Source organism: Mesobacillus sp. QJM3NY_10 (assembly GCF_056173465.1).
The window spans coordinates 1,423,357-1,654,042 of the sequence record NZ_CM149675.1; the positions used below are offsets into that span (position 1 = coordinate 1,423,357).

224 protein-coding genes, 1 tRNA gene and 1 riboswitch (1 of these 226 cut by a window edge) are annotated in these 230,686 nt (G+C 41.4%); of the genes, 158 read left to right on the forward strand and 67 right to left on the reverse strand.

The window, feature by feature from the left end; genetic code table 11:
• The first annotated feature begins 173 nt into the window (after window positions 1–173).
• Window positions 174–1,373: a putative glycoside hydrolase gene (locus tag AC0VX7_RS07080; RefSeq protein WP_475427254.1), complete on the forward strand. Its 1,200-nt coding sequence runs from the start codon at window positions 174–176 to the stop codon at window positions 1,371–1,373.
• 196 nt (window positions 1,374–1,569) lie between these two features.
• Here the strand turns inward: AC0VX7_RS07080 and AC0VX7_RS07085 are convergent, their stop codons facing one another.
• On the reverse strand, window positions 1,570–1,755 hold the full coding sequence (locus AC0VX7_RS07085) for a hypothetical protein (RefSeq protein WP_475427255.1): 186 nt from the start codon (window positions 1,753–1,755) through the stop codon (window positions 1,570–1,572).
• Between the two features lie 210 nt (window positions 1,756–1,965).
• On the opposite strand from AC0VX7_RS07085, the gene AC0VX7_RS07090 reads away from it, so the two are divergent.
• The 6 genes from AC0VX7_RS07090 to pepF all read left to right on the forward strand — a co-directional run bounded on the left by AC0VX7_RS07090 (window position 1,966) and on the right by pepF (window position 9,842).
• Window positions 1,966–2,535 (forward strand): GNAT family N-acetyltransferase, encoded by a 570-nt coding sequence (locus AC0VX7_RS07090; RefSeq protein WP_041968166.1) that lies wholly within the window; start codon window positions 1,966–1,968, stop codon window positions 2,533–2,535.
• A 435-nt stretch (window positions 2,536–2,970) separates the two neighbouring features.
• Entirely contained in the window at window positions 2,971–3,366 is a 396-nt protein-coding gene (spxA, locus tag AC0VX7_RS07095) for a transcriptional regulator SpxA (RefSeq protein WP_041968167.1), read from the forward strand.
• Window positions 3,367–4,050: 684 nt separating this feature from the next.
• Window positions 4,051–4,722: an adaptor protein MecA gene (gene mecA, locus AC0VX7_RS07100; RefSeq protein ID WP_475427256.1), complete on the forward strand. Its 672-nt coding sequence runs from the start codon at window positions 4,051–4,053 to the stop codon at window positions 4,720–4,722.
• Window positions 4,723–4,863: 141 nt separating this feature from the next.
• On the forward strand, window positions 4,864–6,375 hold the full coding sequence (gene cls / locus AC0VX7_RS07105; RefSeq protein ID WP_475427257.1) for a cardiolipin synthase: 1,512 nt from the start codon (window positions 4,864–4,866) through the stop codon (window positions 6,373–6,375).
• Between the two features lie 278 nt (window positions 6,376–6,653).
• A complete protein-coding gene (locus AC0VX7_RS07110) occupies window positions 6,654–7,862 on the forward strand; it encodes a competence protein CoiA (protein WP_475427258.1) in 1,209 nt (402 codons plus the stop codon).
• Window positions 7,863–8,024: 162 nt separating this feature from the next.
• Window positions 8,025–9,842, forward strand: coding sequence for an oligoendopeptidase F (gene pepF, locus AC0VX7_RS07115; protein ID WP_475427259.1), 1,818 nt, complete (start codon window positions 8,025–8,027; stop codon window positions 9,840–9,842).
• A 778-nt stretch (window positions 9,843–10,620) separates the two neighbouring features.
• Here pepF and AC0VX7_RS07120 read toward each other — a convergent pair.
• From AC0VX7_RS07120 to AC0VX7_RS07135, 4 genes are all read right to left on the reverse strand, one after another.
• Window positions 10,621–11,502: a ClpXP adapter SpxH family protein gene (locus tag AC0VX7_RS07120; RefSeq protein WP_475427260.1), complete on the reverse strand. Its 882-nt coding sequence runs from the start codon at window positions 11,500–11,502 to the stop codon at window positions 10,621–10,623.
• Window positions 11,499–11,900: a globin domain-containing protein gene (locus AC0VX7_RS07125; RefSeq protein ID WP_475427261.1), complete on the reverse strand. Its 402-nt coding sequence runs from the start codon at window positions 11,898–11,900 to the stop codon at window positions 11,499–11,501. Before AC0VX7_RS07125 ends, AC0VX7_RS07120 begins: the two co-directional genes overlap by 4 nt.
• A gap of 222 nt (window positions 11,901–12,122) precedes the next feature.
• Entirely contained in the window at window positions 12,123–12,770 is a 648-nt protein-coding gene (locus AC0VX7_RS07130; protein ID WP_475428100.1) for a lytic transglycosylase domain-containing protein, read from the reverse strand.
• Between the two features lie 19 nt (window positions 12,771–12,789).
• Entirely contained in the window at window positions 12,790–13,377 is a 588-nt protein-coding gene (locus tag AC0VX7_RS07135) for a CYTH domain-containing protein (protein WP_475427262.1), read from the reverse strand.
• 118 nt (window positions 13,378–13,495) lie between these two features.
• Between AC0VX7_RS07135 and AC0VX7_RS07140 the strand changes: the two genes are divergently transcribed.
• The 5 genes from AC0VX7_RS07140 to AC0VX7_RS07160 all read left to right on the forward strand — a co-directional run bounded on the left by AC0VX7_RS07140 (window position 13,496) and on the right by AC0VX7_RS07160 (window position 18,281).
• Window positions 13,496–13,876 (forward strand): UPF0738 family protein, encoded by a 381-nt coding sequence (locus AC0VX7_RS07140; RefSeq protein WP_475427263.1) that lies wholly within the window; start codon window positions 13,496–13,498, stop codon window positions 13,874–13,876.
• 34 nt (window positions 13,877–13,910) lie between these two features.
• Window positions 13,911–14,549, forward strand: coding sequence for a GTP diphosphokinase (gene yjbM, locus AC0VX7_RS07145; protein WP_215035081.1), 639 nt, complete (start codon window positions 13,911–13,913; stop codon window positions 14,547–14,549).
• A 32-nt stretch (window positions 14,550–14,581) separates the two neighbouring features.
• Window positions 14,582–15,382 carry an NAD kinase gene (locus AC0VX7_RS07150; RefSeq protein WP_041968178.1) on the forward strand — a complete coding sequence of 267 codons (801 nt, stop codon included), beginning with the start codon at window positions 14,582–14,584 and terminating at the stop codon, window positions 15,380–15,382.
• Between the two features lie 511 nt (window positions 15,383–15,893).
• On the forward strand, window positions 15,894–16,790 hold the full coding sequence (locus AC0VX7_RS07155) for an RluA family pseudouridine synthase (RefSeq protein ID WP_475428101.1): 897 nt from the start codon (window positions 15,894–15,896) through the stop codon (window positions 16,788–16,790).
• 336 nt (window positions 16,791–17,126) lie between these two features.
• Window positions 17,127–18,281, forward strand: a complete 1,155-nt coding sequence (locus AC0VX7_RS07160; protein WP_475427264.1) for a CAP domain-containing protein — start codon at window positions 17,127–17,129, stop codon at window positions 18,279–18,281.
• Window positions 18,282–18,334: 53 nt separating this feature from the next.
• Here AC0VX7_RS07160 and prpE read toward each other — a convergent pair whose 3' ends face one another.
• On the reverse strand, window positions 18,335–19,075 hold the full coding sequence (gene prpE / locus AC0VX7_RS07165) for a bis(5'-nucleosyl)-tetraphosphatase PrpE (protein ID WP_475427265.1): 741 nt from the start codon (window positions 19,073–19,075) through the stop codon (window positions 18,335–18,337).
• A 278-nt stretch (window positions 19,076–19,353) separates the two neighbouring features.
• On the opposite strand from prpE, the gene mgtE reads away from it, so the two are divergent.
• The 4 genes from mgtE to AC0VX7_RS07185 all read left to right on the forward strand — a co-directional run bounded on the left by mgtE (window position 19,354) and on the right by AC0VX7_RS07185 (window position 24,099).
• Window positions 19,354–20,679 carry a magnesium transporter gene (mgtE, locus tag AC0VX7_RS07170; protein WP_475428102.1) on the forward strand — a complete coding sequence of 442 codons (1,326 nt, stop codon included), beginning with the start codon at window positions 19,354–19,356 and terminating at the stop codon, window positions 20,677–20,679.
• A gap of 13 nt (window positions 20,680–20,692) precedes the next feature.
• Window positions 20,693–22,546: a monovalent cation:proton antiporter family protein gene (locus tag AC0VX7_RS07175; protein ID WP_475427266.1), complete on the forward strand. Its 1,854-nt coding sequence runs from the start codon at window positions 20,693–20,695 to the stop codon at window positions 22,544–22,546.
• Between the two features lie 203 nt (window positions 22,547–22,749).
• Window positions 22,750–23,517 carry an enoyl-ACP reductase FabI gene (gene fabI / locus AC0VX7_RS07180; RefSeq protein ID WP_475427267.1) on the forward strand — a complete coding sequence of 256 codons (768 nt, stop codon included), beginning with the start codon at window positions 22,750–22,752 and terminating at the stop codon, window positions 23,515–23,517.
• A 123-nt stretch (window positions 23,518–23,640) separates the two neighbouring features.
• Window positions 23,641–24,099, forward strand: coding sequence for a hypothetical protein (locus AC0VX7_RS07185; RefSeq protein ID WP_475427268.1), 459 nt, complete (start codon window positions 23,641–23,643; stop codon window positions 24,097–24,099).
• A gap of 49 nt (window positions 24,100–24,148) precedes the next feature.
• Here AC0VX7_RS07185 and AC0VX7_RS07190 read toward each other — a convergent pair whose 3' ends face one another.
• Entirely contained in the window at window positions 24,149–24,667 is a 519-nt protein-coding gene (locus AC0VX7_RS07190) for a CotY/CotZ family spore coat protein (protein WP_475427269.1), read from the reverse strand.
• Between the two features lie 204 nt (window positions 24,668–24,871).
• Here AC0VX7_RS07190 and AC0VX7_RS07195 point away from each other — a divergent pair, with 204 nt between their 5' ends.
• The 9 genes from AC0VX7_RS07195 to spoVIF all read left to right on the forward strand — a co-directional run bounded on the left by AC0VX7_RS07195 (window position 24,872) and on the right by spoVIF (window position 29,422).
• The gene (locus tag AC0VX7_RS07195) at window positions 24,872–25,216 is read left to right on the forward strand and encodes a DUF1360 domain-containing protein (RefSeq protein WP_041968186.1); all 345 of its coding nucleotides are present in this window, start codon (window positions 24,872–24,874) and stop codon (window positions 25,214–25,216) included.
• A 98-nt stretch (window positions 25,217–25,314) separates the two neighbouring features.
• Window positions 25,315–25,437 (forward strand): hypothetical protein, encoded by a 123-nt coding sequence (locus tag AC0VX7_RS07200; RefSeq protein WP_269745800.1) that lies wholly within the window; start codon window positions 25,315–25,317, stop codon window positions 25,435–25,437.
• Window positions 25,438–25,700: 263 nt separating this feature from the next.
• A complete protein-coding gene (locus tag AC0VX7_RS07205; RefSeq protein ID WP_475427270.1) occupies window positions 25,701–26,192 on the forward strand; it encodes a YhcN/YlaJ family sporulation lipoprotein in 492 nt (163 codons plus the stop codon).
• A gap of 15 nt (window positions 26,193–26,207) precedes the next feature.
• Window positions 26,208–26,687, forward strand: coding sequence for a stage V sporulation protein AC (spoVAC, locus tag AC0VX7_RS07210; RefSeq protein ID WP_475427271.1), 480 nt, complete (start codon window positions 26,208–26,210; stop codon window positions 26,685–26,687).
• On the forward strand, window positions 26,688–27,701 hold the full coding sequence (gene spoVAD, locus AC0VX7_RS07215) for a stage V sporulation protein AD (protein ID WP_475427272.1): 1,014 nt from the start codon (window positions 26,688–26,690) through the stop codon (window positions 27,699–27,701).
• A gap of 14 nt (window positions 27,702–27,715) precedes the next feature.
• Window positions 27,716–28,072 (forward strand): stage V sporulation protein AE, encoded by a 357-nt coding sequence (gene spoVAE, locus AC0VX7_RS07220; protein WP_214911541.1) that lies wholly within the window; start codon window positions 27,716–27,718, stop codon window positions 28,070–28,072.
• A 24-nt stretch (window positions 28,073–28,096) separates the two neighbouring features.
• On the forward strand, window positions 28,097–28,813 hold the full coding sequence (locus AC0VX7_RS07225; protein ID WP_475427273.1) for a DUF421 domain-containing protein: 717 nt from the start codon (window positions 28,097–28,099) through the stop codon (window positions 28,811–28,813).
• Between the two features lie 94 nt (window positions 28,814–28,907).
• Window positions 28,908–29,033, forward strand: a complete 126-nt coding sequence (locus AC0VX7_RS07230; protein ID WP_214911537.1) for a YjcZ family sporulation protein — start codon at window positions 28,908–28,910, stop codon at window positions 29,031–29,033.
• A 134-nt stretch (window positions 29,034–29,167) separates the two neighbouring features.
• Window positions 29,168–29,422 (forward strand): sporulation-specific transcription regulator SpoVIF, encoded by a 255-nt coding sequence (gene spoVIF, locus AC0VX7_RS07235; protein WP_475427274.1) that lies wholly within the window; start codon window positions 29,168–29,170, stop codon window positions 29,420–29,422.
• 28 nt (window positions 29,423–29,450) lie between these two features.
• On the opposite strand, the gene AC0VX7_RS07240 is transcribed toward spoVIF, so the two are convergent.
• The gene (locus AC0VX7_RS07240; RefSeq protein WP_475427275.1) at window positions 29,451–31,769 is read right to left on the reverse strand and encodes a UvrD-helicase domain-containing protein; all 2,319 of its coding nucleotides are present in this window, start codon (window positions 31,767–31,769) and stop codon (window positions 29,451–29,453) included.
• Window positions 31,770–31,990: 221 nt separating this feature from the next.
• Between AC0VX7_RS07240 and AC0VX7_RS07245 the strand changes: the two genes are divergently transcribed.
• Window positions 31,991–32,317 carry a hypothetical protein gene (locus AC0VX7_RS07245; protein WP_475427276.1) on the forward strand — a complete coding sequence of 109 codons (327 nt, stop codon included), beginning with the start codon at window positions 31,991–31,993 and terminating at the stop codon, window positions 32,315–32,317.
• Between the two features lie 175 nt (window positions 32,318–32,492).
• Here AC0VX7_RS07245 and AC0VX7_RS07250 read toward each other — a convergent pair whose 3' ends face one another.
• The 3 genes from AC0VX7_RS07250 to AC0VX7_RS07260 all read right to left on the reverse strand — a co-directional run bounded on the left by AC0VX7_RS07250 (window position 32,493) and on the right by AC0VX7_RS07260 (window position 34,275).
• A complete protein-coding gene (locus AC0VX7_RS07250; protein WP_475427277.1) occupies window positions 32,493–32,918 on the reverse strand; it encodes a GNAT family N-acetyltransferase in 426 nt (141 codons plus the stop codon).
• 6 nt (window positions 32,919–32,924) lie between these two features.
• The gene (locus AC0VX7_RS07255; RefSeq protein WP_475427278.1) at window positions 32,925–33,434 is read right to left on the reverse strand and encodes a YjcG family protein; all 510 of its coding nucleotides are present in this window, start codon (window positions 33,432–33,434) and stop codon (window positions 32,925–32,927) included.
• Between the two features lie 115 nt (window positions 33,435–33,549).
• Window positions 33,550–34,275, reverse strand: a complete 726-nt coding sequence (locus tag AC0VX7_RS07260) for an alpha/beta hydrolase (RefSeq protein ID WP_475427279.1) — start codon at window positions 34,273–34,275, stop codon at window positions 33,550–33,552.
• 194 nt (window positions 34,276–34,469) lie between these two features.
• Between AC0VX7_RS07260 and AC0VX7_RS07265 the strand changes: the two genes are divergently transcribed.
• The 3 genes from AC0VX7_RS07265 (at window position 34,470) to AC0VX7_RS07275 (ending at window position 38,138) form a co-directional block, all read left to right on the forward strand.
• Window positions 34,470–35,468 carry a TAXI family TRAP transporter solute-binding subunit gene (locus AC0VX7_RS07265; RefSeq protein ID WP_475427280.1) on the forward strand — a complete coding sequence of 333 codons (999 nt, stop codon included), beginning with the start codon at window positions 34,470–34,472 and terminating at the stop codon, window positions 35,466–35,468.
• Between the two features lie 191 nt (window positions 35,469–35,659).
• The gene (locus tag AC0VX7_RS07270; protein ID WP_475427281.1) at window positions 35,660–36,193 is read left to right on the forward strand and encodes a DUF1850 domain-containing protein; all 534 of its coding nucleotides are present in this window, start codon (window positions 35,660–35,662) and stop codon (window positions 36,191–36,193) included.
• 4 nt (window positions 36,194–36,197) lie between these two features.
• Window positions 36,198–38,138, forward strand: coding sequence for a TRAP transporter permease (locus AC0VX7_RS07275; RefSeq protein ID WP_475428103.1), 1,941 nt, complete (start codon window positions 36,198–36,200; stop codon window positions 38,136–38,138).
• Window positions 38,139–38,176: 38 nt separating this feature from the next.
• On the opposite strand, the gene AC0VX7_RS07280 is transcribed toward AC0VX7_RS07275, so the two are convergent.
• Window positions 38,177–38,398 carry a hypothetical protein gene (locus tag AC0VX7_RS07280; RefSeq protein WP_475427282.1) on the reverse strand — a complete coding sequence of 74 codons (222 nt, stop codon included), beginning with the start codon at window positions 38,396–38,398 and terminating at the stop codon, window positions 38,177–38,179.
• A gap of 128 nt (window positions 38,399–38,526) precedes the next feature.
• On the opposite strand from AC0VX7_RS07280, the gene AC0VX7_RS07285 reads away from it, so the two are divergent.
• Together AC0VX7_RS07285 and AC0VX7_RS07290 are read left to right on the forward strand one after the other, a co-directional pair.
• Window positions 38,527–39,144, forward strand: a complete 618-nt coding sequence (locus tag AC0VX7_RS07285) for an NUDIX hydrolase (protein ID WP_475427283.1) — start codon at window positions 38,527–38,529, stop codon at window positions 39,142–39,144.
• Window positions 39,145–39,237: 93 nt separating this feature from the next.
• Window positions 39,238–39,310 (forward strand) — tRNA-Val (locus AC0VX7_RS07290).
• A 69-nt stretch (window positions 39,311–39,379) separates the two neighbouring features.
• On the opposite strand, the gene AC0VX7_RS07295 is transcribed toward AC0VX7_RS07290, so the two are convergent.
• Window positions 39,380–40,234 (reverse strand): manganese catalase, encoded by an 855-nt coding sequence (locus AC0VX7_RS07295; protein WP_475427284.1) that lies wholly within the window; start codon window positions 40,232–40,234, stop codon window positions 39,380–39,382.
• A gap of 313 nt (window positions 40,235–40,547) precedes the next feature.
• On the opposite strand from AC0VX7_RS07295, the gene AC0VX7_RS07300 reads away from it, so the two are divergent.
• On the forward strand, window positions 40,548–41,600 hold the full coding sequence (locus AC0VX7_RS07300; RefSeq protein WP_475427285.1) for a DUF2515 domain-containing protein: 1,053 nt from the start codon (window positions 40,548–40,550) through the stop codon (window positions 41,598–41,600).
• Between the two features lie 731 nt (window positions 41,601–42,331).
• Here the strand turns inward: AC0VX7_RS07300 and AC0VX7_RS07305 are convergent.
• Window positions 42,332–42,904, reverse strand: a complete 573-nt coding sequence (locus tag AC0VX7_RS07305) for a hypothetical protein (protein WP_475427286.1) — start codon at window positions 42,902–42,904, stop codon at window positions 42,332–42,334.
• A 174-nt stretch (window positions 42,905–43,078) separates the two neighbouring features.
• Here AC0VX7_RS07305 and AC0VX7_RS07310 point away from each other — a divergent pair, with 174 nt between their 5' ends.
• Entirely contained in the window at window positions 43,079–43,231 is a 153-nt protein-coding gene (locus AC0VX7_RS07310; RefSeq protein ID WP_475427287.1) for a YfhE family protein, read from the forward strand.
• Window positions 43,232–43,481: 250 nt separating this feature from the next.
• Entirely contained in the window at window positions 43,482–44,024 is a 543-nt protein-coding gene (locus AC0VX7_RS07315) for a general stress protein (protein WP_475427288.1), read from the forward strand.
• 116 nt (window positions 44,025–44,140) lie between these two features.
• On the opposite strand, the gene AC0VX7_RS07320 is transcribed toward AC0VX7_RS07315, so the two are convergent.
• Window positions 44,141–44,620, reverse strand: coding sequence for a hypothetical protein (locus tag AC0VX7_RS07320; protein ID WP_475427289.1), 480 nt, complete (start codon window positions 44,618–44,620; stop codon window positions 44,141–44,143).
• 278 nt (window positions 44,621–44,898) lie between these two features.
• Here AC0VX7_RS07320 and AC0VX7_RS07325 point away from each other — a divergent pair, with 278 nt between their 5' ends.
• Window positions 44,899–45,138: a hypothetical protein gene (locus AC0VX7_RS07325; protein ID WP_475427290.1), complete on the forward strand. Its 240-nt coding sequence runs from the start codon at window positions 44,899–44,901 to the stop codon at window positions 45,136–45,138.
• Between the two features lie 117 nt (window positions 45,139–45,255).
• Here AC0VX7_RS07325 and AC0VX7_RS07330 read toward each other — a convergent pair whose 3' ends face one another.
• From AC0VX7_RS07330 to AC0VX7_RS07340, 3 genes are all read right to left on the reverse strand, one after another.
• Window positions 45,256–47,616: an FdhF/YdeP family oxidoreductase gene (locus tag AC0VX7_RS07330; RefSeq protein WP_475427291.1), complete on the reverse strand. Its 2,361-nt coding sequence runs from the start codon at window positions 47,614–47,616 to the stop codon at window positions 45,256–45,258.
• A 116-nt stretch (window positions 47,617–47,732) separates the two neighbouring features.
• Window positions 47,733–48,095 (reverse strand): Na-translocating system protein MpsC family protein, encoded by a 363-nt coding sequence (locus AC0VX7_RS07335; protein WP_215035142.1) that lies wholly within the window; start codon window positions 48,093–48,095, stop codon window positions 47,733–47,735.
• Window positions 48,096–48,168: 73 nt separating this feature from the next.
• Window positions 48,169–49,431 (reverse strand): L-lactate MFS transporter, encoded by a 1,263-nt coding sequence (locus tag AC0VX7_RS07340; RefSeq protein WP_475427292.1) that lies wholly within the window; start codon window positions 49,429–49,431, stop codon window positions 48,169–48,171.
• Window positions 49,432–49,915: 484 nt separating this feature from the next.
• Between AC0VX7_RS07340 and fdhD the strand changes: the two genes are divergently transcribed.
• The 11 genes from fdhD (at window position 49,916) to AC0VX7_RS07395 (ending at window position 62,708) form a co-directional block, all read left to right on the forward strand.
• The gene (gene fdhD / locus AC0VX7_RS07345; RefSeq protein WP_475427293.1) at window positions 49,916–50,704 is read left to right on the forward strand and encodes a formate dehydrogenase accessory sulfurtransferase FdhD; all 789 of its coding nucleotides are present in this window, start codon (window positions 49,916–49,918) and stop codon (window positions 50,702–50,704) included.
• Between the two features lie 544 nt (window positions 50,705–51,248).
• Complete coding sequence (locus tag AC0VX7_RS07350; RefSeq protein WP_475428104.1) at window positions 51,249–52,010, forward strand: transporter substrate-binding domain-containing protein; 762 nt, start codon at window positions 51,249–51,251, stop codon at window positions 52,008–52,010.
• A gap of 104 nt (window positions 52,011–52,114) precedes the next feature.
• Window positions 52,115–52,774 (forward strand): amino acid ABC transporter permease, encoded by a 660-nt coding sequence (locus tag AC0VX7_RS07355; RefSeq protein ID WP_475427294.1) that lies wholly within the window; start codon window positions 52,115–52,117, stop codon window positions 52,772–52,774.
• 28 nt (window positions 52,775–52,802) lie between these two features.
• Window positions 52,803–53,525: an amino acid ABC transporter ATP-binding protein gene (locus tag AC0VX7_RS07360; RefSeq protein WP_475428105.1), complete on the forward strand. Its 723-nt coding sequence runs from the start codon at window positions 52,803–52,805 to the stop codon at window positions 53,523–53,525.
• A gap of 407 nt (window positions 53,526–53,932) precedes the next feature.
• Window positions 53,933–55,489, forward strand: a complete 1,557-nt coding sequence (locus AC0VX7_RS07365; RefSeq protein WP_475427295.1) for a BCCT family transporter — start codon at window positions 53,933–53,935, stop codon at window positions 55,487–55,489.
• Between the two features lie 207 nt (window positions 55,490–55,696).
• Complete coding sequence (locus AC0VX7_RS07370) at window positions 55,697–57,745, forward strand: bifunctional diguanylate cyclase/phosphodiesterase (RefSeq protein WP_475427296.1); 2,049 nt, start codon at window positions 55,697–55,699, stop codon at window positions 57,743–57,745.
• Between the two features lie 78 nt (window positions 57,746–57,823).
• A complete protein-coding gene (locus AC0VX7_RS07375) occupies window positions 57,824–58,513 on the forward strand; it encodes a DUF975 family protein (protein ID WP_475427297.1) in 690 nt (229 codons plus the stop codon).
• A 197-nt stretch (window positions 58,514–58,710) separates the two neighbouring features.
• Entirely contained in the window at window positions 58,711–59,262 is a 552-nt protein-coding gene (locus tag AC0VX7_RS07380) for a DinB family protein (RefSeq protein ID WP_475427298.1), read from the forward strand.
• A 179-nt stretch (window positions 59,263–59,441) separates the two neighbouring features.
• Window positions 59,442–59,972, forward strand: coding sequence for an NfeD family membrane protein (locus tag AC0VX7_RS07385; RefSeq protein ID WP_475427299.1), 531 nt, complete (start codon window positions 59,442–59,444; stop codon window positions 59,970–59,972).
• Between the two features lie 11 nt (window positions 59,973–59,983).
• Entirely contained in the window at window positions 59,984–61,531 is a 1,548-nt protein-coding gene (locus AC0VX7_RS07390) for a flotillin family protein (RefSeq protein WP_475427300.1), read from the forward strand.
• A 268-nt stretch (window positions 61,532–61,799) separates the two neighbouring features.
• A complete protein-coding gene (locus AC0VX7_RS07395) occupies window positions 61,800–62,708 on the forward strand; it encodes a nuclease-related domain-containing protein (RefSeq protein WP_475427301.1) in 909 nt (302 codons plus the stop codon).
• A 1,667-nt stretch (window positions 62,709–64,375) separates the two neighbouring features.
• On the opposite strand, the gene AC0VX7_RS07400 is transcribed toward AC0VX7_RS07395, so the two are convergent.
• Together AC0VX7_RS07400 and AC0VX7_RS07405 are read right to left on the reverse strand one after the other, a co-directional pair.
• A complete protein-coding gene (locus AC0VX7_RS07400; RefSeq protein ID WP_475427302.1) occupies window positions 64,376–67,222 on the reverse strand; it encodes an ABC transporter permease subunit in 2,847 nt (948 codons plus the stop codon).
• Window positions 67,219–68,106 carry an ABC transporter permease subunit gene (locus tag AC0VX7_RS07405; RefSeq protein WP_475427303.1) on the reverse strand — a complete coding sequence of 296 codons (888 nt, stop codon included), beginning with the start codon at window positions 68,104–68,106 and terminating at the stop codon, window positions 67,219–67,221. Before AC0VX7_RS07405 ends, AC0VX7_RS07400 begins: the two co-directional genes overlap by 4 nt.
• A gap of 258 nt (window positions 68,107–68,364) precedes the next feature.
• Here AC0VX7_RS07405 and AC0VX7_RS07410 point away from each other — a divergent pair, with 258 nt between their 5' ends.
• Genes AC0VX7_RS07410 through AC0VX7_RS07420 form a run of 3 tightly spaced genes read left to right on the forward strand, consistent with a single transcriptional unit; the run spans window position 68,365 to window position 70,540 of the window.
• Entirely contained in the window at window positions 68,365–69,711 is a 1,347-nt protein-coding gene (locus AC0VX7_RS07410) for a carboxypeptidase M32 (protein ID WP_475427304.1), read from the forward strand.
• Window positions 69,599–69,898, forward strand: a complete 300-nt coding sequence (locus AC0VX7_RS07415) for a hypothetical protein (RefSeq protein ID WP_475427305.1) — start codon at window positions 69,599–69,601, stop codon at window positions 69,896–69,898. The genes AC0VX7_RS07410 and AC0VX7_RS07415 overlap by 113 nt, the downstream gene beginning before the upstream one ends.
• A 27-nt stretch (window positions 69,899–69,925) precedes the next feature.
• Window positions 69,926–70,540: a TetR/AcrR family transcriptional regulator gene (locus AC0VX7_RS07420; protein ID WP_475427306.1), complete on the forward strand. Its 615-nt coding sequence runs from the start codon at window positions 69,926–69,928 to the stop codon at window positions 70,538–70,540.
• A gap of 93 nt (window positions 70,541–70,633) precedes the next feature.
• On the opposite strand, the gene AC0VX7_RS07425 is transcribed toward AC0VX7_RS07420, so the two are convergent.
• Together AC0VX7_RS07425 and AC0VX7_RS07430 are read right to left on the reverse strand one after the other, a co-directional pair.
• Window positions 70,634–72,136, reverse strand: coding sequence for a potassium/proton antiporter (locus AC0VX7_RS07425; protein ID WP_475427307.1), 1,503 nt, complete (start codon window positions 72,134–72,136; stop codon window positions 70,634–70,636).
• Between the two features lie 13 nt (window positions 72,137–72,149).
• Window positions 72,150–72,704 carry a tyrosine-type recombinase/integrase gene (locus tag AC0VX7_RS07430; RefSeq protein ID WP_475427308.1) on the reverse strand — a complete coding sequence of 185 codons (555 nt, stop codon included), beginning with the start codon at window positions 72,702–72,704 and terminating at the stop codon, window positions 72,150–72,152.
• 145 nt (window positions 72,705–72,849) lie between these two features.
• On the opposite strand from AC0VX7_RS07430, the gene AC0VX7_RS07435 reads away from it, so the two are divergent.
• Window positions 72,850–73,320, forward strand: coding sequence for a hypothetical protein (locus AC0VX7_RS07435; protein WP_475427309.1), 471 nt, complete (start codon window positions 72,850–72,852; stop codon window positions 73,318–73,320).
• Window positions 73,321–73,380: 60 nt separating this feature from the next.
• Here AC0VX7_RS07435 and AC0VX7_RS07440 read toward each other — a convergent pair whose 3' ends face one another.
• Window positions 73,381–75,174, reverse strand: a complete 1,794-nt coding sequence (locus tag AC0VX7_RS07440; protein ID WP_475427310.1) for a methyl-accepting chemotaxis protein — start codon at window positions 75,172–75,174, stop codon at window positions 73,381–73,383.
• A gap of 534 nt (window positions 75,175–75,708) precedes the next feature.
• Between AC0VX7_RS07440 and AC0VX7_RS07445 the strand changes: the two genes are divergently transcribed.
• The 4 genes from AC0VX7_RS07445 to AC0VX7_RS07460 all read left to right on the forward strand — a co-directional run bounded on the left by AC0VX7_RS07445 (window position 75,709) and on the right by AC0VX7_RS07460 (window position 80,038).
• Window positions 75,709–77,025, forward strand: a complete 1,317-nt coding sequence (locus AC0VX7_RS07445; RefSeq protein WP_475427311.1) for a hemolysin family protein — start codon at window positions 75,709–75,711, stop codon at window positions 77,023–77,025.
• A 312-nt stretch (window positions 77,026–77,337) separates the two neighbouring features.
• Window positions 77,338–78,354 carry a YsnF/AvaK domain-containing protein gene (locus AC0VX7_RS07450; protein ID WP_475427312.1) on the forward strand — a complete coding sequence of 339 codons (1,017 nt, stop codon included), beginning with the start codon at window positions 77,338–77,340 and terminating at the stop codon, window positions 78,352–78,354.
• Between the two features lie 250 nt (window positions 78,355–78,604).
• Window positions 78,605–79,315 (forward strand): GDSL-type esterase/lipase family protein, encoded by a 711-nt coding sequence (locus AC0VX7_RS07455; RefSeq protein WP_475427313.1) that lies wholly within the window; start codon window positions 78,605–78,607, stop codon window positions 79,313–79,315.
• Between the two features lie 156 nt (window positions 79,316–79,471).
• Window positions 79,472–80,038 (forward strand): M15 family metallopeptidase, encoded by a 567-nt coding sequence (locus AC0VX7_RS07460; protein ID WP_475427314.1) that lies wholly within the window; start codon window positions 79,472–79,474, stop codon window positions 80,036–80,038.
• A gap of 70 nt (window positions 80,039–80,108) precedes the next feature.
• Here AC0VX7_RS07460 and AC0VX7_RS07465 read toward each other — a convergent pair whose 3' ends face one another.
• From AC0VX7_RS07465 to AC0VX7_RS07480, 4 genes are all read right to left on the reverse strand, one after another.
• A complete protein-coding gene (locus AC0VX7_RS07465; RefSeq protein WP_475427315.1) occupies window positions 80,109–81,338 on the reverse strand; it encodes an NAD(P)/FAD-dependent oxidoreductase in 1,230 nt (409 codons plus the stop codon).
• Window positions 81,339–81,764: 426 nt separating this feature from the next.
• The gene (locus AC0VX7_RS07470; RefSeq protein ID WP_475427316.1) at window positions 81,765–82,184 is read right to left on the reverse strand and encodes a pyridoxamine 5'-phosphate oxidase family protein; all 420 of its coding nucleotides are present in this window, start codon (window positions 82,182–82,184) and stop codon (window positions 81,765–81,767) included.
• Between the two features lie 90 nt (window positions 82,185–82,274).
• The gene (locus tag AC0VX7_RS07475) at window positions 82,275–82,466 is read right to left on the reverse strand and encodes a hypothetical protein (RefSeq protein ID WP_041965005.1); all 192 of its coding nucleotides are present in this window, start codon (window positions 82,464–82,466) and stop codon (window positions 82,275–82,277) included.
• Between the two features lie 111 nt (window positions 82,467–82,577).
• Window positions 82,578–82,706, reverse strand: a complete 129-nt coding sequence (locus tag AC0VX7_RS07480; protein WP_215033294.1) for a 3-methyladenine DNA glycosylase — start codon at window positions 82,704–82,706, stop codon at window positions 82,578–82,580.
• A 244-nt stretch (window positions 82,707–82,950) separates the two neighbouring features.
• On the opposite strand from AC0VX7_RS07480, the gene AC0VX7_RS07485 reads away from it, so the two are divergent.
• From AC0VX7_RS07485 to AC0VX7_RS07535, 11 genes are all read left to right on the forward strand, one after another.
• Entirely contained in the window at window positions 82,951–83,679 is a 729-nt protein-coding gene (locus AC0VX7_RS07485) for a protein-glutamine gamma-glutamyltransferase (protein ID WP_475427317.1), read from the forward strand.
• A gap of 201 nt (window positions 83,680–83,880) precedes the next feature.
• Window positions 83,881–85,353, forward strand: a complete 1,473-nt coding sequence (locus tag AC0VX7_RS07490) for a UDP-N-acetylmuramoyl-L-alanyl-D-glutamate--2,6-diaminopimelate ligase (protein ID WP_475427318.1) — start codon at window positions 83,881–83,883, stop codon at window positions 85,351–85,353.
• Window positions 85,354–85,552: 199 nt separating this feature from the next.
• Window positions 85,553–85,852, forward strand: coding sequence for a metal-sulfur cluster assembly factor (locus AC0VX7_RS07495; protein ID WP_475427319.1), 300 nt, complete (start codon window positions 85,553–85,555; stop codon window positions 85,850–85,852).
• 1,196 nt (window positions 85,853–87,048) lie between these two features.
• Window positions 87,049–87,411: a hypothetical protein gene (locus tag AC0VX7_RS07500; RefSeq protein ID WP_475427320.1), complete on the forward strand. Its 363-nt coding sequence runs from the start codon at window positions 87,049–87,051 to the stop codon at window positions 87,409–87,411.
• 728 nt (window positions 87,412–88,139) lie between these two features.
• Window positions 88,140–88,238 carry a YjcZ family sporulation protein gene (locus AC0VX7_RS07505; protein ID WP_023615168.1) on the forward strand — a complete coding sequence of 33 codons (99 nt, stop codon included), beginning with the start codon at window positions 88,140–88,142 and terminating at the stop codon, window positions 88,236–88,238.
• A 36-nt stretch (window positions 88,239–88,274) separates the two neighbouring features.
• Window positions 88,275–88,406: a YjcZ family sporulation protein gene (locus AC0VX7_RS07510; RefSeq protein ID WP_215033279.1), complete on the forward strand. Its 132-nt coding sequence runs from the start codon at window positions 88,275–88,277 to the stop codon at window positions 88,404–88,406.
• 254 nt (window positions 88,407–88,660) lie between these two features.
• The gene (locus tag AC0VX7_RS07515) at window positions 88,661–89,188 is read left to right on the forward strand and encodes an RNA polymerase sigma factor (protein WP_475427321.1); all 528 of its coding nucleotides are present in this window, start codon (window positions 88,661–88,663) and stop codon (window positions 89,186–89,188) included.
• Entirely contained in the window at window positions 89,172–89,789 is a 618-nt protein-coding gene (locus tag AC0VX7_RS07520) for a hypothetical protein (RefSeq protein WP_475427322.1), read from the forward strand. Before AC0VX7_RS07515 ends, AC0VX7_RS07520 begins: the two co-directional genes overlap by 17 nt.
• Window positions 89,790–89,920: 131 nt before the next feature.
• On the forward strand, window positions 89,921–91,216 hold the full coding sequence (locus AC0VX7_RS07525; RefSeq protein ID WP_475427323.1) for an ABC transporter substrate-binding protein: 1,296 nt from the start codon (window positions 89,921–89,923) through the stop codon (window positions 91,214–91,216).
• A gap of 331 nt (window positions 91,217–91,547) precedes the next feature.
• Window positions 91,548–92,492: a carbohydrate ABC transporter permease gene (locus tag AC0VX7_RS07530; RefSeq protein ID WP_475428106.1), complete on the forward strand. Its 945-nt coding sequence runs from the start codon at window positions 91,548–91,550 to the stop codon at window positions 92,490–92,492.
• Window positions 92,489–93,358 carry a carbohydrate ABC transporter permease gene (locus tag AC0VX7_RS07535; RefSeq protein ID WP_475427324.1) on the forward strand — a complete coding sequence of 290 codons (870 nt, stop codon included), beginning with the start codon at window positions 92,489–92,491 and terminating at the stop codon, window positions 93,356–93,358. The genes AC0VX7_RS07530 and AC0VX7_RS07535 overlap by 4 nt, the downstream gene beginning before the upstream one ends.
• A 43-nt stretch (window positions 93,359–93,401) precedes the next feature.
• Here the strand turns inward: AC0VX7_RS07535 and AC0VX7_RS07540 are convergent, their stop codons facing one another.
• Together AC0VX7_RS07540 and AC0VX7_RS07545 are read right to left on the reverse strand one after the other, a co-directional pair.
• The gene (locus AC0VX7_RS07540; RefSeq protein ID WP_475427325.1) at window positions 93,402–93,638 is read right to left on the reverse strand and encodes a hypothetical protein; all 237 of its coding nucleotides are present in this window, start codon (window positions 93,636–93,638) and stop codon (window positions 93,402–93,404) included.
• A 187-nt stretch (window positions 93,639–93,825) separates the two neighbouring features.
• Window positions 93,826–94,278: a YkvA family protein gene (locus AC0VX7_RS07545; protein WP_475427326.1), complete on the reverse strand. Its 453-nt coding sequence runs from the start codon at window positions 94,276–94,278 to the stop codon at window positions 93,826–93,828.
• A gap of 291 nt (window positions 94,279–94,569) precedes the next feature.
• Between AC0VX7_RS07545 and treP the strand changes: the two genes are divergently transcribed.
• The 5 genes from treP to AC0VX7_RS07570 all read left to right on the forward strand — a co-directional run bounded on the left by treP (window position 94,570) and on the right by AC0VX7_RS07570 (window position 100,161).
• A complete protein-coding gene (gene treP, locus AC0VX7_RS07550) occupies window positions 94,570–95,976 on the forward strand; it encodes a PTS system trehalose-specific EIIBC component (RefSeq protein ID WP_475427327.1) in 1,407 nt (468 codons plus the stop codon).
• Between the two features lie 43 nt (window positions 95,977–96,019).
• Complete coding sequence (treC, locus tag AC0VX7_RS07555; protein ID WP_475427328.1) at window positions 96,020–97,705, forward strand: alpha,alpha-phosphotrehalase; 1,686 nt, start codon at window positions 96,020–96,022, stop codon at window positions 97,703–97,705.
• A gap of 275 nt (window positions 97,706–97,980) precedes the next feature.
• Window positions 97,981–98,391, forward strand: a complete 411-nt coding sequence (locus tag AC0VX7_RS07560) for a YugN family protein (protein WP_475427329.1) — start codon at window positions 97,981–97,983, stop codon at window positions 98,389–98,391.
• A gap of 140 nt (window positions 98,392–98,531) precedes the next feature.
• Entirely contained in the window at window positions 98,532–99,713 is a 1,182-nt protein-coding gene (locus AC0VX7_RS07565; protein WP_475427330.1) for an alanyl-tRNA editing protein, read from the forward strand.
• Window positions 99,714–99,948: 235 nt separating this feature from the next.
• Complete coding sequence (locus AC0VX7_RS07570) at window positions 99,949–100,161, forward strand: hypothetical protein (RefSeq protein WP_475427331.1); 213 nt, start codon at window positions 99,949–99,951, stop codon at window positions 100,159–100,161.
• A 119-nt stretch (window positions 100,162–100,280) separates the two neighbouring features.
• Here AC0VX7_RS07570 and AC0VX7_RS07575 read toward each other — a convergent pair whose 3' ends face one another.
• Entirely contained in the window at window positions 100,281–101,150 is an 870-nt protein-coding gene (locus tag AC0VX7_RS07575) for a metal-dependent hydrolase (protein WP_475427332.1), read from the reverse strand.
• 148 nt (window positions 101,151–101,298) lie between these two features.
• Between AC0VX7_RS07575 and AC0VX7_RS07580 the strand changes: the two genes are divergently transcribed.
• The 9 genes from AC0VX7_RS07580 (at window position 101,299) to AC0VX7_RS07620 (ending at window position 115,235) form a co-directional block, all read left to right on the forward strand.
• Window positions 101,299–102,873 (forward strand): peptide chain release factor 3, encoded by a 1,575-nt coding sequence (locus AC0VX7_RS07580; protein WP_475427333.1) that lies wholly within the window; start codon window positions 101,299–101,301, stop codon window positions 102,871–102,873.
• A gap of 408 nt (window positions 102,874–103,281) precedes the next feature.
• On the forward strand, window positions 103,282–104,679 hold the full coding sequence (locus AC0VX7_RS07585; protein ID WP_475427334.1) for a Na+/H+ antiporter NhaC family protein: 1,398 nt from the start codon (window positions 103,282–103,284) through the stop codon (window positions 104,677–104,679).
• A gap of 236 nt (window positions 104,680–104,915) precedes the next feature.
• Window positions 104,916–108,185 carry an efflux RND transporter permease subunit gene (locus AC0VX7_RS07590; RefSeq protein ID WP_475427335.1) on the forward strand — a complete coding sequence of 1,090 codons (3,270 nt, stop codon included), beginning with the start codon at window positions 104,916–104,918 and terminating at the stop codon, window positions 108,183–108,185.
• A gap of 192 nt (window positions 108,186–108,377) precedes the next feature.
• Window positions 108,378–109,475 (forward strand): SDR family oxidoreductase, encoded by a 1,098-nt coding sequence (locus AC0VX7_RS07595; protein ID WP_475427336.1) that lies wholly within the window; start codon window positions 108,378–108,380, stop codon window positions 109,473–109,475.
• Between the two features lie 29 nt (window positions 109,476–109,504).
• Window positions 109,505–111,052 carry an aldehyde dehydrogenase family protein gene (locus AC0VX7_RS07600; protein ID WP_475427337.1) on the forward strand — a complete coding sequence of 516 codons (1,548 nt, stop codon included), beginning with the start codon at window positions 109,505–109,507 and terminating at the stop codon, window positions 111,050–111,052.
• Between the two features lie 308 nt (window positions 111,053–111,360).
• A complete protein-coding gene (locus AC0VX7_RS07605) occupies window positions 111,361–111,795 on the forward strand; it encodes a hypothetical protein (RefSeq protein ID WP_286180917.1) in 435 nt (144 codons plus the stop codon).
• Between the two features lie 332 nt (window positions 111,796–112,127).
• Window positions 112,128–113,297 (forward strand): DUF5667 domain-containing protein, encoded by a 1,170-nt coding sequence (locus AC0VX7_RS07610; protein WP_475427338.1) that lies wholly within the window; start codon window positions 112,128–112,130, stop codon window positions 113,295–113,297.
• A gap of 118 nt (window positions 113,298–113,415) precedes the next feature.
• A complete protein-coding gene (gene sigI / locus AC0VX7_RS07615; protein WP_475427339.1) occupies window positions 113,416–114,162 on the forward strand; it encodes an RNA polymerase sigma factor SigI in 747 nt (248 codons plus the stop codon).
• Complete coding sequence (locus tag AC0VX7_RS07620; protein ID WP_475427340.1) at window positions 114,159–115,235, forward strand: anti-sigma factor domain-containing protein; 1,077 nt, start codon at window positions 114,159–114,161, stop codon at window positions 115,233–115,235. Before sigI ends, AC0VX7_RS07620 begins: the two co-directional genes overlap by 4 nt.
• A 103-nt stretch (window positions 115,236–115,338) precedes the next feature.
• On the opposite strand, the gene AC0VX7_RS07625 is transcribed toward AC0VX7_RS07620, so the two are convergent.
• Window positions 115,339–115,539 carry an alpha/beta-type small acid-soluble spore protein gene (locus tag AC0VX7_RS07625; protein ID WP_041964830.1) on the reverse strand — a complete coding sequence of 67 codons (201 nt, stop codon included), beginning with the start codon at window positions 115,537–115,539 and terminating at the stop codon, window positions 115,339–115,341.
• 273 nt (window positions 115,540–115,812) lie between these two features.
• Here AC0VX7_RS07625 and AC0VX7_RS07630 point away from each other — a divergent pair, with 273 nt between their 5' ends.
• Window positions 115,813–117,168 carry a TrkH family potassium uptake protein gene (locus tag AC0VX7_RS07630; RefSeq protein WP_475427341.1) on the forward strand — a complete coding sequence of 452 codons (1,356 nt, stop codon included), beginning with the start codon at window positions 115,813–115,815 and terminating at the stop codon, window positions 117,166–117,168.
• A gap of 100 nt (window positions 117,169–117,268) precedes the next feature.
• Here AC0VX7_RS07630 and AC0VX7_RS07635 read toward each other — a convergent pair whose 3' ends face one another.
• On the reverse strand, window positions 117,269–117,616 hold the full coding sequence (locus AC0VX7_RS07635) for a DUF3905 domain-containing protein (protein WP_475427342.1): 348 nt from the start codon (window positions 117,614–117,616) through the stop codon (window positions 117,269–117,271).
• Window positions 117,617–117,753: 137 nt separating this feature from the next.
• Between AC0VX7_RS07635 and AC0VX7_RS07640 the strand changes: the two genes are divergently transcribed.
• Window positions 117,754–117,915, forward strand: coding sequence for a hypothetical protein (locus AC0VX7_RS07640; protein WP_023615140.1), 162 nt, complete (start codon window positions 117,754–117,756; stop codon window positions 117,913–117,915).
• Window positions 117,915–118,058, forward strand: a complete 144-nt coding sequence (locus AC0VX7_RS07645; protein WP_475427343.1) for a hypothetical protein — start codon at window positions 117,915–117,917, stop codon at window positions 118,056–118,058. Before AC0VX7_RS07640 ends, AC0VX7_RS07645 begins: the two co-directional genes overlap by 1 nt.
• Before the next feature lie 405 nt (window positions 118,059–118,463).
• Here AC0VX7_RS07645 and AC0VX7_RS07650 read toward each other — a convergent pair whose 3' ends face one another.
• Both AC0VX7_RS07650 and AC0VX7_RS07655 read right to left on the reverse strand, forming a co-directional pair.
• The gene (locus AC0VX7_RS07650; RefSeq protein WP_475427344.1) at window positions 118,464–120,224 is read right to left on the reverse strand and encodes a B12-binding domain-containing radical SAM protein; all 1,761 of its coding nucleotides are present in this window, start codon (window positions 120,222–120,224) and stop codon (window positions 118,464–118,466) included.
• Window positions 120,225–120,377: 153 nt separating this feature from the next.
• A complete protein-coding gene (locus AC0VX7_RS07655) occupies window positions 120,378–121,421 on the reverse strand; it encodes an acyltransferase family protein (protein ID WP_475427345.1) in 1,044 nt (347 codons plus the stop codon).
• Window positions 121,422–121,748: 327 nt separating this feature from the next.
• On the opposite strand from AC0VX7_RS07655, the gene AC0VX7_RS07660 reads away from it, so the two are divergent.
• The 4 genes from AC0VX7_RS07660 (at window position 121,749) to AC0VX7_RS07675 (ending at window position 127,924) form a co-directional block, all read left to right on the forward strand.
• On the forward strand, window positions 121,749–122,762 hold the full coding sequence (locus AC0VX7_RS07660; RefSeq protein WP_475427346.1) for a 2-oxoacid:acceptor oxidoreductase family protein: 1,014 nt from the start codon (window positions 121,749–121,751) through the stop codon (window positions 122,760–122,762).
• Window positions 122,762–125,056, forward strand: coding sequence for a thiamine pyrophosphate-dependent enzyme (locus AC0VX7_RS07665; protein WP_475427347.1), 2,295 nt, complete (start codon window positions 122,762–122,764; stop codon window positions 125,054–125,056). Before AC0VX7_RS07660 ends, AC0VX7_RS07665 begins: the two co-directional genes overlap by 1 nt.
• 539 nt (window positions 125,057–125,595) lie before the next feature.
• Entirely contained in the window at window positions 125,596–127,179 is a 1,584-nt protein-coding gene (locus tag AC0VX7_RS07670) for a PAS domain-containing sensor histidine kinase (protein ID WP_475427348.1), read from the forward strand.
• A gap of 160 nt (window positions 127,180–127,339) precedes the next feature.
• Window positions 127,340–127,924 carry a DUF2087 domain-containing protein gene (locus tag AC0VX7_RS07675; protein ID WP_475427349.1) on the forward strand — a complete coding sequence of 195 codons (585 nt, stop codon included), beginning with the start codon at window positions 127,340–127,342 and terminating at the stop codon, window positions 127,922–127,924.
• 56 nt (window positions 127,925–127,980) lie between these two features.
• Here the strand turns inward: AC0VX7_RS07675 and AC0VX7_RS07680 are convergent, their stop codons facing one another.
• Window positions 127,981–128,763, reverse strand: a complete 783-nt coding sequence (locus tag AC0VX7_RS07680; protein ID WP_475427350.1) for a carbon-nitrogen family hydrolase — start codon at window positions 128,761–128,763, stop codon at window positions 127,981–127,983.
• Window positions 128,764–128,890: 127 nt separating this feature from the next.
• On the opposite strand from AC0VX7_RS07680, the gene AC0VX7_RS07685 reads away from it, so the two are divergent.
• From AC0VX7_RS07685 to AC0VX7_RS07730, 10 genes are all read left to right on the forward strand, one after another.
• Window positions 128,891–130,066 carry an aminotransferase class I/II-fold pyridoxal phosphate-dependent enzyme gene (locus AC0VX7_RS07685; protein ID WP_475427351.1) on the forward strand — a complete coding sequence of 392 codons (1,176 nt, stop codon included), beginning with the start codon at window positions 128,891–128,893 and terminating at the stop codon, window positions 130,064–130,066.
• A 79-nt stretch (window positions 130,067–130,145) separates the two neighbouring features.
• A riboswitch (SAM riboswitch) is annotated at window positions 130,146–130,255 on the forward strand.
• An 87-nt stretch (window positions 130,256–130,342) separates the two neighbouring features.
• Window positions 130,343–131,566, forward strand: coding sequence for a 2,3-diketo-5-methylthiopentyl-1-phosphate enolase (gene mtnW, locus AC0VX7_RS07690; protein ID WP_475427352.1), 1,224 nt, complete (start codon window positions 130,343–130,345; stop codon window positions 131,564–131,566).
• Window positions 131,563–132,225: a 2-hydroxy-3-keto-5-methylthiopentenyl-1-phosphate phosphatase gene (locus AC0VX7_RS07695; protein WP_475427353.1), complete on the forward strand. Its 663-nt coding sequence runs from the start codon at window positions 131,563–131,565 to the stop codon at window positions 132,223–132,225. The genes mtnW and AC0VX7_RS07695 overlap by 4 nt, the downstream gene beginning before the upstream one ends.
• Window positions 132,222–132,857 carry a methylthioribulose 1-phosphate dehydratase gene (locus tag AC0VX7_RS07700; RefSeq protein ID WP_475427354.1) on the forward strand — a complete coding sequence of 212 codons (636 nt, stop codon included), beginning with the start codon at window positions 132,222–132,224 and terminating at the stop codon, window positions 132,855–132,857. The genes AC0VX7_RS07695 and AC0VX7_RS07700 overlap by 4 nt, the downstream gene beginning before the upstream one ends.
• 61 nt (window positions 132,858–132,918) lie before the next feature.
• Window positions 132,919–133,452 (forward strand): 1,2-dihydroxy-3-keto-5-methylthiopentene dioxygenase, encoded by a 534-nt coding sequence (locus tag AC0VX7_RS07705; protein ID WP_475427355.1) that lies wholly within the window; start codon window positions 132,919–132,921, stop codon window positions 133,450–133,452.
• Between the two features lie 156 nt (window positions 133,453–133,608).
• Window positions 133,609–133,854, forward strand: coding sequence for a Spo0E family sporulation regulatory protein-aspartic acid phosphatase (locus AC0VX7_RS07710; RefSeq protein WP_475427356.1), 246 nt, complete (start codon window positions 133,609–133,611; stop codon window positions 133,852–133,854).
• Between the two features lie 475 nt (window positions 133,855–134,329).
• Entirely contained in the window at window positions 134,330–135,157 is an 828-nt protein-coding gene (locus AC0VX7_RS07715) for an electron transfer flavoprotein subunit beta/FixA family protein (RefSeq protein ID WP_475427357.1), read from the forward strand.
• A gap of 27 nt (window positions 135,158–135,184) precedes the next feature.
• Window positions 135,185–136,210, forward strand: coding sequence for an electron transfer flavoprotein subunit alpha/FixB family protein (locus AC0VX7_RS07720; RefSeq protein WP_475427358.1), 1,026 nt, complete (start codon window positions 135,185–135,187; stop codon window positions 136,208–136,210).
• Window positions 136,203–137,498, forward strand: a complete 1,296-nt coding sequence (locus tag AC0VX7_RS07725) for an FAD-dependent oxidoreductase (RefSeq protein ID WP_475427359.1) — start codon at window positions 136,203–136,205, stop codon at window positions 137,496–137,498. The genes AC0VX7_RS07720 and AC0VX7_RS07725 overlap by 8 nt, the downstream gene beginning before the upstream one ends.
• Window positions 137,498–137,782, forward strand: coding sequence for a ferredoxin family protein (locus AC0VX7_RS07730; RefSeq protein ID WP_023615122.1), 285 nt, complete (start codon window positions 137,498–137,500; stop codon window positions 137,780–137,782). Before AC0VX7_RS07725 ends, AC0VX7_RS07730 begins: the two co-directional genes overlap by 1 nt.
• Before the next feature lie 439 nt (window positions 137,783–138,221).
• Here the strand turns inward: AC0VX7_RS07730 and AC0VX7_RS07735 are convergent, their stop codons facing one another.
• A complete protein-coding gene (locus tag AC0VX7_RS07735; protein WP_475427360.1) occupies window positions 138,222–138,557 on the reverse strand; it encodes a hypothetical protein in 336 nt (111 codons plus the stop codon).
• Between the two features lie 216 nt (window positions 138,558–138,773).
• On the opposite strand from AC0VX7_RS07735, the gene AC0VX7_RS07740 reads away from it, so the two are divergent.
• Window positions 138,774–139,301: a hemerythrin domain-containing protein gene (locus AC0VX7_RS07740; RefSeq protein ID WP_475427361.1), complete on the forward strand. Its 528-nt coding sequence runs from the start codon at window positions 138,774–138,776 to the stop codon at window positions 139,299–139,301.
• 52 nt (window positions 139,302–139,353) lie between these two features.
• Here the strand turns inward: AC0VX7_RS07740 and AC0VX7_RS07745 are convergent, their stop codons facing one another.
• Entirely contained in the window at window positions 139,354–139,548 is a 195-nt protein-coding gene (locus tag AC0VX7_RS07745; RefSeq protein ID WP_475427362.1) for a hypothetical protein, read from the reverse strand.
• 103 nt (window positions 139,549–139,651) lie between these two features.
• Window positions 139,652–140,884, reverse strand: a complete 1,233-nt coding sequence (locus AC0VX7_RS07750; RefSeq protein WP_475427363.1) for an MFS transporter — start codon at window positions 140,882–140,884, stop codon at window positions 139,652–139,654.
• A 142-nt stretch (window positions 140,885–141,026) separates the two neighbouring features.
• On the opposite strand from AC0VX7_RS07750, the gene AC0VX7_RS07755 reads away from it, so the two are divergent.
• Entirely contained in the window at window positions 141,027–142,022 is a 996-nt protein-coding gene (locus AC0VX7_RS07755) for a phosphotransferase enzyme family protein (RefSeq protein WP_475427364.1), read from the forward strand.
• Window positions 142,023–142,245: 223 nt separating this feature from the next.
• Here AC0VX7_RS07755 and AC0VX7_RS07760 read toward each other — a convergent pair whose 3' ends face one another.
• A complete protein-coding gene (locus AC0VX7_RS07760; protein ID WP_475427365.1) occupies window positions 142,246–142,983 on the reverse strand; it encodes a TPM domain-containing protein in 738 nt (245 codons plus the stop codon).
• Window positions 142,983–143,552, reverse strand: coding sequence for a LemA family protein (locus tag AC0VX7_RS07765; RefSeq protein WP_475427366.1), 570 nt, complete (start codon window positions 143,550–143,552; stop codon window positions 142,983–142,985). Before AC0VX7_RS07765 ends, AC0VX7_RS07760 begins: the two co-directional genes overlap by 1 nt.
• Window positions 143,553–144,006: 454 nt before the next feature.
• Here AC0VX7_RS07765 and AC0VX7_RS07770 point away from each other — a divergent pair, with 454 nt between their 5' ends.
• On the forward strand, window positions 144,007–144,444 hold the full coding sequence (locus AC0VX7_RS07770; protein WP_475427367.1) for a MarR family winged helix-turn-helix transcriptional regulator: 438 nt from the start codon (window positions 144,007–144,009) through the stop codon (window positions 144,442–144,444).
• Between the two features lie 150 nt (window positions 144,445–144,594).
• Window positions 144,595–146,289, forward strand: coding sequence for a M3 family oligoendopeptidase (locus AC0VX7_RS07775; protein ID WP_475427368.1), 1,695 nt, complete (start codon window positions 144,595–144,597; stop codon window positions 146,287–146,289).
• 801 nt (window positions 146,290–147,090) lie between these two features.
• Here the strand turns inward: AC0VX7_RS07775 and AC0VX7_RS07780 are convergent.
• A complete protein-coding gene (locus AC0VX7_RS07780) occupies window positions 147,091–150,117 on the reverse strand; it encodes an efflux RND transporter permease subunit (RefSeq protein WP_475427369.1) in 3,027 nt (1,008 codons plus the stop codon).
• Between the two features lie 230 nt (window positions 150,118–150,347).
• The gene (locus AC0VX7_RS07785) at window positions 150,348–152,510 is read right to left on the reverse strand and encodes an ATP-dependent Clp protease ATP-binding subunit (protein WP_475427370.1); all 2,163 of its coding nucleotides are present in this window, start codon (window positions 152,508–152,510) and stop codon (window positions 150,348–150,350) included.
• Between the two features lie 232 nt (window positions 152,511–152,742).
• On the opposite strand from AC0VX7_RS07785, the gene AC0VX7_RS07790 reads away from it, so the two are divergent.
• Window positions 152,743–153,786 (forward strand): YkvI family membrane protein, encoded by a 1,044-nt coding sequence (locus tag AC0VX7_RS07790; protein WP_475427371.1) that lies wholly within the window; start codon window positions 152,743–152,745, stop codon window positions 153,784–153,786.
• A gap of 24 nt (window positions 153,787–153,810) precedes the next feature.
• On the opposite strand, the gene AC0VX7_RS07795 is transcribed toward AC0VX7_RS07790, so the two are convergent.
• Window positions 153,811–154,467, reverse strand: coding sequence for a hypothetical protein (locus AC0VX7_RS07795; protein WP_475427372.1), 657 nt, complete (start codon window positions 154,465–154,467; stop codon window positions 153,811–153,813).
• 181 nt (window positions 154,468–154,648) lie between these two features.
• Window positions 154,649–155,260: a lysostaphin resistance A-like protein gene (locus AC0VX7_RS07800; protein ID WP_475427373.1), complete on the reverse strand. Its 612-nt coding sequence runs from the start codon at window positions 155,258–155,260 to the stop codon at window positions 154,649–154,651.
• Window positions 155,261–155,387: 127 nt separating this feature from the next.
• Between AC0VX7_RS07800 and AC0VX7_RS07805 the strand changes: the two genes are divergently transcribed.
• Window positions 155,388–155,504, forward strand: a complete 117-nt coding sequence (locus tag AC0VX7_RS07805) for a DUF6254 family protein (RefSeq protein ID WP_225650320.1) — start codon at window positions 155,388–155,390, stop codon at window positions 155,502–155,504.
• 193 nt (window positions 155,505–155,697) lie between these two features.
• On the opposite strand, the gene AC0VX7_RS07810 is transcribed toward AC0VX7_RS07805, so the two are convergent.
• Entirely contained in the window at window positions 155,698–155,886 is a 189-nt protein-coding gene (locus tag AC0VX7_RS07810; protein WP_102262010.1) for a YkvS family protein, read from the reverse strand.
• 294 nt (window positions 155,887–156,180) lie between these two features.
• Here AC0VX7_RS07810 and AC0VX7_RS07815 point away from each other — a divergent pair, with 294 nt between their 5' ends.
• From AC0VX7_RS07815 to ptsP, 7 genes are all read left to right on the forward strand, one after another.
• Window positions 156,181–156,375, forward strand: coding sequence for a hypothetical protein (locus AC0VX7_RS07815; protein ID WP_475427374.1), 195 nt, complete (start codon window positions 156,181–156,183; stop codon window positions 156,373–156,375).
• Window positions 156,376–156,469: 94 nt separating this feature from the next.
• On the forward strand, window positions 156,470–156,643 hold the full coding sequence (locus tag AC0VX7_RS07820) for a Spo0E family sporulation regulatory protein-aspartic acid phosphatase (RefSeq protein ID WP_475427375.1): 174 nt from the start codon (window positions 156,470–156,472) through the stop codon (window positions 156,641–156,643).
• A gap of 144 nt (window positions 156,644–156,787) precedes the next feature.
• Window positions 156,788–157,732: an AAA family ATPase gene (locus AC0VX7_RS07825; protein WP_475427376.1), complete on the forward strand. Its 945-nt coding sequence runs from the start codon at window positions 156,788–156,790 to the stop codon at window positions 157,730–157,732.
• A 4-nt stretch (window positions 157,733–157,736) separates the two neighbouring features.
• Window positions 157,737–158,933, forward strand: coding sequence for a DUF58 domain-containing protein (locus AC0VX7_RS07830; RefSeq protein WP_475427377.1), 1,197 nt, complete (start codon window positions 157,737–157,739; stop codon window positions 158,931–158,933).
• Entirely contained in the window at window positions 158,930–160,186 is a 1,257-nt protein-coding gene (locus AC0VX7_RS07835) for a hypothetical protein (protein ID WP_475427378.1), read from the forward strand. Before AC0VX7_RS07830 ends, AC0VX7_RS07835 begins: the two co-directional genes overlap by 4 nt.
• A 314-nt stretch (window positions 160,187–160,500) precedes the next feature.
• On the forward strand, window positions 160,501–160,767 hold the full coding sequence (locus AC0VX7_RS07840; RefSeq protein ID WP_041965588.1) for a phosphocarrier protein HPr: 267 nt from the start codon (window positions 160,501–160,503) through the stop codon (window positions 160,765–160,767).
• Complete coding sequence (gene ptsP, locus AC0VX7_RS07845) at window positions 160,767–162,482, forward strand: phosphoenolpyruvate--protein phosphotransferase (RefSeq protein WP_475427379.1); 1,716 nt, start codon at window positions 160,767–160,769, stop codon at window positions 162,480–162,482. The genes AC0VX7_RS07840 and ptsP overlap by 1 nt, the downstream gene beginning before the upstream one ends.
• A gap of 520 nt (window positions 162,483–163,002) precedes the next feature.
• Here the strand turns inward: ptsP and AC0VX7_RS07850 are convergent.
• Window positions 163,003–163,668, reverse strand: a complete 666-nt coding sequence (locus tag AC0VX7_RS07850) for a GNAT family N-acetyltransferase (protein WP_475427380.1) — start codon at window positions 163,666–163,668, stop codon at window positions 163,003–163,005.
• A 277-nt stretch (window positions 163,669–163,945) separates the two neighbouring features.
• Between AC0VX7_RS07850 and AC0VX7_RS07855 the strand changes: the two genes are divergently transcribed.
• Both AC0VX7_RS07855 and AC0VX7_RS07860 read left to right on the forward strand, forming a co-directional pair.
• On the forward strand, window positions 163,946–164,827 hold the full coding sequence (locus AC0VX7_RS07855; protein WP_475427381.1) for an NAD(P)-dependent oxidoreductase: 882 nt from the start codon (window positions 163,946–163,948) through the stop codon (window positions 164,825–164,827).
• A gap of 62 nt (window positions 164,828–164,889) precedes the next feature.
• Window positions 164,890–165,066: a hypothetical protein gene (locus AC0VX7_RS07860; RefSeq protein ID WP_192473589.1), complete on the forward strand. Its 177-nt coding sequence runs from the start codon at window positions 164,890–164,892 to the stop codon at window positions 165,064–165,066.
• 39 nt (window positions 165,067–165,105) lie between these two features.
• Here the strand turns inward: AC0VX7_RS07860 and AC0VX7_RS07865 are convergent, their stop codons facing one another.
• Window positions 165,106–166,251, reverse strand: coding sequence for an aminotransferase A (locus tag AC0VX7_RS07865; RefSeq protein WP_475427382.1), 1,146 nt, complete (start codon window positions 166,249–166,251; stop codon window positions 165,106–165,108).
• Window positions 166,252–166,391: 140 nt separating this feature from the next.
• Here AC0VX7_RS07865 and AC0VX7_RS07870 point away from each other — a divergent pair, with 140 nt between their 5' ends.
• The gene (locus AC0VX7_RS07870; RefSeq protein ID WP_475427383.1) at window positions 166,392–166,862 is read left to right on the forward strand and encodes a DinB family protein; all 471 of its coding nucleotides are present in this window, start codon (window positions 166,392–166,394) and stop codon (window positions 166,860–166,862) included.
• A 210-nt stretch (window positions 166,863–167,072) separates the two neighbouring features.
• The gene (locus tag AC0VX7_RS07875) at window positions 167,073–167,975 is read left to right on the forward strand and encodes a chemotaxis protein (protein WP_475427384.1); all 903 of its coding nucleotides are present in this window, start codon (window positions 167,073–167,075) and stop codon (window positions 167,973–167,975) included.
• A gap of 224 nt (window positions 167,976–168,199) precedes the next feature.
• Here the strand turns inward: AC0VX7_RS07875 and AC0VX7_RS07880 are convergent, their stop codons facing one another.
• Window positions 168,200–168,670: a YkyB family protein gene (locus AC0VX7_RS07880; protein WP_475427385.1), complete on the reverse strand. Its 471-nt coding sequence runs from the start codon at window positions 168,668–168,670 to the stop codon at window positions 168,200–168,202.
• A gap of 103 nt (window positions 168,671–168,773) precedes the next feature.
• Window positions 168,774–169,271, reverse strand: coding sequence for a L,D-transpeptidase family protein (locus AC0VX7_RS07885; protein WP_475427386.1), 498 nt, complete (start codon window positions 169,269–169,271; stop codon window positions 168,774–168,776).
• Window positions 169,272–169,474: 203 nt separating this feature from the next.
• On the opposite strand from AC0VX7_RS07885, the gene AC0VX7_RS07890 reads away from it, so the two are divergent.
• On the forward strand, window positions 169,475–171,592 hold the full coding sequence (locus AC0VX7_RS07890; protein WP_475427387.1) for a sensor domain-containing protein: 2,118 nt from the start codon (window positions 169,475–169,477) through the stop codon (window positions 171,590–171,592).
• Here AC0VX7_RS07890 and AC0VX7_RS07895 read toward each other — a convergent pair whose 3' ends face one another.
• Window positions 171,593–172,474, reverse strand: a complete 882-nt coding sequence (locus AC0VX7_RS07895; protein ID WP_475427388.1) for a metallophosphoesterase — start codon at window positions 172,472–172,474, stop codon at window positions 171,593–171,595.
• Between the two features lie 176 nt (window positions 172,475–172,650).
• Between AC0VX7_RS07895 and AC0VX7_RS07900 the strand changes: the two genes are divergently transcribed.
• Entirely contained in the window at window positions 172,651–172,875 is a 225-nt protein-coding gene (locus AC0VX7_RS07900; protein ID WP_475427389.1) for a hypothetical protein, read from the forward strand.
• Between the two features lie 135 nt (window positions 172,876–173,010).
• Here AC0VX7_RS07900 and AC0VX7_RS07905 read toward each other — a convergent pair whose 3' ends face one another.
• On the reverse strand, window positions 173,011–173,802 hold the full coding sequence (locus AC0VX7_RS07905) for a C39 family peptidase (protein ID WP_475427390.1): 792 nt from the start codon (window positions 173,800–173,802) through the stop codon (window positions 173,011–173,013).
• Between the two features lie 138 nt (window positions 173,803–173,940).
• On the opposite strand from AC0VX7_RS07905, the gene AC0VX7_RS07910 reads away from it, so the two are divergent.
• From AC0VX7_RS07910 to AC0VX7_RS07920, 3 genes are all read left to right on the forward strand, one after another.
• The gene (locus AC0VX7_RS07910) at window positions 173,941–175,206 is read left to right on the forward strand and encodes an EAL domain-containing protein (protein ID WP_475427391.1); all 1,266 of its coding nucleotides are present in this window, start codon (window positions 173,941–173,943) and stop codon (window positions 175,204–175,206) included.
• Window positions 175,207–175,279: 73 nt separating this feature from the next.
• On the forward strand, window positions 175,280–175,525 hold the full coding sequence (locus AC0VX7_RS07915) for a hypothetical protein (protein WP_102262027.1): 246 nt from the start codon (window positions 175,280–175,282) through the stop codon (window positions 175,523–175,525).
• Between the two features lie 417 nt (window positions 175,526–175,942).
• A complete protein-coding gene (locus tag AC0VX7_RS07920) occupies window positions 175,943–176,614 on the forward strand; it encodes a DUF3993 domain-containing protein (protein WP_475427392.1) in 672 nt (223 codons plus the stop codon).
• 57 nt (window positions 176,615–176,671) lie between these two features.
• Here the strand turns inward: AC0VX7_RS07920 and AC0VX7_RS07925 are convergent, their stop codons facing one another.
• Entirely contained in the window at window positions 176,672–176,911 is a 240-nt protein-coding gene (locus AC0VX7_RS07925) for a glutaredoxin family protein (RefSeq protein WP_215033057.1), read from the reverse strand.
• Window position 176,912: 1 nt separating this feature from the next.
• Complete coding sequence (locus AC0VX7_RS07930; RefSeq protein WP_475427393.1) at window positions 176,913–177,875, reverse strand: MBL fold metallo-hydrolase; 963 nt, start codon at window positions 177,873–177,875, stop codon at window positions 176,913–176,915.
• 183 nt (window positions 177,876–178,058) lie between these two features.
• Between AC0VX7_RS07930 and AC0VX7_RS07935 the strand changes: the two genes are divergently transcribed.
• The 10 genes from AC0VX7_RS07935 to AC0VX7_RS07980 all read left to right on the forward strand — a co-directional run bounded on the left by AC0VX7_RS07935 (window position 178,059) and on the right by AC0VX7_RS07980 (window position 189,615).
• Window positions 178,059–178,295: a YkuJ family protein gene (locus tag AC0VX7_RS07935; RefSeq protein ID WP_041965604.1), complete on the forward strand. Its 237-nt coding sequence runs from the start codon at window positions 178,059–178,061 to the stop codon at window positions 178,293–178,295.
• Between the two features lie 154 nt (window positions 178,296–178,449).
• Window positions 178,450–178,896, forward strand: coding sequence for a cyclic-di-AMP-binding protein CbpB (cbpB, locus tag AC0VX7_RS07940; protein WP_214911122.1), 447 nt, complete (start codon window positions 178,450–178,452; stop codon window positions 178,894–178,896).
• Between the two features lie 79 nt (window positions 178,897–178,975).
• Entirely contained in the window at window positions 178,976–180,460 is a 1,485-nt protein-coding gene (locus AC0VX7_RS07945) for an MDR family MFS transporter (protein ID WP_475427394.1), read from the forward strand.
• Window positions 180,461–180,707: 247 nt separating this feature from the next.
• Window positions 180,708–181,601: a LysR family transcriptional regulator gene (locus AC0VX7_RS07950; RefSeq protein WP_215033048.1), complete on the forward strand. Its 894-nt coding sequence runs from the start codon at window positions 180,708–180,710 to the stop codon at window positions 181,599–181,601.
• Window positions 181,602–181,749: 148 nt separating this feature from the next.
• A complete protein-coding gene (gene dapD, locus AC0VX7_RS07955; RefSeq protein ID WP_475427395.1) occupies window positions 181,750–182,460 on the forward strand; it encodes a 2,3,4,5-tetrahydropyridine-2,6-dicarboxylate N-acetyltransferase in 711 nt (236 codons plus the stop codon).
• 61 nt (window positions 182,461–182,521) lie between these two features.
• Window positions 182,522–183,646 carry an N-acetyldiaminopimelate deacetylase gene (locus AC0VX7_RS07960; protein ID WP_475427396.1) on the forward strand — a complete coding sequence of 375 codons (1,125 nt, stop codon included), beginning with the start codon at window positions 182,522–182,524 and terminating at the stop codon, window positions 183,644–183,646.
• Window positions 183,647–183,717: 71 nt separating this feature from the next.
• Window positions 183,718–184,173 carry a TlpA family protein disulfide reductase gene (locus AC0VX7_RS07965; RefSeq protein ID WP_475427397.1) on the forward strand — a complete coding sequence of 152 codons (456 nt, stop codon included), beginning with the start codon at window positions 183,718–183,720 and terminating at the stop codon, window positions 184,171–184,173.
• Window positions 184,174–184,743: 570 nt separating this feature from the next.
• Complete coding sequence (locus tag AC0VX7_RS07970) at window positions 184,744–186,492, forward strand: ABC transporter ATP-binding protein (RefSeq protein ID WP_475427398.1); 1,749 nt, start codon at window positions 184,744–184,746, stop codon at window positions 186,490–186,492.
• Between the two features lie 78 nt (window positions 186,493–186,570).
• A complete protein-coding gene (locus AC0VX7_RS07975; RefSeq protein WP_475427399.1) occupies window positions 186,571–188,388 on the forward strand; it encodes an ABC transporter ATP-binding protein in 1,818 nt (605 codons plus the stop codon).
• 285 nt (window positions 188,389–188,673) lie between these two features.
• Window positions 188,674–189,615: a DUF4349 domain-containing protein gene (locus AC0VX7_RS07980; RefSeq protein ID WP_475427400.1), complete on the forward strand. Its 942-nt coding sequence runs from the start codon at window positions 188,674–188,676 to the stop codon at window positions 189,613–189,615.
• A gap of 119 nt (window positions 189,616–189,734) precedes the next feature.
• On the opposite strand, the gene rnjA is transcribed toward AC0VX7_RS07980, so the two are convergent.
• Window positions 189,735–191,402, reverse strand: coding sequence for a ribonuclease J1 (gene rnjA / locus AC0VX7_RS07985; protein ID WP_102262040.1), 1,668 nt, complete (start codon window positions 191,400–191,402; stop codon window positions 189,735–189,737).
• Between the two features lie 3 nt (window positions 191,403–191,405).
• Window positions 191,406–191,618 carry a DNA-dependent RNA polymerase subunit epsilon gene (locus tag AC0VX7_RS07990; protein ID WP_475427401.1) on the reverse strand — a complete coding sequence of 71 codons (213 nt, stop codon included), beginning with the start codon at window positions 191,616–191,618 and terminating at the stop codon, window positions 191,406–191,408.
• Between the two features lie 686 nt (window positions 191,619–192,304).
• On the opposite strand from AC0VX7_RS07990, the gene AC0VX7_RS07995 reads away from it, so the two are divergent.
• Window positions 192,305–193,075: a Cof-type HAD-IIB family hydrolase gene (locus AC0VX7_RS07995; RefSeq protein ID WP_475427402.1), complete on the forward strand. Its 771-nt coding sequence runs from the start codon at window positions 192,305–192,307 to the stop codon at window positions 193,073–193,075.
• 461 nt (window positions 193,076–193,536) lie between these two features.
• Here the strand turns inward: AC0VX7_RS07995 and def are convergent, their stop codons facing one another.
• Both def and AC0VX7_RS08005 read right to left on the reverse strand, forming a co-directional pair.
• Complete coding sequence (gene def / locus AC0VX7_RS08000) at window positions 193,537–194,091, reverse strand: peptide deformylase (RefSeq protein WP_475427403.1); 555 nt, start codon at window positions 194,089–194,091, stop codon at window positions 193,537–193,539.
• Between the two features lie 331 nt (window positions 194,092–194,422).
• Window positions 194,423–194,548: a YjcZ family sporulation protein gene (locus AC0VX7_RS08005; protein WP_084135439.1), complete on the reverse strand. Its 126-nt coding sequence runs from the start codon at window positions 194,546–194,548 to the stop codon at window positions 194,423–194,425.
• 246 nt (window positions 194,549–194,794) lie between these two features.
• On the opposite strand from AC0VX7_RS08005, the gene AC0VX7_RS08010 reads away from it, so the two are divergent.
• From AC0VX7_RS08010 to lpdA, 5 genes are all read left to right on the forward strand, one after another.
• Window positions 194,795–195,469 carry a YkyA family protein gene (locus AC0VX7_RS08010; RefSeq protein WP_475427404.1) on the forward strand — a complete coding sequence of 225 codons (675 nt, stop codon included), beginning with the start codon at window positions 194,795–194,797 and terminating at the stop codon, window positions 195,467–195,469.
• 599 nt (window positions 195,470–196,068) lie between these two features.
• Window positions 196,069–197,184 (forward strand): pyruvate dehydrogenase (acetyl-transferring) E1 component subunit alpha, encoded by a 1,116-nt coding sequence (gene pdhA / locus AC0VX7_RS08015; protein ID WP_475427405.1) that lies wholly within the window; start codon window positions 196,069–196,071, stop codon window positions 197,182–197,184.
• 3 nt (window positions 197,185–197,187) lie between these two features.
• Window positions 197,188–198,165, forward strand: coding sequence for an alpha-ketoacid dehydrogenase subunit beta (locus AC0VX7_RS08020; protein WP_102262045.1), 978 nt, complete (start codon window positions 197,188–197,190; stop codon window positions 198,163–198,165).
• A gap of 52 nt (window positions 198,166–198,217) precedes the next feature.
• Entirely contained in the window at window positions 198,218–199,588 is a 1,371-nt protein-coding gene (locus AC0VX7_RS08025) for a dihydrolipoamide acetyltransferase family protein (protein WP_475427406.1), read from the forward strand.
• A 3-nt stretch (window positions 199,589–199,591) separates the two neighbouring features.
• Window positions 199,592–201,001 carry a dihydrolipoyl dehydrogenase gene (gene lpdA / locus AC0VX7_RS08030; protein ID WP_215033015.1) on the forward strand — a complete coding sequence of 470 codons (1,410 nt, stop codon included), beginning with the start codon at window positions 199,592–199,594 and terminating at the stop codon, window positions 200,999–201,001.
• 145 nt (window positions 201,002–201,146) lie between these two features.
• On the opposite strand, the gene AC0VX7_RS08035 is transcribed toward lpdA, so the two are convergent.
• Window positions 201,147–201,524 (reverse strand): hypothetical protein, encoded by a 378-nt coding sequence (locus AC0VX7_RS08035; protein WP_084135468.1) that lies wholly within the window; start codon window positions 201,522–201,524, stop codon window positions 201,147–201,149.
• 542 nt (window positions 201,525–202,066) lie between these two features.
• Between AC0VX7_RS08035 and AC0VX7_RS08040 the strand changes: the two genes are divergently transcribed.
• A complete protein-coding gene (locus AC0VX7_RS08040; RefSeq protein WP_475427407.1) occupies window positions 202,067–202,939 on the forward strand; it encodes a polysaccharide deacetylase family protein in 873 nt (290 codons plus the stop codon).
• 79 nt (window positions 202,940–203,018) lie between these two features.
• Here the strand turns inward: AC0VX7_RS08040 and AC0VX7_RS08045 are convergent, their stop codons facing one another.
• Window positions 203,019–203,453 carry a DUF1885 family protein gene (locus AC0VX7_RS08045; RefSeq protein WP_475427408.1) on the reverse strand — a complete coding sequence of 145 codons (435 nt, stop codon included), beginning with the start codon at window positions 203,451–203,453 and terminating at the stop codon, window positions 203,019–203,021.
• 159 nt (window positions 203,454–203,612) lie between these two features.
• On the opposite strand from AC0VX7_RS08045, the gene AC0VX7_RS08050 reads away from it, so the two are divergent.
• Both AC0VX7_RS08050 and AC0VX7_RS08055 read left to right on the forward strand, forming a co-directional pair.
• Complete coding sequence (locus AC0VX7_RS08050) at window positions 203,613–203,912, forward strand: DUF3055 domain-containing protein (RefSeq protein WP_215033006.1); 300 nt, start codon at window positions 203,613–203,615, stop codon at window positions 203,910–203,912.
• A gap of 265 nt (window positions 203,913–204,177) precedes the next feature.
• Complete coding sequence (locus tag AC0VX7_RS08055; RefSeq protein ID WP_023615067.1) at window positions 204,178–204,300, forward strand: GapA-binding peptide SR1P; 123 nt, start codon at window positions 204,178–204,180, stop codon at window positions 204,298–204,300.
• 198 nt (window positions 204,301–204,498) lie between these two features.
• On the opposite strand, the gene AC0VX7_RS08060 is transcribed toward AC0VX7_RS08055, so the two are convergent.
• Window positions 204,499–205,968, reverse strand: a complete 1,470-nt coding sequence (locus AC0VX7_RS08060; RefSeq protein WP_475427409.1) for an aminotransferase class I/II-fold pyridoxal phosphate-dependent enzyme — start codon at window positions 205,966–205,968, stop codon at window positions 204,499–204,501.
• A 223-nt stretch (window positions 205,969–206,191) separates the two neighbouring features.
• Between AC0VX7_RS08060 and AC0VX7_RS08065 the strand changes: the two genes are divergently transcribed.
• Both AC0VX7_RS08065 and AC0VX7_RS08070 read left to right on the forward strand, forming a co-directional pair.
• Window positions 206,192–207,151 (forward strand): NAD(P)H-dependent flavin oxidoreductase, encoded by a 960-nt coding sequence (locus AC0VX7_RS08065; RefSeq protein WP_475427410.1) that lies wholly within the window; start codon window positions 206,192–206,194, stop codon window positions 207,149–207,151.
• Between the two features lie 109 nt (window positions 207,152–207,260).
• On the forward strand, window positions 207,261–207,548 hold the full coding sequence (locus AC0VX7_RS08070; protein ID WP_475427411.1) for a UPF0223 family protein: 288 nt from the start codon (window positions 207,261–207,263) through the stop codon (window positions 207,546–207,548).
• 155 nt (window positions 207,549–207,703) lie between these two features.
• Here the strand turns inward: AC0VX7_RS08070 and AC0VX7_RS08075 are convergent, their stop codons facing one another.
• The gene (locus tag AC0VX7_RS08075; RefSeq protein ID WP_475427412.1) at window positions 207,704–208,324 is read right to left on the reverse strand and encodes a YktB family protein; all 621 of its coding nucleotides are present in this window, start codon (window positions 208,322–208,324) and stop codon (window positions 207,704–207,706) included.
• A gap of 165 nt (window positions 208,325–208,489) precedes the next feature.
• Here AC0VX7_RS08075 and AC0VX7_RS08080 point away from each other — a divergent pair, with 165 nt between their 5' ends.
• The 3 genes from AC0VX7_RS08080 to AC0VX7_RS08090 all read left to right on the forward strand — a co-directional run bounded on the left by AC0VX7_RS08080 (window position 208,490) and on the right by AC0VX7_RS08090 (window position 210,241).
• Window positions 208,490–208,684 (forward strand): hypothetical protein, encoded by a 195-nt coding sequence (locus AC0VX7_RS08080; RefSeq protein WP_475427413.1) that lies wholly within the window; start codon window positions 208,490–208,492, stop codon window positions 208,682–208,684.
• Between the two features lie 298 nt (window positions 208,685–208,982).
• Window positions 208,983–209,786 (forward strand): inositol monophosphatase family protein, encoded by an 804-nt coding sequence (locus AC0VX7_RS08085; protein ID WP_475427414.1) that lies wholly within the window; start codon window positions 208,983–208,985, stop codon window positions 209,784–209,786.
• Window positions 209,780–210,241 (forward strand): GNAT family N-acetyltransferase, encoded by a 462-nt coding sequence (locus AC0VX7_RS08090; RefSeq protein ID WP_475427415.1) that lies wholly within the window; start codon window positions 209,780–209,782, stop codon window positions 210,239–210,241. The genes AC0VX7_RS08085 and AC0VX7_RS08090 overlap by 7 nt, the downstream gene beginning before the upstream one ends.
• 84 nt (window positions 210,242–210,325) lie before the next feature.
• Here AC0VX7_RS08090 and AC0VX7_RS08095 read toward each other — a convergent pair whose 3' ends face one another.
• Window positions 210,326–210,511 (reverse strand): YlaF family protein, encoded by a 186-nt coding sequence (locus AC0VX7_RS08095; protein WP_475427416.1) that lies wholly within the window; start codon window positions 210,509–210,511, stop codon window positions 210,326–210,328.
• 152 nt (window positions 210,512–210,663) lie between these two features.
• Between AC0VX7_RS08095 and typA the strand changes: the two genes are divergently transcribed.
• The 3 genes from typA to AC0VX7_RS08110 are packed head-to-tail and all read left to right on the forward strand — an operon-like array spanning window position 210,664 to window position 213,138.
• Window positions 210,664–212,499 carry a translational GTPase TypA gene (typA, locus tag AC0VX7_RS08100; protein ID WP_475427417.1) on the forward strand — a complete coding sequence of 612 codons (1,836 nt, stop codon included), beginning with the start codon at window positions 210,664–210,666 and terminating at the stop codon, window positions 212,497–212,499.
• A 19-nt stretch (window positions 212,500–212,518) separates the two neighbouring features.
• Window positions 212,519–212,833, forward strand: a complete 315-nt coding sequence (locus tag AC0VX7_RS08105; protein ID WP_041966352.1) for a YlaH-like family protein — start codon at window positions 212,519–212,521, stop codon at window positions 212,831–212,833.
• Between the two features lie 11 nt (window positions 212,834–212,844).
• The gene (locus AC0VX7_RS08110) at window positions 212,845–213,138 is read left to right on the forward strand and encodes a hypothetical protein (protein WP_215032980.1); all 294 of its coding nucleotides are present in this window, start codon (window positions 212,845–212,847) and stop codon (window positions 213,136–213,138) included.
• 601 nt (window positions 213,139–213,739) lie between these two features.
• On the opposite strand, the gene AC0VX7_RS08115 is transcribed toward AC0VX7_RS08110, so the two are convergent.
• A complete protein-coding gene (locus AC0VX7_RS08115; protein ID WP_102262061.1) occupies window positions 213,740–213,940 on the reverse strand; it encodes a YlaI family protein in 201 nt (66 codons plus the stop codon).
• A gap of 156 nt (window positions 213,941–214,096) precedes the next feature.
• On the opposite strand from AC0VX7_RS08115, the gene AC0VX7_RS08120 reads away from it, so the two are divergent.
• Window positions 214,097–214,552 carry a pyridoxamine 5'-phosphate oxidase family protein gene (locus tag AC0VX7_RS08120; RefSeq protein ID WP_475427418.1) on the forward strand — a complete coding sequence of 152 codons (456 nt, stop codon included), beginning with the start codon at window positions 214,097–214,099 and terminating at the stop codon, window positions 214,550–214,552.
• A gap of 28 nt (window positions 214,553–214,580) precedes the next feature.
• Here the strand turns inward: AC0VX7_RS08120 and AC0VX7_RS08125 are convergent, their stop codons facing one another.
• On the reverse strand, window positions 214,581–215,165 hold the full coding sequence (locus AC0VX7_RS08125; RefSeq protein WP_475428107.1) for a YhcN/YlaJ family sporulation lipoprotein: 585 nt from the start codon (window positions 215,163–215,165) through the stop codon (window positions 214,581–214,583).
• 195 nt (window positions 215,166–215,360) lie between these two features.
• On the opposite strand from AC0VX7_RS08125, the gene AC0VX7_RS08130 reads away from it, so the two are divergent.
• Window positions 215,361–216,701, forward strand: a complete 1,341-nt coding sequence (locus tag AC0VX7_RS08130) for a PhoH family protein (protein ID WP_215037036.1) — start codon at window positions 215,361–215,363, stop codon at window positions 216,699–216,701.
• A gap of 111 nt (window positions 216,702–216,812) precedes the next feature.
• On the opposite strand, the gene AC0VX7_RS08135 is transcribed toward AC0VX7_RS08130, so the two are convergent.
• Entirely contained in the window at window positions 216,813–217,313 is a 501-nt protein-coding gene (locus AC0VX7_RS08135) for a peptidyl-prolyl cis-trans isomerase (protein WP_475427419.1), read from the reverse strand.
• A gap of 187 nt (window positions 217,314–217,500) precedes the next feature.
• On the opposite strand from AC0VX7_RS08135, the gene AC0VX7_RS08140 reads away from it, so the two are divergent.
• Both AC0VX7_RS08140 and AC0VX7_RS08145 read left to right on the forward strand, forming a co-directional pair.
• A complete protein-coding gene (locus tag AC0VX7_RS08140) occupies window positions 217,501–217,782 on the forward strand; it encodes an Fpa/YlaN family protein (RefSeq protein ID WP_041965554.1) in 282 nt (93 codons plus the stop codon).
• Window positions 217,783–218,020: 238 nt separating this feature from the next.
• Window positions 218,021–219,220 carry an FtsW/RodA/SpoVE family cell cycle protein gene (locus AC0VX7_RS08145; RefSeq protein WP_475427420.1) on the forward strand — a complete coding sequence of 400 codons (1,200 nt, stop codon included), beginning with the start codon at window positions 218,021–218,023 and terminating at the stop codon, window positions 219,218–219,220.
• A 40-nt stretch (window positions 219,221–219,260) separates the two neighbouring features.
• Here AC0VX7_RS08145 and AC0VX7_RS08150 read toward each other — a convergent pair whose 3' ends face one another.
• Complete coding sequence (locus AC0VX7_RS08150; RefSeq protein WP_215037033.1) at window positions 219,261–220,217, reverse strand: COX15/CtaA family protein; 957 nt, start codon at window positions 220,215–220,217, stop codon at window positions 219,261–219,263.
• A gap of 616 nt (window positions 220,218–220,833) precedes the next feature.
• Here AC0VX7_RS08150 and cyoE point away from each other — a divergent pair.
• The 8 genes from cyoE (at window position 220,834) to AC0VX7_RS08190 (ending at window position 228,971) form a co-directional block, all read left to right on the forward strand.
• Window positions 220,834–221,760: a heme o synthase gene (gene cyoE, locus AC0VX7_RS08155; RefSeq protein ID WP_215037032.1), complete on the forward strand. Its 927-nt coding sequence runs from the start codon at window positions 220,834–220,836 to the stop codon at window positions 221,758–221,760.
• 102 nt (window positions 221,761–221,862) lie between these two features.
• Complete coding sequence (coxB, locus tag AC0VX7_RS08160; RefSeq protein WP_475427421.1) at window positions 221,863–222,936, forward strand: cytochrome c oxidase subunit II; 1,074 nt, start codon at window positions 221,863–221,865, stop codon at window positions 222,934–222,936.
• Window positions 222,937–222,967: 31 nt separating this feature from the next.
• A complete protein-coding gene (ctaD, locus tag AC0VX7_RS08165; RefSeq protein WP_475427422.1) occupies window positions 222,968–224,839 on the forward strand; it encodes a cytochrome c oxidase subunit I in 1,872 nt (623 codons plus the stop codon).
• Window positions 224,839–225,468, forward strand: coding sequence for a cytochrome (ubi)quinol oxidase subunit III (locus tag AC0VX7_RS08170; protein WP_214735877.1), 630 nt, complete (start codon window positions 224,839–224,841; stop codon window positions 225,466–225,468). The genes ctaD and AC0VX7_RS08170 overlap by 1 nt, the downstream gene beginning before the upstream one ends.
• Window positions 225,469–225,472: 4 nt before the next feature.
• Window positions 225,473–225,808, forward strand: coding sequence for a cytochrome c oxidase subunit IVB (gene ctaF / locus AC0VX7_RS08175; protein WP_215037029.1), 336 nt, complete (start codon window positions 225,473–225,475; stop codon window positions 225,806–225,808).
• Window positions 225,809–225,956: 148 nt separating this feature from the next.
• Window positions 225,957–226,868 (forward strand): cytochrome c oxidase assembly factor CtaG, encoded by a 912-nt coding sequence (gene ctaG, locus AC0VX7_RS08180; RefSeq protein WP_475427423.1) that lies wholly within the window; start codon window positions 225,957–225,959, stop codon window positions 226,866–226,868.
• Between the two features lie 167 nt (window positions 226,869–227,035).
• A complete protein-coding gene (locus AC0VX7_RS08185) occupies window positions 227,036–227,500 on the forward strand; it encodes a DUF420 domain-containing protein (protein ID WP_475427424.1) in 465 nt (154 codons plus the stop codon).
• 292 nt (window positions 227,501–227,792) lie between these two features.
• Complete coding sequence (locus AC0VX7_RS08190; protein WP_475427425.1) at window positions 227,793–228,971, forward strand: GNAT family N-acetyltransferase; 1,179 nt, start codon at window positions 227,793–227,795, stop codon at window positions 228,969–228,971.
• A gap of 332 nt (window positions 228,972–229,303) precedes the next feature.
• Here the strand turns inward: AC0VX7_RS08190 and ytvI are convergent, their stop codons facing one another.
• On the reverse strand, window positions 229,304–230,362 hold the full coding sequence (gene ytvI, locus AC0VX7_RS08195) for a sporulation integral membrane protein YtvI (protein WP_475427426.1): 1,059 nt from the start codon (window positions 230,360–230,362) through the stop codon (window positions 229,304–229,306).
• 283 nt (window positions 230,363–230,645) lie between these two features.
• On the opposite strand from ytvI, the gene AC0VX7_RS08200 reads away from it, so the two are divergent.
• Window positions 230,646–230,686, forward strand: partial view of a hypothetical protein gene (locus AC0VX7_RS08200; protein WP_475427427.1) — the beginning only. 316 nt of this gene lie beyond the right edge of the window; the window shows 41 of its 357 coding nt (coding positions 1–41); it begins with the start codon at window positions 230,646–230,648; its stop codon lies off the right edge, out of view.

The following is a 230,686-nucleotide window of genomic DNA, read 5'->3' on the forward strand; positions in this document are numbered from 1 at the left end:
TGAGATCGTTTTTTTTCTTTTGATTGTTTTAGAGGCAGGGAATAAATTCCATGTGAAAAATTTAATCTATAATATCTAAATCTGTCGAAAGTGGGTAAAATAGAAATATAGATTCATAATATATAAAAAGATACTTTTTAGAATGGGAATACGTTTTGAAAGGAGAGGTGTTTGTGCAGTTTAAAAAAATCGCAGCAGCAGCATTATTGGCTGCCTCTTTTTCACAAGCAGGAGGTACAGTGTTTGCAGAATCGAAAACACATGAAACAGAAAAGCTTCCGGTCAGGGAACATCAGTCATTGGTTAGGGAAATACCAAAGCAGATGCCAAGGTTCAAATTCGATTCAGGTTACACATTTGAATACCCTGATGCTATAAGGGGGATCTATGTAACTGGGAACTCAGCTGGAGGAGAGAGGTTTAATAGTCTTACAAAACTTATTGATGACACCGATTTAAATGCAATGGTTATCGATATAAAAGAGGATCACGGATACCTTACATACAAACCCGATGAAGATTCTCCTTTTAAAGATATCGGAAAGCCTTATATTAAAGATCCGAAAAAACTATTGAAAACTTTGGAAGAAAAACAGATTTATCCTATCGCTAGGGTAGTTGTTTTCAAAGATACCGCCCTGGCAAATAATAAACCGGAGTGGTCATTTAAAGATGGAAATCAGGTTTGGAAAAATGGCAGAGGAGAATCGTTCGTAAATCCATTCGTGAAAGAAGTGTGGGATTACAACGTTCAAATTGCAATCGAAGCAGCTAAACTGGGTTTTCAGGAAATCCAGTTTGATTATGTTCGTTTCCCTGAGGGATTTGAAAAGAGGGATGCTACGCTCCAATATTCAATGGGTGACTATAAGAATGTAGAAATGGATAATGTCCAAAAGAGGGTTAAAGCGGTGACTGATTTCGTGGCATACGCTCGAAAAGAGCTAAAGCCATATGATGTAAAAGTTTCTGTTGATATCTTTGGCTATACGGCAACACTTCCTGAAGCACCAGGAATCGGACAGAACTTCTCAAAAATTTCTGAGAATGTTGACGTCATTTCTTCAATGATTTATCCAAGCCATTGGACTTCTTATTTTGGAATTGCCAAGCCTGACACAGAGCCATACCGTCTCGTTCAGGAATATGCAAAATTGGAGAAGAAGAAGCTTGATGAATTAAAGACCCCGCCTGTTTCACGTCCATGGCTGCAGGATTTCACAGCCTCATGGTTAGGCAGTGGAAATTACCTAGTCTACGGAAAAAAAGAAGTCGAAGACCAAATCAGGGCCTTGAAGGATCAGGGCATCAATGAATATTTATTATGGAACGCAAGCAACAGATACTCACCAAATGTTGATTACACACCATAACCTGGAAGTGAGAAAAGCGCAAGCACCTTGGTCAGCCAGCCCCGACAAGCGCTGGAGCTGTACAATTCTCGAGGTGAAAAATTTATACTTTCTGATACTATATAAAAAGCCTGGAATGATTAAGAAACGTTCCAGGCTTTTCATATCATTAGATTATCGATATCAAAATAAGTTATAATTACAGTTGGGATGTGGATTACTTCTTGCTGCCGCCGACATTTTTCCAACCAGTTTGCAAACTAGTTGATTGATCTACGAATTCATTTCTTTTATTTCCACTAAAGAATCTGATTCCTATTCCATTGGTAATCACACCAATTGTCGCGGTAATGCCCACAATCAGTAAAGCAACGATAGTCAAATCCATTATGTAACCGCCCATGATAAACCTCCACCTTTTTTTTCACTAAGTCTTAATAGTGATTTTGTGATAAATATAATTCATGATCCCCGTACATCTTTATTTTAAAAGAATTGCCGGTGTATTAAAAGAACTTTATAAAGAAAAAATAATACAAGTATTATGATCATGATTATATAAGAAAAGCTGGGTGCTTATCAGGAAGGAATAAAAATAAAAAGGAGATAAGCAATGCATTGGTATGAGAAATTAAATCAGTATTTCCCGATTGAGGAAATGAAGTCAAAGGAACATATGGAAACACTTTTAAAGGAAAGACCAGAGATTTACCATAAGGATGAAGGTCCCGGACATGTCCTCATGTACGTTGAAACAGATGATTTTGTTTTCATCGATTACCTTTTCGTCTCTAAGACGACACGAGGTCAGGGACTAGGCCATAAGCTGATTGAGAAGCTGAAGGAAAAGGGCAAACCGATTATCCTTGAAGTTGAACCAGTTAACTATGAGGACACAGATACGGAGAAACGTCTTCGTTTTTACAAACGGGAAGGCTTCGAGCATGCAAGGACGATTGGTTACAGACGTCGGTCGCTAGCGACGAAGGAAATCAATGAGATGGAAATCCTTTACTGGTCTCCAGATGAGGCTTCAGAGGATTTAGTTTATGAGTCGATGAAGAAGACCTACAATATGATTCATACTTATAAAGACAAAAAGTTTTACGGAGAATCCTACCAGCCAGTTGAGGAAGTCTTAACTGTGGAAGATAAACGTGAGGATTTGCTACAGGATATCTAAGTCAAGAGCGCAACCAGTGTTTTTAACATGGTTGCGTTTTCATTTTTGCTCAATTAAATGAGAATATAACTTTTTTTAGATAAAAAGGTTTAAGTCTTTTACAAGCGGGTAAATATAATTAAATTATGAAAATGAAAGTATAACGGACACAAACAAGTAGAATTGTACGAATATTTATATAGATTTAGATCAGAGGGTGATGAAAAATATAAATTATATTGAAACTTTTTTCTATTTCGTTCGTTATATATAGAGAAGGGCAAAAATATCCTTACATAAATACCCGGAATAAATTATGAAAAGGGATACCTTTTATTAAATCCATAGTGTATAATAAACAATATGAATTATAAAATAAAACTTATTATTATTTAAGAAATGAAAGCTCATTTAAAGCAAATAATATAAGTAAATCTAAGGGAGTGTGAATTACCAATGGTCACTTTATACACTTCACCAAGTTGTACCTCTTGCAGAAAGGCAAAATCATGGCTTGAAGAACATGAGATTCCATATACTGAAAGAAACATATTCTCAGAGCCATTATCTATTGATGAAATAAAGGAAATTCTTCGAATGACCGAAGATGGAACGGATGAAATTATTTCTACCCGCTCGAAGACTTTCCAAAAGCTTGATGTGAATTTGGAAACCATGCCTCTACAGGAACTGTTCGAGGTTATCAAAGAAAACCCTGGCTTGCTTCGCCGTCCGATCATCATTGATGAAAAGCGCCTGCAGGTTGGATACAATGAAGACGAAATCAGACGATTCCTGCCGCGCAGAGTGCGTACATTCCAGTTGCGTGAGGCTCAGCGTTTAGTCAATTAAACATACCAAACAAGCTCCCTTTTGGGGGCTTTTTATTTTCTATGAAAGAACATATCCTATAGCCGCATGGCAGTGCAGACAAATTGAAATATAGGTGCAGTTCTGCTAAAATATAAAGAATACTTTAAAATTTATAGTATGTTAAAAACCAATAAGTTTTGGGGTAACTTGGCTGATGGTAGCTGAAGGGGAGAGAATCCTGCGAAAAAGGCAGCGCATTCGCGCCTTTACAGCAGCCTAATCAACAGTAAGTCGATCCAGACAAAATCATACATTAACCTTTTAAAAAGGCCCTTTTCTCAAACTTTGTTGCTAATGAATACAAAAACTGGATTGAATTATCTATATTCCTTCATAAAGTTGACACTTCTTTTAAGAGAAAAGCGCCTGCAAACTTAATTCCGACCTGTAAAATAGGTATTTGTTACGTTAAAATCGGCTTTAGGATTTTAACAACAATCTTTACGAAAACAGCCTTAATAAAAAATGGGTGTATATTTTGTTTCCAAAATGGCTTAATATAACATAAAATAAAAGTACAAGATCGTTTATTTCTATTTACACAGTCCCTTTGTAAATCAAGGTGATTTAGGCTTATTTATTAAGGGTAAACGATAAAGACCAACTGCTTTTTTGGGGGTATTTAGTCCCTTCAAATCTTTGCCTGGAAGGGAGAGAAAGCGAATGGAAATCGAGCGTATTAATGAAAATACGGTTAAGTTCTATATTTCATATATGGACATAGAAGAGCGCGGGTTTGACCGGGAGGAAATCTGGTATAACCGTGATCGCAGTGAAGAACTTTTCTGGGAAATGATGGATGAAGTGCATGCCGAGGAAGAGTTTGCCGTTGAAGGTCCTTTATGGATACAGGTTCAGGCCCTGGAAAAAGGTCTGGAGGTTTTAGTTACAAAGGCTCAGCTATCGAAGGACGGTCCTAAGTTCGAACTGCCGCTTCCAAACGATAAACTGAAGGATCTGCCAGTCGATGAACGAATCGAAGAGCTGCTTGACCACCAATTCAATCCAAAAGGAATTGAAGATGCTGATCCAGCCTTCGAGGATGATTTAGAATTCCTGCTGTATTTCAAGGATTTCGAAGATGTCATCTCACTCTCGAAACGCCCGGGAGTAGACAAAGTCAAAACAAGCTTGTACAGCTATGATGACAAGTATTATTTATACATTGAGTTTCCTGAGCAAGATTTTGAGGATGAAGAAGAAATTGACAATATACTAAGCGTTCTTCTAGAGTATGGGCAGGAGTCGACAGTAACGATTCACCGACTTGATGAATACGGTAATAAGATTATCGAAGAAGACGTGTTTAGTGTCATAAGAAAGCATTTTTCATGATTGCAGGCCGATTTCAGAGATGAAATCGGCTTTTTTGATATAATTTGTATGAATCTCTTCACTTAATAGAAACGTATATATATCTAAAGTTCCTATTTCTGGTTGCAGGAATAATTCAGAGAGAGAAAACAGGTGGTAACAATGAAAAACACAGTGCGCATCTTAACTTTTTTATTAATTCTTGCCGGCATTTATTATTTGTTTTATGAAAAACTTGATGCAGTTTATCTTGGGTATATCAGTATATTTATGTCTCTTACTGTCATCTTCATCAGCTTTGTGATATTCCTTGAGAATCGTCATCCAGCCCAGACATTAACCTGGATTGTCGTGCTTGGCGGCTTTCCGGTTGTTGGTTTTATTTTTTATCTTTTATTCGGCAGGAATAAACGCAAGGAAAAGATGTTCCGGCGCAAATACTTCCTCGATAAAAAAGCTTTTTCAAAAATCGAAGGGGACTCTGAAAGGGTCAACAAGGCGAGGATGCTCGATATGGAAGAGGACCATCGCCGCTTATTTACCCTTGCCCAGAAGCTCGGGAACAGTCCTATCTCCTTTGCTACCTCCACAAAGGTGCTGACAAATGGTGATGAGACATTTAGCCATATTCTTGAAGAGCTAAAAAAAGCTACCCACCATATTCATATGGAATATTACATTGTCCGACATGATAAAATTGGTGAAGAAATTAAGGAAGTTTTGATCAGCAAAGCAAGAAAAGGTGTAAAGGTCAGGTTTTTATTTGATTCCGTTGGTTCCTGGAAGCTCTCGAAAGAGTATATTTCTGACTTGAGTGAAGCAGGGGTAGAAGTGGTTGAATTTGGTCCTGTCCGCTTGCCGTTCCTGAACAGTAAATTTAATTTCAGGAATCATAGGAAAATCATTGTCATTGATGGGACTGTTGGCTTTGTTGGAGGCCTGAATATCGGTGATGAATACCTTGGCAGGGACAAAGGATTCGGTTTTTGGCGTGACACTCATCTAATGGCTCGAGGGGAAGCTGTTCGCAGCCTGCAGCTGATCTTCCTGCAAGATTGGTATTACATGACGAACAAAAGCTTTTTGACGTCGGATTATCTCTCGCCAGCCCTGCAGGCTAACACTCATGGTGGGGTTCAAATGATTGCCGGAGGACCTGACAATGAATGGAGTGTCATCAAAAATATCTTTTTTTCAATGATTTCCTCAGCTGATAAGTCGGTTTGGATTGCGTCGCCTTATTTCATTCCTGATGAAGACATTTTCAGCGCAATAAAAGTTGCGGCACTAAGTGGCCTGGATGTCAGGCTCCTTGTGCCAAAGCGGCCAGATAAAAAAATCGTGTTCTTTGCTTCGAGATCGTATTTTCCCGAACTGCTCGAAGCAGGTGCAAAGATTTATGAATACGAAAAGGGCTTCATGCACAGCAAAATCGTCATCGTCGATGGTGAGCTTGCTTCCATCGGTACATCCAATATGGATATGAGAAGCTTCCACTTAAATTTCGAAGTCAACGCCTTCCTTTACAAAACTAGCAGCACTGCCAAACTTGTTAAAGAATATGAAAACGATGTACTCGACTCAACAGAAATAGTCATGGACGATTTCAGTAAACGCCACATAGGTTACAGACTTCTCGAATCCACTTCGAGACTGTTGTCACCGATGCTTTAGTTGCCCGGATGCAGATCCGGGTTGTTTTTACCAGATAAGAAAGAATAAATTTCCACTTCGAGAATTGTCTAGCTTCAGCGCCTAGCCCCTCGAGTCGCTTCGGTCCGCCCAATGAAGTCAAAGAACGACTTCACTGGTCGGCCCTCCAGCGCTTGTCGGGGCTGAACAAGGCGCTTGCGCTTTTCTTATATTTGTGAACGTTTTTAAAACCTTTTTCTCTTAAGAAGGTATTATCAGACTGTCCTCGAATATTCATGATGAAAGGAGGCGAATAGATTTTGCTAGTTGCAATTAAAAGCGATGGTGAAAGGTTATCACTGGGTGAAAGGTGGGAGAGAAGCGAATTAGTAGACATCAGGTCGACGGAAAAGTTTCACTGTCCGGAGTGTGGTGAAGAGGTGGTTATGAAACTGGGGAGCAAGAAGATTTGGCACTTTTCTCATTTGGCGGGAGGCAGCTGCCAACATGAGTATGATCGTGAATCTGAATATCATCTTTCTGGAAAGCTTCAGCTCTTCAATTGGCTGAAAAAGCAAGGGATCAATGCTGAACTTGAGCAATTTGACCAACATATGAAGCAGAAACCCGACATTACTTTCGAGTTGCAAAACCAAAAATATGCGATTGAATTCCAATGTTCAGTTATACCTGAAGAGATTTTTGAAAAAAGGACCAAAACTTATTTGCATTATGGTGTAATTCCAATTTGGTTTGCTGCAGAGACATTGGTTAAGCGCAAGAAAGATAATATTGTATCAATCAATAACTTCCTCTATCTCTTCATTAGACAGACAAGGCGCTCCTGGAATATCCCGGCTTTTTGTCCGATTTCAGGGCAATTCATCAATCTGAATGGAGCCATTCCAATCACTTCCAAAAAGACAATCACGAATCTTATAGTGAACTCACTTAATCAGTATTCAATAGAGGACCTACTGAGCCCAATCGATAAGCCATTCCCCATATTGAAGACTTGGCAAGCTGAAAATCAAAAACTGAAATCCCGCTACTTAACTTCCCCAGGAGCATGGCAAAATCCATTTCTGAAAGAACTTTATCGCAATCATCTAAGCCTTCTTACACTTCCATCCGAAATTGGCCTTCCTGTCCGCTCGAGCCCCTATATTGAAACACCTTCACTCATATGGCAGACATTCTTATACCTCGATGTATTCCGGCATTATCAAAAGGGGGACATAATAATTTATGCGAAAATCCGGGATGCCTTTGATAGACGAATAAGAAGGAAAGAAATCAAGCTTCGAACTCTGCCTGTTGCTGGGCAAAGAGACCATTGGTACGCTCTTGCTGAATATGTATTTCTTTTGACAAAGGTATCATTCTTGGAAAGAATCAATTCAGGTACAGTGAGAGTACTCCGGGAAATCATTATTCCAGATTCAATTGACGAACAAATCAAAGCAGAAGCCAAATTTTTCACCAAGTACCGAAATGAAATTACACAATCAATATTCCCACTAACATGAAATGTGATATAACTGCGTAAAATAGGGTAGTTAGAATGCAAACTCTTGAAAAAGAAAAACTTTTTCCTTATTTAATTTTATAGAAGGAAATAAGAAACCATTATCGAATATATGTTACTAGAAAAGTTTTTCGAATTCCGAAATGTTGTAAGGAGGATCCATATGTCAAACGAATCTACAGTAAAGAAATTACCGGCAAGGGAAGAGGTTTCCACAGAAAATACGTGGAGACTTGAAGATATTTTTGCGGTCGATGAGCAATGGGAAAAAGAATTCAATGAAGTTAAAGGATTGATTCCTTCTGTTCAGGAGTATCAAGGCAAGCTTGGTGAAAGTGCTGAACAACTTTATAGTGCACTCCAGTTGCAGGATAAATTGCTTGAGCGTCTAGGACGACTTTATACATACGCGCATATGCGCTATGACCAGGATACAACGAATTCCTTTTATCAGGGGCTTGATGACCGCATCAAGAATCTATATTCCCAAGCAGCAAGCGCACTTGCCTTCATCGTGCCGGAAATCCTGGCTGTTGATGAAGAGAAAATCAAAGGCTTCTTGAATGAAAAAGAAGAATTGAAGCTTTATGAGCATGCATTGGAGGAAATCAATCTTCAGCGTCCGCATGTGCTATCCGCTGAAGAGGAAGCGCTTCTTGCTCAAGCTTCAGAGGTTATGAGCTCACCTTCGAATACATTTGGAATGCTGAACAACGCTGATTTAGAATTCCCTTCAATAAAGGACGAGAACGGAGAAGAAGTGGAAATCACGCATGGCCGCTATATCCGTTTCCTTGAAAGCGAAGATCGCAGGGTTCGGGAAGATGCTTTCAAATCTGTGTACAAAACATATGGCAGCTTTAAAAATACCTTTTCCAGCACATTGAGCGGAAATGTCAAAAAGGATAATTTCAATGCAAGGATTCGCAAATATGACTCTGCTAGACATGCCGCGCTTGCAGCAAACAATATTCCTGAGAGTGTCTATGAAAACCTTGTAAATACGGTAAATGACAACCTGCACCTGCTGCACAGATATGTCAAGCTTCGCAGAAAGGTATTGGGTCTGGAAAAGCTTCATATGTATGATCTTTTCACACCGCTTGTTAAGGATGTGAAAATGGAGATTCCTTATGGTGAAGCAAAGGAATATGTCCTAAAAGGTTTAGCGCCTCTTGGAGATGAATATAACAATATCCTAAAAGAAGGATTTGAAAATCGCTGGGTGGATGTTTATGAGAATAAAGGAAAGCGAAGCGGAGCTTATTCTTCAGGGACGTATGGCACTAATCCATATATCCTGATGAACTGGCAGGACAATGTTAATAACTTGTTTACGCTGGCTCACGAGTTTGGCCATTCCGTGCACAGCTACTATACTAGGAAGACACAGCCATATCCTTACGGTAACTACTCTATTTTCGTTGCTGAAGTGGCGTCTACCTGCAATGAAGCGTTGTTGAATGACTATATGCTAAAGACAATTGATGATGAGCAGAAGCGACTGTATCTTTTGAATCATTACCTCGAAGGCTTCAGGGGAACAGTATTCAGACAGACTATGTTTGCTGAATTTGAACATATGATTCACCAAAAGGCACAGAATAACGAGGCGTTAACAGCTGATTCATTGACAAAAGATTACTACGAGCTGAATAAAAAGTATTTCGGTGAAGAGGATATCATGATCGATGAAGAAATCGGACTTGAATGGTCAAGGATCCCGCATTTCTACTACAATTATTATGTATACCAGTATGCGACTGGCTTCAGTGCGGCAACAGCGCTGAGCAAACAAATCCTTGAAGAGGGGCAGCCGGCCGTTGAACGCTATATTGATTTCTTGAAATCAGGCAGCTCAGATTATCCAATCGAAGTACTGAAAAAAGCAGGCGTCGATATGACAAGCTCTAAACCAATCGAAGAAGCATTGAAGGTCTTCGAAGAAAAACTCAACGAAATGGAAGCATTGCTTTCATAAAAAACAAACCGGCCGCAAAAATCTGCGGCCGGTTTTTAGGTTAAAGGTTTAGAATCCTTTGAACTTTTTCCGGTTATTTAAATATATCAGTAAAATAAATAAGGCTATAAATAGAATAGGAGATGTTAGATACAAGGGCAGGAGATGCATTAATCCTAAAATATGAAGGGTAAATGAAAAAACTATGAACAGAGTAATAAGGGAAAGACCTAGTTTATCCAATTGAATCACTCCGAATCGCTTTATAGTTCATTTATATGCTTCAGTCCAGGCATTCATGAATGTATTTGACAATATTGTGAAATAACACACAATGTTATTGTGATAGGGAGCATGGATATGATATATTTATGGCGTGAAGTTGATCACAAGCAAACATTTACCCCTTTGTTTGACCGTGAAAAATTTCTCCCATCCCCTTTGTTCGTATAAAATAGAGAAAAGGCCTTGCAGTTGGAGAGCTGCAAGGCCTTTTTCTGTGCAGTGCTGTTGAAAACCACTAGAAGAAGTGATGAAAGATAAATAAATCTACCATATTTCAAAGATTTTTTAATTTATTCGACCACATTCTGAAATATATTGGCGAATTTTTAATTAATTCGACCAAATTCCGAAATATATTGGCGAATTTTTAATTTATTCGACCACTTTTCCAATTAATTCGACCAACCTGCTTTTGATTCCAAGGTTTCCTAACAATGTACTTTTTAAGGTTCGATAGCCCAAGCTAGTGGAGCATCGGCACTAACCCAAATAAAAAAACCGCGCAAATGCACGGTCATCCTTCAACATATCGCCAAAACACCCCATATTTAGCGGGGATTTGTTCGACTTGTTGCTTTAACATTAATTTCTTTAATTCCTTCTCTGCCTGTTGGACAGTTATGTTATATACAACGGCTACTTCCTTGGAGGCTACCATTTTGTATTGCTTCAGAAACTGTTCGAGCATCGGCGGATGGGCCGCTTCTGGTTTTTCCTGCAGCATTTCTTCGAGAATCTGGACGTATACCTCATATGGATAAAGTCCGGTAATCTTAATGCCTTCCTCTTCAACATTTGCGTTAAAAAAGACGAAAGTCGGGATTTCCTGGACATCCATTTCATTCGTAATTTTTAAATCGCACTGAAATGCTTTTGCTGCTGTTTCAGAATGAATATCGGTTACGAATTCCTCTACGTCCAATCCTACGCTCCTCGCGCAGTTTTTTAGCACCTCGAAGTTCGAGACATTCTGTTTTTCAAGAAATAGCACTTCCTGAAGCTTGCGCAGGAACCTGATACCTTTCTTTCTCCCCTGAAGCTCAGCTGATTTTATGGCAATCGATGCTAAATACGGGGATGACACAGGGTTTTCAAACCACAGCGATCCGTCACAAGACATTCCTGTTCTGCTTGCTGTTTTTTCCCAAAGCTCGGCGATCGTTTCGTAACGTTTTTTTCTGCTCATGTTCAGTGTGGCCAGTTTGCCGCTTAAAACATGGCGAATGGAAAAATACTTGCCGTATTCGATTTGTAGCTTTTTGATGATTGGTTCGAGTGCCCAGCATTCCGGACAGAGCGGGTCGACAAACATATAAATTTCGATAGGTTTTTTATCCAAGCTATGGCAAAATTCCGATGGGTCATAGCTCAAAAGGTTTTCCCGACTCAGTTTCATGTGTTATCACCAGTTTCATCATCTGGTGTATTGATCATATGCTGGGCGGTCAGGTATAGTCTTGCATAAAAGTCTTCCCTTACAGGTCCTTCAAGCCCCACGTCATCCATGGCTTCAGCCATACAGGCAAGCCAGGCTGTAGCCCTCACCGGTGTGATTTCGAATGGCAAATGTCTTGCGCGGAGCATTGGATGGCCATGTTCATTAGTATATAAGGGAGGGCCTCCTAAATATTGAGTTAAAAACTGCTTTTGTTTTCGGGCAGTTTCAGTTAAATCATCCGGGAATATAGGAGCAAGATCAGGATGCATTCCAACGCGGTGGTAAAAAGCATCGACCAGCCGGTGAAGTGTCCCTTCGCCAATGGCTTCGAATGGTAAGGTCTTATTCTCAACCATATTGATAACTCCTTTAAAATAAATTTTAGAAATTTCATTCTGCTTTGATAGTTATGCTTTTTATTGTAGCAATGCTAAATTTATATCTCAAATAAATCGTCTTGAGTTCTATAAAAACTGTCTTTTTTAATGATTGCTTTACTAATGTACACAAAAAGGCCGCCTGTTACCACTGACAGGCGGCTAAAACATATGGGAATATTCTCCTTCTAACGCTCTTCTTTATCCGTAAAAGACATCCGTGACTTTCTGTACATAGTTTTGAGTTTCTTTGAATGGAGGGATTCCCCCATATTTGTCTACATTTCCTGGTCCAGCATTATATGCTGCAAGCGCAAGCTCTATATTATTATCATACTTGTCCAGCATTTGACGAAGGTATTTAGTCCCTGCGAGAATATTTTCCGCTGGATCAAATACATTTTTAACGCCGAGACCTCTTGCTGTCGCAGGCATCAATTGCATCAGCCCTGACGCACCGGCATGGCTCACGGCATTTGGATTGAAACTCGATTCCTTTTGAATGACAGACTTAATTAATTTGGCTGGAATATTAAACATAGCTGAAGCCTTATCAATGATACCATCAAAATCACCATTATTTTTGGCCGCCACTTTCGTCAGTTGAATAGGAGGAAGCATTTGTCCAATGTTTGGTTTTGCTAAATCGAAAGAGTCAACCGTTGTTTGCACGTTGTTAAATAACTCTTCAAGTCTTGTTGCAGTGGCACCCAGAGCATTGCTTTGGTCACTGAGGATTCCGGAAAGCATTTCCTGAAAAAGGCTGTTACCTGATTGGCTGGTAGTCGGCTGGTTGAAGTTTTGGAGCGCCTGCAATTCAAGCATGACTTTTAACTGGTCAACATTCATCATGATTCTCCTGCCTGGTCTATTCTTGTAATAGATTATATTTAGTAGCGTAAAACCGTTTAATTTTATTATCGGTCGGTCTAACCGGGATTTTAAGTTCTTCCAATAACTTGGAGAAGATCTGATACCCTTCTGATTCATTCAACACTTCATATTCTAGCTCATAATCTTCTGTATTTAAATAGTAACTATGGTCCAGTACAAGCAATCCTTCTTTGTACTCAACCTCGGCGCGCACGGTTGTGAGCGACCCGAAGTATTGCAATGGCTCTGTATCTTTAATTAATTTCACAACAGCGTCTTTTACTTCACCTTCTGGCAGCTTTCCTGATGACAAGGCTTCCTCAGCCTGGCCAGTCGTGAGCATCTGATTCGTTTCTAGCAACCCTGTTTCGGCAGGCTGCTTTAAAGTCATTTCAAACTTGGACCCTTTTTCCCTGATTCTTAATGCAGAACCATGGTCTTTCAAGGTGAAGGAATTTGTATCAAAATAATGATTAATCTGTTTTTTGAAATGCTCCGGCTCTATTTTGAAGTATTGTTCAAGGAAGTGGAATTCTTCCTCTGTCAGCATATTCTTGAATTCAATTTCGATATTCTGGCTCACATCTATCCGCCCTTTCCAACAAGCTCTCCTTATTATCTCGTTAAATCAGGTTGGCTTCAATCCTTAGTAGAAAATGATTCGATATGATAAAATAAAAAAGATTATGGAGGTTGAAGAAATGAGCCAAAAAATTTTAATTACCGATGCAAAAATAAAAAATAATGAGTTGCTTCTATCTACAAACACAGAGACTGAACTCGGAGATTTTGCCGCAACAGGGCAAATGCTTGTTGATTCCGATCAATTATCCTTTATCTATATTATTGATAAAGAAGATGGATATCATTATGTCACCATTCCTGAGAGTACTTGGAGTGTTATTCAGGAAGGTCTCCAGGCTGGACTAGAAACTTATTTAACAAATAATGAAGGCAAACTAAAACTGGAAGCCTTCCACAGTGAAATGGAATATTTGATTGCAAATATAACGGGCAACAGCAACTATGGAGAGGGAATGGTTGCGAAAGTGGAACAGGTTTTTGCTGCACCCTCCGCTTAGGCTTTTGTGAATAGAACCGGATGAGGTGACTGATGTGAAACACTGGGATCAATTTTTAGAACCTTATAAGCACGCTGTTGAAGAATTGAAGGTAAAGCTAAAGGGAATCAGGAGCCAATATGAGCTCCATTCCGACCATTCGCCGATTGAATTCGTTACTGGAAGGGTAAAGCCTATTGCGAGTATTCTTGATAAAGCGCATCAGAAAGGAATTTCACTCGATAAGCTTGATACAGAAATGCAGGATATTGCCGGACTGAGGATCATGTGCCAGTTTGTCGATGACATCAAGACAGTCGTCGAACAATTGAGAAGCCGGAATGATTTTGAGATTATCGAGGAGAGGGATTATATCTCCCATAAGAAAGCGAGCGGCTACCGCTCCTATCATGTCGTGATCCGTTATCCAGTGCAGACAATCCGCGGTGAAAGAAATATACTGGCAGAAATCCAGATCAGAACATTGGCAATGAATTTCTGGGCAACAGTGGAGCATTCGCTGAATTATAAATACAAAGGACTTTTTCCTGAAGACATAAAGATCAGGCTGCAGAGAGCAGCCGAGGCCGCATTCCGGCTTGATGAAGAAATGTCGACAATCAGAGGAGAAATCCAGGATGCACAGGCTTTTTTTACAAGGAAAAAAGAAATGCAGCAGGATGGGAAGAAGTAGTTTAAATCCGAAATGCAGGGGTGTTTGATTACATGAAATTTGCGATCACTTCAAAAGGGGATTCCAGGTCCAATACGTTGATGCATAAAATGAGGACATATCTTTTGGACTTTGATTTACAATATGATGAAGACCAGCCCGATATTTGTATCTCCGTGGGAGGAGATGGCACGCTTCTGTATGCCTTCCATCGATACGCGAGCAGGCTGGACAAAACAGCATTCATTGGAGTACATACCGGGCACCTTGGCTTTTATGCCGACTGGGTTCCTGAAGAAATTGAAAAGCTGGTCATTGCCGTAGCCAAAACACCATACCAGGTGATTGAATATCCGCTGCTGGAGGTAATCATCAGATACCAGCATGGCGGCAGAGAAACAAGGTATCTTGCCCTGAATGAATCAACCGTCAAATCTGTTGAGGGCACCCTTGTAATGGATGTTGAGATTAGAGGCCAGCATTTTGAACGCTTCCGCGGAGATGGTTTGTGCGTTTCCACGCCATCTGGAAGCACAGCCTACAATAAAGCATTGGGCGGTGCCATCCTGCACCCGTCACTAAGGGCTATCCAAGTTGCGGAAATGGCATCCATCAACAATCGTGTGTTCAGGACAGTGGGATCACCGTTGATCCTTCCCGACCATCATACATGTACACTAAAACCAGTTAATAGACCTGACTTCCAGGTAACTGTTGATCATTTGACACTATTGCATAAGGACGTTAAGTCAATTCAATTCCGGGTTGCAGATGAAAAAATCCGATTCGCCCGCTTCAGGCCGTTCCCGTTCTGGAAAAGGGTACACGATTCGTTTATTTCAGACAGCGATTAAGAAGGTAGTTTTATTTTAAGGACAGACCACAGACAGACTGTCCAGGGAGAGATGTTTAATGGACATTTCGGGGCCTAGCGCGTTCAAAATGTTTAATAAACAAGATTTAATGGACATTTCGGGGACATGTCTTGCTCAAAATGTCTAATAAACAAGGTTTAATGGACATTTTCGGGGACATGTCTTGCTCAAAATGTCTAATAAACAAGGTTTAATGGACATTTCGGGGACATGTCGCGCTCAAAATGTCTAATAAACAAGGGTTAATGGACATTTCAGGGTCATGTATTGCTCAAAATGTCTAATATACAGGGTTTAATGGACATCTAAGGGTCATAGCGCGTTCAAAATGTCTAATAAACAAGGTTTAATGGACATTTCGCAGGCAGATTGCGATCAGTATGTCCAAGAAACAGTTATTGGTTATCATTCATTGAACAAAAACCAATCGATAAAGGCTTTTTGCCAAAAAACAATGGTATTAGAAACGTTGCAGACAGGAGCCGCTTATATGGGAAAGAACTTCACACTGGAATATACAGCCGGGGCTGCTGATCAGGGTAAATTGCTAAGGGAATATCTCAAGGAGAAAAAAATCTCCAAGTCGGCGCTTACCGATATAAAGTTCAAGGGTGGTTTTATTTCAGTAAACGGCCATGAGGTAAATGTCAGGTACATACTGAAAAGCGGGGATTTTGTCAGAGTGGGGTTTCCTCCTGAAGTTCCTTCTGAGGGATTGAAGGGTGAGGAAATCCCACTTGAGATTTTGTATGAGGATGAGCATTTACTGGTGGTCAATAAGCCAGCGGGAATGAATACGATTCCTTCGAGGGAACACCCTTACGGCAGCCTGGCTAGCGCACTTATCGGGTATTATGAACGTAGTGGCCTATCCGCAACAACCCATATTGTCACGAGGCTTGATAGGGATACTTCCGGACTAGTATTGATTGCAAAGCACAGCCATGTCCATCATTTATTCAGCAAGCAGCAGCGTAGTGGCGATGTTAAGCGAAAGTATGAAGCAATTGCCGAAGGTATTATTGATGTGGATGAAGGTAGTATCGAAGAACCGATTGCCAGGAAACAGGACAGCATCATTGAGCGTGAAGTACATCCCGATGGTCAGTATGCTTGTACATTATTCGAAGTTGTAAAAAGATATGGAGATTTTACCCATATTATCTTAAGGCTATTGACGGGCAGAACACACCAAATCAGAGTGCATATGAGTTATTTAGGTCATCCTCTGCTCGGGGATACTTTATATGGCGGAAATAAAAATACAATATCAAGACAAGCGTTGCATTGCTGCGAACTAAGGTTTGTCCACCCATTATCGCACAAAGAATTGAAATTTAATGCAAGCCTTCCAACGGATATAAATGCAGTGCTTGAAAAAGGCTGATCGTTATAAAAAAACGATTTGCCTTTTTTATTGGATAAGAAAGTATAAAATTTTCACTTCGAGAATTGTCCAGCTCCAGCGCCTAGCCCCTCGAGTCGCTTCGGTCCTGCCAATGAAGTCAAAGAACGACTTCACTGTCAGGCCCTCCAGCGCTTGTCGGGGCTGACCAAGGCGCTTGCGCTTTTTTTATTGCGTAAATAACTATTTATGTCTTTCTTAATCCGGCTCTAATGCTTTCTTGTTCCATTTCTCTCAAATTTTTCTTTATATATTTCCGTGCAATACGTCAAATCATAAGGAAGTAATAAATGAAAAATTTGAAGGAGGAAACATCCGTTGAATATATATAAGCACGGCAAATTAATTGCCGTATCCGCTGTTATGTTATTAGGTCTCGCAGCCTGCAACAACAATAATGAAGAAGCGTTGGATTTACGCGACAATAGAATGACCACTCTTGGAAATGGCCAAGAAGGTTATTGGGATAATGACGCAAATAGAATTAAGCAGCAAAGGCGTAGAGCAGAAATCAATAATACGAAAAGAAATGCAAATGAGAATGGGCTTAATCAAAAAGGCGGAAATGCAACGAGTGAAATCATGCAGACACCTGATGGGTATATTACCATAGACCCGAACTCTTACAGTACTGGCATTCCGAGTTCTCAGTTTCCCCACACACAAATGAACAAGCAGGGCAGATTGACATTTACAGAAGGACAACGAGCTGACCTTGATAAAATGCTTGCGGAATTGCAGCGCCGTACAGGTGTAGAACTTCCGGAATTGAATAGGGGTGGAATTCCTTCACCAGAACAGGGAGCAGCACCGGCACCACAGGAGAGAGCAACCCCAGCTCCTGAACAGGAAGCACCAACACCGGCACCACAGGAGAGAGCAACCCCAGCTCCTGAACAGGAAGCGCCAGCCCCGGCACCACAGGAAAGGGCAACACCAGCTCCTGAACAAGGAGCAGCACCGGTGCCACAGGAAAGGGCAACCCCAGCACCTGAACAAGAAGCAGCTCCGGTACCACAAGAAAGAACAGCACCAGCTCCACAAGAAGAAGCTGCACCGGCTCCAGAGCAAAAAGCAACTCCTTCTGGTACCGAGGTCAGTGCGTTTGAAGCGAAAGTCATTGACCTGACCAACGAACAGCGCAGGAAAAATGGATTACCGAACCTGCAACCAGATACAGCGTTAAGCAATGTAGCACAAGAAAAATCTAATGATATGCAGGCAAAGAATTACTTTTCGCATACGAGTCCTACTTATGGTTCTCCGTTCGATATGATGAGGGACTTTGGGGTATCGTATAACACTGCTGGCGAGAACATTGCGATGGGTCAGCCGAGTGCAGAAGAAGTCGTAAACGCTTGGATGAACAGCGAAGGACACAGGAAGAATATTTTAAGTCCTAACTACACGCATATTGGAGTTGGGCATACAACACAGGGGAACTACTGGACTCAAATGTTTATTGGAAAATAAAGCAGAAAAAAGCTAACCATCATTGCTATGGTTAGCTTTTTCAATACCGGGTATTAGTTTATTTCCCTGAATTTTTCCGGAACAAATGCCATGGTAGAGGGAACGGATACAAGTTCCATCTCCGGATAACGCAGGGCTGTCAAATTGCCGCCAAAAACAGCTCCTGTATCGATATTGTACGTATTATTGAGAACTCTTGGTTCTCTGACGGGTGTATGCCCATAAACTATAGTTGCTTTTCCTTGATACTTCTTTGCCCAATCACGCCTTACAGGGGTTCCATCCGGATTGGTCTGTCCTGTGATATCGCCATAAAGGACAAAGGTTTTTACTTTAGAATTATTTTCCCCTATGTACTCTTCACAGATCCCGGCGTGGGCAATCACAAGTCGGCCCTGGTCGAGGACGTGGTATAAAGGTGCAGAATCGTACAAGTGAAGGAATTTTTCGCGGAACTTATTTTTCAACTCTGGATTCAACGACATAAACTCCGCAACAGTTGTCTCAAGTCCATGGGTCGTCTGGACTTTATTTCCTAACAGGTAGCGGTAAAGTTTATTGCAATGGTTCCCGGGAACATAGAAAGCGGATTTTTTATTCACCACTAATGCCCAAACCAGATTTGCGGTTTTTAATGACTCTGGTCCACGGTCAGTCAGGTCACCGACAAAAGCAAGGTGACGTGCATCGGGATGAACTGGAAGGCCGGTGCTCCAGTCGTATCCTAGTTTTTTGGTGAGCTCTTCAAATTCAAGGTAACAGCCATGGATATCGCCTATTATATCAAGATTCAATGGGAATTCCTCCTTTAATTAATCAGTCTCCACAGAAATCGGAAAAAAGACAAGTTTACAACAAAAAAGGGAAAGCTAAGAGAAAAGGCCGGGCTCAAGCAAGCTGGCATCTTAACATATATTGCCCAATTAATTTTAATTGAAAAAGAGTAGATAAAAGACAAAGAAATTAATAAATGCTAGTATAATGAAATGTACATAAAGGAAAGGGGGTAAGGTGGATGTCTGAAGAACGGCAAGACAAGGCATCTAAGCAGCAGATCAATACAGAGCTGCTGATGGAAGCACTTTACTCTGAGAAAATTGATGATTTCCGTGCGGAATTTTTAGAGCTGCACCCGTACGACCAGGCAGCTTTTTTCGGTGAACTGAAAGATGAAGAGCGCGCGAAAGTGTATAACTTCCTGTCACCTGAAGAAATGGCCGACTTATTCGAAAACCTGGAATCAGATGAGGAAGATTTTAAAGACGTACTCGCGCAAATGAATCCTAATTATGCGGCTGATATGCTATCAAATATGTATGCTGATGACGCGGTCGATGTGCTGAATGAGCTTGATAAAGACCAGGTTGTCAGTTATTTGACGATCATGAATGAGGAAGCAGCACAAGAAATCAAGGACTTGCTGCATTATGAGGAATACACAGCCGGTAGTATCATGACGACAGAATTCATTGCGATTTCTGCCAACCAGACTGTCAGGTCGGCAATGTATATTCTAAAAAAAGAAGCGCCACAGGCTGAAACGATTTATTATATTTTTGTGGTCGATGAGGATAAAAGGCTTGCTGGTGTTATCTCCCTGCGAGACCTGATTGTTGCGGATGATGAAACAATGATCGCTGAGGTAATGAATGACCGTGTTGTTTCCGTTTCTGTAGGGGAAGACCAGGAAGAAGTTGCCCGGATGATGAGAGATTATAATTTCCTCGCTCTTCCAGTCGTCGATTTCCAAAATCATCTCCTCGGGATCATCACTGTTGATGACATCATGGACGTCATGGAAGAAGAAGCGTCAGATGACTATTCCAAGCTTGCTGGTATCGCAGATCTTGATACAATAGATCGAAACCCACTTTTGGCTGCCAAAAAGAGGTTGCCGTGGTTGATCATCCTTCTATTTTTGGGCATGTTCACAGCCAGCCTTATTGGAAGATTTGAGGATACATTGGATAAGGTAGCTATTTTAGCTGTTTTCATCCCTCTGATCGCCGGGATGGCAGGTAATACAGGTACACAGGCACTGGCTGTGGCTGTCAGGGGAATCGCAACTGGGGACCTTGAGAAAGAGAGCAAATGGAGTATTATCCTAAGGGAAGCGGGAACGGGATTTATTACCGGTGCAGTTTGCGGGATCCTGATCACATTCGTTGTCTATTTTTGGAAAGGTGAACTATTCCTGGGAGCCCTCGTAGGCATCTCTATTTTTATTACACTAATTATTGCAACACTTGCAGGTTCACTTGTGCCCTTGCTGATGCACCGGCTTAAGATTGACCCGGCTGTGGCATCAGGACCATTCATTACTACGATAAATGATATTATCAGCATCTTGATTTATTTCGGGATTGCTACTGCTTTCATGAGTTATCTTACTAAATAAAGGAGGGATGAAGGTGGAACATCATGCTTCAATCACTTCACTAGTGATTGTCATCATTGTCGCATTTTTAACACCTATTTTACTTCATCGTTTAAAATTGAACATCATACCGGTTGTAGTCGCAGAAATCATTATGGGCTTAATCATAGGTAAAAGCGGCTTCAATATTGTCCATGAGGATGCCTGGCTTGGCACTCTATCTACATTAGGATTTCTGTTCCTAATGTTCCTGAGCGGATTGGAAATAGATTTTTCTGCATTTACAAGTGGCAAAAAGAATAAATCAGTGCCGAAAAAGGAACCTAATACATTTGCAGTGGCATCAATTATCTTTGTGGGCATTTTCATTGCTTCGTTAGGATTGTCTTATTTATTTGTACTTGCCGGCTTTATCGAAAATGTATTTTTAATGACGCTGATTATTTCGACAATTTCACTTGGAGTCGTAGTGCCTACGCTAAAAGACGCCCATTTAATGAAGACCAATATCGGTCAAATCATTTTATTGGTGGCCGTCATCGCGGATCTGGCAACGATGATTCTGCTAGCTGTCTTTGTCTCTCTTTATGATGGCGGAGAAGGAAACACATGGCTGCTTCTCCTTTTGTTCGCGGCTGGAGTTGCTCTGTATTTCGTTGGAAAAGTTTTTAAAAACCGTACATTCATCAATGCTCTCTCCACCGGTACAACCCAAATAGGTACTCGTGCAGTTTTCGCACTGATTATCCTGTTAGTGGCGATTTCTGAAACGGTTGGTGCTGAAAACATCCTTGGGGCGTTCCTTGCCGGGGTACTTGTTTCACTTCTGGCACCAGACCAGGAAATGGTCCACAAACTGGATTCATTTGGCTATGGATTTTTAATCCCGATATTTTTCGTTATGGTCGGGGTTGATCTGGATATATGGGCCTTATTCAGCGATAAGAAGCTTCTGATGCTGATCCCGCTATTGCTGCTGGCGTTATTCTTATCTAAGCTGATTCCAGTCTACCTCTTGAAAAAATGGTATGATACGAAAACGGTATTAGCAGCTGGATTTTTGCTGACGTCAACACTGTCGCTAGTCATCGCAGCCGCAACAATAGGTGAAAGAATGGAAATGATCACTCCGGAAATGAGCGGTACACTTATTCTTGTTGCGGTCATCTCCAGCGTTCTGACACCAATTTTATTCAAAAAGCTCTTCCCGCAGGAAAAAGCCGAAGAGAAGAAAGTAAAAGTAGTCTTCATTGGCGCAAACCAGATGACACTTCCTGTTTCCCGAGCCTTGCAGTCTTCTTTGTACGAACCGGTTCTTTTTCATACGAAACAAGAAAAAGCGGATAACCGAATTGCAGATTCTGTTTTTGAAATCATTGAGATGGAGAATTATGAAATTGATACATTAGATAAACATGAAGTTTACAAGGCGGACATCATTGTCATCTCCACCGGGGATCCTGACCTGAATGCAACGATTGCTGTCAGTGCGAAGGAGCATGGTGTTGAACGTGTAATCGCCAGAATTGAAAGTCCGGATCTTGCTGAAAAAGCACAGGAAGAGGGGATTGAAGTATTCTCGGTCCTTCGTTCAACTGAATCCCTGCTGCGTGCGATGATTGAATCGCCTGGTGTCATGAGCATCCTGACCAATCAGGAAAACTCCCTGCATGAAATCAGAATGCTTAATGATCACTTTGACGGCATGACCCTAAGACGCTTCCCATTCACCGGGGATGTCATCTTTGTCCGTATTTTGCGTGAGAATGAATCAATCGTGCCTCATGGAGATACCGAATTAAGACTGAATGACCGTTTGATTGTGACTGGCTCCAAAGAGTATGTTGATGAGCTGAAACGTGAGCTTGAATTCTGTTTCTGGTGTTAATTAAAGGCTCTTCTCAAACTTTGTTGCTATTTGACTACAAAATAGGATATGACCTATTTTCTTTAACAACAATCTTTACGAAATCAGCCTAATTAAAAGTAAACCCGCCATCTCGGCGGGTTTTTCTTTTCAAATGAAAAAATATAGTGTAGAATTAGCACTAGGTACTAATAACTTGTATTAACATTGGGGGAACAGTAAAAATGACTCTTTCACTGAACGGAAAAACATATGTAGTAATGGGTGTTGCCAATAAACGAAGCATTGCCTGGGGGATTGCACAGTCACTTCACAATGCGGGAGCGAATTTGATCTTCACGTATGCGGGAGAGCGTCTGGAGAAAAGTGTACGCGAGCTTGCTGAATCGTTGGACCAGAGCTATTTAGTATTGCCATGCGACGTTACGAGCGATGAAGATGTTGCAAAATGCTTCCGCGAGGTCAAGGAAGCGGTTGGCACAATTTCTGGTGTTGCCCACTGTATCGCATTTGCGAACAAAGAGGAACTCCAGGGGGACTATATGAATGTATCACGCGACGGTTTCCTGTTAGCACATAATATCAGTGCTTACTCATTGACTGCAGTTGCCAAGGAAGCGAAGGAACTAATGTCAGAAGGCGGAAGTATCGTTACTTTGACTTACCTTGGAGGAGAACGAGCGATTCCGAATTATAATGTCATGGGAGTAGCAAAAGCATCCCTGGATGCCAGCGTACGCTACCTTGCAGCAGACTTGGGGAAGGATAATATCCGAGTGAACTCAATTTCAGCAGGACCAATCCGTACACTATCTGCAAAAGGTGTAAGTGACTTTAATTCAATCTTAAAAGAAATCGAAGAAAGAGCTCCGCTTCGCCGCAACACAACACTTGAAGAAGTCGGTGACACAGCAGTATTCCTATTCAGCGATATGTCTCGCGGGATTACTGGAGAAAATATCCATGTTGATTCAGGTTTTCATATTTTATAATCAATCAAGTCCGCCAATGTGCGGGCTTTCTTTTTTATTATAAACAATTCAAAAAGTGAGTCTGGCACCTATCCTAGGCTACCGCATACATATAGGGTGAGCGAAGTATTGGAGGTGCCGTATATGGGGAGGAAACGAAGTCGTAAGCAGTCTCCTTTGTTCTACATCAATCAACCAAACATTGATCTACCGCAACCTGATATGCAAAAGAATTTTTCTTTTAAAAATAGTGAAGAGATGTCTGAGAATCTACAAGTACAGAATTCAAAGACCAATGAAGTTGATTACGAAGCAAACGGAAATTATGAAGAAGAAGTAATTCATGAAACAGAAAGCCCGGATGCACCAAGGAAGAGGACTTTCAATGAATATACACTTGAGGAAAAGGTCAAACACTTAAAGCTTGTCCCGGCATCTGTCGCGAAGGTTAAATATGAATTCATTACCAAAGAAAGGTCATATAAGGGTTATTTTATGGAAATGAAAGGAGAAGTATTGATTATACATTCGATCAGCCCGAGAAAGAAAAGTGTAAGCATCCTTAAAGAGGATTTAGTCGACATTAAGAGGGTTGGTTTATAAAAATAGGCTTACCAATTACGGTAAGCCCTGATTTTTCTGCCCGTAGTTATCAGCCGCTTCCTGGTAGGCTTGAAAGTGGTAATGCCGCTACAGGGTCTAGGCAAGTGACAGCACAGAAGCAATCCAGGTCGACAGTGATGCAGATTCCAGTTCTGAAGAATTCATTTCTGGCTCCTCCAGTTTGAATTTGTCTGCATGGAGTGTCGAAACCTTCTCCTTCATCACCGCGTGTGGCCAACAACTCAATTTTTGCGCAGCAGTTGTCGTCTACTGATGTAACACGGAAGAAGAATGACCTGAAGCAATCAAGTCTTTGGTCAGCTCCATTTGGACGGAGGCGAGTTCCAAATCCTTCGAATGGTACACAGTCACCGCAATAAAGAATTAGTGGGATTGTATCTAAATCCGTCGTTGGAGTTTGTGCGCCTGCAAGTAATTCTTGGATAGACTTGTGACAGCTGACATCACAATCATTGTCTACATCCACTTCATCTTGAGCATCTGCTACTGCACGAAGGACCTCGCATACACAGTTGTCGCCATCATGTTTTTTACCTTTGCAACCCATAACAAGTTCATCTCCTTTTAGTTGATATGACCTATTGTCCTTAATAGAATATGAATCGCCCTCCTAATGGTGTGGGTGTTTGTCTAATTTTCAACAGGTTTCCCATAAAAAATGATGACAGGAGCGGACTGGCTAAGGGCCTATACATAGGGATTTGCCCTGCATAAGCTGTATTGACTTGATTCAACACAGGTGGTGTAGCGGATGGGGAATTGGCTGGATTTATGCCTTCTTGTATTTGCGAGCTTTCGTCTGACGAGGCTGATTGTTTATGATACAATCACTGAATTCCTTCGAGCACCATTTCACGATATGGTGGAGGAGACCCTGGAGGATGGCAGTACGGAAACTTATATAGAAATAAAAGGAGAGGGACTCAAATATTGGATAGGTGAGCTATTAAGCTGTCACTGGTGCACTGGTATTTGGGCAACTTCTTTCCTATATGCTGGCTATGCATTGATACCGCAACTTTCAATGCCGGTCATCACTGTGCTTGCAATAGCGGGAATTGCTTCAGTGATCCAGCATTATTTCATTAAAGACTGAGCCGTAAAACAAACCTAAATTAGTGAGTCCGTCCAGAACCCGTTTGAAGATTTGTTCATAAACTATCGTATGGACTCTTTAATGAAGGGGTTGTATACATGGAGGAAAAGCAAAAAACGAAAATCAGCAAAGGTTCTACTGTATCCAAAAGTAATGCTTCAACCCGCAGAGTGCGTAAGAAACGTGGCTGTGGTTGCGGGAAAAAGAAAAAACAAGCATAAAACAGCGTCTGCCAAACTTTCTGGCAGGCGTTTTTTTGTAGATTACGTCAAATAGGGAAGGCTATAAAAAGCAATAAGAGAAAGCTTAATTTTATTGAAAGTCATAAAAAGGTCATATTAAGCTCACCAAAGCAAATTTCTTGCCAAGAAGGCTTAATTTCCATCTTTACATTAACTGGAAGTGTATCCTGCTTAGAAAAATTCATAAATTGGGTTTTAGACGTGGAAAATAATTTTATCAGATGAAGCATAGGAAGGGATTAATGATGAATATGAAACAAGCTGTAAGCATTTTAGTGATATTCATGCTGATTGGCGTTGGTACTGCTGGCTGTACTTCTTTTGGCAAAACATCTCCAGAAAGCAGGAAGTCATTGATTCAGTCAGTCAATCCAGATCCAGGAGCAACAAATGATCTTGATGAGAAGAATATCAAACTGGCTAAGAAGGTCAAGAAAGATATTGCTGCACTTGATGAAATTTATGATGTTGCGGTCATCGTAGGTAAAGAAGACATATTGGTGGCTTATAAGGTCAAGCATTTAAAGCGGTTCGGCATGAAGCGGATCGAGAAAGAAATCAATAAGAAACTGGAAAAGAATTATCCTGATGATGACTTCATTGTTTCTAGTGATTATAAAATTTTTATTGAGGCGGTCGAGCTTCGGGAGAGAATGAAAGATCCGTCCTTTCCGGATAAAAAAGCAGAAGAACAATTGCAACGGATTATTTCTTTGAAAAAAGAATTAACTTAAGAAAGGATGGGTGAAATGGGGGATAAACAAAAGCAAAAGTTAACACCTGAACAGCAGCAGTATCAACAGCTGGAACAAAAGCATGAGCTTAAACGTCCGGTAGTTAAAAATTGCATCAAAGCATTTTTGGTTGGCGGATTGATTTGTGCGATTGGTCAGGCAATTACCTATTTTTATATATACTTTTTTAATTTCACAGAACAAACAGCTGGAAATCCGACAGTTGCGACAATGATTTTCCTTTCCATGCTGTTGACAGGCTTTGGTGTATATGACCATATCGGTCAATTCGCAGGAGCGGGTAGTGCTGTTCCGGTGACCGGTTTTGGGAATTCTGTTATTGCAGCAGCTATTGAGCATCGAACTGAAGGCTTTGTTCTTGGTGTCGGTGGAAATATGTTCAAATTGGCAGGGTCAGTAATCTTATTTGGAGTCTTTGCAGCCTTCGTCGTTGCACTCGTAAAAACTTTGCTGATCATGATGGGGGTGCTGTAAATGTTGATTGGAAAGCAGTCATGGGAATTTGCGAACCGGCCTGTCATTGAATCATGGGGCACATCCGGCGGTCCTTTTGAAGCTGAGGGAAAACTGGCAGCTGACTTTGATGTCCTTCATGACGATTTGTGGATGGGTGAAGACTCATACGAGAAAGCTCATAGAGTTTTACTTGAAGAGGCAATCAAATCGGCCTTGCAAAAAGGTGAATTCAATAAAGAGGACATGCAGTTTATGCTTGCAGGCGATTTAATCAATCAGATCACACCGACGAGTTTTGCGGCAAGGACGATGGAAATCCCTTATTTTGGTCTCTTCGGTGCTTGCTCTACCTCAATGGAAGGTCTTGCGCTAGCATCTTTCATTGTGAACTACCAGGGAGCAAAGAAGACTGTAACTGGCGCATCAAGCCACAATTCTGCAGCGGAAAAACAATTTCGCTACCCGACAGAATATGGCGGACAAAAACCACCAACAGCGCAGTGGACTGTAACCGGAGCAGGAGCTGCTGTTGTAACGGACAATTCGAATAAACAGGGAAAAATCGTCACCACCTCTGCCACTATCGGGAAAGTAGTGGATATGGGAATTTCGGATCCATTTAATATGGGCGGAGCAATGGCACCTGCCGCAGCGGATACGATCATTGCACACTTTAAAGATTTGAATCGTGATCCATCTTATTATGATTTAGTTGTAACAGGTGATCTTGGAAGGATTGGGCAGGCTACTACATACGAGCTTTTGCAGCAGTCTGGACTGGACATAACAAAGGAACAATTTCAGGATTGCGGTTTAATGATTTATAACGAGGACCAGCAGGTACAATCTGGAGGCAGCGGAGCAGGATGTTCGGCTTCCGTGTTATATGGCCACTTATTAAATCAAATGAAAAAAGGTGTCTATAAGAGAATACTTGTTGTTGCTACAGGAGCTCTGTTATCACCGCTCTCGTTCCAGCAAAAAGAAACCATTCCATGTATAGCCCATGCTGTCTCAATTGAAATGAACTAAAAGGAGGAATCGATTTGCTACCAATGTTTTTCTGGGCTTTTGTTGTCGGAGGCTTGATCTGTGTATTCGGCCAGCTAATGTTTGATATCGCGAAATTGACACCAGGGCACACGATGAGTCTGCTTGTTGTCATTGGTGCTGTCCTTGATGGTTTCGGGCTTTATGAACCATTAATTGATTTTGCTGGAGCTGGTGCTACGATTCCAATTACAAGCTTTGGGAATTCGCTTGTTCACGGAGCGCTTCAGGAAGCAGAGCAGCATGGGCTGGTCGGTGTCCTGACAGGCATGTTCGAAATCACGAGTTCTGGTATATCGGCTGCTGTGATTTTTGGCTTTATCGGCGCCCTGATTTTTAAACCAAAAGGTTGATTCTGTGTTTCAAGGAATGATCTAATGCCAGATATTTTTAGAACGATCATACGCTCTATTTTGCTGATTTTAGGCTTATTTATCATTACAAAGCTTCTTGGGAAAAAGCAGTTATCGAGTCTGTCATTTTTTGAATATATCGTAGGCATCACTGTAGGAGATATTGCAGGTACATTAGCGATGGATCCTGATTTGAGCTTGAGGGATGGAATTGCCAGTCTGGTTGTCTGGTCATTCGTCCCTTTGGCGATTTCAACGATATCCTTAAGAAGCAGAGCATTTCGCAAAATAGTTGAGGGGAAATCAACTACCTTCATTGAAAATGGTAATATTCTCGAAAAAAATATGCGGAAAGAAAAATACAGCATAGATGAACTCCTGGAACAACTTCGCAAGAAAAGTGTATTTAAGGTAGCTGATGTTGAGTTTGCTTCGCTTGATTCCAATGGAGAATTGAGTGTTTTATTGAAGAAAGCCAAACAGCCTTTAAAGTATGAAGATATCGGAATTAAAATGGAAGCAGAGTCTGCTGCGGTGTCCGTTATGATGGACGGTAAATTTATCGAGGAAAACTTAAGGCAAGCTGGTCTGAATAAAGTTGAACTGATTGCAAAAATCCAGGCTAAAGGATATCAGCCACAACAAGTCTTTTATGCAGAAGTGGATTCTAGAGGACACCTCAGTGTTGATCTATATGATGAATTTATATCCTGTCATTTCCCAGACTTTGATCATGTTTAATCCATGATTTCTAAATGAATGGGGGCTCGCCCATACAAATTCGTTAGGCCTCACATATATTACTAATGAGTAATAAAAAGTGAGGTGAAGAAGAATGGGCTACGGTTGGTGTGGCGGCGGCTACGGCTACGGCGGTGGCGGCTACGGAGGTTCCACTTTCGTATTGATCGTCGTATTGTTCATTTTGTTGATTATTGTAGGAGCAAGCTTCTACAACTAAGAAAGGGAAGGAGAAGCTGTTCCAATCGGAACAGCTTTTTCTGCATAGACTAATGCTGATTTTTATGGGCTCTCTTTCACCATTTATTGCTTTCTTCATACTATAGAGTAGTTAAAGAAGGAGGCGTGATTTATATGGATAATAATTTCTTCAAGAATATAGAGAAAAAAACGGGCGTAAATATGAATGATGTATTTGAGTTAGCGAATTCATTACAAAATGCGAACTTTAAAGATGAGCAAACTGTAAGAGGCGTAATCCGCCGTGTTTCAAAAATGGCTAATAAACCGGTAAATAAAGAAACGGAAGACAAGATTGTAGAATCCATTGTTAAGGATGGAAAGCAGCTTGACTTTGGCCAAATCTCCAAAATGATCAACAAGAAGTAATTCTTGAATGCCAAATCAGGACCTGAGTTTATATCCCCAGGTCCTGATTTGGCATTTTTCTCTTAATGTTGGATAAAAAACGGGAAGGATTAGCTTTTCTTCCACGTCTTTTTTGTGGAACAGAAATGAATAAGTTCTTTTCTGCCCTTGTCACCGCTACATAAAGCAGACGGCGTTCTTCTTCGAGCGGCTGGAGGTCTCCATTGCGATAGGCATCCAAAGCGTAATCATGGGGGATGCTTCCGTCTACGGTTCCAATTATATAGACATTTCCATATTCTAGCCCCTTGGCTCGATGAATGGTGCTTAATGTGATGGCGTCAGTTAGGTTTCTGCTGCTCCGTTTAATTTCAGTGTTCATGGCTGTCATATGATCAGCATGCTCGATGAATTCTCTGACGGTTTTAAAGTTGCGTGCCGCCACTTTTAAATCCCGGATGTCATCCGAACCTTTTTCAAGCTGGTTCCCTTCATTTCCACGCTTTTTGATAAAGTCCTGATATCCAAGGTCCTTTTCGACTATATCGATTGCCGCTACTGGCGATAGAGAAGACAGAGAGCGTACGATCGGTATGAGTCTTTTTAGTTTTTGTTCCTGGAAGGCAAAGCCGGTTTTTACATGGGTAAGTGCTTCAAGCATGGAACAATCGTTCAGGATGCTATTCGCCTGTAAATCACGGAAAATCGACTGCTTTAAAAATAGTGATGGAAGTATATTTTTGATTGCCTCTGAGTCATCGGGATTCATGCTTAGCCGAAGAAATGACAGCATTCCTTTTATCATGAAACGCTCGTAAAAGGATTCAATATCCTGATCAAGACGGAAGGGTAAGCTTGAATTCGCCAGCCTCTCGAATACTACACGGCTGGCTGCATTCGTTCTGAACAGGATAGCGAAATCACCGGGGCGTTCGCCTTGTTCGACCCGTTCTTTTATATCTGTCAGAATCATCGTTGCTTCTTCTTCTTCATCATAAGGATGGAAGATTACTGGCGGACGCTCACCTGAAAATTGGGCCCGCATTTCTTTTTCATGACGGGTGAGATTTGCCGAAATTAAAGTGTTTGCTGTCTCGACAATCTCATGCGCCGAGCGGTAATTCTGGTTTAAGATGATTAATTTAGTATTTTTGAAATCTGTCTTAAAGTTAAACAGATAGGCAGGGTCACTGCCTCGGAATGAATAGATTGACTGGTCGTCATCGCCGACAGCGCAAACATTTCCATGCTTGCTAGAGAGCATTTTCATAAGTTCGTATTGAACTTTATTAATATCCTGGAACTCGTCTATTAAAAAATAGTGAAAACGATTTTGATAGTTTTCGAGAATTTCAGGCTTTTCCTTAAAAAGCTTATAACAACCCAGAAGCATGTCATCAAAATCGAATAACTTCTGCCTGTCTTTAGCAGCTTCATAGTCTTTATATAGCAAAGCCACCTTTTCTTCCCATGGAGATTCAGGCTTAACTTCGTGTGGCATGATCATTGTGTTTTTCCATAAACCGATTTGCTGGAGTGCGAGGTCATAGGCAAACTCTTTTTCATCCAGCTGAAGCTTTCGGCCAGCCTCCTTTAATATCTGTTCCCGCTGCCATTCTTTTTTCATCAGCTTGTCAGATGACCAATTTTCACGGTCATGGAAACAAAGGATTCGGTAGAAGATGCTATGGAAGGTGCCAGCAATCAGCTGGTTAACCTTAGCGGGGGACATTCCCGGGTAAAGGGCAATCCGTTTCTTCATTTCAGCGGCAGCCTTTGCTGTGAAGGTGACAAGCATGATAGAACCGGGATCAACTTTCTTCTCCTCAATCATGAAGGCGGTTCTTGCGGTCAGTACTCTTGTCTTTCCACTTCCAGCCCCAGCTAAAATTAATAATGGCCCATCTATAGAAACAACAGCTTTTTCCTGGTTGCCATCGAAATGGATCCCAGCTTCTTTAAGTTGTTTTAAATAATTTAACTTTACCCCTGGCTTAGCCGGAGGGAACGGATTAAAAGGTGAAGGAATCTTTACTTCCCGTGGGAATATGAATTTTTCCTCTCTTTCAGCTTCAGCCGTAATGGAACGGCCCTTCGGGATCCGGAAGCCATTTCGTTCGATATATTCCGCTTCCTCGGAAGGTTGAATGGACGGGGAGGATTCATTTTGTTCACTGCAATCTTCTTTTGCGGAAAGGTGATGATAGAAATGGGGCTTGTCCTTAATGCCGAGGTAAAGCCGGACAGGGCCTCCGCATACAGAACAGGTGAGCATCCCTTTTTTTCCGTCATCATAAAGCTTTTGATAATCCTCACGGTTATATTGATCCAGGCTTATTAACTGTTGATTATACTTGGCTGTTTTCATGTTTTCCCTCATCTCCGACCAAAAATAGCACAATCTCTATCATAGCAGAATAAGATTTTTAACAAAAGGTGTTTTCGGCATCCATACACACTTTGTGAATACATTATATCTATGGAGGAAGCCAAAAAAAATTTCATTAGCAGTTTAGTACGGTCATAAACAGGGAAAAGGAAAAGAAGAATATAGTGAGAAAAAAATAATTATACTTGGGGGATACCAAAATGGGATACATTCTTCCAGTGACAAATTATCAATATATACAATATGCTGAGCGTGAAATAGGGATAGATTATGATCCGTTCCAGATTAATAAAATCGCAAAGATCCGCAAAGAAGATCCTGTAGAACAGGGACAGCGGGAGCAAGCAGCAGAACCCATGAAAAAGCGCAAGGACCAGCAGCCTGTGGCACGAATGCAGCTGGCAGCCTCTGATATGAGCTTCTCCAATACGGATCAGGTTTATAAGAAGAAGGTAAATCCTTCAGTGGTCAGCCAGGCATATGCTGAATTAACGGGAAAAGGAAGGCACTACAGTGAGTCAATTTAAACTCAGCTGTGGTGCCTTTTTGTTATTCAAAAAGGCTGTTTTCTTATAAAAATCGTCAACTTTACAAAGGAATATAGGTAATTCAATCCAATATTGTATTTGATAGCAACAAAGTGTGAGAAAAGAGCCTTCAAAAAAAAGACTCCACTCATATAAGAATGGAGTTTCAGTAAATTTAAATGGATTTTTTCATCGTTTTATGCGGTATTCCGGCATCCATGAATTCTTCAGATACCGTTTCATATCCTAGCTTGCTGTAAAATGGGATAGCATGTGTCTGTGCGTTCAATTTCAAGGTTGAGATGCCTTGTGACTTGGCATATTCCTCGATTTTATTCATGACCGCTACACCAGCTCGGGTTTTGCGGTTTTCTTTTATAACGCAAATCCGTTCAACCTTGCCGATTCCGTCCAATACACGGAATCTCCCAGCACCAGCTGCTTTTCGGTTATCGTCATATAACACAAAATGAACAGAGTCGGATTCGAATTGATCGATTTCTTCTTCTTCCGGAACATTTTGTTCATGAATGAATACAGTCTTGCGTACTTCGAATGCATCTGCTAATTCTTGATCGTTGTTTACAATTTTTACTTCCACGTTAGATTATTCCTTTCCGAGCCTGAATGTTTCATATACCGTCCACGATCCATTATCCAACTGGTACAATAGGTGGATTCTGTCGGCAGTATCCTCATATTGTACTTTTGTCATCCTCAATGAACCATATACATCGGAGTGTTCATCGTCAGACATATTCTGTCCGATAGTGATATGTGGAACAAAGTTATACTCCTGATCTCCGTCAAAGGTTGCATTAAGTTCATTATGAAGCTTTTCCAAGTCTTCAGGTGATTCAACCTTTAAGTAGATTACATTGTTAACGGGCTTAAAGGAACCAATCTTAGTGACCTTGATGTTGACTGGTCTGAAATTCCTGGCGATTGAATCGAGTTTATTTGCGATTTCCTTGATTTCTTCCTCCGTAGCTTCAAAGGGTGACTTTAAAGTTACGTGAGGCGGGATTAACGCATAGTGCGGATCATAACGCCTTCTCATTGAATTTGCAAAATCCTGGATTTTTTTCGATGGAAATATGACAATACCGAATTTCATCTGAGATACCCCCCGTTTCATTAGTATGGTGCATATCGATTTACTGAAAACCTATATTATGATTTACCATTCATTATAACAAATTTTCTAAATATATAATATAAAGAAGCATATATTAGGAAAACACTTGTCTTATTGCCCGCCTGAGGTCTGGCTGCCAATAAGTCCATGTATGATCCCCGCTGAACTCATCGTAAAAATAGCCAAAGCTTCTTTCCTTAAAAATCCTCGACAGCTCCCTGTTTGGCGTTAAAAAGTCTTTGTTTTTGGAAGATGTCGTTTTTACGACTGTTTCTTGCTCTCCAACAGTATGGTAAATCTGGAGCAATTCAGGTTGGCGGAAGTCCTTTACGGCTGTGAATACATCCTCGTTTACATAAGGTGACTGCAGAAGTACTTTTCCAAATGTGTGCGGATACTGGAGCGCGGCAAGCAAGGAAACTGTAGCTGCGAGTGAATCACCAATCAATGCGCGGCCCATGCCCATTTGGTAGGTAGGATATTGTTCATCTAAATAAGGAACAAGCTCATGCGCCAGAAAACGGATATAGGCTTGGTGCTGCTCTCCTTTTGGATGGTACTTTCGTCGTCGATCCTCGACAGATTCATACGGTATTCCTACGATGATGACGTTTTCAATTTCCTTTTTGCCAAGGAGCTCGTCTGCAATCCTCCCAATCCGTCCGAGCTGGAAATAATCCCGTCCATCCTGTGCAATAAGTAATGAATATTTATATAAGGGAGAATAGTTGGCAGGCAAGTATACCAGCATAGTTACTTCTTCTCCAATTTCCTTGCTTTGAAGTTTGATTTCTTCTATTTTGCCCATTGGAAAATCCATTAATTTACCTCCAAACAACAATTATCTTGTATTTCATCACTAAGATTTTATCATATGTATTTTAAAAAAGCTTTTTTGGCAATCTACTTGTAGCGTTAAAGAAATATAGTAAGCAAGTAACATGTTTGACAATTGTGTGAAGTCTTATGTTAAGATTATGTTGAACAATTCTATTTCTATAAGGGGGAATTCTGATGAAAAAAAGAAAGTTTCTTTTATTCGCTGCATTGATGCTGGTTCTTTCAATGGTCCTGGCTGCATGTGGCGGCGGCGACTCTAAAGAAGAGGGTGGCGGAGAAGGAAAATCAGAAGAAAAGCCAAAATACATGAGCATCCTTACTGGTGGTACGGGTGGTACATACTTCCCGTTGGGCGGATCATTTGCCAAAATCGTATCTGACGCAACAGGGGTTAGCACAAATGCTGAAACAACAGGAGCCTCTGCAGAAAACATGCAGAGCATTAAAGACAATAAAGGTGAAATCGCCTTCACACAAACTGACATCGCTTCCTACGCAACTGAAGGAAAGCTAATGTTCGATGGAAACAAAATCGAAAATATCAAGGCAATCGGAACATTGTATCCTGAAACAATCCAAATCGTCACTACAGAAAAATCAGGTATCAAATCAGTAGAAGATCTTAAAGGCAAAAAGGTCTCAATCGGTGCACCAGGTTCTGGTACGGCAGCGAATGCTGAACAAATTCTTGAAGTTTACGGTCTTTCACTGGATGATATTCAAAAGCAGGACTTGAGCTTTGATGAATCAGTAAACGGTATCAAAGATGGCAACATCGATGCAGCATTCGTAACGGCTGGAACACCTACAGCAGCTGTTGAAGAACTTTCTGCAACGGAAAAGGTAGTTATTGTTCCGGTTGAAGCTGACAAAGCTGAAGAGCTTATCGAAAAGTATCCTTACTATGCTAAAGAGGTAGTACCTTCTGGAACATATAAATTAGGTTCCGAAGTACCGACAGTTGCAGTTCTTGCGATGCTTGTCGTAAAAGCGGATTTATCTGAAGAAATCGTTTATGACATTACAAAGTCAATCTTTGAGAACCTTGATCAGGTAACACACGCAAAAGCGAAGCAAATCAAGCCTGAAAATGCTCTAAACGGTGTTGGCATTGAAGTTCACGCAGGTGCCCAGAAGTACTATGATGAAAAAGGTATTAAGGCAGCTCAGTAATAGTTTGAACATGGCCGGACATTGTCCTGAAAGGACATTGCCCGGTCAATTCATCTTTTTCACAAAAAGTAGAAGATGACCACCACATGGGTGAGAACCCAGGCAGATAGACCGAACTTCCAACCGGTCTATTTTTTACTGTTATAAAGAAAGTACTCCATCGGAGACATTGGACAGGCGAGGCTAGTGATATGAATTTAAACTGGATTAAATCAAAAATCTTCGTTCTGTTAACCCTCATTATTTTTTTAGCAATTATCTCAATCAATATCCCTTACAAACAAGCTTTAGTTTTTCAAGCACCTGAAAGTAATGATATACTCTGCTATGTACCGATTAATACAGGGGAAGCCTTTAAAATAAAGTATAAGCATTCGATCCATCTGTCTGATGTGATTGAAAGCTACAAAGTTACCGAAAGCCATAAAATCAGGCAATACGAACTGGAGTATGAGGATTTTGCTATCGGTATGCCATCTGAAGTCGTGGATGGAGAGAACTTTGAAATGAAGGATGGCAAGTACTATATTACGAATATGAACAGGGAATTTTCGCATTTCGATATGAGGCTTGGCCAGGTCCGGGCAAACCACACCCTGATTTTTGAAGACATAACGTACCCGTTGTCCAAGGCGATTGAACCAGGGACAAGGGTACGGATAAAGATTGAGGAAATTAGTTTATTGAAGCAATTGGAAGGAGTGAATATCCTTGACGACAAATGAAGAAATGGTATCTCAAGAAAAACAACAAGAGCTTCTGGAAAAATATGATCCGGAGTCTGCAACTAGAAAATTGGCAGGTAAGATGGGATGGATTGTTTTCTTCGGGCTTCTGGCTTTCTCAGTATTCCAGCTATACACCTCCATATTTGGTGTCCTTACTGCCCAACTCCAGCGTTCGATCCACCTGGGATTCGCTCTCGCGCTCATTTTCTTGCTGTTTCCGGCAAGGAAGAAGAATCTTAAAGTAAAAAAGGTTGCATGGTACGATCTGCTATTGGCTGTGCTTGCTATTGCAGTTGGGGCCTATTGGCCAGTGATGATAGACGAACTCGTCAATCGTGTCGGGCGATTGACACCAACAGATTTCTACATTGGTATTGCCGCTATCCTGCTGGTACTGGAAGCGACAAGAAGAACGGTCGGCTTGCCGATCACGATCATTGCAGCTTTATTCATGGTTTACGCCCTTTTTGGACCGTATATGCCTGGATTCCTGGCGCATAGAGGTCTTGATCTGGAATCTCTCGTCCAGACAATGTTCTTTACTACCGAGGGAATTCTGGGAACTCCTTTGGGTGTTTCCTCAACATTCATCTTCCTGTTTTTATTGTTCGGTGCATTCCTGGTAAAGACGGGTGTTGGTCAATATTTCAATGATCTCGCTGTTGCCGTTGCAGGAAAAAGTACTGGAGGACCAGCAAAGGTTGCGATTTTTTCCAGTGCCCTTCAAGGAACAATCAGTGGAAGCTCAGTGGCTAACGTTGTGACATCGGGGTCATTTACGATTCCGATGATGAAAAAGCTTGGCTACCGCAAAGAATTCGCCGGTGCCGTAGAAGCAGCGGCATCAACAGGAGGACAGCTAATGCCTCCAATCATGGGAGCAGCAGCGTTCTTGATGGTTGAATTCATCGGTGGCGGAATTACTTACTGGGAAATTGCCAAGGCAGCTACAATCCCTGCGTTGTTATATTTCTCCGGTATATGGATTATGACTCATTTTGAAGCGAAAAGGATCGGTCTGCGAGGTTTATCTGATGAAGAAATGCCTGACAGAAAAGAAGTCCTTAAAAAGATTTATCTTCTATTGCCTATCCTGATTGTTATTATATTGATGGTAAGCGGAATGAGTATCATGCGTGCTGCCTTGTGGTCGATTCTATCCACAATTGTCGTCAGTGCTTTCAGCAAAGAGACGCGAATTGGTTTCAAAGATGCGATCGATGCACTTGTCGATGGAGCACGGACTGCACTGGGAGTTGCGGCAGCTACAGCTGCTGCAGGTATCATTGTTGGGGTAGTTACTAAGACTGGTCTTGGACTGAAGCTTGCAAATGGCTTGCTCGATCTTTCTGGTGGTTACCTAATTCCTACTTTGATGCTGACTATGGTCGCCGCAATCGTTTTAGGAATGGGTTCGCCAACCACGGCTAACTATGTTATCACTTCAACAATTGCTGCACCGGCCATAATTTTACTTGGTGTACCGGATTTATCAGCTCACTTATTTGTTTTCTATTTTGGTATTATTGCCGATATCACGCCTCCAGTTGCTCTTGCAGCATTTGCGGCGGCAGGAGTTTCCGGTGGAGAACCGCTGCGTACCGGTGTGAATTCGGCCAAGCTGGCGATAGCGGCATTTATCATACCTTATATGTTCGTGTTATCTCCTGAACTTCTTATGATCGATACAACCTGGACAGAATTAATTTGGGTGGTATTCTCGGCCATTTCTGGTATGCTTGCCATTGGAGCAGGGGTCATTGGTTACTGGTTAAGGAAATTGCAATGGTGGGAAAGAGTGCTGGGAATCGTAGGCGGTATTATGCTGATTTATCCAGAAGGAATGTCGGATATAATCGGTCTCGGTCTTTTTGTACTGCTTGTAGCACTTCAGTTGATTATTAAAGATAAAGATTCAGTGAAACCAAAGCCAGCAAATTAATGAACGGGAAAAGGAGTCCTTTTACAGGGCTTCTTTTTTTAGCTTGATTTAAGCAGTTTGCGTCTTTCGGGCATAACAGAAAGTATGTTTTCCTTTTTGAACAGGCGATCTGCGTTTCTGAGAAAACAGAAAGCTTTAAAATAACGATCATGCATTTCTTTTACGATAATCCGGCGATGGGTAATTTGGTTATTAGCTGCAAGATAAATCATTTCGACAGGAAGGTTTTCACTAAATGATTTTTCAAGAAGGCCATTCATGCGCTCTCACTCCTTTGATTTCTATTTATATTATACCCGAACATTCGTTCTTTATTCAATCTTTTTCAGAACATTCGTTCGTAAAAACTTAAAGGGATATATGGTATTATTTAGAAGGAGGTGTAAACATGGAAAACGAATTACTTAAGGTGTTTGATCAACAGGGAATTTGTATTGGTACTGCAACGAGGTCGGAAGTTCATAAAAAAGGACATTGGCATGAAACCTTTCATTGCTGGTTTACCGAGCGGATAGACAATGAAGAATTTCTTTTCTTCCAAGTCCGCAGTTCAGCTAAAAAAGATTATCCTAATTTGTTGGATATTACCGCAGCAGGACATATTCTTGCTGATGAAAGTCCTATGGATGGCTTAAGAGAAGTGAAAGAGGAACTTGGGATAGACCTTGCCTTGGAGGAATTGCATTCATTAGGGATGATCAAGGATTCATTGACCAGTCCAGGATTTATCGACAACGAATTATGCCATGTATTTTTGTATGAACAACCTCAACCTTTCGATAATTACAAGCTGCAAAGAGAAGAGGTGTCGGGTATCATGATGGCGAGCCTTACGGAATTTGAAGATCTTTGGCTTGGAAAGAAAAAGAAAATAAAAGTTGAAGGTTTCCTTGCGAGCGTGAATAATGAAAAGAAATCACACAGCATGCTTGTGACCAAAAAAGATTTTGTCCCACATGAAGATACATATATCGAAAGTGTAATTAAGGCAATTAAAAAATTATAGATTAGGGTATTTTTACGTAAAAATTATATTGACATTCCTATTAATCCAGTATATATTAGTAAATGTTCTCACTACGTAGGACAATGCTAAAACGATTCCTTAGCTCAGCTGGGAGAGCGCTACCTTGACAGGGTAGAGGTCGCTGGTTCGAACCCAGTAGGAATCATACTAAAAAGCTTCAATCCTTTTCTTAAGGGTTGAAGCTTTTTTTTTGTTCGTCGAATTTCTCTAGTTCTCACATCAAATTTGGCGGTATTTGCTCATTGCGCAAAACCGCAGGTGGTGTATTAAAAATATAAGGAGGTGCTGGTTTAAGTTTTGGCTTTGGCCCAAACGGTGCAGAGTTTTGGACGTACTGGAATGTGCCGAGGCCATCCATGCTAGTTCCGCTTGCCCATCTGCCCGCCGCACTTTCGTCTCCCTCTGAAAGGTTAAACAGCACGTAGGAAACTTCCTGTTTTTCCAGGTGTTTCGGGAAGGTGCTTGGTACCACTACATTTTCCTTCGCTTCTAATTCTTTTATGGCCGCGATCCATTGATTCTGGTGCATCGTATCTCTTGCAAGCAGCCAGGACAGCATATCCCTTACACCAGGGTCTGTCGTTTCATAATATAGTCTAGCGACCTGGAGCCTGCCCTGGGACTCAGCATTCAGGTTAGCCCTGAAGTCGGCCAGAAGATTGCCGCTCGCGGCGATGTAATCTGCAGTCCAGCGGTTACCGACACTGTCAGCCGGCATGGCTCCCAATCCTGATACGATGACATGTTGGGGATTCATCCCGCCTAAGATTGCATTCATTACCGGATCCTTTGCCGCTTCTTCTTGTGCGGCAACAGGTGCGCCATCTAAAAGCCTGGCTATCATGGTGGACAGCATTTCAATATGGGCCAGTTCTTCTGTCCCGGTATCCATCAAGAGATCACGATACTTTCCATCACCTCGAGTATTCCATCCCTGGAATAGATATTGCATTGCAACAGAAATTTCCCCGAATTGTCCTCCGAGAACTTCTTGAAGCTTTTTAGCATAGACAGGATCAGGCCTTTCTGGTTTTGCTTGGTATTGTAATTCTTTTACATGGTAAAACATCCTATTCCTCCCCAAAACAATTTTGCACTCCACTTTTATGATATGGGCAATTCAATATTAGGTAACTTGCCCATGCAAAAGACGGGGAGAATCATTGAGGCTGTCATTCTTGAATGAATAGCTCATTTATTTCATAAAACTGCAATAGAATGGAAAAGGAGCAGTTTATCACCTCTTTCTTAAATAAAATGACCTTTCATAATGAATCCGAATAAATCCTCAGACAAAGGGGGAATGGACAATATTCTTCTTTAATAGAAAAGTAAAGTCGCCTATTGAAGTGATCCAAGAAAACTTGCAAAGAAGGCAAGAAATGAGTTTTGCTAAAAACCCCTCAGAAGAAGAGAGAAAAATCATTCGCGAGATAAAGAACAAGACTGAAGAATTAAACATAAACAATATTACTAGAACGAAAGCGTATCTGGATTATTATAAAGAGCACCCGGAAATCCACTGGGCATTCCTTGCCCATATGGTCTCAAGGAATGGCGGTTGGAGCATGACGGATTTAAAAGCTGAGCTTTTAGCAAGACTGTTATCTAAAAGGGAAAAAAACTCCTATTTCTCTTTCCTAGAACGAGGGAATTGGCTTATTTTCCAGGATGCCTATCCACAGCTGCTGCTTTACGAAGAAAGTCTCAAAAGGAATGAGCCGCTATTCAGGCTGCTTCCCCACTTTAATGTTTCAATCTTTATAGAGACGATCTGGGATTATTACTGGAACTCTTCCAATTCATCTCTACTCACATTTGGACTGATTGGTAATGAACAGAACTATATCGAAAATAGAGTCATCCAGAAGCGGAAATTTATCAAAGAAGTATTCAGTACCCTGGAGTTTGAATTACAGGATCTATTATCCTTTAATCAAATTATTTTCCCTTATAATGATTACGGTGTGACTAAATTGGCCGGACAGACAGTAAACCAGTTCGAATCATTGCACGAACGTATCCAGTTAGGAAAGAGACTGTATACCATCCTTTTTGATAAAGATGTTTTGAAAAAGGTGGAAGAGTGGGCCGTGGCACACCCACATACGGGTTCACGAAAAGATTACTGGCCACATATTTTTAATGATGTACACGAAGGAATACCAGGGCTTAAATATCAAATAAAATTGAGTTCATGCAAGCTTAAATCCGGAGCAAGACGAATCTATAGCCCGACACTTGAAAATGTATGGAAAAACGTTAAACACCAGGAAGCTGAGAAGGGCGAGTGGTTTAGTGATTTTAAAGTATTAGAGTATCTTAGAGAGATAGAGGGACCATCAGTTGGCAATATTGAATATGATTACTGTCATACACTTGAAAAGCTGGAACTAGCTGCTTTTGCTAAAAAAATCATTTCGTTGTTTGATTAGCAGCTAAATGTACCCTTATGAGGAGCGAAACCTTTGTTAAGGATTTGGCGCAAAGCTGTCGAGATAGTTTTTTATAGTGACAGGTTTCATGGTGTGGGCCCAAAGCTGTCAAGAAAGTGCTGTTATTGTGACAGGTTTCAGGTTGTAAGGTCCAAAGCTGTCAAGAAAGTGCTGTTATTGTGACAGGTTTCAGGTTGTAAGGTCCGAAGCTGTCAAGAAAGTGCTGTTATTGTGACAGGTTTCAGGGTGTGGTTCCCAAAGCTGTCAAGAAAAAGCTGTTATTGTGACAGGTTTCATGGTGAAGGTCCCAAAGCTGTCAAGAAAGTGCTGTTATTGTGACAGCTTTCATGGTGAAGGGCCCAAAGCTGTCAAGAAAAAGCTGTTATTGTGACAGGTTTCATGGTGAAGGTCCCAAAGCTGTCAAGAAAGTGCTGTTATTGTGACAGGTTTCAGAGGGAAGAGCGTAAAGCTGTCAAGAAAAAGCTAATATTGTGACAGGTTTCATGGTGAAGGTCCCAAAGCTGTCAAGAAAGTGCTGTTATTGTGACAGCTTTCATGGTGAAGAGCGTAAAGTTGTCAAGAAAGTTCCATTATTATGAAGGGTTTAGGGGTGTAGAGCAGCATAAAGGATTATTTTTTTAAAGTGTGATGAAATACTTTGGCATGAAGGTTATGACGATACCTACTGTCCCCATACGAAAGAAACGGTTGTATTTAAACCGTTTCTTTCCTCACGGATGATGTAGATGTTCCTGGTGATGGGTACTTCCCTTAAGCGTTTCAATCCAAGTGTGTCCAAGTTGGCTTCCTAAATAGAGATAGATTACTAGCAATATGAAGGTAATAAATGGTTTCATAAAATATTTCTTGGGTGTGATGGCTGACTCAGTTTGAGGGAGTATTTTAAAAAGAAATAAGGCAGCTATTGAAATCGTTAAGAAGATATTGATAAGGATCATCGATTTTCCAGGAAGCAGCATTTCACCAAGCATTGCCCCCATCATGCCGCCCATAATACCGGACATAAGACCTTCGATTGCTGAAGCAAAGCTGAATAATCCTCCTACTATTATGCCTACTGCTGCGCCTATCAGCATTGATAGGATGGTTGACATAAATAAATCTCCACGAAAAACGGTTCCAAGTAAAATGCCGCAAGTTAAGCCTATATTCATTCCCAGAAACATTGAGGTGATCATTCCATCCATGACAGTCATCTCAGCCTTGTGACGAAGAACCAATATGGTTGAAATCAGAATAACTGCACCAAGGGTGGATAAGACATAAGCATTGTACAAAAGCATGGTTAACCTCCTTTTCACCATCTTATGAAGAAAGAGGACAAACCATGACGAAGTTCAAGGGGATAGCCCCTTGAAAATAGTACCATTTATATTCTGTTCGTTTACTCCTATATCCTCAGGGTAGAAAAATAATAGATGGAGATCATCTAATTCGAACTCAGGAGGGATCATTATATGAATAAGAATAAAGCTCCCAACAAAGGGTTGAATACGGAACAGAACAATGGTTTGTCTGATGCGCAAGAAGTGCTTTACGCTAAGGAATTCACTCGTGCAGTAAAGGTCGAAAATAAGTATAGAGCAGAGAACGGAAACAAAGGAAAATAGGCTGATGAAAAGATGGCTTTTTGGCCATCTTTTCTACTTTCTTGACTCTATGTTTAGTCCAAAATGTGACGGGTATTGGTTCAATGTAGGCAAAATCACATACTTTGTTGAATGGTAAATAGCCGTTTCGGTATAGAAGTCTTAGTTTTGAGAATCTCAGTTTTGAGACTTTGTATGCCGGATCAGAAAGCATCACGCTCAATCATTCAATCCGGTATGAGCGTAAAAACTAGAATGGAGGTATTAGTCTATGGAAAAGACAATCGTAGGTGGAGTATTCAGAAATACAGACGAAGCAGTTGGTGCAATTAGAAGACTTAAGGAAATGGGATTTGACGCGCACGAATTATCGATCTTTGCAAAAGACGATGATAAATTGGAGAACATCGAAGACCAAACGGATGTAGATGTAATTGAAAATGAATCGAATCGGGGCAAAAATGCTGGCAAGGGCGCCGGTATTGGCGCGGGGACTGGTGGCGTTCTTGGAGGAATCGCTGGTCTGATTGCCGAAATCGGCTTGCTTTCGATTCCTGGGATTGGTGTCCTTGCTGCCGCTGGGCCGCTTGCAACAACCTTGAGCGGTGCAGCAATTGGCGCGACAGGAGGCGGAATTGTTGGTGCATTGACAGGAGCCGGAGTAACGGAAGATGACGCCAAGGAATATGAAAGATACTTAAAGGAAGGCAATATCCTGGTGTTAGTCGAAGTGGATGAGGAAAGAAGAGGGGAAATCCATACCACCTTTAGAGACTCTAATTCATTAAACACTGATATGTATGTGACTTCCTAAGCTGGAGGGCAAGAGGCATTCCTTTGGATAGGAATGCCTCTATTTTATGGTTATAGGGGTTTCTTCTGTATTAGAAAAGTACCTGTTCCCGTAGGACAGGTACGATTCATGAAAAATTATCCGGTAAGTTTAGGCCACTCATTATAACGAAGAACATGGTAAATGGCCAGCCCATCACTATAATTGCCGTTGCCGTAATCAACTGGAATCAATGAGAAGGTTGCCAGCCAGACCGAAAAATAGGAATATCTGACAAATATAGTATGAGGTTCTATAAAGTCTTGCGAGATGAGGATATTCAGCACCAATACTGATCCAAGGTTGAAGATGATTCCGCCACCATGGACAAGGAAGTGTGTTAACCGATTATTCCATTTAAGGTGCTCATACTCACAAAATGCATCCAAAAAATACATGCTGTTTAAACTGAATGGTCCTTTCTTGAAAACTGTTTTGCCTCGCCCAAGGGAAAAAGAGAATTTCCCCCCAAAGATCCATGCAAAAAAAGAATGTCCTAATTCATGTATCAGTGAAACGACAGGATAAATAAGTAAAAGGGCTAATAGAAAGCCCACAAAATCAGAAAAACCGAACATATTTCAAGGACCTCCTAATTGAAGTAGCGTTGGTTTAATTCATCAATGTACAAGTTTTACCCATGTCCGTCTAGCCTAAACAAATATACATGTTGAAAAATTTTCACTTATCCTTATTATTTTCTTATATTTCCACAATCTGTACGATGTTATGAAAATATAGCAGAGCTTAAGTTATAATTATTAGAATCGCACCACCATTAAATCAGAAACGCCTATACCCTTCCAGGAAGAGCGAATAAGATAATACTGAATAAATAAAGGCGGGAGGGGAAATTATGTCACGTGAAAAAAAAGAAAAGGTTATCCATGTAGATAAGCTTACAATTCATGCCAAAGAAGTTGAAATCATTCAGGAAAGATCAAGGGGTCACCATGAAGATAGAAGGCGTCCTTTTGATTTCTTTGGTCCAAGAAGAAGATTGGGTCGTGAATTTGAAAAAGAGAAACACAATGAGGAAGAAAGCAGTTCGGAAGAGAGAAGGAATGAAGGTCACAGAGGGCCAAGGTGGCTTTAGAAAGCGATTGTCTTGAAATTCATTTTATCAAAACAAGAACCGGGCATTTCCAATATATTTTATTATAAAAAACAGCTTGCAGATCATAGGTCTGCAAGCTGTTTTATTTATCTCCATTTAAGCTGGTGCATCGATTTCATCATCTTCAATGCGTTTTTCGTGGTGTTCGACGTCTTTTCTCGCGTTGAAGCGATCAGCTTTTTCCAGTGTGACTGTGATGTTGTAGTCCGGAATACCGGCATACTTTTCATAGCGTCCCCTTGGGAGCAGGAAGTTTCCTTCAGGGAAGTGGACCTGGACGTTGCCGCGTGATATGTCTACGAATTTAGCTCTGCCCTGGAAGACACCGAAGCCGTTGTATAGAACTATTCCTTCACCTTCTGCAATGCTAAGGTCCTGTGCGTCTTCTGCATTCATTAGGACATCATAGCGTCCAGCGCCGTTAAGCGGATCCACTTCATTATAGACCATGGAATTGAATTGCTTTCCACGGCGGGAGGTAACGATGAATTGTCCTTCCTTTTTACCGAGTTCAGGGATATCAACTGAAATCAGATTTCCTTTTCCGTCAGAAGTAGGACAGATTCCATCCTCACATAACCAAGCTCCGCCCCACTGGAACACATCACCTGCTTTTTTAAGATGTTGTATTCCATCATAATTAGGATTCGCCAGTGCAATCTCATTCCGTATCTCCTGAGCATCTTTAAAATCAACCAAATGCGCAGACTCAGGCTTGACCTGCTTAGCTAAATCAATGTAGATTTTCCATTCAGCACGAGCTTCTTCAACTTGATTCTTGTTGCCTTCAATTTCAGGGCTGTAATAAACCATTCGCTCAGTTGAAGTGGATGTTCCGCCGCCTTCCTGCTCATATCGAGTTTTCGCAGGAAGAACGATGACGGCTTCCTTTGCATCAACAAGGGTAGAAGTATTCAGGATGATATCCTGGTGGACACGGATATCCAATTCAGACAATGCTTTTTCCACAAAGTGTGGGTCTGGCATTGTCTCGAGGAAATTGCCTCCAGATAAGTAATACATTTTGATTTTGCGTTCATGATCTTCAGGAAGCAGAATATTCTCGAGAGTCACTCCGACGATATCTCCTTGCCAATCCTGGAGTTCGAATCCCCATAGATCCTCAATTCGCTTAATATTTTCTCCATAAAAATCTCCGCCTGGAAGAACGAAAGGATCTGCACCCATTTCACCGCTGCCCTGAACAGAGGAGTGTCCGCGAAAAGGCATCAGACCTGCGTGCTTTCGGCCAAGGTGTCCGCGAAGGAGCGCAAGATTTGCCACTTGCGATATATTGTCAGTCGCAAATGAATGCATCGTTAAGCCAAGAGCCCATGCATACACGGCATTCTTGCTGTTTGCGAGCAGTTCCGCCAACTCGATAATGCGTTCTTTAGAAATGCCAGAAGATGCGATAACATCTTCCCATTCTTGCTCCTGGACTTTAGCTTTTAATTCCTCAAAACCATTCACATGCTCTTGAACAAATTCATGATTGATGGCTGAACCGTACCTGATTTCCTCCATATCAAACCAGTGTTTCATGATCCCATGCATAAAAGCAATGTCTCCGCCGATATTGACCTGGTAGAAATCATCCGCAATTTTCGTGCCAAAAAGAGCGGATTCTGGATTTGAAGGAATCCAGTACTCATCCATTGCCGGTTCCTTATACGGGTTTACAACAATAATTTTTGTTCCCTTTTTCTTTGCTTCCAGCATGTACTTTGACGAAACAGGGGAGCTGTTCGATGCTACACTGCCCCAGAACAACAAGACATCAGTGCCAATCCAGTCTTGGTAATTTGAAGTAGAAGCTCCAACGCCAATCGAACGTTTTAAAGCTGTTTTTGAAGGTGAATGGCAAATCCGGCTTGCATTATCAATATTATTTGTACCAAGAAAGCGGGAGACTTTTCCGGCTACATAGTAAGACTCATTTGTAATCCCACGGCTTGTCAGGTAGAAAGCGTACTGTTTGGGATCAAGCTTCTTCATTTTCTCAGCAATCATATCCATTGCATCATCCCAGGAAATTCGGGAAAACTTCCGCTCACCCTTCCTGCGGATCATAGGATATGGAATACGTCCCAGCTTACGAAGCTGGGTGCTATCATATTTTCTTAGTTCATCTATATCAGCATGTAGAATCTCCGGCTTTATTGCCCCGGCAGTATTCAGTCTGAGGACATTCAATCTTGTCGTACAAATATGCGGGCCTGTCAAAGTCTGGTCTTGCAGGCCTGATACACCTAATGCACAACCATCACATACTCCTTTGGTCAGGATGTTGGTCGCGTAGCCAAAGTTATCCCGATTGTCCCAAAGGGTTTTCATGGTATCTCTTATATGTTTCGGCTTCACTTTGCCAAGCCCGAAAGGAATCGGACTTACCCAGTGCTTTGGTGCAGGCATTGCCGCTTTTTTCTGTGGTCCTGGATGTTTTGTTTTACCCAATTTGAAACACTCCCATTTATAACAATCTTATAAAAAAACCACCGTAAACCCGAAGCTGATGCTCCAGGTTCTAACGGTGGTTAGTCTTTAGCAGGGTCGCTGCCAAGTGCCATACCTTATAAGTTATAGAATTTTTCTTGGATGTCCTCATCAAAAACAAAGATGGACATTCCAAAATCCCGATCGATATCTATATCTACAAAAAGTTCTACCAACTTGCAGCCAAGAAACTCTTCCATTTCCACTGGAGGGTTCTTTCGGTACATTTCTTTAACCATTTCTGTTCTGGCCGCCCTAAGTGCCTGTTTTCCTTCATTGGCTGATGCAATGAATTTTTCTACAGGTGAAAGGTTTCCTTCCATTTCGCAGATGGCCCATTTCTTACAAAAGGTAGTGGTTATTTTGCTTGGCCCTTTGCCCATATGCTTTTTGCGAAAGGATCGGACCAGATTGCTGAATTCTGCCTCGTATTTATTCATATTATCCTCCTGTTATCGATACAGGTTATAAGACGATAGGTATTTTACCATATTGAGAGGCAATTACAAAGCATTAACCAGCTAATTTTTCATTAGCTTCATTTTGTTTTCGAAGCTTATTGATATCACGGCGGATTAAAATGGACACCGCCAGCGCAACAACGAACAGTCCGCTGAAGAACGTTAAGCTCGTTCCGTAGTTTCCTGTAGTGTCTTTCATCCAGGCTGCGAACATTGGTCCAGCCAATCCTGCAGCTGCCCATGCAGTCAGGATATAGCCGTGTATCGCACCGAGCTGTTTTGTTCCAAATATGTCACCGATGAATGCTGGGATGGCCGCAAAACCGCCGCCATACATTGTGTAAACTACCGCAAGCATTACCTGGAATAGAAATGCTTCCTTTGTATGCGGCAGCATCATGAACAAGACAATCTGTGTTGCAAAGAAAATTGTGTATGTGTTAGGGCGGCCGATATAGTCAGAAATTGAAGCCCATGCGATTCGTCCAAAGCCGTTGAATAGACCTAAAACTCCAACTAGTGCAGCTGCCTCTGCTGTCGATAGACCAATACTTTCTTCCGCTAACGGTTTTGCAGCTGAAAGGATGGCGATTCCGCAAGTAACATTGATGAACAGCATCACCCAAAGATAGTAAAAACGTGAAGTTTTTATTGCTTCATTTGCTGTCAGCTGAGAAAGGTCTTTCTTGAATTTCACTTTTCCTGATTCAGCTTTTTCCCTAAAGCCTTTTGGAGCCCAATCAACAGGAGGCCTTTCGAGGTACAGGGATGACAGTGTCATTATAATAAAATAAGCTGCACCTAGAATGTAAAATGTATTGGCAGTACCTACAGATTTAATCAGAGAATCCATAATTGGGCTGCTGATCGCTGCCGCAAAACCGAATCCCATGATGGCAAGTCCTGTGGCAAGTCCGCGTCTGTCTGGGAACCATTTTACCAAAGTGGAAACTGGGGCTATATAACCGACTCCCAGACCAATTCCGCCTAAAACACCATAAGTAATATACAATAATGGCAATGAACCGAGATTGACCGCAAGTCCTGATCCTAAAATACCTGCTCCGAAAAAGGCTGCTGCCAGGAGTCCAGCTTTTCTTGGACCGTGTTTTTCAACAAAATGCCCGAGGAACGCTGCTGATAATCCTAAAAATAAAATGGCAAGGCTGAAGGTAAATTGTACTTGCTTGGAAGTCCAACCGAACTCCTCGATTAATGGGTTCGTGAAGTTGCTCCAGGCATATACAGACCCAATGGAAATGTGGATTCCCACTGCTGAGGCTGCAATAAGCCATCGATTCTTCGTTTTTTTCATGCTTTTTCCCCTTTACTTTTTTTGTTTTTCCATATGACCAATGACTGCAACAATGAAGTGGATGGAATCTCTTAAACTACAAAGACCTTGATTCCAAGCTCGATATGTATACTGTTGTTGTTCCTAGTTCTTTCCCAAGAAACAGAAAACCGTCAATCTTCCCAAGTCCGCGACAAAGAAGCGGACATTGATAGAAAAATTGACGGTTAGTACTAAGCAGGATTCGCTACTTACGGACCAACAGTTAATCGCTTACATTTCCATGACACCTTAACCGACGACAGGATCGCTATCTCGAATCAAAATGTGACAGAATAGTGAACTTCGGGAAAATTTTATCATCTTAGAACTGTAGATGCAATACATTTTAGGTTGCTAAATCAATTTTACACTATGAGTGTGTTGTAAATTTTTCTTGAGAAAAAGAAAATAGTGTGTTTAGATTTTAAGTATTCTCAAATTCTAAAAAATTCAGGTGACGACTATGTTAGAAAACATGAGTGATAAATATACCATAACAAAATATCAGGATGGACAATTCCTGGATGTAGAGGATGTCATCGTAAATGAATTCCCATTGACCATTTATGTAAATGACATGGAGTTTGCAACAATGGTTTGCACTCCTACACATTTTGAGGAAATGGTTGTCGGTTTTCTGGCATCCGAAGGGGTTATCCGTTCCTACAATGACATCCATTCACTTAGCATCGATGAAAGCAGAGGCTATGCTTACGTTATGCTAAAAGTGAGTATGACAACAAACCAGGAGTATTATTCAAAACGATTTATTGGTTCCTGTTGCGGGAAGAGCCGTCAATTTTATTTTCATAATGATGCCCGGACAGCGAAAACCTCGATGTCCAATACAACCATATCAGCGACTCAGAGCATTGCCCTGATGAAACAGATGCAAAACAGCTCTCAAGTGTTTCTTGAAACTGGAGGAGTACACAATGCAGCTCTTTGTTCCCCTGATGAAATGATTGCGGTTCGCACGGATATTGGAAGACATAATGCACTGGATAAGTTATATGGATATAGTATTTTGAATAGGGTGCCTGTAAGAAATAAAATCATTGTATTTAGTGGCAGGATTTCCTCAGAAGTACTATTGAAAGCTGCGAAGATCGGGGTAGGAATCGTCCTGTCAAAATCAGCGCCGACTGATCTTGCTATCAAACTGGCTAAGGACTTAAATATAACTGCAGTAGGTTTTATCCGTGGAAAATCTTTTAATGTGTATTCCTGTCCAGAAAGAATTATTGATTAAATCTTTTGTTATAATCTGTATAAACCGAAAGAAATCAGTTGAAATATAGTGTTACTTTCATGAGATTTTTTATAGACCAAACATACTAAAAGCCAGCGTCCATTTATGGATTCTGGCTTTTCCTAGTATAATGTAATTTTTTCGCGTACCTTGTCGGACAAGGAAGAATCAGGAGTATCTTAGAGGATTCAGAGGGAAAAGGGAGGCTCGGCAGGCTCAGTGGACGAGAACAAAGAATATCACATGATTTGATAAATTATCAGACAATTTGGATTTTGATTGAATATTACAGGATTGTTACAATTATTGTTATAACGTATTTTCATATTTTATGCGTAATATTCGGTGAAATAGGAAATTTGGATGAATTCTTACAATACTAGTTTACTGTTCTTGGAAAGTGGGTATAAGTACTTTGGGTCGAATGTTACGGTTTATAATGACTGAGTTATATGGGCCGTTTAACAGAATAAATATTAAAGAAAGTAAAGATTATGAGGGGGAGTTTTAAACAGTGAAGAAAATTTTATCATTATTCATTATTATGGTGACCATGGTAGGTCTCCTGGCTGCTTGCGGCAGCGATGAAAAAACATCCGGCAGTGAAGGCGGTATGAAATTGGCCGAGGATGGCAAGTTCACTTTTGCATCATCTGGAGAATTCAAACCATTCAGCGTAACGGACGGGGAAGGCAAGATGAGCGGTTTTGACATCGATGTTGCCGAAGCAGTGGCAAAGGAAATGGGTCTGGAACCAAGCCAGAAAAAGTTCAAGTTTGCCAGTATCGTAGAAGGTGTTAAGTCAGGCCGATTCGATGCAGCTGTTGCGAGCCACACCATTAACGAAGATCGCTTAAAGCATGTGGATTTCTCAACACCTTACTATTATTCCGGACCTCAGATTTTTGTAAGACCAGATAGCGATGCAGAAAAACTTGCTGATCTTGATGGACTGGAAATTGCCGTTTCAAAAGGTTCTACTTATGCAAAGACTGCTGAGGAAGTGACAGATAATATTGTGCTTTATGACAGTGACGTAACTGCTTTAGAAGCGTTAGCCAATGGAAGGCACGACGCTGTTATAACGGACTTTATTACAGGGAAAGAAGCGATTGGTGCTGGTCTTGAAATTGAAGGCAAAGAGCTTCTTGGCCGAAGCGAGCAGGCAATTGCCATAGCCCAAGACAACGATGAATTACTGAAGAAAGTCAACGAGGCATTGGAAACTTTAAGAGAAAATGGAACGTTGAAAGAAATCAGTGAAAAATATTTCGGTGAAGACATCACAGCTAAACCGGAGGAATAAGTTGTCATCTGGAGCGAATGTGCGGTGTAACTGCACATTCGTTTCTGCTTAAAAATGATGTTTACCAAGAACGATAAAAGAGCCCACAGGGAGTTGAATGAATTTTGCCAAGTCTATCGCATGTTATAGAAGTCTTTTTTGACACGTATGATATATTCCTCAAAGGCATGCTGCTTACATTGCAAGTTACAGCAGTCTCGATTTTGATTGCTATTTTCATAGGGTTGTTTTTTGCCTTCCTCAAAATATCAGGAATTAAAGTTTTGGAATGGATTGCAAATGCCTATATCTATTTGGTTCGAGGAACCCCGTTGATCGTCCAAATCTTCATTTTCTACTTTGGAATGACCAATTTAAACATCTCTGCTTTCTGGTCTGTAGCCCTTGGACTAGCTTTCCATAACGGTGCCTATATTGCAGAAATCTTCAGGGGAACTATCCAATCGATCGACAAGGGACAATTGGAAGCCGGTCGTTCGCTTGGAATGAGCAGGGTCCTTACAATGCGGAGAATTATCCTTCCACAAGCATTCCGTCGTGCCTTGCCTCCTCTTGGGAATCAATTCATCATTGGCCTCAAGGATTCATCACTAGCAGCATTCATTGGGATGTACGAATTATTCAATGTCGCGACAACAAAAGGAGCAAACGATTTTGACAATATGACGTACTTGCTCATCGTTGCTGTGTACTATCTATTCCTTGTTTACTTGATATCTGCATTGGTTGGACTGCTTGAGAAGAAACTTTCGGTAAGTGATTAAGGGGGAATTTGTTTTGGACGGAAGAGATATGATCAATGTTAAGAAGCTGAATAAATCATTTGGCGACCTTCATGTATTGAAGGATGTTGATATAAATGTAAAAGAAAGTGACGTTGTCTGCCTGATAGGAGCAAGTGGCTCTGGTAAAAGTACTTTGCTGCGCTGCCTGAACTTCCTGGAAATTAAAGATAATGGCCAAATCATCATTGAAGGTGAAGAAGTAAATGCAGATTCTCATGACCTGAACGAAGTACGCCAGAAAATCGGCATGGTTTTTCAGCACTTTAACCTATTTCCTCATAAAAATGTGATTGAGAATATTATCGAGGCGCCAGTACATGTAAAAGGGATCAGCAAATCACAGGCGATCAAGGAAGCAAGAGAGTTGCTAGATAAGGTTGGCCTGGCGGATAAAGAAAAAGTCTATCCATCCAAGCTTTCTGGCGGTCAGAAACAGCGGGTAGCAATTGCGAGAGCGCTGGCGATGAAGCCAGATATCATGCTGTTCGATGAGCCGACATCAGCACTCGACCCGGAGCTGGTTGGAGAAGTACTGGCAACGATGAAGGAGCTGGCAGAAGAGGGCATGACCATGGTAGTCGTGACACATGAAATGGGCTTTGCGCGCGAAGTAGCTGATTGGGTTGTCTATATGCACGGAGGCCGGATTGTAGAAGTTGGCCACCCGGATGAAATTTTTGATAATCCTGTCGAAGAACGTACACGTGAGTTTTTAAGCAAGACCTATTAAACGCGTATAAAATTATTTAGTGGTGGATAAGTACATGCTGTTTCTCAATCTAGCTCCAGCGCCTAGCCCCTCGAGACGTTTCGGTCCTGCCAATGAAGTCAAAGAGCGACTTCACTGTCAGGCCCTCCAACGCTTGTCGGGGCTGAACGAGGCGCTTGCGCTTTTTGTTCTGGATGGACGCTTAGGTTCTCTAAGCGTTCATTTTTTAGCTTTATTAGGACCAAATGTTATCTAGGTGGAAATGGGATGTAAAAAATGTTTTACCATGGATAATAGAGGGAAAAAGATTGCAGAATAATTACATGGCAAATGTCTAGGTTTTCCCTTCCCAAATATATTTCCTTAGGTTAAAGGTAAGTGTAATTTGTATACATAACTAGAAAAATGCATATTTTTTGGAGGCTGACATGATCAAGAATATATTATCAAACTTTGTTTTTTCTGTGTCAGCTGCGGTGATTTTGTTGTTCGTCGTAGTTGGAGCTATTATGCCAAAGAAGTTTGGTGCGGTGGCTGGAGAGTTATTTAGTTTTACAACAGTTAATTTTGGCTGGTTCTACTTGCTTGCAGTATTTATTATTGTGCTTTTCTTAATAGGCCTGGCTGTCAGTAAATACGGCGCCATCAGACTTGGTGGAGAAGGAGAACGACCTGAGTTCTCTTTCTTTACCTGGATTGGAATGCTCTTCTCAGCTGGCTTTGGGGCTGGACTTGTATTCTGGGGAATTGCAGAACCAATGAGCCACTTTTTCAACACACCATTCGCTGATATTCAAGGGGAATCAAGAAGTGCTGCTAGAGTTGCAATGGGATACTCCTTTTTTCACTGGGGTGTGAGTCAATGGTCTGTTTTTGCGATAGTTGGCTTAGTAATTGGATTCCTTCAATTCCGCAAACAAAAAAATGGTTTGGTGTCTACTGCACTTGAACCGATTACAGGTACAAAACCAGCAGTGAAAAACACAATTGATACCCTTGCTGTTGTCGCGACTGTCATGGGGATCGCCACATCCGTCGGACTAGGTGTCCTGCAAATGAATGGCGGGCTCAATGCTGTTTTTGACACCGGCAACTCTATCGGCATACAAATGATCATTATTTTAGTGATTTTCATTGCCTATATGATTTCATCTTCGACTGGACTTGAAAAAGGGATCGCAATGTTGAGTAACTTGAATCTTGGAATTGCAATTGTTCTACTGCTATTCGTGTTGATTGCGGGACCAACAGTCTTCATCATGGAAAGCTTCACACTCGCGATTGGGGATTATTTTGCCAACTTCATTCAATACAGCCTAAGACTGCAGCCTTACCAGGAAGGGACCTGGACAAGAGATTGGACAATCTTTTATTGGGCATGGGCGATAGCGTGGTCTCCATTTGTTGGAGCGTTCGTTGCCAGGGTATCAAAGGGCCGGACCATCAGGGAATATATTTTTGGCGTCATGGTCATCCCGCCTGTAATTGCCTGTCTCTGGATCGCAGCATTCGGTGGCACGGCACTTTGGAATGATTTGAATTATGACACAGGAATTGCTGCAGCAGTGAACGCAGACCTAACATCTGCTTTATTCAAGACTTTTGAAGTGCTGCCGATGTCAACTATTCTTTCGGTTTTATCTATTATATTAATTTTCACTTTCCTGGTAACATCAGCGGATTCAGCAACCTACATACTGGCAAGTATGACGACTTCCGGAAGTTTGAACCCGCCAAGATTCGCAAAAATTGTTTGGGGCTCCCTAATGGCAGCCATCTCTGCAGTTTTGCTATACGCAGGTGGTCTTGAAGCTTTACAGACTGCATCATTGATTGCCGCACTACCATTTACAGTGCTGCTTCTGCTGTTAATGTTCGCGATTCTTAAGCTTCTGAAAAAAGAACCATTGCCAATAAGATCTGCAGATCTAAGGCGATTCAGGAGATTAGAGAAAGCTGCAAATAAAGATGGGGATCGTAAATAAATTGGCAAACCCCAGTTAAATAAATTAAGATTGAGTGCGCTGCTTCCTGCAGCGTTTTTTTTTTGCGGAAAATTTGGCAAGAGAGTTTTCCAGGTCTGCCACCACTCCAAAGTAAATTAACTGTTTGGCTATATTCAAAATAAAGAACTTTAGCCGATATAATTACCATAAACAACATGAAAATCAAATAAAGGATGTTAGCCAAACATGTTTTTTAGTCCCGAGTCAGACAACATTGTTATTTTACAGGGAGAATATTCACTGCCAATTGTATTTCTTTCGGTGGTAATAGCCTTCCTTGCTTCCTTTTCTGCCCTTTCAATGAACGAAAGAATCAGCAAGAATGGGTTTTTTGGCCGGAATTTTTGGCTGACCCTTGCTTCCATTGCGATGGGCCTGGGAATTTGGGCGATGCATTTCATCGGGATGAGTGCTTTTAGACTACCGGTATCGATGCAGTATAACGTTTCCGAGACGATATTATCCGTTTTTCCTGCTGTCATGTCCTCATACCTGGCTTTTTATATTTCCAATCGAATCAATTTAACTCGCTTGCCCAAAATACTCGCTGGCATGATCATGGGTATCGGAATTGCTTCGATGCATAATATCGGGATGTCGGCAATGGAGATGGATATTGAGTTTTCTTATCGGCCTTTCATTTTTGTTCTGTCCGTTCTGATTGCCATCATTGTTTCTTATGTTGCTCTGTACATATTTACCAGCATGCAAAAATTTATGGGGAACTTTTATATCAAGTTGATTACGTCCTTACTGATGGGGATCGCTATATCAAGTATGCATTATACAGGCATGGAGGCTGTTGTTTTTTATACAGATGGAACCGTACTTCCAGTAACTCAACCTGGACATCATATGAATTTGCGCATGCTAATTATTGCTGTGACGATTGGAATAGGAGTGATTTTAGGTTTTTCTGGATTATCCAGCCTGCTTGACCGGTATGTCGATTTCCGCTTAAATCATTTCGATGCCTTGACAGGATTGCCGAATAGACGACAATTCGAAAAAGTGCTCAATGCCTCTTCACCAGCCAGCATGGCGGTGATCCATTTACATGGACTGGAAAAGTGGAATAGCCGATATGGTTACGAATACGGTGATGAAGTCATTAAGGCAGTTAGTGAGATTCTTGTCAGCCTAAAACCGTCATTCGGTGTGATTTATAGAATAGAAGGGAATCGCTTTGCCATATTATCAGAGGATGGACGAGATTATGAAAAACTGAAAACCTCTCTGGAAAGAATCACCGTGATTTTGAAAAAGCCGTTAGTCATCAAGGAAAAGAAATTAGGCATTAATATGGTTTGTGCAGTAGCTTGCTCAGAGGAGAATGAACAATCTGATTTATTTTCTAATACGATGGCAGTGCTACAGCAGTCTAACATTGCTTACAATCATGAAGTAATTGAATATGATCCGAAGATCCATACTTTTGCATTTGAACGGAATCTCATTCATGATATCGACAGGGCAATGGAAGAGGATGAACTTTATGTTCTCTATCAGCCAAAAGTATGTTCAAACACGAAAATGATCTTTGGTGTTGAAGCATTGCTGCGTTGGAAGCATCCTGTGCACGGTATTATTTCTCCTGGTATTTTTATCCCGGTTCTTGAAGAAAACGGCAAGATGCATGAGGTAACGGATTGGCTCATCAACCATGTGTGCAGACAGATTATGTTTTGGATGAATGGAGGAAACGAAGCTTTCAAAGTAGCAATTAATATTCCAGGTTCCTATTTTACATCGCCACAATTGATGGAAACGTTGAAACAATGTATTGCGAAATATGAAATCGAAAGCAAGTATCTTGAGCTTGAAATTACAGAGACAAGCGTAATCGATCAGATCGAAAATGCAATCAGGGCAGTAAGTGTTTTTAAAGAATTTGGTTTTACTGTTGCTCTCGATGATTTCGGAACGGGTGTATCTTCTTTATCGTACTTAAAGCGGCTGCCGATTTCTACGTTGAAAATTGATAAGTCCTTTGTTGATGATGTTCCACAATCAGAGAAGGATTCAGCAATTATGAAAGCAATCATTAGTCTGGGACATTCGTTGAAACTAAAAGTGGTGATTGAGGGAGTGGAAACAGAAGACCAGATGAACTTCCTGTCCCAAAATTTTGATAATCCAATTATTCAGGGTTATTACTATTCAAAGCCGCTTCATGCTGTTGAGGTAGTTGATTGGGTCAATACTCTGGAGACACAATCAGGTGCAGTCTCTTAAAATATTCTATGAATTTGTTAATTTTTTCAAAATATAATTGGTGTGTATCTTCATTTTAGTTTTTTAGGAGGAAAGTGAATGAATATATCTATTTCACAAATCAAAAAGAAAGCTCTTGCAACATTAAAAGGAAAGTGGGGCATTGGTGTAGCACTTACATTTATAGTCTTTTTGATTACGACTATAGTGCCGACGATTGTAGAAGTGCCTTTAAGTGGTGGATTTTCTGAGTGGTTTAATCAAACCGAAACTCCATTGATTGCTGACATGGTTAATCTTCTAATCTCATTTTTGTTCATCCCGATGACAGTTGCCAGCTACTGGTTCTACCTTGTTATTGCCAGATGGAATGACCCGAAAATCTCCGATATCTTTGCGGTGTATAAAGAATGGGAGCTATCCCTAAAAGTTATTGGAACATCTATCCTTGTTGGAATCTTCACGATCCTATGGTCACTACTACTGATTATACCAGGGATTATTAAGGGGATTTCCTACTCACAAGTGTTTTTCATTTTAAGGGATAACCCACAGCTTTCCGCACTCGAAGCAATCACAGAAAGTAAAATCAGGATGAAGGGCTATAAGTGGAAATACTTCCTGATGAATCTTAGTTTTATAGGGTGGGTCTTCATTGCCATCTTTACTTTAGGGATTGGTTTCTTATGGCTGACTCCGTATATCAGTACAGCCAATGCTACCTTTTATAATGAATTGATCGCGCCGCAAGACCATGAAGAGGCTAATCCTGCTGACTTGGAAAGCTAATGTATTAAAGTCCCAGCTAAATGTTGCTGGGCTTTTTTATTCTCATCGAGATCTAATTGCTCCATTTCCTCGGCAGGCAGGACGATCCGGCATGCTCTATGAGGATCGTGCCAATCCATAACAAATGAAAAAATAAAGGATAATTGTGGAAAAAGTCGAATAATATTAGTTCATGAATTTAAGAAATGAGGGGAAATATGGGTATAGACAGATCTACGCTATTTTTGATCGATCAGAAAGAAGGGTTCAGTCCAACTTTCGGTCATCTGGTGTCAATGATGAATTACGCACGTTCCACAACCGTGGAAGCAGTGGAGGGACTCACAATTGAGGAACTTGATTTCCTAGTCCATGATGAAGCGAACTCAATTGGTATGTTGCTTGGACATATGGCTGCTGTGGAACGGATCTATCAAATTATTACCTTTGAGAGAAGGTATCCAACTGTGGAAGAGGAAGAAGCCCTGGCAGCGGGTCTTGAACTTGGTGAAAAAGGAAAGGCAGCATTCAAAGGGTTTCCTCTGGAACATTACCTTGCCGATCTCCAGGCTGTACGGGAAGATACGTATCGTAAATTCCGGACACTTTCTGATCAATGGTTGTTTGAGCAGACGAACTGGTGGTGGAACGAGCGGGGAAACAATTATTTTAAATGGTTCCATGTCCTGGAGGATGAATTGAACCATCGAGGACAAATCAGGATGATTAAGAAGATTCACAGCAAGGAAAAAGAACAATTAGCGAAATAGAGTAACCGTTAGAATCCGTGGAAAATTCACGGATTCTCGCAATTTATTCATGTGCAGCTATTTTTCTACAAATTTTTAAAAATATTGAAACCAAACAACATGACAATCGTATTACATATTAAGAAATAAATGGAATAAGGGAGGGTGCTTGTATCGATTTTAGTAAGGGGTGAGTAAAAATGGAGCTGTTTGGCATGCCATTAGAAACGATTTATCTTTATGGATTGGTGATTTCAGGTGCGGTCACGATTATTTATTTGTTTTTCGGTGACGTACTGGAAGGAATTACGGAAGCTATCCCTTTTGTGAATCCAACCTTGATTTTTTCTTTTGTGACAATTTTTTCAGCCGGAGGATATTTAGGAGAAGCTCTTACGGAACTCCACAGTGTGCTGATCGCTGGTACTTCAGCCATTATTGCTCTTATTCTTGTAACTTTGTTGAATGTGTTTGTCCTGATTCCATTATCCAATGCGGAAGAATCACTTGTTTATAAGGAAAGTGATTTGCGAGGGAGAATCGGAACCGTCATTACGGGTATCCCCGTTGACGGGTATGGGGAGGTCATTATTGAGAATATTAGCGGACGTATCTCAAAACCTGCAGCTAGTTTTACAAAATCTGAAATTCCATATGGTAAAAAAGTACTGGTCATTGATGTAGAGAATGGAGTACTGCAAGTTAAGTTATATGAAGAGACTTATATTTAGGGGGAAAAGGTATGGATCTTATGTTTATTGTTATTGGTTTTGTTGTCTTCCTTGTTATCGCTATGATAGCCGTTTTCATCACCAAATATAAAACGGCTGGACCAGATGAAGCTTTGATTGTTACCGGCAGCTTTCTTGGCAGCCGCAATGTTCATACGGATGAGTCGAGCAACAGGATAAAAATTATTCGTGGAGGCGGCACGTTCATCTTCCCGGTATTCCAACAATCCCGCCCACTCAGCCTGCTCTCAAGCAAGCTTGAAGTCACTACACCTGAAGTATACACAGAACAGGGTGTTCCAGTCATGGCAGATGGAACGGCGATTATTAAAATCGGAGGATCCATCAGTGAAATTGCCACTGCTGCTGAGCAATTCCTAGGAAAATCAAAAGAAGATCGCGAGAATGAAGCGAAGGAAGTATTAGAAGGGCATCTTCGTTCGATTTTAGGATCGATGACTGTAGAAGAAATCTATAAGAACCGTGATAAGTTCTCGCAGGAAGTCCAGCGTGTGGCATCACAGGATCTTGCAAAAATGGGACTTGTCATAGTGTCATTCACAATCAAGGATGTCCGTGATAAAAATGGGTACCTCGATTCCCTTGGTAAGCCTCGTATTGCCCAGGTAAAACGTGATGCGGATATCGCTACAGCTGACGCGGAAAAAGAAACACGCATCAAGAAAGCTGAAGCAGATAAAGAAGCGAAGAAGGCTGAATTTGAACGCGCGACTGAAATCGCCGAAGCAGAAAAAATCAATGGTTTGAAAGTTGCTGAGTACCGCCGCGAGCAGGATAGTGCCAAGGCGAGAGCTGACCAGGCTTATGATTTGGAAATGGCACGTACACAGCAAGAGGTTACCGAACAGGAAATGCAGGTCAAAATCATCGAGCGTCAAAAGCAAATTGAACTTGAAGAGAAAGAAATTCTGCGCCGCGAACGCCAATACGATTCTGAAGTCAAGAAAAAGGCCGACGCTGACCGCTATGCTGTCGAGCAATCCGCAGCTGCTGATAAAGCCAAGCAAATTGCTGAAGCAGATGCAAATAAATATCGTATTGAAGCAATGGCTAAGGCTGAAGCAGAAAAAGTTCGTATGGATGGTCTTGCGAAAGCGGAAGCAGAAAAGGCAAAAGGTGAAACCGAAGCGGAAATTATCCGCCTAAAAGGTGTTGCCGAAGCAGAAGCAAAGGAAAAGATCGCCGAAGCGTTCGAACAATTCGGCCAGGCCGCAATCCTCGATATGATCTTGAAAATGCTTCCTGAATATGCGAAGCAAGTTGCAGCGCCACTTGGAAACATCGATAAGATTACCGTTGTCGACACAGGCGGCAGTGACGCCAATGGCGGAGCAAACAAAGTAACCGGCTATGCGACTAATTTAATGGCGACACTTCAAGAGTCCCTAAAAGCTTCATCAGGAATCGATGTAAAAGACCTAATCGAGAATTTCTCAGGCAAAGCAAATGTAAGACACAGTATCGATGCATTGGCAGACGAAATTCGCGAGAATAAGACTGAAAACAGAGTTGAAGCTGCTTTAAAGCAGGAAGAATAGAAGGGAAAACCCGTCTGGGGCTTTGGCTCCAGGCGGTTTTTTGCATTTACATTCAGGGTGCAACATTATATGGATTTAAGATTGAGACTGCGTCTGATTTAGGATAATGTCTATAACTTAATATTTAACGATTGATATGGCGTGAAATCTTCAAGTAAACGTGAATCATTGAATCGAATCTAGATAGGCAATAGAAAAAGTTAACAAAATATTCACAAAAATTATATGCGATTTGGATTAGAATAAGCTTAAAGAAAGGAAGTGGACTATGTTACTAAAAAAAAGAACTGAATCAGAGGAATTAGTAGGACTGCGCTACCTGAACACACGAATGGAGTTAGCCGCTAAGGATAAATTTCATCTTTCGAATTTGGAAAAGGGGTATAGAGGGGAGATTAAATTTGACCGGTTGACTGAAAACCTCTCTGAGGAAAGGTATATAATAGATGACCTCTTGCTCCAGGTGAATAATTCATATTTCCAAATTGATAAGGTAATAATCTCTGGGGGAATCATACATCTATTGGATGTGAAATATCACGAAGGTGATTATTTCCTGGAATCAGACAAATTGTACTCCGTAAAGAGCAGCCGAGAGTTCAAAAATCCAGTCATACAATTAAAGAGAAGCGAGACGCTCTTTCGCCAACTGCTTCAAAACCTCAAATTAAATTACCTCGTCCAGGCTGCAGTCGTTTTTAACAATCCTGAATTCACCCTTTACCAAGCCCCGATGGATCAGCCAATCATTTTACCAACCCAAATCAATCGCTTTTTAAAAGAACTTAACGAAACACCATCTAAGATGGACGAGAAGCATAAACTACTCGCCCAAAAACTGCTTTCCTTGCACCACGTTAAAAATCCATTTACCACTTTGCCTGCATATAATTATGACCAATTGGATAAAGGTATGCATTGCAGGGTTTGTGGTTCATTTAATACGTCTATAAAAATACGGCATTTAGTCTGTGGTAAGTGCGGAAGTTCTGAACCTGTAGAACAAGCAATCGTACAGCAAGTAGAAGAATTCAAGCTATTGTTTCCAGAAAGAAAGATAACGACACAAAGCATATATGAATGGTGCAACATAGAAATAAATAAAAGACGAATAACCAGAGTATTAAAGAAGTTTTACACAGCAAAAGGAACCACGTCGGATACTTATTACGAATGATATATGGTCTGAAGAAGGTGCAGGTTCGGACAAAGTAGGAGCGTCTCAGCGGTGATTTGTCTGAAGAAGGTGCAGGTTCGGACAAAACAGGAGCGCATCGCTGGTAATTTGTCTGAAGTAGGTACAAGTTCGGACAAAGCAGGAGCGTCTCGGCGGTGATTTGTCTGAAGAAGGTGCAGGTTCGGACAAAACAGGAGAGTCACACCGGTGATTTGTCTGAAGTGGGTACAGGTTCGGACAAAACAGGAGGGCCTTACCGGAAATTTGTCTGCAGAAGGTACAGCTTCGGACAAAACAGTTGAGTCGCACCGGTGATTTGTCTGAAGTAGGTACAAGTTCAGACAAAACAGGAGCGTCACGGCGGTGATTTGTCTGAAGAAGGTACAGCTTCGGACAAAGTAGGAGCGTCTAGGCGGTGATTTGTCTGAAGTGGGTACAGGTTCGGACAAAACAGGAGCGCATCGCTGGTAATTTGTCTGAAGTAGGTACAAGTTCGGACAAAACAGGAGCGCATCGCTGGTAATTTGTCTGAAGTAGGTGCAGGTTCGGACAAAACAGGAGCGTCTCGGCGGTGATTTGTCTGAAGTGGGTGCGGGTTCGGACAAAACAGGAGCGTCTCAGCGGTGATTTGTCTGAAGAAGGTGCAGGTTCGGACAAAACAGGAGAGTCGCACCGGTGATTTGTCTGAAGTAGGTACAGGTTCGGACAAAGTAGGAGCGTCTAGGCGGTGATTTGTCTGAAGTGGGTACAGGTTCGGACAAAACAGGAGCGCATCGCTGGTAATTTGTCTGAAGTAGGTACAAGTTCGGACAAAACAGGAGCGCATCGCTGGTAATTTGTCTGAAGTAGGTACAAGTTCGGACAAAGCAGGAGCGTCTCGGCGGTGATTTGTCTGAAGAAGGTACAGGTTCGGACAAAACAGGAGCGCATCGCTGGTAATTTGTCTGAAGTAGGTACAAGTTCGGACAAAACAGGAGCGCATCGCTGGTAATTTGTCTGAAGTAGGTGCAGGTTCGGACAAAACAGGAGCGTCTAGGCGGTGATTTGTCTGAAGTGCGTACAGGTTCGGACAAAGTAGGAGCGTCTAGGCGGTGATTTGTCTGAAGTAGGTACAGGTTCGGACAAAACAGGAGAGTCACACCGGTGATTTGTCTGAAGTGGGTACAGGTTCGGACAAAGTAGGAGCGCATCGCTGGTAATTTGTCTGAAGTAGGTACAAGTTCGGACAATACAGGAGCGTCTAGGCGGTAATTTGTCTGAAGTAGGTACAGGTTCGGACAAAGTAGGAGCGTCGCACCGGTGATTTGTCTGAAGTAGGTACAGGTTCGGACAAAACAGGAGAGTCGCACCGGTGATTTGTCTGAAGTGGGTACAAGTTCGGACAAAACAGGAGCGTCTCGGCGGTGATTTGTCTGAAGTGGGTACAGGTTCGGACAAAACAGGAGAGTCGCACCGGTGATTTGTCTGAAGTAGATACAGGTTCGGACAAAGTAGGAGCACATGGCTGGTAATTTGTCTGAAGAAGGTAGAGATTCGGATAAAACCTGGAAGGGAAGCAACGATTTTATCCGAAGCGAATCCGCGTCTTACCCCTTCGGCAAAATCAATTAATACAAGAGAAATAAAAAACGCCTGAGCTCACTAGCAAAGCTCAGGCGAAAACTAAACTATTCTTTTAACTCAGGCTTCAGCCAACCCTCGAAATAACCTTTTGCCTGTGGATGGCCTGCTTTTTCAAAAAGTTCGATTACATCGTGTCCAGATGCATTTTTATTTGTGTACTCGTTGATATATGTCTTCAAAGCTTTGTTTACTTTTCCTGCCTTGACTAAGTAGTCCAACTCAGCATACATATTGTAACCGTGAATACCCATCAGGACTGTGTAATCATTTATATTTTTAAAATCGCTTAAAGGGCTGCTTAAATATTGGCCTTCTTTTTGAATTCTTGCAATCTCGTCCTGCTGCTTTAATTGCTCTTCTGCAGTTTGACTAATCGTGTAGCCTTTTTCACCCATATAAGTCTTCAAGGAATAGCTCACGAGACTTTCATTTACCCATGGTTCTTTATATCCCTGGCTTCCGACCATGCCTGACAGCCACTGTCGAATCACGCCATCTGCCATACTAAGAGAACCAAAGTCATTTTCTGAAAAGTTATATCCTGGCGAAAAAATCATTCCCTGGTAAGCCATTTGTGGGTTTCCTTCCGCGGTTCGGATTATATCCAGTTCTTTATAAGGTAATGTTGAACTGTAAAACTCCTCAAAATAATCGATCGATTGGCCTGCAGCCATTGCATTTCTGTTTGCGATCTCTTGCTTGTCAGTGGAAGGGCGATACCATACATTCACAAGAGTTTCGTTACGAGACATGAATCTTTCTGTTTGATAATATTGTTTATCCAATAGAACGACAGAAAAATCACGGACATTATCGACCTTAGCAGTATACTTCTGGCTTTCACCTTCGTTTACAATGATAGCATTAACTTCTTCTGCATTCGAAAGAATCTCGTATTTGCTAGCAGAGTTTATTGTCACATCATAGACAGCTGTTTCACTATAAAAAGGGTGGCCGATTGGTGAATAGGGATCCAGGTTCCAGCCGTTTTTATCATACACAGCCTGTTTTGGCAGGAAGTTTCCGAGCCATACTGCTGCATAATCATAGCTTGAGTTACTGTAATTCACTGGGAGCTGGAAAGTGAATTGAAGGTCAAACTCGGCAGTTGCCTTGTCTTTCCACTGATCCATTTGAATTTCTAAAATAGTGCCTTCAACTTTAAAATCAGCTTCCTGGTTATTCACTTTGATGTTTTCAATATCGATCCAGCCAGGTGTAGGTGATGGCCCTCGAATGAATTCCCAATCCGGGCCATCAATTGGTTCCTTAAACTGGTTAGGGTACAGGTGAAAATAAATTTTATCCTGGGCGGCACCGGTAGTATTCGAGGTGGAGACATGTAGTGTGCCCTGCAATGTTGCCTCAGCATCCTGATAGGTCAGGTCAGCTTTATATATGACAGGAACATGCTCCTTATTGGTAAAGCTGTAACTAAATAAGTCTTTTGGTTCGTTTGAAGCACCAACACTAGTTTCCTCTTTCTTGGCTTCATCGTTTCCGAAAAACTCAGCATACGAGAATACACCGGCCCATAATACGAATGAGACCGTCAATAATGTAGTAAATACGAGCTTAGGATATTCTGAGATATATTCGGCAACCCTTAACGCACTCTTATCAATAATCCTGTAAACCTTATAACGGCTCAAATACCCTCGGAAATCCCTGAGTTTTTCGCGAATAAAGTCACTAATATATATCTTCTTTTTATTCTCTGCCTCAGGCTGCTCTTGCACGCCAACTATTACAAAATTTCTTGAGAGGCTGGTATTTTCTTTAGCTGCAGACGTTATAGCCATTTGTTTAACCGGCACAACTCCGGCGATATGGTCCTCGACCCCTTTTTTCATCCAATTCACGATGATGGCTATAAAAGCAATGATCAGAATTGGACTGTAGGCCATCCATGGGGCTCTTCTGATCAGCCAGAAGTTTTGGCCGGCCATTCCCGCTAATTCGTTGGTGATTGTTCTGTATATCAGCCGTGGTGTATCAGTCAAAGGCGTGGGGTGCGGGCCGCCTAAATACAATGAAAAAATCCCAAGGAACGTTAACAGCTGTAAGATTGATAGGATTTGCTGTGTAGTCAATAACAGCAAATGAGATTTGATATTGGGCCATACATGCTTTTTTAAGGTGTGAAACTTGCTGGCACCCATCAGTATTGAGCTTAAAACATAAGGTTGTTTTTCTATTTCTTCCATCATATCAAGGATGTAATAATAGACGCCCGGAAGACCGACCAGCAGCATAATAATCAATTGATATTCCAATATGACCATTGCTGAAATCCCGGTCGGTATAGATGCGATAGGAAGCATCAAGATTATCGCGACAAGCAATTGAGGAATATATCTGAATGGCCAAAAGAACGCACTGAAATACCGTTTAAAGCTCGGATACAATAATTTCGTTATAAGCGCCAGTATTGTACCAACCAACAGTCGGGCAAGTGTGATTCCCAATATAGCGCCGAGAGTATACTTAACTCCAACGAGCACTAGATTAACCATGCTTCTTGCACCCAAATCCGTCCCAAGTGGAAAGATTAGCGAAGGAGGAGCAGGCGGAGCCGCGACAAAGTTTCCTTCATCATCGAAAATCAGTGGCTCATTGCTTTCGGGCATAAGCTCTGTGTTCCAGCTGATCAGGAACAATGCAATAAGGATTGTCGAACCAATCAGGATATTCCGATGCTTAAGGTTATTAATGTAAGATATTAATTCCACAAACTTCTTGAAGGCAGCTTTCAAGAATACAAGCAACCCTCTTTTTACTTTTTGTGGATTTAGATTTTTTGTCTCCCTGATAAGAAACATTAGACCTGTTTTGAAAAAAGACGCAATCAAAACGATAGCAGATAAGAAAATAGCCCTGATTCTTCTCATATATCCATCCCCCGGACGCTTCCGAACTTTTTACCGATCAACGAAACGAATCTCTCTACAAGAATGATAGGAAGCATAAAAACTCCTACATAAAAGAAAATATTCATTGGAGAAGTACTTTGAATCTGCAGTAGTTTATTAAGTTCCTGGATGTACCCGTCAAGGACAAACATGTGTTCAACGAGCACCAGGTTTGTCAAAACCATAAAGATGATGGTCTTAAAATGGATAGAGACAACCGGTACGATATTGCGGGTTAAATGGGAGAAAAGCAGCTGCATCTTCGATAACCCTTTTGCCTGTCCTAAGAGAATGTAATGTTTTTCAAACTCCTCCTCCATTACTTTTATTAGGTATTGGGCAAAAAACAGTGATGGCAACAGGGAATTAATGATCATTGGAAAAATTAGTGGTTCCTGTCCGGCTAAACCATACATGGTAACCAGGCGGATTTGAAATTCCCTGTAAAGAGTAAACAAAAACATCTGTATCATGAAAATAATCAGCAGATCAGGTATGCCCTCGAGGAAGTTAAGGATATTTTTCACCCTGGACCGTTGTTTGTATGGGAAATTCATAAATAAATAAGCGATTAAACCTCCGATTAAAAAAGAAAACAACAGACTTACAAAAATAACTTCAAGCGAGTATGTATACCGGTCAATAACTGTTTCCGTGTTCCAGCTGTCGAAAAATTGCCAGCTGGCAGGCTTGAAAAATTGCATGACAGTATCTGCGAGTACTTTTAAAAAGGAAAACAGATTTATACCTAGGTGTTCACTAGCAGAATCCCGAAATGCGAAAAGCCGGGGAAATGCCACAAAAAATAAAAGACCCGTGATGGAGGTCAAAAGTAAAAATAGGTAATGTATAAATTTTTTCATATTCTCTCCTTTGGAAAAATTTTCTTTAAGTTTTGACGTAGTTAAGTTATGAAAGGTTGCAAGATTTTAGAAATATTTTTTAATAATTTTGTGATAATTGAAAAAATAATGTAATATGAATTATAATAAACCGACTGGATAGTTTATTTTGACTCTTTCATGAATTACGAAGCTATTCGGTAGTCATTTTACGATCATGGCCTGCTAAGCTTTATTAATTGTATTAAACCAAACGTTAACGAAAAAGGGGGAAGTGGCATGGAACAAAAGGTAATGAACCAAACAATCATGTCTGCGCTCGAAAAGTTCAATGAATTAGATGAAAAGATTTCGCATTTTAATAGTATTTTAGGTTTGTTGAGCTGGGACCAAAAAGTTATCTCACCGAAAAAAGGACGCTCTATATTTGCGAATGCAAATGGGACACTTAGAACAGAAGCGTTCAAGTTGACTGTTTCAGGGGAAATGGGGGAGGCACTCAACACGCTCTCCACACCAGAAGCAGAGGAGTACCTTGATGAGGCGGTAAAGGCTAAAATCCGTGAACGCCTTAAATTTTATAACCGCTCAAAGAGTATTCCAGCTGCAATGATTAAAGATTTCTCTGTGCTTACATCAAGGGCAAATGATGCATGGGAAGAGGCAAGAGAGAATAATGATTTTGAAAAATACCTTCCTTTTCTTGAGAAAATCATAGAATTCAAGAAGAAAGCTGTTGAAATTTACGGTTATGAAAACCATCCATATGATGCGCTCCTTGACGAATTTGAGCCTGGCCTGACTGTGGAAAAGCTTGACCCAATGTTTGTTAAATTAAGAGAATCAAGCGCTGATTTACTTAGAAGAATTCAAGAGTCTTCATCCAAGCCGTCAGTGGAGGTATTTGAACAACCATATGCAATAGAGAAACAAAAAGAGTTCAATCGTTATATCTTGCCGCTGATCGGCTTCGATATGGAAGCAGGTAGGCTGGATGAAACCGTCCATCCATTTGCGCAACCTGTCAATACCCTTGATGTGAGGATTACGACCAGGTATCTAGAAAATAATGTCCGCTCCGCTATTTTTGGTACAATTCATGAGGCTGGGCATGGAATTTACGAACAAAATATCAATCCGCAATTCCAGGATACAGTCCTTCAGGAAGGTGCTTCCTTTGGAATACATGAATCTCAGTCGCGTTTCCTTGAAAACATGGTAGGACGCAGTGAGGAATTCTGGAAGTACTTCTATCCGAAACTGCAGGAACATTTCCCAGAACAACTTGGGAAAGTGGCATTGGATGATTTTTATCGAGCCACGAATGCTGTCCAGCCATCTTTCATCCGAGTTGAGGCTGATGAGCTAACGTATAATCTTCATATCATGGTTCGCTATGAAATTGAAAAGGCATTGATTGCCGGGGAAATAGAGGCAAAGGATCTGCCAGAAATATGGAAAGCAAAAATGAATGACTATCTTGGCATTACACCATCAACTGACAGTGAAGGGGGTGCTCCAGGATATCCACTGGTCGTTCGGAGGACTTGGCTACTTCCCGTCATATTCGCTTGGAAATCTGTATGCGGCCCAAATCCTGAACAAAATCAAGAAAGATTTGCCTGATTTCTATGAGAGTATCGAACAGGGGGATTTTTCAGTGATTCAAGACTGGCTAAAGGAAAACATCCATCAATATGGCATGCTTTACACACCTAATGAACTGATTGTAAAAGCCACCGGTGAAGAATTGAATGCGGATTATCTAGTTCAATATCTGGAAGAAAAGTATAGCAAAATATACAAATTATAATTTTGCGACGAAAATGAGGTAATTCAAATGACGCCAATTGTTTCAGAGGAATATAAGGAAAAGAAGCGTCAGGAAATACTACAGAGCGCTCATGTTTGTTTTGCCGAGAAGGGTTTTGAAGCCTCGACTGTTGATGATATTGTCGCTCGTTCTGGCCTGAGCAAAGGGGCAATCTATAACTACTTCAAAAGTAAGGACGATATCTATCTTGCCTTGATGGAAGGCCAGACAAATAACTCGGGAAATAAATTTGCAAAAGCGATAGCTGAGCGAAAGACAGCGCTGGATAAGCTCAACTACTTGATTGAAGCCTACCTGGATAACGATCCGAATGATGAAGCGAACAAGGGTTATGCGATTGTCCATTATGAGTTCAGATTGTACTCAACACGGGATCCGGAGTTAAAGGAAGTGTTGACTGAACGATATAAAGATTTCTTTGTTTCATTGTTGATAGGAATCATTAAAGAAGGGCAGACATCAGGTGAATTCAACAAAGAGCTAGATCCCGTGACATACGCGGATATTTTTTGGGCGATGGTCAATGGAGCTACATTGCAGGCAACTATACTTGAGAATTATCAATATAAACTTATATTAAAAGAAATGCAGAATCTGTTCTTGGAAAAATTAAGACTATAAATGATTAAAACCAGTGAGGTGGGTCCTCACTGGTTTTAATTTTATTTCGGCAGGTCCGTGCTGAATGTAATGAACTTGACGAAAACAGCTACATTACTTCAGCACTAGCGCATCTTGTGTATATAGTGATTTTTCCTTTAGTAGTTTCTTCAGTTTCTGCTTGTTTTTTCTCCCGGACAGAATGTAAAGGAAGTCTCCAGCCATGATGACTGTATTCCCGGTTGGTGCAATCAGTTTGCCATTGCGGATAATCGCATTTACCAGTGTCCCTTCTGGAAATGGGATTTCCATCAAGGTTTTTCCGACAATTGCACTATCGCTTTCCATTTCATATTCAATCATCTCAGCATCAGCTTTTCCGAGTGAAATCAACTCAAGCGACTGCATCGGAATCGTTTTCTTAGGACCATTCAATCCAAGCTTGTTGGCGAGCATTGGTATGGTAGCTCCCTGAATCAGTGCGCTCGTCAGTACGACGAAGAAGACAACATTGAAAATCTGATGGCTGCCCTCAATACCTGCAAGTAAAGGGAAGGTGGCGAGGATAATAGGGACTGCGCCCTTCAATCCCGCCCATGAAAGGAATACTCGCTCCTTTTGGGAATACTGCATGTTGAACGTTGAGATGAACACCGCTATGGGTCTCGCTACCAAAATCAGAATCAATGAGACCAGAAGCCCTTGAATTAAAATGGCAGGAGTAAAAAGCTCTGATGGAAATACAAGGAGTCCAAGGATGACAAACATAAGAATTTGCATCATCCATGCGAAACCCTCTGAAAAACGGAAAATAGAATGGCGGTAGGCGATTTCCGCATTACCGATCAGAATGGCTGCAATATATACAGCCAAAAGCCCGCTGCCGTTTAGGAATGCTGTGATGCCATAAGTCAGCAATGCAAAAGCGGTTGCAAATACAGGATACAGTCCACTGGAATCCAGATTGATGGAATTCAAAGCTTTTACAGCTATCTTTCCAAATATGATCCCCAGTACCAACCCCACCCCCATTTGCAAAAAGAAATCACCAACCAAGGTCAGGATCCGTGTATCTGGGATGGTAATCAGTTCAATCATTGCGACTGTTAAAAACACGGCCATCGGATCATTCGATCCCGATTCAGCTTCAAGGGTGGATCCAAGTTTTGGGGATATATTATGGTCTTTCAGGACTGCGAACACCGCTGCGGCGTCAGTTGAACCAACTATTGCACCGAATAAAATGGATTCAAGCCAGTCGAGGCCAAGGATCATTTTAGCAGCAGCCGCTATAATCCCCGAGGTTATTAAAACCCCAATAGTCGCCAATGATAAAGAAGGGACGATCACCGGCCTGACATCCTTCCAATTTGTCTGCAGGCCGCCTTCAAACAAAATGATGATCAGCGCAATTACCCCTATCTTTTGTGTCAATGATGCATTGTCAAAATAGACGATACCCAGGACATCACTGCCCATGACCATTCCGACCAATATAAAAAGGATAAGGGAGGGAACGCCTAATCTAGTTGAAAATCTCGTAGTCAAAACCCCGACAATTAATAAAAAAGCTAAAAGCATGATGAATGAGTCCGTACTAATAATATGTTCAGGCAATAAAAACTCCCCCTTATAGATTGATATTTATTTTAACCGCGACCGTTTCCTGGTCTACTCCAATAAAATGCTTTGTTTCTGATGGCGAGGCATGCTGTAGTCTTTTTTGGATGAGTGAAATTGCAACACCCTGGGAGTAGGCATGATAGCCAAATGTTTTCCTGAGAGTGGTCATTCCTACCGGTTCATCAATTCCGGCATTTTTGGCTGCCGCATTGATAATCCTGTAGGCTTGTTGTCTTGTAATTGGGTTAGAAGTTTTTCTCGACCTAAAAAGATAGTCTGTATCAATAAAAGAATTTTCATTTAAATATTTTTTTAGGGACCGCCTTATAGAGGCATTTAAGTAAACAGGAGGATTGCAATAGAGAGGAATGGAAAGAAAGTCTGTAATTTCTCCATCTTTATCGCATACATCGTGGACTCGCAGACTAAGTAATTCCTGAAGTTTGATTCCAGTATTGATACCAAGTAAAAACAAACAATAATCCCTGGTTGAGTGATTTTCGAGGAATTTTTTCATAAAGTTAATTTTCTTTTTGGATTTAATTGCACTTACCGTTTTCATTAAATCACTTCCTTAAGTAACTTAATTATATCTTAAATCAAGTTTTGTAACATACGTTTTGCTTGATAAAGATTTATTTGTTACTCTACTGTCAAATGTTATAATGAACAGAATCTAAAAATTTGTTATTAATCTGGAGGCAATTATGCTGACTTTTGAACAGAAACTTGCAATTATTGAATCATTTCCTCAACTTGAACGAAAAAATGTCTCTTTAGGCCGTGTTAACTTTCATTATGCTGAGAGCATATACGACAAGAAAAATGTTGTATATCACCTTCACCCAAATGGGAATGGGTTTGTCTATGGTGAATTTTTAGAAGGCTATGACTTCGACTCTAAAGGTATGGTAAATATCCGCGATTTTTCTGAGAGAGAGCTCAAAACGATTATTGAACAGTCGATTGAGTCTCTTTCGGCCAACAGCACCATTGAATCAGCCATCATAGAGGACAATGAAGAGGAACGCTGGATTAATTCAGAAAACCACACATTGTTACTTGTACATGAAGATGAAATGTGGAATGTGTATGCTGGTCTGAACCTTGATGGTACATTCCTTTCTTACAATGAAGCCAAACAATATTTAGAAGAAGAAGGATTCAGGAAAAGATAAAAAAGGATGCCGCAGTGGCATCCTTTTTTCTATTAAAAGTAATCGATTTTTTTGAGTAGCCTATAATTTGAAATTCCCTGTCAGTTTTTCTAATTCCGTTGCTGTTCGCTGGAGAATCTTTGTCGTCTCGTTTACATTTTCTGCAATTCTGAGCTGCTCTTGTGTGGACTGGTCTGTCTGTCCTGTGCCTGCAGCAATCTGCTGGGATGCTTGAGAGACTGTATCAAGGGAATTAGTTATTTGTTCAAAAGCGATAACCTGCTGTTCAATGGCAGTTGCGATGTTATTGGAGTTGTCCTCAATCTCCAATGTTGTTTCATAGATTTCATTAAGTGTATTTTTTGCCTTAGCTGATAGGTCTTTATTGTATTGTACAGCTTCTCTCGTTTTTGTGATGTAGTCAACTGCTGTACGAGTGTTCTGGACATTTTCGTTAACGATGGAAATGATAGTGGATGCCGATTTTGCGCTTTCCTCAGCAAGCTTCCGCACTTCGTTTGCTACAACAGCGAAGCCTTTTCCGTGTTCTCCAGCCCTTGCAGCTTCAATGGCTGCGTTCAACGCCAAAAGGTTTGTCTGATCAGAGATTGTATTGATGATTTTGACGAACTGTGTGATTTTGTCTGATTGTTTTTCAAGTACGGTAATAATGTCAGCCAGTTGGTTTGTATTTTCATCAACAGCTTCTAGTCCTTCAAGCATCTCGTCGATTCTTACGGTTCCTTCTTTTGAAGTTACCGTTGAATTTTTAGCTATGAAGCTTGCCTGCTGAGCAGATGCGTTGATTTCTTCGATACCGGCGTTGATTTCTTCCAATGTTGCCTGCATTTCTTCAATGTTGGCGTTCTGTTCCTGTGTGCTTGCGGCCGCCTGCTGATTAGCTGATGTCAGTTCCCTGATAGCTTCTACCGAACTTGAGGCTATCTTGGACAACCCAACTGTTTCATCTGAAACTTCCCTTGAACTTGTTTGCACCTGGGAAACGAGGGTTCTAAGGGAGGCAGCCATTGTATTGATACTTTCAGCGAGTGTTCCAATTTCATCTTTTGATTTAACGATGATATCATCTTGTGATAAGTCACCTTTTGCAATGTTGGCTGTTAAATCCTTGATGTTATTCAGTGGTTTGATGAGCCTGGACACAAGGAAATACATAGCTGCGCTTGAGAGGGCGAGGATAATAAGAGATAGAATCCAAATGCCTGCCACCTCAGCATTAATCTTTTTATTTACCTGAGAAACGTCAAATTCAACTCCATAAAGGGCAATTGTTTTTCCTGCCATATCAGTGATTGGCGCAAATCCGGTCATTTTTGAGCCGTTTTGAGATTGGTATATTGCAGTAGTTGTCCTTTTATTTTCCTTAAAAGCTTCTAGGGCTGCCTGATCAAAATCCTTGCCGCCAGAATAATTTGAACCATATGTGATATCCTTGGACATCATGGCTGAGCTCATTGTTGGGATCGCAAATTTATCCCCATCCATCGTTATTAAATAAAGATTATGTATTAATGGGTTTTCCTTTAATATTTGATCCATTTGTTTCTGCATGGAGGTGACACCTGGATTGTTTTTTGAAGGATTGGTAATGATTGTTTTTGCTTTCCCTGCAGAAACCTGATCCGATAACAGGCTTGATATTGTATTAAGTTCTGCTTCCATCGAATCCATGTTGCTAGTCCTGATAGTGTATTGCGCATAGAATGTTGTAGCCAATGCAAGGAGCAGCATTGAGATTATGCTTAAAGATACAATCTTTAGTTTAAGACTCATATTTTTGTTAAATCTTTTTTTTCTTGATTTCTTCGTAATTACTGTTTTTTTTGCAGTGTTCTTCTTCTTCTTGAAAAGCAATTTGTCCACTCCCTCTGATCGTAGGCGATAAAAATTTCTGCGAGAACAACTTTACCATGCAGGGACTTCAAGAATCGGATTGAATCCTGAATTGTTCTCATATTATTGTTATTTTCGGCAATATTCAAAATTAGTTAAGGAAAATGGGCTAATTAGTCGTATATTTTTAGGCTGCAGTGACTGCCAAAAGGTATCATAATCACATGTACTCTGAAGAATAACCCATCTGCATCAATTTTTAGAGAGTTGACTTCAGTTTTTCATGGTGCTCCCGTAACCTTTGCTGTTTACAATACGTGGCATTGCTCAACCAGCCCATTTATAAATATATTCTACTCCAGATACCAATAATAAGTGTGGATTGATTCACGTTTTTCCTCTATTATGCGTTAGCTGTTTATTATAAGGGTATAATTTAAAAAATGGACAAAAAATCATGGTGCTGAAGGAATACATTCTTTTGATCATCATTCCGTTTTGAATGGAGTACTGTCTTCTAGGAGGTGACTGCCTTACGAATGTAGGGCTTGCCCATTGATTATTACTAATTTATTTTTAGTTGTTTTATTAATTGCGTTAACTGGCTTTTTCGTAGCGACAGAGTTTGCGATTGTAAAGGTGAGGAGTTCAAGAATTGACCAACTCATAGCTGAAGGAAGGAAAGGAGCACATTCGGCAAAGCATGTGATCACGCATCTCGATGAGTATCTATCGGCCTGTCAGCTTGGTATTACGATTACAGCTCTCGGCCTGGGTTGGCTCGGGGAACCGACGGTTGAAGAGATGCTTCATCCTGTGTTTGAGCGCTTTCATCTTAATCCATCATTATCCAGTATATTATCGTTCGGAATCGCCTTTGCTTCGATCACTTTTTTGCATGTGGTAGTGGGGGAGCTGGCTCCAAAAACGGTAGCAATTCAAAAAGCGGAGGCAGTTACCCTTGCATTTTCCAAGCCAATCATCGGGTTTTATAAAATTATGTACCCGTTCATTTGGGCATTGAATGGATCAGCCAGGATTCTAGTCGGCTTGTTTGGTTTAAAGTCTGCATCTGAGCATGAAATTGCCCATTCTGAGGAAGAGCTTCGGATTCTGTTGTCGGAGAGCTATGAAAGTGGTGAGATCAATCAAAATGAACTGAACTATGTTAATAATATATTTGAGTTTGATGAGCGAATAGCCAAAGAAATCATGGTGCCCCGGACTGAAATTGTCACGTTTGATATTTCAGATGATATTGATACGATTATTGATGTGATCCAAAAAGAGAAATATACACGATATCCAGTCATAGATGGCGAGAAGGACAATATAGTAGGGATGATCAATATCAAGGAGATACTCACTGCTAAATTGACACGTAAGGATCTTCAAAAAGAATCGATTCTGTCATCATTTATTAAGCCTGTCATCAGAGTCATCGAAACCATTCCAATCCATGATTTGCTCGTCAAAATGCAGAAAGAACGCATTCATATGGCCATCTTGATTGATGAATATGGCGGCACATCCGGATTGGTGACTGTCGAGGACATCCTTGAAGAGATTGTTGGAGACATCCGTGATGAATTTGATGTGGACGAAATCGCCGAAATCAGAAAAGTAAATGAAAACCACTATCTATTCAGCTCAAGAGTTTTGATTGATGAAGTAAATGACCTATTAGGAATCTATATATCAGAAGAAGAAGTAGATACTATAGGCGGATGGTTCATGACAAAGAACATTGATGCCGAAATTGGTGATGAAATCGAGGAACAAGGCTATATTTTCAAGATTATCGAAATCGACGAATATCATATTGCCTATTTAGAGGTTTTAAAAATGGACGCAGATGAAAAGCCGGACTAATTCCGGCTTTTTCTTTTTTTGAAATTATATTTAGTTGTGGATAACTACATGTAGTCTTCTTAATCTAGCTCCAGCGCCTAGCCCCTCGAGTCGCTTAGGTCCGCCCAATGAAGTCAAAGAACAACTTCACCAGTCGGCCCTCCAGCGCTTGTCCGGGCTGAACGAGGTGCTTGCGCTTTTTGTTCTTTTGCTCTAAAAAGGACGTGGCTAATATTGGCAAGTCCTAAATAGTTTGAGTTCCTGTCCATGCCGGGTAAGAATACATTACCGGGGCAACCGGATGAATCATAAATTGAAATGGAGGAATTTAAAATGGCTAAAAAAGTAGTTGGAGTATATGATAATCAAACAGAACTAATTGAAGCAATTGAAGAACATAAAAACAAAGGCTATGCCGTTCAGGATTTCTCAATCATCGGTGATACAAATGATGTTACCACTGCACTTGAAAGCAGAACAGGTGTAACGACTGAAAATATCGGAACTGATACTGACGACCATAGGGAAGGCGGTTTCTGGCAAAGCTTGATGACAGCATTTGACGCAGACAGAAATTTGGGCGGCAATGAGCCTTCCATTTCCGATCGTCTGGTCGGTGTAGGCTTAACAGATGACGCGGCAAGAGAATACGAAGAAGATGTCCGAAATGGACGCATCATCCTTTTAGCAGAAACGGCTGCATCTGGCCTTGATGTTGAAGAAACAGGATATGTAACCGATACATCAGTAACAGGAGCTTATAATACTGATACTTCAGTGACAGGAACAAATGATAATACTGATACTTCAGTGAGAGGAACGTATGATAATACTGATACTTCAGTGAGAGGAACTTATGATAATACTGATGAGCAGACATTGAGGTTAAGAGAAGAGCAGCTTGATGTATCCAAAGAAAGGGTACAGGCAGGTGAAGTTGAAGTCCACAAGGAAGTAGTAGAAGAGCAGCAGAAAGTAAACATTCCAGTCACACGTGAAGAAGTTTACGTGGAGAGACGTGATGTGAATGAGACTGCTTCTGGCATGGATGCTTCGGTTGATGACGATGAAACGATCCGTGTACCTATTATGGAAGAGAAGGTAGAGGTTACTAAGAAACCGGTTGTTTCTGAAGAGCTTGTCATTGGTAAGCGAGAAGTGACAGATACTGAACAAGTCGTCGAAAGTGTAAAGCATGAAGAAGCACATCTCGAATCTGACGACGATCGTGTGGTCAATGAAGCAGACCTTGACCGCAATCGTGACTCTCTTAAAAATTCAACTGACCTAGACCGTGACGGTTTAAATAATCCTTCAGGTATGTACCGTGACGGTTACAAGAAAAAGTAAACATATCCTGGAAAATAAGAAAAGACGCCCAAAAGGCGTCTTTTCTGCGTATTGAGGCGACTGACTGCACGCCACATCGTGCATTTCCATAAAGGAGTGTCTGTCGGCTTACACAATTCAGCTCATCGCTTGATAAATATAACACGTTGACGAAGCATTAGCAAGAAGAAGTTTAATGGTGAATTCTTCTTGTTTCATGTTCATTTCATGCTGGGTATTAAGGTATAAAGAATTAGAGAAGGGGCACATCATGAAGAAAAAAACAGTACTTATTTCATCTCTTATACTAATTATTTTCGTCTCACTGGCTGCATTCAGTATGGTCAACCCTAAAAAAGGGGAAGGGGACAGACTGGTAGTAGCATTTGGAGACTCGCTCACCTATGGCTATGGTGATCAGAAGGGCTCGGGTTATATTGATACACTGCAAACCAAGGTGAACAACCAAAACAAAAAGTACTACAACTTTGATAATGAAGCTATTTATGGTCTTGAATCTTCTGGTATCCTTACCCAGCTATCTGATGTCAGTATTAGAGGAAAACTTGATGATGCAACCCATTTTATCCTTTTTATCGGTACTAATGATTTGATCAATAGTAATGGCGGGAATTTAGAGAATCTGAAGCATGGGAAAATAGAAAAAGGGCAGGCAGATTATTTGCGGAACTTGAGGGCAATTCTCAATATTTTGAGTGATAAAAACGAGACAGCGCCGATCCTCCTGCTGGGTCTCTTTAATCCCTACCCCGACAGTGCCCCAATTGAAGCGGTGATTGATGATTGGAATGAAAAAATAAAAAAAACCGCTAAAAATGAAAAAAGGGTCGTTTACATTCCAACCAATGACCTGTTTAAAGGGAAAGATAAACAACAATATTTCAGTGATTCGCTTCATTTGAATGATAAAGGATACAAACTGATCACTGATCGCATTTTAGATAAATACAATTTTGAATAGGATCTCCGGATTTTTTATATAAGGCTTTGTTATAGGATGACTGCCTGGCAAAATCTACTGCCAGGTTTTTTAACTTGAAAAAAATTTCCATGAAACCAAGAATGGAGGGAATTCGTTATATAATAGATTAAAAGAATAGCTGAAAGGAATTTTAACGTGAAAAAGAAATTATTTGGGAACGCATCCATCACTTTTTTGCTGGTTGTGGCTGCGCTCCTTTTATATTATCAATTCCTCACCCAGCCTAAACTTAATGAGGATGTTCCATTGCCACAGGAACTGCATCCAGTTGTCCAGGAGAATAAGGATGTGCTCATCCAGATGGCAGCAGAGAGAGGCATAAGGGTCTTGGTAACTGATGGTTTCCGAAGTTTCGAAGAACAGAATCAGTTAAATGAAAAGGGAAGATCTAAAGAAGGCCAAATAGTCACACATGCTAAAGGCGGGGAGTCTTACCATAATTTTGGTCTGGCAATCGACTTCGCGTTATTGAATAAACAAGGAAAAGCCCTATGGGACACTACTTATGACGGAAATGGCAATGGGAAATCAGATTGGATGGAAGTAGTAGGCATTGCCAAGGAGCTCGGATTTACTTGGGGAGGAGACTGGACACACTTTAAGGATTATCCGCACCTGGAAATGCGATTTGGCCTGACAATAAATGACTTAAAACGCGGCCATCGTCCTCCGGAAGATGCGTTGACTGCTTCACAAAATTAAGCATCGGGGCCATGAGGCTCCGATGCTTTTTAGGGTTAATAACAATCAAGGTGAAAACATCTCTGAATGGTTATTTTTGTTTGGAAATAGCCAACTCTGAATGTGGTTTTCCTACCTTCAGGAATTGCTTGATGACCAGTCCTGCTCCTCCAAGAACGAAAAGGTAACGAGCTTCGATCACCTGCTTCATTAAGGCAGCGAATAAACCGCTAATCTTCAAACCGAAGACTTTTCCGACAGCTGCTTTGTTACCGATGGAAGCGACTGTACCTTTGTGGTGGTATTCGAATGCTTTGAGTTGTTCACCTCTCAAGCTGGCAATTAAATTTGGTCCACAAACCTCCGCCTGTTGAATGGCCACCTGCGCAGTCGGAGGGAGTGGGGTTCCATCTTCTTTCACGAATAACGCAGCGTCTCCGATACAAAAAACATTTTCCATTCCTTTTACCCGTAAAAACTTATCAATGATGATGCGGCCCTTCGAAATAGGCAAATCCAGTTTTTCAAGGAGGGTATTGCCCCGGACACCTCCCGACCAAATCAATGTCCTTGAAGGAAGTTCTTCGCCGTTGTCCAATGTTATGGAAGTCGGAGAACATTCAAGGATCTTCGTAGAGGTCATCAGCTCTACACCATTCTTTTTAAAATAGCTTTCTGTAAAATCTATTGCCTCTTTATCGAATCCTGGCAGAACTGATGCAGACGCTTCTATATTGATAATTCTTGTCGCCGACACAGGTATATCATATTTGAGACAAAGCTTTGGCATTGCTTCTATAAGTTCGCCAATCATTTCTATTCCGGTAAAGCCCGCACCGGCAACTGCAAAAGTAAGTCTTGAAGGGTCTAGGTCCTCTTTATACGCTGCGAACTGTCTCAGCATATGATTGTATATGGCCTTCGTACTCCTGAAACTTTTGATTTTAAAAGCATTTTCTTCAACTCCAGGAATACCGAACGTACTCACATCGAAACCAAGACCAATCATCAGGTAATCATAATCGATACATTCACCAGACACGAGCTGGACTTTCTTTGAAGTAAAATCTACAGCTTGTACTGTTCCTTTTTTGAATTGGATTTTGTCTGTCTTAAGAAGGTCAGGTATATGTAAGGTGATTTTTTCGTCAGAGGCAGTGCCCGCACCTGTCTTATGAAGTTGTGTAGAAATATAGTGATAATCATGTTTATTGATCAAAGTAACTTGAGCTTCGCCGTTCCGTAAAGTTTTTTCAAGCTGGCGGCTAGTTATGAGTCCACCATATCCTGCACCTAAAATGACTACTTTTGGAGTTTGCATCGTTATTCCTTCTTTCTGGTTGTTTATTGTGAAATAATTCACATGTATAAGTAAAAAAATAAATAATTACCTGGTAGTTTGCGTGATTCTATTTGTGAAATTATTCACAAATAGGATCTACCAATAGATTACGATATTAATATATTTATATCAATACGTATTTACGATATAAATTCAACAAAAGTTTGACAAAACATCCAAAAAAGGAGGAGATGGAATAGCTCCATCTCCTGGCGGTGATTATAAATGGCTTTTTCGTAAAGATTGTTGTTAAAATCCTAAAGCCAATTTTAACGTAATATATACCCATTTTGCAGGTCGGTATTAAGTTTGCATGCTCTTTTCTCATAAAAAGCATCAACTTTACGAAGGAATTTATTCAATCAAATTTTGTACTCATTAGCAACAAAGTTTGAGAAAAGAGCCTTATAAATTCATTGTTTCTGGTTCTCCATTATCGTTCATCAATCGAATGGTTTCTGGTTTTATTTCAAGAATAATGTATTCTGGGTCATTAGGGCTCTCAATCCATTTCTCCATTTTCTCATTCCAGAATTTTTCCTTAAGTGACTCTTCTTCACGGATTGAAGCTTTACCCTGTACCTCGATATAGGCATCACCCATTCCTTCACCTTCATATCCGAGCAGGATATGAACATAAGGGTTCCTTTCAATCTCTTCCGCTTTGTACGTTTCTTTGCTTGTCGGAGTGTATAATGTCAAATCCTCGTTGAAAAAGGTCATGTATCGGGAGTGTGGCTTATTCCCGACTACGGTTGCCAGCGTGCCAACCTTCGATTCACCAAGGACCTGAGTGATTTTTTCTTTTAAGTTTTGACTATCCATATGAATTCCTCCTTTTTTTGTACCTGCTTTTAATATTCTCTTTCTAAAGCTTCATAAACCAAAAAAGCCCTGGGATTCCCAGGGCGATTATTATAATTCATTGTCGATATCTACATTGTACTTCTTTTCGCTTGAAGAAGAATCTTTTGAGTGATGGCCATCCTTTTCCTCATGTTTTTCCTGGTTAAGGTCCTCCATCGGAATCGGATCCACAGTCAATTCACTTTTGAATTTGTCATGAAGACTTTCTGTCTTGGTTTCATATTGCTCAGGGTTGTCCATGTTTTTAGTATTATCAACTGGAATGTTCTTTTTATTTTCATTTCCCACGATGCTCACCTCTCTTTGATTTTTAAAAGCCTGGATCTTGCATTATTTTCATCTGGACATAACTTATTTATTGCTATTTGACTCTTGCTGAGGTTTTACAGGATCCCTTTGAGGCTCGATATCCTTGTTGTGTTCCTTTTTCTTCTCCTGTTCAGCTGAACCGTCGTTATTATTTTTATTTTTTTCTGTCATGATAAAAGCCTCCTTATCGCTGTGATTATAATAAAAATACCCTTTTATAGGTAATTAAAACAAACTTATTGTCGAGATTAACTCAAAGGTCGAAGATGGAAAATGCCAATCCAGGTTCCTTACAGGCAAGTAAATAAGATCGAGTCCTGTATGGTTTCAAGATTCTGTTCAATGTCTTTTCAGTCATTCACCTTCATATAGTTAGAATGTATGTTTAACTAGCGGAATATGGAGGGGGAGTGTGATGATAATCATCCGGTTTCCAGATTCGGCAAGCGGCCAGATGCTGCAGAATCTGTCTGGGAAACAGAAGGAAATATACAATGAACTAGACAATAGCCTGACGATGTTTGAATATGACACAACCTTTCAGCTTCTTTTCGAAATAAATCTAAGGGAGAAAATCATTGAAGCGGCATTGAAGCTTAAGGAGGCTTCAGTTGCCTTTACCTCATTCAAATATTCAAGGTTCAATCCAATTTATTGGACAAAAGGACCCAGAGGTTATTTGCTGAATCCAAATGTCCTGCCTTCTGAAGCGATTAATGATATTTATGAAAATGGTCAGGAATACGCATTCGAGTGCTCCACAGCAATGGTTATCATTTTTTACAAAGCCGTTCTGGATTCAATAAGGTTGTCGGATTTCAATTATTTATTCAGAGGGCTGCTTGTTTGGAATTGGAATTATGACCCTGATTTGGCCATCATAACGTTAGAAGGGAATGAGTTTATCCCTGGCGATGTGGTGTATTTCATGAATCCTGATTTTGATAAACCAATTTGGCGAGGAGAAAATGCTGTAGTCCTTGGAAATGGATTATATTATGGACATGGTATTGGAATAGGCACAGCCGAGGAAATGATTAAAGCTCTGAATACACTTCGGAAAGAAGGCTCCACTACCACCGCCTTTATGCTCCAGCAGCATAGCAGGCTGAATTTTAAATACTTATCCCAGTTTTCCAAGTGAATTAGGAAATAATAGTAAAAGACTGGCTAAATTGCCGGTCTTTTTTTCTATTTCCTTTTACTCATTTTTTATAAAAGAAAATCTTGTATCATTTACGAGGCATAGTTTTAAAATTTGGGGGAATATAAAAAGAGACATATTATATACATTTCTAATTCCGGCTGTGGAATTTATAGGCATGTTAAAAAGGGAGTTTTGGAAATGAGATTAACCAAGGTGCTTGAAGAGCTCGGCAGCAGTTTAAAGAAATACAGGAATGATGCAGACCCTGATTTGTCTGGAATCCAGATGGATTCACGTAAAGTGAAGCCAGGAGATTTATTTGTTGCGATAACAGGCTTCCAGATAGATGGCCACAAGTTTATTGATGAAGCTATAGACAATGGTGCTGCAGCTGTCATAGGTGAAAATGAGCTTGAACTTTCTGTGCCTTATATTCAGGTATTCGACAGCAGGCTTGCACTGGGAAGGGCAGCGAGTGCATTTTATCAACACCCGTCGAGGAAGCATACGGTGATTGGCATCACTGGAACAAATGGGAAAACGACCGTTTCTTACATTTTAAAGCACATCCTAGAGCATACGGGCAAAAGCTGCTCTCTCCTGGGGACTGTGTCTTATATTATAAATAATGAAGTGTACAAGCCTTCCAATACCACTCCGGATGCTTTACAAATTCAGGAATTGATTTCGAAAAGCAATGATGAATTTGTTGTTTTGGAGGTGTCATCACATGCCCTGAAGCAATACAGAATTGAGGGACTTGAGCTGGATTATGGGTTGTTCACGAACTTATCCCATGATCACCTCGATTACCATCCGACAATTGAAGATTACTTCGAGGCCAAAACATTGATGTATAACTACATGAAAAAAGAGGGTTCGGCTGTTGTCAGCAGGTTGAGCGAGTGGGGTGACAGGCTGGACAGTATATTAAAAGCTAAAGAAATACCGGTATATTCAATTGGTTATGATGACATACACGATTTGAAAATTGAGGACATTAAATTGAACGGAGAAAGCAGATTTGACATCCAAATGGGAGGAATCACCTACCCTTTGACTTTTCCATCTCCAGGTCTACACAATGTCTATAATGCTGCAATGGCCTTCTTGACAGCCGTAAAAATCGGCATCAGTCCTGATGCGATTACTGAAGCGCTAAAATCTTTCCCTGGCGTGCCTGGAAGGTTCGAGATGATTACTCATCCAGAAGGTGCTACTTTCATCGTCGATTATGCACATACTAAGGATGCGATTGAATACTGTCTGCAAGCAGCACAAGAGCATGAGGCAGTTAAGGTAAAGCATATCTTTGGCTTCCGTGGAGAGCGGGACAAGACAAAAAGAGAGGATATGATCAAAGCGTCGGCCGCAATGAGTGATGAATTCACCTTGACCTTCGATGACTTGAACGGAATATCCGAAGAAGAGATGGCCAATGAATTAAAGGAACTGAATGAACGATTTGGCATGAACAAAGGAAAAGTCATTACAGACAGGACCTTGGCGATCAGGGAGGCATGGGAAAACGCCCGCAGAGGGGAGTGGATCCTTATCACTGGTAAAGGACCTGAGGAGTATCAGTCAATGTATGAACTTCCTACATCGTCAGATAAAGAAACACTGTTATATTTAAAAAAATTGCAAAATAAGGAAAAGGTAATTGGTTGATGCAAAGCAGGCTGAATAAAAATCAGCCTGTTTTTTTAAAGGGAAATTAAACTCCTTGCCGTAAACTGACACAAATTATCCTTCTATTAATGACAATAATATGAAATGTGAAGTGCGTCACTCCAATATTTTACCGGCATCTCTTATGATAAAAGTAAGCAAGACAATTGACCTGACTAATGTGGAGGAGGTACTCAATATGGATAAAAAAGAAATTTATAAAATGCTTGAAGAAATAGAAGAACCGATGCTTGGAGTCGATATTGTGAACCTTGGCCTCGTCTATGAAGTCTGCGTCAAGGATGATAGGGATGTCGAAATCGTTATGACTACAAGAAATGAAGATTGCATGCTTGCCGATTATATTGCCCTCTCTGCTCGTGAACACCTGGCTGGGCAGATGGATAACCTCGAGCATATTGATATCAAAATGGTCTCAGTACCAAAATGGACACAAGACAGGATGTCCAAGTACGCGAAATATTTACTGGATTTGTAAAATACCAACTAAAAAAACCTCTAAAGGTTGCGGAATCGCAATCTTTTTTTATTGTTTTGTGTTAGAGTTTATTTCATGATTTTAGTCAGAAGTCGCTCTAGGTTCGGACAAAACACTGGTTCCATCTCAAGAATTTGTCCGAAGTCGCATCATGTTCGGACAAAACACAGGTTCCATCTCAAGATTTTGTCCGAAGACACACCATGTTCGGACAAAAGGCCGGCTCCGTCTCAAGAATTTGTCCGAAGTCACATCAAGTTCGGACAAAACACTAGCTCTATCTCAAGATTTTGTCCGAAGTCGCACCATGTTCGGACAAAAGGCCGGATGCCTATCAGGAATTTGTCTGAAGTCACATCAAGTTCAGACAAAAGGCCCGCTCCGTCTCTAGAATTTGTCCGAAGTCACACCAGGTTCGGACAAAACACTGGTACCATCTTAAGATTTTGTCCGAAGTCACACCAGGTTCGGACAAAACGCTAGCTCTATCTCAAGATTTTGTCCGAAGTCACACCATGTTCGGACAAAACACTAGTTCCATCTCAAGAATTTGTCTGAAGTCACATCAAGTTCGGACAAAACACTGGTTCCATCTCAAGAATTTGTCCGAAGTCACACCATGTTCGGACAAAAGGCCGGCTCCGTCTCATGAATTTGTCCGAAGTCGCATCATGTTCGGACAAAACACAGGTTCCATCTCAAGATTTTGTCCGAAGACACATCAAGTTCGGACAAAAGGCCGGCTTCCTCTCATGAATTTGTCCGAAGTCACATCAAGTTCGGACAAAAGGCCGGATGCCTATCATGAATTTGTCCGAAGTCACACCAGGTTCGGACAAAACACTGGTTCCATCCCAAGATTTTGTCCGAAGTCACACCAGGTTCGGACAAAACACTGGTACCATCTCAAGATTTTTTCCGAAGTCGCACCATGTTCGGACAAAAGACCGGCTCCGTCTCATGAATTTGTCCGAAGTCACACTAGGTTCGGACAAAAGGCCGGCTTCCTCTCATGAATTTGTCCGAAGTCACACCAAGTTCGGACAAAAGGCCGGCTCCGTCTCATGAATATGTCCGAATACACACCAGGTTTAGACAAAACATCCATGGAATTTTTTCCATACCCTAATATAATCTTACGTTTATTCGAATTGTCTTTTAGAATAAGAGTTGGGGGAATACTGGAGGCATTTAAAATGATTTATAAAAAAATAGCTGGGATCCGCATGTGGCAGTTGAACAGGACACTGAAAAAACTGGCTTTCGCAAGAATGGAGCTGGAAAAACAGATGCGGAAGGAATTGATTGTGGTCCTTCTGGAGCCTAAAAAAGAGAACGTACTTGCGACTGCGGAAGAGAAGAAAGAAATCGAGCGAGCGGTTCAGGAATTAAGCGGGTTCGAGACGTTAAAGTTGTGTCTGCTGGAAGATTGCAAACCAGTGTACATGGAGAAAGTGAACAATAATGGTGTTTCAAGATGGCTGGAAATCCCGGTCAAACCTTTGATTACATATGAATTTCTAAATGAAACACAGGAAAGTCAGGTAAAAATAGGATAGGCATAATCTGCGAAGAAGAGGACCAATCAAGGTTCTCTTTTTTTGTGTCCATGTTATTCAGCACGTCCTTTTTTACTAAATATATAATCTTTTACACTTAGATTAGTGTCTAGCTCCAGCGCGCCTAGCCCCTCGAGACGTTTCGGTCCTGCCAATGAAGTCAAAGAGCGACTTCACAGTCAGGCCCTCCAACGCTTGTCGGAGTTGGGCAGACGCCTTCGCTTTTCGAGTTCGGTCCTGCCAATGAAGTCAAAGAGCGACTTCACAGTCAGGCCCTCCAACGCTTGTCGGAGTTGGGCAGACGCCTTCGCTTTTCGAGTTCGGTCCTGCCAATGAAGTCAAAGAGCGACTTCACAGTCAGGCCCTCCAACGCTTGTCGGAGTTGGGCAGACGCCTTCGCTTTTCGAGTTCGGTCCTGCCAATGAAGTCAAAGAGCGACTTCACAGTCAGGCCCTCCAACGCTTGTCGGAGTTGGGCAGTCGCCTTCGCTTTTCGAGTTCGGTCCTGCCAATGAAGTCAAAAAACGACTTCACTGTCAAGCCCTCTAAGGCACAGGACGTGCAAACCCGCCAGCCACACGATGTGGCGTTTTAGGCGGGCAGCGCTTTTCGGGCTGATCAAGGCGCTTGCGCTTTTCATAATTGGGCTAGTATTTTTTTTGGTGTTTAATTGCACAAATGTCCCGGCCTGAATAGGATATAGGGACACAAAAAAAGGAGGTTGTTACGATGTCTGAAGGATGCGGCTATGGTGGCGGTTTCGCCCTGCTTGTAGTATTGTTCATTCTTTTAATCATAATCGGAGCGTCTTGGGGTTTCGGTTACTAAATTTTGAATAAGTAAACTTCATTAGGAGGTTTTATGATGTACGGATACAGCGGAGGCTGTGGATGTGGCGGTTACGGCGTAGGAGGAGCTGGATACGGCAGCGGTTTTGTTTTGATCGTTGTGCTGTTTATCCTCTTGATCATCGTCGGCTGCTCATGCTATCGCTAATAAAAAAACATGGAAAGAGGCTGTTACAAAGGGTCATGATGACTGTTGACAGCCTCTTTCTTTTTTGCGCTAGGATTAATTCAAGGTTCGAAATTATCCATAAGTGATATGCATTTTTACAGCGGGCTAGTCAATTAGAATGATGAAAAAAGAGTGAATTTTTGTTATTTTTAAATAAATTTAAAATATTCCAAAAAAGGTGATTCTTTTTTTGTGCTTGTTCGTCTAACTGTCTGTAAAAAGGGGGGAGAATTTTGAGCGATCACTACAGCATTCGTTTCCAGAAAGTGTACGAGGAATACAGTGACAAGGTTTATGGCTATCTCCTGTTATTGACCGGTAAGAAGGAAGTCGCAGAGGATTTAACCCAGGAAACTTTTTTAAGAGTGTACAAGCATATTCATCAGTTTAACGGTGATTCGCAGATTTTCACATGGATCGTGAAGATCGCACGAAATGTTGCAATTGACCATTTAAGAAGAAGAAGACGGCTGCGTTTTTTTTCATTGGATAAGTATGTCTTCGAATCCTGTCAGCCATCCCCGGTAGAAATCATCGTGAAAGGGGAGAAGACATCACTCCTTTACAAAGGGATCAAAGCACTGAAGCTGAGCTACCAGGAGGTTTTAATTTTAAGGAAAATCAAAGAATTTTCGATTAAGGAAACCGCACTGATCCTTGGCTGGAGCGAAAGTAAAGTGAAAATTACTACTTCCCGGGCAATGGCTGCCTTAAAAAAAGAGTTAAAGAGAAGAGGGGAAATCATTGAAGAAATCATTTGAACTTGAAGATAGTTTCAGGAGCCTTAGCCAAATTCCAAGATCGGAAATCCAAAAACGAAAAACTTATAATTCAATAGTCCAGACCGGAAGGCCGGATAGGCCGATTGGCTACATAGCAAGGAATTGGACCGGCAGCCTCCTAACAATTGTGATGATACTGGTTTGTGCAGCTTACCTTCTAACAGAAATCAAAAGTCCTTCTCAGGAAGGGTTAGCTGCTCTAAATCCAGCAGAGTTATTTGCATCCAGCGAAATTGTGATTACGTATCTTACTAAATCTGATTCTCCAGAACAATTTAATCTCCATTCGAACCTGACGAGAAAAGGAATTTCCATCATTGATGACCCAGGCTGGCTGGAGATAATGAACAACACGGTGAATGGAAGAAACAATGTGGAAAATGCCCCGGAGATGGAGGGCGCCTTTGATTTGCTGCTAATATATGAGGGCAAAAAGCCGGATAAATGCAAGTTATGGATCAGCAAAAATAATGTATATATTAAAAGAATGAAAGAACAAAAAGTTTATAAAGTGGAAGAAAGTAAGGCAGCACAGGTGGTCTTAATGATAGAAGACATGGAAAAACAGGTTCAATTCTGAATCTGTTTTTTTTACTGAAACTTTACTACTATTTTATAAAAAATCTTACAGAATATGTTTAATTCGTTGACAGAGGTGGTAAGAGTAAGTTTGTACTTATAAAGCAACTTGAATATACAGGAGGAAAAGATATGAAGAGGGGTCTAGCATTTATTCTTGCAGTATTTATGCTAATTGGCTTGCTGGCTGGATGCTCTGGGGAGCAAAAAGCTGATGCCGAAAAAACGAAAGATGGAAAAGTAGTAGTCGATTTCTGGACATTCTGGGGTTCAGAGACACGCCGTCCGATCATTGAAAAAATAATCGATGATTATAACGAATCACAGGATAAGGTATTCGTTAAACACACGTTCCTGCCATGGGGCGATATTTGGACAAAAAACCTTGCATCAGTGGCAGCAGGTAATCCAGCGGATGTCATTATCAACGATATCAATACAGTTGCCCAGCGTGCTGAAAACAAGCAGGTAGAGGACTTAAGCCAATATATAGATGATTCATTCAAGCAGAAATTTCACCCGCATTTATGGGACACTGTCGAGTATGACGGAAAGTCTTATGCTGTTCCTTTCAATACCGACACCCGCCTTCTTTTCTACAATAAAACAGCATTCAAGGAAGCGGGACTTGATCCTGAGAAGCCGCCTGCAACCTGGGCGGAGCTAGAAGAGTACGCAAAGAAGTTAGATATTAAGAATGGCGATAATTATGAACGAGTTGGGTTCTATCCTTTATGGGGAAGTGTCGGGGCATCCAGCTGGATGACAAACGCAGATAGCGGCAAAGGTTTTATTGAGGATGGAGAGTTGACAATCAACACACCGAAAAAAGTTGAAGCCCTAAATTGGATTCTTGATTGGAAGAAACGCCTCGGAGAAAACACTGTACAAGCTTTCCAGGCAGAATTCGGAAGTGAACAGGCAAATCCATTCATTGCAGAAAAAGTTGCAATGTGGGTTGATGTGGGAACATTCTACACACAATTGAGAGACTACGGACAGGATGTTGAATTTGGCGTAGCACCAATCCCTGCAAACGAGGAAGGTTCAGGGAACTGGGCTGAAGGCGGCGGATTCGTTGTTGAAATTCCGAAAGGTGCGAAACATCCAGAGGAAGCGATGGACTTCATCAAGTATCTGACAGATGTTGAAGCTCAGAAGTACTGGTCTGTTAAAAACTATGACAATGTAGCGAACATCGAAGCAGCTGAGGCAGCCCTCAATGAACTCGAAGGTCCGGATAAGATGGTCTACGAAGCTACTGTCAAAAATCTGAAGCAGACAAAGATGTTCCCGGTGCCAGTTGAGTACCCAGATTATCATAGCAGATTGAACCCGCATATTGACAATGCACTATTAGGAAAAACTTCTCCTGAAAAAGCATTGGAAGAAGCGGAAGAAGATATTGCAAAAATGAAAAAGGAATAATCACAGAAAGAGAAGGCGCATTACGCCCTTCTCTTTTTAAAAATTTCTTAGGATTTAACGCCTGTAGTTTTCGAAATAATCGATTAAGTGGGCTCTTTTCGTAAACTTTGTAGCTTTCACAATCAAAAGTAAAAAACGGCTCCTGAGTTTTTACGATTAATAATTCATTCAATGTCCTCGAAAAGGCCCCGAATCCAAAAGGAATGCGGTATCAGAATGAGTTCGAAAAGCAATGCGCAAACAGCCATTAAATAAAAGCAACAAGGGGGTTTAGGCAAGCATGAAGTCTTCAGATACAACATTAGCACATACAAAAGCTAGGTCTAAAGTTATGCAGGAACAGAAAGCGGATGAGACTGTTGGGCGAACCAAAGGGCTCAGTAAGAAGGCAAAGGAAAATCTTGCTGGCTATTTGTTTATATCTCCCTGGATCATTGGGTTCCTTGGTTTAACTTTAGGTCCTTTGTTATTCAGTCTGGCTGCAAGTTTCACAGATTACAATATTACTTCAAAAATGAATTTCATTGGTTTGGAAAATTACAAACGCATGTTTACGATGGACGATTTATTCCGCACTTCTCTTTTAAATACTATTTATTATGTTATATTCTCAGTTCCATTGACGACCGCGGGAGCTATTATACTAGCCGTTCTTTTGAATCAAAAGATCAAAGGAATGAAGTTTTTCCGGACAATCTATTATTTGCCGGCTGTTTTATCCGGTGTGGCAGTTTATTTTCTCTGGATGCAGCTTTTGAGTCCCTCAACAGGGCTGGTCAACACGATGCTAGCCTGGTTCGGGATTGACGGTCCGGCATGGCTGTTTGATCCTGAATGGACAAAGCCGGCATTGCTATTGATGAAAATGTGGAGTGTAGGAGGGGGAATGCTTTTATACCTGGCAATCATGCAAGGGGTATCGCCTCAAATGTATGAAGCGGCAGATATTGAAGGGGCATCACCGTGGCAGAAGTTTTACCATATTACGCTGCCAATGATTTCACCAATCATCTTTTTTGATGTGATCACAAGTACGATTGGTTCATTTCAAATCTTCCAGGAAGCTTATGTAATGACTGAGAATGGAAGCGGCGGACCGGGAAACTCTCTGCTATTCTATAATTTGCATATGTGGAACAATGCGTTTGAAGTGTTTGATATGGGTTATGCTTCAGCTATGGCCTGGCTTCTGTTTATCATCGTCATGATTTTGACTACGGTGAATATGAAGCTTGGAAAACGGTGGGTACATTACGAAGGGAGTGACAGCAAATGAGCTCAACAACAGCCCCAAAATTTTACGAGACTAAAAAATTCAGAGAAAATGTTAGGCTCACGTTTGTGACGTTGCTGCTTCTTGCCGGCAGTACGCTGATCTTAATGCCTTTATGGTGGATGATTTCAACTTCGTTGAAGTCGCCTGCAGAGATCGCCCAGTACCCGCCGTCATTCTTTCCTGAAAAGTTAAACTTCAGTAACTATGTCGAGGCCTGGCAGACTGCGCCGTTTACACGCTGGGCCTTAAATACGCTCTTTCTGGCTACAGTCGGAACGATTGGCAGCGTGCTTGTCAATTCTCTGGTCGCATACGGCTTTGCAAAGATCAGGTTCAAGGGAAGGAATGCCCTTTTTGTTTTAGTATTGTCAACTATGCTCATTCCAGGGTTTGTGACGATGGTTCCCCAATATATCCTCTTTTCAAAGCTGGGCTGGGTGAACACATATCTGCCACTGCTTGTTCCGGCTTTTCTAGGGAGTGCTTTTTTCATATTCTTGCTCCGCCAATTCATGATGGGGATACCGAATGAACTTGTCGAGGCTGCTGTACTTGATGGTGCAGGCCACCTCCAGATATGGTGGCATATCATGCTCCCATTGACAAAGCCCGCATTGATTACAGTAGCGATCTTTTCTTTTAATGGTGCATGGAACGACCTGTTAGGTCCGCTGCTCTATATTAATGATGAAAGTATGTACACCTTGCAGATTGGATTGCAGACCTTCAAGGGTACGGTCCAGACACAATGGCATTATTTGATGGCAATGTCGGTTTCGGTCCTGCTGCCAGTAATTCTGCTTTTCTTCTTTTTCCAAAAATATTTTATTGAAGGCTCGAATATCTCATCGGGAACAAAAGGATAAAAGAAAAAGGATGCTGACATTAAGCATCCTTTTTCTGATTTTATTAATTCATGACAGGACAGGTTGTGAGCCATACGCCAGATACACACGTCCTGTAACCATTATGGTAGGTATACTTAGTGCATTGCCAGCATAGATACCCTTCTTGATTAACTGCGGATTTACCCCGGTAATCCTCTACTGGGCTGGCATTTCTATTTTGATTTTGTGAAGAAGAGGCAATGACAGAACCAGAGAAAACGAGCAATAATACAAAAGTCAACATGAACAGTTTTTGCATGATTCATCCCCCTTATTTTTAATAAAACATGGTAATAGTAAATCTTGTAAAAATTTACTATTTATAATAAAGTACGGAAAGGGAGATTGAATTAGAATAGGACAAAGTGTTTATTCCCTAAAAGCCCACTTTCGAACTAGAAGAAGAACTCGAATTTTCCCAATAAAAAAGCCCGTTAAAAATCGGGCTAATTCAGGCTTTGCGTATCTTTTTCCAGGGAGATTTCTTCAATAGTTCTATTGCTCGCTGGATGACTCTCCCTCCAAATGCGGAATCTTTCCAAGTCCACACTGATTTGTTTTAAAACAAAACCGATTACGGCAGCGTCATCGACGATTCCGAGCCCAATGAGGAAATCGGGAATTAAATCGATGGGAGACACGAAATAAATAATCGAAGCGATGATGGTTACGATGGATCGTGTCGGGATTTTTCGATATTCTCCTCGGCGCCAGGCTCCAACTAAATCAAATAGCAGCTGCAAGTTATCCCAGATTTCCGAAAGTGACCCTTTATGATCATCAGCCTTTTTGCCGGCATCCTTCAATAGAACATCAGTTTTCTCAGGTTTTTTTATATACTCTTTTGCCTTGGATTCAAACTTTTTATACCCTTCTTCGAGTTTCTTTGTACCCAACATACCAAACACCCTTCCTGCTAAAATTCCTTATCTCTTATTTTTACCCTATCACTGCTTTTAACAAAACATCTCTAGCAACTGGTAAATTTTTGCCCTGACAGCTAACACAAGTTAAATCGCTGTTTGAAATCAATTGTTTTGGGAATTTTAAAGGAGGATTTAAAATAGTTGACTATTCATGTATATACAAGTAAAATGAAAACGTAAACAACATGTATATACAAGTTTTTTTCAAGTTGATAGCAATCTTTTTTTATATTTAATGAAAACGGTAACAGGAGGAGAGTAATTATGGATCGACAAGCAGTTGAACAAATTGTTGAAGCTGTTGGAGGGAAAGAAAATATTGCCGCTGCCACTCACTGTGTTACAAGGCTTCGCTTTGCCTTGAAGGATGAAGGAAAAGTGGATAAGGAAAAACTGGAGGATAATGAGCTTGTAAAAGGATCTTTTTCCGCAAATGGTCAATACCAAGTCGTTATTGGACAGGGGCTTGTTGACAAGGTATACGCAGAAATGGTTGCGATTACTGGAATTGGAGAAGCTTCAAAAGAAGAAATAAAAGATGCTGCAGCCCAAAATTTGAATCCTCTTCAAAGGGCAATCAAGACGCTGGCAGATATCTTCATTCCTATCTTGCCGGCGATTGTTACTGCTGGTTTGTTAATGGGGATTAATAATATCCTGACCGGAAAGGACATCTTCTTTGAAGGACAGGCATTTATTGACGTTTATACCGGCTGGGCTGATTTTGCCAGCATCATTAATTTAATTGCAAATACAGCATTCGTATTCCTGCCAGGTTTGATTGGATGGAGTGCGGTTAATAAATTTGGCGGAAGCCCGCTTCTTGGTATTGTTCTGGGACTCATGCTTGTGCACCCGGATTTGTTGAACGCATGGGGTTACGGAGCAGCAAAAGAAATTCCTACATGGAATTTGTTTGGACTGACAGTTGAGAAAGTAGGCTATCAAGGTCAGGTATTGCCGGTATTGTTAGCTTCCTATGTCCTCGCGAAAATGGAAATTTTCTTACGAAAGCGGATTCCTGATGCTTTCCAGCTCTTGACCGTTGCACCAATAGCTTTATTGTTAACAGGCTTCCTATCTTTCATCGTGATCGGACCGATTACTTTTGCAATTGGGAACTTGATTACTGACGGTGTTGTCGGAATTTTTGATGCAGTGCCTGCTATTGGCGGATTGATTTATGGCGGCCTTTATGCGCCGCTCGTTATCACAGGTATGCACCATACATTCTTAGCAGTGGATCTGCAATTGATCGGTACAATCGGCGGTACATTCTTATGGCCGATGGTCGCTTTATCCAATATCGCACAAGGTTCAGCTGCATTCGCCATGATGTTTGCAGAGAAGGACAATGAAAAACTGAAAGGTTTATCACTGACATCAGCCATTTCTGCTTGGCTTGGAATTACTGAACCGGCTATGTTCGGAGTAAACCTTAGATACAAATACCCATTTATCGCTGCGATTATTGGTTCTGCAATTGCGGGTATTGTCATCACCCTTCGAGGGGTAATGGCGCCTTCAATTGGTGTAGGCGGATTGCCTGCATTCCTGTCAATCTTTACTGAGTTCTGGGGAGTCTTCTTCATCGGGATGGGAATCGCGCTTGTCGTACCATTCGTACTGACATTCATTATGGCAAAAACAAGAAAGAAAAAAGAGGCGTAATCGCAACTAGAGAGTGAATCCTGATGGAGGTGGATGTTTTATTATGACTGAACCATGGTGGAAAAAGTCTGTTGTCTATCAAATCTATCCAAAGAGTTTTTATGATACAACTGGCAATGGAACAGGCGACCTGCAGGGGATTATCGCCAAGCTTGATTATTTGAAAGAGCTGGGAGTGGACATAATTTGGCTGACGCCGGTCTATGATTCACCTCAGCGGGATAATGGCTACGATATCAAAGATTATTATCAAATATATAAAGAATACGGGACGATGGAAGACTTCGACCGTCTGCTTGAGGAAGCACATTCGCGCGGAATCAAAATTATCATGGATTTGGTCGTGAACCACTCATCAATTGAGCATGAGTGGTTCCAGGATGCCCTGAAATCAAAGGATAGCCGTTACCGAAACTATTATATTTGGAAAGACCCGAGGGAAGACGGTAGTGCACCCACCAATTGGGAATCAAAATTCGGCGGGAATGCCTGGGAGTACGATGAGGCTACAGGTCAATATTACCTTCATTTGTTCGATGTCACCCAGGCTGATCTGAATTGGGAAAATGAAGAGCTCCGGAATGATGTATACGAGATGATGCATTATTGGTTCAAGAAAGGCATAGATGGCTTCAGGCTTGATGTAATCAACCTGATTTCAAAGGATCAGGATTTTCCAGATGATGATGGTTCTGTACCACCGGGCGATGGCCGGAAATTCTACACCGATGGACCAAAAGTACACGAGTATTTGCAGGAAATGAATTCTGAGGTTCTTTCCAAATATGACAGCATGACGGTCGGCGAGATGTCTTCCACGACTATCGAAAACTGCATCAAATACTCAAATCCGGATCGAAATGAACTGAGCATGACATTTAACTTTCATCATTTAAAGGTCGACTATGAAAATGGTGACAAATGGACTCTTGTGGATTTTGATTTTCTTGCACTTAAACGGATTTTATCTTTGTGGCAGGTTGAAATGCATAAGGGCGGCGGTTGGAACGCTTTGTTCTGGTGCAACCATGACCAGCCGAGAGTTGTGTCACGATATGGCAATGATGGTCAATACCACCGCGAATCGGCGAAAATGCTTGGTACGGCAGTCCATATGATGCAGGGAACGCCTTATATTTATCAGGGTGAAGAAATCGGCATGACCAATCCATATTTTGAAAGGATCGAGGATTATCGTGATGTTGAATCCTTGAATATTTATAAAATCAAAATGGACGAAGGCATGTCCAAAGAGGAAATCCTGAAGATACTGCAAAGTAAGTCGAGAGATAACTCAAGAACACCTGTCCAGTGGAATGACGAGAAACATGCAGGTTTTACAAGCGGCACTCCATGGATAGATGTTGCCAGAAATTATCAAACTGTGAATGTAGAAAATGCACTGGCTGATAAAAATTCAGTATTCTATCACTATAAAAAGTTGATTCAACTGAGAAAACAGTATGACATCATCACCTATGGCGATTACCAGCTTATCCATGAAGAACATCCGGACATATTTGCATATGTTAGGAACGGGCAGAATGAAAAACTGCTAGTCGTAAATAATTTTTATGGGAAAGACACAGTGTTTGAATTGCCTGAATCGGTAGATGCTGATGACTATAAGGTTGAAATTTTGCTTTCGAATTATGATGATTCAAGTGAGGATATTTCGCGAATTAACCTGCGTCCGTATGAATCAGTTGTTTATCATTTAACTAAATAAGAATGAAAAGTAGAGGTCTCATTAAAGGTCTCTACTTTTTTTACTATTTTTGTAAAAATTAGTGATTAGGACCGATTTCGTAGTGATTATATCTTAAAACGTAGTGATTGTGCCTTTTTTCGTAGTGATTATAGCGTTAAATGTAGTGTTTATCGTACATTTCGTAGTGATTAGAAAATCGAAATTATTTTTCCTGTGTGCTGCTGCATGTTTGAGATCCTTTTTCTGGTGGAAAAACCTAAAAGACTATTCCAATATGAAAAGAGGTTTGCATTATGATTCCAATTCAATCTAATATAGACGGAAAAGAGCTCACTGTCGGTGAATTGAAGCAAAAGCTCGGGTCGATTGGCTTCAATGTCAATGGTCAGTGGGAATATGACCATGCATATATCGATTACAAGATGAACGACGACCATGGTGACCGTCAGTATGTACGAATTCCCTTCAAGTCGACTGGTGGTCCGTTGGATGATGATGGCACATTTGTCCAGATAGGAACGCCTTTCTTGCTTGATCATCAATTCCAGACCGATGTTGATGAGGAAGGTAACATCGGCGCGGTGTCCGGTTCTTTCAACCAATTTAAATCGCCTGAAGACAAGGATGCTCCTTTCCCCAAAGGACTTGTGGAACGAGGAAAGACACTGATCAGCAAGGCCGAGCAGGCTTTAGGAACTTTATAGTAAAAGAGGGACAGCTTCCAGTATATAGGAAGCTGTTTTTATATAGTTAGGCTTGTTTTTCGATTTAGCTGAACCATCTGCTTACTTTGAAAAAATGCTATACTGTTTAACATAATTACATTTCGGAGTTGAAGATTGCCATGGAAAACAAATTATATTATCACGATGCATACATAAAAAAATTCTCTGCAGAGCTGATTACGCAAAAGGAAGACGAATCTGGGAGGATATACGCAATCCTTTCTCAGACAGCTTTTTACCCGACAGGTGGTGGTCAGCCATTCGATACCGGATTCTTAAATGGCGTTGAAGTAGTGGATGTTGAGGAAGTTGATGGGGAAATCCGCCATTATATAAAGGGAAAATTGGCGGAAGGAAATCCTGTTGAAGGGGCAATTGAATGGGATCGCCGATTTGACCATATGCAGCAGCATGCTGGACAGCATATTCTCTCCGCTTCGTTCGAGGATTTGTATGGTTATAAAACGGTCAGTTTCCATCTTGGTAAAGATACACTGACAATAGACTTGGATACAGAAAATCTTTCAGCAGATGAGGCCGCAAAGGTGGAAGAGCTAGCTAATCAGGTGATTCTCGAAAACCGCCAAATCGTCACTAAATGGGTCGATGAAGAGGAACTGAAGCAATACAGACTTAGGAAAGAATTATCCGTATCTAATAACATCAGGCTCGTCATAATACCAGACTTTGACTACAATGGCTGCGGTGGCATACATCCAAACAGCACTGCCGAGATCGGATCATTGAAAATCCTGGGATGGGAAAGGCAAAAGAAAATGATGCGTGTTGAGTTTGTTTGTGGCAAAAGGGTGCTGAACAAGCTTGGCCAAAAGCATGAAGTCATCAAGGAGCTCACAGCCCTGCTCAATGCACCAGAACAGGATATGAGTTCATCAGTAAATAGGCTTCTTGCCCAAAAGAAAGAACTTGAAAAAACAATTGAGGAAATGAAGGATCAATTATTAAAATTTGAAGCAAACGAGATTATTGAATCAGGAAAGAATGATCTGGTCAGCCGCGTATTTCAGAACAGGAGTATTCAGGAACTTCAAAAGCTGGCCAGGCTGCTCGTTTCAGCTGTTGAAGATAAGGTATTCTTGCTTGCATCTGAAAATGAGGAAAAGCTGCAATTCGTTTTTGCAAAAGGTAAGAAAATAGAAGGCGACTTGAAGGGATTATCACAAAGGGCACTTTCCATCATTGATGGCAAGGGTGGAGGTAACGATACTCTTGTACAAGGTGGGGGCAAATGGATGTCAGGTGAGGAATTCATCCAGAAGGTTACCGGAATTATCCAATAATTCGAATGAAATAGGAAGATCCAAGACCATTTCAAGGAAAAAAGTTCTAGTTCTTAAGTGGTGATTTCATCAAAAAAACTGGACATTTTATGGCTATAAACAAGGAGAGTAAAAAAAGACCGACTTTCAACCTAATTTTTACAGATTGATTGGTTATTAATGAAAGTTTTACCATTTAAAAATAGGTTTAACTCCCTCATAATGGAATTCAACTAGAGAAATAGGGGGAATCAGAATGTTTGAAGTTGAAAGAGGATCTGTAGAAGAGGCAATCATGATCCTGCAAAATCTCGGTCTTAAAGTAAATGAATACGAGAAGACGAATTCAATGATTCCGGTAGAAAAATATAAAGAGTTATTGGAATTCACGATTGCTGTAGCAAAGAAAACGAATGAGGTTACTGTCACAATAGATGAAATGATGGATGATATAGCAACGAAGATGTAATGGATAAGCAAGAGCAGCCAGATTAAACCTTTGGCTGCTCTTTTTGCTTGTCTGGAAAATAACTACACATAATTGTCAGCGCTTGTCGGGGCTGACAAAGCTCTTGAGCTTTCTTTCCTTCATTGTGTTTTATCGATGTATTCGAACAGGAAGGATTGTCCGTTTCGGTAAAAGCGTGGATCGTAGACTCCTATTCTATCTCCATTGTCGACGACTACGACAAATGGGGACCATTCAGTAAGCGTCTTAGCTTCAGGTTTTTCAGAGAATAAAACATTGAGATCTGTATCCTCTGCGGAAGTAAGCTCATATTGGAGCTTTCTTTCGGAGAAGAGATTATCCTGGAAGATATTCACATCACTATCGCTTTTCGCGATTACAGTATATGTCCATGGAATGAAGCCGGCAGAAAGTGCAATCTGTTCATAGTCGTCCTCATATTGATTATAAAGCATCCAGCCCTGGACACTTTGGATAATGACATGCAGAGCAATAAAGACCCATGCGAGTTTAAAGTAGGATGGACTTTTTACCTTATTAAACTTTGACGCAACAAATGCAGTTCCGAGTATCACCCAAAAAACGAAATCAATGATGGGGATTGTCCCAAATGTGATTCTAATATTGGAAAATGGTTCGAGATAGCCAGTTCCCCAGGCGTTGAATAAATCGGCTGTATTATGGATCATTACCGCAAGCCAGCCTAGGAAAAATAGTTTTGCATCTTTCACTCTAAATAGAAGGAAAGATAGTAGAATAAATAAAGCGGCCCATAATGGTGTCAGGAAAATTGAATGGGTGATGCCTCGGTGCCACATCTGGTAAAGCCCTTCATTATCCCAGAGTTGTGAAATGATATCTATGTCCGGGATCTGGCTTGCGCCGACCGCGGTTAGTAAATAAGCACGCTTCTGCGATTTTTCCATATGTTTTTTATCAACGGCACCATATAAGGCTAAACCGAAAAGTGTATGTGTAATTGAATCCATGCTGCACCTCCTGAAGTTATTATAAACGTTAAAGGAAAATATTTAAAAGTTCTGATATGCATCTGCAGGATTGCAAACTTAACGCCAGAAAGATAAGATTAAACTTATGAGGAAATTTGCCTTTATACAGAAAGGAAACATTTAAACCATGAAAAAATTAAAAGATGAAGTACAATCGCGAAGGACCTTTGCGATTATTTCCCACCCGGATGCCGGGAAAACGACACTTACGGAAAAGCTATTGCTGTTCGGCGGCGCAATCCGTGATGCTGGTACGGTAAAAGCGAAGAAGACTGGAAAGTTTGCCACAAGTGACTGGATGGAAATCGAGAAGCAGCGTGGAATCTCCGTTACCTCAAGTGTTATGCAATTTGATTATGATGGCTTCAAGGTCAACATCCTTGATACACCAGGCCACCAGGATTTCTCTGAGGACACTTATAGAACGTTAACTGCGGTCGACAGTGCCGTTATGATCATAGACTCAGCAAAGGGTATCGAGGACCAGACTCTCAAGCTTTTCAAGGTTTGCCGTATGAGAGGAATTCCGATCTTTACCTTTATCAACAAGCTTGATCGCCAGGGTAAAGCCCCTCTTGAGCTTCTTGCTGAATTGGAAGAAGTGCTTGGAATTGAATCTTATCCAATGAATTGGCCGATTGGCATGGGCAAGGAGTTCCTCGGGATTTATGACCGATTCAACAACCGGATTGAACAGTTCCGTGTAGATGAGGACAAACGCTTTGTTCCATTGAATGAAGAAGGCGAAATAGCTGGAGATCATTCCATAAAAGAGTCTTCCTTATATGACCAGACATTAGAGGAAATCATGCTTTTGAATGAAGCAGGAAATGAATTTTCAAAGGAGCGGATTTCAGATGGAACATTGACACCTGTATTTTTTGGAAGCGCCCTGACGACTTTCGGTGTCCAGACATTCCTAGATTCCTATCTGCAATTTGCGCCGGAACCACAGCCAAGGAATTCGACTGCAGGGGAAGTTGATCCGCAATCAGAGGAGTTTTCTGGCTTTATCTTTAAAATCCAGGCAAACATGAACCCGGCCCATCGCGACAGAATTGCCTTCCTGCGCATCTGCTCAGGCAAGTTTGAGCGAGGAATGACCGTCCAGCTTAGCCGTACAGGAAAATCAATGAAGCTTGCGCAATCTACACAGTTCATGGCTGATGATCGCAGTACTGTTGAGGAAGCTGTAGCAGGTGACATCATCGGGCTTTACGACCCGGGCACATACCAGATTGGCGATACGATTGTTTCTGGCAAGGAAGGATTCCTGTATGAAAAGCTTCCCCAGTTCACACCAGAACTTTTCGTAAGGGTTTCAGCAAAGAACGTCATGAAGCAAAAACATTTCCATAAAGGAATCCAGCAGCTTGTCCAAGAAGGGGCCATCCAGCTATTCAAGACATTGAAGACGGAAGAGTACCTTCTTGGTGCTGTCGGACAGCTCCAATTTGAAGTATTCGAAGCAAGGATGCGCAACGAATATAACGTAGAGGTTCTGATGGAAAGGCAGGGATCCAAGATTGCCCGCTGGATTGAAGGCGACGATGTGAACGAAAACCTGTCCAGCTCGAGGAGCCTGCTTGTCAATGACCGTTATGACAAAAAAGTATTCTTATTCGAGAATGAATTTGCCTTAAGGTGGTTCCAGGACAAGAATCCAGAAGTAAAACTTTATAATCCTATGGATGCTTCATAATAAGTTGAGCCGGCATTTTTGAATGCCGGCTCTTTATATATTGTAAAAAGTCCAGAGCTCCCCGGTCACAGATTTAACTTTATTTAGTACAATCTATTGACATTTTCAATATCAGATACTATATTAATATTATTCTATATCACTTTTAAGCATAAAAGCGTTTAAGTGTAAAAGTTAAGTATAAGGTGCCGACAGATATTAGTAGAATCCCCATGAGCAGCACAAAGAAACTGGATGGTTGATGAAAATCCAGGCAATGGATGATTTGAATTACACCTGTCACAGATAGGCACTGTTAATGAAGTGGGCAGATATAATTGTTTGCCAATTAGGGTGGTACCGCGGAGCTCCTTCGTCCCTAGACGTAGAGGGGTTTTTTGTATTTTACTACTAATTGGGGGAATCATCATGTTAAATCAAAGCCAATCAATATCATTGAAAACTTCTGAGGCTGCCGCTGTTATATTATTGCTTCTGACGGGAATCGGTTATGGCATGATAAAACTTGAACTAATGCCGCACATTCCGGTCCTGATAGGAATCGGATCATTGATCATTTATGGGTTGGTGAAAAAAATCAAGATGGCTGAGCTTGAGCAAAGCATGGTTGAAGGGGCCAAGGCGGGCCTCGGAGCTGTGATGATTTTTTTCTTTATCGGGATGCTGGTCAGCAGCTGGATTGCTGCCGGGACTATTCCTACTTTAATATATATTGCATTTGATTTAGTGACTGGAAAGTGGTTTTATGCGATTGTCTTTATCGTCACATCTGTTATTGGGTTAAGCATTGGCAGTTCGTTGACTACCTCAGCTGTGATTGGTGTAGCGTTCATAGCGGTTAGTGAAAGTTTAGGTTTCTCATTGGCAATCACGGCCGGTGCGGTGGTTTCGGGCGCATTCCTGGGTGATAAAATGTCGCCGCTGTCGGATACAACCGTTTTAGCGTCTGCTACTGTGAAAGTAGATCTTTTTGAGCATATCAAAAACATGAGCTGGACGACGATACCTGCGTTCTTCATTTCACTTGTGTTGTTTGCTGCCTTGTCGCCAGAACTGGGTTCAGCAGACTTCACAAAGCTTGGGAGCTTGCAGAATACTCTTTTGGAGATGAATCTTGTAAACTGGTACTCACTCATTCCACTGGCTATCATTGCGATACTTGCAGTGAGGAAAGTGTCTTCAATTTTGACACTAGGAGCAGGAACCCTTTCAGCGATGATCATCAGTATGATGGTTGTCCCGCAAAATGAATGGGGCGGACTTCCGGGAATTTTATACTCAGGCTATGTTTCTGAGAGTGGCAACGAGCAGCTTGATTCCCTGCTGAGCCGCGGAGGGCTAGAGAGCATGTTTTTTTCAGTCTCGCTAGTACTCCTTGCTTTGAGCATGGGTGGGTTATTGTTCAAGCTTGGTGTTCTTCCGGCTTTATTACGAGGGCTTGCCAGCAGTCTTGAAAAGGTGCCTGTGCTAATTGGGTCAACGGCTTTATCTGCGATTGGGATTAACTTTTTGATCGGTGAGCAATATCTTTCGATCCTTATTACAGGCAATACATTTGCGGGCCACTTCGAAAAAGCCGGACTGCATCCAAAGAATCTCTCTCGTGTCCTGGAGGATGCCGGGACAGTACTCAATCCACTTGTCCCCTGGAGTGTGTGCGGTGTTTTCCTTAGCAGCGTCCTTGGAGTCAGCACGATGGATTATGTTCCATTTGCGTTCTTTTGTCTGCTGTCACCCCTACTGACACTGGCAGCAGGTTTTACTGGAATAACCTTATCGAAGACAGGGGAAAATGCGGTGGCATAAGCTGCCGCTTTTTTTGTCGTTACTAATGTGACTTAAATTTCAGCGCCTAAAAGTTTCATTAATTCTTTGGTTACTATAAAATGAAAGGTATGCTTATGGGATACAAATGTTAAAAATTGTTCTTATAAATTGTACACTGGATAGTTGAATTATCCATGTTGCTTCACTATATTAAGGATGGTACATAATAACCGTCCGGTCAGTCACTGTGTTTTACCGCCGAAAGGAGTTTGCATATGAAAATCAGTAATTTTTCGATTAGAAGGCCTGTTTTTACATTAGTGACCATGTTCTTGGTCCTGATTCTTGGGGTTGTTTCATTGATGAGGATTCCTTTGAAACTGATCCCGGATATAAATCCGCCTGTTGGGGTAGTTGTGACCAATTATCAGGGAGCCAGTCCAGAGGAAGTTTTGGAAAAGGTGACGAAGCCACTCGAGGCTAATTTGGCTACGCTGCCGGGAATCAAGACGATGACTTCTACTTCACAGGAGGGTGCCAACCTAATCCTGATGCAGTTTTCCTGGACAACCAATATTGATGATATCCAGGATGAAGTCATCCAGAGGCTGGATATGACGCCGGTACCAGACGACGCGAATAAGCCGAGATTCATGAAGTTTGATCCGTCTCAATTTCCAGTCATCCAGCTATCATTAAGCTCTAGCCAGGATGAATCTGCTCTAAGGGAGCTGGCGGAAGAGCTAGAACTGGAACTTACCAAGGTTGAAGGAGTCGCAAGCGTCAATTTATCAGGTACATCCGTACGGGAAGTAAGGGTGGAACTTGACCAGGAAAAGTTAAAGAGCTATAAACTGAGCCAGTCCGATATTGTGGACCTTATCAGAGCTAATGATGTATCAATGCCTGGTGATACGATTTTGACAGATGGCAAAGAACTGACGACAAGGATCATCAGTAATTTGGATTCATTAGATACGTTAAAGAACCTGACAGTATTCAACAATCCGGTGACAAATCAGAAGGTCACTCTAGAGGATGTTGGAACAGTTGAGCTGCAGAAACAGGATGATAATACGATTACAAGGACGAATCAGACTCCTTCCGTACTGTTGAGTGTCCTGCAGCAATCGGATGCCAACACCGCAGAGGTTTCAGAAGCTTTTCTCGAAGAGTTGGAGACATTGCTTGAACGTGATAAATACGCTGGGATAGAGTCGGAGGTACTCTTTGACCAGGGAGATTACATCAAAATGGCAATCGGAAATATTTCAAACTCCCTGATTGTCGGGGGATTGCTAGCGATGGCCGTTCTATTCTTCTTCCTTAGAAATGTGAAGAGTCCGCTTATCATCGGGATAGCGATTCCGTATTCGGTCATCTTCACCTTCGTATTGATGTTCTTTGCTGATTTTACATTGAATATCATGACCCTTGGGGGACTGGCACTCGGAATCGGGATGCTAGTGGATAATGCGATCGTCGTCATCGAAAATATATACCGCCATCTTTCAATGGGCAAGGATCCGAAAACAGCGGCAAGGGATGGAGCTAAGGAAGTAGGAGCTGCCATTACGGCGTCAACTTTAACGACTGTAGCAGTGTTTTTGCCGGTTGTCTTCATCTCTGGTATCATCGGCGAGCTGTTTACAGAGTTCGCTTTGACGATTTCATTCAGTTTGTTTGCTTCATTGGTGGTTGCATTGACCGTTGTCCCAATGTTAGCCAGCAGGCTATTGAAGGCGCCGAAGAAAAATCTCGAAGCGAGAAGGCAGCGTTCAGGCTCATTGAGAGGATTGGAAAAATCGATCAGGTGGGCACTTCGCCATCGATTCATCGTCATTCTGATCACTTTGCTGATGCTGGCCGGAGGCGGTTATGGAGTGACAACAGTTGGCACCCAGTTTATCCCTCCTACGGATGAAGGATTCTTCAGCATCAGGGTGAATCTCGAAAATGGAGCCGCTCTTTCTGAGACCCAAAAAGTCATGGCTGCTCTCGAAGATAAATTGAAAGATGAAGAAGAGGTCGATGTTTATGTAAGCCTGGTTGGTACTACACAAGAGGCTTCATTCAGAGGCACGACGAATGCCAATGTCGGTGAACTGTATGTAAAGATGGATGAGCTTGAAGAACGGGAAATCAGTACCTTCCAGTTTGTCGATGATGTAAAAAAAGAGCTGGAACAAGCCGCGGCAACTGCAAATAGCAGTGCTGAATTAGGTTTTAATATGCAGTCCACATCCGGTTCTGCTCCGAACACCTTGAGTTTCAACGTTCGGGATTCCAGTGAAAAAAGACTGAATGAGTCCGTTAATAGCATATATGAATCCCTGAAGGAGCTCGACGATGTCAATGAGCTGAGTACAAGCTTGAATGAAACAGTTGAGGAAATTCAAATTACGGTTGACAGAGAAAAAGCACTGGCCCAGGGACTGGCACCAGCGCAAATTGCCATGATTGTTAACAACGTAACTCGTGGGGATATGGCAACACAAATGCCCGGTGAAGATGGGGAAATTCTAGGTGTATATGTAGAATATGATAGTGAAGTAACCAAGAATATCGATGAGCTGAAAAAGCTTTTGATCAAGAAGCCTGACGGTAACTATGTTACCCTTGGCCAGGTTGCCAATATTGAAACCGGCAGCGGTCCTGTCAGAATCCAGCGGATCAATCAGCAGGGTGCAGTTGAATTCACAATGAAATACAAATCCTCTACAAACCTTGGTGATATTTCCAAAAAGGTGGATGAGAGGATAGCTGAGCTTGACTTACCAGATGAAACTGAGGTTGTTTTCAGTGGAGACAGAGAACTTCTCGAATCATCAATCGATGATCTTGTACTGGCTTTCGTTCTGGCAATCATCTTGATCTATCTTGTAATGGCGGCCCAGTTCGAGTCACTTAAGTATCCATTTGTCATCATGTTTACGGTTCCGCTGATGGTGATTGGTGTCGCACTGGCGCTGACGGCAACGGGAACACCAGTAAGCTTGACGGTGGTGATCGGAATTATTGTGCTTGCAGGTATCGTAGTTAATAATGCAATTGTAATCGTTGACTACATCAACCAGAAGAAAGAGCGTGGTTTGATACCGCACGAAGCGATTGTCCTTTCGGTAAAAGACAGGGCACGCCCAATCTTGATGACAGCGTTGACGACCATTCTTGGACTTCTTCCACTGGCGCTAGGCATTGGGGAAGGCACTGAAATCAACCAGCCAATGGGTATTACGGTAATTGGAGGCCTGATCAGCAGTACATTCCTGACCCTGTTTGTCATTCCGGTAGTCTATAGTTTCTTTGACAAGGACTACCGAAGAAGAAATAAAATGTATGCGACACCAGATGGCCATCTGGTACCAGCCTATCTGCTAAAAGAGCATACAGAGTCAGAATATGAAGCGGGAACCGAAGAAAGGCCGACAACCTTCCAAAAGGGAAAATACACGAAAGAAGAAATGGCCGGTATGTTAGAAGAGCTTCTTCACCAAATAAAAGACGAAGAAGATTCACATCAAGATTTTAGAAGACGAAGATAATGCGAGATGTCTGGCTGAGATTAGCCAGGCATTTTTTTCTCCCAGAAAATATCACAATACACGAAGAAGTTTACTAAATGAGTTGCACCCACCCCCGTTATTTATCGTATTTTTCAGAATAGTTTGCAAAGTGATTGCGGATGTAAGCGCTTATCGTTAAAATATAGCTAATTACCGGTGAGGAGGACATTCATGGAGTACGGGTACTTTTTTACAGGATTTCCTGGATTCATCAGCAATCAATTAATTAGAGAAGTTTTACGGAAAAATGATGGTAAAGGAAAGATTCATGTATTGGTGTTGCCTAATATGGTAGAGAAGGCAGAGGATGAGAGAGCAGCAATCATTCAGGATTTTAGCATGTCTGAGAGTCAGTTCGAGATTATAAAAGGGGATATTACAGTATCAGGCCTGGCGATTGACCTTGAAAAGCAAGCACAGCTTGAGTCAGCTGTAACGCATGTCTTCCACCTGGCAGCTATATATGACCTCGCGGTTCCTAAGGAAATTGCGTACCGTGTGAATGTGGATGGAACAAAGTACGTGAATGAATGGGCGAGGACCTTAAAAAATCTCAAGCGCTATACGTATTTCAGTACCGGTTTTGTTGCAGGCAAACGGGAAGGTATATTGTATGAGGATGAATTAATCAAGCCACCCGGATTCAAAAACTACTATGAAGAGACTAAATATGAAGCTGAAGTCCTCGTGGAAGCATTGAAGTCCGAGATTCCTGTCACCATCATCAGGCCAGGAATTGTTAAAGGACATTCAGCAACAGGAGAAACCATCAAATTTGATGGCCCATATTTCATCATGAATTTTATCGACCGCCTCAGCTTCATGCCATTCTTGCCAAAGCTTGGCAAAGGCGATACTGTTGTCAATCTTGTGCCAGTGGATTATATTATTGAGGCGACAACCTATTTAACCTTTGCTGATAAAGGAGCGGGGAAAACATATCATCTTACAGATCCTAAACCATACAAAGTGTCTGAGCTTTATGAAATGATCATGTACGAATTGTTGAAGAAGCAGCCAAAAGGTTCTGTACCACTGGCGCTCGCAAAAGGAGGACTCAATTTCAGGGTGCTCAGAAGGTATCTTGGAGTCGAAAAAGAAGCCCTCGACTATTTTACATGGAGAGGCCATTTCGATTCGTCCCAGGCACAGGATGACTTAAAGGATTCGGGGATCGCATGCCCGGATTTCAAGGAAGGGATCGCTGCAATGGCGGCTTTTTATCGAGAAAATAAACATAATACTCAGTACCAAATAAACATTATATAAGACTTTAAATTATTGGCAGGTGAATGAACGTGCATTCAGTTGAAGAAGTGCAAAAGTTATCGGTATTGGCACCAGCGACAGGGGAGGTTATTGCCGAAATCGAGGAGACGCCTGTCCATGAAGTTCCGTTCTTCTATCAGGAGGCGAGGAAGGCTTTTGGGACTTGGAGCATTCTCGCTATTTCTGAGCGTACCGGATATTTAAGAAAGCTGAAGCAGCTGATGGTCGATGAAATGGATGAAATTGCAAAAATCATCTCAGATGATACTGGCAAGGTATTGACCGAGTCAATTGTGGCCGATATCATGCCGACACTTGATGCAATCGATCATATTATCAAACATGCTGAAAAGGTTCTTAGCAGGCAAAAAGTTAAAACACCTTTATTGCTCATCGGAAAAAAATCCTTTATTGAATATATGCCGCGTGGTGTCGTACTTGTAATATCACCCTGGAATTATCCGCTGCAACTGGCGATGGTACCGATGATCAGCGCTCTGGCAGGAGGCAATTCTGTCATCCTAAAGCCATCAGAGGTGACTCCGCTTGTAGGTAAATGCATCGAAGACCTGTTCAGGCGCTCTGGCTTCCCGGAAGGAACTGTACAGGTTGCTCATGGCGGCAAGGAAGTTGGTGCTGCTTTCACATCGGGTAAGCCAGATTATATCTTCTTTACAGGCTCTGTCCGTACAGGGAAGATCATCCAGCAGCAGGCTGCGAAGGATTTGATTCCAACAACTCTGGAGCTCGGCGGCAAGGATCCAATGATTGTATTTGAAGATGCCAACCTCGACAGGGCAGTTAAGGCAGCGGCATGGGGGGCTTTTACAAACAGCGGCCAGGTCTGTATGAGCGCTGAGCGATTATATGTGGAACGGTCAATATATGGGAAGTTCCTTGAAAAATTGAAAAAAGAAGTCAATTCTCTTCAGCAGGGGAACGATATAAACTCAGATGTGGGGTCAATGACTTTTCCAGCCCAGAAAGACGTGGTAAGAGAACAACTGGATGAAGCACTTGAACGGGGGGCGAAATTGGAAACTGGATTGAAACCTTCTGATTGGAAGGAAGACATGTTCCTGCCGCTTACTGTCATTACTGAAGTCGAGCAAGACATGAAAATTATCCAGGAAGAATCTTTCGGCCCTTTGCTTCCTGTTGTCCCATTCGATACGGAAGAAGAAGCAATAGCATATGCTAATGGAACCGTGTATGGATTAAATGCAAGTGTCTGGACTCAGGATAAAGCGAAGGCGCGTCGTGTCGCTTCCAAACTTGTATCCGGAGCTGTCGTCATCAATGATGTACTTATTACTGTAGCCAACCATGGTCTTCCTTTCGGGGGAACTAAGGAGAGCGGCATTGGACGATATCATTCTGAGGCAGGTTTGAGGATCTTTTGTCATGAAAAAGCAATCATGGAAGACATGGGTTTTATGAAATCTGAAATTCAATGGTATCCTTATAAAGGTAAATATCCATTGTTCCTGAATTTATTCAAAAGCTATTTTGCCGACAAAAGAGATTGGCTCACTTTTGCTAAAAACTATATCGCCCTCTTAAAAAGTAACAAATAATTTTCAACCGTCCCGGTATTAGGGGCGGTTTTATTAATTTAGCCAAATGTTCCTATCCTGTTTTTAAATATACAACGTGGATCAGGTAATTCTCACGAAATTAATTTAACAATTAACTGGAAAAATGATAATTCGAAGCACAATTTGGACAATCTAAAACAAGTAGCAAAATGCACAGGATTAAAAAATTTCCATGTGTTCTTTTGACACTTCGGAAAATTAAGCATTCATAACGGTACCAATAATATGACTAAAGGATGAAACGTGACGTGGCGATAAAAAAGAACTTAACCAAACTAGAAGCGGTAATGTGGAGCATCGCTCTGCCAGGGTTTGCCCAGCTACTGACGGGGAACCTTGTAAAGGGCATTTTATTTGTCCTGCTTGAGTTCCTTGTTAACGTTAATAGTAATTTTAATAAAGGAATAATGTATAGTTTCCTTGGGGAGACGGAAAAGGCTATGCATGTCCTGGACTTCCAGTGGCTGATGTTTTACCCATGTTTATATATGTTCGCCATGTGGGATGCCTATAGAAGCGTGATGCCGGCGGAAGAGAAAATCACCTTTTTGCCTTTTGTGTTCTCGGCCTATTTCGTAACAGTTGGTTTGATGATATCACCGAAGGTTAAAATATTTGGCCTATTTCCAGGGCCAGTTTTCCTTCCAATGCTTTTTGTCATTCCCGGAGTGATTACCGGATTCTTGATCAGGAAGTTATTACTTAAGCTTTATTACAACTAGAATACATATTGCAATAAGCCCTATCTTCCTGGGAGAATTCTTCTAAATTGTGTTTTCACCCGTGGTATGGTCCTTTTTTATGCGGACTATGCCAATTAATCGGTAAAAGATGGGAAGGGGGCAGACTTTAGCCGACGTTGTCTTATTATATTTTATAAGAACTAAATTTCCTTCTAAAACCTTATATATCAACAATATTCTTAATACTTCGGTCAAATTTTGACTGAAGCTTTTTATTTTTTTCTAAAAAACCCCCATAACATAGTAAGCGCAAACGTAACCTTGTAGTGATTAAAGCGGCCGCTCCTAAAAACTTACGAGGTGAACTGAGAATGAAGAAACTTTCTAACCAAGAGATGAAAAAAATCGCCAAGAGTACGTTGGCTTTAGTGCTTGCTGGAACATTTACATTTTCCCCTGTTGCAATGGCAGAAGAGAACAATTCTGAGGTTGAAACGGTAGAACTGCAAAATGTCAGCCCTGAAGAGCTTGAAGAAGCAAAGACACAGGTCGATGAGCTTGAAGAAACGAATCCATCTTTGATACCGGGAGACTTCTTCTACTTTGCTAAAATAGCACTTGAGAAAATCAGGCTTGCTTTTACAATTGATAATGCTAAAGAAGCAGAATTGCTTGCTACATACGCCGCAGAACGCCTTCAAGAGGCAAGTGCTCTATTTGCTGAGGGAAATGAAGAAGAAGCCCTTAAAGTAATCGAAGCAGCTGTTGAATATATGGAATCTTCACAAGAGATTGTAGATGAAGAAGGATCAAATGAAGAAGATGCTGACCTTGAAGAAGGAACAGACCCGGAGGATGGGACAACATCTGATGAAGACACAGAGGAAACAGATTCTGAAGAATCAACAGAAGATGGAGAAGAGCCTGCGGACGATGTTGTAGCTGAAGAGCCTAGCGATGAAGACGCGGAAGAAGGTTCTGAAGAAGAAGACGTTGTAAGTGAAGATCCTTTCGAAGAAATCGAAGGAATGCTTAGACAGAATATTATTGCATTAAAAGCCGCGATGGAACATGTTGGCAATGAAAATGCAAGAGCGCAACTTCAAAAGAACATTGACAAAACATACGCTAAGATGGCAAAGAAATTGGCTAAATTAGAAGAAAAATATGCAGAGAAGCCTGTTGAGGAAGAAGAAACACAATCAACTGAGCCAGTAGAACTAGAACCAGTGGTAGAATCAGATCTTCTGCCTGCTGATGACACGCCTGTAGTTGAAGAGTCTGCTGAAGAAACAATGCCTGAAAATGACGACACAACTTTAGTACCGGTAGTGTCACCAAAAGCTGAAAAAGAAAAAGCTAAACAAGAGCGTAAAGCACAAAAGGCTGTTGAAAAACAGGAACGCAAGGAAGCTCAACAGCAAAAGAAAGAAGAAAAACAACAGGCTAAGCAGGATAAGAAACAAGAAAAGAATACAAAAAATCAAGGCAATGGAAATGGCAAAGGTAACGGTAACGGAAAAGGTAATGACAAAAACTAATCCATAATGAACAATAGACTCGAAAAGGTAGCCTTATTTGGCTATCTTTTCACTGCCTAACCACAAAATAAGAAATTGACAGACATGATATAATGTGGGGAGAAAAGAGGTGAGGCTATTGCTAAGTTTATTGTTCATGGCAAAGAAAAAGCGCAGGCCACTGGAAGAAACTGTAGAGAAAATCCACCAGGGGGATGCTGCTTTAAGAGAAGAATTAATTGATTCATATAAGCCATTTATCGCGAAGACTGTTTCGTCTGTCTGCAAGAGATACATACATGAGTCAGACGATGAATTTAGCATTGGCCTCATTGCTTTTAATGAGGCAATCCAGAAATATTCATCAGAAAAAGGAAATTCATTATTAAGCTTTGCTGAAGTGATGATTAAGCGGAGGGTAATTGATTATATCCGGCAGCAGAGCCGGAATCAAAACCTTAGCTTCAACATATCCAATGATCCGTCTGAAGAAGAGCAACAGAGATCGACTATTGAAGATGAGCTTTCTCTGGATGAGTTCAGAAAAAAGACAGAACAAGAACTAAGAAGAGAAGAGATCATTCAATTTCAGGCTGTACTAAAAGAATTTGACCTATCTTTCCAGGATTTGCTCGAACAGTCACCTAAGCATGCAGATGCCCGGAAAAATGCGATGCTTGTTGCAAAGTCAATGGTTGAAAGCGAGGAATTAAAGAACTTGCTTCTCGATAAAAGGCGCTTGCCAATCAAGCAATTGGAAGACATGGTCAAAGTCAGCAGAAAAACCATAGAGAGAAATAGAAAATATATTATTGCAATCGCACTTATTTTAATTGGGGATTATGTATATTTAAAGGATTATATTAAAGGGGTGTTAGAGACATGAGAAAAGGGGTTATCCTTGAAATCAATGATCTTTACCTAACATTGTTGACCCCCGAAGGCGAGTTTTTACGGGCCCGAAAGCTTCAACAAGATTATCAGGTAGGAGAAGAAATTCATTTTTTTCCAGAAACGCTAACTGTTAAGAAGAAAAGTTTCAATCTATCGTTTTTAAATAGCTTTAAGACAAGGAGTATTGCGCTTGCAGCAGTATTTATGCTTGCTATGACTGCGCTAGTTCCTGTGTATCAAAACGGACAGGTTTACGCATATATGTCCATTGATGTGAATCCAAGCATTGAACTGGCAGTCAACGATGATTTAAAGGTTCTCCGGATGACAGGTTATAATCCTGAAGGGAAAGAAATCATTGCGGAAATAAAAGGATGGAAAAAGAAGGATGCAGCTGTGGTTGCAGAAATGATCATTGAGGAAATCGAGGATGAAGGTTTCTTAAAAGAAAACAATGACGTTGTCATCGCGACTGTCCATAATAAGAAGGCAAAAGAATCAGTAGATCGAGCATTAGAAAAAAAGATTACTGAAATAAAAAAAACAACACAAGATGAAAACCTGAATTTCAAGGTTATGGAAGCAACAATTGAAGACAGGGAGAAGGCACAAAAGCAGGGTGTTACGACTGGTGTTTATAAAGAAAAGCAAAAGGGTACGTTAAAGCCTGCAGGAAAGCCGGATGAAAAGGAAAAAGCAAAGCCGGAGCCTGGAAAGAAAAACTCAGCTCCTTCTGTTGTTCCGCAGACTGAAAAGAAGGAACCACCAGGTCAGGAGAAGAAGAAAGATCCTCAGGTTCCAAAAGAAAATCCCAACAAGGCGGAACCACCTGCACAAAATAAATCAAATGGAAATAACAATTCCGAAAAGAACGGCAATGGCCCGAATAGCAATAAGAATTGGCAGGGTAACAATAATAAACATGCTAGTAATGGCAATAGCAATAAAAATGGCCAGAGCAGAAAACAATATAAAGATGAAAAAAAGTCTAGCAACCAACAAGGCCCAAGAAGTGACAGCAGGGGCCAATCTGGGAAAAATAAAGACAATCCTGGAAAGAAATAGTTAATTGTAAAAGTCCGGAATTTAATCCGGACTTTTTTCCATGTTCATATTCAATTGTTTATAAAGATAGTGGATATGCTATATACAAAACTACTCCATCAATTTATTGCTGATTTTGACCAGAGATCTGTGCCTGTGCTTGCTGAACAAGGCGTTTAGTGATTTCTCCTCCGACTGAGCCATTTGCTCTTGAGACGGTATCGGAACCAAGATTCACTCCAAATTCCTGAGCAATCTCATATTTAACTTGGTCCATGAATTGTTCAACGCCGGGAACCAGCAATTTATTTGAATTACGAGCCATTATTATCAACTCCTCTGATAGTATACAGAGAAAAATTTCTCTGTATAGATAGTTTGAACATTGTAGGTAATTTCATAAGTGGTAATCTTTTATCCTTTTGGATAATGTTTACCTGATTTTTGGCTCTGTTAAGGCTTAACGGTGAGGTTAAACCCTGTTGATTCTTCCGGAAGGCGTATAGTATATGTGTAAACTGCAAGAAAGTACTTTATTAATCGAATGATATTCTTTATCATAGGTATGTAAATGAATCAGGGCTGAAAGGAAGCAATTATGTGGATTAATATTAGAAGAAGGTTAAACAAATTATCTCCTGCTCAAATTATCGTTGCGTATTATTTGATTGCGGTAATTGTCTCGATGAGCTTATTAAGTTTGCCTATTGCCATACAGCCCGGGGCAAAATGGTCTTTCATGGATGCATTATTCACTGCCGCAAGTGCTGTCAGTGTTACCGGACTTTCAGTAATAACAGTCCGCGATACGTTTACTGTGCAGGGAATTTTTATCCTCATGTTTGTCCTGCAGTTCGGCGGGATTGGCGTCATGGCGCTTGGCACATTCTTCTGGTTGATTATAAGGAAGAAAATAGGACTGAAGGAACGCAGATTAATCATGATGGACCAGAACCAGACATCGATGTCAGGGCTCGTGAAAATGCTGAAAGAAATCCTTATAATTATAGTCATTATTGAATTGATTGGTGCACTGCTATTAGGTTTATACTTCTTAAGATACTTTCCGACATGGCAAGAAGCTTTCCTCCACGGTCTTTTTTCATCCGTTAGTGCTACAACCAATGGAGGGTTTGATATTACCGGAGCTTCACTGATTCCATATGCACAGGATTATTTTGTAGTTACAATCAATATGCTATTGATTACTCTTGGTGCAATTGGATTCCCAGTGCTGGTTGAATTGAAGAGTTTCCTGTTCAGGAGCAAAAAAAGTGGTCCGTTCCGTTTTTCACTATTTCTTAAGATTACTACGCTTACGTTCCTTGGCCTCCTTATTTTCGGCACCGTTGCAATATGGGTACTGGAATATAATCATTTCTTATCCGATAAATCTCTATTGGATTCATTCTTTTATGCTTTTTTCCAGTCCACGACAACCAGAAGTGGTGGTTTGGCGACAATGGATGTGAATGATTTTACTGATCCTACCTTATTCCTGATGGCAGCTTTAATGTTTATCGGGGCATCACCAAGTTCGGTGGGCGGAGGGATCCGAACAACAACTTTTGCGCTTAATCTCTTGTTCCTTTACCACTTTGCCAGAGGAAGGCGAGCAATCAGGGTATTTAACAGAGAGCTGCACCAGGAAGATATAATCAAGTCTTTGGTTGTTTCCATCATGGCTGTACTTATATGTTTCTTTGCCGTCCTTACTCTGATGGTTACAGAGAATCAACCACTATTGGCCATTATTTTTGAAGTTGCATCTGCGTTTGGAACAACAGGCTTATCCATGGGCATCACTCCAGAGCTTTCGACGATCGGAAAAATGGTCCTAATTATTTTGATGTTCATTGGAAGAGTTGGAGTCATATCCTTCCTGTTGATCATTGGCGGTAAAACAGAAAAAGAAAGCATCCATTATCCAAAGGAACGTGTGATAATTGGTTAATGGTTCATATCAAAAAATCCGGGATATCCCGGATTTTTTTGTTGTCTTTTATTTTTTCCTACAAGTTTGCGTTGCTCTCATTGTCGTAGTGGGCTGATTATTAATCCTGGCCTTTGCACACATCTTTAGTAGGGTGCATAAATGGATAGGCCTGCGGCTTTCTCTTTTCCTCAAGAAGATCCCTGTTTTCAGCTGTGTTCCACCCTATATCATTTGTAGGGTGGACCCATTCATCACCAGCCATGACTGCTGGATCGGTCTCGTCAGTCCAATTTTCAAGCGGTGAGTTTTCAGATGCGTAGAGACTGTCTCCAATGATGACTCCATGCTCATTTTTGAATGGAGCTTTCATTTCGATGCCTGTATCTTTGAAGCTTGGAGCGTTTATTTGATGAGGCAAGGTATCCTCGATATCCATGGGTTTTAGCTCCCGGTCTTTATTGGCCATTACAGCTCCTCCTTTTTGAGCTTATTTTTTGTTTTATTCCGTATTTTATTAGATAGTTCCCTTTGTAAAATTAGGTAATCAAATCAGTACATAGCAAATCGCTGATTGAAAAAAATAGTAGTATGGAGGTGGTTAGATTGGCTAAACGGAAAGCAGAAAGAAATGCTTTGGCAAAGTATACAAATACACCTAAGAAAAATCTTCAGGAAAGCGAATTCTCTGCAGAGTTTGCCCATGGCGAAGATCCAGGCAAATTTGCGAACAGAAATTCAAAGCAGGGCAGGAAAGGAAGATCGTGATGAAAAAGCATGAAGGTCGGCACCAAAAGCCAATGAACGTTGAGTTTGGCATGGAATTTGGCGATATAAATGCTGGTAAGCTTTATGAGATCCCTTTTAGTGGAAAAAAGGCGAAAAGCAAAGCTGATAAAGAATGCAAATAACTATAGGTTGAGTCAAATTAAAAGCCAGTTGCTTGCGAGGCAACTGAAAATCTGCAGATTTTTTAGATTTTCTTGAGACCTAAACAAAAAAGCCGAGTCCCTTAAAAAAACAGGGACTCGGCCTTTTTAGTAGTTTGGTTAATGTTACTGGTTTAACAGCACTAGGTTGATTGAAACGGAAGGTGCGAGACTCCTGCGGGATCAGCGGGACAGGTGATACCCCGCAGGCGCTTTAGCGCTGAGGAGGCTCACCGCACGCCCCGCGGAAGAATTCGCTTTGAAAAAGCCGGTAGTAGGGCTTTTTCATAATTCTTCCCGCGGAAAGCGAAGCATCCTGGAGTGGAAATCAACCGGCCAATTTAACAAAACTATCCTTGTTAAGACTTTTTCAGTGGCCTCCTTAGACTAAGCTGGCTTTACATTTTGTACTTTAAAAGTGAAGAATTGGGGATGATCCAATTTAGAATCAAAATATACAAGCATGTATGAAGGGGAGTACTCAATTTCTCCATCTTCAACAAACTTCTCCAGGTCAATCGTGATATCCTCAAGGAGTGTATGCTTATACAAATCTTTTTCATTGATATTCAATTCTGAGTACTGATGGCCAAGGGCATCAGGTTTATGAATGATGCCACGGTACAATTCAGAACGCTCCTGCTTGTCCAAGCTCAGTTCCCACCAAGGCTTACGTGGCTTATGTTTCATGCTTGCAAGGTAATCATACTTCATCAAGCTTTCAATCGCTTCTAAATTGTCCACACCTTTTTCCTGGAGAAAATTGAACAGCCTTTTGAACAGGTCTTCGAGTTGATGGCCAATCCGGGACCATCCTCTTGTCTCCCAATAAGAGCCGAATTCCTGGAAGAAATCAAATGGTGATGGAAATACCTTTGTGACTAGATATTCAACGGTAAGATCCATACGGTGGTCATTCCAATATTTTTCAAGTACATCTTCAACTTGCTTGATCTTGATGATATCGTTGAAATCAAGGACATTATTCCCAAGAATTTCATATGGTGAATGATCCATATAAACATAATCATGCTGGTCAGCCCGCAGTCTCAATCCAGTCCCTCTCAGCATCTTCAGGAAGCCAAGCTGCAATTCTTCGGGCCGCATTGCAAACACATCATTAAATGTTTTTTTGAACGATTGATAATCTTCTTCGGGCAAACCGGCAATTAAGTCAAGGTGCTGGTCAATCTTGCCGCCTTCCTTGACCATTGTCACAGTCCGCTTAAGCTTATCGAAATTTTGTTTTCTCATCACCAATTCATTTGTATAATCATTAGTCGATTGTACGCCAATTTCAAAACGGAATAATCCCTCAGGCGCTTCCTGGTTCAGGAATTCAATGACCTCAGGGCGCATGATATCAGCAGTGATTTCGAATTGGAACACAGTCCCGGGAAGATGCTCATCAATCAGGAACCGGAACATTTCCATTGCGTAGCTTCGGCTGATATTGAAGGTCCTGTCGACGAATTTGATTGTCTTCGCACCATTCGTCATTAGATAACGGATATCTTCCTTGACCTTCTCCCTGTCGAAGTAGCGGACACCGACTTCAATGGAAGAGAGACAAAACTGGCAGCTGAAAGGGCAGCCGCGACTTGTTTCGAGATAAGTTACCCTTTTAGAAAGATGGGGAAGATCTTCTTCAAAACGATATGGAGATGGAAGTTCTTTTAAATCCAGCTTATTGCGTTGGGGATTCATTTGGATGCTGCCGCTTATTCGATAAGCGATGCCAGGTACTTCGGAAAAATCCCCATCTGAATCTAGTGCAAAAAGAAGCTGCTTGAATGTCTGTTCACCTTCACCGATGACGATGAAGTCAAACTCTGGGACTTCCTTCATCCAATCGTGAACGTCATAGGTAACCTCTGGACCGCCTGCAATAATTTTAATTTCAGGGTTAATTTTTTTGATCATCTTGATGACTTTTATGGTTTCTTCAATATTCCAAATGTAGCAGCTGAATCCAATGACATCAGGTTGCTTTTGAATCAAATCTGACACGATATTGATGACGGGATCCTTGATTGTATACTCAACTAGCTTCACGTCATACTCTGGCTGAGCATATGCCTTCAAATACCTGATTGCAAGATTGGTGTGTATATATTTCGCGTTGAGCGTTGTTAGTACTATGTTCATTGAAAAATCTCCTTTGTAAAAATCCAGCAGCAAATCAACTTTTAATTATATCTCAGTTTGGACAAAAAAGACAGGTTGAATGCAATTGAAGAATAAGGAAAAGAGCCATTCCACCTGAGGAATGGCTCTTGCTAGTGCTTGTATTAGGACGTGTTAACTGCTCAACAGCTTCCTTCTATAAAACCTCAGGATGGCTGTGAACCGGGTTTTAAGGCGGTTGATTCTTGAGGTTTTAAACTCGATGAGCGGTTGTGCTATTGCTGCTGCGTACTTGCTGGACAATAGGAAAGTCAAGAGCAGTGCGATGACTGCAAGCAAAAGGATTCGTTCAGGACTATGGAAGAAGTTCTGAACTTCGCTTTCGCGGAAGGTTCGTACAAAAAAGCCGTGCAGCAGATATACGTAAAGCGTATTTTTTCCCAGGTCTGTAAAGAAATATTGCTTCTTCGGTACAATTGTCAAGAAGCTGAACACCATCAGCAAGCTTAATAAGTAAAAGCCCAGTCGTGTGAACATGCTTGATAATGAAGCTGCTTCCATCAATGAGTAAGGTTTGGAACCAAGAAGCCATTTATAGTCTATATCTGGATTGAAATAAAACCCTAAAAACACGATGGCGAAGGTCATCAGTGCTCCAACTTTGAAGGCTGGCCGTGTCAGTATTTTAATATGGTCCTTTGTCAAATGGTACCCAAGCAGGAACAATGGAAAGAAAACAAAGGTCCTTGAAAGACTCAAATAGTTGGATATCCAATCAATATATCCGACACCTAAACCTAATCCAAAAGCAATCAACAGTCCTATGGGTGCTTTAATTTTTGAAAAACCGATCAGCATGATGTTCCAGCAGAATAAACTGATCAAAAACCATAGAGACCAATGCGGGTTCAGCGGATCCATCGTAAAAGTAGATTTGCTGTATAGGAAATAATAGAAAATAGAATAGATCAGCTGAAAAATAAAGTATGGCAGTATTAACTTCTTGGCAATCTTCATTACATAGCCTTTTTTATTGAAGCCTCTCGCAAAAAATCCAGATACAAGGATGAAGGCCGGCATATGGAATGTATAAATGACTTTATAAACATTATAAATCATTTCATTGTCTTCAATGAACGAGCGCAAAAGATGGCCAAATACGACGAAAAAAATCAAGATGAACTTGGCATTGTCAAAGTAGTAATCTCGTTGTTTCATATTTCCTCCCTTAATTAGAGACCCCCAAAATACTAACCCTCTTTTACCCCATCCAGGATAAATGCAAACTAGGCTAATTGCTCAAAATTAAGGAATAAAATCCTGAATCAGGAATAAATGTTTCTGTACTATTACAAATTTCTCTCTGTTATATAAAAGATTTTCATTATAAGATACGGCTTAAGTTAAATATTTTTGGGTGTGTTCCATAAAAAAAGTTCAAATGTTTGATATATGTCACAGCTTAATAATCTTAAAGTCTTTAAAATTATTAGTGGGGAATGTTTTAAAGTCAATTACCTTATAACCAAATTGGGGAGGGAGATTATGTCTATCTTACCGAAAAAGAATGAATTAGGTTTTTACGAGATAAGACTTGAATCGATTGGAGGGCTTGGTGCAAACCTTGCAGGAAAGATGCTTGCGGAAGCAGGTGTTCTTGGTCTTGGTTTGAATGGATCCAACTTTTCATCATATGGATCGGAGAAAAAGGGATCGCCGGTGAAAAGCTTTGTCCGTTTCTGTGAACCAGACACTGAAATCAGGGTCCACAGTCCAATAGAAGAGCCGCATGTTGTCGGCGTATTTCATGAGGCACTTTATAAAATGGTCGATGTAGTAAGCGGGTTGCGTCCGGACGGAATCCTGCTGGTGAATTCGACGAGAGATTTTGACGACATCAAAAAAGACCTTCATCTGGAGCATGGAACACTGGCAATTGTTGATGCGCTATCCATCGCTGTCGAAGAAAAAACGAAAGTGAATACTGCGATGCTTGGTGCATTGTACCGCATCATTGATTTCCTCGATCCCGAAGCAATGAAAAATGTTATCCGCAAAACTTTTGAAAAGAAATATCCTCATTTAGTTGAGCCGAATATCAGAACGTTCGAGAGAGGCTATAATGACGTTCAATTTAAAACATACGCACCAGAAGAAGGGGCACAGGGCAAGGAATTCAAGCGCCCAATGCCGCTTCTAGGATATGAAACACAGGAAATCGGCGGTGTGATTACAGCGCAGGCAAATAGTATCCTCAAGGATTTAAGCGGTTCCAGACAAGGATTCCTGCCCCAATTCAATCAGCAAGAATGTATCAATTGTGCCGCATGTGATACTGCGTGTCCTGATTATTGCTTTGTATGGGAAGAAGGAGAGGACAAACGCGGCAGAAAGCAAATGTTCCTAAAGGGAATAGATTATCAATATTGCAAAGGCTGCCTGAAGTGTGTTGAGGCATGTCCAACTACTGCATTAAGCGAGCTGAGGGAAATGATCGGCTATGCTGAGGAGAATCAAGTAAAACATAACTATCCTTATGTGACTGGAGGGGTTTCTTAATGTCCGTTCTTGAAGAAAACGTAAAGGCAATGAGTACAGCAGAACAGGTGACAACCTTTGAATCCGGAAATGAAATGGCGGCAATGGCTGCAGCTCAGATCAATTATCATATCATGGGCTATTTTCCGATTACCCCTTCTACAGAAGTTGCCCAGTATCTGGATATGATGAAATCCAGGGGCGAGCATGATATCAAATTGATTCCTGCTGATGGAGAACATGGTTCCGCGGGTATCTGTTATGGGGCTGCAGCAACCGGAGCCCGCGTGTTCAACGCAACAAGCGCGAACGGGTTGATGTATATGCTTGAGCAGCTCCCGGTACAATCTGGAACACGTTATCCAATGGTCTTGAACCTGGTAACTCGTTCAATCAGCGGTCCGCTGGATATCCGCGGTGACCATTCAGATTTGTATTTTGCGTTAAATACAGGATGGGTGATCCTCACCGCGAGGACACCGCAGGCTGTTTACGATATGAATATTATGGCGCTGAAAATCGCCGAACACTCAGATGTGCGCCTGCCGGTAATGGTGGCTTATGATGGCTTCTTTACATCCCACCAAAAGCGCAAAGTGAACTTTTTCAAGGATCGGGCTGTAGTCCAGAGATTTGTTGGCGAGGCGCCGACTGAATATAATTTTGCCAGAGATCCTAAGAAGCCGCTGACAATCGGAGCGCACATGAATGGCGACGACTTGATGAACAACCACTTCCAGCAATCGGAAGCGATGTACAGAGCGAAAGATGTTTATAAAGAAGTGGCTGCAGAATATGCAAAACTATCAGGAAGAAACTATGATATTCTTGACCTTTATCAAATGGAAGATGCAGACGTAGCGTTGTTCCTGTTGAACTCAGCTGCAGAGTCTGCCAAGGATGTTGTAGACAGACTTCGTGAGAAGGGAATCAAGGCCGGTGTCATCAGCCCTAATATCATCCGACCATTCCCTGCGCAGGAAATCAGGGAAGCACTGAAGAATGTGAAATCATTGCTTGTAGGTGAGCGTGCCGATTCCTACGGCGGTCATGGGCCTAACCTGACACACGAAATTAAGTCAGCGCTGCAGGAAGACAGGGACAATGCAACAATCGTCCAGAGCAGGGTGTTTGGACTTGGCGGCAAGGACTTCTATGCAGATGATGCTGAAGCATTTTTCAATATGGCGATCGACGCTATGGAAAAAGGATACGCAGAAAAGCCGTTCGACTATTACGGACATGTTGCTGGCGAACCTGAAAAAGTATTGAAGCAGGTAATTGAGCCTCAGCATGGCGATGTCTATAATTCAGGGCTTATCCAGGTAACAAGAGATGAAGAAAAGAATAAACTGAATGTCAAAATTCCGCCATTAAGAGCGTTGACTTCCAAGCCGAAACGAATAGCATCAGGTCATGGGGCATGTCCAGGCTGTGGAATCTTCGGCGGACTGGAACTATTCTTTAAAGGAATTGAAGGAGATCTCGTCATTCTTTTCCAAACAGGCTGCGCGTACGTTGTTACAACAGCGTATCCTCATACATCCCATAAGCAGACGACGATCCATAACCTGTTCCAGAATGGGGCTGCAACGTTATCAGGAACGCTCGAAGCCTTCCTTGAACTGAAGCGCCGTGGTGAAATCGAAGTGTCTGCAGATGCGACATTCGTTATGGTAACCGGTGATGGCGGTATGGACATCGGCATGGGATCAGCAATCGGCACGGCACTTCGCGGACACAAGCTAATTATGCTTGAGTACGATAACGAGGGATATATGAATACAGGTTCCCAGCTTTCATACTCCACTCCTTTTGGCCACATGACGAGCACATCAAACGTCGGCAAGGCACAACAGGGTAAGGCGTTCCACCATAAGGATACAGCCCAGATCATGGCTTCTACCAATATTCCTTATGTATTTACTGGAACCGAAGCCTTCCCGCAGGACCTAGTAAAAAAGGCTGCGAAGGCACAGTGGTATGCGCAAAATGTAGGGACTGTATACGGTAAGCTTTTGATAACATGCCCGCTTAACTGGAAATCGGAAGACCGCTTTGGCCAGACAATTGTAGAGGCAGCTGTGAATTCGAACTTCTTCCCGTTATACGAAGTGGAGCAAGGTGTCACAAACATCACTTACGATCCAGAAGCAAAAAACAAGAAGATTCCATTGGCAGATTGGTTGAAATTTATGGGTAAAACCAAGCATCTGTTAAAAGAAGAAAACAAGGATATGCTCGTGGAATTTGAAGAAGAAGTCGAAAAAAGGTGGCAGCGCCTAAAGGCTAAGCACGAAAACGAATATCTTTAAGACAGAGAAGCCAGGGAAAACTGGCTTCTTTTCTTATACTCTTGCTAGACATGGCTGGATTCACCTTTTAATGATCCTTGTAGCATTTTGGTCCTCTATAAGGGTATTTGCTTCCGAGGAAAGAGGCCCTTATGCAGCTGATTGGGTCGCCATAAGGGTACCATTCGCCAGGAAAGAGGCCCTTATGAAGGAGTTGGGTCGCCATAAGGGTACCTTTCGCCAGGAAAGAGGCCCTTATGAAGGAGTTGGGTCCGCCATAAGGGTACCTTTCGACAATAAAGATACCCTTATACAGCTATTTGTGCCGCCATAAGGGTACCTTTCACCAGGAAAGAGGCCCTTATGCAACTGATTGGGTCGCCATAAGGGTACCTTTCACCAGAAATGATAGCCTTATGCAGCATATTAGCTCCACATTAGGTGATTTTTTATCTGAAAATTTTGCAGGATAACCAGGAAATAATCCCGATTTTAAAGGGATTTTTACCATCTATGTAGAAATTACTAGAAAAATGGGAATCCGACAAGGAGGCTTTCTGGTGAGTAGTGCTAACATGGCAGATGAGATTAAGGCACTGAAAGAGAAAATAGCCGCTTTAGAACGAGAAAATTCCTCTTTGATAGAGTGGAAGAATAAGCATCAGCGGGCAGCCACTGACTGTTCTGTTCAAATGGTCCCAGCTGACGGTGCCGCAGGAAGTTTTGATGAAAGATTCATTGAAGACGAGGGTTTGTTAAAAAACTTATTCCTCGAAACATTGGATGGGATTGTGTTTTGGGGGAAGTGCGGACAAATCATTGCTGCTAACGAAGCAACCTGCAAGATTTTCGGGCTCACTCATGAAGAGATGGTAAAGTATAAAATTTCGGACTTCATTTATCAAAAAGATGAGAAATATAGTGAGATGAAACAAATTATCAATGAAACAGGTGCGCTGCGCGAAGAAACGTTTTTTCTGCTGCCAAATGGAGAGAAAAGGCTGCTCGAGTTTACTGTTAAGCTCAATGCGGGCGACGGCTATCATATGACTATTGTTCGTGACACAAGTGAACGTTACCGTATGGAACAAGAGCTCCGGAAAAGTGAAGAGAGATTCAGGAGAATATTTGAGGGATCGATTGAGGGAATGATTCTTTGGGATGAAAATTGCAAACACTATGAAATCAACCCCTCTGGAATGGCAAAACTGGAATTGAAGCCGGAAGACATGGAGGAGAAAAACTTTCGGAAGCTTTTCATGAATCTTGGGCTTTCAGAAGAATTAATCGATGAAAAGTTGCAAGCACTGCTTCGAAAAGGCAGGCTGGATGGAAGAATTACCATTCCGTATGAAGAAGGCAGGATGAAGCACTTTGAGTACACTGTCAAACACCAATTGGTAGACAGCTTGAATCTTATTGTTTTCAGGAATATCACTGAAAAAATAGAGATGGAAGCCCAGCTCCATAAATCAGATACGCTTAATATGCTGGGGGAGCTGGCAGCGGGTATTGCCCATGAAATCCGCAATCCAATGACTGCGCTAAAAGGGTTCATCCAGCTGCTCGAAAATAGTACAGGTGATGCGTATTCGTTATATTTCCAGGTAATCAAGACTGAACTCCAAAGAATCGACTCGATCATCAACGAGTTCCTGATTTTGGCTAAGCCTCAGTCAATAAAATATGAGAATACCGATATTTCAAAAATAATGAATGAGACGGCGGCCCTTCTTACTGCGCAGGCTGTGCTACATGATGTGCAGATTAAAACTTTATATGACGATGACTTGCCAGAACTCCTATGTGAACCTAATCAATTAAAGAAAGTCTTTATTAATATGATAAAAAACGCGATAGAAGTGATGCCTAAAGGCGGATTAGTCAGTGTGATGGTCAGCCAGGCACCAGGGAACAGGATACATATATGCATCCAGGATGAAGGAGAAGGTATTCCTGCTGAAAAGATCAAAAGGCTTGGAGAACCTTTTTACACAACCAAGGAAAGAGGAACAGGCCTCGGGTTGATGGTTAGCTTCAAAATCATTGAAGAACATGGTGGCACAATCGAAATAGAGAGCAAAGTCGGGGACGGAACAATCTTCCATATTTATTTGCCAATAACCAAGGAAATGTCTGATTAAATTCAATCAGGCGTTTTTTTTTCTTAAAGCTATGTTGGAAACAGTCTCTAAAACCTGATTGAGTAATTTTTAAAAAAATTCCCCTTTTAAAATAAGGAAGAATGTATTATATTAGATATATAACTAATTAGATAAATGTCGAATTGATTGGAGTGGTTTAATGCAGCTGGATAAAATTGTTGCTTTTCATAAAGCAATGGGGGACCCAACAAGGTTAAGAATAGTGGCTTTGCTAGCAAACGGGCCGCTTCATGGCCAGGCAATTGCCGGAAAGCTTGGCCTTACCCCGCCGACAATCACACATCATATCAAAAAATTACGGGATATCAATGTAATCTTCGAGCGCAGGGACAAGAACACAATATATTTTCACTTAAATGAGTCATTAATCAAGCAACAGGCGAAAACACTTGGCAAGTTGATCGAGAAAAAGGAAGGGGAGGTGGAAGCAATGATACAACAGAATATCGAAAGACAAAAGGTTATCGAGAATTTCTTTACAAAAGACGGTAAATTAAAGAACATCCCGGCACAACGGAAGAAGAAGCTGATGGTATTTGAGTATATGGTCCGTGGGTTGAAAGCCGGAAAAAAATATCCAGAAAAGGAACTGAACGAATATATAACAAAGTTCCATGAGGATTATGCGACAATCAGAAGGGAATTCATTATCAATCATTACATGTATCGTGAAAATGCGATTTATGAATTGAACCCCGAAGAGATGTGGGCAAAACCAGAATGATTGCAAGTCAAAACCGCCTGAGACATTGTTTCAGGCGGTTTTCCTGTAAATAGAAATCAATATAATTCTGGCCGGCGGTCGGCGAAGATGGGAATCTTGCCTCTTGCTTCCTTAACCTCATCAAGGTCGATTTCTGCTAGGAGGATTTCCTCACCTTCTCCACCTTCTGCAATCACGTCACCCCATGGGCCAATGACCATGGAATGGCCAGCGAATTTATTGTTAGGGTCTGAACCAGCCCGGTTGCAGGCTATAACAAAGCATTGGTTCTCAATCGCACGGGCGATGAGCAATGCTCGCCAGTGTTCTAAACGCTGGATTGGCCATTCAGCAACAACAAACATCGCTTCGACTCCATGGAGTGCATGGGCACGGACCCATTCCGGGAACCGGATATCATAGCAAATCAGCCCGGCAAATTTGTGGCCATCTAAAGAAAATAATCCTTTTTCCTTTCCGGCAGCCAGATACAGATGCTCATCCATGAGCTTGAACAAGTGGAGCTTGCTGTATATTCCTGCCTGCTCACCATTTTTGTCGAATACAAGCAGTGTATTTTCAATGCCAGCTTCTGTTTTATTGGCAACAGAACCGCCAATAAAATGGGAATTGTATTTCTCAGCTGCACCCTTGAAAAATCCTTTGGCTTCTTGTGCTTCTTCTTCTGCAGTGTCTTTTAAATGATCGAGATCATATCCGGTAGTCCAGAGCTCGGGAAGGACAAGGATATCAGGTTTTTGAGCATTTGCCTGGTCGATCAGTTCGGAGGCTTTTTTGTAATTTTGCTCAGGATTCCCAAAGGCAATGTCCATTTGCAGGCATGCTATTTTATATTTCATCTTAAATCACCGCCATACTTTCTGAAAATTATATCTTTACAAGTTACTATTTACGTTATATCATTTGTGACTAGAATTTCAAATTAAAATTTTTAAATACTAATATATTTCCTAAGCAGGTGAGAAAATGGAATTCGCACAATCAGATGTATTGAAAAGCCTGCCCAAGCAGTTTTTTGCTTCACTCGTGCAAAAAGTGGGCGCATATACTGAAAAAGGGGCAGATGTTATAAATCTTGGACAGGGAAACCCTGACCAACCGACACCACAGCACATCGTTGAAAAGTTAAAGCAAGCTGGAGAAAATCCAGCTAATCATAAGTATCCACCGTTCAGGGGATTGCCCTCGTTGAAGGAAGCCGCAGCAGCATTCTATAAAAGGGAGTATGGAGTCGATCTTGATCCAGAAGAAGAAATTGCCATACTATTCGGTGGCAAGGCTGGCCTGGTTGAAATTCCTCAATGCCTGCTGAATCCTGGGGACACCATTCTCGTTCCTGACCCAGGCTACCCTGACTATTTATCTGGAGTCGAACTTGCAAAGGCTAAGATGGTGACAATGCCACTAAGAGAAGAGAATGACTTTCTGCCTGATTATGCTGAATTAAGTGCAGAGGATTTGGATCAAGCAAAACTGATGTTTCTCAACTACCCCAATAATCCTACTGGCGCAGTGGCACATCAGGAATTTTTTGATCAGACAATCGAGCTGGCACGAAAAAATGAAATTTGTGTTGTCCACGATTTCGCGTATGGAGCGATTGGCTTTGACGGGAAGAGACCACAAAGCTTTTTACAGTCAGAGGGTGCCAAAGACGTAGGGATCGAAATTTATACGCTCTCGAAAACATATAATATGGCTGGATGGCGTGTGGGCTTTGCAGCGGGGAATAAGAGCGTGATTGCGGCGATCAACTTGCTTCAGGACCATATGTATGTCAGTCTGTTTGGTGCTGTCCAGGAAGCTGCAGCAGAAGCTTTGCTAGGGCCCCAGGAATGTGTTGCTGACTTAAATGATTTATACGAATCAAGAAGAAATGTCCTTATTGACGGTCTGAAAAATATTGGCTGGCACGTCACTGCTCCAAAAGGCTCGTTTTTTGCCTGGCTTAAGGTTCCGGAACACTTCACTTCGGTTGAATTTGCGGATTTTTTGCTCGAAAAGGCACATATAGCAGTTGCGCCAGGTGTAGGGTTTGGAGAACATGGAGCGGGCTTTGTGAGGGTTGGCTTGCTGAGCTCCGAGGAGAGATTGCAAGAAGCAGTCAGCAGAATTGAAAGCTTGGAAATTTTCAAAAAATAGTTGACATTGATTTATGAACCTGACATAATCCTAATTAATAAATTTACTTTAACCAATTAAATAACTTGATTAAATTATTTTCTTATCAAGAGCAGGCGGAGGGACGAGCCCGATGAAGCCCGGCAACCGATCCAGCATTTTATGCTGGGCACGGTGCTAATTCTTGCAGCGAAAGCTGAAAGATGAGAAGAGTTTAGTGTATTTTCTAACCTCTTCTTTGTGAAGAGGTTTTTTTAATGTCTTTAAAACAACTCGTTTGGAAAGGGATTGATCTTCATGAGCGAAATTACAGCGACATATATAGTCCATGATGCTAAACATAACCCGGAGAAAAAAGCAGAGGGGATCGCGCTTGGTTTGACAGTGGGATCCTGGACAGATTTGCCTGAATTGGACCAAAAACAATTAAAAAAACATAAGGGAAGAGTTGTTTCTGTAGAAGGTTCGGGCCTGGACAGCAATTCAGAAACAGTGGCAACAATTAAAATCGCTTATCCTGCCATCAATTTCTCACCGGACCTGCCAGCAATTCTCACAACTTTATTTGGAAAACTATCGCTTGATGGCAAGGTAAAGCTGATAGACCTTGAATTCGGAGAAGAATTAAAGAAAGAATTCCCAGGTCCGCGCTTTGGCATTGAAGGAATCAGGGGAAAGCTTGGCGTCTATGACCGGCCATTGCTTATGAGCATCTTCAAAGGTGTCATTGGACGGGATATGGAGTTTCTGTTAAAGCAGCTAAAAGAACAGAGCCTTGGAGGAGTTGATCTGATCAAGGATGATGAAATCCTGTTTGAAAATGAACTTACTCCTTTTGAAAAGAGAATCACTCTTGGGAAACAGGTTCTCGATGAAGTCTATGAATCTACTGGACACAGAACCTTATATGCTGCCAACCTGACAGGAAGAACCACACAGCTTAGGGATAAAGCGAGAAGAGCGGCTGAGCTTGGAGCCGACGCCCTGTTGTTCAATGTGTTCGCCTACGGTTTGGATGTCTTGCAGGAACTTAGGGAAGATGACGAAATCGGTATTCCGATCATGGCTCACCCGGCTGTAAGTGGTGCGTTCACTTCAGCTGATGAATATGGTTTTTCACATTCCTTGCTTCTGGGAAAATTACTCCGTTATGCCGGAGCAGACTTCTCACTGTTCCCGTCACCTTATGGAAGTGTGGCTCTCGAAAAGCAGCAGGCGATCTCAATAGCCGAGGCACTGACTGCTGAGGATCAATTCAAAAGGACATTCCCGGTTCCATCAGCAGGTATCCATCCAGGAATGGTCCCTTTGCTTGTAAAAGATTTCGGAATAGATTCAATCATTAATGCGGGTGGAGGCGTACATGGACATCCTGGTGGAGCACAAGGGGGCGGCAAGGCATTCAGGCAGGCAATTGAAACAGTTCTTCAAGGAAAAACGCTTGAAGAGGGCGCACATGAGCATGAAGAGTTAAAAATTGCTTTAGGTCTTTGGGGTTCAGCCGAGGCGGTAGCGAAATGAGCCAGCCAGTGATTTTTTGTGACTTCGATGGAACAGTAACCGAAAAGGACAATATCATAGCGATCATGAATGAATTTGGCCCTGAAGGATGGGATGAAATAAAGGAAGCGGTGCTTGATCGCACCATTTCCATAAGGGAAGGCGTGGGGAAAATGTTTTCCCTCCTTCCCGTCCACCTTAGAGAAGAAATCATTGAGTTTGCCGTCAAGAATGCAAGGATACGCCCTGGTTTTAAGGAATTTCTGGATTATGCCAGCGAAGAAGGAATCTCTGTTTACATCGTAAGCGGCGGAATTGACTTTTTCTTAGAACCCATCATTCAACAATTTGGCCCAATTGCAGGAATTTACTGTAACAGTTCTGATTTTTCAGGAAAAACAATCAAAATTAAATGGCCGAACAGCTGCGATCAACAATGTTCAAATGATTGCGGCTGCTGCAAACCATCAATCATGAGAAAGCTGGAACGGAGCGAAGATTATAAAATCGTCATTGGTGACTCCGTTACCGATCTTGAAGCCGCAAAACAAGCGGACTTGGTGCTGGCGAGAGATTACTTGAAGGATAAATGTGAAGAATGGGAGATTCGGCATCTATCATTTGAAACGTTTTATGACTGTATTGAAGCTCTTAAAACTGAAACAGGGGTGAAGGGATGAGCATTTTAGAATCGAAGTGGGAAGAACTGGCGGATGTAAAGGCTGAACTGGCTGAGCGTGATTGGTTTATGGGAACGAGCGGTAACCTTGCGATTAAAGTGAACAGCGACCCGGTGCAATTCCTTGTGACGGCGAGCGGAAAGGATAAGCGGAAAAGAACGGATGAGGACTTTTTACTTGTTGACCAATTCGGCCGTCCGGTAGAGGAAACCCATTTGAAGCCTTCGGCTGAAACTCTGCTTCATGTAGAGGTATACAAAAAGACAAACGCAGGTTGCAGCCTCCATGTCCATACAATTGATAACAATGTCATCTCAGAGGTTTATGGTGACAGGGGAGAGGTGCAGTTCCAGGAACAGGAATTAATTAAAGCTTTCAATATTTGGGAGGAGGATGCCGTCCTCAAAATTCCCATTATTCCAAATTATGCGCATATCCCAACCCTTGCAAAAGCCTTCTCAGAGCATGTAAAAGGAGACACTGGGGCAGTATTGATCCGTAATCATGGCATCACAGCCTGGGGCAGGAATGCATTTGAAGCTAAAAAGATTCTCGAAGCTACTGAGTTTTTATTCCGTTACCAGTTAAGATTGCTTGAGCACAAACCATTTCAATTGTTCAAGGTAGTGTAAATCAGGATTTTTAGAGCGAATTCTCATAAAACAGTGACATTATAAAAAGGGAGCGATTCACATGGCATTTATCGTAAAGCAAAACACACAGGAAAAAATCGTTGATGAGCAGCAGGTAGAAGCATTTCTGAACGCACAGGAAGTTATCTATGAAAAATGGGATATCAATAAGCTGCCAGCAAAACTTCAGGAAAAATTCCTCTTAACTGATGAAGAAAAACAGCAGATACTTGAAGCCTTCAAAGCTGAGATTGAAGACATTTCTGTACGCAGAGGCTACAAAGCTCAGGACGTCATTTCACTGTCTGACAATAGACCGAATCTTGACCAGCTGCTTGCAAATTTCAAGCAGGAACACCATCACACGGATGATGAAGTAAGATTTATCGTCAGCGGCCACGGAGTATTTGTCATACAAGGCAAAGACGGAGGATTTTTTGAAGTGTTCCTGAATCCAGGAGACCTGATCTCCGTGCCTGAAAATACTCGTCATTACTTTACTCTTCAGGATGACCGCCAGGTAGTTGCGGTAAGAATTTTCGTGACAACTGAAGGCTGGGTTCCGATTTACGAAGAGGAAAAAGTCAGCCAGTAATCATGATGACCCGCAAACATTGTCGAAGAAAAAAATTTTTGATGTGAATATTGTCTTATTTTGCGAATCTATTTACAATCAAACAAGCATTTGCCATAATTCTTCAAGTAAACTTTTATTTATTTAAGGAATTAAAGTAGTAGAGGAGATATAGAAGTGTATCAATCGCAAAATGCATTATTAAAGGAAATTGATCGCGCTAGGAATTTAATGGTTGCTTCTGCAATGGAATCTGGATTTACGAGTGAGGAAACAATCTATCGAAGCCATGAACTGGACCGTCTAATCTATGAATATCAAACTTTATGCAAAGAGACGGAAATACAGCGGCAAAAAGCAAAAGTTTTATTCAGGCAAATGATTCTGCTGACAAAGAAACAATATATTTTAGCGCATGCGTGATAACATTCCATCGTATCGAAAAAATTAGCCACTGCCAGGAAACCGGCGGTGGCTAAACTGTTTCTAAAAGAAAACTTCTATTAAAAATCCTCCCGAGTTCTTTCCAGGTCTCCCGTCAAAACATTAATTATTTGCTCAAATTTTCACGTGAAAGTTGCTTTGTGTGATATTTATCATATTTTTAAATTCATATTTTATTTATTTTTAACATAGATAGGTTTTTATATCATCATATGACTCACTCCATCAAGTACAGCAACGTACTACCATTTTAGACAATTATAAATTCGCATCTATGTCTTAACCTCATTTTTTCACCATTCGAATGTACAATTTTGCTTTCCACTTTTTTAATTGTTGGTACTATGCTTGTAATGCGATTCATATATCGTACTACATAGCATTTTATTTTTCACTGCCAAAGTAACCGCTTACAAGTTAATAGTTTTTCATTTTGAGGAGGGGAAAAGAGAGTATGCACATTGTCGTATGTGTCAAGCAAGTGCCCGATACAAAGATCATCAAAATCAATCCTAAGACTAATACTCTGGACCGGAGAAGCGCACCAGCAATTTTGAACCCTTATGATGCTCACGCCGTACAGGAAGCAGTCAAGATCAGGAATAAAACCGGCGGAACGATTTCTGTTCTTTCAATGGGACCGCCGCAAGCTGTAGATGTTATTAAGAAAAGTGTTGAAATAGGTGCTGACCAGGGATATCTCATCTCAGACAGGGCGTTTGCGGGTGCAGATACCCTGGCTACAAGCTATGCGCTCTCCAAAGCGCTAGAAAAAATATCGAAGGATAATCCGATTGACCTGGTCATCTGCGGGAAGCATGCGATTGATGGGGATACAGGACAAGTAGGACCAGGAATCGCCCGCAGGCTGGATATACCGCCAATTACGAATGTTATTGAAGTTTCAGAGGTTAATAAAGAAGAAAAATATGTTCACATCAAGCGGAAGCAAATCGATGGATACGAAGTTATTCAATCACAGCTCCCTTGCTTACTGACTGTTGAAAAGGAGATTAATGACATAGAGTATGCACCGCTTACAAATATGATCAATGCAGCACGTTATGAGCCGGTCATCTGGTCTGTGAATGATCTTGGGGATGTTGACAAGACACAGCTGGGATTAAAAGGATCTCCAACGATTGTTGGCAAGATGTTCAGTCCTCCAAAGCTTGAAGGCGGGAAAAGAATTGAGGGAAACTCTGATTCTCAGGTAGAACAGCTTATGGGAGTTTTAATGGAAAGAAAAGATTTATTGAAAATAAAAACAGCCAACTCTTGATTCCGAATATAAAGGGGGAATAACAGGATGGAAGAAAACCAGGGAGTCTGGGTATTCATTGAAGTAAATGATGGAAGTATTGAAGGTGTTTCGCTGGAGTTACTGGGTGCGGGAAGGAAGCTTGCAGACAAGCTGGAAGTTCCGCTTTCCGGAGTGATGCTCGGGGAAGGTGTCATGCCTTTAGCTAATGAAGTTATCTATGCTGGTGCAGATCAAGTATATGTCGTTGATCATCCGGTCCTGAAGAATTATCGGACTGAATCATATATGAAGGGTGTCTGTATACTGGCTGAAAAATATAAGCCGGAAATCTTCCTTTATGGAGCAACGCCAAATGGAAAAGACCTGGCGAGTGCTGTTGCAACTGATTTAAGTACAGGTTTAACAGCTGATACGACGATGCTCGATGTCGATGTTGAGAAAAGATTGCTCGAGGCTAGCCGTCCTGCTTTTGGTGGAAATATCATGGCTACCATTCTATGTAAAAAACACAGGCCGCAAATGGCAACGGTACGCCCGAAGGTGATGAAAGCCCTAGAAACGGATGAAGGCAGGAAGGGAGTCATCATCGAAGAAGAGTTAGAACTTCGGGAAGAAGATATGCGCACTAAAGTGCTTAAAATTGTGAAGGATGTAACAAAAAAAGCAAGCCTTGCAGAAGCCCATGTCATCGTGGCTGGCGGAAAAGGTTTAGGCGACATCCAGGGATTCCAGCTTATTCATGAGCTTGCGGAAGTAATTGGTGCAAGTGTGGGAGGAACAAGGGATGTCGTTGAGGCAGGATGGCTGAAGCATGAGCAGCAAATTGGCCAGACTGGCGAGACTGTCACTCCGAAAATCTACTTTGCCATCGGGATCTCAGGTGCAATCCAGCATGTTGAAGGAATGAAAAACTCTGAGCTGATCATCGCGATCAACAAGGATGCGAACGCTCCTATTTTTGATGTTGCCACATATGGCATTGTCGGCGATGCATTGGAAATTGTTCCGAAACTAATCAAGCAGTTTAAAGATCTCAGCAAAGAGAAGGGCGGGGAAATGAGCTATGTCTGAAAAATTTGATGTAATCGTCGTAGGAGCCGGCCCTGCTGGAACATCATGTGCCTACAACTGTGCCAAAAGCGGACTAAAAGTATTGTTGATCGAGCGTGGTGAGTACCCAGGCTCAAAGAACGTTATGGGTGGAGTCCTTTACAGAAAACAGATGGAGGACATCATTCCGGAATTTTGGAAGGAAGCGCCTCTCGAAAGACCTGTTGTTGAGCAGCGATTCTGGATGATGGATAAAGAATCGGTTGTCCAGTTTGGTTATAAAGGTCTCGAATGGGCAACTGAACCATATAATAACTTTACAGTACTGCGCGCACAGTTTGACCAGTGGTTCGCAAAGAAAGCTGTCGAACAAGGTGCATTATTGATAAATGAAACAGTTGTTACTGAATGTATCGTTGAAAATGGCAAGGTTGTTGGCGTCCGGACTGACCGACCAGATGGAGAAGTATTTGCAGACGTTGTCGTGCTAGCAGACGGAGTGAACTCCCTGCTTTCAAAGCAGCTGGGCTTCCACAGGGAATTCCGTCCTGACGAAGTTGCCTTGACGGTTATGGAAGTAATCAATCTGCCGAAAGACAAAATCAATGACCGCTTCAATCTCGAAGGAAATCACGGCACAACGATTGAGATTTTCGGTGATTCAACACAAGGCAATCTTGGTACGGCTTTTCTTTATACTAACAAAGAAAGCTTGAACATCGGTGTTGGAACGACGCTGTCAAGCATGATCAAAGCAAAGTTGAAGCCTTATGAGCTACTGGATTACCTGAAAAAACATCCAATGGTCCGTCCTTATATAGAGGGAGGGGAATCAGCAGAATACCTGGCCCATTTAATACCTGAAGGAGGATTCCATTCCGTGCCGAGGGTTGCCGGAAATGGTGTTCTGGTAGTAGGGGATGCCGCCCAGCTTGTCAATGCGATTCACCGAGAAGGTTCGAACATGGCGATGGCTTCAGGCCAAATGGCCGCAGAAGCAATCGTTGAGGCCAAAAAAGATGGTGACTTCAGTGAGAACAGCCTGAATCGCTATAAGGAAGCGTTATTCGGAAGCTTTATCATTAAGGACCTTGAAAAATATAAGGATGCAGCACATACCTTTGAGACCTACCCGCAATACTTTAAGGAATACCTGCCAATGATGAACAAAGCAATGAGCAAGTTCTTCACAGTCGATGGAACACCGAAGAGAGAAAAACAGAAGGAAATCATGCGAAGTGTGACGGCTGAAAAAGGAACCTTTAAGGTAATGCAAGACATCTATCGTGCCTGGAAGGCGGTGAAATAATGTCAACTACAAACATCGAGGAAAAACAATTTCTTTTAAGGTTTAAGTGTGACACGAAATCGCATCTGACAGTTTTGGACCATGACGTCTGCATGACTCAGTGCCCTGACAAACTCTGTACAGTATTCTGCCCGGCTGAAGTATACAAATGGGAAGGAAAGAGGATGCAGGTAGGCTATGAAGGCTGTCACGAATGCGGCAGCTGCCGCATCGGCTGCCCGTACCAGAATATCAAATGGGAATATCCAAAAGGCGGACACGGAATCGTATTCAGGCTTGCTTAATAGTTAAAATGATTAAATAAGTCCATTCTGAAGCAGGTAAAGGTCATTAATTTGCCCTTTACCTGCCTCTTTTGTTTTTGTTTATTAATGCCAAAGGGTCTCTCAAGATCCATTGGATAATGAATCTGTGGTGAAAAGGACATCTATTTGATTGGAGCGTAAGGCACGAAGACTCCTGCGGGAGTAAGGGGCAGGGGAGACCCCACAGGCGCGTATAGCGCCGAGGAGGCTCCACGGCACGTCCGCGGAAAGCGAAGTGCCTGGAGCGCAAATCAACGTGTCGATTAATAAGACAAAGTATAGGAGAATTAAACCATATTAAAATAATCATGCTGTCGCTAGACATTAACAATTATTCTATATTCATCATATGTAAGTTAATTCACAAGTGGGTTCAAAAAAGGGTGGAGCTATCAAAAGAGGGATAAATGAGGGAGGGTTAACTGATTTTTTCTTGCTGGCACACTGCGTGAAGCTGGTCACTAAGGATCTCTTTTTCTATATTCCGCGCTGCCTCAACAGCTTCATCAAACCGATCATACAGAGTTGAAGCATATACTGGTTTGCCAGCATCATAGATTCCGGATGAATCTGATTTATATATCGTAACGTTCCAATGGTAAAATTCCCGCCCATCATCCTGGTGGCCCTGAAGTCCAATCAGTAAATGAGTATGCAGCATGTCAGGCTGGAGATCAAGGAAGGCTTTCTTGTCACTGTGCCCGGCTGGCATAAGTGCCTTTTTGTAAAAATCGCGATACAAATTATTTTGCAATGTAAATTCACTCCTTTTCCTTTAAGCTATAAATTCATTATATGTAAGGATTTATAATATTTGAAGGTTAATTGTTAAAATTTTTAGAAATTTTAACAAAGTGTCATTATTTCTTCACATTTTCTTAAATTAATAGTAATTGTGATGCCTATCACAACCCCGAATGCGATCGCTTTCTATAATAAAAGTATCAAAACATATAGGAGGCCGATTAGGATGACAGGCTGTATGAGTGGTATCAACCAGGATTCAAGTTTTACATTATGTGCAGGTCTTCAACAATTAAAAAATGAACATCCACCTTTATTGGAGATGCTTGCGAACCTTTTAAATATTTCAGTAAAGATTGAGGAAGGGGAGCAAATGGAGGAGAATTTTTCGAAGCTGAGAGAGCTGGTCATTGAGTTCCTTGCTGAGCTTGAACCACATTCGGAGCGTGAAGAAGGCGTATTGTTTGAGATGATGGCAGTTTATATTGGCAGGGAAATGGGACCGATTGCAGTAATGGAATATGAACATGATCAGGCAAAGCGCTTCATTGGAACCTTCCTCCACAATACAAAGGATGGCACAACAGGTTTTACAAATGAGAAAATGATTGAAAATGCTCAAATGATAAAAAATGCAAACTATACACTGGTAAGCCATTTCGCTAAGGAAGAAAGCATCCTTTTCCCAATGGCGGAGAATATGTTCAGCGAGGAAGAGAAGCAAGAGCTGGCAGCGCGTATAAAAATAATTTAAAAGTAACTAAAAAGGGTGAAGCCATTAAAGCTTCACCCTTTAAGTATATAAATTAATTTTCTGTAATCGTTACAAGCTTAATGTCTTTCGTATCGAATCTATAAAAAACATTATCTTCACCAGTGAATTCAATCTGGCCTTCTTGATCCTTGGCATCCTGGATGGCTTCTGAAATATTTTCTACCTCGATTGGTCGTGAAACTTTAAAATCTTTTTCAAAAAAATAGTTAATCTTAAATTTAGACATGTTGATCTCCCTTCTTTTTATCCTCATTTTCTTTATTTCCTTAACAGGAGTATGCCTAAACATAAATATACAAATGGAATATTTTAATTGACTATTATAGAGATTAACTGTTCCATTCAGCTAGCTTTTCATCTTTAGGAAGGAACATGGTCAATATTCCGAGCAAGGGAAGGAATCCTACACTGATGATCATCAATGGCAAACCGATCAAGTCAGCAAGATACCCAAGTCCCACAGAACCAATGGCGCCCATTCCGAATGCGAGACCTACTGTCAGCCCAGCCATCGTCCCAATTTTACCGGGAACCAGCTCCTGGGCATATACCACCGTAACAGAAAAGCTAGACATCAGGATGAATCCGCTTATCGTCAGCAAAGCGAATGCAACTACATATGGCATAAATGGAATGATTGCGGAAAGAGGCGCAGTAGCGATCATCGAAAGAAAAATAATGTTTTTCTTGCCGAAACGGTCTGCGAGCGGGCCTCCGAAAAAAGTGCCGAACGCACCTGCAACAAGGAATGCAAACAGGAAAATTTGCGCCTCCTTAATCGAAATGCCATATTTATCAATTGCATAAAATGCATAGAAGTTCGTCATACCTGAAATATACCAGGACCTGGCAAAAATCAAAAATAAAATCAGGACAAGCGCCATTTTGATATTTTTTGAAATCCCCTTTTTTACTTGTTTGCTAGCTTGTTTGGATTTGGCGGCTATTTTTTCATAATCCAATTTTCGGCTGTACCAGGCTGCGATATATAAAAGCAGACCAACGGCGATTGCCGCTACAAGCGTAAACCAAACTGCTCCGAATTGACCGAGTGGTACGAGAATGAGCGCTGTAATCAGCGGGGCAAGTGCCTGGCCGGAATTGCCCCCGACCTGATAAATGGACTGTGCCAATCCCCTGCGCGGTCCGGCTGCCATATAGGCAACCCTCGAACCTTCTGGATGGAAAACAGCTGACCCAAGACCAATGAATAAAACTGAAAGAATAACAAACTCAAAGCTCGGAGCGAATGCCAGTCCAAGAACACCGAACATTGTCGAAGTCAAACCAAGCGGAAGGGCATAAGGCATTGGCTTTTTATCGGTTGCCATTCCTATCAAAGGCTGAAGAATGGAAGAAACGATATTCAAAGAAAAGGCAATCATCCCTAATTGGGTGAATGAAAGCCCCATTGATTTTTCAAGAATGGGGAACATTGCAGGAATGACGGATTGGATGGAATCATTCAATAAATGTACTAACCCGATGATGAAGAGTATCTTATACGCAGTATCGTTTTGATTCTGCGGTTTCGCACTGACGGCGGCAGCTGATTGGGTCATGATTGTCTCCTTCTTAAATTATTTCGGTTTCCTACATATCATTTTACAAAAAAAGTCACGAGATAAAAATAGCTTTTCTATTGAAATATATGCTCTAATATAATTTAGAAAATACAGATTATTTAACCAGGGGGACAATCGTATGGAAAAAGCAGTGAGTTCATTGATGACCCAGGAGATTTCACATGATTTTCTGGAGCGTTTCGGATTGGAAAAGGAAGTTAAAAAACTAGGTGATTTTGAGAATTATGTTTATGAAACTTATAGGAATAGCCATCCATATATATTGCGGCTCACGCATAGTTCCCACAGGAGCAAGGATGAGGTTCTGTCCGAATTGGACTGGATGAGGCATTTGAATAACATAGGGCTGTCAGTACCTGAGGTCTATCCTTCGGTACACGGAAATCTTGTAGAAGAAATAGAGGCAGCAGATCATAGTAAATTCTTTGCGTGTGTCTATGCAAAAGCACCTGGGACTGCAGTCAGTGTACGTTCAGAACAATTCAATGTAGAGCTGTTCAAAAAATGGGGAGAAACGACGGGAAGGATGCATCATGCCACAAAATCCTATAAGCCGTCTTCAGGCATAAAAGCACGAAGCAGTTGGGATGAGGACGAACTTCTATCAGTTGAAAAATATTATCCTTCTGACGAGAGGGTGTTAATAGAAAACGCGAATGAAGTGATTGCCGCGATTTCAGCCCTACCGAAAAATGTGGATAATTACGGCATCATCCATGGTGATATTCATTCCGGTAATTTTTTTTATGATGGAGAACTGATTCACGTATTCGACTTCGATGATGCGAGTTACCATTGGTTCGCTTCAGATATTGCGATCCCTCTGTACTATTCAATCTTTTATCGAATCCCTGCCAGCGAGGAAGAAGAGCGTAGCCGCTTTGGCAAGTTATTTCTAGAGGCTTTTATCGAAGGATACCAAAAAGCGAACCAGCTGCCAGAAGGCTGGAATGAGCAAGTCCCATTGTTTTTGATGCTTCGGGATATTCTTCTATACGCAGTTCTACATAAAAAAATCGCCCCAGAGGACAGGGACGAAAAATTACAGGCGATGATGGAAGAAATCGCAGACAGAATCAGGAACAAAAAGCCGATTGTGAATATTAATATATAAAAGGAAAACACCAGAGCAATTTGCTGCTGGTGTTTTTGACCTTGTGAAATGTCCCGCTCCAGCGCTAGTCGGGGCTAACCAAGGCGCTTCTGCTTTTCATTGTCCAGCTCCAGCGCCTAGCCCCTCGAGACGCTTCGATCCGCCCATTGAAGTCAAAGAACGACTTCATTGGGCGGCCCTCCAGCGCTTGTCGGGGCTGACCAAGGCGCTTGCGCTTTTCTGGCTACCAGCCGCGGCTGGCACCTCCGCCTCCGGAAGAGCCGCCGCCACCTCCACGCGGACCGCCACCACCGCCGCCTCTCGATATGATCGATAACAACAGGTAGGTAAGGGTGCCTCCGAAGAACATAAAATCGAGGACCACGACGCCGATTACGATGATAATGAGCAGCCAGGACGGTATAGGCAAGTCCTGCTGCTGCTGGGCATCACGCGGAGCACTCCCGAATTCATTTGTACCTGAGACTTCGTTGGCAAGCGCTTGGTAAGTATTCATGACAGCAAGGTTTGGCTGGTCATTTTGCAAATGTGGAATCGCATATTCATCAAGGATTCGCCCAGCTTTGCCGTCGGGGATAGTTCCCTCAAGTCCATAACCGACTTCGATCCTGATTTTCTTTTCCTGCATAGCTATTACTAGCAGCACGCCATTATCGTTTTCTTCTGTTCCAAGCCCAAATTTACGGTAAGCTTCGACAGAGTATTCTTCTATGCTTGACTCGCCGATCGACTCGATCGTTAGGACCGCAATCTGGGAAGTAGTCTGGTCGTCAATCGATCTTCCAATGTTATTTAATTGTATTTCCTCGTTCTCGCTTAAAACATTAGCGAAATCCTGGACATAAATATCACCAACTGGGTCAGGTATCTCATTTGGTGCCGCGATTGCCCCGGCCGGAAGCAGCAATAGCAGGATGCCAAGTATTGCAGCAAGGCCAGGGAATCTTTTTTGGTTCATCATCAGCCTCCAAAATCAACCTCAGGGGCTTCCTGTGCCTGAGGGTCCGCCTGGAAGTATTCCTTCTCATCAAAACCTGTTATGTTAGCAATAATGGCACCTGGAAATTGCTTTACTTTCCTGTTAAAAACGGATACCTGGTCATTATAATCCTTCCTTGCCACAGCCAATCTATTTTCAGTTCCTGCAAGCTCATCCATCAGTTGTGTGAACTGCTTGTCCGCTTTCAGATTTGGGTAATTCTCAACAACTACAAGCAAGCGGCTTAACGCGCTTGACAACTCGGCATTAGCAGTTGCCTGTTCCTCTGGTGTGTTCGCTCCGGCTAATCTTGCGCGTGCATCTGAAATGGATTGTATGACTTCTTTTTCATGAGCTGCATACCCCTTGACTGAATTGACAAGGTTAGGGATCAGATCAAGCCTTCTCTGAAGCTGGTTCTCTACCTGGGCATATGCATTATTGACATTCTCTTCTTCGGCAACGAAGTTATTGTAACTGCCAACTCCCATCATGATGAAAATTCCTAATATGACTAATAAGCCGATTACAATTCCTAAACCTTTTTTCATTCTAGCCACTCCTAATTCATTGTTGTGATGCCCGTATTTTTCCCTCAAATGAGAGGGTTTTAAACTTAGTGCTGTTGATAATCTCTTGCCTCGGAACTTTACCTTTTAATTTTTCCACTTGAACCTCTTCATTTTATTACTGAAAACCTGTTGATTGTAGTGGAAGGCGCGTAGACTCCTGCGGGATCAGCTGGACAGGTGAGACCCCGCAGGAGCTTGCTCCGAGGAGGCTCACCGCCAGCCCCGAGGAAGAATTGCTTATGAAAAAGACGGTAGTTGGTCTTTTTCATATTCTTCCCGCGGAAAGCGAAGCGCCTGGAACGAAAATCAACAGCCTTATTTAAAGACATTCATTAGTTTTTCTTATAAAATTAAGGGAAATACTGATAAAAACAACAAATTCAGATATACTCTAGTTATGGATTAGTCGTATAAGGTAAAGGAATGAAATTGTATGAACAATGAGAGAGAAAAATCTTTAAAGTTATTTATTGTATTGTCGAGAGCATACAGGGCTGTGAATGAAAAGGTGAACAAGGTCATTCAAAAAAATGGACTCAACCCGACTGAATTTGCTGTTCTTGAGCTTCTCTACCACAAGGGTGAACAGCCATTGCAGCAAATCGGCGGAAAGATTCTGCTGGCAAGCGGCAGTATTACCTATGTAGTTGATAAACTTGAAGAAAAGGGCTACTTAAATAGAGTTGCCTGCCCAAAGGACCGCAGGGTAACATATGCGAAAATTTCGGATGATGGAAGAAAATTGATAGAAGAAATCTTTCCTGAACACAGCGCGTTGATTCATGAACTGATGGACAGCCTTAATGATGATGAAAAAGACTCAGCAATTGAATTGTTAAAAAAGCTGGGCCTTTCTGTAAGCAAATATTAAAAACGGCAAAGGCCGTTTTTTTTATTGTTTTTTTTTCGGAAAAGTTGACGAAAAGAACAAGTAATTAAAAGGAAAAAAGGGAATATCCGTAGAATAGGATAGGGATGGGGATAAACATACATCCCATATAAAGATAAAGGGGGCAATACCATGAACTTTGAGCAATATACATATACGCGCCCGAATTTGGATGAGATAACTGCCAAATTCGATAATCTGCTGGAACAATTCAAAAATGCTGGATCTGTTGAGGAGCAAAGCATAGCGATGAATGGAATCAACGATTTGCGTAATGATGTTGGTACCATGTTCAACCTTTGCTATATTCGCCATTCAATCGATACCGAGGATGAATTCTATAAGCAGGAACAGGATTTCCTGGATGAACTCGCGCCACAGGTAGAGGGATTGGTAACAAAATATTATGAAGCACTTGTTACATCTCCTTACCGAGATGAGCTTGAATCAAAATGGGGACGTCAGCTATTCGCTCTGGCTGAAGCTCAGTTAAAACAGTTTTCACCAGAAATAGTACCATTGATGCAGAAGGAAAATAAGCTATCAACTGAATATACAAAACTTGTGGCTTCAGCAAAAATCATGTTTGAAGGCGAAGAGCGTACCCTTGCGCAGCTTGATCCTTTTACCGAGTCTAAAGACCGTGAAACAAGAAAGAAAGCAAGCGAAGCTAAATTCGCATTCTTTTCTGAGCACGGAGAAGAATTTGACCGCATCTATGATGAGCTTGTAAAAGTCAGGACAGAAATGGCCCACAAGCTTGGCTACAGCAATTTCGTGGAATTGGCATACTACCGGATGTTCCGTACTGACTATGACAGCAGTATGGTAGCAGCATTCAGGGACCAGGTCCACAAATACATTGTTCCGGTTGCGTCAAAGCTTAAGGAACGTCAGAAGAACAGAATTGGTGTTGATGAGTTAAAATTCTATGATGAGCCATTCGATTTCAAAACTGGTAATGCAGCACCAAAGGGCACTCCTGACTGGATCATTGAAAACGGTCAGAAAATGTATGATGAGCTGGCACCTGAGACGGGTGAATTTTTCCGTTACATGAATGAGAACAACCTGATGGATCTGGTAGCGAAGAAAGGTAAAGCGGGCGGGGGGTATTGCACATACATTGAAAATTATAAGTCACCATACATATTCTCGAACTTTAACGGAACCTCAGGTGATATTGATGTTCTGACACATGAAGCAGGGCACGCTTTCCAGGTATACTCAAGCCGTCATTTTGAAATTCCGGAATATAATTGGCCAACTTATGAAGCGTGCGAAATCCACTCAATGAGCATGGAATTCTTCACATGGCCATGGATGGACTTATTTTTCAAGGAAGATACCGATAAATATAAATTCTCGCACCTAAGCAGCGGTTTGCTATTCATGCCATACGGAGTTTCTGTTGACGAATTCCAGCACTGGGTTTATGAAAACCCTGAAGCAACACCTGCAGAAAGAAAACAGCAATGGCGAGAAATCGAGAAGAAGTACCTCCCGCATAAAGATTATGATGGAAATACTTATTTAGAAGAAGGGGGATTCTGGCAGCGACAGGGCCATATCTATAACTCGCCTTTCTACTACATCGATTACACGCTTGCACAAATTTGTGCATTCCAATTCTGGAAGCGTTCAAGAGAAAATCAGGAAGAAGCATGGAAAGATTATGCTAACCTTTGCAAGCTGGGTGGAAGCATGGCTTTCACAGAACTTGTCAAGGAAGCAAACCTTATTTCCCCATTCGAAGAAGGCTGCGTCCAGTCAGTAATTGGCGATATCGAGAGCTGGCTTGATTCTGTTGACGACAGTAAGCTTTAAAAAAGAATAGTTGAGCCCTCGGGCTGTGCAGCTGACTGCAGACAAACAATGAAAATCGGTTTGTCTGCAGTTTTTTATTTGTTAATAATTAATTCCTATGGTGACGCGGTTGCGTTGCCCGAGAAAGCAAGAGCGCATCGAAAACGGTAAAAGAAGAGAAGATGGAAAACCTGCATAAGGTGCTCATTCGGCTGGAAAGGTACCCTTATAGAAGAGGAAGAGCCTGCATAAGGGTACCTTTAGGCTGGAAAGGTACCCTTATAGAAGAGGGAAAGCCTGCATAAGGGTATCTTTAGGCTGGAAAGGTGCCCTTATAGAAGAGGAAGAGCCTGCATAAGGGTATCTTTAGGCTGGAAAGGTACCCTTATAGAAGAGGGAAAGCCTGCATAAGGGTATCTTTAGGCTGGAAAGGTGCCCTTATAGAAGAGGAAGAGCCTGCATAAGGGTATATTTAGGCTGGAAAGGTACCCTTATAGAAGAGGGAAAGCCTGCATAAGGGTATCTTTAGGCTGGAAAGGTGCCCTTATAGAAGAGGAAGAGCCTGCATAAGGGTATATTTAGGCTGGAAAGGTACCCTTATAGAAGAGGAAGAGCCTGCATAAGGGTATATTTAGGCTGGAAAGGTGCCCTTATAGAGGTGAGGAAGGCTGCTTAAGTGTACCATTCGGCTAGAATAGTGCGCATCGAAAACGGTGAAAGGAGTGTTTTTCTCACCTAAACCTTCTTCTGGAAAGCCTCCTTTTCAGAGAATAGCACTGAACTTAACTTAAAAAAGCCCGCAGCTTCATGCGGGCTTTCTGCTTACATCTTTCGTTCTCTTTTCACCTGTCTGAAGAAAAATACTTCATAAATAACCGGTATCAAAATCAACGTTAATAGGGTAGACGAGGTAAGCCCTCCAATTACGGTAACTGCCAGCCCTTTTGAAATCAGGGTGCCTGATGAGGTCGTGAACGCTAATGGAATCAAGGCAGCGATTGTCGCAAAAGCTGTCATCAGGATTGGGCGGAGCCTTGTGATGCCGGCTTCAATAAGCGCCTCACGGATTGGCATACTTTTCTCTGTACGGTTCTGGCCAATTCGGTCGACCATGACAATCGCATTGGTCGTAACGATTCCAATCAGCATCAGCAGCCCAATCATCACGCTTACTGACATTGGTTCATCGGCAATCCACAGTCCCAGCAAAGAGCCGATTGGAACGAAAATCAAAGATGACAGGATGATGAACGGAATCCTTGCCTGACCGAATGTAATCAGCATGGTCAGATAGACAAGCCCGATGGCCACGACCATCGCAATTCCTAGCTGAGTGAATGTTTCAACTGTCTCATCACTGCCGCCTCCGCCCTCAAGGGACACACCATCAGGCAGTTCAATGTCATTTTGGACACCATCAATAACGGCATTCGAAACAGCTCTAATATCATTTGAATCAATTTGTGCAGAAACTCGGGCAAATATCTTGCCATCTAATTTCTGGATTGAAGTGAATGCTTCCGTTTCAGTGATATTGGCGATTTCGGTGATTGGAACAGGTCCTTGTTGTGTGAAAATCACCGTGTTTTTTAGGTCCTCAATTGTTTCGGACTTTTCATTATAGGTTATGGCAACACGACGTTCTTCACCACCGAGTTTCATAATACCAGCATCAACGGGCTTTGTTTTATCAGTGATTGTACCAAGAATTTGGAATCCCGAAATCCCTAATTGAGCAGTTTTTTCAGGGTCGATGTCTACAATAATTTGTTTTTGTTTTTCGGAAAAATTGTTAGAAACATATTTTAAGTCTTCTTGTTTCATCATGTATTCTTCTACCCTGGCAGCTGCGTCCTGCAAGACGGCCAGATCAGTAGAGTACAAGTCAATGTTGACATTATTATTTGATGGCGGGCCGCCTGTAGATTGTTCCTGGATACCGATTTTGGCATCTGGCTCGATTGATAGAACGATTTCTTCCATCTCTTTTTCAAGCTGAGGTATAAACTCGGAAACACTAGCGCCATCTCCAAGACTGATAAAATAGTTCGCCTGGTTCTGGCGTTTGAGACCAGTCTGGAAATCCCGGCTGCCAATTCCAACGGTAACATCATTAATTTGCTTTTGCTCTGCGAACATGTTCTCGACCTTCAAGGAGACTTCATTTGTCTTTTCAAGTGAAGTAGAAGAGGGCAGCTGGAAAGTAGCCACTAGCAGCTTTTGCTCTTCATTAGGGATAAAGGTAAAACCAAGGCCTTTGACAAGGAATCCTGAACCAGCAAGCAGGGCAATGGAAAGGAAGATGACAAGAGCTTTATGGTTCAGGGACCATTTGATTGAAGATGCATATGCTCTCTGCAAAGCACCTACCTTTTCTTCCTTTGGCACCTTCTTGAATGAGAATTTTGCCAGTATTGGAACGATAGTAACGGCTACAATTAATGACGCCAGCAAAGAAAATACAATCGTTAGAGCAAAAGGAAGGAAGAATTCCCCGGTAATTCCTCCGACTAGTCCTAACGGCAAAAATACTACAACCGTGGTGATTGTGGATGAAGTGATCGCCTTCAGAATTTCCTTAGTGGAATCCTGAATCAAATCATCTGTCATATCTTTGTTCGCTTTGCGGACTCTGCGGAAGATGTTCTCAATAACTACGATACTATCATCGACCACCCGGCCAACGGCCACAGCCATACCGCCAAGTGTCATGATGTTCAATGAAATATCAAGCTGGTTCAAAAAGATTGACGAAATCAATAGTGACAGCGGAATCGATACAATGGCAATAATCGTCGCTCTAAAGTTCCTGAGGAAAATCAGAACAGCAATTGAAGCGAACAGGGCTCCGAGCAGCCCTTCCTTTACCAGGGTATTTACCGATTTTTCAATTCCTTCCGCAGAATCGAAACCAATCGCGTAATCGAGACGGTCGTCATAGCTATTGATGACCGCTAAAACCCTCTCTGCTACTTCGACCGTATTAGCATCCTGCTTTTTTGTGATGGCCATCGATAAAGATTCTTTCTCATTGTAGCGTGTGATTTCCGGTTTTTCCGTTATAATCTCAACCGAGGCAATTTCCCCTAGTTTAACTGGTGGAGCATCAGGTACAAACTTGGACTGAATCACCAGGTTTTCGAGTTCTTTGATTTCCTCAATTTTTTCCTGGACCCTTACAGGAATCTGGATTTCGTTTTCATTCAAGTTGCCAGCAGGAAAGCTGAATTTCTTGCTATTGATTGTTTCTTTAATCTCATTCAAGCTAAGGGCAAGCTGGGAAGCCTTTTCCTGATCAACGGTAATTTGGAGAATGTCCTCAGTCATACCGCCAACTGAAACACTGTTTATTCCCTGGATTTTGTTCAGTTCAGGAATGATTTCTTCGTTCACAAGCTGTTCCAGGTCCCGATCACCTTTGGCAAAAAGGGAAATATTGAAAATCGGGAATGTGCCAAATGAAAATCGGTTTACACTTGTCTGTACATTTTCAGGAAGTCCTGCCTCCTTAATGAAGGAATTGACCTGCTGTTCAGCATCATCCAGTTCGGTATCAAAAGGGAATTCAAGATTGATGATTGAGATGCTTTCAAATGAAGAACTCTGGAGTTTCTTGATCCCATCAATTCCCTTGAATTTGGTTTCTAGATTCTCTGTCACTTGCTCATTTATATCCTGAGGCGATGCCCCTGGATAAATGACTTCAACAGAAAGTTGTGGGAACTCGATATTCGGCAGTAAATCGACCTTCAGGCGAGTGAAGGAATACAGTCCGCCGAGTATCAATAAAAAGGAGATGATAAAAACAGCAAAAGCATTTTTAAGACTGAATTTTGTTAAAAAACCCATTAGGTTTACCTCATTTCTTTCAAAAGTTATGCTCTTATTCTATATGTCTTCTATGTACATTTCATTTTTAAACTGTAAAAATTTTAAATAGATTTTCCGCATGGATTGTTACTTTGTGACAAAGCTTAACCTGCACTGGGACTCTTTACAAAAAATTCTAAGATAGGTATAACAACAAAGGTGAAAAGGGCATAAAAAAGGTCCGGATTCACTCCGAACCTCAAAAGCTATTATTTTCGTTTAATAACAATTTCCTCATTCTCAAAGATTGCTTGTAATTCAACTGCATCCGGCTCTTCAAGTATGAAGTCCGCGATGGAATCCTCGATCTGTTCCTGAATCGAGCGACGCAGAGGGCGGGCGCCAAACGCAGGGTGGTATCCAAGCTCAGCAAGCTTTTCCTTAACTTCAGTTTCCACCTCAAGGCTAATATCTTGCTCTGAAAGTGTATTCTTCAGTTCAACAAGCATCAAGTCGACAATTTGAAGAAGATGCTCTTTTTCAAGTGCCTTGAACTCGATGATGCTGTCGAAGCGGTTCAGGAATTCTGGCTTGAAGAAGCCCCCTAGGGATTCAAGGATACTTGATTCATTGACTGCTGTGTTCTGGTCAAATCCGACCTTGATTGTTTTATGTCCGACTCCTGCATTGCTTGTCATGATGATGACAGTGTCCTTGAAGCTTACAGTGCGACCCTGGCTGTCTGTTAAACGGCCATCCTCAAGAATCTGCAGGAACATGTGCTGGACATCTGGATGAGCTTTTTCGATTTCATCCACTAGAATTATGCTGTACGGGTTGCGACGAACCTTTTCGGTCAGCTGGCCAGCTTCATCATGGCCTACATATCCTGGGGGCGAACCAATCAGCTTCGAAACACTGTGCTTTTCCATATATTCACTCATGTCAAGACGAACCATGGCATCTTTAGAGCCAAAAAGCTCTTCTGCCAAAGTTTTGGTCAATTCCGTTTTACCGACACCTGTTGGTCCCACAAATAGGAAGGACCCAATTGGGCGGTTCTTTGACTTAAGACCAGCACGGCTGCGGCGGATTGCTTTTGCTACTTTCTGCACAGCTTCCTCTTGTCCGATCACTTTGCCATTAAGGTTGACAACAAGGCTCTTAATCCTTGCTTGTTCGTCCTCCTGAAGCTTGCCCACTGGAATTCCAGTCTTCGTCTCGATGATTTCCTGGATATGCTGGACTGTTACAACAGGGCGTACTGCATGACCATTGTCGTTTAATGCTTTTTCCAGCTTTGCTTCCTCGTCACGAAGCTTTGCAGCTGTTTCATAGTCTTCATGCTTCAATGCTTCTTCCTTTTTCTTTGCGATTTCAGTAAGGCGGCTTTCGGCATCATTTTTATCTGTATAGTCAGAAACGAGGTTAAGCTTCGAACCGGCTTCATCCATTAAATCGATTGCTTTGTCAGGAAGGAAGCGATCCTGGATATAACGATGTGATAGCTGTACACATGCCTTGATTGTTTCTTCTGAAAAGGAAACCTGATGGAAATCTTCGTACTTGGACTGGATTCCTTTCAGGATTTCGACAGCCTCATCAACTGTTGGCTCCAACACATGTACTGGCTGAAAGCGTCTCTCGAGAGCTGCATCCTTTTCAATCTGACGATATTCCTTTAGAGTTGTCGCACCAACTACTTGTAGTTCACCGCGGGCAAGTGCTGGCTTCAGGATATTGCCTGCATCCATGGATCCTTCGGCTGAACCTGCACCAACAAGCTGGTGGATTTCATCAATGAACAGAATGATATTTTTCCGAGCTTGTAATTCAGAAATAAGCTGTTTCATTCTCTCCTCAAATTGCCCGCGAATTCCTGTATTGGAAACCATAGAGGCTACATCCAGAAGATAAACTTCCTTGTTCTTCAGCTTATCTGGGACAGCACCTTCAATAATCTTTAGAGCGAGTCCTTCAGCAATGGCTGTTTTACCCACACCAGGTTCACCAATAAGCACAGGGTTGTTTTTATTTCTTCTATTTAAAATCTCGATCACTCGTTTTACTTCATCATCTCGTCCAATTACCGGGTCAATCAAGCCGGTCTTTGCGATTTGGGTCAAATTTCTTCCATATTGATCGATAAAGCCATTTCCTCCGCCAGCTGTTTTCGTAGCAGCAGCGGCCGGGTTATGGTTTTGGTTTTGGTTTTGATTTTGATTATTACCTGAAAACTGTTTGAACATATCGTTAAAAGGCGAGCCGACAAAGCCGGGAAATCCGGACATCGGATTGCCAAAGGAAGCACCTAATTTCTCTTTTTCTGTTTGGTAGCAATCTTCGCAGAGCATTAAATGCTTCTGATTACCGTTTAAATTTACTCTCAACTGGATATTTGCATGTTTTTCCTGGCAATTTTGGCAAAGCATTTAAATTCCTCCTTCAAAAATGTAATTTCTATTTAAAATGATCAAAGGTATTTGTTTTGACTTTGACTATCTTTGATCAATTTAGTTTTATTATAATTTGACCTTATTTGACTTTCAACAATTTTGATTGTGGTAATTTTTAGTAAACATTTCTGTAAGATTCTCCTTTTAAAAAAAGCTCGTCATGGTTTGTCTATCCTTACATATATTGAAAAGGAGGGAGGGGAACGATTTGAAGACGAATTGGGGTGCTGCCTTTCAAATCGCTGCTGTTTATGTTGGTACTGTTGTGGGAGCCGGCTTTGCGACGGGGAGGGAAATCGTTGAATTCTTTTCCCGCTTTGGCATATTTGGATTGATTGGAGTTTTCATGGCGGGATACATTCTTACATATCTTGGTGCAAAATTAATGCGCATCGCAGCAGCTATCGGGGCCCAATCTTATGAAGAAATGAATGTACACTTATTTGGGAAATTTTTTGGGAGAATCATCAATATAATGATGCTTTTTATGCTGCTTGGAGTTTGTGCTGTTATGCTTTCAGGTGCAGGGGCAGTTTTTGAGGAGCAGCTTGGATTGACCAAATCGCTTGGCATCTTTGTCACGATTGCATTGTCACTTGCCGTTATGGTCGTCGGGTTGAAGGGCATTTTTGCTGTTAATACCTTTGTTGTGCCGATGATGATCTTGTTCAGTCTGATTTTATTTTTCTTGTCAGTCAGGTTGCCTGGATTCATAGAGCAGGTCGTCTTTATTCCATATGCAGAGGATGGCTGGAAGGCGGTCATCGGTCCGTTTTCTTATACAGCCCTGAACCTATCGCTTGCCCAGGCAGTGCTAGTTCCTGTTGCAGCAGAGATGAAAGACGATAATACTGTAAAATGGGGAGGAATCCTCGGCGGGATTGCGCTGACTTTAATCCTGCTTTCAAGTCATTTGACCTTAATCATGCTCCCTGGGTTCGAAACATTTGAAATACCGATGGCAGTTGTCATGAAGCAGCTAGCTGCAGGACTTTACTGGATTTTTGTCCTGATTGTATATGGTGAAATCTTCACATCTGTAATTGGCAATATTTTTGGGCTTGAAAGGCAGATTCAAAAATATATTAAGTTGCCAAGCCTGCTCGTTGTCTCACTGCTCTTCTTAATTTGTTATTTCATCAGCTTGATCGATTATGGAACACTTCTATCAATCTTGTACCCAGTTTTTGGCTATATCAGTTTAATCTTTATAGTGTTGTTATGGATGAAACCAGTTAATGCGAATAAATAAAAAAGAAGGGGAGCAGCCCCTTCTTTATTTATTCTCTTTCATGATCGTCTTGGCCATCTCTAGGAATGCGTTACGGTGGTCAGCCTCTTCTTTTGTGAATAGAGTCAGCTTTAAAGGTTGTTCCTCATTTTTAATTAAATAAGTAGTGACAATGTCTGATCCACTTTTAGTTTCCATTGCCCAAGTATTGTTGAAGAATGGGTCTTCGGGTGTTTGGGCTTCTTTTACCTCGGGGCCAACAGCGGCAAGTTGTGCTTTTGAATTTTCCTCTACTAAAGCCCACTCTGCGTCAGCTGGAAGCAATTCTATCCTCATGAACACACTGTCGTCTTCAGTCCACATCAGTACATCTTTGTTAGGTTCCTCTGCTGACAATTCATATTCAGGCAAAACATACATGGAGTAGTGTTGATTATCATTGTATTTCAAGAAAGCAGTTTCTTCCTTTTGTTCGCCATTCACTGTATAAGCAATGTTTTGCTCCATAATGCGGATTAAGCCCTCTTCAGTATCTTTCTCCTGCTCTGTTTTCTTTTGGTCTTCTTCATTTTTTTCTGGCGCAGCAGCCGGATGGGCTGCAGGTGCCTTGTCTGTTGACTCAGATTCTTCGGGAGAACCACAGCCTGCAATGAATAATGCTGATAATCCGATAATTGCAAATGACTTAGCTAATTTGTTCATGTCTAATTGCCCCCTGTTATTTCGTATGGTGATTTCTACATTTTTAGACGGAATATAATAACGAAAGTTACAATACTTGTCGCATTTACAAAAATATCATGGACAGGCAGATAGGACAATAATAAAAATGACCCATAAGCCAATGAGTGGCATGGGTCATTTTAAGGGTGCAAAGCTTACCTTAGCTTAGAGGAATGAAAACAAATAATAATAAATCAAAGACGATGTGAGAGACAATAACGAGTGGCATGCTTCGTTTCCAAGCATATAAAATACTCCACGCCAGTCCGGCGATCATTGCGGCTAGTACAAGAATGAACTCCCCGGAATAGAGATGGACGGAAGCATATAATATTACTGACAGGCCAATCGACATTTTCAAACTAAAGTATTTGCTAAGTCGTTTTTGGATAAATCCCCGCCAAAAGATTTCTTCGCCGGGAGCCAGGATTAACACCAAGACGAGATAATGCCAGAATAATTCAGGTGAGAACCTACTGTACAGACGCGAGATTTGATTGGCGAAAGGTAGATTAAGCATCTCGATCAAGAAGCTTCCGAGCCAAAAGAGGCCAAATAAACCGAGACCTGAAGCAATTCCTAACGTTAAATATGTTAGTGTGGATGTATCGTCCTCGATTTCTTCGTTTATGATGGAATAACTGATCAGAACCAGCATCGAAGCTGTGAATATATACCAGAATACGTCTTTATCCTCGAAGGTAAAAAATAGCAGTAGATGAGCGATCAAAATACCAATAATTAATCTGCGATCCGCCATCCAATTTTTCATTTTTCATAAAACCCCTTTCCAGAAACAAAATTTATTGTACCAAATAATTCATTAAATTTGTAAGGAAATGATTTCTTCCAGATGGGGCATGGTAATAATGAACGAAAATATGAATGGAGGGAAGATCATGTCAGAATCAAAGCGCGAGAGGGAGCGTAATTGGACTGTACGAAAGCAGGACCAGCACCCGCATGGAAAAGTAAAATCCTTTAAGGAACTCGCTGGGAAGGAAAATAAGGAATAAAGAAGAAAAAGCAGCTGAGGCTGCTTTTGGTATTTTTAAAATAAAGTAAAAATTTTTACACTTAAAACAGTTTCTAGCTCCAGCGCCTAGCCCCTCGAGTCGCTTCGGTCCGCCCAATGAAGTCAAAGAGCGACTTCAATTGTCGGCCCTCCAGCGCTTGTCGGGGCTGAGCAAGCCGCTTGCGCTTTCTAGTTTAATAGGCTGTTTCTTTAACAATTTTATAGTTTTTATGATTGATGACAGTGCGTTGATCGAGCTCTAAATCCCGGAAATTGTTCATATATGTTAAATCAACAATAACCGAGTTTTCATTGACCTTTTCTACAACACCTTGCAATCCTTCTTTGAATTCGATTACATTTCCAACATCGGCTTTCTTCAAATAAACTCGCTCCTTCGTTATATTTCGAATTACTAACATTTTGCCTTAATTTTTACCTAGCGTAAAGGAAAATCGCATTAAATTTCAAATGTTCACGAAATTTTCATTTTATAAAAGTTAGAAAATTCAATTTATATTATCTATTATATAGAATAATCATATTTCCATCCAGCGGAAATTTAAAATGTTCTCGTCATTTCATTTCCCCTTTTACAAATCTTGAAACAGTTGGGTTTTGCAAATTGAGTAATAGGAGATAAAATAGTTTTAGCTTAAGAAACAGAGGTGGTTTATTTGGATAAAGAACAGGCTGTCCGAATGCTGGAAAGTTTGAAAAATAAAGAAGTGGAAGAAATCTTTGTCTCGAAACGGGATTTTATGGAATTTCGTGAATTCCTCGTAAAAAGGGATGACTTTAAACACTTCAGGGGAATCGCCCAAAGAGGCGGAGATGTCATTTTTAGATATGTGGACGAGGCGAGGAGCTAAACTGTGAAAAAAACTTTGTGCTAAGGTAAATTTTACTATCCCTATTAGTGGAATAGTAGTAAAATATTAACACAGACTGATGAGGTGATCGCTGATGGAAACTGTGTGCCCTGAAAAAATAATGGAAGAAATCGAACATAAAAGAAGTGAAATGATTTCAGCAGCAAGGGAAACAGGGTTTCTAAGCGTTCAAACCATATCAGCAAGCCAGGAACTTGATAAGCTTTTAAATATGATTCAGGAAGAACTACATATTTTTTCAAAATAAATTTTGCGGGAACACTAAAAAAGTGTTCCTTTTTATTTGGATAAAATTGGTTGAAAATTCACTTTTTTATGATGTGGTGTTAAACTTTTCATAAGCCTTTTATAGAGAGAAAACAAGAGTCACTCACAAGGGGAGGAAAAAGGAATGGAATTGGTAAATAAACTAGAGCAGTTAAAAATAGAAATTAGTAAAATCGTGGTCGGACGAGAGCATGAGGTAGAGATGATGGTAATCGCGCTTTTGAATAATGGCCATATTCTGATGGAAAGTGTGCCAGGAACGGGGAAAACATTGCTTGCTAAAACATTTGCAAAAGGTATAAGCGGTCATTTTTCAAGGATCCAATTTACACCTGATGTTTTGCCTAGTGATATTACCGGTATCCAGTTTTTCAATCCGAAGCTTCAGGAATTCGAATTAAAACCTGGTCCAATTGTCACTAATATTCTTCTGGCAGATGAAATTAACCGTGCAACTCCACGGACGCAATCAAGCCTGCTGGAGGCGATGGAGGAAAACCAGGTAACGATTGATGGCCATACGATTTCCTTGAAATCCCCTTTCCTCGTTATCGCAACCCAGAACCCGGTGGAATCACAGCAGGGGACATTCCAGCTTCCGGTTGCACAGATGGACCGTTTCTTTATTAAACTATCTCTTGGGTATCCAGAAGTAAAAGAAGAGAGGGAAATGATTAAGAAACATCGGTTTGGGATTGCAACGACAGAGGTCAACTCCGTAATAAGTGAGGAAGATATCAATTCTATAAAGGAGGAACTCAAGAATGTAAAGTTAACTGAGGTGGTCGAAGAGTATCTATTGCAAATCACCCGCAAAACAAGGAATCATCCTTCTATAGAATTAGGGATCAGCCCTCGGGGAACGCTTGCTTTAGTAAAGGCTGCTCAAGGAAGGGCACTTATAAAGGGGCGCAGCTATGTAGTACCAAATGATGTGAAGGAGATGGCGCCTTTTGTGTTAGGACACAGAATTTATCTATCTGCGGAGGCTTCGCTGACGATGACACCAGAAAAAGTAGTCGAGGATTTGCTGGAATCTATTCCGCTTCCGGTTGAAGTTGAGGTATAAGCCAATGCAATGGAAAAAAATCGTCATTGAGGACCGTTTTCTGTCCATATTGGCTTTTCTCGGAATCCTTTTACTGATTTCAAGCTTTTACATAAATTCCTGGCTGATGTTTGGAGCCGGACTGATGATTATTTTTATGGCAGCCGGTAATTCTTATTATCTGAAACATATTGGCGAAGGCTTGTTTTTTGATAACAGCCGCAAGCGAAATCGTTTTTTTATCGGAGACAAAGGGGAGTGGAGCCTTCAGTTCCTTAATCAAGGTCTGCCGATCATGAAAGGCAATCTCTCCATCTATTTTGACAGTGCTGTTGTCCCTGTTGCAGGCGAGTATCATATCCATTCGGCCAGAGTTGATGTAAGCCTGCCATTTTCAATGGGACAAAAAGAAAAAGTCAACATCAAAATTCCTTTTATAGCTGAAAAGCGGGGATTATCAAAAATTAGAAAAATGGAGCTCCATATCCCGCATTTCTTTGGGTTCGGCGATACGATTCTCGAGTTCTCTGACGTTATCAACATAGAGGCACTCGTCTATCCTAAGGCTATTTCAGTGCGCAATATCGATAAACATAAGTCAGTTAAGCCTGGACACAATCCATCCAATTTTTCATTGTTTGAAGATAATATGGGGCCAATCGGAACAAGAGATTATCTGCCGACAGACAGCTTCAATAGAATCAACTGGAAAGCAAGTGCAAGGAAAATGACATTACAAACGAAAGAGTATGAGCGGATCAATGAGGCAGGTGCGGTTCTTTTCATCAATGTTAGTGACGGCTATTCAGTGACTAGCAAGCTGGAATTTTTGATGAGCAGCACAGCAGAAATGGCTTACTTTTTTCATAAGCGGAATATTCCCTTCTCGCTCTGCATGAATATCAGGTCTGCAGGATTCACACCATTTACCTATCTGCCATTAGGGTCTGGCAAGGATCACCTGCAAAAGCTGCTTGATTTATTGGCAATTGCAGACTTTCATTCACCAACTATTCCACATGAGCAGGTGCTATTTTTTTATAAAAGGCATTTACCGATTGCACCAACCATGATACATGCAGGGATTCGTTCAACAGGATCAGATGGATATATCCAGGAATGGTTAAGAGAGGGAGTTCAATTATTAGAACTGCAAATGCATAACGAAAATGCCTTCCTTGAACCAATGAAAATGATGTTGAAGGATGTGTCTGGCAAATGAAAAGCAGGGTTTTAAATGTCTTTTTTCGTTTTTATATAGAATGGACCTTTGCAAGCCTCATATTTGTGATATTTCATTTGCTATCTTCCCAACAAATGCCTTTACTGGCAACCATGGGAACAGCTGCCGCTGCCTCAATACTTTTTACCATTCTATTGGAGCTGAAGCCAATTCTAGCAAAGCCTATATATATTCTGGTCATCATCCCGCTTCTCTTTGTGACAGGCAGTTTGAGTAATCTGGAGCATTTTTACACTGGGATTATGGCAATATTGATTTTTTGGAGGGTGCTTAAATTCCACCAGGATTCAACAAGTCATTCAGAAAGTGTATGGCTTGTGGTTACCTTTCTGATTGGGGTGTTCGTTTCACCGCTTGCTTATTTTTATGGCGGGTCCTATTTAATCCAAGTCGTCTTCCTTTTAATCTTTCAGCTGCTGTTTATATTATCTGGGCAATTCTTGCTCAAGTGGATGGATGTTGAACTAGGCTCGAAAAATAGATTTGCTGTCACCTACTCGAAGCTGCTGGGTTTTATATTGCTCCTGGTTTCGGTATTGACGTTTGGGAGAGGCATTCTGAAAGAAATTTTCTTTATTGCCCTGCAAGTGATAGGATGGACACTCTCTCTTCTGTTATATCCTTTGTTTGCCTGGATTGCCTCTCCAAGTATGCAAGCCAGGGCAAATAAAGTATTCTCCGGGCAAATGCCCAATATTGAAAATGACACATCGATCGAGCAGGCCAGGCAGGTTTTCGATCCTGATCTTTGGGGTCCTATCCTGTTTGCAGTAATAATTGGATTTGCTTTTTACTTTATATATAAAAAGTCCAATTTATTTAGGAGACAGCCCGAGGAAGAAGCGGTACAAGCAGGGGTTGTTACCACAACTCCCATTGATGGTTCAATAAGCAGCGGCCTTCTGACAAGAATGCGGACAGCAGTTCCAGACAACTTTATAAGGAAGGAAATCTTTCAGCTCGAAAAATATGCCCATAAAAAGGAGCTAGGAAGGCTTCATCATGAGGATGTTAGGGAATGGTTCGACAGACTTGGCATCCAATATGACCTACGGACCATTCAGGCATACGAATGGGTCAGGTATGGCGAGCATTTGGATGAACAAATGAATGGGTGGTTCAAGGCTGAAGTCAAAGAAATAAAAAAACAATTCAATACACTGGAAAAATTACAGAAGGAAAAGGGCAAAACAGGGTTGAAAGATAACATAAAGAACATCTTCAGGCGATGAAATATGTTTTTGTCACAATTTCGATAAAATGAAAACGTTTTACTGAAAAAAATGCTCTAAACCTTTAAAAATCAAGGTTTTTTCATTGTCTAAGCCTATCCAAAATGCTATTCTTTTGTGTGGGATGCCAATTCTAATTTCTGCGGAAATGATTGGAAACAATATATGGTGTGAAAGAACAATACAAATGGGTAAAATACAAATATCATTTTAGCGGCCTAAAGTTTTGACCTTTCGCTGAATTGAACCATTTAGTTTGGAAGGCATCATGTATGGTCATCTTAATCATCTATTTAAAAGGAGAATGATATAGTATGGTACAAAAACAATTCAAGGTTGTTGCTGAAACAGGAATTCACGCACGTCCTGCTACGATGCTTGTACAGGCTGCAAGCAAGTTCGATTCAGAAATCCACTTAGAATATAAAGAAAAAAAGGTTAACCTTAAGTCAATCATGGGTGTAATGTCATTAGGAATCGGCCAGGGAGCAGATATCACAATCTTCGCTGAAGGAAGCGACGAGCAAGATGCTCTTAATACACTAGAAGAAGCTCTTAAAAAAGAAGGTTTAGCTGAATAATGGGCTTTCTCCAGGGAATTGCCGCTTCAAACGGCATTGCAATCGCGAAAGCCTATAAGCTGGTTGAACCGGATTTTTCTTTTGAAAAAAGAACAATAGAGGCTCCTGCTGAAGAAATTGCGCGTTTCCAGTCAGCGCTTCAGACATCAAAAGCTGAGCTTGAAAAGATCCGCGATCATGCGGGAACGGCTTTAGGTGCTGATAAAGCAGCGATTTTTGATGCTCATCTTCTAGTATTGAGCGATCCAGAATTAATTTCACCCATCGAAGATAAAATCAAAACTGAAAATGTCAATGCAGAGCATGCTTTGAAAGAAACTGCTGACATGTTCATTGGCATGTTCGAATCAATGGACAATGAATATATGAAAGAGCGAGCAGCTGATATCCGCGATGTGACCAAACGAGTTCTAGCACATTTGTTAGGAATTCAAATACCGAACCCAAGCATGATCGCTGAAGAAGTGGTCATCGTGGCTGAGGATTTGACTCCATCTGATACTGCACAGCTAAATCGCCAATTTGTAAAAGGCTTTACAACGAATATCGGCGGCCGAACTTCCCACTCAGCAATCATGGCTCGTTCAATGGAAATTCCTGCAGTCGTAGGTACGAAAGCAGCTACAGAAGAAATCAACAACGGGGATATCGTCGTTGTTGACGGATTGAAGGGCGAAGTACATTTCAATCCAACTCCTGAAGTGCTTGAAGCTTATAAGAAGGTTCAGGAAGATTTCGAAAAGCAAAAAGCTGAATGGGCTAAGCTGGTCAATGAAAAATCAGTTACAGCTGACGGCCATCATGTAGAACTTGCAGCAAATATCGGTACGCCTAAGGATTTAAAAGGTGTAGTCGAAAATGGCGGCGAGGGCATTGGACTTTATCGTACAGAATTCCTATATATGGACAGGGACCAGCTTCCTACAGAAGAGGAACAATATACAGCATATAAGGCAGTGCTAGAAGGCATGGAAGGCAAGCCAGTCGTTGTCCGAACTTTGGATATCGGCGGAGACAAAGAACTTCCGTATTTGAACCTGCCTAAAGAAATGAACCCGTTCCTTGGCTTCAGGGCAATCCGCCTTTGCCTTGAGGAAGTGGAAATTTTCCGCACTCAACTGCGCGCTCTTTTACGTGCCAGTGTGCATGGCAACCTGAAGGTTATGTTCCCGATGATTGCTACTCTTAATGAGTTCAGGGAAGCAAAATCAATGCTTGAAGAAGAAAAGGCGAAATTGGTTGAGGAAGGCATCGAGGTTGCTGAGCATATCGAGCTTGGCATCATGGTTGAGATTCCTTCTACTGCAGTCCTTGCAGACCAATTTGCTAAGGAAGTCGACTTCTTCAGCATTGGAACAAATGACTTGATTCAATACACAATGGCAGCGGACAGGATGAACCAGCAAGTATCATACCTGTATCAGCCATACAACCCATCAATCCTTCGTCTTGTGAAAATGGTCATTGATGCTGCTCATAAGGAAGGCAAGTGGGCTGGTATGTGCGGAGAAATGGCCGGAGACGAAACGGCGATTCCAATCCTGCTTGGCCTTGGCCTTGACGAGTTCTCCATGAGTGCTTCTTCCATTCTGAAAGCACGCTCATTGATCAGGAACTTAAACAAAGCGGATATGGAGAAGTTGGCTTCTGATGTGTTGAACATGAGCACAACAGAAGAAGTCGTAGAAGCAGTAAACCAGGCAATTTCTTTGTAACATAATTGTAATATAAAAAAAGTTTTAACCTATATAGAGCGGGTATAGATGAGTAAGCACTTTGGTTAGACTGAAAGTAAGCTAATCATTCTCATTTTCCCCCAGATTTGGCCGGCTGTTTATCAGCCGGCATTTTTTTGTGCTTAAGTTTTTTAATGTCAGATGAAAAAGCAACTTCAGACTGGTTCAGAGGAAAAAGCAGAAAAGCTGTCAGAAGAGGGAGCAACTTCAGACAAGTTCAGAGGAAAAGGCAGAAAAGCTGTCAAAAGAAAGAGCAACTTCAGACAGGTTCAGAGGAAAAAGCAGAAAAGCTGTCAAAAGAAAGAGCAACTTTAGACAGGTTCAGAGGAAAAGGCAGAAAAGCTGTAAGAAGAAGGAGCAACTTCAGACAGGTTCAGAGGAAAAAGCAGAAAACCAGTCAGAAGAAGAAGCAACTTCAGACAGATTCAAAAAGTCCTCATAACTGTCCGCTTAAGACTGTACAATTAAAAAAGCTGCCTGTCACACAGCTCGGCAGCTTCTAAGCTTTAAAAGGATTCTTCCATTCCATCAGCATTCCATAATTTAAGGATTCTTCGTCCTCAAGGTAATTTGCTACGGGTTTGACCGGTGTACGACCGCAGCGCAGTAGAAATGAAACGACAGGGTCCTTCAATTCACCTTGAAGCACCTTTTCAACATATTCCTCAATGGACAATTCGGCGGAATGCGAGTGGTAACCTGGTATCCGGCCACCGCCCAAAAGCCGTTCGAGCCCCAATTGCACAACGGTCTCATACATAGATTGCATCATCCATTTTCCAAGGCCCAATTTGCGATAAGCAGGACTTATGCATATGTCGACAATGTAGAGAGTATTGCCCTCCGGGTCATGATTCCGTATATAGCCATTATCAGTTATTTCTGCCCAAGAATGGTCTTCGTCACCATTGTCTAAATGAACAATCAAGCCAGTTATTGAACCGGCGATTCTGCCACCGATTTCGACGCAGAGTGCACCTTCCGGAAATAAGCTAATATGATTGGTCAGTTGTTCGGTATTCCACAAGAGTTCTTCTGGAAACGGGGGAGGGAAGGCTTCCCTCTGTACCTGGATCAACTGGTCAAAATCAGCTTTCGTGTAGTTTCTTATGACGGATTTTACTGGTTTGTTGCTGTCGTAAACATAAAGCTCTTTATAAAACATATCCGCACCTCGAAAATATAGTATAAGCACAGTATAAAAAGATTGCGAACACAAGGTCAAATCGTTAAGTGTAAAAAAGTATGTTCCTCAATGAAGATTCTAGTTGTTGCCTATTATTGGTTAGTCAAAAATAGGTTTAGAACTATTACAGGAAGGGTAAACTAATATTGCGCATAAAATGGTAGATCGTTCTGGAGGCCGAGGAGTAAATTCTCGGCCTTTTGTTATGTCTAATGTTAAAATATAACTAAAATTGCAAAGGGAAGAAGGAGTACATATGCTGTCTAAAGAAAATACGGTTATTGGCTTTATTGGTACAGGAGTTATGGGGAAAAGCATGGCGGGCCATCTGCTTGATGCGGGTTATCAGCTCACCGTATATACCAGAACAAAGGATAAGGCTGCTGATCTGCTGGATAAAGGAGCGGTATGGTCAGAATCACCGCGAGATGTAGCACAGAAGGCAGATGTTGTTTTTACGATCGTTGGCTATCCATCAGACGTGAAAGAGGTTTATTTGGGGGAGAACGGTCTCATCGCCCATGCCAAGCCTGGTAGTTATTTAATTGATATGACAACTTCGACTCCTTCCCTTGCAAAAGAGATTTATGAAAAGGCAAAAGAGAAGGAGGTTCATGCAATTGATGCGCCTGTTTCCGGCGGGGACATCGGTGCCCGTGAAGCAAGGCTTGCTATCATGGCAGGTGGCGATGATGAGGCTTTTCTTCAGGTAGAGCCCTTGCTCAATATCCTTGGCACTAATATTGTTCATCAGGGTCAGGCTGGTGCAGGTCAGCACACAAAAATGTGCAACCAAATTGCGATTGCTTCCAATATGGTCGGTGTGTGCGAAGCGATTATCTATGCAGAAAACTCTGGCCTTGATCCTGAAACCGTATTGAAGAGCATATCGACAGGAGCTGCAGGCAGTTGGTCGCTTTCCAATCTGGCACCAAGGATGATTGATGGTAATTTCGAGCCAGGGTTTTACATCAAGCACTTTATCAAGGACATGAAAATCGCCCTGGATGAAGCGAAGCGTATGGACATGCAAGTACCAGGACTTTCTTTGGCGTTGTCGCTATATGAGCAAATCGCGGAAAAAGGCGAAGAAAACAGCGGTACACAGGCACTATATAAGTACTGGAAACAATTATAATATTTTCTAGTCATAGACCCCTCCCCAGGTAAAGATACTAAAACCTAAAGGAGGGGATTTTTATGGCTAAAAGGACGAAAAAGAACGACCCGCAGCAAAAGAACAAAAAGGGTTTTGACTCTGCTGTAATTGATTCTGAGTTTTCACATGAAATTGGCAGTGCAGCAACCAATAAGATCCATAAGGATAAGGCGAAAAAAGAGAAAGCTTCTAAGAATAACGGGAAATACAAGGGATAATAAAAAGCCGTTCCTGCCGATGAGGAACGGCTTTCCACTTTACTTCCGCAAATAACTTTCCAAACGATCGAGCCCTTCTTTTAGCGTATCCATTGAGTATGCGTAGGAAAGTCTGAAATATCCTTCTCCTAATTCAGAGAATGCACTCCCTGGAACCACTGCCAGCTTCGCTTCATTAACCAATTCCATACAAAAATCAAATGATGAGATATTGGATGCCGGAATTTTGACAAAAAAGTAAAACGCGCCATCAGGCTTGATTACATCAAGACCCATGGACTGTAGTCTGTTGAATACATAATCCAGCCTTGAAGCATACTCCTGCTTCATTGGCAATGCGTCATCAATCCCGGCTGTTAACGCCTCTAAAGCAGCCATTTGTGAAATCGAAGTCGCACATGTCACATTGTATTGATGCACTTTCAGAATATGTTTTGCAAGATATTCAGGTGCAAATAGCATCCCTATTCGCCAGCCGGTCATCGAGTGGGATTTGGATAGTCCATTGATAACAATGGTTTTTTCTTTCATGAACTGAGCAATTGAAACATGCTGCTGCTCATAAACAAGCTCACTATAGATTTCATCTGCCAGGACAAAGAGTTCTCTGTCTTTTAGTAGTTGTGCAATTTCTTTCAGTTCCTCTTCATTCAAGCTGACCCCGGTCGGATTTGATGGATATGGTAGGACGATACACCTTGTTTTGTCGGTGATCAGGCTATCAATCAACTCGGCAGTCATCCTGAATTGTGTATTCCTGATATCCGCATAGACCGGTATAGCACCGCAAAGTTTGATAATTGGTTCATACCCTGGGTAAACAGGCCCGGGGATGATGACTTCACATCCTTCTTCTAGAATGGTCCTGAAAGTTATATCAATAGCCTCACTTGCTCCTACAGTGATAATTGCTTCATGTTCTGCTGAATAATCGACATTATATTTTTTGCGGTAAAAGTCCGTCGCAGCCTTCCTAAGCTGAATCAGTCCTGCGTTATGGGTATATGTAGTGATGTTATCATCTATCGCTTTCTTGCCAGCTTCTTTGACATGTTCAGGTGTCGGAAAGTCGGGCTGGCCTATGGTCAAGGAAACCATGTCTTTCACATCTGCAACCATATTAAAGAATTTCCGTATTCCCGAGATTTCTATATTTTTTACCCTATTGTTAATTAAATGTTCCACTTCGTTCATCCCTCCGATTGAATATCACTATTTTACCATGATGAATGAGAAAGATGTAAAATTCGTCCTCTCAGGCAAAAAGGTTATTTAAGTGGCGTGGCGAATATTAATTTAAGAAAAAATCAAAAGGGGAGATCCAATTGAATTTGGAAGAGATAAGACAACATTATAAAGAATTTGATGGATGGATCCATTCGCTCAGGGGCCTGTCAGATGTTGAATGGAATAAGCCTATAGGGGATGGGAAATGGTCGGTTGCCGCGGTTGTGTCGCATTTGCTTTTCTGGGATCAATACTCATTAAAGGAAAGGTTCCCTTATTTCAAAGAAGGAGCTGAATTGCCTTCCTACCCTGATTTTCAAAGTGTCAACGAACGAGCACGTGAATACGCAGAAAGTACCACAAAAGAAGAGGTTCTCGGTGGCCTTCTTGCTGTTCGAGGAGAATTCCATAAGATGCTTGAAGAAATGGACAATGCCAAGCTGGCTGTGTCATTTAAAATTTCCGAACACCATATGACAGTTGGGGAATATTTCATCGATTTTATCCAGCACGACCTTCATCATCAAAAGCAAGTAGATGTAGCATTAGGCAGGACATTGGTCAAATAATTAACATGGCAAACCGAGCTTTCGGTTTGCTTTTTTATTTGGTCTCAGAACTTGGTTGGTAAATTCTCCAACGGATTTTGCCGTTTTCGTGACAATAGAACATTTTTAGTTTGAAGCACCTTGATTCTCAAGTCTTTGACTAAACAGTTTAAATAGTCGTGCCGATAAGAGGTATATAGTACTAATTTTATATAGAGAAGGAAGAACATTATGAATGATAGCAGTATTTTATTAGAATCAGGCACGAATGAACTGGAAATTGTCGAGTTCGGCATTGGCCAGAATAAATTTGCGATAAATGTCATGAAAGTGAAAGAAATCCTCAATCCTGTACCTGTAGTGGCAATTCCGAACGCCCATCCATTTGTTGAGGGAATCATGGAGCTTAGGGGAGAAGTGCTGCCGGTCATCAATGTCGCTGCTGCGCTGGGCCTAAAGGAGTCAACAAATCCACAGCAGGACAAGTTAATTGTCGCCGAATTCAATCAGATGAAGACAGTCTTCCATGTCCATACCGTTTCGCAAATTCACCGCATATCCTGGGCTCAAATTGAGAAGCCGTCAGACATGTATCAGGGACAGGAGAGCCAAATAATCGGAGTAATCAAGTTAGGCGGAGAAATGGTACTTTTCCTGGACTTTGAAAAAATCCTGCTTGAGATTAATCCTGATTCTGGAATCAAGGTCAGCGATGTCAAGAAACTTGGTCCGAGGGAGCGATCTTTGAAGAAAATCGTGATTGCGGAAGACTCTGCGATGTTAAGAAAAATGCTTCATGACACTTTGAGTGAAGCTGGATTCCATTACCTAGAATTTTTCGAGAATGGACAGGATGCCATTACATACCTTGAACACCTGGCAGAGAATACTGACGTTTTTTCACAGGCAGTACAGCTTGTGATTACAGACATCGAAATGCCGCAGATGGATGGACATCACCTGACAAAAAGGATAAAAGAACATCCGGTTCTGGAAAAACTTCCAGTTATCATTTTTTCATCATTAATCACGAATGAACTGCGCCATAAGGGTAGTGTCGTGGGAGCAGATGCCCAGATCAGCAAGCCAGAGATAAATGAACTGGTCCTTAAAATAGATGAATTGATTTTATAAACAAGGCTCTTTTCTCAAACTTTGTTGCTATTGAATACAAAATAGGATTGAATGACTAATGTTTCTTCGCAAAGTTGACTCTTTTTATGAGAAAAGAGCATGCAAACTTAATACCGACCTGCAAAATGGCCTAATATTACGTTAAAATCGGCTTTAGGATTTTAACAACAATCTTTACGAACACAACTATAAATAAAAAAAGAAAGCTGGTTATCAGCTTTCTTTTAAGGGTAGCGTTCTCCGAGCTTCTTGAATACGGGTTTCGCATATTTCCTCGTCTTGCCTGCTCCGGCTGTTTCGGTGGATTCTGTCAATCCTGTGTAGGCTGACAATAACCTTTTCGCGGTGGTCAAAGAGATCGTTGCCCTTGGGTTCCTCACTGACTGATCGAGTTTTCCTAAGTGGGGAAGCTGCTCAAAATCCTGTTTAGTCGGCGGGATATGGAATGTGTAATCACCGCAAACCACTAGTACGTCTGATTGCTGCTGGCTGTTTCTCGGGTTGTTTGAAAAATGGAGTCCTGTTTTTTTAGCTTTGCCTTCACGCAGCATTTTTTTTATCGCATCATGTTTTAACTGATATAAAAACTTCGGATTGGGAGCAGTCTTGGCATGACGGTTCACAGTGAAGATTGCTTGTGAGAGGTTCTCAATCGTTGGACGGAGTAAGGGGATCTTGTTCCTTTCATTATTCAATGGGTTAGGCTCCTTTCATTTTTGTTAAGCAAGTCTTTTTTTAACTATTTTCATTATACCCTTAATTTGGCTGATTGAGAAATAGAAGCCATTTAATAGAAAACTATCGGGTGATTCTGACTCTAGTTCCATTGGGAACTTGCCGTGCCAGCTCAAGAACATCTTTGTTATGCATCCGTATACATCCTTTCGAAACTTCTTTGCCGATTGAAGCAGGATTATTTGTTCCATGAATACCATATCCAAGTTTTGATAACGACAACCACATGGAGCCGTATGGGCCGCCGGGATTAGGTTCTCTGTTCACAATCACATATTCGCCAACCGGGGTTTGCGTAAGCATTTTCCCGATACCAACGGGATAGGATTTTATCAGCGTGCCTGATCGAAAAAGTGTAAGCCTTCTGTTGCCCAGTGAAACGGAAATCGAAAAAGGAATAGAAGCTGGGTCTGGAAGTCCCGGAATTGCGATTCGCTGGCCAGGATAAATGAGTGCAGGATTCGTGATACCAGGATTGGCCGCAAGGATTTGTTGAAGCGGCCTGCGATAATTAGCGGCAATCACCGCTAGCGTTTCTCCTCTTTTAACAATGTGATACATGGAATCTCCTCCTCTAATGCAGTCTATGCTGGATGATTGGAGAGGGCACCTTTCGAGTATCTTTTGTCGTTTTTTAGCGAAAGATTGTAAATTTTAAAAAAATAGTATCGTTTTTCCTTATTTTAAAGAGTAAAATAGGAATATAAAACTAGTTCGCAATCATGGACCAGGTACTATTGTACTTCTGGAATGAGGATGGTTTGATGAATCAGATGAAGCAATCAAGAATAACTAAAAGAAGAGGCGTTTCTGCTTCGACAAAAATAGAACAGATGATTTCAGATATCATCTTTAAACATGTAAAAGATCTTGTTTTTATTATGCAGGTCGAACCGGGTTACCAATTTCGTTATTTATTTGCCAATGAGAATGGTCTGCTCCATGCAGGAATGGCTATTAGTGATATCGGCAGGACGATGGATGAGGTTTTACCTCTAAACCATCTGAATCCATTGAAAAAACAATATATTAAGGCGGTAAATGAGGGCGTGGAAGTCGTTTTCCATGATGAAGTAGACATGGATAATGACAATCAGGTTCTTGGAGAGACGCTTTTGACCCCCATCAAGGATGAAGACGGGGAAGTAAAATATGTTGTCGCGGTAACCAGGGATATAACAGAGAGTTTTAAAGAAAAAAATAGATTGATTGATAGCGAGCAACGATATCGTTCGCTCATTGACCATAATCTGGATGCTGTTTTTTCAATTGATTTAAAGGGGAAGATCCTTGATGTCAACCCGGCCGCTCAATTATTGACAGGTTATACTGTCAAACAGCTAAAATCGAAGAGAATCACGAGCCTAATATGTGAAAGTGACCTGCCTCCCTTTAAGGAAGTCTTATCCGATACGAAAATGGGTAATGCAAAAGAATCGCTCGATTGTCGGTTCATGCATCGAAAAGGAAAATTCCTGACGGTCCATTTAAAGACAATTCCGATCGTAATTCATTCTGAAATTAAGGGTATGTATATCATTATCAGAGATCTTTCCGAGCAGGCAAAAAGCACCGAACTGATTAAGTACATGGCATTTCATGACCAGCTGACTGGATTGCGCAACAGGCGTGCCCTCCTTGATCAACTGGATAGTCTTGTCAAAAATAAAACAAAGCAAAAGACTGAATTTGCCCTTCTGTTTCTGGATATAGATCGTTTCAAGTATTTGAATGATACACTTGGACATCTTGTTGGTGACCAGATTTTAAAGCAGGTAGCACATCGATTGATCGACATCCAAAAAGAAAACTGTACTGTATATAGGCAGGGCGGCGATGAATTTATCATTCTTTTGGAAAAAACAGACAGGCAAAGTGCAGGGGAGTTTGCGCAAAAAGTTTTATTCAGGTTCAATGAATCTTTTTATTTTAATTCTCAGGAGTACTATATTACACCGAGTATTGGGATCAGCCTTTTCCCGAATGACGCGAAGGATGCTGAAACACTGATTAAATATGCTGATGAAGCTTTATATAGCGTAAAAGAAAAAGGAAAGGCCCATTATCAATTTTATCGCTCTGACATGCAGTCTACCGGGATAAATATCATAGCGCTCGAGGCTCATTTGCGAAAAGCAATTGAACGGGACGAACTAGAACTCTATTACCAGCCGCAGATCCATCTGCTTACCAATGAAATATCAAGCTTCGAGGCATTGCTGCGCTGGCACAACAGTGAATTTGGCTTTATTTCACCAGCCGAATTCATCCCTCTTGCAGAGGACACTGGATTGATTATCCCGATTGGCAACTGGGTAATTGACGGTGCATGCCGGCAAATCAAGGAATGGACGGAGAAGAACGGAAAGCCAATCAGGATCGCTATTAATATATCTCCTAAGCAATTCATGCAGTTGGACTTAGTGCGGGTCATCAAGAGTTCGATAGAGAAGTACAATATTGAGCCATCTCTTCTGGAAATCGAAATCACCGAGGGAGCAATGCAGGATACAAAGGAGACGATCCCAATCCTGAAGCGGTTGAAGGACTTGGGAATCAAAATTTCGGTAGATGATTTTGGCACTGGGTATTCATCGCTTAGTTATTTGAAACAGTTTCCTATTGATGTATTGAAAATTGACCAAAGTTTTATAAGAGATATAAAGTATAACGGCAAGGATGCCGCCATCATAACAACGATCATCCACTTGGGCAACAGTCTTGGAATGGAAGTGATTGCCGAGGGTGTCGAGGAGCAGAGCCAGGTTGATTTCCTGACAAATGCCGATTGTGAAAAAGCACAGGGGTTCTTTTTTGCCAGACCATTAAGAGCGCAGGAAGCGGAGGAAAAGTTCATCCTGAAACCAAAAACAAGCAGCTGATCAGCTGCTTGTTTTTTCACTTTTTAAGGTGAAAATCGCAAGTTCAGGCTGGGACAAAAACCTGAACGGAAGCCTGGTCGTTCCAAGACCGCGATTCACATATAGAGTCAGACCGTCGTTGGGGCCAACAGTATAAAAGCCCTCCACATATTTTTCGGCAAAAGGCGGGGTAACCAATGGGCCGTAAAAGGGAACCTGGATCTGTCCTCCATGGCTATGTCCGCTCATCTGCATTTGAATTGGGAATTGTGCTGCTTCTTCTGCTTTGTCTGGGGCATGGGATAAAAGGATTGTATATGAGTTAGTTGGTATTTTGGCCATGGACGCATTCAAATCAGGTTTACCGAGCATAGCATCATCGATTCCGGCAATCCAGATCGAACTGCCATTTAGTAGCTTGATGTCAGCTGAGGTGTTCAGTAATAATGTGAATCCTGATTGCTCCATTATTTGTTTATATAGATCTGACCCGTATCCCCCATGGTCATGGTTACCATACACGGCAAACTTTCCTAGCGGGGCATCCAGGTTGCTCAACATGGAAATAAGCTTGTTTTTTTCAGTGAAGTGTCGGGGGTCGTCAAGTAAATCCCCAGTGAAAAATATCAGGTCAGGCTTCAGTTTATTGATTTTGGTAATCAATTGCTTCAGCTGTTCCATTGTATACTGGAATCCGATATGGGTATCGCTGAACTGAATGATCCTGACTCCATCAAACCCGGATGGCAACGCGGCATTTTTAATAGTATGACGGGTAATATCAAGCATGCGGGGTTCGACTTCACGGGCATAAAAATAACTCCCTGTGCCGAGTCCTCCAGCAGTCAACAAAGTTCCGACTGCCCTTTTAATAAAAGTCCTCCGAGTGATTTGTTCAGACATGAAAAATACCAACCTATTCCCGAATTTTCTCTACTATACTAGCAAACAAACAAGGAAATTAGAAGTGCCATTTTAGGGAAAGGTCCTGAATCATGATGTTTTTAATTAATTTTAAAAGGGAAGAGGAAGGAAATATGTCAAGTCCTTTATAGGTAAATGAATTTGAGGTGTTGTTGATGGATGATTATGATATTAGGATGGAAATGATATTTATTCCCGCAAAAAATGGACATATAAAGGTTTTTGTTTATGGTTTTAATCGTTTAGGAACATGGGGGAATGCAATAGCTGTCTTTAATGGCGAAAGTGCTACCGCGAAAGGTTTTAATAAGAAAAGGACCATCGTCCATTCGCTTGTAAAGCTTAACAGATCACTTGAAAAAAAGAGAAGAGAAAACTAAAAGTTACATTAGTTGTTGCCTGTTTTTGCCTGAAGCGGCTTTCCTCCGGGCAACCCGCTCGGGAGACTTTTGAGTCGACCACTCTGAATAATAAAAAAAACAAGGCCGGAATAAAATCCAGCCTTATTCAATATTTTATCGGTAACTGACTGCTCTTGATTGCATCGCTTTCCATGTTTCGATAAAGCGAGTCTTGTTTACTGGCACCTGTTTTCGTCCAGACAGAGGGTCGTTCAAGAAGACATTTGTTTCATTGAAACCGACCAGGACGACTGCGTGAAGGTCTACTGGCGTTTTAATGACCTCATTGCCATGCGTCCAGGATTCCCACCGATCTGGCAGTCGATAATCGCCAGTAGTCCATACAACTGCTGGATAACCAGCAGATACATGCTCAAGTACTTCGCTAAAATCTTTGCCTGTCAAATTGACGGCTCTGCCTGGTAAATACCGATTAATTAAATCAACCATTGGTTTATCGAAGACCGCATAACCTGCCTGCTTTCCGGTCATATCCCCAACAAAACCTTCAGCAGGGTTCCCCCAGCTCAAAATATCACCGTTTGCTGATCTCTTCAAAGGATTATTATCTTTCTTTATCTCGTTGAAAAGCTTCATTTTATCTGTATCAGCTCCGGCATATTTTAGCATCATCGCCAGGCTGGTTACTTCACAACCGAATTTCAACTCTGGATTTTGTTTGATCAAAGGTACGTTCATTAACGCTTTGCTTTTTTGTTGTTGCTGTCGTTTTTCCTGTTTTTGAATATGGTTTGGGACCGCCATTTCCTGAATTGGCTCAGGACTTTCAGTCGTGATGATTGGTGTATTTAAGGTTTTATGCGTTTGTGCTTCATTTTCGGCGGGCGAGCCGTGGCTGCATCCAAGCAATGGAAGAAGAATGCCGATGAAATGCCACGTTTTCATGTCATCATCCTTCCATAAGCCTATTTTTATTTTTGGTTAATAAGCTGATTTTATGACATGAGGAAAATGGAAACAGTGTAACTGAGGGAATACTCATATTATGGTAAAATCATTCATATCACATTAATGAGTAGAAAAATGATCGTTATTTGTATTCGCAAGCAGTTGCATTTTGAAGGGAGGTTTCAGTTTGAATTGGATGCTCTGGATATTTTAACTAACCTAGAACATGTCGTTCCTTTTTTTCAGCCGATTTTTAATGCTGATGAGCATAAGATCATTGGGTATGAAGTATTGGCCCGGTATATTAACGGAAATGATGATATAAGCCTTGGGTCTTTTTTTCAGGATGATACCATCCCGGAAGAGTATCGGATCGAAGTTGAAAATGTCGTTTTTATAAAAGCGATGGAAGTTGCCTCTCATTCAGGGGAACAGGAGCTTTTATGGTTTATAAACAGGGATGCAGGATTATTAATGATGGACGATGGAGAAGGATTTTTACAATTAATTCTTTCGTACCAGGAAATGGGAGTCAAACCTGAAAATATAGTTCTTGAAATTTCTGTTTCCAATGAACAAGTTCATATAGAACATCTAATCAACTATTACAAATCCTTTGGGATTAAAATCGCGATGGATAAAGTCGGAAGTGAAAGCAGCTATTTCGAGCACATAGCAGGTATTGAGCCTGAAATTCTAAAAATTGATATGTCCTCCCTAAAGTCCAATAACTCAGGCCCAGCTTATATAGATGTCCTTCATTCTTTATCCATTCTCGCGCGCAAAATTGGCGCAACCCTATTGTTTGAAAACATCGAAACTCCATACCAGCTGCAGTTTGCCTGGAAGAACGGGGGCAGGTTTTATCAAGGGTTTTATCTGATTAAACCTCAAAGGCGATTAGTGGAAAAGGATATCCTGAGGGAAAAATTAAAGTCTGAAATTCATGGGTTTATTCTTTCCGAGAAGAAACGGCTTCATTCTTTTTTTGACTTGAGAATCGAGTTGCACACGAAGTTCCAGGAACTGATCAACCGCAATAAAAAATGGCAAAATTCAAGCGAGTTCCTCATTTCTCTAGGAGACAGCCTCGATGGAATTGCCTTCCGGATGTATATATGTGATGAAGATGGTTTCCAGCTATCGCCAAACCTTTATAAAACAGGGGATCAGTGGCTGCTGCAGCCAAAATACGAGGGTAAGAACTGGAGCTGGAGACCTTACTTCCTCGAGAATATCATTAGAATGAGGACAGGGAAAAAAGGGATCCTGTCAGACCGCTACAGTGATATTGAAACAGGGGAGGTCATTCGGACGTTTTCGCTGCCTTTAAATGGAACAGAATTTTTATTTATTGATTTGAGCGCCTCCTTTCTTAATCAACGTGAAGGGTTATTTTAACAAGCCGAAAAGAGCATAGTAAAACGGAATATGCACAATTTATATATACAGCCTTCTATAAGGGGGATTTAACTTGAGCATATATACGACAATGCTTTTACTGGCAGGTGCAGGGGTGCTCGTTGCTGGCCTTTTCTATACCTGGACTTTCGGAAAGGGACAGAAGAGGGCTCAAGGCAATCTGGATTCCCAGATCCCTGGCGCTGTCCAGGAGCACGCTTATATCCGCAACCCGATTTTTTTGACATATATAATCGTTCTCTCCATAGCCCTGTTGTTCGTCGTTTATTTTGCGGTGACCACAGGAACTGGATATTAACCTCCAAACGGGGGTTATTTTTTTTTTGGTAAGGCTGTTTTTCGTAAATTTGTTGTTAAAATCCTAAAGCCGATTTTAACGTATTATATCCCCATTTTGCAGGTCGGTATTAGTTTGCATGCTCTTTTCTCAGAATAAGCGTCAACTTTACGAAGGAAAATAGGTAATTCACTCCAATTTTGTATTCAATAGCAACAAAGTTTGAGAAAAGAGCCTTTGGTAAAAATGAAAAGTTATCTGATAAAACTACAATTTTTTTAACATATGCGTTAGTTCGAGTCAGATAAGGGTAAATTTATATTGTAAAACAAGTTTTCTGTCAGATGTTGATGTTATTTTACGAATTAATTTCGTAATCAAATAGGGTAAATGTTGGTAAAATTGTATTTACTAGTCATCATGGAGGAGGGGGAGAAAATGGACAAGCAATTAAAGCTATTATTTTTGATTTTATCGTTTTTGTTATTTTTGGTACCGGCCAATGCATATGCCAAGTCAGATTTGGATGGCAGGGAAGAAGTTTTCGCATTCCTCGGAAAGGCGTTTGATTCACAGGTTTCCTTAAGTGAAAAAAGCAGGACAATGGAGGGAATTGAAGAAGTACTGGATCCTTATTTTACAGACGACTATAAATCCCGATTCATAGAAGAGAATGTGGTAGGACAGGAAAATGAGTACCAGACTTATGGAACGGATTTTGCTCTATATTATATTCCATTTTACGCCTTTTCAGAAAAAACAAAAGTCGTGGAAATGGAGAATGAAATTTACGTAGTCGAGTTTTTCCCTGGCAATACGGAAGGACCTGTAAGCTATGAAGATCATTATGAAGGCTTGAAGCTCGTTAAAGAGACTGGTAATTGGAAGGTAGCTGATTACCTGTATGATGAGGTTCCACAGGAAGTAATCAATAAAGCCTATCCGGAAAAAGCAAAGGAGCAGCAACATGCTGCAAACCCTGAGGACGAAGAAAAGTCTACGAATGGGAAAATGGTTTTTGGACCGAATTTCTCAACGCTGAAGACGTTTATGGAGTTAGGTGTAATCTTCAAGAATGAGAGCAGGACATTGTTGTTCGGGTTATTATAAAAATTGATACAAATAATCAAAGCGTGAAATCTGATATGAGATTTCACGCTTTAATTTTTATTCTTTAATATCCAAAACCTTTTTCAACTTCTCGAGGTCAAAGCCTGTGATGATTTCTTCTCCAATCACGATCGTTGGTGTGGAATAGGAGTTGTAAATTTCGGTAAGTTCCTGCCTGCTTTTTTCATCTTCGTTGATATTTTTTTCTGTATAGGAAAAGCCGTATTCACTAAGGAACATTTTAATGATTTGGCAGGGAGGGCAATCGTTCTGGGTGTACACAATGATGTCGTTCATTTTAATGGGTTCCTCCGGTATTCTTGTTTAAATAATGAGCTAGTCCCATGGCGCTCACATTTACATCGAGATATAGCAGTTCATATATCGGATGCTGATCTGGCAGTCCTAGCTGGGTCAAGTGAGTTTTAATTTTATCATAAAGTTTCTGTGTAATGTTCTCAACTTGCTTTTCTGGATGTTTTTCCTCTAGGACTACCAGTTTTGCTTCTTCAACGAAAACTTCCAGCCAACTCTCCACTTGCCTGAAAGCTTCAAATGGTTTTTCTGACATGCCATAATGTCCAAAATAAATTCGCTCTATCCCGAGTTTCTTAAAACGGCTTATGGAATGAAGCATCTTTTCTGGATCAAACTGGTTGGGTGAGGTCGTAGGCAGGTAGAATTCTATGCCTTCGCGATCAAGCTGCGGATAAAAAATACCGGCAGTGTCACCAGAGAAAATCCCTTTTGTTCGCGGGTGATAGATACTGAAGTGGTGGTTTGCATGGCCGGGCGTGTCTAAAAATTCAAGTGTCAGTGTCTCGCTGATTTTTAGTGTGTCGCCGTCGCCTTTAACCACCAGTCGTTCTTCGGGAATCTCAACGATTGGATCAAATAGCTGCGAAAACTTTTCACCATATACAGCCTTTGCTCCCATAATCAATCTTGAAGGATCAGCTAGATGCCTGGCACCCTTTGGATGGACGATTACTTTAGCATTAGGGCAATGCTGGAGCATCAATCCCGCTCCCCCTGCATGGTCAAGGTGTATATGTGTCACAATTATGTATGAGATATCTGCTGGAGATACACCTAGTGTTTGTAAGCCTTCAAGGATATAGGGAATCGAGGGGCTTGCGGATGTTTCTATAAGTGTTACCTCTTCTTCCGTTAAAACATATGAACCGGTGCGTTCTGCCATATTTAAATCAAAATCATCGATTAGATAGACATTTTCTGATAGTTGCACTGGTTTTTTCAAAAAATCACTCCTTTTCAAAGCTTTTACTTGTACATCGTCTGACATTATTTTATTCTGTTAATATTGACATGTAAAGAATTGTGTATAGAAAATTCTGAAATCATTTTACATGGATATAAATAGGCCAATTGCAAAATCTATTTATAAGTTATTGGTTTTTGTCTTGAAAGGAGAGGGAGCATAATGTCACAGCTTCAGGGAATAGTCACTCGTTTAAAGAATCTGCAAGAGCAGTCCAATGGAGGAGAACCTGCTCAACGCTTTTTTGAAGTGAATGGAGAGCGCAAATGCCAGGTTACATACCATCCAAAAACTGAAACATACGAATTGGAAGTATACACTGACAAGGAAAAGCCTAAAAAATATCAATTCGACAATATTGATATGATTACAATCGAGATCTTTGATCTTATTCAGTAATCTTCAATAACAATGGGACCCATCTGCGGTCCTTTTTTGTTTTGAATTCTGTATTTAATATCCTCGTTTTCTTGAAGCAAAGTAATTAAAAGCGCCTCCATTCGTTTTGTGATAAAATGTAATGGAAAGAAATCCATATTAGGGAGTTTTCGCCATGATTAGTCTTTACAGCGGTGAGTTTTTGGAAGTGTCAATTAGAGACGTGATGATACCTTCTGAACGCGTAGCCCATGTCCAAGTCGGCAATAGCCTTGAGCATGCTCTTCTTGTTTTAACAAAGAGTGGGTATACTGCGATTCCTGTCCTTGATCCTCATTATCGTCTGATGGGTTTAATCAGTACACCTATTATAATGGATTCAATTCTCGGCCTGGAGAGAATCGAGTTTGAGCAGCTTGAGAAAAAACGAGTCGAAGAAGCTATGAATTCGAAAATACCAAGAATCAACATCCACTCAACTCTTCAATCCTCCTTAGACCTTCTTGTTGATCACCCTTTTCTCTGTATAGAAGATGATTCAGGAATTTTTGAAGGTATTCTGACAAGACGGACCGTATTGCTGAAATTAAGCAAGCAAGTTAAAAGGTATAATAAGAAATAGATCATAAGGCAGCTCCCGGATACGGGGGCTGAATTTTTTACTTTTCTAGAGGTGAATAATGGGACAAGCGGAACAAAAAATGAACAAGAGGGTAACGAAACGCTCTTTTGTCCTGGCGACGGTTATGCTCGCCATGTTTATGGGAGCTGTTGAAGGAACGATTGTTTCTACTGCCATGCCGGCAATCGTCGGCGATTTGGGCGGTTTTGCGTTATATAGCTGGGTTTTCTCTGCGTACTTGCTTATGAATGCAGTTACTGTTCTTATCTATGGGAAATTATCCGATTTATTTGGCAGGAAACCAATTTTAACATTTGGAATTATCATTTTCTTGATTGGTTCGATTCTATCCGGGACGGCCGAAACAATGGAAATGCTGATTCTATACCGGTTCATACAGGGTTTTGGAGCTGGTGCAGTCATGCCGATTGCGACAACAATTGTTGGAGATATCTATTCAAGGGAAGAAAGGGCGAAGATCCAGGGGTATCTCTCCAGTGTATGGGGAATTTCCGCTGTTTCGGGACCGGCGCTTGGAGGCTTGCTAGTGGAATATGCAAGCTGGAGATATGTTTTCTGGATCAACGTCCCACTCGGTATCCTTGCAATCGCGGGTCTTTGGCTTTATCTTCATGAAGATATTGAGAAAAAGAAGCATAAGATTGATTATCCTGGAGCAGTGCTCCTTACTGTGGCGATAAGTTCACTGATGATTGTCCTGGTCGAAGCGGGAGCGAATTGGGCCTGGACATCCCCAAAAACGATCGGCCTGATTGGTTTGAGTGTTCTGACCTTGATCCTCTTTATTTTTCAAGAGAGAAGGGCAGAAGAGCCGATGATGCCATTTAATATTTGGCGTGAACGGTCTATCTTCATTGCGAATATGACCTCCTTGACAACCGGTGTCATGCTGATTGGAATTTCCAGCTTTTTGCCTGCCTTTGTACAGGGAGTCATGGAGAGGTCTCCGATTGTTGCTGGCTTCACCTTGACGGCCATGTCAATAGGCTGGCCAATTGCAGCAGCTGTAAGTGGTCGCCTGCTCTTGAGTATCGGATATCGCAAGACTTCTATATTTGGTGGTGCGGCATTGATTCTCGGAAGTATTCTATTCGTCACCCTCAAGCCTGAAGCAGGTCCATTATGGGCTGCAACAGCGTCGTTTTTCGTTGGAGTGGGGATGGGTCTTACTAGTACAGCATTCATAGTTTCCATCCAAAGTACAGTTGCCTGGCAGCAAAGAGGAATCGCAACGGCAGCCAATATGTTCATGAGGAACCTGGGCAATACAGTGGGAGCTGCCTTGCTTGGTGGAGTACTTAATAGCAGCATTTTGAGCTATATGAAAAAGAATGGAGCAGATGATCAGGATCTGACGATCGATACAGCCAATGTCTTGCTCAATGAATCAGAACGGATGAAGCTTCCGGCAGAGTTGAAGACAATGCTTCAGGATGCGCTGACAAATGCACTTCATTCGGTTTATATTGTCGTATTCATTTTTGCTATTATAAGTCTGCTGTTCATCTTATTCCTGCCTAAAAAGGAAAAAACTGCAGAGTGATCTGCAGTTTTTTATCGTTTAAAAATTATTTAGTTGCGGATAAATACATGTAGTATTCTTAATCTAGCTCCAGCGCCTAGCCCCTCGAGTCGCTTCGGTCCGCCCAATGAAGTCAAAGAACGACTTCACTGGTCGGCCCTCCAGCGCTTGTCGGGGCTGAACGAGGCGCTTGCGCTTTTTGTTCCAATAATGTAAAAAGATGAAATTTCATTTATAATATAAGAAAATCTTATCAAGAGGTTCAGTTATGTCATCTATTTCAGAGTTTCACTTGTTATCTGTGCTTGCACAGGAAATGAATATGAGGAAGGCCGCGGAGAGATTATTTGTATCCCAGCCAGCTTTGTCACAGCGACTTCAATCGCTTGAGAAGGATTGGGGTACCAAGCTTTTCCTCCGCTCCCAAAAAGGGCTGACTTTAACTCCTTCGGGAGAGATCGTAATCCAATTTGTCAATGAGACAATTGCCAGAGAGGAAAAAGCCAGGGAATCAATCCATGCATTAAATTCAGAGGTGTATGGAACCCTTAAAATAGCTGTCGCTTCGATTGTCGGTCAAAATTGGCTGCCACAGGTATTGAAGAAATATGTAAACCGTTACCCTCAAGCGAAAATTTCGCTTGTTACTGGATGGAGCAGTGAAATATCGAAGGCGCTATATGAAGATCAGGTGCACATCGGAATTATCAGGGGCACACCAGACTGGAAGGGTGTCAAAATCCACTTATTTAAGGACAGCCTGTATTTGGTGGATACGGAAATAACGAGCCCTGAACAAGTATTGGATACAGACCGGCCGTTTATCCAGTTTAAAAGTGATTCTAACTACTACCAGGAAATCCAAGATTGGTGGTTACGGCAATTCCAGACAGCGCCAAAAAGGACAATCATTGTAGACCAGATTGAAACCTGCAAACAAATGACCTTTAACGGCATCGGCTACGCAATCCTTCCGGCAATAACACTTAATGGGGCGGAAAAGGACATTTTTAAAGTCCCGCTGCACGACGAAAACAATGAACCATTGGGAAGGGATACCTGGCTTCTTGGATATGAATCAGCCTTCCGGTTAAAACAAGTCCAGGCCTTCATTGACATCGTCAAAGAACATATTGTTGAATCCAAGAAAACAGATAAATAGTTTTTCTTGTTTTAAAAACTTTTGTTTGTTAAAGTAATTTTTAGAAAAGGCTGTTTCCGGGCTGTTGCTTTAGTACATTAATTCTATGTAAGAGCAACTTGTTAACGGGAAGAGGCTGAGAATACATACATAATTGGAGGAATAGTTTATGAAAATGATGGATGCTAATGAAATTATTTCGTTTATTCAAAATAGCAAAAAAGCCACTCCGGTAAAGGTATATATTAAAGGTGACCTGGAAGGAATCGACTTTGGTGAAAATTCAAAGACTTTCATTACAGGCAATACTGGCGTTGTTTTCGGCGAGTGGTCTGAAATTAATCCGGCAATCGAAGCTAACCAGGCTAAGATTGAAGATTATGTCGTTGAAAATGACCGAAGAAATTCAGCTATTCCATTGCTGGACATGAAGAATATCAAGGCTCGTATTGAACCTGGTGCGATCATCAGGGACCAGGTGGAAATCGGTGATAATGCCGTTATTATGATGGGTGCTTCCATTAATATTGGCGCTGTTGTAGGCGAAGGCACGATGATTGATATGAACGTGGTACTTGGCGGACGTGCAACAGTCGGAAAGAACTGCCACATCGGTGCAGGTTCTGTGCTAGCTGGTGTTATCGAGCCACCTTCAGCGAAGCCAGTCATTGTAGAAGATGATGTAGTAATCGGAGCTAACGCTGTTGTCCTTGAAGGCGTAACAGTAGGCAAGGGTGCAGTTGTTGCTGCAGGCGCAATTGTTATCGACGATGTACCTCCATATACAGTGGTAGCTGGAACACCAGCTCGCGTTATCAAAGAAATCGACGAAAAAACGAAATCAAAAACTGAAATCAAGCAGGAGCTTCGACAGCTTTAATAGCAGGATTGAAAGCGTGGATTTTTAGTCCGCGCTTTCTTTTATAAAGGGAGAGAACTCTATGGATTTTACTACTTTCGTAAAAATTAGAAGAGATTTGCATCAGATTCCTGAGCTGGGTTTCAAGGAGTTCAAAACGCAGGCCTATCTTCTTGATTATTTAAGCAGTCTCCCTCAAGACACCTTGGAAATCAAGACATGGAAGACTGGAATCTTTGTCAGGATTAAGGGAAGTAATCCAAAGAAGACGATTGGTTACAGAGCTGATATCGATGGTCTTCCGATTTCAGAAGCAACTGGTTTGGAATTCAAATCAATTCATGAAGGGCAGATGCATGCATGCGGGCATGACTTCCATATGTCCATTGCCATTGGGCTGATTTCCTACTTCGTTGCTCATCCGATTGAGGACAATCTGCTGTTCATTTTCCAGCCTGCCGAGGAAGGACCAGGTGGTGCTGAGCCAATGCTTAAGACTGATATCATGCAGGAATGGAAGCCTGATATGATCATAGCTTTGCATATTGCACCCGAATATCCAGTTGGAACGATTGCAACAAAGGAGGGGCTGCTTTTTGCCAATACTTCCGAGCTGTTCATTGACCTTGAGGGGAAAGGCGGGCATGCAGCTTATCCGCACCAAACAAATGATATGGTTGTTGCAGCTTGTGCTCTCGTAAACCAGCTTCAGTCAGTCGTCTCAAGAAACATTGACCCACTCGACAGTGCCGTTATCACGATTGGCAAGATAACGGGGGGGACGGTGCAAAATATCATCGCGGAAACATCAAGGCTTGAAGGAACCATACGAACACTGTCCGTTGAATCTATGGCCAGAGTGAAAGAAAGAATCGAGGCACTGGTCAAGGGAATCGAAGTTGGGTACCAATGCAAGACCTGGATTGACTATGGGGCCATGTACCATCAAGTTTATAATAATGAAGAACTGGCACGAGATTTTATTGCCTTTGCTGAAAAAAAGGAAAATATCGACGTGGTAGTTTGTAAAGAAGCGATGACAGGAGAAGACTTTGGTTATATGCTCAAAGAGATTCCCGGCTTCATGTTCTGGCTGGGTGTCCATTCAGACCATGGACTTCATCATGCCAAGCTGGACCCAGATGAGGACGCCATCAAGACTGCGATTGACTTGCTGACAAAGTATATTGAGTACAAAAGCAACTAAACCCATGATATTTGTCAAACCCGGCTTTAAAGTGTCAGTGAAATTGGCATTCCAAAAAAGAGGTGTTCGATATGAGATTGCGTCAACCTATGCCTGAAATATCCGAAGCCACTGAATGGCTAAATGGAGAGTTTACGAGGGATCAGCTGGTTGGTGAAAAGCCGACATTGATTCATTTTTGGTCAATCAGCTGTCATCTATGCAAGGTAGCGATGCCATCGTTGAATGAACTTCGTGACAATTATAAAGATGAACTGAATGTGTTGGCTGTCCATATGCCCCGATCCGAAAAAGACATGAATATGGAAGAAATCAAACAAGTAGCAGCAGAACATCAGATTTCACAGCCCATCTTCATTGATGATGAACATAAATTGACAGCTGCCTTTGAAAATCAGTACGTCCCTGCTTACTATCTTTTTGACAGAAACGGTCTGTTAAGGCATTTCCAGGCTGGCGGCAGCGGATTGAAGATGCTAGAAAGGCGCGTGGACAGGGTACTCGAAGAAATGGAAAAGGAAGAATAAAGGGGAACTTCCGTAGGCTAATGGACACATTTCTTCAGCAAGAGCACGAGTTTGTCCGATAGAGCTCTTCTAACGGACATTTTTCTTTAGAAAGACCACGAGTTTGTCCGATAGAGCCCCTCTAAAGGACACATTTCTTCAGGAAGACCACGAGTTTGTCCGATAGAGACCTTCTAACGGACATTTTTCTTTAGAAAGACTACGCGTTTGTCCGATAGAGCCCTTCTAATGAACACATTTCATAATAAGAATCACCTTTTTGTCCGTTAGAGTAATTCTGACGGACATTTTTCTTGCTCACCATAGATTTTTACATCCCTAACCAATGGAACTGCTTTTCACCTATTAATATCAGATAATTCACATATACAAAAAAATAAAAAAATTCTTACAAAGTACTGGAAAAATATTTCGAAACTCGATATATTAATGTATACGTGCATTTTCTTTTTGTTAAGCTTTTCCAAAGATTTTCGTAAAGTGATGCCTTTTACAAGCCGCTTTTCGAAAAAGAAACAAAAGCACTCTAGCCAAAAAAAGAATCTCTAATTTTCCAAAGGGGGGAAATGAATGGAGACATTCAAAAAATTAAAGGGATATTATTGGCCTTTTAAAAATTACTTTATATGGTCCATATTATTTATGTTGATTGTAACAGCGATTACAGTAGTTTACCCGATGATCCTGCAGCTTACAATTGACGAAGCCATCATTGGAGGACGGTATGACCTGATCCCGCTTCTTGCTGCCGGATTTGTCGGATCGATGGTCGTGAAAGGTATCTGTACCTACATTTATCAATATACAGGGGACCTCTTCGGGATTCACTCTGTCTATAAGCTAAGAAACTCGCTTTATGAAAAACTTCAATTTCTTTCTTTCCGGTATTACGACAATGCGAAGACAGGGGATTTGATGTCAAGGCTTACTGCGGATGTAGAGGGCTTCCGCTTTTTCCTAAGCTTTGGCTTCTCTGAGTTGATTCGTTTTGTTCTCTTAATCGGCATAAGTTTTTCTGTTATGTTCTATTATTCTATTTCATTGACTTTTGTGACACTCGCGACTCTGCCTTTCCTTGCGGTAGTTGTATATAAGTTTGACAGGGCAGTCCATCCAGCGTTCAGGGGCATCAGGAAATCTTTTGGAAACCTGAATACGAAGGTCCAGGAGAATATTAGCGGAATCAACACGGTTAAATCTCTTTCTCGCGAAGATTATGAGATTGGCAGATTCAATGCTTCGAATGGAAATTATAAAGATCAATACTTATTCACTTCGGAAATTTGGGCGAAGTATTTCCCGTTAATGGAGTTCTTGGGGAATTTGAGTGTTGTCCTGCTTTTAGGATATGGCGGTTTCCTTGTTATGAATGAATCTTTGCTCCCGGGGGAGTTGGTGGCTTTTTACAGCCTCGTTTGGTACATCATGTGGCCAATCATGAACCTCGGTTTCGTTGTGAATCTATTTTCTCAATCAAAAGCTTCAGGAGAAAGATTATTAGAAATACTTGAGGCTGATGAGGAGATTGAAGAGAAGCGCGAGGCTCTGAAAATTGAAAAGCTTTCAGGGGACGTAGAATTCAATGATGTAACACTCCGATATGGAGATGACGAAAATGAAGCTTTATATAATATTACGTTTAAGGCCCGGCCTGGACAGACAATTGGCTTGATTGGATCGACAGGTTCAGGAAAAACAAGCATTACCCAGTTGATGACAAGGTTTTACGAGCCGGTCGCTGGCCAGGTCCTCGTTGATGGCCTGGATATAAAGGATTATTCAATTCGTTCACTCCGCAGCAATATAGGGATCGTCCTCCAGGAATCTTTCCTGTTTTCTTCTTCTATCAAAGCTAATATTTCTTATGGCAATCCTGAAGCTACAATGGAGGATATCATTGCTGCCGCAAAACGGGCCCAGGCACATAGTTTCATTACGGAGCTGCCGGATGGATACGATACAATTTTGGGAGAAAGAGGTATGGGGCTCTCTGGGGGCCAAAAGCAAAGAATCGCGATTGCCAGGGCGATTTGTGTCAATCCAAGTGTGTTAATTCTTGATGATGCCACAAGTGCAGTAGATATGGAAACTGAATTCAAGATTCAACAAGCATTACTGGAAGTCATGAAGGGACGGACGACCTTCATCATCGCACACCGTATTTCTTCCCTTAAGCATGCAGATGAGATTCTCGTGCTTGAAAATGGATCAATTGCTGAACGAGGAACCCATGAACAACTGATTAAGAATGGCGGAACATATCAAAAAATCTATGATATTCAATTCAAAGACCGTGAAAAGGTATCGCAAACTGGTTGATTAAAAAATCGAAATGTTGATTTTTTTCGCATTATAGTCATAGCACCAATTAACTACAAATGTACAGGGGGGAAGGTTTTGAGCAGGAAAAGCAACTCTGAAGTATTAAAAAGGTTTCATTATTCTACTGATCAAGTCATTGATAAGCCTTTTAACTGGAAACAGATGTCAAGGCTTTTCGGTTATATGTTGCCATACAAGAAGGATCTTGTTCCGCTTTCGATTGCTATGGTATTGATCACTACAGCGGTAAGGCTGGTTATTCCAATATTGATCGGAATATACACGTTGGATAGAGCTGTTAAAAACAAGGATGCTACTATGCTGTTGTGGCTGGTCGCTCTAATCGCAGGGCTATATTCAGCGTCCTATATCGCCAATATTTTCCGGATCCGCTGGATGAATCAATTGGGACAAAATGTGATATATGATTTGCGCAAACACTTATTCACGCATGTGCAAAATCTCTCCCATCGCTTTTTTGACCAGCGTTCAGCTGGATCCATACTTGTGCGGATTATGAATGATATCAATTCCCTCCAGGAATTATTCACAAACGGTGTCATCAACTTATTGATGGATATCGTTCTGCTGATTGGTATTTTCTTTATCTTGTTCTCGTTAAGTCCGCAGCTTACACTGGCAATCATGATTATTTTACCGATCATGTTCTTGATTTCAACAAAGCTGAGGAAAAATATCAGACGCTCCTGGCAGGATGTTCGCATGAAACAATCCAAGTTAAATTCCCACCTGAATGAAAGTATCCAGGGAATTAGGGTTACACAATCTTTTACGCAGGAAAAGGAAAACATGGCGTTTTTTGATGGGGTCAACGATGAGACCTTCCAAAGCTGGAAATCGGCTTCACAGAAAAATGCGATGTTCCGTCCGATGGTTGAACTGACCAACGCTCTTGGAACGGCTGTCTTGATTTGGTATGGTGCGAGTTTAATCCAAAATGGAACAATCTCAATTGGTGTATTTGTCTCCTTTGCCTTCTATCTTGGTATGTTCTGGGAACCAATCTCAAGACTGGGTCAGGTGTATAACCAGTTATTGATGGGGATGGCTTCATCGGAACGTATCTTTGAATTTCTTGATGAGAAGCCAATTGTTTCTGAGGCGGATCATCCGGTTGAACTGGAGGATATGCGCGGAGAAATTAAATTTGAAAAAGTGGTCTTTTCATACGATGACAAGCGAACAGCACTTAGGGAGATCAGCATTGAAATGAAGGCTGGACAGACGGTTGCACTCGTTGGTCATACAGGATCAGGGAAAACGACAATCGCCAATTTGATCAGCCGGTTTTATGATCCTACTTCGGGCAGGGTATTGGTTGACGGTCATGACCTAAAAGAAGTCTCCATAGGCAGCCTTAGGAAGCATATCAGTATCGTCTTGCAGGATACCTTTATTTTTTCTGGAACGATCTACGATAATATTCTGTTCGGCAGGCCGGATGCTACAGAGGAAGATGTAATAGCTGCCGCAGAAGCTGTAGGAGCAGCCGAATTCATTAAGAAGCTGCCTAATGGATATAAAACAGAAGTGGAAGAAAGGGGTAATATCCTTTCAGTAGGTGAAAGACAGCTGCTTTCCTTCGCCAGGGCATTATTAGCCAATCCAAGAATCCTGATCATGGATGAAGCGACGGCAAGCATCGACACAGAAACGGAAATGAAAATCCAAAAGGCATTGAAAACCCTGCTGAAAGGCAGAACGGCAATTATCATAGCCCACAGACTGTCGACCATCAGGGAAGCGGATAACATCTTCGTACTAGAGAATGGTATGATCATCGAGCAAGGTAATCATGCTCAACTTATGGAGCTCGAGGGAGAATATCATGACCTTGTCAAAGCACAATTCAATATGCTAGATGCAGTGTAAATGTAGAAAGCCTTCTTCGTGAAGGCTTTTTTTGTGATTAAATTAGGAGCAATTCCGAGTCGTGATGAACAGAATATGTGCCCGAGATGAGAGCATCTATGGTATTTCGGTTACAAGTGGTGCTAACATTGGCTCGAGAAGAGTGCACATGCGCTATTTCTGTCACAAGTAGAGCTAACATAAACGTAAAAAGTTAGGGGGGCTTTCACTTTATCGGAAATCTGTAACTTTTTATCAGAGTTACCGTCATATTCATAAATAGAAGTGTTTCAAGGGGGCTTTTCATTGTTAAAGAAGATATCTTTTATGGGTTTTTTGTTTGTTTTCCTACTTGCCGGCTGCAGCGGAGGCATGTCACAGGAAGATAGTAAAATGAGTGCTGATGGTGAAAGGAATTCTAGCATGGAAAATGTTAGTGAAGATGAAATTGGTTTCTCAGAATCTGATAAAGCTGATTCCGGGGAGGATGCAAAAGCAGAGGGTCAATCCAGCCAAGAGACAGATGAAGCGGCTGCTCAGCGGATGGTCATCTATAATGCCGAAATGGATATAAGAGTAGACAACTTTGAAAAAGCGCGCAATGCTCTTGAACAGAAAGCAAAAGCGTACAATGGATATATTGTACAGTCAAATTCAAATCGTTATGATGGCGAGCAGCAAAGTGGCACGATGACGTTCAGGATTCCCCAGGAGCATTTTAATGCGTTTTTGAATGATGCTGAAGGTCTTTCAGTTCAAGTTAATAATCGCCACGTAAGCGGGCAGGACGTTACAGAGGAGTATGTTGACCTGGAATCTCGGTTGAAATCAAAGAAGGCCGTTGAAGGGAGGCTGCTTGATTTCATGAAGCAAGCGCAAAAAACTGAGGATCTTTTAAAGATCTCATCCGATTTAGCAGATGTCCAGGAACAGATTGAACAAATCGCGGGCAGGAAGAAGTTCCTCGAAAACCAGACAGCGCTTTCGAGTGTAACCATCACCCTGCAGGAAAATGAAGTGCCAGTTCCGAAAATAGATAACGACAGCCTGAACACCTGGCAGAAAATAAAGAAACAATTTGCTGATAATATTAACATTCTTCTGGCAGCAGGTTCAGGAATCATTGTATTCCTTATTGGAAACCTCCCTATCCTCATGATTGTAGGAGCGATTGTGGCTGCTATCATATATTTTGTAAGAAAAAAGGCAGGACAAAGACAAAATAATAATATTGATTCCAATAGTTAAAAACAAGAAGTGCTGGAGTTGGGTTAAAAAATCATATATAGTTAACCAGGACGAATTATTTATCAATTTCTTAAACAAAACAATAAAAAAACCGTTGCGACAATCGCAACGGTTTTTGCTTATACTTCCATGATGATCGGCAGGATCATTGGACGACGTTTTGTTTTTTCATAAAGGAAAGGTGCTAGAGTATCAGTGATTTCGTTTTTGATTTCTGACCACTGAGTTGTTTTTCTTTCCATAACTTTATTCAAGTGCTTATTGATTAAGCTCTGGGCATCATTGATTAAGTCACCGGACTCTCTCATGTAGACAAATCCACGTGAGATCAGGTCGGGACCTGCTGCAATTTTGAATTCCTTCATATTGATGCTTACCACAACAACGACAAGGCCTTCCTCGGAAAGGATTCGGCGGTCGCGAAGAACGATGTTTCCGATATCGCCAACCCCGCTTCCATCAATGTAAACATTGCCGGAAGGAATCTTGCCAGCGACGCTAACTTCATTATCGCCAAGAGCAAGTACTTCACCGTTATCCATAATGAAGCAGTTCTCTTCAGGAACTCCACAATCAGTCGCGAGTTTCGAATGCATCTTCTGCATGCGGTACTCACCATGGATTGGCATGAAGTATTTTGGTTTGATCAGGCGAAGCATCAATTTCTGTTCTTCCTGACCACCATGACCTGAAGTATGGATGTCATTCAATGATCCATGGATAACATCAGCACCTGCGCGGGAAAGCATGTTGATGGTCCTGTTAACACTGATGGTGTTACCCGGGATTGGTGAAGACGAGAATACAACTGTATCGCCAGGCTGAATCTGGATTTGGCGGTGTGTACCGTTGGCAATCCTTGATAAAGCGGCCATTGGCTCGCCCTGGCTTCCAGTACAAAGGATTGTAACCTGATTAGCAGGGAGTCTGTTGATTTGCTGAGCCTCAATGAATGTATCCTTTGGCGCAGTGATATAGCCTAGTTCTTGTCCGATATTGATAGCTGATTCCATGCTTCGCCCGAATACGGCAACTTTTCTGCCGTTAGCAACTGCTGCTTCTACAACCTGCTGCAATCGATGGATATTGGAAGCGAAAGTAGCGAAGATGATCCGCCCATCCACTTTTCGGAAAATATCATGAATGCTTTCGCCGACACGGCGCTCTGACATCGTGAAATGAGGAACTTCAGCATTTGTGCTGTCCGATAGCAAGCAAAGGACACCTTCTTTGCCGATTTCAGCCATTTTGGTCAAATTGGCTGGCTCACCTACTGGTGTAAAGTCGAACTTGAAATCGCCCGTGTGAACGATTTGTCCAGGAGGCGTTTTCACTACGACACCATATGAATCAGGGATACTGTGTGTAGTCCTGAAGAAAGTGACGGATGTTTTACGGAATTTGATGATATCGTCTTCTTTGATTTCAATCAACTTCGCTTTTCGCAACAGTCCGTGCTCTTCAAGCTTGTTTTTGATCAGGCCAAGTGCAAGCTTGCCGCCATAGATTGGAACATTGATTTCACGCAGTAAATAAGGAATACCGCCAATGTGGTCTTCATGGCCATGGGTAATAAAAAGGCCCTTGATTTTGTCTTCATTTTTAACTAAGTAGGAATAGTCAGGGATTACATAATCGATGCCGAGTAATTCATCCTCTGGGAATTTTATGCCGGCATCAATCAAGATGATTTCATCCTGGAACTGCACACCGTACGTATTCTTACCGATTTCGCCTAATCCACCGAGCGCGAAAACGGCTGTTTGGTCATTTTTAACGAATTTCATAAATTATTCGATCTCCAATACTTCAAAGTCTTCTTTTTGCTTCTCATACTCGTAATAGTTACCCTCAACTGCCTCGACATATTCAATATTATATTGACGGTCAGCAATTTTTGTCCGTACATCTCTCTCAGAGTCACCTTTTACATAAATGGTTTGCGTTTTTTCGCGAACTGGTACTTGCTTGTTTGATTCCTGGAAGTAAACTTTAAAAATCATTAAAAATCTCTCTCCTTAAATTAACTTTTTCTATTTTATAGGCAATTTTCGATGAAACGTTTTGCAGGTTTATGCGATTCCCAGTCTGGAAAATCTCAAGGTAGACGAACTCAAATAAGTAGGTAAAGCATAATTCTGTCAAAACAATATTCGAAATCAGCCTTATATAAAAATTAACAATGTTACCATTGTTATTATCCATCCTGCCATGTTTTCCGCTATTAACCAATTTACAATAAGGAAGGAGCCCTTCGCAAGTTTGAAGGGCTCAAAAAGTTAAGCGATTGTTTTTTTTCGAAGTAAATCTTTCCACTGTTTTAAAAGCTTCTTTCTTAGCTTCTTTAACATAGTGGATCATCTCCTTAGTTCTTATTTTAAACTATCCTTGTCCAAAGTAAAGTAAACAAGGAAAAGTTTAGCAAAGATTATTTTTCAAAATCCTATCTTTTTGTTTATATTATATGATGAAATAGCAAATTTTTTCATGGTTATTGATGGAATGACATAAAATGTCATTGTTTTGACACAGTTTTTCATTTCTTTTTTCTGTACACGCACCAGTGAATTTGATAGACTACCGTGATTACTACATATAAATCAAATTTTGTTTTTAACAAATATTATGAAAAGAGCATTTGGGAAAAAATAAGAAAATACTTTCAAGAAAAGCATCAAAGGAGAAGATCATGAGTAAAATTGTATTTTTTGATATTGATGGTACATTGCTGGACCATGATAAAAACCTGCCGGCGTCTGCTAAAGAGGCGATCGAAACATTGAAGGAAAATGGAGTTTTCGTAGCCATTGCTACAGGACGAGCTCCATTCATGTTCGAAAGTCTTAGAAAAGAGCTGGAGATCGATTCATTTGTGAGTTTCAATGGACAATATGTTGTATTCGAAGGGGAGCCAATTTACCAAAACCCTTTGAATAATAAAAAGATAGAAGAAATATACCAGGAGGCTTCTGATAAGGGACATCCAGTCGTATTTATGAACCACAAGACGATGAAATCGTCAGTGAAGCACCATAATTACATTGAAACAAGCCTTGGTGGTCTGAAGTTCGCCCATCCAGAACATGATGACCGGTTTTATGTAGACCGAGAGCTTTATCAAACACTTTTGTTCTGTGAAGAAGGGCAAGAAGAGTATTACCGGGAGACTTATCCCGAATTCACATTTATCAGGTGGCATCCGTTTTCAGTGGATATTCTCCCGGCAGGAGGATCTAAGGCGGAAGGGATAAAGAAAATGGTGGAGCGATTAGGTTTCAAGCCGGAAGATGTGTACGCTTTTGGTGATGGACTGAATGATCTTGAAATGCTAAAGGCAGTTGGCACTGGGGTAGCCATGGGGAATGCCGTTCCAGAACTGAAAGAACTGGCGAATAAAGTAACCCGAGATGTAGATGACGACGGTATCTGGCATGGATTGAAAGAGCTGAAGTTGATATAGATCAAAGCAATTCGAGAGTAATTGAAATAGGTTTGATATGAAATGCCTGATGATGTTCTGTAGAGGTAGTTATTATGACAGGATGAATAGGAAAACGGAAAAGCTGTCAAGAATATGCCGTAATTATGACAGCTTCAAGCCCATTGAGAGAAAAGCTGTCAAGAATGTGCCGTAATTCAGACAGGTTGGCCGTGAAAAGGCGAAAAGCTGTCAAGAAACCGTGGGAATTATGACAGGTTGAAGGGGTAAAACAGAAAAGCTGTCAAGAATATGCCGGAATTATGACAGGTTCAAGCCCATTGAGAGAAAAGCTGTCAAGAAACCATCGGAATTCAGACAGGTTTAGAGGGTGAAACCGGAAACCTGTCATAAATGAACTCCTATTTAGCCAAAACATACAATATTAGTATTGGTAAGGTAGTTAAAGCCACAAAAAAGCCGAATCACTCAGGATTCGGCTTTTATCTTTCAACTGGCTTTGCATCGGGAACTTCAGCGTATGGATCTTGTTTATTGATGTGGTCGTAAAACATGATGCCATTCAAATGATCGATTTCATGCTGGAATACAATCGCTGGCAGGCCTTTCAGGCGAAGCTTGACTTCGTTTCCTTCAAGATCTACCCCTTTTACCGTTATCCTGGCATATCTCGGCACGAAACCTGGGATTGACTCATCAACTGACAGGCATCCCTCACCGGCTGCAAGGTAGGAACGTTCAACCGAATGGCTGACGATTTTTGGGTTGAAGAGGGCATGGCTTAATGAATTATCTTTTTCATCAGTCACATGAACAGCTATCATTCTTTTCGATACGTTTATCTGTGGTGCGGCAAGGCCGATTCCGGGACGGAGCCCATATTTTTGGGCAACTTCAGGGTCCTGGCTGTTTTTAACATATTCAATCAGGCTTTCAAGAACTGCCTTATCTTCCTGTGTAGGAGGCATAGGAACCTCTTCCGCGACTTTTCGGAGCACGGGATGTCCATCACGGACGATATCATTCATCGTCAACATTAACTTCACCTCTAGTATGTAATAATGTTAAGTCTATCAAATGAACAGTAAAAAGTTAACTAGAAATGTTAAAAGAGAGAGGGGCTAGCCCTCCCTCTTTCCTAACTGCATAAGAAAGCATTGAGCATTAAGATTAGTGTCCAGCTCCAGCGCCTAGCCAGTTTTCATCCCTGCTAGTGCTTCCTCGAGTATCTTGCGAGAAGCGTAAGCTGTGAGCAGCTAGAGTCGTTTGTCTAGCTACGTCTCCTAACTCCTCGAGACGCTTCGGTCCTGCCAATGAAGTCAAAAAGCGACTTCACTGTCAGGGCCTCTAGCGTTTGCGCTTTTCTAATTAAAACTTCCAGCAGGCGCAGCCAACAATGATCAACAGGATGAACAACACGACAATCAAAGCGAATCCATTGCCATATCCTGCTCCTGCCACGGGATAACCACATCCATATCCGTAACCGTGCATTAGGAAACCTCCTCAATTGTATTTTTCGCCCGTAAATCGGTCGATTGCTATAGCCTATGCACAAGAAAATATAAAGTGTAGGCGTAAGCCTAGAGCATAAACACACTGAGGAGTGAATATATTTAGGAAAGGACAAGCATTTACCACTTCCAGCATTAACAATTATTCCCGCAAAATTTCATATCTATTGTCAAATCCCGTCGCAATCGCTATAGTAAAATTGGTATCAATGAGGAGGTTATTATTTTGTCCATAATCAAAAAAATAAGTTTAGCTATTATAATGATGGCTGGAGTTTTCAGTCTAGCTGGGTGTCTGGACAAGCAATCACCAGAGGAGAAAATGTTTGAAGCGCTTGAGAAGGTCGTTTCAATTGAAAAAGGGTTTGAGGATCAGCAGGATCCGCTTGTAGAGTTGGAGAAGAAGGAAAAGGAACTTTACGAGCAAATCATTTCACTTGGAATGAAAGAATATGACCAAATTGTTAAGCTGGCAGATGAGGCATTGGCTATAGCTGACAAACGTGCAGAACATATTGATAAAGAAAAAGAAAGTATAGATGAATCTGAAAAAGAGTTTGGAAATGTAGACGAAATCATCGACGAAATAGATGACTCAAACCTGAAGAAACAGGCAACCGAACTGCAGGCGACTATGAAAGAAAGATATGGAGTTCATGACAAGCTTTATGAAAACTACAAACAAGGACTCCAATATGACAAAGAGCTTTATGAAATGCTTAAAGATAAGGAATTAAGCTTTGAGAAACTAGAAGAACAAATCAATAAAGTGAATGAAGTATATGAAATTGTCTTGAATAACAATAAAGAATTCAATGAAAAGACTGACCAGTATAATCAAAAGAAAATGGATTTTTACAAAAAAGCTGGAATAGAAGTTAGCACGGATAAGGAAAAGTAATAAGTGAAATGTAAAGCCGCTTTTAATAGCGGCTTTTTATTTTGCATTTAATGAAGCAGGTACAACCCCAGATTAAGGACCTGATGAAGGTTCATGCCTGCAACTGGGAGTACAACCCATCTGAACCCACTTCACAGCACTAATACAGTTCGAATCGAAAGTATTTATTATAGTACAGTAATTAATAAATAGTGATACAGTTACTTTTTCGAGATAATAACATACCGATAGTGAATAAAATTAAAAAAGATGAAACATAGTATTTGACGGACTTATTTTCGTGTTGTAAACTAAAAAACGAATGAGCGGATTGTATTAATCCATTTGTGTTTTTCACTGATACAGTATTTTTGGCATAAGAATGGTGAAATAAAAGTTTTTTTATACTAAATCTGTGGAAAACTAAAGAATGGTGTGTTCAAGTGGTGTTCCAAGCAAAAGTTTTTTGAAAAACTTCTTGATTCATTATTGATCGGCCAAAAAACAATTCAGCTCTGACATGTATTTAGAAACCCGGGGAAGTTTATCCTGATATTGGGTAACCTATTTTTGTATATTCAATTAAAATTCATGAAGTATGAAAGGAAGAGGTGGCTCTGATGGCATCTAAAACAAAAAACAACACTTTTGATGCAGTGAAGCAGCTCGAAAATGTTGAAAGCCAATTTGAAATGTTCCAAATTTTGAATGAAGAGGGCGAAGTCGTAAATGAATCGGCAATGCCTGAGCTTTCGGACGAGCAATTACAAGAATTAATGAAGCGTATGGTTTATACAAGGATTCTGGACCAGCGTTCAATTTCATTGAACCGCCAGGGACGCCTAGGATTCTATGCTCCTACAGCAGGACAGGAAGCTTCCCAGCTTGCATCTCAATTTGCACTTGAGAAAGAAGACTTTATCCTTCCGGGATATCGCGATGTTCCCCAAATGATCTGGCATGGACTTCCGCTAACGCAAGCGTTCTTGTTCTCACGCGGACACTTCAAGGGTAATCAAATACCTGAAGGCGTAAATGTCATTTCACCACAAATCATCATTGGTGCACAATTCATCCAGGCGGCTGGTGTTGCTCTTGGAATGAAAAAGCGTGGAACAAAAGCAGTTGCCGTAACTTACACAGGTGATGGTGGTTCATCTCAAGGTGATTTCTACGAAGGTATCAACTTTGCAGGTGCATACAAAGCACCAGCAATCTTCTTCGTTCAAAACAACCGTTTCGCGATTTCTACTCCAGTTGAAAAGCAGACTGCTGCTCAGACAATTGCTCAAAAAGCTGTTGCTGCTGGTATCCCTGGTATCCAGGTTGACGGAATGGACCCGCTTGCAGTTTACGCAGTTACTCTTGAAGCACGTAAGCGCGCTGTTAACGGAGAAGGTCCTACATTGATCGAAACAATGACTTACCGTTACGGTCCACATACAATGGCTGGTGACGATCCAACTCGTTACCGTACATCTGATCTGGACAATGAATGGGAAAAGAAAGATCCATTAGTACGTTTCCGTAAGTTCTTGGAAAAGAAAAACCTATGGACTGAAGATATGGAAAACGAAACAATCGAACAAGCAAAAGAAGAAATCAAAAACGCTATCAAAGAAGCGGATGATACTCCTAAGCAGAAAGTAACTGAACTTATGGAAATCATGTATGAAGAAATGCCAGACCACTTAAAAGAACAGTATGAAATATATAAAGAGAAGGAGTCGAAGTAAGCCATGGCTCAAATGACAATGATTCAAGCAATTACAGACGCTCTTCGCGTAGAGATGAAGAACGATCCAAACGTACTTGTATTCGGGGAAGACGTAGGCGTCAACGGCGGTGTGTTCCGTGCGACTGAAGGCCTTCAAAATGAATTTGGAGAAGACCGCGTATTTGATACACCGCTAGCAGAATCCGGAATTGGCGGATTGGCGATTGGTCTTGCACTTCAAGGTTACCGTCCTGTTCCTGAAATCCAATTCTTCGGTTTTGTTTTCGAAGTTATGGATTCTATTGCAGGACAAATGGCTCGTATGCGTTACCGTTCAGGCGGCCGCTACAGCTCGCCAGTAACAATCCGTTCACCATTTGGCGGTGGCGTACATACTCCAGAGATGCACGCTGACAGCCTTGAAGGAATGGTTGCACAGCAGCCTGGTCTAAAGGTCGTAATCCCATCAACTCCATATGATGCAAAAGGATTGTTGATTTCATCCATCCGCGATAACGATCCAGTCATTTTCCTTGAGCACATGAAGCTTTACCGCTCTTTCCGTCAGGAAGTACCGGAAGAAGAATACACAATTCCACTAGGAAAAGCAGATGTTAAGCGTGAAGGAAAAGACCTTTCAATCATCACTTATGGTGCTATGGTTCACGAATCATTAAAGGCAGCTGAAGAGCTTGAAAAAGAAGGTTACTCTGTAGAAGTAATCGACTTAAGAACAGTAATGCCTTTCGATATTGAAACAATCATCGCTTCTGTTGAAAAAACAGGAAGAGCGATTGTCGTGCAGGAAGCACAAAAACAAGCTGGTATGGCTGGACAGATAGTTGCAGAAATCAATGATCGTGCAATCCTTAGTCTCGAGGCACCTGTGTTGCGCGTAGCAGCTCCAGATACTGTGTTCGCATTCTCTCAAGCAGAATCTGTTTGGCTGCCTAACTACAAAGATGTAATTGCAACAGCTAAAAAAGTACTTACATTCTAATTAATCGTTGAAATTATAAAGGTTTGATAAAAACTTAGGAGGGTGAATTCCATTGGCATTCCAATTTAAGCTGCCAGACATCGGTGAAGGTATTCACGAAGGTGAAATAGTCAAGTGGTTCGTAAAGCCTGGCGATAAAGTCCAGGAAGACGATGTACTTTGCGAAGTGCAAAATGACAAAGCGGTTGTTGAAATTCCTTCACCTGTCGCTGGTACAGTCGAAGAAGTTTTAGTAGAAGAAGGAACAGTAGCAACAGTAGGACAGGTTCTTATAACGTTTGATGCACCAGGTTATGAGGATCTTAAGTTCAAAGGTGAAGACGAACATGCACCTGCTGAACAGCCTAAACAAGAAAAAACTGAAGCTCAGGTTCAGTCTACAATGGAATCTGGTCAAAAAATTGAAAAAGAAGCAGCAGAAGCTCCTGCTCCTGCAGGTCAAACTGGTGCTGGCGCAGCGGCTGCACCACAAGCAGAGGTTGACCCTAACCGTAATATCGTGGCAATGCCTTCTGTCCGTAAATACGCACGTGAAAAAGGAGTTGATATCCGTCAGGTTGCTGGTTCAGGCAAGAACGGCCGCATTATTAAAGGTGATATAGACAACTTCCTAAGCGGAGGCGCTCCTGCAGCAGCTGCTCCACAGGCAGATCAAGCACAGGCAGCACAAACTGAAGAGGCACCTAAAGCTGCAGCAGCTCAGGCAATTCCAGAAGGACAATACCCTGAGACACGCGAAAAGATGAGCGGAATCAGAAAAGCGATCGCTAAGGCAATGGTTAACTCCAAGCATACAGCTCCACACGTTACTTTAATGGACGAAGTGGATGTCGCAAAACTTGTCGCTCATCGCAAAAAGTTCAAAGAAGTAGCTGCAGAAAAAGGAATCAAGCTTACATTCCTTCCTTATGTGGTAAAGGCATTAACAAGTGCATTGCGTGAATACCCTGCGTTGAATACATCTCTTGATGATGCAACAAGCGAAATCGTCCACAAGCACTATTATAATATTGGTATTGCAGCAGACACAGATAAAGGCTTGCTTGTTCCAGTCGTGAAGGACGCTGACCGGAAATCTGTATTCTCTATCTCTAATGAGATCAATGAACTGGCAGGAAAAGCTCGTGATGGAAAGCTTGCTCCAGATGAAATGAAAGGTGCTTCTTGCACAATCACGAACATCGGATCTGCTGGCGGACAATGGTTCACTCCGGTTATCAACCATCCGGAAGTTGCAATCCTTGGAATCGGCCGAATTGCAGAAAAGCCAGTAGTCAAGGATGGAGAAATTGTAGCTGCTCCTGTACTAGCGCTTTCCCTAAGCTTCGACCACCGCATGATTGACGGCGCTACTGCACAGCACGCTTTGAATCACATCAAGCGCCTGTTGAACGATCCAGAACTATTGTTAATGGAGGGGTAATAAATGGTAGTAGGAGATTTTCCAATCGAAACTGATACTCTTGTCATTGGTGCCGGCCCTGGCGGATATGTGGCAGCGATTCGCGCTGCCCAGCTAGGCCAAAAAGTAACAATCGTGGAAAAAGCAACTCTTGGCGGAGTGTGCCTGAACGTGGGATGTATTCCTTCAAAAGCTTTGATTTCTGCAGGCCACAGATTCGAAAACGCTAAGCATTCTGAGGATATGGGTATCATAGCGGAAAACGTCACGCTTGATTTCTCTAAAGTTCAGGAATTTAAGGCTGGAGTCGTAAAAAAACTAACTGGCGGCGTCGAAGGTCTATTGAAGGGCAACAAAATCGATATCGTAAGTGGTGAAGCTTATTTTGTCGATTCCAATACGATTCGTGTAATGGATGAAAATTCAGCCCAGACATATACTTTCAAAAATGCGATTATCGCTACTGGATCTCGTCCAATCGAGATTCCAGCTTTCAAATACTCCAAGCGCGTCCTTGATTCAACTGGAGCACTTAATCTTCAGGAGCTTCCAGAGAGCATCGTCGTTATTGGCGGAGGCTACATTGGAACTGAGCTAGGCGGAGCATACGCAAGCTTTGGCACTAAGGTGACAATTCTTGAAGGCGCAGACGAAATCCTTAATGGATTCGAAAAGCAAATGTCAGCCCTAGTAAAACGCAACCTAAAGAAGAAGGGTGCAGAAATCATCACTAAGGCACTTGCAAAGGGTGTCGAAGAGACTGAGTCTGGCGTAACAGTTGCGTATGAAGTAAACGGTGAAGAGAAGAAAATAGAAGCAGACTACGTATTTGTCATGGTAGGAAGAAAGCCTAACACTGACGAACTAGGACTTGAACAAGTTGGCATCGAGATGTCTGACCGTGGCGTTATCAAAATCGACAAACAATGCCGCACAAGTGTAAGCAACATCTATGCGATTGGTGACATTGTTGAAGGACCGCCACTTGCACACAAAGCATCTTATGAAGGTAAAATTGCTGCTGAAGCAATCGCTGGACATCCTTCAGAGATCGACTACCTGGCAATCCCAGCAGTTGTATTCTCTGATCCAGAATTAGCATCAGTTGGTTATTCTGAAAAGGAAGCGAAAGATGCAGGCATCAATATTACAGCATCTAAATTCCCATTTGCTGCAAATGGCCGTGCACTATCACTAAATCAGACAGACGGCTTCTTGAAGTTGATCACTCGTAAAGAAGATGACATTGTCATCGGTGCTCAAATCGCTGGCCCGAATGCGTCTGACATGATTGCAGAGCTTGGTCTTGCTATTGAAGCAGGTATGACTGCTGAAGACCTGGCAATGACAATCCATGCTCACCCAACTCTCGGTGAGATTACCATGGAAGCTGCAGAAGTAGCACTTGGAAATCCGATTCATATCGTAAAATAAACATAAAAAAATCCTTTCCATCAGGAAAGGATTTTTTTATGTTTTGGCTGGTTTTAGTATGAAAGTTTACAAACCTGATAATGAAGGGCTTCGGCGCTCTTATTCTTCCTGCTCCCTAACTGATAATGCATTCGAAACGAGAGCCTTATTCATTATTCAAGACAGCTGATAGAGGTTCGATAATCTGATCCTTTGTTACATTGCCATTCACATTGGCAAGTACTTGATCCTGATGAACGACCAGGATTGCCGGGAACTGTTTTACCTTAAAAAGGTCATAGTATCTATTGGCGTTTGCTGCGGAAATGACGACAATTTTATCAAATTCGGCAGGATATTCTTTCTTTAATTCAATAATAGCATCATAATAGGATGCTTCTTGTTTATAGTTCTCATCATCGGAAAAGAAAACGACTTGTTTTATATCTTTATTTAGTTCCAATTGATCTGAATCGTTGACTGGGTTGCATGAAGCAGTAAGAAATAGGAACGTAGCGACAAAAACAAAAGACAAACTTTTCATTTATCTTTGCCTCACTTTTTTTCGGATTGTTGTTTCACACGAGTAACTGATTGTCCATATTCTATCACAGCGATTTCCAAAAGAATGGAATGTTATTGAATTGTTACATAAATGAAAAATATCCGCACCGACCGGACATATACTAGTAAAAAGATCTGAATGTTTATCTTACACTGACTTGGGAAAAAGATAATTTAGACATGGTGGTGGAGGGTTTGAAGGTGTATACAGTATTGCTGCTTCAATTAATTATCTGGAGTGGATATACCTTAATAGAATGGCTATCCAAACACGATCATCCGATTTATAATGGTATTATGTTCTTGGTGTTTTTCTATTTAGCAATAATAATAGGCAATAATATAGTGAAATCGGCGAGGAAAACCTTTTTCATAACGGTCTTGAGCCTTGCCATTTATGTATCGTTTCATATGACAATGTCTTTTATTTCTTCTATCTAGATTTCCTGATAATACCGAGCAGTAAAAACAGCTAATCCATCAGCTTTGTCAGCAAAGAGTTACTAGCAGGAGGGGAAAGTCTTGAAAAGAACGTTATTATTAACGATATCAGCTTCGATTATTTTGGCTGGATGTGGAGCCGCAGAAGAAGCGCAGAAGCCAACAGGTACAAGTGAAGAAGCTACAGAACAAGTCCAAAAACAGGAAAAAGCCGCAGAGGAAAAGCCTGAAACAGAAGGAACAGTAACAGCTGAGGACTCTTCTGTAGATGTTTCACAGAGCGAAGAAGTCATACAAGCAGCACCTCGGTATGAAATGAAGAGCGATTTTTCTATCCAAAATATCGACAACCCTGATGAACAAATAGTTTTATTGACAATTGACGATGCTCCAGACAAAAATGCTCTCGAGATGGCCAAAACGTTAAAAGATTTGAATGTAAAAGCCATCTTTTTTGTGAATGGCCATTTCCTTGACACTCCTGAAGAAGGGGAAGTCCTGAAACAGATTCATCAAATGGGCTTTCCGATTGGAAACCATACATATAACCATAAATCGTTGAGAGATTTATCTGAGGAACAACAAAGGAAAGAAATAGTAGACCTTAATGACAGGGTCGAGGAACTCATTGGTGAAAGGCCACAATTTTTCAGGGCTCCGTTTGGAATGAATACTGATTATAGCAAACAGGTAGCTGCTGAAGAAAAAATGCTGCTTATGAATTGGACCTACGGATATGACTGGGAAAAGGATTATCAATCAAAGGAAGCTCTCGGGAATATTATGGTTAATACACCATTGCTCCGGAATGGCTCGAACTTGCTGATGCATGACCGGCAGTGGACAAGCGCGGCCCTTGGTGATATCGTAAAAGGCCTTCAAAATAAAGGGTATAAGATCGTTGATCCCACTCAAATCGAAACTCCAGCAAACAATGAAACGGCTGCTCAATAGGCAGCCGTTTTTGGTGTTTAAACAAATTTCTTCTCACGGTATTTGGTGGAAGGGTTCCCGAAGTTCAAATGGAAATACTTTATTTGCGTGGATAGAAGTACATAACCCTTCCGTTGAATAAATGGAGCTCTCCCTTTAATTTTTTACCGATAAATTTACTGAATTCATTTGCTTTCCCCTTATCACCAGCAGTTGCTGTCGGCGGCAGGGTAATTTGTATGTATGATTGCTCGCGTTCTGTCCCGTCTTCCTCGGCAACTTTTTCTTTATCAACGCCGATCAAAATTGCATTATAACGGTCCTGGGATGATTGCAGATAGAACCATGTGCCTTTCCCATGCTCTTTTTCCTTCAGATCATAAGGAAATGCTGAATTTTCATAATTCCAATCAACCTGGTCGCCTGTTTTAGCAGTTATTTCCTTATAGTAATTAAATAAATCCTTTAGTTCTTCGGTGGAAATGGCTTGCTGAGATGATGATGGAACAAGTTTGATATAAGCATTACTAGACATCTTCCAATCCCCTTTTCCTATCTATTCCTCATCATTTTATCACTCCTGAAAAAGCATTGACAATAGAATATAAGCTTTTTAGCTTCCTTGGCACTTGCCTTTTTGTCAAAAATAAATTATAATAATATTCTAAATATTTAATTAAAAAGGAGGAGGCATATGGAACTATTCGATAAGCTTTATGATGAGCACGAAAGGGTTCACGTCAGGTTTGTGGGGTTCACTACTGATGATACTCGTTATGACTTTGGGATCGTGTATACCAATATGTTTTTCGGGAAACCTCTTGTAGTTTGCATGCAGACGGGGCGTTCAGCACTCCTCGACCCTAAGGACATTGAAGACGTAGAATATTTGCAGAAAGCATTCCATATTACAGAAGTCCGGCAGGCTGAGGACCTTGCATTATTTTTCAATGAAGAGTTGCCGACAGCCCCGTTCCAGACTCAATACGAATAAGCTGGAGAGAAGAGCAGGCCAAGTAGGCCTGTTTTTAGTTTGCTTAAATTTAGTTGAAAGTCGGATAACAATTCCACTTTTCGTAAAAAGTGTCATACTAATTATTATTAATACATATATTGTGGGTACATATAACAAAAAATACCTATTAAAAAATAAAAGTGTTATACAGTTTAGGCTTGAATTCTTAATAGTGTTATATTATTATATAGTTAGAAACTGATAAAGCGCTTTCAAAATTCAAAACGAAAAGGAGTTTGAAAATATGGGCACAATCGTTTGTCAAACTTGCAATGCAACAATTGACCATTTCGAAGATGAGAAAGTAACGGTATTATATTCAAAAAAATGCAACTGCTGCGACCATGAAGGTGCAGAAGAAAGATAAGAATAGATAAAAGGGCATGCATGCTGCATGCCCTTCTTTTTTATAAGATAAGGAAGTTTAAATTTTCACTTCGAGATTTGTCTAGCTTCAGCGCCTAGCCCCTCGAGTCGCTTCGGTCTGCCCAATGAAGTCAAAGAACTACTTCACTGGTCAGACCTCCAGCGCTTGTCGGGGCTGAACAAGGCGCTTCCGCATTTCTTATCTGATTGCTTTATGTTCCTTGATTACCCTGAATGATTTAAGTTCATCATCTTCTGGGCCTTGTACTGGAAGTCCGGCTTCCATATTGGTCTTGATATATATAAGGTTTTCTTCGGTGATGATTTCTCCTGGAATGAAAATTGGAATCCCAGGTGGATACACCATAACAAATTCTGCAATGATTCGTCCTTCCGATTCCTCTACAGGTACCACTTCGGTATCTGCGTAGAACGCATCCCGAGGTGTCAACGCCAATAACGGAATGTCAGGAAGCATAACTTCTGCATGCACTTTCTCAGCAAGATGGTGGAATTCTTTTGAAAGTTCACGTAATGCCTGAACTAGAATTTCAGCTTCCTTTTGAGTGTCTCCAGGGGTAATGATGCAAAGGATATTATACAAATCTGAAAGTTCAACTTCGATATTGTATTTTTCCCGAAGCCAATTTTCGACCTCGTATCCTGTGATATTTAAATCCTTTATGCTTATCAGTACTTTTGTTGGATCAAAGTCGTAAGTAGCGTTCGTACCAAGTAAGTCTTCTCCCGGACAGTAAAGATGCTCAATGGCATTAACCTGACCCCGGATCCACTGTGCTAATTTAATCGTTCGATCAATGATTTCTCTTCCTTCAATGGAAAGCCTTCTTCTCGCTGTATCCAGTGATGCGAGCAAGAGGTAAGAAGTAGAGGTGGTTGTCAGCATGCTGATGATTGATTGAACGCGCTTTGACGATACCAAACCTTCTTTTACATTCAGGATCGAACTTTGCGTCATTGAACCTCCAAGCTTATGGACGCTCGTTGCTGCCATGTCCGCGCCTGCTTGCATAGCTGAAAGCGGCAGGTCTTCATGGAAGTGGATATGCACGCCATGGGCTTCATCCACGAGAACTGGGACATTGTAAGAATGGGCTATCTCAACAATTTTTTTCAGGTCAGCTGCAAAGCCGAAATAGGTTGGGTTGATCACAAGAAGACCTTTTGCATCCGGATGCTGTTCCAGCGCCTTCTCGACTGAATCAGTTGAGATTCCGTGAGAAATTCCGAGCTTCTTATCTATCTCAGGGTGGATGAAGATTGGAATGGCACCGGAAAAAACGATAGCGGACATAATCGATTTATGCACGTTTCTCGGTACGATGATCTTATCTCCAGGTCCGCAGACTGTCATGATCATGGTCATGATTGCGCCGCTTGTTCCCTGTACTGAAAAGAAAGTATGATCAGCACCAAATGCTTCAGCGGCCAGCTCCTGAGCCTGTTTGATGATGCCTTTAGGAGAATGCAGGTCATCAAGGGGCCCGATATTGATCAAATCGATAGAAAGTGCATTATCACCAATGAATTCTCTGAACTCCGGGTCAATCCCGCTTCCTTTTTTATGACCGGGAATATGGAACTGAATCGGATTATTTTTTGCGTGTTTTAATAGGCTGGTAAACAACGGTGTCTCTTTTTGTGACAATTGATGATCACACCTCTTTATTGTATTAGATTTCTTTATTTATAGGGTTATGATTAGGTTTTGCTTTTAAAAAAATAAAACACATGCATTATAGCACTAATCAAGGTGTTTGCAAAGAATTTCAGAATATCAAGAAAGTCCTTAATCAATAAATTTAAGAAACAGGAAAAACAGCTGTGAAAATAGAAGTTATATCGAAACAATCATGAGAGGGAGAGAGAACATGAACTGGAATACTGATGTAACGGACCTATTAGGTATACAATATCCAATTGTCCAGGGAGGTCTGGCTTATCTGGCTTATTCAGAATTGGCCGCAGCTGTATCGAATGCAGGGGGATTAGGTCAGATAACGGCAATGTCCCTTCCTGATCCTGACGCGTTAAGGAATGAAATTCATAAAGTGAGAAAGCTGACTGACAAGCCGTTCGGAGTCAATTTTGCGATTGGCCAGCATGGCAGGCCGTTTTCGCATTATCTGGATGTAGCGATTGAAGAAGAAGTTCCTGTTATTTCGATGACGGGTGGAAACCCGTCATCAATTTTTGAACAGCTAAAAGGAACAAATGTTAAAAAGCTTGTTCTTGTTGCTGCGAAAAGGCAGGCGCAGAAAGCAGAGGAGTTGGGAGCGGACGCAGTCATGGTTGTCGGCCAGGAAGGTGGCGGACATCTAGGAAAGAGCGATATCGGAACGATGGTGCTCATTCCATCGGTTGTTGATGCAGTCAACATACCTGTAATCGCTTCGGGAGGAATTGGAGATGGCCGAGGACTAATGGCGGCATTGGGTCTTGGGGCTCAGGGCATTGAAATGGGAACCCGCTTCATCGCTACTCAAGAATGCGTCCATGCGAATGAGTTGTACAAGCAAAAGCTTGTTGAAGGTACCGAAAATGATACTACTGTAATAAAAAGATCCCTCGGGATGCCAGCAAGAGCGATTGCCAACCCATTGACGCAAAAGATCCTCGAAATTGAGAAACAAGGCGGGGGTTATGAAGAATTAAAAGAGTTGATCAGCGGAACAGCAAACCGTAAGTATATCTATGAAGGTGATGATGAAAATGGGTTCGGATGGGCAGGCCAGGTGATGGGATTAATTAAGGATTTTCCTACAGTAGCTGAGCTATTTGCCAGAATGATCAACGAAGCTGAAGAAATAAGAACGAAATGGGGAAGATGAACCTGCGATTTCCTTGCGCTCTAAATTAAATAACGGTAAAATCGATTAACATACAAGGAATGCACGGGAGCAGAAGGTTCCTGTCATTGCACAAAAAGCAGGTGAAATAATGGAATACCAATATCCAATTGACTACACATGGTCCACAGATGAAATTGTTGATGTCATCCACTTTTACGAATGTATTGAAAAAGCATATGAAAAAGGAATCGATCGGGATTCATTGCTTAACGCTTACAGGCGTTTTAAAGAAGTCGTACCAGGAAAAGCCCAGGAAAAAACACTTTTCAATGAATTTGAAGAAGTAAGCGGCTACGTACCATATCAGGCAGTAAAAGGGATAAAAGAGACAGGAACTGGTGAAAAGATTAAAGTGGTTCCAAAAAGAAAAAACTAAGTTATAAGGAAGAGCCCATGAAAATGGGCTCTTTATTTATGATTTTCTTCGGAACGCGTGAGGTTTCGACCCAGGCAGTGAGATCATCGAGCGAGTTCGCTGTCAGGTTGCTTAGCGATTGTCGAAAATGGGCGGTCGCCTACGCATTTCATGGTTTATGCCAATTTATATAGGGGTAATATTTCTTTAAATACAAACTCAATTTTGGAAAGCATTTCATCACCACTTAGTTTGGCGGCTTCCTCGCGAGGAATGTTCAGGCCGCAAAGGATTTCGGCCTTTTTCACGGTTTGCAGACGCTTGAACATGGAAAGAAGCTCTTCCTTGGTAAGCTCACTGTGAATAGTGGCTTCAGGCTTCATATGATCGATTGACCAATAGAAATCCTTTGGAGTACGGGTGAAGATTGAATCGATGTTCGCTTCAAGTTTCTTACCAATCGATTCTTTATCAGGTGCCTCGTAAATGACAGCAAACCAGATAAAAACATGGGTTTCCCACAAACCAATCTGGAAATGAGGCAGCATCTTATAGCCTCTTGGATTACTGGCGAAAGCTACCCACGTGTCTTTAGGCGGATTCTTCGTTCTCCGGGCATGTTTTGCAACATGGTAATGCATCTCATCACCGGCAATGCTTGAAAGGGTGGGAGCGAAGTGCTGGCCGAGCTCTTCCAGCTTAGGGCGGATCTGGGATTTTAAGGCATCCATTCTTTCGTCGAGACCGTCTATTTTAAAAACATCGAAGTCTGCTTGTTCAAATCCTGAAAATGACAATATAAAAACCTCCTAGTACTTTGTCAAATATTGTAGCAAAATCTTTATAAAAAAAGAAGCGACAGGCATTTTTTGAGTCCTAGGTATACGCACAAATTTGTACCACAGCCAAATGGAAATTCATACAATAATAAAAAACAGAAATTAATAGAGGAGTGTAAATTAATGAAGCAACTTATAACTTCAACAAGGAAGAAAAATGGTGAGCTCCAGAGAACAGCTGTACTACGTTTGGAGATGGATTATGAATTAGCCACCCTTTTTGACGCAATGACAGATGCTGATAAATCGAAAATGAAAGAATGTAAACAAAAACTCGAACGAATTCGACAAGAATTATTACGTTTAAAAGCTCTATAATAGCTATAAAGTTTTACGAAAGAATAAGGTATTATATGATGGTGAGAATTATGGAAAACTGCAGCAACCGAGACACTTGACGAACTCCTGTAAAGTTGATGGAGTTCGTTTCTTATGTCCGAATAATAAATGGTTTGACAAGCTTCTTTATGGTCATTAACTTCCTAAGGAGTTTTGCATGTTATGGAGATGACAAGGGGAATCCTAATACTTGATGAAAATGAAGCTAATCCGATAAGCTAATATAGATTCCAAAAGCTTGTGTGTACGTAAAAATAAATGAACGGGGGAAAGCTGAATGGAATATAATCTAAAAGAAATTTATACATACGCGAAAAGCTGGGTCAAAGAGGCGGGTGAAAATATCAGGGCTTCTTTTCCAAAGACTTTAAATGTTACTTCAAAATCCAATCCTAATGACCTGGTTACAGATATAGATAAAGAGACAGAGCAATATTTTATCGAGAAAATCAAAGGTACTTTTCCGGATCATCGAATCATGGGTGAGGAAGGGTATGGAGATGAAGTGAAATCTTTAACAGGGGTTGTGTGGATTATCGATCCAATCGATGGAACCATGAACTTTGTCCACCAACAGCGGAATTTCGCGATTTCAATCGGCATTTATGTTGATGGGGAAGGAATGATTGGTCTTATCTATGATGTCGTCCATGACGAACTCTATCATTGTGTAAAAGGCCAAGGAGCTTATTTAAACGAAAAATCTATTCCGAAACTAACAGAAGCAAAGGTGAGTGAAGCAATTATCGCTCTCAATGCAGTCTGGGTAGCTCCTAATAAACGGATAGATCACGAATTGCTTATACCTCTTGTGAAAGACGTCAGAGGGACTCGTTCCTATGGTTCAGCGGCCATGGAAATGGTGTATGTCGCAACGGGGAGAATAGATGCTTATTTGACCCCAAGGCTAGCACCATGGGATATTGCCGCTGGGATCATCATAATAAAGGAACTTGGTGGAGTAACGACTGACCTGCGGGGAGAAGAGCTGGATATGCTCCAGCAGAATTCCTTATTTGTTTCAAAGCCTGGCCTGCACGGTGATATCCTGAAGAATTATCTTAAGGATGGAAAATGGTAATTTTAACTTGGCGGAAGTTTAAAAGCTCAGATCTGCCGTTTTTTGAGGATCTTATATCTTCGAGTTCTAAGTGGAGTGAAAATGAGTTGCAGGGTTTGTCCTTAGAAAAATACATGGAGCAATATGATGGCTTGTCTGGCGAATGGAGAGTTTGGGAAACGACAGGAAGGCCTGTGGCAATTTCTTTTCATGTGGAACCCGCCCCGTCCAACCAAAAGCCATGGCTTGGTACAATATTGGTAAAAGCGGAGGAAAGACGGCAAGGAATCGCATCAGCGATTATGAACCATTTCTCAGACGAATTTAAACTGAATGGGCAAAAGGCACTTTTTGCCGCTGTTCCAATCGATGAATACGAGTGGTCCAACTTCCTTACAGACTGTGGCTTTGAACAATTCAAAACAGAAGAAAATAAGGGCGAAACCTATTTGATCATGGTCCGCCCCCTCGAATGACACCGGCTGAAATGAAATCCAGCCGGTTTTATTATTTAATTGTACCTGCTAGTAGTTGATCAAAACACTTGCACTTTAATTGAATTAAAGCTCTCCAGCTTCTCTCATCTTCTTTTTTTTCTTAAAACCGAATCCCATTACGAAAACCAATGCGATTATACATGCGAACGTACCGGTAACACTTCTTTCGCCAATGGCGATTCCAATACCAATCATGCATGAAGCTGCTGCAAATGCGAAAAATAATAATGGCCATTTTATCTGAGTCAAGGTGAATCCCCCATTCGACATTTGGTGCAAATAATAATATATTTAATTGTACATTAAAATGCCTATAGGTTTCCACTCTTATTGTGTTATAATATGTAAGTTGTGTAAAAAGCCAATAGATAAATTATGATATTAAAGGCAGGGTGACTTTTTTGAAATTAAGAGAAGATATTAGAAATATAGCGATCATTGCCCACGTTGACCACGGTAAAACGACATTGGTCGACCAGCTTCTGAAGCAATCAGGCACATTCCGTATAAATGAGCATGTGGAAGAGCGTGCAATGGATTCAAACGATTTGGAAAGAGAACGAGGAATTACGATCCTCGCGAAAAATACAGCTATTGCTTATAATGACAAACGTATCAATATTCTTGATACTCCTGGCCACGCTGACTTTGGCGGCGAAGTTGAGCGTATCATGAAAATGGTTGACGGCGTATTGCTTGTTGTCGATGCATATGAAGGCTGCATGCCGCAAACACGCTTCGTTTTGAAGAAAGCTCTTGAACAGCATTTAACACCAATTGTTGTTGTTAATAAGATTGACCGAGACTTTGCTCGTCCTGCTGAGGTTGTTGATGAAGTCATTGACTTGTTCATCGAACTAGGTGCAGATGAGGACCAGCTTGAATTCCCAGTTGTTTATGCTTCTGCAATCAACGGAACAGCAAGTATGGACCCTGAAAAACAGGATGAAAACATGCAGTCATTATACGAGTCAATCATTGACCACATCCCTGCACCTGTTGATAACCGTGAAGAGCCTCTTCAATTCCAGGTTGCCCTTCTTGATTACAACGACTATGTGGGCAGAATCGGAATAGGCCGTGTATTCCGCGGTACAATGAAGGTTGGCCAACAGGTAGCACTTATGAAGCTTGACGGTTCTGTAAAACAATTCCGTGTAACAAAGATTTTTGGTTTCTTCGGTCTGAAGCGCCAGGAAATTCAGGAAGCCAATGCTGGTGATCTAATTGCAGTATCCGGAATGGAAGACATCAATGTTGGTGAAACTGTATGTCCATTCGACAACCAGGATCCACTTCCGGTTTTGCGAATCGATGAGCCTACGCTTCAAATGACATTCCTAGTCAACAACAGTCCATTCGCAGGCCGTGAGGGTAAATACCTTACTGCCAGGAAAATCGAAGAAAGACTTCGCGCTCAGCTGCAAACGGACGTTAGTCTTAGAGTAGACAATACGGACTCACCTGATGAGTGGATCGTTTCAGGCCGTGGAGAATTGCACCTGTCTATCTTGATCGAAAACATGCGCCGTGAAGGTTATGAACTTCAAGTATCAAAGCCTGAAGTTATCGTACGAGTAATTGATGGCGTAAGAAGTGAGCCGGTAGAACGCGTTCAAATCGATGTTCCTGAAGAACACACTGGTTCCATCATGGAATCAATCGGTGCACGTAAAGGCGAAATGCTAGATATGATCAACAACGGAAGCGGACAGGTTCGATTGATTTTCAATGTACCGGCACGCGGACTAATCGGATACACAACAGAATTTTTAACATTGACTCGCGGATATGGTATCATTAACCATACATTCGACAGCTACCAGCCAATGCTTCAAGGCCAGGTAGGCGGACGCCGTCAAGGTGTTCTAGTATCAATGGAATCAGGAAAGGCATCTACTTATGGTATCATGCAGGTAGAAGACCGCGGAACGATTTTCGTTGAGCCAGGAACTGAAATTTATGAGGGCATGATTGTTGGTGAGCACACTCGTGAAAATGATATTACTGTTAATATCACGAAGGTGAAGGCAGCAACTAATATTCGTTCTGCTAATAAGGACCAGACATCTGTCATCAAGAAGCCAAGAATCATGACTCTGGAAGAATCTTTAGAATACTTGAACGATGACGAGTATTGTGAAGTAACTCCAGAATCAATCAGACTCCGTAAAAAGATTCTTGATAAGAATGAGCGTGAAAGACAGGCGAAAAAGAAAAAATTCGCTGAAGCTTAATTAAGTAGGGGGAAGAAGTATGGATGTAAGCCAGAGATTATCATTTTTTGCAGCATTATTCAGGGTAGATGAGAACCCAACGGTAGGCATGTGGATGCTTTACCTGACGATTGCAGCTCTGAGCATTCTTGTTTATAAGCTTGGATTTGCTCAGAAGTTGCCGTTGCTGAAAAGTATCATCATCTATGCTTTTCTATTGCTTGGCTCTACAGTCCTTACCTTCCTTGCTATTTTCCTTCCCATCACGGAAGGACTTGTTGTCGCTGCACTCATCCTGATCATCTATAAGCTCAGGCTGCGACAGCATAAAAAAGCAGAAGCAAATGTCAAATAGGAGTTGGCGATATGAAATCACTCCAAGATGCAATTTATAATTGGCTTACAATCAAAATTGTCAGCGACGCTCGGCCAGAAGATACAGCAGCTCAAGAAACTACACAGTTATTTGATCAAATTCTTGCCGAAGAACATAATGTTGAATCAAAAGAATTAAAACGGGACGCACTAATGTATTATGTCACTGTCGTGCAGGAAGGTAATTCTAAAGAATACCGTTTCCCACGCGACTTAATTGAAGTCATGCTTGACCAAATCAGGCAAGAACCAGACAAATACGTGAACTATCCTGAAGAAGACTGAAAAAATCCGCCCGGAATTGGGCGGATTTTTTTGTGTTAGGGGATGAATAATGGAGGGAGGCAGTAAAAGGGCATCTTTAGTCAAGAAAGGTACCCTTATAGAGGAGGAAATGCTTGCATAAGGGTATCATTAGTCAAGAAAGGTACCCTTATAGAGGAGGAAATGCTTGCATAAGGGTATCATTAGTCAAGAAAGGTACCCTTATAGAAGAGGGAATGCTTGCATAAGGGCATCGTTAGTCAAGAAAGGTCCCTTATAGAGGAGGAAATGCTTGCATAAGGGTATCATTAGTCAAGAAAGGTACCCTTATAGAGGAGGAAATGCTTGTATAAGGGCATCATTAGTCAAGAAAGGTACCCTTATAGAAGAGGAAATGCTTGCATAAGGGCATCATTAGTCAAGAAAGGTACCCTTATAGAAGAGGAAATGCTTGCATAAGGGCATCATTAGTCAAGAAAGGTACCCTTATAGAGGAGGAAATGCTTGTATAAGGGTATCATTCGTCAGAAAGGTACCCTTATGTGGATTTTCGTAAAAATATAGCCCACCTGAACCGAGCAAAAGTATTAGGTTCGAATACTGCCTAGTTGGTTATTCACAATCACCAATCATCCTTCTTAACACGGGAACGATACAGCTTGAAATTCCCGGTAGCGATTCGATTGTTTGTTTTATCGGCAATTCGTTCATTGCATGGATCGCACATATATGTATGGATCGGCCGGTTTCGAAGCCGCTTAGCCTGAAGGGTATCGCTGTTGATATTCTCAATTTTGTCGCATAGTACACATTTGACTCTCATTCTTACACCTCTTATTAATAATTATCATACATAGCCTGATTGAGTTTTGATTATATTATAGTATATCATTGTTTGGAGCCTTAGCAGAGAAAATCATTTGATTTGCCCTGCTTAAAGAGTTCGTAGTACTATTATGATAGTTTAAGGAGGGTGAATATGGCAAATCAAGTAGAACCTAAACTAATCAAACCGTTGATTGATGAATTGCAAAAAGAGCGTTTTGTTACCCTGGCGACAGTGGACCACGAAACCGGCGGCCCGAATGTCAGCGCGATTTCCTGGGTACTTGCAAAGGATGAGAGTACCGTTTATTTTGCAGTGGATAACCGCTCTCGAATCATCGAGAATATCAAGAGCAATGATAAAGCAGTAATCAACCTGATCGCAAATGAATCTACATATTCAATCAGCGGGACAGCCAGCGTCAAGCAAGAAAAACTTGAAGGTGTACCTTTGAAGCTGGCGTTAGTCGAAATCAATATCAGCGAAGTAAGGGACGTTATGTTCTATGGATCAAAAATCGTCGCTGAACCTCAATATGATAAGACATACGATAAAGATGCAGCAGCGCGCCTTGATAAGCAGGTAATGGATGCAATGAGAAAAGCTTAGTCGATTGACTAAGCTTTTTTTGCTGCTGTTATTTATGGTAGTTAGATTGTTGCTCCTGATCTTTCTCTAATTGTTTTTGTTCATCTTTATCAAGCTTCTTTTTCGGATCTTCAGTAGGACTCTCATTCTGCGGTTCAATCATGTCTGCGGGAACCTCGGGCATGACTCTTCCGGTTATATCAGAAAGTTCGTTCATAATTCCCTGGATTGGCTGGCCGTTTTGTATATCCTCTGATATCTCCCTTAACCTCGCTGTGATATCAGGATCGGCAACCACTACTGCACGTGCACCGTGAGGGTCTTTTTTTAAGGCTTCCGCAACCGTATATTTAACAGTGTCTACCTCAGACCTCTCCATTTTATCATTTACGTCGATACCCACAATAGCGTAGCGACCAACCACTACCGCTGCAGCATCATCAACATTCGGGATGTGAGTGGTCAAGTCCACAAGATGGCGGGAAATCTCCTGGCCGGATTGGCGGTCAACTTCCTTGATCGCACTATTCTGGACCTTGACCTTGTGATCTTCGTCAGCTTTATTTGCGTTGTTCTGTCCATTGCATGCAGTCAATAACAACACAAACGTAATTACAGCAACCAATCTTATCATCATAAAACCCCTCCGGTTATTTTTTCGTTAAAAACCTTTGAACAACTAGGAATGTTATATAAAAAAAGAAATGCTCAAAGGTTATTGTGCAAAATATCTTCTATCTTTATTCAAAAAGTCATATATTTTACCAAAGTCCCGGTCAAGGCTGCCAAGTTGGCCAAAGTCGAGATCACTAAGGCGGGAGGCATCAATTTGAGTAAAATATACGTACTGGATACAAACGTCTTACTACAGGATCCGCACGCGATCTTTTCCTTTCAAGACAATGAAGTTGTCATACCTGCTGTAGTTCTGGAGGAAGTGGATTCAAAGAAAAGATATATGGATGAGATTGGGCGCAATGCGCGCCAGGTTTCAAGGCTCATAGACGGAATGAGGGAGACAGGAAAGCTGCATGAGAAAATCAATCTTGAAGGTGGAGGGACGCTCAGGATCGAACTGAACCATCGATCCTTCCATCAACTTCAGGAAATCTTTGTTGAAAAAACAAATGACAACCGAATACTGGCGGTAGCTAAAAATTTGAGCCTTGAAGAAGAAACGAAGGAAGATGGGCGTCCGGTAATACTGGTCAGTAAGGACGCGCTTGTCCGAGTAAAAGCAGATGCAATCGGTCTGATCGCTGAAGATTTTTTAAGCGACAGGGTAGTGGAAATTAACCATCTGTATTCAGGCTTTGCAGAAGTGTATATACAGATAGAAGAACTAAATCATTTTTATGAAAGAGGAGAACTTAACATCTCTGATTTAAAGGGGCAGAACTTTTTTTACCCAAATCAGTTCGTAATCATGAAGGACATTCTCGGCAGCTCTGCATCCGCGATAGGAATGGTTGATACAAAAAATAAAAAAGTGAAAAAGCTTATTTTTGAACATGAAGGTAAGCACACTTGGGGAATCAAGCCAAGAAATGTTCAGCAGATTATGGCGATGGAGCTGCTTTTACGACAAGACATGCCTTTGATCACCTTGATAGGGCGTGCAGGTACTGGAAAGACATTGCTCGCTCTAGCATCAGGTCTGTTGCAGACTGAGGACTTGGGAATTTTTAAAAAGCTGCTTGTAGCAAGGCCGATTGTACCAGTAGGTAAAGATCTGGGCTTTTTGCCTGGTGAAAAGCAGGAAAAACTCAGACCATGGATGCAGCCTATATATGATAATCTTGAATTCCTTTTCAATACAAAAAAACCGGGCGAACTTGATGCCATACTCGCAGGGATGGGGTCAATCGAGGTAGAAGCATTAACGTATATAAGGGGTAGGAGCATTCCGGACCAATTCATCATCATTGATGAAGCGCAGAACCTGACAAAGCATGAGATCAAAACAATTCTGACCAGGGTAGGGGAGCGCAGTAAAATTGTCTTGATGGGTGACCCTGACCAGATTGACCACCCATACCTGGATGCCTATAATAATGGGTTGACCTATGTGGTTGAGAAGTTCAAAGACCAGCAAATTGCGGGTCATGTCCAGCTCGTTAAAGGAGAAAGGTCATCTCTTGCCCAGTTAGCAGCCGATCTTTTAAATTAACTATTTGCACATACTGGAATCTGAGGTGTCAGATAAAAAAGACACAACGGGTAGAGGGACAATAAAATAACGGGCACCCTTCTGGGATGCCCGTTGGCAGTACCTTACATATTATTCTACGGTAAAACCGGTAACGTTTTTGATTGGATTCTCCTTATTGGAACCATCCTGGTAATATACATGCAGCGGCCCGTCCTCTTTTAAAGGTTTGCCGTCCTTGGAAAACCCGAGGATGAGGCCAGAAGCTTTTTCGAGTGAAAGTGATAACTGGTCATTTTCCCCATATTCAATCACTACAGCCTTCGCTGTCTGCTCTGGTTCTGCATTAACAAGAAATGGCTTGAATGGTATGCCGAAAGTGCCAGTCAGGACTTTTTCTTTTTCGAACTTCACTTCTGTTTTGAGGGTTGGTGGATAGACTGCACCCTCCATAATTTCACGATCCCAATGTTTTGAGATTGACTTCGTATACTCTTCAAGAGTATCTCCGCTCTGCTGACCTTCGTTGAAATATGTATTCAAGTCTACTTTGCGATCGTCGAATATCCATACACCCGGATCCAAAGTGATTTTATATTTGACTTTTCCTTTGATTGGGATGATTGTTTCCATAATTCCCTCCTGAATCTTTGCATATTATTAATTCAGTATAGCGGTAATTTTGTGAGTTGTCATTTCAACCCATCTATAGCAGGCTATTCATTAATTTATGCATCCTTAATATTCTTGCTTTTTTGTCCACTTAAGGGTAAAATTTAAAGATAGGATTGGGTAATCGCTCGGAAACGGGGGGATCAAGTTGGCGTCTGATATGATAATCAACCATCAGGAAAAAGCCCATGCCTTGTTAAAGGCTGACGCTGATAAAATTTTAAAGCTGATCAAAGTGCAAATGGATAATCTGACAATGCCTCAATGCCCTCTTTATGAAGAGGTTTTAGATACGCAAATGTTTGGATTATCAAGAGAGATAGATTTTGCAGTAAGACTCGGCTTAATCGAAGAATCAGATGGGAAAGTAATTCTCGACCAATTGGAGCAAGAGCTTTCCATATTGCATGAAGCTTCGTTAAAAAAATAAATCCTAAAAACTCAAACAGTCCTAATCGATTGTTTGAGTTTTTTTGTGAGGCACTTTTCGAAAACATTGTACTTTCATAAGCTTTTTAATTCTTTTTCAGTTCAAGTGTATCCTCGAAGACTGCATTACACTTCTATGACAATATATTAAGAATTCCATAACTTTTCCTTAAACAAAGGCAGGATATTTCAACTTATAGTAGAATAGATTAAACAACTTAGAAGATGGGGAAGAGACGATGTTAAAAAAAATACTGAAATCCTATGACTATTCATTGATCATTGTTGTTGCGCTCTTGTGCTTGTTTGGCCTTGTCATGGTTTACAGTGCCAGCATGGTCACCTGGCATGGAGTAGATAGCGATTTCTTTTATAACAAACAAAAATTCAATTTATTGGCGGCGATGTTTGTATTTATAATAGCAGCCTTATTTCCTTACAAAGCAATGAAAAGTACTAAAATTTTACTTCCTATGGTGGTTTTAACTCTTTCAGGTTTACTTATATTGTTTGTCGTAGGTAAAGTAGCGGGTAATGCCCTTAGCTGGATAGAAGTGGGAGCTAGGAGCATTCAGCCATCAGAGATTGCAAAACTAAGTGTCATTATCTACTTATCAGCAGTGTATGCAAAAAAACAATCATACATAAATGAATTCAATAAAGGTGTCTTGCCACCCCTACTATTCCTGGTAATGGTATTTTTCCTTATAGCGGTTCAGCCGGACTTTGGCACTGCAGGAATTATCATGCTCATTGCTGCAGCTATCATTTTATCTTCAGGTATGAACTTTAAAAATATCATGAAACTGGTTATGATTGTTATGATTTTGTTAGTGCCTGTATCGCTTATCCTGAAAGACGAAGTATTTTCAGAAAGGCGTCTTGAACGTCTAACGTCATATAGCAATCCTTTCGAGGATGAACAAAAATCCGGTTATCAATTAGCAAATGCCTATTATGCAATTGGTTCAGGAGGACTGACAGGGCTGGGGTTGGGACAAAGTAACCAAAAACTTGGGTACTTGCCTGAAGCACACACAGACTTCATCATCGCAGTCATCTCTGAGGAGTTGGGGATTTTTGGTGTAGGGTTTGTGTTGTTGAGTCTGGCATTCATCGTCTTAAAAGGAATTCATATCGGGCTTAAGTGCAAGGATCCTTTTGGCAGTTTGCTTGCAATAGGGATTGCCAGTATGATTGGCATTCAGTCGTTTGTCAATCTTGGTGGAGCTTCAGGGGTTATTCCACTAACAGGTGTTCCATTGCCTTTTGTGAGTTATGGAGGTTCATCATTGCTGCAGCTCGCGATTGCCACCGGGATACTGGTGAATGTTTCGATGTTTGTAAAATATGAAGAGAAATATAAGAAGGACAAGACAGCCCAGCCTAAGCCTGCAAAAGCTGTTGTAAACCAAAATTCGTTCAAGTTCAGGTCGTAATCAAATACAGAGAAAAAGCTGCAGCGTCTGCTGCAGCTTTTTACTTTACCGTTGCCGGAGAAAGGTCAACGGGTTTAGTGTTTTGTACTCTTGCGGCATTCTTTTTGCTCCTGGAAACCAGAAGGATAAAGTAGCTGAATACACCAAACAGAACAGATATGAAGAAAGCGTGTCCCAGGGCAATGTACAAATTCAATCTTGTGAAGATGACAAATGCGCCGGCAATGACTTGCAGTGACACGAGAACCATTGAGATGATCCATCCCCAGTATAGTACTCTTTCATGCTTGTAGTGTTTGACGGCAATGTAGGTGACATACGCGATCCAAATAAAAATGAAACCTGCTGCAGCCCTGTGTCCCATTTGTACCCATTCGTAAATGTTGGTAGGAAGGAAGGGGCCACCACTTGTACATAATGGCCAGTCTTTACAGACCAGGCTGGCATTCATATGCCGGACAAGAGCACCGGTATAAACTACAATGTAGCTGTATATGGAAAGTCCGATAATATGGAACTTCATTCTTTTATCAATCACTAATTTTTCAGCCTGGAATTTTTTATCCACTTCAAAAATTAGCATGGTCAATAAAAGTACAGCAGCAAAAGAGATGAGCGAAATGCCGAAATGAAGTGCCAGGACAAAATCAGATTGTCCCCAAACAACAGCGGCAGCTCCTATTAATGCCTGTAGAACAAGGAAGAAAAAAGACAGAACAGACAAGAACTTCGTTTCGCGTATATGCCCAATAGCCTTCCATGTCCAAATAGATAAGATTAGTACCATGATGCCTACGCTGCCCGACACTAACCTGTGGGCAAGCTCTATTACCAATTCGGGAGTAATATCCGTAGGAACGAATTCGCCGTTACAAAGGGGCCAGGACTTGCCGCAGCCCATTCCGGAATCGGTTTTTGTAACCAACGCTCCTCCGAGCAAAACAAAAAGCATCCCAATCGTGGTTAAAACAGCAAGCCACTTAAGGGAACGATTCATGATCATCACCTGCTTATTCATAGTTCGATAAGTTGTCAAATAATAAACTTGACATGTATAATGGAAGAAGCTTGTAGATAAGAAAAAATTCTATCCCTATAATAACGAATTTTGACGAAAAAGGATAGAAAACAATACTTAAGATACTACACAATAATAGTTAATATTTCAATACTTACTATTATAGTTGGACAATAACTAGTATTATAGGTAAAATGCTCATGGCAGCTATAAGGCGTGAAAAAAGATGAGTTTACATACCAGCAATTTTACAGACATGAAAATATTATCCAAGAATATGTATATTCGTAAAAAGAAGACATCCAAACATTCTACTAATATCAAGTCGAAATTCCTTGCAATAAAAATAAACTTTATGGATAATGGCGGTAAGACACAAATTAGTCAAATTTTGTTCAAAAAAAATTCACAAAAAAGTTGTGAAGTGTGATTTAATATACAACGTAGGCTTTATTTTTCTACACAAACATTTAACAGCCTTTACACGTTGAGAATAGTGAAAACTATCCGTGATATAAAGTACAAATACTCTTCTTTTTTTTGTAAAAATTTCGTCATTGGAATTTTGAAGGAAAAGGGATGAAGGAGGATATGGATGTCTAATTCAAAAGCTTTATCAGAAGCTGTATTAGAGGACGGACAGCCTGCAGTTGTGGAGAAGACGATGATCAAAGATTTTCTTGCCCTCATTAAAGTAGGAATTGTAAATTCCAATGCTATGACGACTTTTACTGGATTATGGCTAGCTCTTCATTTTAGCGGAGCGCGCTTTCTGGATAATATTGATTTGATTCTTGCGACATTGATCGGTTCATCATTGATTGTTGCCGGTTCTTGTAGCCTGAATAACTACATCGATCGGGATATCGACCATTTAATGGAGCGAACAAAAGACAGGCCGACTGTAACTGGAAAAGTTCAGCCAGGAAAAGTGGCCTTGATGAGCTTCTTGCTGATCGGGATTGGAACCGCGTTTTTGCTTACAACTACCATCACAGCTGCTGTAATCGGTTTGTTTGGCGTTTTTAGTTATGTGGTGCTCTATACATTGTGGTCAAAACGACAATATGTCTCCAATACAATTGTCGGCAGTATCTCAGGAGCAGTTCCACCGCTAATCGGCTGGGCTGCAGTGGACGCTAACCTGGACGTAATGGCATGGATGCTTTTTGCCATCGTTTTTGTATGGCAGCCACCTCACTTCTATGCTCTGGCTATGAGAAGGGTAGAGGAATACCGGGCAGCTGGTATACCGATGCTTCCTGTCGTGAAAGGATTCAAAGCGACCAAGAGATCTATCTTCCTATGGATAACAGCCTTACTCCCGTTGCCGTTCTTCCTCCATGAACTTGGAATTACATTCATGATTCTTGCAACGATCCTGAATATTGGATGGCTTGTATTGGGAATCTACCTTGAAAAGCTTAAAGATGATATGAAATGGGCAAAACTGATGTTTGTATATTCTTTACAATACTTAACTGTCATGTTTGTCGCTATGGTAATTGTCACACTTATATAACCTTCGTTAGGAGATCCACTCTTTGTTGAGAGAGGATTTTTCCATATATTTTTTACAACCAAATTTATAAGATTTTTTACGAAAGAGGGGTTTAATTAAGCTATGAAGATGCTTGCTAAATGGCGTCTGCTGTCATTGTTCACATTGATGGCATTAGTCTTGTCCGGCTGTGGTGAGCCATACCTGTCTACATTAAGACCTGCAGGTGAAGTTGCTCAATCCCAGTATGAACTTATGTTGTTGAGCACGGCGATTATGGTGGGAGTAATTGCTGTCGTCACAATCATTTTTATTTATGTCATTATGAAGTTCCGCAGGAAGAATGACAACGAAATTCCGAAGCAGGTCGAGGGAAGCCACAAGCTTGAGATCCTTTGGACTGTTATTCCGATCTTATTGCTTCTAATTCTGGCTGTTCCTACAGTTGCTGCAACGTTTAAGTTGGCGGATGTTTCCCCAATGGAAAAGAAAAACGCTGAAGGAAAGACTGATGCGCTTGTAGTTAACGTGCGCGCGAATCTTTACTGGTGGGAATTCGAGTATCCAAATGAAGAGATCATCACTAGCCAGGATTTAGTAGTCCCTACTGATGAAAAGGTTTACTTCAACCTTAAGGCTTCGGATGTAAAACACTCTTTCTGGATTCCTTCTGTTGGAGGAAAGATGGATACAAATACCGATAACATCAATAAATTCTGGCTAGAGTTTGACAGTAAAGGTGCCGACGAAGCTGGCGGACTTTTCTACGGTAAATGTGCTGAGCTCTGTGGGCCTTCACACGCATTGATGGATTTCAAAGTAAAAGCTTTGCCACGTGATGAATTCGATCAGTGGGTAGCAGATATGCAAGGTGTTAAAGAACCTGCTCAGGCAGAAACTGCAACTGCTCAGCAAGGACAGGAAATCTTCAATAACAGCTGTATCGGATGCCACGCCGTAACTCCGGCAAACACGGCTCCAGAAGCAGCTCGCGTTGGTCCTAACTTGACAAACTTCGGCGATCGTTCACGCGTTGCTGGTGTCTTGGATATGTCAGAAGAAAATATCAAGAAATGGCTGGAAGACCCAGAAGCATATAAGCCAGCAAACAAGATGACTGGCAAGTATCCTGAGCTTTCTACTGAAGAACTTGATGCATTAACAGAATATCTGATGGGCTTGAAAGTCCAGAAATAACAGGGGATTTGTTTGAAAGGGAGGTAAAACTGTGAGTACCTATGCTCAGAAAAAGGGATTCGGCGCAACGTTATGGGATTACCTGACAACGGTTGACCATAAAAAAATCGCAATCCTTTATCTAATTGCTGGCGGATTCTTCTTCATCCTAGGCGGACTTGAAGCTTTGTTCATCCGTATTCAGCTAGCTGTACCTAATAATGATTTTGTAAGCGCAGGTTTCTACAATGAAATCCTGACGATGCACGGAACAACAATGATATTCCTTGCAGCGATGCCGCTTGTATTTGCATTCATGAATGCTGTTATGCCACTCCAGATTGGAGCGCGTGACGTAGCGTTCCCATTCTTGAACTCATTAGGATTTTGGTTATTCTTCTTTGGTGGAGTATTCCTTAACCTTTCATGGTTCCTGGGTGGAGCTCCAGATGCTGGTTGGACTTCTTATGCATCACTTGCAATGGCGTCTGAAACACATGGTATTGACTTTTATGCACTTGGTTTGCAAATTTCGGGTGCGGGTACACTAATCGGGGGGATTAACTTCCTCGTAACGATCATTAACATGCGTGCCCCGGGAATGACTTATATGAGAATGCCGATGTTCACTTGGGCAACATTCGTAACATCAGCTCTTATCCTGTTCGCGTTCCCTCCACTGACTGTTGGTCTTTTCTTAATGATTTTTGACCGTATGTTTGGTTCTAATTTCTTTGATGTAGCAAATGGCGGTAACACAATCATCTGGGAACATCTTTTCTGGATCTTTGGTCACCCTGAAGTTTACATCTTGATCTTGCCGGCCTTCGGTATTTTCTCAGAGATTTTTGCGATTTTTTCTAGAAAACGTCTTTTCGGTTACTCATCCATGGTATTCGCGACTGTATTGATCGGTTTCCTTGGATTCATGGTTTGGGCTCACCATATGTTCACAACTGGTCTTGGACCGATCGCAAACGCGATTTTCGCGGTAGCGACAATGGCAATTGCCGTACCAACAGGTATCAAGATCTTTAACTGGATGTTCACGATGTGGGGCGGAAGCATCAAGTTTACGACTCCGATGCTTTGGGCAGTTGCCTTCATTCCGTCATTCGTTGCCGGTGGTGTAACAGGTGTCATGCTGGCATCCGCTGCTGCTGACTATCAGTATCATGACAGCTATTTCGTTGTTGCTCACTTCCACTACGTTATCGTAGGTGGAGTAGTATTCGCACTATTTGCAGGTGCACACCTGTACTGGCCAAAAATGTTCGGCACAATGCTGAATGAAACTCTTGGTAAAATTACATTCTGGTTATTCCTGATTGGTTTCCACCTGACGTTCTTCATTCAGCACTTCCTTGGATTGATGGGGATGCCTCGTCGTATCTTCACATTCCTGCCTGGACAGGGGCTTGCATTAGGAAACTTAATCAGTTCAATTGGTGCCATCTTCATGGCTGTAGCTGTTATTGTTCTATTGATTAACGTAATCATGACACAAGTTAAAAACGAAAAAGTAGGAAATGATCCATGGGGCGACGGCCGCACACTAGAATGGGCGATTGCATCTCCACCGCCATTCTACAACTTCAAGCAGCTTCCGCTTGTACGCGGACTTGATGCTTACTGGCTGGAAAAAATGGAAGGCAAGAAGGAAATGACGCCTGCAGAACCACTTGGCGATATCCATATGCCGAATAACTCTTTCATTCCTTTCGTTATCTCACTTGGTCTTTTCATCGCAGCATTTGGTGCAATGTACCGTGTTGATACAAGCTGGGGACTGCTAGTCTTGATCCTCGGTATGGCAGTAACTTTAGGAGCGATGTTCGTACGTTCTATTAAAGATGATCATGGATTCCATATTCATAAAGAAGACTTAATGGACGATGATAATGATAAGGGGGCAAAGGCATAATGCAAGCTGAAGAAAAATTCACTTATGAAACATGGCCTGCGGAGCCTGAAAAAGCAACCCTCGAAGCAAAGAACAAGTTTTTGGGCTTCTGGTTCTTCCTTGGCGGAGAGACAGTATTGTTTGCGACTCTGTTCGCAACATATCTTGCATTAAAAGATAAGGTTCCTAGTGCTGACCATGCACTTGCGAAGGATATCTTTGAAATACCGCTGGCTTTTGCAGCGACAATGCTTCTATTAACGAGTTCTTTGACAAGTGTATATGCGATGTACCATATGAAGAACTTTAACTTTAAAAAGATGCAGCTTTGGCTTGGATTGACAGTAGCTCTTGGTGCTGCTTTCCTTGCGCTTGAAATTTACGAGTTCAATCACTATGTACATGAATTCGGGCACACATTCACTAGCAGTGCATTTGGATCAGCCTTCTATACTTTAGTAGGCTTCCATGGTGGTCACGTTGCATTTGGTCTTGCTTGGATCATCACACTGATGGTCCGCAACTCCAAGCGTGGATTGAACCTTTACAACGCTCCTAAGTTTTATGTGGCCAGCCTTTACTGGCACTTCATTGACGTTGTATGGGTATTCATCTTCACGGTTGTATATCTAATGGGAATGGTGGGATAAACTGATGGCTAATCAACAACCAAGTTCAGGGAACCCAAGAGTAGACGTCGAATATCGTCGCAAGAAAAGCGCCGAAGAGATGAGATACCAGATCGTTTCCTTTGCATTGATGATTTTCTTGACACTTGTTGCTTTCGTTGCAGTTGGATATGAAGGATTCTCAGACTGGTTCACAGTTCCGTTCATCCTTCTGCTTGCTGTGATTCAGGTAATCTTCCAGCTATACTATTTCATGCACATGAGCCACAAAGGGCATGAAGCACCTGCATTGTTCCTTTATTCTGGAGTCGTTGTAGGAGCTGTAACAATCCTTGCTTTCACAACAATTATCTGGTGGTAATATGACTAAAGAAAAAATCGGCTTTTAGCCGATTTTTTCTATGTAAGCGAGTATACTAACATTTAATGGCAGAACCGTTTTATTGAAGTAACATACCTTTGGAAGTATAATGAAAGTAAAGTTCTTAAACAGGACGGGGTGAAATACGATGCTTACTTTAGATATATTTGGATTCAGAGCACTATGGAGTCCGGTATATTTTCTGGTGATGGCAGCTATATTAGTTGCATATTATCTAATTGTCTTCAAGTACTATAATCGTTTCAAGGAAGGTGTACCAGCAACACGAAAGCAGGCTGTTTATTTTACTTCTGCTGTCATCGTGCTGTATATCATTAAAGGTTCGCCTGTGGATCTGATGGCGCATATAACCTTTTATATGCATATGATCCAAATGGCAGTACTTTACCTTGTCGTACCTCCATTATTGATTTTCGGCTTGCCTGATTGGCTTTGGAGATCGTTTTTATCACTTCCAATAGTCGATCCGCTATTTCGCTTCTTTACGAAGCCGCTTATTGCCTTGATCATGTTTAATGGAATATTCTCTATTTACCATATTCCACTGATTTTTGATTTTGTTAAAACAGATATGTGGCTGCATGCAGGTTACACATCGGTGCTATTTGTACTCGCGATGTTCATGTGGTGGCCTCTTGTCAATAAATTGGAAGAGTATCAGACATTATCCGGTGTTAAGAAGATGGGGTATATCTTTGCTGACGGTGTTTTAATTACACCAGCGTGCGCTTTGATCATCTTTGCCGATACACCAATGTATGCAACTTTTTCTGACCCGAATGCATGGGGAGAAGCTTTGAAATTATGTGTACCGCCTACGATGCTTTCGAGCCTGGATCTCAGCGGTCCGGAAACCTTCAGTTCTATTTCGCTTCTGCATGATCAGCAGCTTGGAGGAGTAATCATGAAGGTCATTCAGGAAATCGTCTATGGTATCTTCTTGGGATATGCGTTCTTCCAATGGTTCCGGAATGAAGAGGATCATCAGGCTGAACAGGATGCGATTAATCTTGCGAGCGCGCCACAGCCAATTAAGTAATAACGAATTGCAAAAGCTTCCTTATTGGGAAGCTTTTATTGTTATTTAATGAGGGTTTTCACTTCGCCAAAAAAATTATTAGTTTACAACAATCAAAGATTGAAAAAAAGAGACAGGTCACCTACAATTAACTTTATGGAGAAATAATGATTGAGAGGTACATAAATATGTCTAACTTACCGATTCTGCCGACAATCAGCACTACATTTATTGTTTTAAGTGCAATTACTGTAGCGATTGGCTGGGTCCAAATAAAACAAAGAAAGATTGATCAGCATCGCAAGACTATGACACTGGCTGGGATATTCGCCATCATATTCTTTGTGATTTATGCATCAAGGACGATTTTCATTGGAAATACATCATTTGGTGGACCTGATGATATCAAGATTTACTATACGATGTTCTTAATTTTCCATATTACACTTGCTACTATTGGTGCTGTCCTTGGAATTATCTCGCTTTACACAGGATATAAGAACAGATTAGAGCGTCATCGTAAACTTGGACCTATCACCAGTGTTACCTGGTTCTTTACCGGTATCACGGGGGTTGCAGTTTACCTGCTTCTATATGTGTTCTACAAAGGCGGAGAAACAACTTCAGTCATCAAAGCCATACTCGGGACATAACAAACTTGAAACATTGCTTATAGCAATGTTTTTTTATTTTTAAGGCTCTTTTCTCAAACTTTGTTGCTATTGACTACAAAATAGGATTAAATGACCTATGTTTCTTCACAAAATTAAAGATTATTAGGAGAAAAGAGCTTGCACACTTAATACCGAACTACAAAATAGCTATTTTCACGTTAAAATCAGCTTTAGGATTTTAACAACAATTTTTACGAAAACAGCCATTTTTAAAGGTATTCTCGCTTTAACAGGCGAATTTATTAAGTTGTAAAAAGGGGGTTGGATTTACTTGGATATTAAAGTTTTATCAGAAGAACATTATCTGGAGTCAATGAATTTATCAATGTATGCTTTTCAGTATAAAGTGCAGGAAAGTGATATTCCTAAACGGTTGGAAACCCTAAAGAAACATCGCTTGCTTGGGATCTTTGAAGAAGGGATGCTTGCTTCCAAATTGCATATTCTTTCTTTGAACGTGAAGCTAGGGCAACAGGATTGGAAAATGGGTGGTATTGCAGGAGTCGCTACTTATCCTGAACACAGACGGAAAGGGCATGTAAACGCCTTGATGAAAAAGGCACTGGAGGATATGGATCAAAGAGGGGATATAGTTTCTTTTCTTCATCCATTCCAGATCGACTTCTATAGAAGGTTTGGCTGGGAGATCATTTCAGACAATAGGAAGATAACTATTGATAAAATAGATCTAAAACCTGTAGATAGACAATCAGGAAAAATTAAACGACATACAGAGAAGAATCATTCATTGGATATCGAGAGGGTCTATGAGCAATATGCAGCAATGCATAGCGCGATGTTAGCAAGAGATTCGGAATGGTGGATCACAAGTATATACGGTGAACAAACAGCAGCTGTTTATTATGATTCAAAAAATGAAGCGTCAGGATACCTGTTATACGAGATTAAAGAAAATGTTATGAAGGTTGAGGAATACGTTTCTCTATCCCATGAAGCGAGAAAAGGACTGTGGAATTTCATTTGCCAGCATGATTCAATGGTAGATCGAGTGGAAGTACTGTTATCAGTCCATGATTCATTCCCGTACTTTTTAAAGGAGCCTAAGCTCAAAACTGAAATTTATCCATATTTCATGGGCAGAATTGTCAATGCTGAGAAAGCATTATCTAGCTATCCTTTTAACACCCGCACTGATGGGAAAAATGTGTTTCTTCATCTGGATGATGAAGCTGCTCCATGGAATACAGGGACATATATAATAGGGCAGGAAGGAGTTACATTTCACCCTGTGAAAGAGGGGAGTACATGTGTAACTGCTCCAAAGCGCGGACTGCAATTGAACATCAACACTTTAACGGCCATGTTATTCGGCTATAAACGTCCTCTTGAATTACTTGAGTTAGAACTGCTCAAGGGAGACATCGAAGAAGTCAAGGAGCTGGAGCGAGCAATTCCGGCATTCAAGCCATTCTTCTATGATTTCTTTTAAATAAGCTGTTTTCGTAAAGATTGTTGTTAAAATCCTAAAGCCGATTTTAACGTGAAAATAGCTTTTTTGTAGTTCGGTATTAAGTGTGCAAGCTCTTTTCTCCTAATAATCTTTATTTTTGTGAAGAAACATAGGTCATTTAATCCTATTTTGTAGTCAATAGCAACAAAGTTTGAGAAAAGAGCCTTTAAATATGAAAAAACAAAACCCGGATGCTAGTTCATCCGGGTTTTGTTTAGTTTATTAGAAAGTATAAACTTTTTGCATATTGATTCGTGTCTAGCTCCTCGAGACGTTTCGGGCCAGTATAAGGCGGTTACACTTTTCTAAATTTAAATTTTAAATTTCAATTTTATAATTCCAGCTTCTTTGGCTGAATTGAATCCAATCAAGAGCAATGGTCCGATGACAAAGCCCATGAAGCCGAATAGTTTCAGTCCAAGATACATGGCAATCAGTGTAGATAGTGGAGATAGTCCTATATGGCTGCCCATTACCTTAGGCTCGACTGTACGCCTGATAATCAGCAAAATAACCGCCAGGACCGCCAGTTGGGTTCCAAGGGCTATATTACCTGTTGCCAGATGGAAGATTGACCAAGGAGCCAATATGACGATTGAGCCTATCAGCGGGATAAAGTCTATCAGCCAGATCACCGCCGCCATCACAATTGCATATTCGGGAGTAATGAAAAGCAACCCAATCAGGGCTACGATGAAAATAATCACACTCACCAAAAATTGTGCTTTCAAAAAACCGAATACAACATAAGAAAGTCGGGATGTCATGAAATGTACTTTGTCAGCTGTTCTTTCTGTTAAATGGCTGTAAACACCTTGCCTTAAAGATGGCAGCTCCAGCAAGAAGAGAAACAGGGCAATCAAATAGACAAGGAAGCTGATTAGAAAATTCGGGATGTAGGTCAGCAATGCCTTCAAATTATCTATATTGATAAATGCAATCATGTCATTCTTAAGTTTATTGAGAAAGTCCTCTGCCCGGTTGCTGATTTCGGTTACAACTTCTCTTGGAAGGTCATTGGCAGCTTCAACAAAATTATTTTCTGCCTTATACCAGGCATTCGTAATTTCATTTATGTAGACTGGAGTATTATCAATCAAGTCAATTGCCTCGGTGACTGCTGTTGTAGTCAGGAAGTATCCTGCAACCATTATAAGCAATACAAACAGGAGGAAAATTGTTAATACTGCCAGGCGCCGCCCACTCTTGAATCTTTTCTGGAAGTAAACCACTGCAGGCTCGAGAAAAAGGGCGGTAATCAAAGCAGCAATCAACGGGATGGATACCGGAAGGATAATATAAAGGATTGCTGCGACAGCGATGATGATTAATGCAATAATGATCGTTCGTTTAGTAAAAATACCGGACAAGTGAAACTCCTTTCTATACTCATGAAGAGTATATACCTCTAAAAAGCATTTATTAAGGGCACTTAAGCCTTATATTTCAAAAAGCGCAAAAAATTCCTTAACAATTAAATTATAGTACGCATTTAATATAAGAAACAACAAAAATCAGCTATAACCCATGTCTTTTTTACACTTTGTTGATTTTTTTGCTGAAGGATTCGCTTTTTAACCTTATATCGCTATTCCATCTCTATGTATGCTTATGAATATTAGGTTTCGAACCTTAACTTTTAGGGGTGAGGCAATGAAGAACTCAGGAAAAATCATGCCTCAGCAAAATAGAGA

Excerpts from the sequence above, each read along its gene's own strand:
- AC0VX7_RS07085 (WP_475427255.1), bottom strand. The coding sequence starts at position 1,755 with ATGGGCGGTTACATAATGGATTTGACTATCGTTGCTTTACTGATTGTG.
- AC0VX7_RS07090 (WP_041968166.1), top strand. The coding sequence starts at position 1,966 with ATGCATTGGTATGAGAAATTAAATCAGTATTTCCCGATTGAGGAAATG.
- spxA (WP_041968167.1), top strand. The coding sequence starts at position 2,971 with ATGGTCACTTTATACACTTCACCAAGTTGTACCTCTTGCAGAAAGGCA.
- mecA (WP_475427256.1), top strand. The coding sequence starts at position 4,051 with ATGGAAATCGAGCGTATTAATGAAAATACGGTTAAGTTCTATATTTCA.
- cls (WP_475427257.1), top strand. The coding sequence starts at position 4,864 with ATGAAAAACACAGTGCGCATCTTAACTTTTTTATTAATTCTTGCCGGC.
- pepF (WP_475427259.1), top strand. The coding sequence starts at position 8,025 with ATGTCAAACGAATCTACAGTAAAGAAATTACCGGCAAGGGAAGAGGTT.
- AC0VX7_RS07120 (WP_475427260.1), bottom strand. The coding sequence starts at position 11,502 with ATGAAACTGAGTCGGGAAAACCTTTTGAGCTATGACCCATCGGAATTT.
- AC0VX7_RS07125 (WP_475427261.1), bottom strand. The coding sequence starts at position 11,900 with ATGGTTGAGAATAAGACCTTACCATTCGAAGCCATTGGCGAAGGGACA.
- AC0VX7_RS07130 (WP_475428100.1), bottom strand. The coding sequence starts at position 12,770 with ATGAATGTTGACCAGTTAAAAGTCATGCTTGAATTGCAGGCGCTCCAA.
- AC0VX7_RS07140 (WP_475427263.1), top strand. The coding sequence starts at position 13,496 with ATGAGCCAAAAAATTTTAATTACCGATGCAAAAATAAAAAATAATGAG.
- AC0VX7_RS07150 (WP_041968178.1), top strand. The coding sequence starts at position 14,582 with ATGAAATTTGCGATCACTTCAAAAGGGGATTCCAGGTCCAATACGTTG.
- AC0VX7_RS07155 (WP_475428101.1), top strand. The coding sequence starts at position 15,894 with ATGGGAAAGAACTTCACACTGGAATATACAGCCGGGGCTGCTGATCAG.
- mgtE (WP_475428102.1), top strand. The coding sequence starts at position 19,354 with ATGGAAGCACTTTACTCTGAGAAAATTGATGATTTCCGTGCGGAATTT.
- fabI (WP_475427267.1), top strand. The coding sequence starts at position 22,750 with ATGACTCTTTCACTGAACGGAAAAACATATGTAGTAATGGGTGTTGCC.
- AC0VX7_RS07185 (WP_475427268.1), top strand. The coding sequence starts at position 23,641 with ATGGGGAGGAAACGAAGTCGTAAGCAGTCTCCTTTGTTCTACATCAAT.
- AC0VX7_RS07190 (WP_475427269.1), bottom strand. The coding sequence starts at position 24,667 with ATGGGTTGCAAAGGTAAAAAACATGATGGCGACAACTGTGTATGCGAG.
- AC0VX7_RS07195 (WP_041968186.1), top strand. The coding sequence starts at position 24,872 with ATGGGGAATTGGCTGGATTTATGCCTTCTTGTATTTGCGAGCTTTCGT.
- AC0VX7_RS07200 (WP_269745800.1), top strand. The coding sequence starts at position 25,315 with ATGGAGGAAAAGCAAAAAACGAAAATCAGCAAAGGTTCTACTGTATCC.
- AC0VX7_RS07205 (WP_475427270.1), top strand. The coding sequence starts at position 25,701 with ATGATGAATATGAAACAAGCTGTAAGCATTTTAGTGATATTCATGCTG.
- spoVAC (WP_475427271.1), top strand. The coding sequence starts at position 26,208 with ATGGGGGATAAACAAAAGCAAAAGTTAACACCTGAACAGCAGCAGTAT.
- spoVAD (WP_475427272.1), top strand. The coding sequence starts at position 26,688 with ATGTTGATTGGAAAGCAGTCATGGGAATTTGCGAACCGGCCTGTCATT.
- AC0VX7_RS07225 (WP_475427273.1), top strand. The coding sequence starts at position 28,097 with ATGCCAGATATTTTTAGAACGATCATACGCTCTATTTTGCTGATTTTA.
- AC0VX7_RS07230 (WP_214911537.1), top strand. The coding sequence starts at position 28,908 with ATGGGCTACGGTTGGTGTGGCGGCGGCTACGGCTACGGCGGTGGCGGC.
- spoVIF (WP_475427274.1), top strand. The coding sequence starts at position 29,168 with ATGGATAATAATTTCTTCAAGAATATAGAGAAAAAAACGGGCGTAAAT.
- AC0VX7_RS07240 (WP_475427275.1), bottom strand. The coding sequence starts at position 31,769 with ATGAAAACAGCCAAGTATAATCAACAGTTAATAAGCCTGGATCAATAT.
- AC0VX7_RS07245 (WP_475427276.1), top strand. The coding sequence starts at position 31,991 with ATGGGATACATTCTTCCAGTGACAAATTATCAATATATACAATATGCT.
- AC0VX7_RS07255 (WP_475427278.1), bottom strand. The coding sequence starts at position 33,434 with ATGAAATTCGGTATTGTCATATTTCCATCGAAAAAAATCCAGGATTTT.
- AC0VX7_RS07260 (WP_475427279.1), bottom strand. The coding sequence starts at position 34,275 with ATGGATTTTCCAATGGGCAAAATAGAAGAAATCAAACTTCAAAGCAAG.
- AC0VX7_RS07265 (WP_475427280.1), top strand. The coding sequence starts at position 34,470 with ATGAAAAAAAGAAAGTTTCTTTTATTCGCTGCATTGATGCTGGTTCTT.
- AC0VX7_RS07270 (WP_475427281.1), top strand. The coding sequence starts at position 35,660 with ATGAATTTAAACTGGATTAAATCAAAAATCTTCGTTCTGTTAACCCTC.
- AC0VX7_RS07275 (WP_475428103.1), top strand. The coding sequence starts at position 36,198 with ATGGTATCTCAAGAAAAACAACAAGAGCTTCTGGAAAAATATGATCCG.
- AC0VX7_RS07280 (WP_475427282.1), bottom strand. The coding sequence starts at position 38,398 with ATGAATGGCCTTCTTGAAAAATCATTTAGTGAAAACCTTCCTGTCGAA.
- AC0VX7_RS07285 (WP_475427283.1), top strand. The coding sequence starts at position 38,527 with ATGGAAAACGAATTACTTAAGGTGTTTGATCAACAGGGAATTTGTATT.
- AC0VX7_RS07295 (WP_475427284.1), bottom strand. The coding sequence starts at position 40,234 with ATGTTTTACCATGTAAAAGAATTACAATACCAAGCAAAACCAGAAAGG.
- AC0VX7_RS07300 (WP_475427285.1), top strand. The coding sequence starts at position 40,548 with ATGAGTTTTGCTAAAAACCCCTCAGAAGAAGAGAGAAAAATCATTCGC.
- AC0VX7_RS07305 (WP_475427286.1), bottom strand. The coding sequence starts at position 42,904 with ATGCTTTTGTACAATGCTTATGTCTTATCCACCCTTGGTGCAGTTATT.
- AC0VX7_RS07310 (WP_475427287.1), top strand. The coding sequence starts at position 43,079 with ATGAATAAGAATAAAGCTCCCAACAAAGGGTTGAATACGGAACAGAAC.
- AC0VX7_RS07315 (WP_475427288.1), top strand. The coding sequence starts at position 43,482 with ATGGAAAAGACAATCGTAGGTGGAGTATTCAGAAATACAGACGAAGCA.
- AC0VX7_RS07320 (WP_475427289.1), bottom strand. The coding sequence starts at position 44,620 with ATGTTCGGTTTTTCTGATTTTGTGGGCTTTCTATTAGCCCTTTTACTT.
- AC0VX7_RS07325 (WP_475427290.1), top strand. The coding sequence starts at position 44,899 with ATGTCACGTGAAAAAAAAGAAAAGGTTATCCATGTAGATAAGCTTACA.
- AC0VX7_RS07335 (WP_215035142.1), bottom strand. The coding sequence starts at position 48,095 with ATGAATAAATACGAGGCAGAATTCAGCAATCTGGTCCGATCCTTTCGC.
- AC0VX7_RS07340 (WP_475427292.1), bottom strand. The coding sequence starts at position 49,431 with ATGAAAAAAACGAAGAATCGATGGCTTATTGCAGCCTCAGCAGTGGGA.
- fdhD (WP_475427293.1), top strand. The coding sequence starts at position 49,916 with ATGTTAGAAAACATGAGTGATAAATATACCATAACAAAATATCAGGAT.
- AC0VX7_RS07350 (WP_475428104.1), top strand. The coding sequence starts at position 51,249 with ATGGTGACCATGGTAGGTCTCCTGGCTGCTTGCGGCAGCGATGAAAAA.
- AC0VX7_RS07360 (WP_475428105.1), top strand. The coding sequence starts at position 52,803 with ATGATCAATGTTAAGAAGCTGAATAAATCATTTGGCGACCTTCATGTA.
- AC0VX7_RS07365 (WP_475427295.1), top strand. The coding sequence starts at position 53,933 with ATGATCAAGAATATATTATCAAACTTTGTTTTTTCTGTGTCAGCTGCG.
- AC0VX7_RS07370 (WP_475427296.1), top strand. The coding sequence starts at position 55,697 with ATGTTTTTTAGTCCCGAGTCAGACAACATTGTTATTTTACAGGGAGAA.
- AC0VX7_RS07375 (WP_475427297.1), top strand. The coding sequence starts at position 57,824 with ATGAATATATCTATTTCACAAATCAAAAAGAAAGCTCTTGCAACATTA.
- AC0VX7_RS07380 (WP_475427298.1), top strand. The coding sequence starts at position 58,711 with ATGGGTATAGACAGATCTACGCTATTTTTGATCGATCAGAAAGAAGGG.
- AC0VX7_RS07385 (WP_475427299.1), top strand. The coding sequence starts at position 59,442 with ATGGAGCTGTTTGGCATGCCATTAGAAACGATTTATCTTTATGGATTG.
- AC0VX7_RS07390 (WP_475427300.1), top strand. The coding sequence starts at position 59,984 with ATGGATCTTATGTTTATTGTTATTGGTTTTGTTGTCTTCCTTGTTATC.
- AC0VX7_RS07395 (WP_475427301.1), top strand. The coding sequence starts at position 61,800 with ATGTTACTAAAAAAAAGAACTGAATCAGAGGAATTAGTAGGACTGCGC.
- AC0VX7_RS07400 (WP_475427302.1), bottom strand. The coding sequence starts at position 67,222 with ATGAGAAGAATCAGGGCTATTTTCTTATCTGCTATCGTTTTGATTGCG.
- AC0VX7_RS07405 (WP_475427303.1), bottom strand. The coding sequence starts at position 68,106 with ATGAAAAAATTTATACATTACCTATTTTTACTTTTGACCTCCATCACG.
- AC0VX7_RS07410 (WP_475427304.1), top strand. The coding sequence starts at position 68,365 with ATGGAACAAAAGGTAATGAACCAAACAATCATGTCTGCGCTCGAAAAG.
- AC0VX7_RS07420 (WP_475427306.1), top strand. The coding sequence starts at position 69,926 with ATGACGCCAATTGTTTCAGAGGAATATAAGGAAAAGAAGCGTCAGGAA.
- AC0VX7_RS07430 (WP_475427308.1), bottom strand. The coding sequence starts at position 72,704 with ATGAAAACGGTAAGTGCAATTAAATCCAAAAAGAAAATTAACTTTATG.
- AC0VX7_RS07435 (WP_475427309.1), top strand. The coding sequence starts at position 72,850 with ATGCTGACTTTTGAACAGAAACTTGCAATTATTGAATCATTTCCTCAA.
- AC0VX7_RS07450 (WP_475427312.1), top strand. The coding sequence starts at position 77,338 with ATGGCTAAAAAAGTAGTTGGAGTATATGATAATCAAACAGAACTAATT.
- AC0VX7_RS07455 (WP_475427313.1), top strand. The coding sequence starts at position 78,605 with ATGAAGAAAAAAACAGTACTTATTTCATCTCTTATACTAATTATTTTC.
- AC0VX7_RS07465 (WP_475427315.1), bottom strand. The coding sequence starts at position 81,338 with ATGCAAACTCCAAAAGTAGTCATTTTAGGTGCAGGATATGGTGGACTC.
- AC0VX7_RS07470 (WP_475427316.1), bottom strand. The coding sequence starts at position 82,184 with ATGGATAGTCAAAACTTAAAAGAAAAAATCACTCAGGTCCTTGGTGAA.
- AC0VX7_RS07475 (WP_041965005.1), bottom strand. The coding sequence starts at position 82,466 with ATGGACAACCCTGAGCAATATGAAACCAAGACAGAAAGTCTTCATGAC.
- AC0VX7_RS07480 (WP_215033294.1), bottom strand. The coding sequence starts at position 82,706 with ATGACAGAAAAAAATAAAAATAATAACGACGGTTCAGCTGAACAGGAG.
- AC0VX7_RS07485 (WP_475427317.1), top strand. The coding sequence starts at position 82,951 with ATGATAATCATCCGGTTTCCAGATTCGGCAAGCGGCCAGATGCTGCAG.
- AC0VX7_RS07490 (WP_475427318.1), top strand. The coding sequence starts at position 83,881 with ATGAGATTAACCAAGGTGCTTGAAGAGCTCGGCAGCAGTTTAAAGAAA.
- AC0VX7_RS07495 (WP_475427319.1), top strand. The coding sequence starts at position 85,553 with ATGGATAAAAAAGAAATTTATAAAATGCTTGAAGAAATAGAAGAACCG.
- AC0VX7_RS07500 (WP_475427320.1), top strand. The coding sequence starts at position 87,049 with ATGATTTATAAAAAAATAGCTGGGATCCGCATGTGGCAGTTGAACAGG.
- AC0VX7_RS07505 (WP_023615168.1), top strand. The coding sequence starts at position 88,140 with ATGTCTGAAGGATGCGGCTATGGTGGCGGTTTCGCCCTGCTTGTAGTA.
- AC0VX7_RS07510 (WP_215033279.1), top strand. The coding sequence starts at position 88,275 with ATGTACGGATACAGCGGAGGCTGTGGATGTGGCGGTTACGGCGTAGGA.
- AC0VX7_RS07525 (WP_475427323.1), top strand. The coding sequence starts at position 89,921 with ATGAAGAGGGGTCTAGCATTTATTCTTGCAGTATTTATGCTAATTGGC.
- AC0VX7_RS07530 (WP_475428106.1), top strand. The coding sequence starts at position 91,548 with ATGCAGGAACAGAAAGCGGATGAGACTGTTGGGCGAACCAAAGGGCTC.
- AC0VX7_RS07535 (WP_475427324.1), top strand. The coding sequence starts at position 92,489 with ATGAGCTCAACAACAGCCCCAAAATTTTACGAGACTAAAAAATTCAGA.
- AC0VX7_RS07540 (WP_475427325.1), bottom strand. The coding sequence starts at position 93,638 with ATGCAAAAACTGTTCATGTTGACTTTTGTATTATTGCTCGTTTTCTCT.
- AC0VX7_RS07545 (WP_475427326.1), bottom strand. The coding sequence starts at position 94,278 with ATGTTGGGTACAAAGAAACTCGAAGAAGGGTATAAAAAGTTTGAATCC.
- treP (WP_475427327.1), top strand. The coding sequence starts at position 94,570 with ATGGATCGACAAGCAGTTGAACAAATTGTTGAAGCTGTTGGAGGGAAA.
- treC (WP_475427328.1), top strand. The coding sequence starts at position 96,020 with ATGACTGAACCATGGTGGAAAAAGTCTGTTGTCTATCAAATCTATCCA.
- AC0VX7_RS07560 (WP_475427329.1), top strand. The coding sequence starts at position 97,981 with ATGATTCCAATTCAATCTAATATAGACGGAAAAGAGCTCACTGTCGGT.
- AC0VX7_RS07565 (WP_475427330.1), top strand. The coding sequence starts at position 98,532 with ATGGAAAACAAATTATATTATCACGATGCATACATAAAAAAATTCTCT.
- AC0VX7_RS07570 (WP_475427331.1), top strand. The coding sequence starts at position 99,949 with ATGTTTGAAGTTGAAAGAGGATCTGTAGAAGAGGCAATCATGATCCTG.
- AC0VX7_RS07575 (WP_475427332.1), bottom strand. The coding sequence starts at position 101,150 with ATGGATTCAATTACACATACACTTTTCGGTTTAGCCTTATATGGTGCC.
- AC0VX7_RS07580 (WP_475427333.1), top strand. The coding sequence starts at position 101,299 with ATGAAAAAATTAAAAGATGAAGTACAATCGCGAAGGACCTTTGCGATT.
- AC0VX7_RS07585 (WP_475427334.1), top strand. The coding sequence starts at position 103,282 with ATGTTAAATCAAAGCCAATCAATATCATTGAAAACTTCTGAGGCTGCC.
- AC0VX7_RS07590 (WP_475427335.1), top strand. The coding sequence starts at position 104,916 with ATGAAAATCAGTAATTTTTCGATTAGAAGGCCTGTTTTTACATTAGTG.
- AC0VX7_RS07595 (WP_475427336.1), top strand. The coding sequence starts at position 108,378 with ATGGAGTACGGGTACTTTTTTACAGGATTTCCTGGATTCATCAGCAAT.
- AC0VX7_RS07605 (WP_286180917.1), top strand. The coding sequence starts at position 111,361 with ATGTGGAGCATCGCTCTGCCAGGGTTTGCCCAGCTACTGACGGGGAAC.
- AC0VX7_RS07610 (WP_475427338.1), top strand. The coding sequence starts at position 112,128 with ATGAAGAAACTTTCTAACCAAGAGATGAAAAAAATCGCCAAGAGTACG.
- AC0VX7_RS07620 (WP_475427340.1), top strand. The coding sequence starts at position 114,159 with ATGAGAAAAGGGGTTATCCTTGAAATCAATGATCTTTACCTAACATTG.
- AC0VX7_RS07625 (WP_041964830.1), bottom strand. The coding sequence starts at position 115,539 with ATGGCTCGTAATTCAAATAAATTGCTGGTTCCCGGCGTTGAACAATTC.
- AC0VX7_RS07630 (WP_475427341.1), top strand. The coding sequence starts at position 115,813 with ATGTGGATTAATATTAGAAGAAGGTTAAACAAATTATCTCCTGCTCAA.
- AC0VX7_RS07635 (WP_475427342.1), bottom strand. The coding sequence starts at position 117,616 with ATGGCCAATAAAGACCGGGAGCTAAAACCCATGGATATCGAGGATACC.
- AC0VX7_RS07645 (WP_475427343.1), top strand. The coding sequence starts at position 117,915 with ATGAAAAAGCATGAAGGTCGGCACCAAAAGCCAATGAACGTTGAGTTT.
- AC0VX7_RS07650 (WP_475427344.1), bottom strand. The coding sequence starts at position 120,224 with ATGAACATAGTACTAACAACGCTCAACGCGAAATATATACACACCAAT.
- AC0VX7_RS07655 (WP_475427345.1), bottom strand. The coding sequence starts at position 121,421 with ATGAAACAACGAGATTACTACTTTGACAATGCCAAGTTCATCTTGATT.
- AC0VX7_RS07660 (WP_475427346.1), top strand. The coding sequence starts at position 121,749 with ATGTCTATCTTACCGAAAAAGAATGAATTAGGTTTTTACGAGATAAGA.
- AC0VX7_RS07665 (WP_475427347.1), top strand. The coding sequence starts at position 122,762 with ATGTCCGTTCTTGAAGAAAACGTAAAGGCAATGAGTACAGCAGAACAG.
- AC0VX7_RS07675 (WP_475427349.1), top strand. The coding sequence starts at position 127,340 with ATGCAGCTGGATAAAATTGTTGCTTTTCATAAAGCAATGGGGGACCCA.
- AC0VX7_RS07680 (WP_475427350.1), bottom strand. The coding sequence starts at position 128,763 with ATGAAATATAAAATAGCATGCCTGCAAATGGACATTGCCTTTGGGAAT.
- AC0VX7_RS07685 (WP_475427351.1), top strand. The coding sequence starts at position 128,891 with ATGGAATTCGCACAATCAGATGTATTGAAAAGCCTGCCCAAGCAGTTT.
- mtnW (WP_475427352.1), top strand. The coding sequence starts at position 130,343 with ATGAGCGAAATTACAGCGACATATATAGTCCATGATGCTAAACATAAC.
- AC0VX7_RS07695 (WP_475427353.1), top strand. The coding sequence starts at position 131,563 with ATGAGCCAGCCAGTGATTTTTTGTGACTTCGATGGAACAGTAACCGAA.
- AC0VX7_RS07700 (WP_475427354.1), top strand. The coding sequence starts at position 132,222 with ATGAGCATTTTAGAATCGAAGTGGGAAGAACTGGCGGATGTAAAGGCT.
- AC0VX7_RS07705 (WP_475427355.1), top strand. The coding sequence starts at position 132,919 with ATGGCATTTATCGTAAAGCAAAACACACAGGAAAAAATCGTTGATGAG.
- AC0VX7_RS07715 (WP_475427357.1), top strand. The coding sequence starts at position 134,330 with ATGCACATTGTCGTATGTGTCAAGCAAGTGCCCGATACAAAGATCATC.
- AC0VX7_RS07720 (WP_475427358.1), top strand. The coding sequence starts at position 135,185 with ATGGAAGAAAACCAGGGAGTCTGGGTATTCATTGAAGTAAATGATGGA.
- AC0VX7_RS07725 (WP_475427359.1), top strand. The coding sequence starts at position 136,203 with ATGTCTGAAAAATTTGATGTAATCGTCGTAGGAGCCGGCCCTGCTGGA.
- AC0VX7_RS07730 (WP_023615122.1), top strand. The coding sequence starts at position 137,498 with ATGTCAACTACAAACATCGAGGAAAAACAATTTCTTTTAAGGTTTAAG.
- AC0VX7_RS07740 (WP_475427361.1), top strand. The coding sequence starts at position 138,774 with ATGACAGGCTGTATGAGTGGTATCAACCAGGATTCAAGTTTTACATTA.
- AC0VX7_RS07745 (WP_475427362.1), bottom strand. The coding sequence starts at position 139,548 with ATGTCTAAATTTAAGATTAACTATTTTTTTGAAAAAGATTTTAAAGTT.
- AC0VX7_RS07750 (WP_475427363.1), bottom strand. The coding sequence starts at position 140,884 with ATGACCCAATCAGCTGCCGCCGTCAGTGCGAAACCGCAGAATCAAAAC.
- AC0VX7_RS07755 (WP_475427364.1), top strand. The coding sequence starts at position 141,027 with ATGGAAAAAGCAGTGAGTTCATTGATGACCCAGGAGATTTCACATGAT.
- AC0VX7_RS07760 (WP_475427365.1), bottom strand. The coding sequence starts at position 142,983 with ATGATGAACCAAAAAAGATTCCCTGGCCTTGCTGCAATACTTGGCATC.
- AC0VX7_RS07765 (WP_475427366.1), bottom strand. The coding sequence starts at position 143,552 with ATGAAAAAAGGTTTAGGAATTGTAATCGGCTTATTAGTCATATTAGGA.
- AC0VX7_RS07770 (WP_475427367.1), top strand. The coding sequence starts at position 144,007 with ATGAACAATGAGAGAGAAAAATCTTTAAAGTTATTTATTGTATTGTCG.
- AC0VX7_RS07775 (WP_475427368.1), top strand. The coding sequence starts at position 144,595 with ATGAACTTTGAGCAATATACATATACGCGCCCGAATTTGGATGAGATA.
- AC0VX7_RS07780 (WP_475427369.1), bottom strand. The coding sequence starts at position 150,117 with ATGGGTTTTTTAACAAAATTCAGTCTTAAAAATGCTTTTGCTGTTTTT.
- AC0VX7_RS07785 (WP_475427370.1), bottom strand. The coding sequence starts at position 152,510 with ATGCTTTGCCAAAATTGCCAGGAAAAACATGCAAATATCCAGTTGAGA.
- AC0VX7_RS07795 (WP_475427372.1), bottom strand. The coding sequence starts at position 154,467 with ATGAACAAATTAGCTAAGTCATTTGCAATTATCGGATTATCAGCATTA.
- AC0VX7_RS07800 (WP_475427373.1), bottom strand. The coding sequence starts at position 155,260 with ATGAAAAATTGGATGGCGGATCGCAGATTAATTATTGGTATTTTGATC.
- AC0VX7_RS07805 (WP_225650320.1), top strand. The coding sequence starts at position 155,388 with ATGTCAGAATCAAAGCGCGAGAGGGAGCGTAATTGGACTGTACGAAAG.
- AC0VX7_RS07820 (WP_475427375.1), top strand. The coding sequence starts at position 156,470 with ATGGAAACTGTGTGCCCTGAAAAAATAATGGAAGAAATCGAACATAAA.
- AC0VX7_RS07825 (WP_475427376.1), top strand. The coding sequence starts at position 156,788 with ATGGAATTGGTAAATAAACTAGAGCAGTTAAAAATAGAAATTAGTAAA.
- AC0VX7_RS07830 (WP_475427377.1), top strand. The coding sequence starts at position 157,737 with ATGCAATGGAAAAAAATCGTCATTGAGGACCGTTTTCTGTCCATATTG.
- AC0VX7_RS07835 (WP_475427378.1), top strand. The coding sequence starts at position 158,930 with ATGAAAAGCAGGGTTTTAAATGTCTTTTTTCGTTTTTATATAGAATGG.
- AC0VX7_RS07840 (WP_041965588.1), top strand. The coding sequence starts at position 160,501 with ATGGTACAAAAACAATTCAAGGTTGTTGCTGAAACAGGAATTCACGCA.
- ptsP (WP_475427379.1), top strand. The coding sequence starts at position 160,767 with ATGGGCTTTCTCCAGGGAATTGCCGCTTCAAACGGCATTGCAATCGCG.
- AC0VX7_RS07850 (WP_475427380.1), bottom strand. The coding sequence starts at position 163,668 with ATGTTTTATAAAGAGCTTTATGTTTACGACAGCAACAAACCAGTAAAA.
- AC0VX7_RS07855 (WP_475427381.1), top strand. The coding sequence starts at position 163,946 with ATGCTGTCTAAAGAAAATACGGTTATTGGCTTTATTGGTACAGGAGTT.
- AC0VX7_RS07860 (WP_192473589.1), top strand. The coding sequence starts at position 164,890 with ATGGCTAAAAGGACGAAAAAGAACGACCCGCAGCAAAAGAACAAAAAG.
- AC0VX7_RS07875 (WP_475427384.1), top strand. The coding sequence starts at position 167,073 with ATGAATGATAGCAGTATTTTATTAGAATCAGGCACGAATGAACTGGAA.
- AC0VX7_RS07885 (WP_475427386.1), bottom strand. The coding sequence starts at position 169,271 with ATGTATCACATTGTTAAAAGAGGAGAAACGCTAGCGGTGATTGCCGCT.
- AC0VX7_RS07890 (WP_475427387.1), top strand. The coding sequence starts at position 169,475 with ATGAATCAGATGAAGCAATCAAGAATAACTAAAAGAAGAGGCGTTTCT.
- AC0VX7_RS07895 (WP_475427388.1), bottom strand. The coding sequence starts at position 172,474 with ATGTCTGAACAAATCACTCGGAGGACTTTTATTAAAAGGGCAGTCGGA.
- AC0VX7_RS07900 (WP_475427389.1), top strand. The coding sequence starts at position 172,651 with ATGGATGATTATGATATTAGGATGGAAATGATATTTATTCCCGCAAAA.
- AC0VX7_RS07905 (WP_475427390.1), bottom strand. The coding sequence starts at position 173,802 with ATGAAAACGTGGCATTTCATCGGCATTCTTCTTCCATTGCTTGGATGC.
- AC0VX7_RS07910 (WP_475427391.1), top strand. The coding sequence starts at position 173,941 with ATGATCGTTATTTGTATTCGCAAGCAGTTGCATTTTGAAGGGAGGTTT.
- AC0VX7_RS07920 (WP_475427392.1), top strand. The coding sequence starts at position 175,943 with ATGGACAAGCAATTAAAGCTATTATTTTTGATTTTATCGTTTTTGTTA.
- AC0VX7_RS07925 (WP_215033057.1), bottom strand. The coding sequence starts at position 176,911 with ATGAACGACATCATTGTGTACACCCAGAACGATTGCCCTCCCTGCCAA.
- AC0VX7_RS07935 (WP_041965604.1), top strand. The coding sequence starts at position 178,059 with ATGTCACAGCTTCAGGGAATAGTCACTCGTTTAAAGAATCTGCAAGAG.
- cbpB (WP_214911122.1), top strand. The coding sequence starts at position 178,450 with ATGATTAGTCTTTACAGCGGTGAGTTTTTGGAAGTGTCAATTAGAGAC.
- AC0VX7_RS07945 (WP_475427394.1), top strand. The coding sequence starts at position 178,976 with ATGAACAAGAGGGTAACGAAACGCTCTTTTGTCCTGGCGACGGTTATG.
- AC0VX7_RS07950 (WP_215033048.1), top strand. The coding sequence starts at position 180,708 with ATGTCATCTATTTCAGAGTTTCACTTGTTATCTGTGCTTGCACAGGAA.
- dapD (WP_475427395.1), top strand. The coding sequence starts at position 181,750 with ATGAAAATGATGGATGCTAATGAAATTATTTCGTTTATTCAAAATAGC.
- AC0VX7_RS07960 (WP_475427396.1), top strand. The coding sequence starts at position 182,522 with ATGGATTTTACTACTTTCGTAAAAATTAGAAGAGATTTGCATCAGATT.
- AC0VX7_RS07965 (WP_475427397.1), top strand. The coding sequence starts at position 183,718 with ATGAGATTGCGTCAACCTATGCCTGAAATATCCGAAGCCACTGAATGG.
- AC0VX7_RS07970 (WP_475427398.1), top strand. The coding sequence starts at position 184,744 with ATGGAGACATTCAAAAAATTAAAGGGATATTATTGGCCTTTTAAAAAT.
- rnjA (WP_102262040.1), bottom strand. The coding sequence starts at position 191,402 with ATGAAATTCGTTAAAAATGACCAAACAGCCGTTTTCGCGCTCGGTGGA.
- AC0VX7_RS07990 (WP_475427401.1), bottom strand. The coding sequence starts at position 191,618 with ATGATTTTTAAAGTTTACTTCCAGGAATCAAACAAGCAAGTACCAGTT.
- AC0VX7_RS07995 (WP_475427402.1), top strand. The coding sequence starts at position 192,305 with ATGAGTAAAATTGTATTTTTTGATATTGATGGTACATTGCTGGACCAT.
- def (WP_475427403.1), bottom strand. The coding sequence starts at position 194,091 with ATGTTGACGATGAATGATATCGTCCGTGATGGACATCCCGTGCTCCGA.
- AC0VX7_RS08005 (WP_084135439.1), bottom strand. The coding sequence starts at position 194,548 with ATGCACGGTTACGGATATGGATGTGGTTATCCCGTGGCAGGAGCAGGA.
- pdhA (WP_475427405.1), top strand. The coding sequence starts at position 196,069 with ATGGCATCTAAAACAAAAAACAACACTTTTGATGCAGTGAAGCAGCTC.
- AC0VX7_RS08020 (WP_102262045.1), top strand. The coding sequence starts at position 197,188 with ATGGCTCAAATGACAATGATTCAAGCAATTACAGACGCTCTTCGCGTA.
- lpdA (WP_215033015.1), top strand. The coding sequence starts at position 199,592 with ATGGTAGTAGGAGATTTTCCAATCGAAACTGATACTCTTGTCATTGGT.
- AC0VX7_RS08035 (WP_084135468.1), bottom strand. The coding sequence starts at position 201,524 with ATGAAAAGTTTGTCTTTTGTTTTTGTCGCTACGTTCCTATTTCTTACT.
- AC0VX7_RS08045 (WP_475427408.1), bottom strand. The coding sequence starts at position 203,453 with ATGTCTAGTAATGCTTATATCAAACTTGTTCCATCATCATCTCAGCAA.
- AC0VX7_RS08050 (WP_215033006.1), top strand. The coding sequence starts at position 203,613 with ATGGAACTATTCGATAAGCTTTATGATGAGCACGAAAGGGTTCACGTC.
- AC0VX7_RS08055 (WP_023615067.1), top strand. The coding sequence starts at position 204,178 with ATGGGCACAATCGTTTGTCAAACTTGCAATGCAACAATTGACCATTTC.
- AC0VX7_RS08065 (WP_475427410.1), top strand. The coding sequence starts at position 206,192 with ATGAACTGGAATACTGATGTAACGGACCTATTAGGTATACAATATCCA.
- AC0VX7_RS08070 (WP_475427411.1), top strand. The coding sequence starts at position 207,261 with ATGGAATACCAATATCCAATTGACTACACATGGTCCACAGATGAAATT.
- AC0VX7_RS08080 (WP_475427413.1), top strand. The coding sequence starts at position 208,490 with ATGAAGCAACTTATAACTTCAACAAGGAAGAAAAATGGTGAGCTCCAG.
- AC0VX7_RS08085 (WP_475427414.1), top strand. The coding sequence starts at position 208,983 with ATGGAATATAATCTAAAAGAAATTTATACATACGCGAAAAGCTGGGTC.
- AC0VX7_RS08090 (WP_475427415.1), top strand. The coding sequence starts at position 209,780 with ATGGTAATTTTAACTTGGCGGAAGTTTAAAAGCTCAGATCTGCCGTTT.
- AC0VX7_RS08105 (WP_041966352.1), top strand. The coding sequence starts at position 212,519 with ATGGATGTAAGCCAGAGATTATCATTTTTTGCAGCATTATTCAGGGTA.
- AC0VX7_RS08110 (WP_215032980.1), top strand. The coding sequence starts at position 212,845 with ATGAAATCACTCCAAGATGCAATTTATAATTGGCTTACAATCAAAATT.
- AC0VX7_RS08115 (WP_102262061.1), bottom strand. The coding sequence starts at position 213,940 with ATGAGAGTCAAATGTGTACTATGCGACAAAATTGAGAATATCAACAGC.
- AC0VX7_RS08120 (WP_475427418.1), top strand. The coding sequence starts at position 214,097 with ATGGCAAATCAAGTAGAACCTAAACTAATCAAACCGTTGATTGATGAA.
- AC0VX7_RS08125 (WP_475428107.1), bottom strand. The coding sequence starts at position 215,165 with ATGATAAGATTGGTTGCTGTAATTACGTTTGTGTTGTTATTGACTGCA.
- AC0VX7_RS08135 (WP_475427419.1), bottom strand. The coding sequence starts at position 217,313 with ATGGAAACAATCATCCCAATCAAAGGAAAAGTCAAATATAAAATCACT.
- AC0VX7_RS08145 (WP_475427420.1), top strand. The coding sequence starts at position 218,021 with ATGTTAAAAAAAATACTGAAATCCTATGACTATTCATTGATCATTGTT.
- AC0VX7_RS08150 (WP_215037033.1), bottom strand. The coding sequence starts at position 220,217 with ATGAATCGTTCCCTTAAGTGGCTTGCTGTTTTAACCACGATTGGGATG.
- cyoE (WP_215037032.1), top strand. The coding sequence starts at position 220,834 with ATGTCTAATTCAAAAGCTTTATCAGAAGCTGTATTAGAGGACGGACAG.
- coxB (WP_475427421.1), top strand. The coding sequence starts at position 221,863 with ATGAAGATGCTTGCTAAATGGCGTCTGCTGTCATTGTTCACATTGATG.
- AC0VX7_RS08170 (WP_214735877.1), top strand. The coding sequence starts at position 224,839 with ATGCAAGCTGAAGAAAAATTCACTTATGAAACATGGCCTGCGGAGCCT.
- ctaF (WP_215037029.1), top strand. The coding sequence starts at position 225,473 with ATGGCTAATCAACAACCAAGTTCAGGGAACCCAAGAGTAGACGTCGAA.
- ctaG (WP_475427423.1), top strand. The coding sequence starts at position 225,957 with ATGCTTACTTTAGATATATTTGGATTCAGAGCACTATGGAGTCCGGTA.
- AC0VX7_RS08185 (WP_475427424.1), top strand. The coding sequence starts at position 227,036 with ATGTCTAACTTACCGATTCTGCCGACAATCAGCACTACATTTATTGTT.